Source organism: Kribbella sp. NPDC049174 (assembly GCF_043197365.1).
Lineage (GTDB): Bacteria > Actinomycetota > Actinomycetes > Propionibacteriales > Kribbellaceae > Kribbella.
Genome location: NZ_JBICSZ010000002.1, coordinates 444,654 through 671,750 on the forward strand (window position 1 = coordinate 444,654; position 227,097 = coordinate 671,750).

Annotated in this window: 213 protein-coding genes and 2 pseudogenes (2 of these 215 running past the window's edge); 129 read left to right on the forward strand and 86 right to left on the reverse strand. The window is 69.0% G+C overall.

The annotated features are described in order from the left end of the window. The 3 genes in view from ACGFIF_RS12635 to purH are tightly spaced (at most 10 nt apart) and all read left to right on the forward strand, a layout consistent with a single transcriptional unit that may run on beyond the window. A protein-coding gene (locus ACGFIF_RS12635; protein WP_393154374.1) for a DUF6350 family protein crosses the window boundary here: on the forward strand, nt 1-338 show its end. 928 nt of this gene lie to the left of the window's left edge; only the last 338 of its 1,266 coding nucleotides appear in the window; its start codon lies beyond the left edge, outside the window; the stop codon is at nt 336-338. A 10-nt stretch (nt 339-348) separates the two neighbouring features. Beyond that, nucleotides 349-981, forward strand: coding sequence for a phosphoribosylglycinamide formyltransferase (purN, locus tag ACGFIF_RS12640; protein WP_393154375.1), 633 nt, complete (start codon nt 349-351; stop codon nt 979-981). Then, nucleotides 978-2,537: a bifunctional phosphoribosylaminoimidazolecarboxamide formyltransferase/IMP cyclohydrolase gene (gene purH, locus ACGFIF_RS12645; RefSeq protein ID WP_393154376.1), complete on the forward strand. Its 1,560-nt coding sequence runs from the start codon at nt 978-980 to the stop codon at nt 2,535-2,537. The genes purN and purH overlap by 4 nt, the downstream gene beginning before the upstream one ends. 206 nt (nt 2,538-2,743) lie before the next feature. On the opposite strand, the gene ACGFIF_RS12650 is transcribed toward purH, so the two are convergent. The 5 genes from ACGFIF_RS12650 to ACGFIF_RS12670 form a co-directional block, all read right to left on the reverse strand. Further along, a complete protein-coding gene (locus ACGFIF_RS12650) occupies nt 2,744-3,172 on the reverse strand; it encodes an SRPBCC family protein (protein WP_393154377.1) in 429 nt (142 codons plus the stop codon). Between the two features lie 167 nt (nt 3,173-3,339). Next, nucleotides 3,340-3,606, reverse strand: coding sequence for a hypothetical protein (locus ACGFIF_RS12655; protein ID WP_393154378.1), 267 nt, complete (start codon nt 3,604-3,606; stop codon nt 3,340-3,342). Nucleotides 3,607-3,808: 202 nt separating this feature from the next. After that, the gene (locus tag ACGFIF_RS12660; RefSeq protein ID WP_393154379.1) at nt 3,809-4,078 is read right to left on the reverse strand and encodes a DUF3017 domain-containing protein; all 270 of its coding nucleotides are present in this window, start codon (nt 4,076-4,078) and stop codon (nt 3,809-3,811) included. A gap of 106 nt (nt 4,079-4,184) precedes the next feature. Continuing rightward, the gene (locus tag ACGFIF_RS12665) at nt 4,185-5,042 is read right to left on the reverse strand and encodes a bifunctional methylenetetrahydrofolate dehydrogenase/methenyltetrahydrofolate cyclohydrolase (protein ID WP_393154380.1); all 858 of its coding nucleotides are present in this window, start codon (nt 5,040-5,042) and stop codon (nt 4,185-4,187) included. Between the two features lie 66 nt (nt 5,043-5,108). Further along, nucleotides 5,109-5,453 carry a hypothetical protein gene (locus tag ACGFIF_RS12670; protein WP_393154381.1) on the reverse strand — a complete coding sequence of 115 codons (345 nt, stop codon included), beginning with the start codon at nt 5,451-5,453 and terminating at the stop codon, nt 5,109-5,111. 333 nt (nt 5,454-5,786) lie between these two features. Between ACGFIF_RS12670 and ACGFIF_RS12675 the strand changes: the two genes are divergently transcribed. Both ACGFIF_RS12675 and ACGFIF_RS12680 read left to right on the forward strand, forming a co-directional pair. Next, nucleotides 5,787-6,773 carry a pirin family protein gene (locus tag ACGFIF_RS12675; protein ID WP_393154382.1) on the forward strand — a complete coding sequence of 329 codons (987 nt, stop codon included), beginning with the start codon at nt 5,787-5,789 and terminating at the stop codon, nt 6,771-6,773. Nucleotides 6,774-6,884: 111 nt separating this feature from the next. After that, nucleotides 6,885-7,787 carry a hypothetical protein gene (locus ACGFIF_RS12680; RefSeq protein ID WP_393154383.1) on the forward strand — a complete coding sequence of 301 codons (903 nt, stop codon included), beginning with the start codon at nt 6,885-6,887 and terminating at the stop codon, nt 7,785-7,787. Between the two features lie 2 nt (nt 7,788-7,789). Here ACGFIF_RS12680 and ACGFIF_RS12685 read toward each other — a convergent pair whose 3' ends face one another. Continuing rightward, nucleotides 7,790-8,101: a cupin domain-containing protein gene (locus ACGFIF_RS12685; protein ID WP_393154384.1), complete on the reverse strand. Its 312-nt coding sequence runs from the start codon at nt 8,099-8,101 to the stop codon at nt 7,790-7,792. Between the two features lie 71 nt (nt 8,102-8,172). Between ACGFIF_RS12685 and ACGFIF_RS12690 the strand changes: the two genes are divergently transcribed. Further along, nucleotides 8,173-9,162 carry a helix-turn-helix domain-containing protein gene (locus ACGFIF_RS12690; protein WP_393154385.1) on the forward strand — a complete coding sequence of 330 codons (990 nt, stop codon included), beginning with the start codon at nt 8,173-8,175 and terminating at the stop codon, nt 9,160-9,162. Here the strand turns inward: ACGFIF_RS12690 and ACGFIF_RS12695 are convergent. Together ACGFIF_RS12695 and ACGFIF_RS12700 are read right to left on the reverse strand one after the other, a co-directional pair. Continuing rightward, nucleotides 9,129-9,764 carry a phosphotransferase gene (locus tag ACGFIF_RS12695; RefSeq protein WP_393154386.1) on the reverse strand — a complete coding sequence of 212 codons (636 nt, stop codon included), beginning with the start codon at nt 9,762-9,764 and terminating at the stop codon, nt 9,129-9,131. The genes ACGFIF_RS12690 and ACGFIF_RS12695 overlap by 34 nt on opposite strands. Continuing rightward, entirely contained in the window at nt 9,765-11,036 is a 1,272-nt protein-coding gene (locus ACGFIF_RS12700) for a glycoside hydrolase family 18 protein (RefSeq protein ID WP_393154387.1), read from the reverse strand. 132 nt (nt 11,037-11,168) lie between these two features. Here ACGFIF_RS12700 and ACGFIF_RS12705 point away from each other — a divergent pair, with 132 nt between their 5' ends. The 4 genes from ACGFIF_RS12705 to ACGFIF_RS12720 all read left to right on the forward strand — a co-directional run bounded on the left by ACGFIF_RS12705 (nt 11,169) and on the right by ACGFIF_RS12720 (nt 19,594). Then, entirely contained in the window at nt 11,169-11,879 is a 711-nt protein-coding gene (locus tag ACGFIF_RS12705; protein WP_393154388.1) for a transporter substrate-binding domain-containing protein, read from the forward strand. Between the two features lie 152 nt (nt 11,880-12,031). Next, nucleotides 12,032-15,355, forward strand: a complete 3,324-nt coding sequence (locus ACGFIF_RS12710; RefSeq protein WP_393154389.1) for a S8 family serine peptidase — start codon at nt 12,032-12,034, stop codon at nt 15,353-15,355. 272 nt (nt 15,356-15,627) lie between these two features. Then, the gene (locus ACGFIF_RS12715; protein ID WP_393154390.1) at nt 15,628-16,107 is read left to right on the forward strand and encodes a hypothetical protein; all 480 of its coding nucleotides are present in this window, start codon (nt 15,628-15,630) and stop codon (nt 16,105-16,107) included. 250 nt (nt 16,108-16,357) lie between these two features. Beyond that, a complete protein-coding gene (locus ACGFIF_RS12720) occupies nt 16,358-19,594 on the forward strand; it encodes a S8 family serine peptidase (RefSeq protein WP_393154391.1) in 3,237 nt (1,078 codons plus the stop codon). Between the two features lie 63 nt (nt 19,595-19,657). Here the strand turns inward: ACGFIF_RS12720 and ACGFIF_RS12725 are convergent, their stop codons facing one another. Continuing rightward, entirely contained in the window at nt 19,658-20,650 is a 993-nt protein-coding gene (locus tag ACGFIF_RS12725) for a malate dehydrogenase (RefSeq protein WP_393154392.1), read from the reverse strand. Nucleotides 20,651-20,934: 284 nt separating this feature from the next. Here ACGFIF_RS12725 and ACGFIF_RS12730 point away from each other — a divergent pair, with 284 nt between their 5' ends. Both ACGFIF_RS12730 and ACGFIF_RS12735 read left to right on the forward strand, forming a co-directional pair. Beyond that, on the forward strand, nt 20,935-22,077 hold the full coding sequence (locus tag ACGFIF_RS12730; RefSeq protein WP_393154393.1) for a glycerophosphodiester phosphodiesterase: 1,143 nt from the start codon (nt 20,935-20,937) through the stop codon (nt 22,075-22,077). Between the two features lie 12 nt (nt 22,078-22,089). Next, the gene (locus tag ACGFIF_RS12735) at nt 22,090-22,896 is read left to right on the forward strand and encodes a spermidine synthase (RefSeq protein WP_393154394.1); all 807 of its coding nucleotides are present in this window, start codon (nt 22,090-22,092) and stop codon (nt 22,894-22,896) included. Between the two features lie 3 nt (nt 22,897-22,899). Here the strand turns inward: ACGFIF_RS12735 and ACGFIF_RS12740 are convergent, their stop codons facing one another. Continuing rightward, complete coding sequence (locus ACGFIF_RS12740) at nt 22,900-23,412, reverse strand: helix-turn-helix transcriptional regulator (RefSeq protein WP_393154395.1); 513 nt, start codon at nt 23,410-23,412, stop codon at nt 22,900-22,902. Nucleotides 23,413-23,489: 77 nt separating this feature from the next. On the opposite strand from ACGFIF_RS12740, the gene ACGFIF_RS12745 reads away from it, so the two are divergent. Further along, complete coding sequence (locus tag ACGFIF_RS12745; protein ID WP_393154396.1) at nt 23,490-24,353, forward strand: MOSC domain-containing protein; 864 nt, start codon at nt 23,490-23,492, stop codon at nt 24,351-24,353. Nucleotides 24,354-24,385: 32 nt separating this feature from the next. Here the strand turns inward: ACGFIF_RS12745 and ACGFIF_RS12750 are convergent, their stop codons facing one another. Next, complete coding sequence (locus ACGFIF_RS12750; RefSeq protein WP_393154397.1) at nt 24,386-25,150, reverse strand: MBL fold metallo-hydrolase; 765 nt, start codon at nt 25,148-25,150, stop codon at nt 24,386-24,388. 82 nt (nt 25,151-25,232) lie between these two features. Here ACGFIF_RS12750 and ACGFIF_RS12755 point away from each other — a divergent pair, with 82 nt between their 5' ends. After that, on the forward strand, nt 25,233-26,216 hold the full coding sequence (locus ACGFIF_RS12755; protein ID WP_393154398.1) for a GlxA family transcriptional regulator: 984 nt from the start codon (nt 25,233-25,235) through the stop codon (nt 26,214-26,216). Here ACGFIF_RS12755 and ACGFIF_RS12760 read toward each other — a convergent pair. From ACGFIF_RS12760 to ACGFIF_RS12785, 6 genes are all read right to left on the reverse strand, one after another. After that, nucleotides 26,170-26,430, reverse strand: a complete 261-nt coding sequence (locus tag ACGFIF_RS12760; protein WP_393154399.1) for a hypothetical protein — start codon at nt 26,428-26,430, stop codon at nt 26,170-26,172. The two genes, ACGFIF_RS12755 and ACGFIF_RS12760, sit on opposite strands and share 47 nt — an antisense overlap. A gap of 79 nt (nt 26,431-26,509) precedes the next feature. Further along, nucleotides 26,510-28,258 (reverse strand): CAP domain-containing protein, encoded by a 1,749-nt coding sequence (locus ACGFIF_RS12765; protein WP_393154400.1) that lies wholly within the window; start codon nt 28,256-28,258, stop codon nt 26,510-26,512. Between the two features lie 191 nt (nt 28,259-28,449). Further along, the gene (locus ACGFIF_RS12770; RefSeq protein WP_393154401.1) at nt 28,450-29,409 is read right to left on the reverse strand and encodes a CAP domain-containing protein; all 960 of its coding nucleotides are present in this window, start codon (nt 29,407-29,409) and stop codon (nt 28,450-28,452) included. Nucleotides 29,410-29,607: 198 nt separating this feature from the next. Beyond that, a complete protein-coding gene (locus ACGFIF_RS12775) occupies nt 29,608-30,405 on the reverse strand; it encodes a CAP domain-containing protein (RefSeq protein WP_393154402.1) in 798 nt (265 codons plus the stop codon). A 94-nt stretch (nt 30,406-30,499) separates the two neighbouring features. Next, nucleotides 30,500-31,159, reverse strand: coding sequence for a GNAT family N-acetyltransferase (locus ACGFIF_RS12780; RefSeq protein ID WP_393154403.1), 660 nt, complete (start codon nt 31,157-31,159; stop codon nt 30,500-30,502). A gap of 157 nt (nt 31,160-31,316) precedes the next feature. Then, a complete protein-coding gene (locus ACGFIF_RS12785; RefSeq protein ID WP_393154404.1) occupies nt 31,317-32,441 on the reverse strand; it encodes a GNAT family N-acetyltransferase in 1,125 nt (374 codons plus the stop codon). 79 nt (nt 32,442-32,520) lie between these two features. Here ACGFIF_RS12785 and ACGFIF_RS12790 point away from each other — a divergent pair, with 79 nt between their 5' ends. Next, a complete protein-coding gene (locus tag ACGFIF_RS12790; RefSeq protein WP_393154405.1) occupies nt 32,521-33,333 on the forward strand; it encodes a DeoR/GlpR family DNA-binding transcription regulator in 813 nt (270 codons plus the stop codon). Next, nucleotides 33,330-34,553 (forward strand): MFS transporter, encoded by a 1,224-nt coding sequence (locus tag ACGFIF_RS12795; protein WP_393154406.1) that lies wholly within the window; start codon nt 33,330-33,332, stop codon nt 34,551-34,553. Before ACGFIF_RS12790 ends, ACGFIF_RS12795 begins: the two co-directional genes overlap by 4 nt. On the opposite strand, the gene galK is transcribed toward ACGFIF_RS12795, so the two are convergent. Both galK and galT read right to left on the reverse strand, forming a co-directional pair. After that, a complete protein-coding gene (gene galK, locus ACGFIF_RS12800; protein WP_393154407.1) occupies nt 34,527-35,657 on the reverse strand; it encodes a galactokinase in 1,131 nt (376 codons plus the stop codon). The two genes, ACGFIF_RS12795 and galK, sit on opposite strands and share 27 nt — an antisense overlap. Continuing rightward, entirely contained in the window at nt 35,654-36,700 is a 1,047-nt protein-coding gene (galT, locus tag ACGFIF_RS12805) for a galactose-1-phosphate uridylyltransferase (RefSeq protein ID WP_393154408.1), read from the reverse strand. The genes galK and galT overlap by 4 nt, the downstream gene beginning before the upstream one ends. 167 nt (nt 36,701-36,867) lie before the next feature. Here galT and ACGFIF_RS12810 point away from each other — a divergent pair, with 167 nt between their 5' ends. Continuing rightward, nucleotides 36,868-38,181 carry a hemolysin family protein gene (locus ACGFIF_RS12810; protein WP_393154409.1) on the forward strand — a complete coding sequence of 438 codons (1,314 nt, stop codon included), beginning with the start codon at nt 36,868-36,870 and terminating at the stop codon, nt 38,179-38,181. Here ACGFIF_RS12810 and ACGFIF_RS12815 read toward each other — a convergent pair. The 3 genes from ACGFIF_RS12815 to ACGFIF_RS12825 are packed head-to-tail and all read right to left on the reverse strand — an operon-like array spanning nt 38,138 to nt 40,825. After that, nucleotides 38,138-39,403, reverse strand: coding sequence for an MFS transporter (locus ACGFIF_RS12815; protein WP_393154410.1), 1,266 nt, complete (start codon nt 39,401-39,403; stop codon nt 38,138-38,140). The two genes, ACGFIF_RS12810 and ACGFIF_RS12815, sit on opposite strands and share 44 nt — an antisense overlap. A gap of 2 nt (nt 39,404-39,405) precedes the next feature. Next, entirely contained in the window at nt 39,406-40,011 is a 606-nt protein-coding gene (locus ACGFIF_RS12820; protein WP_393154411.1) for a helix-turn-helix domain-containing protein, read from the reverse strand. Nucleotides 40,012-40,066: 55 nt separating this feature from the next. Then, on the reverse strand, nt 40,067-40,825 hold the full coding sequence (locus ACGFIF_RS12825) for an alpha/beta fold hydrolase (RefSeq protein ID WP_393154412.1): 759 nt from the start codon (nt 40,823-40,825) through the stop codon (nt 40,067-40,069). 247 nt (nt 40,826-41,072) lie between these two features. On the opposite strand from ACGFIF_RS12825, the gene ACGFIF_RS12830 reads away from it, so the two are divergent. Beyond that, nucleotides 41,073-41,459 (forward strand): YciI family protein, encoded by a 387-nt coding sequence (locus ACGFIF_RS12830; RefSeq protein WP_393154413.1) that lies wholly within the window; start codon nt 41,073-41,075, stop codon nt 41,457-41,459. A 21-nt stretch (nt 41,460-41,480) separates the two neighbouring features. On the opposite strand, the gene ACGFIF_RS12835 is transcribed toward ACGFIF_RS12830, so the two are convergent. Then, on the reverse strand, nt 41,481-42,470 hold the full coding sequence (locus ACGFIF_RS12835; protein WP_393154414.1) for an N-acetylglucosamine kinase: 990 nt from the start codon (nt 42,468-42,470) through the stop codon (nt 41,481-41,483). 257 nt (nt 42,471-42,727) lie between these two features. Here ACGFIF_RS12835 and ACGFIF_RS12840 point away from each other — a divergent pair, with 257 nt between their 5' ends. From ACGFIF_RS12840 to ACGFIF_RS12880, 9 genes are all read left to right on the forward strand, one after another. After that, nucleotides 42,728-43,516, forward strand: a complete 789-nt coding sequence (locus ACGFIF_RS12840) for a sugar isomerase domain-containing protein (RefSeq protein ID WP_393154415.1) — start codon at nt 42,728-42,730, stop codon at nt 43,514-43,516. Between the two features lie 23 nt (nt 43,517-43,539). Continuing rightward, on the forward strand, nt 43,540-44,961 hold the full coding sequence (ngcE, locus tag ACGFIF_RS12845; RefSeq protein ID WP_393154416.1) for an N-acetylglucosamine/diacetylchitobiose ABC transporter substrate-binding protein: 1,422 nt from the start codon (nt 43,540-43,542) through the stop codon (nt 44,959-44,961). A gap of 80 nt (nt 44,962-45,041) precedes the next feature. After that, nucleotides 45,042-45,953: a carbohydrate ABC transporter permease gene (locus tag ACGFIF_RS12850; protein ID WP_393154417.1), complete on the forward strand. Its 912-nt coding sequence runs from the start codon at nt 45,042-45,044 to the stop codon at nt 45,951-45,953. 13 nt (nt 45,954-45,966) lie between these two features. After that, the gene (locus ACGFIF_RS12855; RefSeq protein WP_393154418.1) at nt 45,967-46,869 is read left to right on the forward strand and encodes a carbohydrate ABC transporter permease; all 903 of its coding nucleotides are present in this window, start codon (nt 45,967-45,969) and stop codon (nt 46,867-46,869) included. Between the two features lie 26 nt (nt 46,870-46,895). Continuing rightward, a complete protein-coding gene (ngcE, locus tag ACGFIF_RS12860) occupies nt 46,896-48,242 on the forward strand; it encodes an N-acetylglucosamine/diacetylchitobiose ABC transporter substrate-binding protein (protein WP_393154419.1) in 1,347 nt (448 codons plus the stop codon). Nucleotides 48,243-48,391: 149 nt separating this feature from the next. Further along, nucleotides 48,392-48,796: a hypothetical protein gene (locus tag ACGFIF_RS12865; RefSeq protein ID WP_393154420.1), complete on the forward strand. Its 405-nt coding sequence runs from the start codon at nt 48,392-48,394 to the stop codon at nt 48,794-48,796. 84 nt (nt 48,797-48,880) lie between these two features. Then, nucleotides 48,881-49,942 (forward strand): tryptophan--tRNA ligase, encoded by a 1,062-nt coding sequence (gene trpS, locus ACGFIF_RS12870; RefSeq protein WP_393154421.1) that lies wholly within the window; start codon nt 48,881-48,883, stop codon nt 49,940-49,942. 8 nt (nt 49,943-49,950) lie between these two features. Then, nucleotides 49,951-50,463 carry a 2'-5' RNA ligase family protein gene (locus ACGFIF_RS12875; protein WP_393154422.1) on the forward strand — a complete coding sequence of 171 codons (513 nt, stop codon included), beginning with the start codon at nt 49,951-49,953 and terminating at the stop codon, nt 50,461-50,463. A 28-nt stretch (nt 50,464-50,491) separates the two neighbouring features. Further along, complete coding sequence (locus tag ACGFIF_RS12880) at nt 50,492-51,550, forward strand: YihY/virulence factor BrkB family protein (protein ID WP_393154423.1); 1,059 nt, start codon at nt 50,492-50,494, stop codon at nt 51,548-51,550. On the opposite strand, the gene ACGFIF_RS12885 is transcribed toward ACGFIF_RS12880, so the two are convergent. From ACGFIF_RS12885 to eat, 3 genes are all read right to left on the reverse strand, one after another. Next, complete coding sequence (locus ACGFIF_RS12885; protein WP_393154424.1) at nt 51,547-52,674, reverse strand: D-alanyl-D-alanine carboxypeptidase family protein; 1,128 nt, start codon at nt 52,672-52,674, stop codon at nt 51,547-51,549. The two genes, ACGFIF_RS12880 and ACGFIF_RS12885, sit on opposite strands and share 4 nt — an antisense overlap. 33 nt (nt 52,675-52,707) lie before the next feature. Continuing rightward, nucleotides 52,708-53,649 (reverse strand): zinc metalloprotease, encoded by a 942-nt coding sequence (locus ACGFIF_RS12890; RefSeq protein WP_393154425.1) that lies wholly within the window; start codon nt 53,647-53,649, stop codon nt 52,708-52,710. Nucleotides 53,650-53,765: 116 nt separating this feature from the next. Beyond that, entirely contained in the window at nt 53,766-55,205 is a 1,440-nt protein-coding gene (gene eat / locus ACGFIF_RS12895; protein ID WP_393154426.1) for an ethanolamine permease, read from the reverse strand. Nucleotides 55,206-55,380: 175 nt separating this feature from the next. Between eat and ACGFIF_RS12900 the strand changes: the two genes are divergently transcribed. From ACGFIF_RS12900 to ACGFIF_RS12930, 7 genes are all read left to right on the forward strand, one after another. Next, on the forward strand, nt 55,381-56,745 hold the full coding sequence (locus ACGFIF_RS12900) for a glutamine synthetase family protein (RefSeq protein ID WP_393154427.1): 1,365 nt from the start codon (nt 55,381-55,383) through the stop codon (nt 56,743-56,745). Next, nucleotides 56,726-57,454, forward strand: coding sequence for a gamma-glutamyl-gamma-aminobutyrate hydrolase family protein (locus tag ACGFIF_RS12905; protein WP_393154428.1), 729 nt, complete (start codon nt 56,726-56,728; stop codon nt 57,452-57,454). Before ACGFIF_RS12900 ends, ACGFIF_RS12905 begins: the two co-directional genes overlap by 20 nt. Then, entirely contained in the window at nt 57,451-58,803 is a 1,353-nt protein-coding gene (locus tag ACGFIF_RS12910; protein ID WP_393154429.1) for an aldehyde dehydrogenase family protein, read from the forward strand. The genes ACGFIF_RS12905 and ACGFIF_RS12910 overlap by 4 nt, the downstream gene beginning before the upstream one ends. Next, nucleotides 58,804-59,583, forward strand: a complete 780-nt coding sequence (locus ACGFIF_RS12915) for a 3-oxoacyl-ACP reductase (RefSeq protein ID WP_393154430.1) — start codon at nt 58,804-58,806, stop codon at nt 59,581-59,583. A gap of 9 nt (nt 59,584-59,592) precedes the next feature. Beyond that, the gene (locus ACGFIF_RS12920; protein ID WP_393154431.1) at nt 59,593-60,312 is read left to right on the forward strand and encodes a FadR/GntR family transcriptional regulator; all 720 of its coding nucleotides are present in this window, start codon (nt 59,593-59,595) and stop codon (nt 60,310-60,312) included. 222 nt (nt 60,313-60,534) lie between these two features. Then, entirely contained in the window at nt 60,535-63,291 is a 2,757-nt protein-coding gene (locus ACGFIF_RS12925; RefSeq protein WP_393154432.1) for an AAA family ATPase, read from the forward strand. Between the two features lie 185 nt (nt 63,292-63,476). Beyond that, on the forward strand, nt 63,477-63,740 hold the full coding sequence (locus ACGFIF_RS12930; RefSeq protein WP_393154433.1) for an SCO4848 family membrane protein: 264 nt from the start codon (nt 63,477-63,479) through the stop codon (nt 63,738-63,740). Here the strand turns inward: ACGFIF_RS12930 and ACGFIF_RS12935 are convergent. Continuing rightward, the gene (locus ACGFIF_RS12935) at nt 63,730-64,521 is read right to left on the reverse strand and encodes an AraC family transcriptional regulator (RefSeq protein ID WP_393154434.1); all 792 of its coding nucleotides are present in this window, start codon (nt 64,519-64,521) and stop codon (nt 63,730-63,732) included. The genes ACGFIF_RS12930 and ACGFIF_RS12935 overlap by 11 nt on opposite strands. A gap of 24 nt (nt 64,522-64,545) precedes the next feature. Between ACGFIF_RS12935 and ACGFIF_RS12940 the strand changes: the two genes are divergently transcribed. The 3 genes from ACGFIF_RS12940 (at nt 64,546) to ACGFIF_RS12950 (ending at nt 68,368) form a co-directional block, all read left to right on the forward strand. Continuing rightward, entirely contained in the window at nt 64,546-65,385 is an 840-nt protein-coding gene (locus ACGFIF_RS12940; RefSeq protein ID WP_393154435.1) for a M55 family metallopeptidase, read from the forward strand. A gap of 218 nt (nt 65,386-65,603) precedes the next feature. Then, on the forward strand, nt 65,604-66,023 hold the full coding sequence (locus ACGFIF_RS12945) for a DUF2000 family protein (RefSeq protein ID WP_393154436.1): 420 nt from the start codon (nt 65,604-65,606) through the stop codon (nt 66,021-66,023). A 452-nt stretch (nt 66,024-66,475) separates the two neighbouring features. Continuing rightward, a complete protein-coding gene (locus tag ACGFIF_RS12950) occupies nt 66,476-68,368 on the forward strand; it encodes a hypothetical protein (RefSeq protein WP_393154437.1) in 1,893 nt (630 codons plus the stop codon). A 107-nt stretch (nt 68,369-68,475) separates the two neighbouring features. On the opposite strand, the gene ACGFIF_RS12955 is transcribed toward ACGFIF_RS12950, so the two are convergent. Genes ACGFIF_RS12955 through sdhC form a run of 4 tightly spaced genes read right to left on the reverse strand, consistent with a single transcriptional unit; the run spans nt 68,476 to nt 71,728 of the window. Further along, the gene (locus ACGFIF_RS12955) at nt 68,476-69,180 is read right to left on the reverse strand and encodes a succinate dehydrogenase iron-sulfur subunit (RefSeq protein WP_393154438.1); all 705 of its coding nucleotides are present in this window, start codon (nt 69,178-69,180) and stop codon (nt 68,476-68,478) included. Continuing rightward, nucleotides 69,180-70,922, reverse strand: coding sequence for a succinate dehydrogenase flavoprotein subunit (gene sdhA, locus ACGFIF_RS12960; RefSeq protein ID WP_393154439.1), 1,743 nt, complete (start codon nt 70,920-70,922; stop codon nt 69,180-69,182). The genes ACGFIF_RS12955 and sdhA overlap by 1 nt, the downstream gene beginning before the upstream one ends. A gap of 13 nt (nt 70,923-70,935) precedes the next feature. After that, the gene (locus ACGFIF_RS12965; protein WP_393154440.1) at nt 70,936-71,394 is read right to left on the reverse strand and encodes a succinate dehydrogenase hydrophobic membrane anchor subunit; all 459 of its coding nucleotides are present in this window, start codon (nt 71,392-71,394) and stop codon (nt 70,936-70,938) included. A 1-nt stretch (nt 71,395) separates the two neighbouring features. Continuing rightward, on the reverse strand, nt 71,396-71,728 hold the full coding sequence (sdhC, locus tag ACGFIF_RS12970; RefSeq protein ID WP_393155464.1) for a succinate dehydrogenase, cytochrome b556 subunit: 333 nt from the start codon (nt 71,726-71,728) through the stop codon (nt 71,396-71,398). Between the two features lie 263 nt (nt 71,729-71,991). Between sdhC and ACGFIF_RS12975 the strand changes: the two genes are divergently transcribed. Beyond that, nucleotides 71,992-72,807, forward strand: a complete 816-nt coding sequence (locus ACGFIF_RS12975; RefSeq protein WP_393154441.1) for an MBL fold metallo-hydrolase — start codon at nt 71,992-71,994, stop codon at nt 72,805-72,807. Nucleotides 72,808-72,851: 44 nt separating this feature from the next. Here ACGFIF_RS12975 and ACGFIF_RS12980 read toward each other — a convergent pair whose 3' ends face one another. From ACGFIF_RS12980 to ACGFIF_RS12990, 3 genes are all read right to left on the reverse strand, one after another. Beyond that, complete coding sequence (locus ACGFIF_RS12980; RefSeq protein ID WP_393154442.1) at nt 72,852-75,896, reverse strand: hypothetical protein; 3,045 nt, start codon at nt 75,894-75,896, stop codon at nt 72,852-72,854. 108 nt (nt 75,897-76,004) lie between these two features. Further along, complete coding sequence (locus tag ACGFIF_RS12985) at nt 76,005-77,111, reverse strand: glycosyltransferase (protein ID WP_393154443.1); 1,107 nt, start codon at nt 77,109-77,111, stop codon at nt 76,005-76,007. Next, nucleotides 77,108-78,250, reverse strand: coding sequence for a glycosyltransferase family 4 protein (locus tag ACGFIF_RS12990; RefSeq protein ID WP_393154444.1), 1,143 nt, complete (start codon nt 78,248-78,250; stop codon nt 77,108-77,110). The genes ACGFIF_RS12985 and ACGFIF_RS12990 overlap by 4 nt, the downstream gene beginning before the upstream one ends. Before the next feature lie 202 nt (nt 78,251-78,452). Between ACGFIF_RS12990 and ACGFIF_RS12995 the strand changes: the two genes are divergently transcribed. Continuing rightward, nucleotides 78,453-80,033, forward strand: a complete 1,581-nt coding sequence (locus tag ACGFIF_RS12995; RefSeq protein WP_393154445.1) for a methylmalonyl-CoA mutase — start codon at nt 78,453-78,455, stop codon at nt 80,031-80,033. Between the two features lie 44 nt (nt 80,034-80,077). Here the strand turns inward: ACGFIF_RS12995 and ACGFIF_RS13000 are convergent, their stop codons facing one another. Then, on the reverse strand, nt 80,078-81,265 hold the full coding sequence (locus ACGFIF_RS13000; protein ID WP_393154446.1) for an amidohydrolase: 1,188 nt from the start codon (nt 81,263-81,265) through the stop codon (nt 80,078-80,080). Nucleotides 81,266-81,498: 233 nt separating this feature from the next. Between ACGFIF_RS13000 and ACGFIF_RS13005 the strand changes: the two genes are divergently transcribed. The 6 genes from ACGFIF_RS13005 (at nt 81,499) to ACGFIF_RS13030 (ending at nt 88,237) form a co-directional block, all read left to right on the forward strand. Further along, on the forward strand, nt 81,499-82,554 hold the full coding sequence (locus tag ACGFIF_RS13005; protein WP_393154447.1) for a BMP family protein: 1,056 nt from the start codon (nt 81,499-81,501) through the stop codon (nt 82,552-82,554). A gap of 117 nt (nt 82,555-82,671) precedes the next feature. Continuing rightward, complete coding sequence (locus ACGFIF_RS13010; protein WP_393154448.1) at nt 82,672-84,183, forward strand: ABC transporter ATP-binding protein; 1,512 nt, start codon at nt 82,672-82,674, stop codon at nt 84,181-84,183. After that, on the forward strand, nt 84,183-85,292 hold the full coding sequence (locus ACGFIF_RS13015; RefSeq protein WP_393154449.1) for an ABC transporter permease: 1,110 nt from the start codon (nt 84,183-84,185) through the stop codon (nt 85,290-85,292). The genes ACGFIF_RS13010 and ACGFIF_RS13015 overlap by 1 nt, the downstream gene beginning before the upstream one ends. Then, complete coding sequence (locus ACGFIF_RS13020) at nt 85,289-86,551, forward strand: ABC transporter permease (RefSeq protein WP_393154450.1); 1,263 nt, start codon at nt 85,289-85,291, stop codon at nt 86,549-86,551. Before ACGFIF_RS13015 ends, ACGFIF_RS13020 begins: the two co-directional genes overlap by 4 nt. A 4-nt stretch (nt 86,552-86,555) precedes the next feature. Beyond that, the gene (locus ACGFIF_RS13025; protein WP_393154451.1) at nt 86,556-86,963 is read left to right on the forward strand and encodes a cytidine deaminase; all 408 of its coding nucleotides are present in this window, start codon (nt 86,556-86,558) and stop codon (nt 86,961-86,963) included. After that, a complete protein-coding gene (locus ACGFIF_RS13030; RefSeq protein WP_393154452.1) occupies nt 86,960-88,237 on the forward strand; it encodes a thymidine phosphorylase in 1,278 nt (425 codons plus the stop codon). The genes ACGFIF_RS13025 and ACGFIF_RS13030 overlap by 4 nt, the downstream gene beginning before the upstream one ends. 75 nt (nt 88,238-88,312) lie before the next feature. Here the strand turns inward: ACGFIF_RS13030 and ACGFIF_RS13035 are convergent, their stop codons facing one another. After that, nucleotides 88,313-88,972, reverse strand: coding sequence for a hypothetical protein (locus ACGFIF_RS13035; protein WP_393154453.1), 660 nt, complete (start codon nt 88,970-88,972; stop codon nt 88,313-88,315). Between the two features lie 97 nt (nt 88,973-89,069). After that, complete coding sequence (locus ACGFIF_RS13040) at nt 89,070-89,669, reverse strand: ATP-binding protein (protein WP_393154454.1); 600 nt, start codon at nt 89,667-89,669, stop codon at nt 89,070-89,072. 82 nt (nt 89,670-89,751) lie between these two features. On the opposite strand from ACGFIF_RS13040, the gene ACGFIF_RS13045 reads away from it, so the two are divergent. Beyond that, the gene (locus ACGFIF_RS13045) at nt 89,752-90,192 is read left to right on the forward strand and encodes a hypothetical protein (protein ID WP_393154455.1); all 441 of its coding nucleotides are present in this window, start codon (nt 89,752-89,754) and stop codon (nt 90,190-90,192) included. On the opposite strand, the gene ACGFIF_RS13050 is transcribed toward ACGFIF_RS13045, so the two are convergent. Continuing rightward, nucleotides 90,149-90,937 (reverse strand): phosphotransferase, encoded by a 789-nt coding sequence (locus ACGFIF_RS13050; RefSeq protein WP_393154456.1) that lies wholly within the window; start codon nt 90,935-90,937, stop codon nt 90,149-90,151. The two genes, ACGFIF_RS13045 and ACGFIF_RS13050, sit on opposite strands and share 44 nt — an antisense overlap. 6 nt (nt 90,938-90,943) lie before the next feature. Beyond that, a complete protein-coding gene (locus ACGFIF_RS13055) occupies nt 90,944-91,897 on the reverse strand; it encodes a sugar-binding transcriptional regulator (RefSeq protein ID WP_393154457.1) in 954 nt (317 codons plus the stop codon). Nucleotides 91,898-92,040: 143 nt separating this feature from the next. On the opposite strand from ACGFIF_RS13055, the gene ACGFIF_RS13060 reads away from it, so the two are divergent. The 7 genes from ACGFIF_RS13060 to ACGFIF_RS13090 all read left to right on the forward strand — a co-directional run bounded on the left by ACGFIF_RS13060 (nt 92,041) and on the right by ACGFIF_RS13090 (nt 99,797). Then, on the forward strand, nt 92,041-93,405 hold the full coding sequence (locus ACGFIF_RS13060) for an ABC transporter substrate-binding protein (protein WP_393154458.1): 1,365 nt from the start codon (nt 92,041-92,043) through the stop codon (nt 93,403-93,405). Between the two features lie 10 nt (nt 93,406-93,415). After that, nucleotides 93,416-94,369, forward strand: coding sequence for a carbohydrate ABC transporter permease (locus tag ACGFIF_RS13065; protein WP_393154459.1), 954 nt, complete (start codon nt 93,416-93,418; stop codon nt 94,367-94,369). Next, entirely contained in the window at nt 94,366-95,211 is an 846-nt protein-coding gene (locus ACGFIF_RS13070; protein WP_393154460.1) for a carbohydrate ABC transporter permease, read from the forward strand. Before ACGFIF_RS13065 ends, ACGFIF_RS13070 begins: the two co-directional genes overlap by 4 nt. Next, a complete protein-coding gene (locus ACGFIF_RS13075; RefSeq protein WP_393154461.1) occupies nt 95,208-96,680 on the forward strand; it encodes a mannitol dehydrogenase family protein in 1,473 nt (490 codons plus the stop codon). The genes ACGFIF_RS13070 and ACGFIF_RS13075 overlap by 4 nt, the downstream gene beginning before the upstream one ends. Beyond that, a complete protein-coding gene (locus tag ACGFIF_RS13080) occupies nt 96,680-97,711 on the forward strand; it encodes an NAD(P)-dependent alcohol dehydrogenase (RefSeq protein ID WP_393154462.1) in 1,032 nt (343 codons plus the stop codon). Before ACGFIF_RS13075 ends, ACGFIF_RS13080 begins: the two co-directional genes overlap by 1 nt. A 145-nt stretch (nt 97,712-97,856) precedes the next feature. Beyond that, entirely contained in the window at nt 97,857-99,287 is a 1,431-nt protein-coding gene (xylB, locus tag ACGFIF_RS13085; RefSeq protein WP_393154463.1) for a xylulokinase, read from the forward strand. 39 nt (nt 99,288-99,326) lie between these two features. Then, the gene (locus ACGFIF_RS13090; protein WP_393154464.1) at nt 99,327-99,797 is read left to right on the forward strand and encodes a DUF3592 domain-containing protein; all 471 of its coding nucleotides are present in this window, start codon (nt 99,327-99,329) and stop codon (nt 99,795-99,797) included. Here the strand turns inward: ACGFIF_RS13090 and ACGFIF_RS13095 are convergent. Together ACGFIF_RS13095 and ACGFIF_RS13100 are read right to left on the reverse strand one after the other, a co-directional pair. Then, entirely contained in the window at nt 99,794-101,071 is a 1,278-nt protein-coding gene (locus tag ACGFIF_RS13095; protein ID WP_393154465.1) for a sensor histidine kinase, read from the reverse strand. The genes ACGFIF_RS13090 and ACGFIF_RS13095 overlap by 4 nt on opposite strands. Next, nucleotides 101,068-101,760 carry a response regulator transcription factor gene (locus ACGFIF_RS13100; RefSeq protein WP_393154466.1) on the reverse strand — a complete coding sequence of 231 codons (693 nt, stop codon included), beginning with the start codon at nt 101,758-101,760 and terminating at the stop codon, nt 101,068-101,070. The genes ACGFIF_RS13095 and ACGFIF_RS13100 overlap by 4 nt, the downstream gene beginning before the upstream one ends. A gap of 124 nt (nt 101,761-101,884) precedes the next feature. Between ACGFIF_RS13100 and ACGFIF_RS13105 the strand changes: the two genes are divergently transcribed. The 5 genes from ACGFIF_RS13105 (at nt 101,885) to ACGFIF_RS13125 (ending at nt 106,271) form a co-directional block, all read left to right on the forward strand. After that, entirely contained in the window at nt 101,885-102,238 is a 354-nt protein-coding gene (locus ACGFIF_RS13105) for a hypothetical protein (protein WP_393154467.1), read from the forward strand. A 164-nt stretch (nt 102,239-102,402) separates the two neighbouring features. Further along, nucleotides 102,403-103,425: an AAA family ATPase gene (locus ACGFIF_RS13110; protein WP_393154468.1), complete on the forward strand. Its 1,023-nt coding sequence runs from the start codon at nt 102,403-102,405 to the stop codon at nt 103,423-103,425. Further along, nucleotides 103,422-104,366 carry a DUF58 domain-containing protein gene (locus ACGFIF_RS13115; RefSeq protein WP_393154469.1) on the forward strand — a complete coding sequence of 315 codons (945 nt, stop codon included), beginning with the start codon at nt 103,422-103,424 and terminating at the stop codon, nt 104,364-104,366. Before ACGFIF_RS13110 ends, ACGFIF_RS13115 begins: the two co-directional genes overlap by 4 nt. Beyond that, complete coding sequence (locus ACGFIF_RS13120; protein ID WP_393154470.1) at nt 104,363-105,301, forward strand: VWA domain-containing protein; 939 nt, start codon at nt 104,363-104,365, stop codon at nt 105,299-105,301. The genes ACGFIF_RS13115 and ACGFIF_RS13120 overlap by 4 nt, the downstream gene beginning before the upstream one ends. Before the next feature lie 37 nt (nt 105,302-105,338). Then, nucleotides 105,339-106,271: a S1C family serine protease gene (locus tag ACGFIF_RS13125; protein WP_393154471.1), complete on the forward strand. Its 933-nt coding sequence runs from the start codon at nt 105,339-105,341 to the stop codon at nt 106,269-106,271. Here ACGFIF_RS13125 and ACGFIF_RS13130 read toward each other — a convergent pair. Further along, nucleotides 106,264-107,301: a DUF5937 family protein gene (locus ACGFIF_RS13130; protein WP_393154472.1), complete on the reverse strand. Its 1,038-nt coding sequence runs from the start codon at nt 107,299-107,301 to the stop codon at nt 106,264-106,266. The two genes, ACGFIF_RS13125 and ACGFIF_RS13130, sit on opposite strands and share 8 nt — an antisense overlap. Nucleotides 107,302-107,356: 55 nt before the next feature. Here ACGFIF_RS13130 and ACGFIF_RS13135 point away from each other — a divergent pair, with 55 nt between their 5' ends. Further along, nucleotides 107,357-108,181, forward strand: a complete 825-nt coding sequence (locus ACGFIF_RS13135) for an aldo/keto reductase (RefSeq protein ID WP_393154473.1) — start codon at nt 107,357-107,359, stop codon at nt 108,179-108,181. A gap of 36 nt (nt 108,182-108,217) precedes the next feature. Beyond that, the gene (locus ACGFIF_RS13140; RefSeq protein ID WP_393154474.1) at nt 108,218-108,709 is read left to right on the forward strand and encodes a YkvA family protein; all 492 of its coding nucleotides are present in this window, start codon (nt 108,218-108,220) and stop codon (nt 108,707-108,709) included. Nucleotides 108,710-108,934: 225 nt separating this feature from the next. Here the strand turns inward: ACGFIF_RS13140 and ACGFIF_RS13145 are convergent, their stop codons facing one another. Then, nucleotides 108,935-109,672: a sulfite exporter TauE/SafE family protein gene (locus ACGFIF_RS13145; protein WP_393155466.1), complete on the reverse strand. Its 738-nt coding sequence runs from the start codon at nt 109,670-109,672 to the stop codon at nt 108,935-108,937. 89 nt (nt 109,673-109,761) lie between these two features. Here ACGFIF_RS13145 and ACGFIF_RS13150 point away from each other — a divergent pair, with 89 nt between their 5' ends. The 3 genes from ACGFIF_RS13150 to pepN are packed head-to-tail and all read left to right on the forward strand — an operon-like array spanning nt 109,762 to nt 113,590. Continuing rightward, nucleotides 109,762-110,643, forward strand: a complete 882-nt coding sequence (locus ACGFIF_RS13150) for a LysR family transcriptional regulator (RefSeq protein WP_393154475.1) — start codon at nt 109,762-109,764, stop codon at nt 110,641-110,643. Beyond that, nucleotides 110,640-111,125 (forward strand): hypothetical protein, encoded by a 486-nt coding sequence (locus ACGFIF_RS13155; protein ID WP_393154476.1) that lies wholly within the window; start codon nt 110,640-110,642, stop codon nt 111,123-111,125. Before ACGFIF_RS13150 ends, ACGFIF_RS13155 begins: the two co-directional genes overlap by 4 nt. Before the next feature lie 23 nt (nt 111,126-111,148). Further along, the gene (gene pepN, locus ACGFIF_RS13160; RefSeq protein WP_393154477.1) at nt 111,149-113,590 is read left to right on the forward strand and encodes an aminopeptidase N; all 2,442 of its coding nucleotides are present in this window, start codon (nt 111,149-111,151) and stop codon (nt 113,588-113,590) included. A gap of 49 nt (nt 113,591-113,639) precedes the next feature. On the opposite strand, the gene ACGFIF_RS13165 is transcribed toward pepN, so the two are convergent. Continuing rightward, a complete protein-coding gene (locus tag ACGFIF_RS13165; protein ID WP_393154478.1) occupies nt 113,640-114,179 on the reverse strand; it encodes an RNA polymerase sigma factor in 540 nt (179 codons plus the stop codon). Nucleotides 114,180-114,234: 55 nt separating this feature from the next. On the opposite strand from ACGFIF_RS13165, the gene ACGFIF_RS13170 reads away from it, so the two are divergent. After that, on the forward strand, nt 114,235-115,254 hold the full coding sequence (locus tag ACGFIF_RS13170) for a serine/threonine-protein kinase (protein WP_393154479.1): 1,020 nt from the start codon (nt 114,235-114,237) through the stop codon (nt 115,252-115,254). A 44-nt stretch (nt 115,255-115,298) separates the two neighbouring features. Beyond that, nucleotides 115,299-115,910 carry a hypothetical protein gene (locus ACGFIF_RS13175; protein ID WP_393154480.1) on the forward strand — a complete coding sequence of 204 codons (612 nt, stop codon included), beginning with the start codon at nt 115,299-115,301 and terminating at the stop codon, nt 115,908-115,910. A 22-nt stretch (nt 115,911-115,932) separates the two neighbouring features. Here the strand turns inward: ACGFIF_RS13175 and ACGFIF_RS13180 are convergent, their stop codons facing one another. Genes ACGFIF_RS13180 through deoC form a run of 4 tightly spaced genes read right to left on the reverse strand, consistent with a single transcriptional unit; the run spans nt 115,933 to nt 120,260 of the window. Further along, nucleotides 115,933-116,943: a S66 peptidase family protein gene (locus ACGFIF_RS13180; RefSeq protein WP_393154481.1), complete on the reverse strand. Its 1,011-nt coding sequence runs from the start codon at nt 116,941-116,943 to the stop codon at nt 115,933-115,935. Between the two features lie 40 nt (nt 116,944-116,983). Then, on the reverse strand, nt 116,984-117,829 hold the full coding sequence (locus ACGFIF_RS13185) for an aldehyde dehydrogenase family protein (protein WP_393154482.1): 846 nt from the start codon (nt 117,827-117,829) through the stop codon (nt 116,984-116,986). 34 nt (nt 117,830-117,863) lie between these two features. After that, entirely contained in the window at nt 117,864-119,300 is a 1,437-nt protein-coding gene (locus ACGFIF_RS13190) for an aldehyde dehydrogenase family protein (RefSeq protein WP_393154483.1), read from the reverse strand. A gap of 3 nt (nt 119,301-119,303) precedes the next feature. Next, a complete protein-coding gene (gene deoC / locus ACGFIF_RS13195; RefSeq protein WP_132209106.1) occupies nt 119,304-120,260 on the reverse strand; it encodes a deoxyribose-phosphate aldolase in 957 nt (318 codons plus the stop codon). Nucleotides 120,261-120,350: 90 nt separating this feature from the next. Between deoC and ACGFIF_RS13200 the strand changes: the two genes are divergently transcribed. The 4 genes from ACGFIF_RS13200 (at nt 120,351) to ACGFIF_RS13215 (ending at nt 123,494) form a co-directional block, all read left to right on the forward strand. Continuing rightward, nucleotides 120,351-120,911, forward strand: coding sequence for a PH domain-containing protein (locus ACGFIF_RS13200; RefSeq protein ID WP_393154484.1), 561 nt, complete (start codon nt 120,351-120,353; stop codon nt 120,909-120,911). Between the two features lie 16 nt (nt 120,912-120,927). Next, nucleotides 120,928-121,830 carry an alpha/beta hydrolase gene (locus ACGFIF_RS13205; protein WP_393154485.1) on the forward strand — a complete coding sequence of 301 codons (903 nt, stop codon included), beginning with the start codon at nt 120,928-120,930 and terminating at the stop codon, nt 121,828-121,830. Between the two features lie 108 nt (nt 121,831-121,938). After that, the gene (locus ACGFIF_RS13210) at nt 121,939-122,874 is read left to right on the forward strand and encodes a neutral zinc metallopeptidase (RefSeq protein WP_393154486.1); all 936 of its coding nucleotides are present in this window, start codon (nt 121,939-121,941) and stop codon (nt 122,872-122,874) included. Between the two features lie 167 nt (nt 122,875-123,041). After that, on the forward strand, nt 123,042-123,494 hold the full coding sequence (locus ACGFIF_RS13215) for a hypothetical protein (RefSeq protein ID WP_393154487.1): 453 nt from the start codon (nt 123,042-123,044) through the stop codon (nt 123,492-123,494). 102 nt (nt 123,495-123,596) lie between these two features. Here ACGFIF_RS13215 and ACGFIF_RS13220 read toward each other — a convergent pair whose 3' ends face one another. Both ACGFIF_RS13220 and ACGFIF_RS13225 read right to left on the reverse strand, forming a co-directional pair. Next, nucleotides 123,597-125,240: a phospho-sugar mutase gene (locus tag ACGFIF_RS13220; protein ID WP_393154488.1), complete on the reverse strand. Its 1,644-nt coding sequence runs from the start codon at nt 125,238-125,240 to the stop codon at nt 123,597-123,599. 27 nt (nt 125,241-125,267) lie between these two features. After that, on the reverse strand, nt 125,268-125,729 hold the full coding sequence (locus ACGFIF_RS13225) for a gamma-glutamylcyclotransferase (RefSeq protein ID WP_393154489.1): 462 nt from the start codon (nt 125,727-125,729) through the stop codon (nt 125,268-125,270). 31 nt (nt 125,730-125,760) lie between these two features. Between ACGFIF_RS13225 and ACGFIF_RS13230 the strand changes: the two genes are divergently transcribed. Genes ACGFIF_RS13230 through ACGFIF_RS13240 form a run of 3 tightly spaced genes read left to right on the forward strand, consistent with a single transcriptional unit; the run spans nt 125,761 to nt 127,877 of the window. Next, a complete protein-coding gene (locus ACGFIF_RS13230) occupies nt 125,761-127,152 on the forward strand; it encodes an NAD(P)H-quinone dehydrogenase (RefSeq protein WP_393154490.1) in 1,392 nt (463 codons plus the stop codon). Next, entirely contained in the window at nt 127,149-127,427 is a 279-nt protein-coding gene (locus ACGFIF_RS13235) for a muconolactone Delta-isomerase family protein (protein WP_393154491.1), read from the forward strand. The genes ACGFIF_RS13230 and ACGFIF_RS13235 overlap by 4 nt, the downstream gene beginning before the upstream one ends. Before the next feature lie 48 nt (nt 127,428-127,475). After that, nucleotides 127,476-127,877, forward strand: a complete 402-nt coding sequence (locus ACGFIF_RS13240) for a helix-turn-helix domain-containing protein (RefSeq protein ID WP_393154492.1) — start codon at nt 127,476-127,478, stop codon at nt 127,875-127,877. Here the strand turns inward: ACGFIF_RS13240 and ACGFIF_RS13245 are convergent. The 10 genes from ACGFIF_RS13245 to ACGFIF_RS13290 are packed head-to-tail and all read right to left on the reverse strand — an operon-like array spanning nt 127,829 to nt 135,676. Next, nucleotides 127,829-128,536: a DUF6390 family protein gene (locus ACGFIF_RS13245; RefSeq protein WP_393154493.1), complete on the reverse strand. Its 708-nt coding sequence runs from the start codon at nt 128,534-128,536 to the stop codon at nt 127,829-127,831. The two genes, ACGFIF_RS13240 and ACGFIF_RS13245, sit on opposite strands and share 49 nt — an antisense overlap. Then, nucleotides 128,533-128,751 (reverse strand): HypC/HybG/HupF family hydrogenase formation chaperone, encoded by a 219-nt coding sequence (locus ACGFIF_RS13250; RefSeq protein WP_132209116.1) that lies wholly within the window; start codon nt 128,749-128,751, stop codon nt 128,533-128,535. Before ACGFIF_RS13250 ends, ACGFIF_RS13245 begins: the two co-directional genes overlap by 4 nt. A gap of 4 nt (nt 128,752-128,755) precedes the next feature. Further along, complete coding sequence (locus ACGFIF_RS13255) at nt 128,756-128,857, reverse strand: DUF6893 family small protein (RefSeq protein ID WP_393154494.1); 102 nt, start codon at nt 128,855-128,857, stop codon at nt 128,756-128,758. A 16-nt stretch (nt 128,858-128,873) separates the two neighbouring features. After that, a complete protein-coding gene (locus ACGFIF_RS13260) occupies nt 128,874-129,380 on the reverse strand; it encodes a hydrogenase maturation protease (RefSeq protein WP_393154495.1) in 507 nt (168 codons plus the stop codon). Further along, nucleotides 129,377-130,669 carry a hypothetical protein gene (locus ACGFIF_RS13265; RefSeq protein WP_393154496.1) on the reverse strand — a complete coding sequence of 431 codons (1,293 nt, stop codon included), beginning with the start codon at nt 130,667-130,669 and terminating at the stop codon, nt 129,377-129,379. The genes ACGFIF_RS13260 and ACGFIF_RS13265 overlap by 4 nt, the downstream gene beginning before the upstream one ends. Beyond that, nucleotides 130,666-131,298, reverse strand: a complete 633-nt coding sequence (locus ACGFIF_RS13270; RefSeq protein ID WP_393154497.1) for a DUF6084 family protein — start codon at nt 131,296-131,298, stop codon at nt 130,666-130,668. Before ACGFIF_RS13270 ends, ACGFIF_RS13265 begins: the two co-directional genes overlap by 4 nt. Further along, the gene (locus tag ACGFIF_RS13275) at nt 131,291-131,959 is read right to left on the reverse strand and encodes a DUF5947 family protein (RefSeq protein ID WP_393154498.1); all 669 of its coding nucleotides are present in this window, start codon (nt 131,957-131,959) and stop codon (nt 131,291-131,293) included. The genes ACGFIF_RS13270 and ACGFIF_RS13275 overlap by 8 nt, the downstream gene beginning before the upstream one ends. Beyond that, a complete protein-coding gene (locus ACGFIF_RS13280; protein ID WP_393154499.1) occupies nt 131,956-132,795 on the reverse strand; it encodes a NifU family protein in 840 nt (279 codons plus the stop codon). Before ACGFIF_RS13280 ends, ACGFIF_RS13275 begins: the two co-directional genes overlap by 4 nt. 1 nt (nt 132,796) lies before the next feature. Then, complete coding sequence (locus tag ACGFIF_RS13285; RefSeq protein ID WP_393154500.1) at nt 132,797-134,602, reverse strand: nickel-dependent hydrogenase large subunit; 1,806 nt, start codon at nt 134,600-134,602, stop codon at nt 132,797-132,799. Nucleotides 134,603-134,605: 3 nt separating this feature from the next. Continuing rightward, nucleotides 134,606-135,676 carry a hypothetical protein gene (locus tag ACGFIF_RS13290; RefSeq protein WP_393154501.1) on the reverse strand — a complete coding sequence of 357 codons (1,071 nt, stop codon included), beginning with the start codon at nt 135,674-135,676 and terminating at the stop codon, nt 134,606-134,608. 177 nt (nt 135,677-135,853) lie between these two features. Between ACGFIF_RS13290 and ACGFIF_RS13295 the strand changes: the two genes are divergently transcribed. The 5 genes from ACGFIF_RS13295 to hypE all read left to right on the forward strand — a co-directional run bounded on the left by ACGFIF_RS13295 (nt 135,854) and on the right by hypE (nt 141,219). Beyond that, complete coding sequence (locus tag ACGFIF_RS13295) at nt 135,854-136,318, forward strand: helix-turn-helix domain-containing protein (RefSeq protein ID WP_393154502.1); 465 nt, start codon at nt 135,854-135,856, stop codon at nt 136,316-136,318. Between the two features lie 123 nt (nt 136,319-136,441). Further along, a complete protein-coding gene (gene hypF / locus ACGFIF_RS13300; RefSeq protein WP_393154503.1) occupies nt 136,442-138,688 on the forward strand; it encodes a carbamoyltransferase HypF in 2,247 nt (748 codons plus the stop codon). 5 nt (nt 138,689-138,693) lie between these two features. Beyond that, nucleotides 138,694-139,014 carry a HypC/HybG/HupF family hydrogenase formation chaperone gene (locus tag ACGFIF_RS13305; RefSeq protein WP_132209124.1) on the forward strand — a complete coding sequence of 107 codons (321 nt, stop codon included), beginning with the start codon at nt 138,694-138,696 and terminating at the stop codon, nt 139,012-139,014. After that, nucleotides 139,011-140,135 (forward strand): hydrogenase formation protein HypD, encoded by a 1,125-nt coding sequence (gene hypD / locus ACGFIF_RS13310; RefSeq protein WP_393154504.1) that lies wholly within the window; start codon nt 139,011-139,013, stop codon nt 140,133-140,135. Before ACGFIF_RS13305 ends, hypD begins: the two co-directional genes overlap by 4 nt. Beyond that, nucleotides 140,128-141,219 (forward strand): hydrogenase expression/formation protein HypE, encoded by a 1,092-nt coding sequence (hypE, locus tag ACGFIF_RS13315; RefSeq protein ID WP_393154505.1) that lies wholly within the window; start codon nt 140,128-140,130, stop codon nt 141,217-141,219. The genes hypD and hypE overlap by 8 nt, the downstream gene beginning before the upstream one ends. Here hypE and hypB read toward each other — a convergent pair. Continuing rightward, entirely contained in the window at nt 141,216-142,004 is a 789-nt protein-coding gene (hypB, locus tag ACGFIF_RS13320; protein ID WP_393154506.1) for a hydrogenase nickel incorporation protein HypB, read from the reverse strand. The genes hypE and hypB overlap by 4 nt on opposite strands. 1 nt (nt 142,005) lies before the next feature. Next, nucleotides 142,006-142,335, reverse strand: coding sequence for a hydrogenase maturation nickel metallochaperone HypA (locus ACGFIF_RS13325; RefSeq protein WP_393154507.1), 330 nt, complete (start codon nt 142,333-142,335; stop codon nt 142,006-142,008). 311 nt (nt 142,336-142,646) lie between these two features. Here ACGFIF_RS13325 and ACGFIF_RS13330 point away from each other — a divergent pair, with 311 nt between their 5' ends. The 4 genes from ACGFIF_RS13330 to ACGFIF_RS13345 all read left to right on the forward strand — a co-directional run bounded on the left by ACGFIF_RS13330 (nt 142,647) and on the right by ACGFIF_RS13345 (nt 148,312). After that, on the forward strand, nt 142,647-146,753 hold the full coding sequence (locus ACGFIF_RS13330; RefSeq protein WP_393154508.1) for a S8 family serine peptidase: 4,107 nt from the start codon (nt 142,647-142,649) through the stop codon (nt 146,751-146,753). A gap of 67 nt (nt 146,754-146,820) precedes the next feature. Then, nucleotides 146,821-147,000, forward strand: a complete 180-nt coding sequence (locus tag ACGFIF_RS13335; protein ID WP_393154509.1) for a hypothetical protein — start codon at nt 146,821-146,823, stop codon at nt 146,998-147,000. After that, nucleotides 146,997-147,359: a hypothetical protein gene (locus ACGFIF_RS13340; protein ID WP_393154510.1), complete on the forward strand. Its 363-nt coding sequence runs from the start codon at nt 146,997-146,999 to the stop codon at nt 147,357-147,359. Before ACGFIF_RS13335 ends, ACGFIF_RS13340 begins: the two co-directional genes overlap by 4 nt. Nucleotides 147,360-147,391: 32 nt before the next feature. After that, nucleotides 147,392-148,312 (forward strand): hypothetical protein, encoded by a 921-nt coding sequence (locus ACGFIF_RS13345; protein ID WP_393154511.1) that lies wholly within the window; start codon nt 147,392-147,394, stop codon nt 148,310-148,312. Nucleotides 148,313-148,368: 56 nt separating this feature from the next. Here ACGFIF_RS13345 and ACGFIF_RS13350 read toward each other — a convergent pair whose 3' ends face one another. Beyond that, entirely contained in the window at nt 148,369-149,208 is an 840-nt protein-coding gene (locus tag ACGFIF_RS13350) for a hypothetical protein (protein WP_393154512.1), read from the reverse strand. A gap of 177 nt (nt 149,209-149,385) precedes the next feature. On the opposite strand from ACGFIF_RS13350, the gene ACGFIF_RS13355 reads away from it, so the two are divergent. The 3 genes from ACGFIF_RS13355 (at nt 149,386) to ACGFIF_RS13365 (ending at nt 153,412) form a co-directional block, all read left to right on the forward strand. Next, on the forward strand, nt 149,386-150,966 hold the full coding sequence (locus ACGFIF_RS13355) for an N-acetylmuramoyl-L-alanine amidase (protein WP_393154513.1): 1,581 nt from the start codon (nt 149,386-149,388) through the stop codon (nt 150,964-150,966). Then, entirely contained in the window at nt 150,963-152,183 is a 1,221-nt protein-coding gene (locus ACGFIF_RS13360; protein ID WP_393154514.1) for a SpoIID/LytB domain-containing protein, read from the forward strand. The genes ACGFIF_RS13355 and ACGFIF_RS13360 overlap by 4 nt, the downstream gene beginning before the upstream one ends. A gap of 77 nt (nt 152,184-152,260) precedes the next feature. Continuing rightward, nucleotides 152,261-153,412, forward strand: coding sequence for a glycoside hydrolase family 76 protein (locus ACGFIF_RS13365; protein ID WP_393154515.1), 1,152 nt, complete (start codon nt 152,261-152,263; stop codon nt 153,410-153,412). A 114-nt stretch (nt 153,413-153,526) separates the two neighbouring features. On the opposite strand, the gene ACGFIF_RS13370 is transcribed toward ACGFIF_RS13365, so the two are convergent. The 5 genes from ACGFIF_RS13370 to ACGFIF_RS13390 all read right to left on the reverse strand — a co-directional run bounded on the left by ACGFIF_RS13370 (nt 153,527) and on the right by ACGFIF_RS13390 (nt 156,926). After that, nucleotides 153,527-154,372, reverse strand: a complete 846-nt coding sequence (locus tag ACGFIF_RS13370) for a peptidylprolyl isomerase (RefSeq protein ID WP_393154516.1) — start codon at nt 154,370-154,372, stop codon at nt 153,527-153,529. Between the two features lie 433 nt (nt 154,373-154,805). Next, nucleotides 154,806-155,237, reverse strand: coding sequence for a hypothetical protein (locus ACGFIF_RS13375; protein ID WP_393154517.1), 432 nt, complete (start codon nt 155,235-155,237; stop codon nt 154,806-154,808). 50 nt (nt 155,238-155,287) lie between these two features. Beyond that, on the reverse strand, nt 155,288-155,530 hold the full coding sequence (locus ACGFIF_RS13380; RefSeq protein WP_393154518.1) for a hypothetical protein: 243 nt from the start codon (nt 155,528-155,530) through the stop codon (nt 155,288-155,290). Between the two features lie 2 nt (nt 155,531-155,532). After that, nucleotides 155,533-156,240 carry a DUF2306 domain-containing protein gene (locus tag ACGFIF_RS13385; RefSeq protein WP_393154519.1) on the reverse strand — a complete coding sequence of 236 codons (708 nt, stop codon included), beginning with the start codon at nt 156,238-156,240 and terminating at the stop codon, nt 155,533-155,535. Then, on the reverse strand, nt 156,237-156,926 hold the full coding sequence (locus tag ACGFIF_RS13390; RefSeq protein ID WP_393154520.1) for a hypothetical protein: 690 nt from the start codon (nt 156,924-156,926) through the stop codon (nt 156,237-156,239). The genes ACGFIF_RS13385 and ACGFIF_RS13390 overlap by 4 nt, the downstream gene beginning before the upstream one ends. Nucleotides 156,927-157,078: 152 nt before the next feature. Here ACGFIF_RS13390 and ACGFIF_RS13395 point away from each other — a divergent pair, with 152 nt between their 5' ends. Then, on the forward strand, nt 157,079-157,759 hold the full coding sequence (locus tag ACGFIF_RS13395) for a TetR/AcrR family transcriptional regulator (RefSeq protein WP_393154521.1): 681 nt from the start codon (nt 157,079-157,081) through the stop codon (nt 157,757-157,759). A gap of 67 nt (nt 157,760-157,826) precedes the next feature. On the opposite strand, the gene ACGFIF_RS13400 is transcribed toward ACGFIF_RS13395, so the two are convergent. After that, nucleotides 157,827-159,608, reverse strand: a complete 1,782-nt coding sequence (locus ACGFIF_RS13400) for an acetyl/propionyl/methylcrotonyl-CoA carboxylase subunit alpha (protein ID WP_393154522.1) — start codon at nt 159,606-159,608, stop codon at nt 157,827-157,829. A 64-nt stretch (nt 159,609-159,672) separates the two neighbouring features. Beyond that, entirely contained in the window at nt 159,673-160,146 is a 474-nt protein-coding gene (locus tag ACGFIF_RS13405) for a MarR family winged helix-turn-helix transcriptional regulator (protein WP_393154523.1), read from the reverse strand. Nucleotides 160,147-160,264: 118 nt separating this feature from the next. On the opposite strand from ACGFIF_RS13405, the pseudogene ACGFIF_RS13410 reads away from it, so the two are divergent. Then, nucleotides 160,265-160,405: pseudogene (locus tag ACGFIF_RS13410) on the forward strand (DUF6069 family protein); the annotation flags it as partial. A 115-nt stretch (nt 160,406-160,520) separates the two neighbouring features. Then, a complete protein-coding gene (locus ACGFIF_RS13415; RefSeq protein WP_393154524.1) occupies nt 160,521-160,712 on the forward strand; it encodes a DUF6069 family protein in 192 nt (63 codons plus the stop codon). Here ACGFIF_RS13415 and ACGFIF_RS13420 read toward each other — a convergent pair. Further along, on the reverse strand, nt 160,655-161,110 hold the full coding sequence (locus ACGFIF_RS13420; protein WP_393154525.1) for an Lrp/AsnC family transcriptional regulator: 456 nt from the start codon (nt 161,108-161,110) through the stop codon (nt 160,655-160,657). The genes ACGFIF_RS13415 and ACGFIF_RS13420 overlap by 58 nt on opposite strands. A 67-nt stretch (nt 161,111-161,177) precedes the next feature. Between ACGFIF_RS13420 and ACGFIF_RS13425 the strand changes: the two genes are divergently transcribed. The 3 genes from ACGFIF_RS13425 (at nt 161,178) to ACGFIF_RS13435 (ending at nt 164,182) form a co-directional block, all read left to right on the forward strand. Further along, entirely contained in the window at nt 161,178-162,092 is a 915-nt protein-coding gene (locus ACGFIF_RS13425; RefSeq protein WP_393154526.1) for an SMP-30/gluconolactonase/LRE family protein, read from the forward strand. A gap of 50 nt (nt 162,093-162,142) precedes the next feature. After that, complete coding sequence (locus ACGFIF_RS13430) at nt 162,143-163,072, forward strand: SMP-30/gluconolactonase/LRE family protein (RefSeq protein ID WP_393154527.1); 930 nt, start codon at nt 162,143-162,145, stop codon at nt 163,070-163,072. A 117-nt stretch (nt 163,073-163,189) separates the two neighbouring features. Continuing rightward, nucleotides 163,190-164,182 carry a hypothetical protein gene (locus ACGFIF_RS13435; RefSeq protein ID WP_393154528.1) on the forward strand — a complete coding sequence of 331 codons (993 nt, stop codon included), beginning with the start codon at nt 163,190-163,192 and terminating at the stop codon, nt 164,180-164,182. 87 nt (nt 164,183-164,269) lie between these two features. On the opposite strand, the gene ACGFIF_RS13440 is transcribed toward ACGFIF_RS13435, so the two are convergent. Continuing rightward, nucleotides 164,270-165,709, reverse strand: coding sequence for an Nramp family divalent metal transporter (locus tag ACGFIF_RS13440; protein ID WP_393154529.1), 1,440 nt, complete (start codon nt 165,707-165,709; stop codon nt 164,270-164,272). Nucleotides 165,710-165,808: 99 nt separating this feature from the next. Between ACGFIF_RS13440 and ACGFIF_RS13445 the strand changes: the two genes are divergently transcribed. Next, complete coding sequence (locus tag ACGFIF_RS13445) at nt 165,809-168,865, forward strand: LuxR C-terminal-related transcriptional regulator (protein ID WP_393154530.1); 3,057 nt, start codon at nt 165,809-165,811, stop codon at nt 168,863-168,865. On the opposite strand, the gene ACGFIF_RS13450 is transcribed toward ACGFIF_RS13445, so the two are convergent. Beyond that, nucleotides 168,837-169,271 carry a YdeI/OmpD-associated family protein gene (locus ACGFIF_RS13450; RefSeq protein ID WP_393154531.1) on the reverse strand — a complete coding sequence of 145 codons (435 nt, stop codon included), beginning with the start codon at nt 169,269-169,271 and terminating at the stop codon, nt 168,837-168,839. The two genes, ACGFIF_RS13445 and ACGFIF_RS13450, sit on opposite strands and share 29 nt — an antisense overlap. 10 nt (nt 169,272-169,281) lie before the next feature. Beyond that, entirely contained in the window at nt 169,282-171,471 is a 2,190-nt protein-coding gene (locus ACGFIF_RS13455) for an MMPL family transporter (RefSeq protein ID WP_393154532.1), read from the reverse strand. A gap of 179 nt (nt 171,472-171,650) precedes the next feature. On the opposite strand from ACGFIF_RS13455, the gene ACGFIF_RS13460 reads away from it, so the two are divergent. Genes ACGFIF_RS13460 through ACGFIF_RS13485 form a run of 6 tightly spaced genes read left to right on the forward strand, consistent with a single transcriptional unit; the run spans nt 171,651 to nt 181,223 of the window. Continuing rightward, nucleotides 171,651-173,015: an MFS transporter gene (locus tag ACGFIF_RS13460; protein WP_393154533.1), complete on the forward strand. Its 1,365-nt coding sequence runs from the start codon at nt 171,651-171,653 to the stop codon at nt 173,013-173,015. Beyond that, a complete protein-coding gene (locus tag ACGFIF_RS13465) occupies nt 173,012-175,153 on the forward strand; it encodes a molybdopterin oxidoreductase family protein (protein ID WP_393154534.1) in 2,142 nt (713 codons plus the stop codon). Before ACGFIF_RS13460 ends, ACGFIF_RS13465 begins: the two co-directional genes overlap by 4 nt. Then, on the forward strand, nt 175,150-179,082 hold the full coding sequence (nirB, locus tag ACGFIF_RS13470; protein WP_393154535.1) for a nitrite reductase large subunit NirB: 3,933 nt from the start codon (nt 175,150-175,152) through the stop codon (nt 179,080-179,082). Before ACGFIF_RS13465 ends, nirB begins: the two co-directional genes overlap by 4 nt. A gap of 11 nt (nt 179,083-179,093) precedes the next feature. Further along, nucleotides 179,094-179,423: a nitrite reductase small subunit NirD gene (nirD, locus tag ACGFIF_RS13475; RefSeq protein WP_393154536.1), complete on the forward strand. Its 330-nt coding sequence runs from the start codon at nt 179,094-179,096 to the stop codon at nt 179,421-179,423. Further along, a complete protein-coding gene (locus tag ACGFIF_RS13480; protein WP_393154537.1) occupies nt 179,413-180,540 on the forward strand; it encodes a uroporphyrinogen-III synthase in 1,128 nt (375 codons plus the stop codon). Before nirD ends, ACGFIF_RS13480 begins: the two co-directional genes overlap by 11 nt. Beyond that, complete coding sequence (locus ACGFIF_RS13485; RefSeq protein ID WP_393154538.1) at nt 180,537-181,223, forward strand: sirohydrochlorin chelatase; 687 nt, start codon at nt 180,537-180,539, stop codon at nt 181,221-181,223. The genes ACGFIF_RS13480 and ACGFIF_RS13485 overlap by 4 nt, the downstream gene beginning before the upstream one ends. Nucleotides 181,224-181,267: 44 nt before the next feature. Here ACGFIF_RS13485 and ACGFIF_RS13490 read toward each other — a convergent pair whose 3' ends face one another. After that, nucleotides 181,268-182,044, reverse strand: a complete 777-nt coding sequence (locus tag ACGFIF_RS13490; RefSeq protein WP_393154539.1) for a nitroreductase/quinone reductase family protein — start codon at nt 182,042-182,044, stop codon at nt 181,268-181,270. A gap of 61 nt (nt 182,045-182,105) precedes the next feature. Here ACGFIF_RS13490 and ACGFIF_RS13495 point away from each other — a divergent pair, with 61 nt between their 5' ends. Continuing rightward, the gene (locus ACGFIF_RS13495; RefSeq protein ID WP_393154540.1) at nt 182,106-182,537 is read left to right on the forward strand and encodes a MarR family winged helix-turn-helix transcriptional regulator; all 432 of its coding nucleotides are present in this window, start codon (nt 182,106-182,108) and stop codon (nt 182,535-182,537) included. On the opposite strand, the gene ACGFIF_RS13500 is transcribed toward ACGFIF_RS13495, so the two are convergent. Further along, nucleotides 182,519-182,923, reverse strand: a complete 405-nt coding sequence (locus ACGFIF_RS13500) for a MerR family DNA-binding transcriptional regulator (protein WP_393154541.1) — start codon at nt 182,921-182,923, stop codon at nt 182,519-182,521. The genes ACGFIF_RS13495 and ACGFIF_RS13500 overlap by 19 nt on opposite strands. 69 nt (nt 182,924-182,992) lie before the next feature. On the opposite strand from ACGFIF_RS13500, the gene ACGFIF_RS13505 reads away from it, so the two are divergent. Beyond that, nucleotides 182,993-184,156 (forward strand): acyl-CoA dehydrogenase family protein, encoded by a 1,164-nt coding sequence (locus ACGFIF_RS13505; RefSeq protein ID WP_393154542.1) that lies wholly within the window; start codon nt 182,993-182,995, stop codon nt 184,154-184,156. A gap of 152 nt (nt 184,157-184,308) precedes the next feature. After that, a complete protein-coding gene (locus ACGFIF_RS13510) occupies nt 184,309-185,838 on the forward strand; it encodes an acyl-CoA carboxylase subunit beta (RefSeq protein ID WP_393154543.1) in 1,530 nt (509 codons plus the stop codon). Nucleotide 185,839: 1 nt separating this feature from the next. Here the strand turns inward: ACGFIF_RS13510 and ACGFIF_RS13515 are convergent, their stop codons facing one another. Continuing rightward, nucleotides 185,840-187,000 (reverse strand): SMI1/KNR4 family protein, encoded by a 1,161-nt coding sequence (locus ACGFIF_RS13515; RefSeq protein WP_393154544.1) that lies wholly within the window; start codon nt 186,998-187,000, stop codon nt 185,840-185,842. A gap of 63 nt (nt 187,001-187,063) precedes the next feature. On the opposite strand from ACGFIF_RS13515, the gene ACGFIF_RS13520 reads away from it, so the two are divergent. Together ACGFIF_RS13520 and ACGFIF_RS13525 are read left to right on the forward strand one after the other, a co-directional pair. Continuing rightward, entirely contained in the window at nt 187,064-187,837 is a 774-nt protein-coding gene (locus tag ACGFIF_RS13520; RefSeq protein ID WP_393154545.1) for an HpcH/HpaI aldolase/citrate lyase family protein, read from the forward strand. An 88-nt stretch (nt 187,838-187,925) separates the two neighbouring features. Continuing rightward, nucleotides 187,926-188,621 carry a maleylpyruvate isomerase N-terminal domain-containing protein gene (locus ACGFIF_RS13525; RefSeq protein WP_393154546.1) on the forward strand — a complete coding sequence of 232 codons (696 nt, stop codon included), beginning with the start codon at nt 187,926-187,928 and terminating at the stop codon, nt 188,619-188,621. Nucleotides 188,622-188,628: 7 nt separating this feature from the next. Here the strand turns inward: ACGFIF_RS13525 and ACGFIF_RS13530 are convergent, their stop codons facing one another. After that, entirely contained in the window at nt 188,629-189,702 is a 1,074-nt protein-coding gene (locus ACGFIF_RS13530) for a CobW family GTP-binding protein (protein WP_393154547.1), read from the reverse strand. Nucleotides 189,703-190,014: 312 nt separating this feature from the next. Between ACGFIF_RS13530 and ACGFIF_RS13535 the strand changes: the two genes are divergently transcribed. The 9 genes and pseudogenes from ACGFIF_RS13535 (at nt 190,015) to ACGFIF_RS13575 (ending at nt 196,996) form a co-directional block, all read left to right on the forward strand. Next, on the forward strand, nt 190,015-190,902 hold the full coding sequence (locus tag ACGFIF_RS13535; RefSeq protein ID WP_393154548.1) for a multiprotein-bridging factor 1 family protein: 888 nt from the start codon (nt 190,015-190,017) through the stop codon (nt 190,900-190,902). Nucleotides 190,903-190,976: 74 nt separating this feature from the next. Further along, nucleotides 190,977-191,135, forward strand: a pseudogene (locus tag ACGFIF_RS13540) (hypothetical protein); the annotation flags it as partial. A gap of 9 nt (nt 191,136-191,144) precedes the next feature. Continuing rightward, nucleotides 191,145-191,510: a proprotein convertase P-domain-containing protein gene (locus tag ACGFIF_RS13545; RefSeq protein WP_393155468.1), complete on the forward strand. Its 366-nt coding sequence runs from the start codon at nt 191,145-191,147 to the stop codon at nt 191,508-191,510. Nucleotides 191,511-191,603: 93 nt separating this feature from the next. Beyond that, complete coding sequence (locus tag ACGFIF_RS13550) at nt 191,604-192,815, forward strand: GNAT family N-acetyltransferase (RefSeq protein WP_393154549.1); 1,212 nt, start codon at nt 191,604-191,606, stop codon at nt 192,813-192,815. A gap of 17 nt (nt 192,816-192,832) precedes the next feature. Next, on the forward strand, nt 192,833-193,549 hold the full coding sequence (locus ACGFIF_RS13555; RefSeq protein ID WP_393154550.1) for a DUF4129 domain-containing protein: 717 nt from the start codon (nt 192,833-192,835) through the stop codon (nt 193,547-193,549). After that, a complete protein-coding gene (locus tag ACGFIF_RS13560) occupies nt 193,546-194,139 on the forward strand; it encodes a hypothetical protein (RefSeq protein WP_393154551.1) in 594 nt (197 codons plus the stop codon). The genes ACGFIF_RS13555 and ACGFIF_RS13560 overlap by 4 nt, the downstream gene beginning before the upstream one ends. Nucleotides 194,140-194,145: 6 nt before the next feature. After that, nucleotides 194,146-195,153: an AAA family ATPase gene (locus ACGFIF_RS13565; protein WP_393154552.1), complete on the forward strand. Its 1,008-nt coding sequence runs from the start codon at nt 194,146-194,148 to the stop codon at nt 195,151-195,153. Beyond that, nucleotides 195,150-196,451 carry a DUF58 domain-containing protein gene (locus ACGFIF_RS13570; protein ID WP_393154553.1) on the forward strand — a complete coding sequence of 434 codons (1,302 nt, stop codon included), beginning with the start codon at nt 195,150-195,152 and terminating at the stop codon, nt 196,449-196,451. Before ACGFIF_RS13565 ends, ACGFIF_RS13570 begins: the two co-directional genes overlap by 4 nt. Beyond that, nucleotides 196,448-196,996 carry a hypothetical protein gene (locus ACGFIF_RS13575; RefSeq protein ID WP_393154554.1) on the forward strand — a complete coding sequence of 183 codons (549 nt, stop codon included), beginning with the start codon at nt 196,448-196,450 and terminating at the stop codon, nt 196,994-196,996. Before ACGFIF_RS13570 ends, ACGFIF_RS13575 begins: the two co-directional genes overlap by 4 nt. Here the strand turns inward: ACGFIF_RS13575 and ACGFIF_RS13580 are convergent. After that, nucleotides 196,993-197,544 carry a TetR/AcrR family transcriptional regulator gene (locus tag ACGFIF_RS13580; protein WP_393154555.1) on the reverse strand — a complete coding sequence of 184 codons (552 nt, stop codon included), beginning with the start codon at nt 197,542-197,544 and terminating at the stop codon, nt 196,993-196,995. The two genes, ACGFIF_RS13575 and ACGFIF_RS13580, sit on opposite strands and share 4 nt — an antisense overlap. 114 nt (nt 197,545-197,658) lie before the next feature. On the opposite strand from ACGFIF_RS13580, the gene ACGFIF_RS13585 reads away from it, so the two are divergent. The 8 genes from ACGFIF_RS13585 to ACGFIF_RS13620 all read left to right on the forward strand — a co-directional run bounded on the left by ACGFIF_RS13585 (nt 197,659) and on the right by ACGFIF_RS13620 (nt 208,361). Continuing rightward, complete coding sequence (locus ACGFIF_RS13585) at nt 197,659-199,071, forward strand: DHA2 family efflux MFS transporter permease subunit (protein WP_393154556.1); 1,413 nt, start codon at nt 197,659-197,661, stop codon at nt 199,069-199,071. 47 nt (nt 199,072-199,118) lie between these two features. Continuing rightward, nucleotides 199,119-199,448, forward strand: coding sequence for an MmcQ/YjbR family DNA-binding protein (locus ACGFIF_RS13590; RefSeq protein WP_393154557.1), 330 nt, complete (start codon nt 199,119-199,121; stop codon nt 199,446-199,448). 34 nt (nt 199,449-199,482) lie between these two features. Then, entirely contained in the window at nt 199,483-200,064 is a 582-nt protein-coding gene (locus tag ACGFIF_RS13595) for a GNAT family N-acetyltransferase (RefSeq protein WP_393154558.1), read from the forward strand. Between the two features lie 166 nt (nt 200,065-200,230). Further along, entirely contained in the window at nt 200,231-200,533 is a 303-nt protein-coding gene (locus ACGFIF_RS13600) for a pyridoxal-phosphate dependent enzyme (RefSeq protein WP_393154559.1), read from the forward strand. Nucleotides 200,534-200,618: 85 nt separating this feature from the next. Next, complete coding sequence (locus tag ACGFIF_RS13605) at nt 200,619-201,299, forward strand: phytanoyl-CoA dioxygenase family protein (protein WP_393154560.1); 681 nt, start codon at nt 200,619-200,621, stop codon at nt 201,297-201,299. Nucleotides 201,300-201,559: 260 nt separating this feature from the next. Beyond that, nucleotides 201,560-202,636: a phosphotransferase enzyme family protein gene (locus ACGFIF_RS13610; protein ID WP_393154561.1), complete on the forward strand. Its 1,077-nt coding sequence runs from the start codon at nt 201,560-201,562 to the stop codon at nt 202,634-202,636. Nucleotides 202,637-202,650: 14 nt separating this feature from the next. Continuing rightward, a complete protein-coding gene (locus ACGFIF_RS13615) occupies nt 202,651-207,327 on the forward strand; it encodes an ATP-binding cassette domain-containing protein (RefSeq protein ID WP_393154562.1) in 4,677 nt (1,558 codons plus the stop codon). Further along, nucleotides 207,324-208,361, forward strand: a complete 1,038-nt coding sequence (locus ACGFIF_RS13620; RefSeq protein WP_393154563.1) for a prenyltransferase/squalene oxidase repeat-containing protein — start codon at nt 207,324-207,326, stop codon at nt 208,359-208,361. Before ACGFIF_RS13615 ends, ACGFIF_RS13620 begins: the two co-directional genes overlap by 4 nt. Before the next feature lie 37 nt (nt 208,362-208,398). Here ACGFIF_RS13620 and ACGFIF_RS13625 read toward each other — a convergent pair whose 3' ends face one another. Together ACGFIF_RS13625 and ACGFIF_RS13630 are read right to left on the reverse strand one after the other, a co-directional pair. After that, entirely contained in the window at nt 208,399-208,782 is a 384-nt protein-coding gene (locus tag ACGFIF_RS13625) for a VOC family protein (RefSeq protein WP_393154564.1), read from the reverse strand. A gap of 87 nt (nt 208,783-208,869) precedes the next feature. Continuing rightward, on the reverse strand, nt 208,870-210,129 hold the full coding sequence (locus ACGFIF_RS13630; RefSeq protein ID WP_393154565.1) for a neutral zinc metallopeptidase: 1,260 nt from the start codon (nt 210,127-210,129) through the stop codon (nt 208,870-208,872). Between the two features lie 87 nt (nt 210,130-210,216). Between ACGFIF_RS13630 and ACGFIF_RS13635 the strand changes: the two genes are divergently transcribed. The 3 genes from ACGFIF_RS13635 to ACGFIF_RS13645 are packed head-to-tail and all read left to right on the forward strand — an operon-like array spanning nt 210,217 to nt 214,580. Then, nucleotides 210,217-211,908, forward strand: coding sequence for a DUF885 domain-containing protein (locus ACGFIF_RS13635; RefSeq protein WP_393154566.1), 1,692 nt, complete (start codon nt 210,217-210,219; stop codon nt 211,906-211,908). Between the two features lie 11 nt (nt 211,909-211,919). After that, a complete protein-coding gene (locus tag ACGFIF_RS13640) occupies nt 211,920-213,095 on the forward strand; it encodes a Maf family nucleotide pyrophosphatase (protein ID WP_393154567.1) in 1,176 nt (391 codons plus the stop codon). 18 nt (nt 213,096-213,113) lie between these two features. Beyond that, entirely contained in the window at nt 213,114-214,580 is a 1,467-nt protein-coding gene (locus ACGFIF_RS13645) for a M16 family metallopeptidase (protein WP_393154568.1), read from the forward strand. Here ACGFIF_RS13645 and ACGFIF_RS13650 read toward each other — a convergent pair. Genes ACGFIF_RS13650 through ACGFIF_RS13660 form a run of 3 tightly spaced genes read right to left on the reverse strand, consistent with a single transcriptional unit; the run spans nt 214,577 to nt 216,726 of the window. Continuing rightward, nucleotides 214,577-214,936, reverse strand: coding sequence for a hypothetical protein (locus tag ACGFIF_RS13650; RefSeq protein ID WP_393154569.1), 360 nt, complete (start codon nt 214,934-214,936; stop codon nt 214,577-214,579). The genes ACGFIF_RS13645 and ACGFIF_RS13650 overlap by 4 nt on opposite strands. A gap of 9 nt (nt 214,937-214,945) precedes the next feature. After that, nucleotides 214,946-215,152, reverse strand: a complete 207-nt coding sequence (locus ACGFIF_RS13655; RefSeq protein ID WP_393154570.1) for an acyl-CoA carboxylase subunit epsilon — start codon at nt 215,150-215,152, stop codon at nt 214,946-214,948. Further along, complete coding sequence (locus ACGFIF_RS13660) at nt 215,149-216,726, reverse strand: acyl-CoA carboxylase subunit beta (RefSeq protein ID WP_393154571.1); 1,578 nt, start codon at nt 216,724-216,726, stop codon at nt 215,149-215,151. Before ACGFIF_RS13660 ends, ACGFIF_RS13655 begins: the two co-directional genes overlap by 4 nt. Before the next feature lie 92 nt (nt 216,727-216,818). Here ACGFIF_RS13660 and ACGFIF_RS13665 point away from each other — a divergent pair, with 92 nt between their 5' ends. Continuing rightward, entirely contained in the window at nt 216,819-218,693 is a 1,875-nt protein-coding gene (locus tag ACGFIF_RS13665) for a hypothetical protein (RefSeq protein ID WP_393154572.1), read from the forward strand. A 118-nt stretch (nt 218,694-218,811) separates the two neighbouring features. Here the strand turns inward: ACGFIF_RS13665 and ACGFIF_RS13670 are convergent, their stop codons facing one another. Then, complete coding sequence (locus ACGFIF_RS13670) at nt 218,812-219,315, reverse strand: SCP2 sterol-binding domain-containing protein (RefSeq protein WP_393154573.1); 504 nt, start codon at nt 219,313-219,315, stop codon at nt 218,812-218,814. A gap of 65 nt (nt 219,316-219,380) precedes the next feature. On the opposite strand from ACGFIF_RS13670, the gene ACGFIF_RS13675 reads away from it, so the two are divergent. From ACGFIF_RS13675 to ACGFIF_RS13685, 3 genes are all read left to right on the forward strand, one after another. After that, the gene (locus ACGFIF_RS13675) at nt 219,381-220,007 is read left to right on the forward strand and encodes a TetR/AcrR family transcriptional regulator (RefSeq protein ID WP_393154574.1); all 627 of its coding nucleotides are present in this window, start codon (nt 219,381-219,383) and stop codon (nt 220,005-220,007) included. A 99-nt stretch (nt 220,008-220,106) separates the two neighbouring features. After that, nucleotides 220,107-222,734 carry a phosphoenolpyruvate carboxylase gene (locus ACGFIF_RS13680; RefSeq protein WP_393154575.1) on the forward strand — a complete coding sequence of 876 codons (2,628 nt, stop codon included), beginning with the start codon at nt 220,107-220,109 and terminating at the stop codon, nt 222,732-222,734. Beyond that, on the forward strand, nt 222,734-223,540 hold the full coding sequence (locus ACGFIF_RS13685) for a biotin--[acetyl-CoA-carboxylase] ligase (protein WP_393154576.1): 807 nt from the start codon (nt 222,734-222,736) through the stop codon (nt 223,538-223,540). The genes ACGFIF_RS13680 and ACGFIF_RS13685 overlap by 1 nt, the downstream gene beginning before the upstream one ends. A gap of 100 nt (nt 223,541-223,640) precedes the next feature. Here the strand turns inward: ACGFIF_RS13685 and ACGFIF_RS13690 are convergent, their stop codons facing one another. Further along, nucleotides 223,641-225,035 (reverse strand): OFA family MFS transporter, encoded by a 1,395-nt coding sequence (locus ACGFIF_RS13690; RefSeq protein WP_393154577.1) that lies wholly within the window; start codon nt 225,033-225,035, stop codon nt 223,641-223,643. A 148-nt stretch (nt 225,036-225,183) separates the two neighbouring features. On the opposite strand from ACGFIF_RS13690, the gene ACGFIF_RS13695 reads away from it, so the two are divergent. From ACGFIF_RS13695 to ACGFIF_RS13705, 3 genes are all read left to right on the forward strand, one after another. After that, the gene (locus tag ACGFIF_RS13695; RefSeq protein WP_393154578.1) at nt 225,184-225,783 is read left to right on the forward strand and encodes a PH domain-containing protein; all 600 of its coding nucleotides are present in this window, start codon (nt 225,184-225,186) and stop codon (nt 225,781-225,783) included. A gap of 53 nt (nt 225,784-225,836) precedes the next feature. Next, nucleotides 225,837-226,739 carry a hypothetical protein gene (locus tag ACGFIF_RS13700; protein WP_393154579.1) on the forward strand — a complete coding sequence of 301 codons (903 nt, stop codon included), beginning with the start codon at nt 225,837-225,839 and terminating at the stop codon, nt 226,737-226,739. A gap of 94 nt (nt 226,740-226,833) precedes the next feature. Further along, a protein-coding gene (locus ACGFIF_RS13705; protein ID WP_393154580.1) for a protein phosphatase crosses the window boundary here: on the forward strand, nt 226,834-227,097 show its 5' portion. It continues 159 nt past the right edge of the window; 264 of the gene's 423 nt are visible here — the first part of the coding sequence; its start codon is at nt 226,834-226,836; its stop codon lies off the right edge, out of view.

Consider the following 227,097-nt stretch of genomic DNA (forward strand, 5'->3'; position numbering starts at 1 on the left):
TGGTGCTGACCGCTGCGGTGCCGTTGCTCGCCGGTGCGGTCGCTGGACTCGTGGTGGCCCGGCGTGGGCTGGCGGACGAGGACTCCGATGCGCTGGGGTGGGACGCGTTCGCGCTGCGGGGCGGTATGGCGGCTCTGGTCGCCGGAGTGATGCTCTACGTGCTCATGGCGTTGTCGGGTGGTTCTGCCGGGTCCGGGCGGATGTCGGCCGTGGGGATCCCGGCCGCGCTGCCGGCGGCCGGCGTACTGGCTGCCGGGATGGCCATCGGCGCCGCGATCACGGCGGCGGTCATCGCCTCCCGCCGACCGGCTGACGGCGAGGCGGACGCCGGGCGATAAGCTTCGGCGCGTGACAGACCCGGTTGCGCCGACCCCCGATCCTGCGCGCCTCGTCGTGCTCATCTCGGGGTCGGGGTCGAACCTGCAGGCCCTGCTGGACGCCTGCGCCGATCCGGCGTACGGCGCTCAGGTCGTCGCCGTCGGTGCCGATCGCGACGGTGTCGCGGGGCTGGACCGGGCCGCCGAGGCCGGGGTGCCGAGCTTCGTGCACAAGGTCAAGGACTACGCCGAGCGGACCGACTGGGATCGCGCGCTGACCGCGTCGGTGTCCGAGTACAAGCCGGACCTGGTCGTCTCCGCGGGCTTCCTGAAGCTGGTCGGCGAGGATTTCCTGGCCGCGTTCGGTGACCGGTACATCAACACCCACAACGCGCTGCTGCCGGCCTTCCCCGGCATCCACGGGCCGCGGGACGCGCTCGAGTACGGCGTCAAGGTGGCCGGCGCGACCCTGTTCTTCGTCGACGGCGGCGTCGACACCGGGCCGATCATCGCCCAGGTCGTCGTACCCGTGCAGGACGACGACACCGAAGAAGCCCTGACCGAACGGATCAAGGAGGTCGAACGCCGCCAGCTGGTGGAGTGGGTCGGCCGGCTGGTCCGCGAGGGCTGGACCATCACCGGACGAAAGGTTCGACTGAAGTGAGCACCGACCGCAGGCCGATTCGCCGGGCGCTGATCAGCGTCTACGACAAGACCGGTCTGGAGGAGCTCGCGAAGGCCCTCTCCGCGGCCGGCGTGCAGCTGGTGTCGACCGGCTCCACCGCGGCCCGGATCGCGGCGGCCGGTGTACCGGTGACCAAGGTCGAGGAACTGACCGGGTTCCCCGAGTGCCTGGACGGCCGGGTCAAGACGCTGCACCCGATGGTGCACGCCGGTCTGCTGGCCGACGTCCGCAAACCCGAGCATGTCGAGCAGCTCGCCGAGATGCGGGTGGAGCCGTTCGACCTGCTGGTGAGCAACCTCTACCCGTTCACCGAGACGGTCGCGTCCGGCGCGTCGGTGGACGAGTGCATCGAGCAGATCGACATCGGCGGGCCGTCGATGGTCCGCGGCGCCGCCAAGAACCACGCCAACGTCGCGGTCGTGGTCTCGCCGTCGCGGTATGGCGAGGTTTTGGCTGCGCTGGCGGAGGGCGGCTTCTCTGCGGAGCAGCGGCAGCGGCTGGCCGTCGACGCCTTCGTGCACACGGCGTCGTACGACGTCGCCGTCGCCTCCTGGATGGGCAGCGTGCTCACCGACACGTCGGAAGGCTCCGGCTTCCCGGCCTGGGTCGGAGCGACCTGGGACAAGTCCGCCGTGCTCCGGTACGGCGAGAACCCGCACCAGCCGGCCGCTCTGTATGTGAACGGCCGGGGTGGCCTGGCGGCCGCGGAGCAGTTGCACGGCAAGGAGATGTCGTACAACAACTACGTCGACGCCGATGCGGCCCGACGTACTGCGTACGACTTCACCGAGCCGGCGGTCGCCATCATCAAGCACGCTAACCCGTGCGGCATCGCGGTCGGCAAGGACATCGCCGAGGCCCACCGCCGCGCCCACGAGTGCGACCCGGTGTCGGCGTACGGCGGTGTGATCGCGACGAACGCCCCCGTGTCGGTGGACATGGCCAAGCAGGTCGCGGAGATCTTCACCGAGGTGCTGGTCGCACCGGCCTTCGACGACGGTGCCGTCGAGATTCTGCAAGGAAAGAAGAACATCCGGCTCCTCGTCGCGCCGGCCCTCTCCGCTGCGGAGAAGGTCGAGATGCGGGCCGTCAGCGGCGGTCTGCTGCTGCAGCACACCGACCGGTTCCAGGCTGAGGGCGACGACCCGTCCGCATGGAAGCTCGCGGCCGGCGCCCCGGCAACTCCCGAGGTCCTAGCCGACCTCGCCTTCGCCTGGAAGGCCTGCCGGGCGGTCAAGTCCAACGCCATCCTCCTCGCCTCCGGCGGCGCCTCGGTCGGCGTCGGCATGGGCCAGGTCAACCGCGTCGACTCCTGCCGCCTCGCCGTCTCCCGCGCCGGCGAACGTGCCGTCGGCTCGGTCGCCGCCTCGGACGCCTTCTTCCCGTTCCCAGACGGGCTGGAGGTCCTCATCGAAGGCGGCGTCAAGGCAGTCGTCCAGCCCGGCGGCTCCATCCGCGACGAGGCCGCCATCGAGGCCGCGGAGAAGGCCGGCATCACCATGTATTTCACGGGGACTCGGCACTTCTTCCACTGAGTTCTTTCCCACGCGTGCTACGCGGTCGCTCCTTCGTCGCGGCCGCTACGCGCGCTCCCGCCCTTGAGTTTGTTTGCGGGCTGCCGCCCTCCGCGACTCCCGCGTCGCGCGCCAGCAAACGACCCCTCGTCTGGTGACCAAGACAGCCGGACAGATCCTCGCGAACGCCAGCCGTCCAACAGCTTCGAGTTCGCGCCACTAGTTGTCTACGTGGTCGAGGCCTCGGCAGCCTTCTTGATCGAGGCGGCCTCCGTCTCGACGTACTGCTTGGTCAGTGACCGCGTCATCAGCCAGCCGATCCCGGACAGCGGGCCGGACACGGTCAGGGCGAGGGTGAGCCGGCTCCCGTCGGGATGCGGCTCGACGACGTGCGCGGCGGTGACGGTCACGCCGGGCGACTTCGACTGCCAGGTGTACGACGACCCCTCGGCCAGCTCGGTGACCGTCCACACCGCAGTGGGCAGCCGGGGCTGCTGCAACCGGGTTCGGGAGCCGACGGCCAACGGTCCGGCGTCGAGACGCTCCACGGAGTCGACCGTCGGGATCCGCTCGGGCCAACGCTCGACATCGACAACCACCGCCCAGACCCGCGCGGGCAAGGCCGCGATGGCGACGGTGTGCTGCAGGCCGGCCATGCGCTGAGTGTACGACGGCACCCCGCGAGACTGAGCCCACTCGGACGCCGACCACCGACGACGTAATGACTGAGCCGCTCGCCCGCGGAACCGAGGGCCGACGCTCCACGACTCCTCAGAGAGCTCCGCCACCCGCCGCGCGTCCCGGCGAGGCCGGATCGAGGTACTCAGTGCATCCAACCGAAGCGGGTCAGGACGGAGTCGATCTCCGCGTCGGTGGCATGCCAGGTCCAGCTTCGAAGCTCGACGAGCTTGATCAGGCCGAGCAGAGTCACGGGGTCGTCAGCCACGTAGCTGCTGCCATCGGGCGAGGTCGCCTCGAGAAGCTCGCCCAGCTTGCTCACCCGGTAGCCGGCGGCTTCCAGGGCAAGGAGGGCTGGTACGACGGTATTGCCGGCCGCGGCGATGTGTCCGCGTTCTGCCTGGTCTGCCATGGCCGCACAGTAAGGCAGCCCGGGGACACTCATGGGGTGACGATTGCCCGGTGGGGTACGCATCTCGTAACACGTGAGCACGTGGCACACGGGCGGCAGCCCGTGACACCACGGGCGGTAGCCCGTAACTAAGGGTGGGCGGGAGCGCGCGTAGCGGGTGCGACGAAGGAGCGACCGCGTAGCACGCGTGGGAAAGACCCTGTCAGTTCGGCACGATCAGGCCCAGGCCGCCGATGGCTAGGCCTACGCCGATCAAGAGGGCTGTGTCGAACATGCGGCCGCGGACGTGGAGGAGGCCGGCGGCGGTGTCGGTGAGGGTGGCGCGGAGGATGCCGGCGAGGAGGACGGCGCCGGCGAAGACCAGGACGCCGTTGCGCCAGTTGTAGAAGGTGAGGACGACCAGACCGGTCGCCGCGACCAGGAGTGACAGGATCAGAGGCCATTCACTCCGCCGCTGTGCCTCTCCCGCCATCAGCACGTCACGCTCACTTCGCCCCGAGTCGCCGCGTGCGTCACGCCCGCCCCGGCCAGAGCCGCCGTGTGCGTCAGGGCCACGTGGCCCGGGGCTGCCGCGACCGTCACTGGGCGGCGCTCGCTTCGGCTGCCTCTACGACGTTGGTGAGGAGCATGGCGCGCGTCATCGGGCCGATGCCGCCGGGCATGGGGGCGATCCAGGCTGCCTTCTCGCGGGCGGCGTCCTCGATGTCGCCGACGATCTTGCCTTCGGCGTTGCGGCTTGTGCCGACGTCCAGCAGGACGGCGCCTGGCTTGACCATGTCGGCGGTGATCAGCCCGGCGGACCCGGCCGCGGCGATCACGATGTCGCCGGTACGAACGACCCCGGCGAGCTCGGTCGTGCCGGTGTGGCACTGGGTCACGGTCGCGTTCTCGGTACGACGGGTGAACAGAAGCCCCATCGGCCGACCCGCGGTCACGCCGCGGCCGACGACGACCACGTGTGCTCCGGCGATCGGTACGTCGTACCGGCGGAGGAGCTCGACGCAGCCCTTCGGGGTGCACGGGAGTGGGCCGTCCTGGCCGAGGACGAGTTTGCCGAGGCTGACCGGGTGCAGGCCGTCGGCGTCCTTGACAGGGTCGATCAGGCCGAGGATCGCGTTCGTGTCGACGTGCTTGGGCAGCGGGAGCTGGACGATGAAGCCGGTGCAGTCCGGGTTCTCGTTGAGTTCGGTGACCTTCGCGGCGATCTCGTCCTGGGTCGCCTCGGCCGGCAGTTCCACCTGGAGGGACGCGATGCCGACCGCCGCGCAGTCGCGGTGCTTGCCGGCCACGTACGCCCGGCTGCCCGGGTCGTCCCCAACCAGAATGGTGCCGAGACCGGGGACTAAGCCCTGCTCGGCCAGCTTCGCGACCCGGACCTTCAACTCGTCCTTGATCGCCGCCGCCGTCGCCTTACCGTCCAGAATCTGCGCCGTCACGACGTATGAGTCTGCCACGTCGCGACAGACGTCCGGCGGGTACCCACCGGACGTCTGTGCACGGACTCAGGTGGTCAGGTCGTAAACCGTGCTACTGCCTGCTGTGGTGGCGGTGTGGTTGGCCTCGACCCAGGACTGGATCTCGCCGTAGGCGATCGTGCCTTCGGCCACCCACTCTTTGAACTGCTCCAGGGTTGGCGCATCGTCGGCGCCGCTGAAGCCGCCGATGGCGATGACCGACTTTCCGGTGGAGAGCTCGAGCGAGGCTGCAGTCTGTGATCCGCTGACGGCTGCTGCCCAGGTGGTTGTGGTCTTGGAGAGCAGATCGGTCAGGCCGCTGCTGCTCCGAGCTTCACCGCCACCGCCCTGTTGCTGTGTGTCGCGGCTGGGAGGAGCCCCACCGCCACGCATACCCCGCCGCCCATCGCGATCAGTGCCGCAGGCAACAACCAGGAGATCTCGGTACCGAAGGCATCGTCGCCGTACCGACCAGGAGCGCGGACATACCGTGGGTCGACGCGTGGAGCGCCGGAGTTGGCGCGCGGCGGGTCCAGCAGGGTTGGCATGGATCGTCTCCTGTCACAAGGCACGAGGGCTGTCTGGTCTCCTTGGAACGATGGCAAGCAGGACTTCGGCCTCCCTGGATGTCTGCTGGGAGGTTCCTGGGAACCGGGAATGACTCCGCCCTTGCCGCGGTTGAGGCAGATAGTTTATTCTTGAACTACCCCGAGCGAGGAGACCACCATGCCCGCCGTGACCGTCAGCGACATCACCGTGCTGCCCCGCGTCCACCAGCCCGATCCGGCCGTCGCCACCGAGCGCGCCGTCAGGTCGGTGACGTCGGCCCCGAGCGGCTACGAGGGCGAGGGTTTCCCGGTACGGCGCGCGTTCGCCGGCGTCGACCTGCGTGACCTCGACCCGTTCATCCATATGGACCAGATGGGCGAGGTCGAGTACGCGCCGGGCGAGCCGAAGGGCACCCCGTGGCACCCGCACCGCGGCTTCGAGACCGTCACGTACATGCTCGACGGGATCATGGAGCACCAGGACTCCAACGGCGGTGGCGGCATCATCTCCAACGGCGACACCCAGTGGATGACCGCGGGTAGCGGACTCCTTCACATCGAAACCCCGCCGGAGCACCTCGTGCTCAGCGGCGGCCTGTTCCACGGCATCCAGCTCTGGGTGAACCTGCCGAAGGCGCAGAAGTGGGCCCCGCCGCGCTACCAGGACATCCGCGGCGGCGACTCAGCGCTACTGTCCACCGCGGACGGCGGCGCGCTGATCCGGGTGATCGCGGGCACGGTCGACGGTCATGACGGCCCCGGCTCGACCCACACGCCGATCACGCTGGTGCACGCGACGGTCAGCCCGGGTGCTGAGCTGGTGCTGCCCTGGCAGCCGGACTACAACGCGCTCGTGTACGTCCTGGCCGGTCAGGGCACGGTCGGCGCCGAGCACCGCCCGATCCGCAAGGGCCAGCTCGCCGTCTTCGGGCCCGGCGACACGATCCGTACGGCGGCCGGTACGACGCAGCCGCAGGCCGAACCGAACCTCGACGTCCTCGTCCTCGGCGGGCGCCCGATCCGGGAGCCGGTCGCGATGGCCGGCCCGTTCGTGATGAACACCCGCGCCGAGGTGATCCAGGCCTTCGAGGACTTCCAGGCCGGCAAGCTCGGCAGCATCCCGGCCGTCCACGGCGCACCGACGGAACTGCGCAGTACCGAATAGCCAGTCCCTGGACAACCTGAAACCCCGGATCTACCTTCAAAACAAGGGGAAACGGGGTTCAGGGGGTTCATCATGTCGCGTTTCCGGAAACTAGCGCTCATCGTGTCCGCAGTGGCACTGACTGTTGCCGCGGGAGCACCATTCCCGGCCTCGATCCCGCTGCCGAACGACTTCCAGCCGGAAGGTATCGCCACCGGGCCGAAGGCAACGTTCTACGCCGGGTCGCTCACCACCGGTGACATCTATCGCGGCAGTCTGCGCACCGGCAAGGGCGCGATCTTCGTCGACGCGCCGCCGGGCCGCTCGGCCGCCGGGCTGAAGGTCGAACGGTCCGCCAAACGGCTCTGGGTGGCGGGCGGCCCCACCGGTCATGGCTACGTCTACAGCACCCGCACCGGCGCGACCATCAAGGACCTGGCGCTCAACGTCACGTCCGATGCCTTGATCAACGATGTCGCCGTGACCAAGCACGCGGCGTACTTCACCGACACGTTCAGTCCGGTGATCTACAAGGTCCCGATCGGGAAGCATGGCCGGATCGGTACGCCGCAGACGATCCCGCTCAGTGGGCCCGCGGCTGTGGTCGGGGAGTTCCCCAATCTGAACGGGATCGACGCGACCCGCGACGGCAAGGCACTCATTCTCGGGCACTCGTCGCGCGGTGAGCTGTACCTGGTGAACCCGCGGACCGGGTCCAGCCGGACCATCGCGATCACCGGCGGCACGATCACCCCCGGTACGCCGGACGGCATCCTGCTCGACGGCAGGACTCTGTGGGTGGTGGAGAACTTCTCCGAGCGGCTGGTCAAGATCAAGCTGAGCCATGACCTGACCAGCGGCCGCATCACCGAGACGTTCACCAGCGATCTGTTCCGCATCCCGACCACGGTCGCCAAGAGCGGGGACCGCCTGGCGCTGGTCAACGGCCGCTTCGACCTCGGCTTCCCACCGCCGTTCGGCCCGGGGGCGCCGCCCGGCACCGACTTCGACGTGGTCCAGATCAAGAAGCCCTGAGGTCAGCCCTCGGGGTAGAAGAGGAACAGGGTGCAGCCCTGGGTGGTCTGTGGGACGTGGGAGGACCCGGCCGGGCAGTGGATGAACGAGCCGGCCGGGTAGTCGCGGGTCCCGTCGTTGAAGACGCCGTCGACGACGTACACCTCCTCCGGGCCGGGCTCATGCACGTCGATGCCCTCCCAGCTGGTGCCGGGCTCCATCTCCAGCACGTGCGCGTGCGCGACCGGGCCGGACCACAGTGACCGCAATCTGATGCCGGGGAAGAGTTCACGGACGGGTGCGGTGTCGGCCGAGGCCGATTCGAACGTCTGCATACCCACCAGCATCAGTTGTCCACAGGCTTTCCCACAGTGTCTGGATAGTCGTGGTCAGGTACTTTTATGCCATGCAGCCGCATCGTGTCGTCGCGCTGGTGACCGGGCCGCAGGCGAGCTTCGAGCTGGGGTGCGCGGCGGCCGTCTTCCGCGCCGACCGGTACCGGTTCAGCGTGTGTACCGAGCGGCCGGGGTCGATCCGGACCACCGAGGGCTTCTCGATGCTGGTGAGGTCCGGACTGCGGGCCCTCGACCGCGCCGACACGATCGTCGTACCGGGCTGGCTGCCGATTGAGCGGGAGCCGTCGGCGGCCGTCGTACGGGTACTGCAACGGGCGCATCGGCGAGGAGCGCGGCTGGTGAGCATCTGCTCGGGCGCGACCGCGTTGGCCGCGACCGGGTTGCTCGACGGCCGCCGGGCGACGACGCATTGGCGGTACGCCGACGAGCTCCAGCGCCGGTTCCCCGCCGTACTGGTGGATCCGGACGTGCTCTACATCGACCACGGCGACGTCGCCACAAGCGCCGGCTCGGGCACCGGGATCGACCTGTGTCTGCAGCTGGTCCGCAACGACCACGGCGCCGCGTACGCCGCTCAGATCGCCCGGCGGATGGTGATGCCGCCGCACCGGGAGGGCGGTCAGGTCCAGTACCGGGTGGACGAATCCCCACCGACCGAGTCGCTCGGCACTTTGCTCGACTGGGCCACGCAGCACCTCGGCGAGCCGATCACGCTCGACGACCTGGCGGCCCGCATCAACGTCTCACCGCGGACCCTCGCGCGCCGCTTCGCCGACCAGCTCGGCGTCGCTCCCGGCCAGTGGTTGCTCGCCCAGCGGATCTCCCGAACCCGGGCCCTGCTGGAAGACACCGACCTCCCGATCGAGACGATCGCCACCCGCGTCGGGTTGTCCTCGGCAACCAACCTCCGCCGGCGCTTCCACACCGCCCTGCGAACGACACCGAGCGCCTACCGCCGCGCCTTCCGCGCTCAGAAGTCGCCGAGCGCTCAGAAGTCGCCGGAAGCTCAGAAGTCGCCGGAGTTGTCCAGGTCGATGTAGGAGGCGATGCGCGGGTCGTCCGGGTCGGCGCCGTACGCCTCGACGAAACGGCGGGCCGCGGGCGGTCCGCCGTACTGCGGGTTGAGGCTGCCGGAGAGGCTCTTGTACATCAGCGCGAGGTCGACGTAGCGGTCACCGGTGCCGAGTCTGCTCAGGTCGAGGATGCCGGTGAAGCGAAGGGTCGAAGGGTCGACGAAGACGTTGGGGCAGCAGTAGTCGCCGTGGGTCACGGCGCCGCCGTCGCCCGGGAACGGCGAGGTGAACGGACAATCGGTCAACTCGTCGAGAGCGCGCAGGCCGTCGGCGATCGCGGTGAGTACGGCGGGTCGCTCAGCGGCCGGCCAGGTTTGGGAGGTGTCGCGGCCGGACAGTTCCGTGGTCAGCAGCCAGTTGTTGCCTCGGTCAACGATGCGCGGGCACGGGAACCCGGTCGTGCCGAGCCAGGCGAGCCGGTCCGCCTCGTCGTCGACACCCGGGCCGGCCTTGTAGAACAGGTGCTCCGAGCGACGCCGGAGCCGTACGACGGTCGCCGCGGAGTTCCCGAGGTGGATCGGCTCGGCACTACCCGCGCCGAACCGATCCACCAGAGCATTCAAGTCCACTCAGCGAAGGTTACGGTGCAACGCCGAGATCAGCTCCCCATTTTGGGTGTCGCCGTCGAGTGACCAGATCATCGCGCCGCCGAGATTGCGCTGCGAGATGTACTGCGCCTTGCGCTTCATCTCGACCGGGTCGTCCCAGGTCCAAAACGTCGTACCGTCGAACAACCAGGCGAAACCAGCCTTGTTGTCGCGGTAGACGGTGAAGCCGGACAGTTTCGCCTTGAGCAGGCGGTAGTCCTCGTACCCGGCCTCGTACGTCGCCGGCGCCGGGCCCGTGGCCGGTTGGAACAGGCCGCTATTCTCGTTCGTCACGCCGGTCCAGCCGCGGGAGTAGAACGGCACCCCCATCACCAGCTTGTTCCGCGGCGCACCGCGGGACAGGTAGGCGTCGATCGTCACCTGTGAGCTGAACTCGGCCGGCGACGGGTCACCGGCAGGTCCGTCGATCGCCGACTGCTGGTTGGTGATCAGATCCCAGGTGCCGTGGTAGTCGTAGCCCTGCGTCGTACCGAACGTCAGGTCCTTGAAGACCTTCGAGACCTCGAACCCGTTGTCGACCTGGACCGGATCGGCCGGTACGAACGCGGTCAGGTTGTAGCGGCCCTTGAACGGCCAGGACAGCTTGTCGAGCTGCTTGCGGTACTCATGGACCAGCGCGGTGAAGTTTTGCTTGTCCTCCGGCCGGACGATGTTGCCCGGCGCGCCTTCGCTACCCGGCCATTCCCAGTCCAGGTCGATCCCGTCGAAGACACCCTTCGCGGCACCGGCCGGCAGCCCGGGGATGTTGCCCTTCAGCCACAGGTCCAGGCAGGACTTCACGTGCGCGGCCCGCGACGCCGGCGTGAGGGCCGCGTCGGAGAAGTACTTCGAGCCGGTCCACCCGCCCAGCGAGATGCTGATCCGCAGCTTGGGGAACTTCTTCTTGAGTTGCTTGAGCTGGTTCAGATTGCCGTTCAGTGCCTGACCCGGCGCATCGGCCGTGCCGCTGACACTCTGCTCGGCGGTGAACGGCCGCTGGTAGTCGGCCCACGGATCGCTGCTCACGCAGGTCCCGTGCTCGTCGAGGAACCCGAACGCGTAGTTGATGTGGGTCAGCCGCTCGGCCGACCCGTTCTTGACCAGATCACTGACCAGGAAGTTCCGGTCGTACCCACTCCAGTTGGTGTAGTACCCCACCACTCGCTTGCTGCTGTGCGCTTCGGCCGGTACGGCGGTGAGCCCCGCCATCACCGTCGCGGCCGCCACCAGCAACCCCATACTCCGACGCTTCATCTGACTCCCATTCGGGCGGTCGAGGGGACAACTGGCGCCGACTCTAGAGCTCTTCCGATGATTTAAGCAATGACTCTACTGAAAGATCGTCAGGAAAGTTTCCTACCTGTTCCGAACGAGTAAGGTCGCGGCATGACGAGTGTTCGTGCGGATCTGGCGCCGTCGGGCGTACTGCGGGCGTCCATCAACCTGGGTAATCCGGTGCTGGCGCAAGGTACGCCGGAGGAGCCGGCCGGTGTCACCGTCGACATCGCACGGGAGATCGCCCGGCGGCTCGAGGTGCCGCTGGAGCTGGTCTGTTTCGACGCGGCCCGTAAGTCCTTCGAGGCGCTGACGACCGGACAGGCCGACATCTGCTTCCTCGCGATCGAGCCCGCCCGTGCCGGCGAGGTCGCGTTCACCGCGCCGTACGTGATCATCGAAGGCGTCTTCGCCGTACGGCGGGAATCGGACCTGGCCGGGGTCGCGGACGTCGATCGGGCCGGGGTCCGGGTCGGGGTGAAGCGCGGTTCGGCGTACGACCTGTATCTGACCCGGACGCTGCAGCACGCGACCATCGTCCGGGGTGACGAAGGGGTCGACATCTTCCTGGCCGAGGGGCTCGAGGCCGCCGCCGGGATCCGTCAGCCGATCACCCAGTTCGTGGCCGAGAACCCCGAGTACCGGGTGATCGACGAGCGCTTCATGGAGATCCGTCAGGCCGTAGGCACCACCAAGACCCGCCACTCCGACACCGTCGCCTACCTCCACACCCTGGTCGAGGACCTCAAAGCGACCGGCTTCATCGCCGACTCCCTCCTCCGCTCGAACCAGCCCGACGCCGCCGTCGCCCCACCCGCCTAGTTCCCCGTCGGTGCAGCTTCCTGCCACGGCAGGGGCTTACGGCAACCATTCGGCCTAGTCCGGACATCTAACGGTGAGTGGCAGATCGGCTCCGCTGCGTGAGGCGTCCGGTCGGCCTGATGTGAGGACAACCGAACGGGAGGGAACTCATCGTGCGATCCACACCACGATCGCGTCGCTTCGGCCTGGCCGTCGCCGCGATCACTGTCCTGAGTGTGGGCCTATCCGGCCTGGCTCAGGCATCACCACCGCAGAACCAAGTCCAAGCCCAGGCCGGCAGGGCCCAGGCGTCCGACCAGGTCGTCACGCTGGTCACCGGCGACCGGATCACCCTGCACGGCGGCGACCCGGCGCGCGCCTCGGTGAAGCCGGGGCCCGGCCGTGACGGCATCACCTTCAGTACTCAGCGCACCAAAGACCACCTGTACGTCGTACCTTCCGACGTACGGGACCAGCTCACCAGCGGCCGCCTGGACCGCCGGCTGTTCGACGTGACCGGGCTGATCAAGGCCGGGTACGACGACAAGTCGTCCAAGGCCATCCCGGTCGTGGTGACGTATGCAGGGAAAGTCCAGCCGCGATCCGCGGCGCCGGGAGCGACGGTGACCCGCCAGCTCCCCGTCGTCAACGGCGCGGCGATGAAGGTGGACAAGGCGAAGGCCGCCACCTTCCTCAGCGGGGTCACCTCGGCCCGGTCCGCGGCCGGCGTGGAGAAGATCTGGCTCGACGGCAAGCGGGAGATCAGCCTCGACCAGTCGGTCCCGCAGATCGGTGCGCCGGCCGCTTGGCAGGCCGGATACACCGGCAAGGGCGTCTCGGTCGCCGTACTCGACACCGGAATCGACAAGTCCCATCCTGACCTGGCCAGCCAGGTCGCCGGTGCGAAGAACTTCACCGAGGAGTCCGACGAGGACCTGGTCGGTCACGGCACCCACGTCGCCTCGACGATCGCCGGTACGGCGGCCGCGTCGAGCGGCAAGTACAAAGGTGTCGCACCGGACGCCAAGCTGTACGACGGCAAGGTGTGCGAGATGGGCGGCTGCCCTGAGTCCGCCATTCTCGGCGGGATGGAGTGGGCCGCGAACGAGGTGAAGGCGAAGGTCGTCAACCTCAGCCTCGGCGGTACCGACACCCCGGAGGTGGACCCGCTCGAGGAGGCCGTCAACCGGCTGACCGCGCAGACCGGGACGCTCTTCGTGATCGCGGCCGGAAACGACGGCCCGGGGGAGAGCACGGTCGGATCGCCCGGTAGTGCGGACGCCGCGCTGACCGTCGGTGCGGTGGACAAGCAGGACAAGCTGGCCGAGTTCTCCAGCCGTGGCCCGCGGGTCGGCGACGGCGCGGTCAAGCCGGACGTCACCGCGCCCGGTGTCGACATCGTCGCCGCCAAGGCGAAGAAGTCGGTCATCGGCGACCCGGTCGGCGACCAGTACCTGAAGCTGTCCGGTACGTCGATGGCCACCCCGCACACCGCGGGAGCGGCGGCCCTGCTGGCGCAGGAGCACCCGAACTGGAAGGCCGGTGAGCTCAAGGGCGCGCTGATGGCGTCCGCGAAGCCGGCCGCCGACCAGACCGCGTTCGAGCAGGGCGCCGGCCGGATCGACGTTGCCAAGGGCATCAAACAGACCGTGATGACCGAGCCGGGCAGTGTGTCGTTCGGTACGGCGCTCTGGCCGCACAACGACGACACCCCGGTGACCAAGACCGTCACCTACCGCAACCTCGGCGACCAGTCGGTCACCCTGACCCTGACCACCGATCTCAAGGGTCCGGACGGAGCGCCCGCTCCGGCGGACGCGCTCAAGCTCAGCGCGACCACGGTCACCGTTCCGGCCGGCGGGACCGCATCGGTGCAGGCGACGTCGAACACGAACCACAGCGGACCGGACGGCGCCTACTCCGGCCGGATCACCGCGACCGGCGGTGACACCACGGTCGAGTCGGCGATCGGTGTGAACAAGGAGAGGGAGAGCTACGACCTCACCATCAGCAGCATCGGCGCCGACGGCGAGCCGGCCCTGCCGTTCGGACTGATCTTCGGCCTGGACACCGACCTGTTCACGTTCTTCGGTGGCGCGACGGCGAAGTTCCGGCTGCCGAAGGGTGAGTACGCCGTTCAGGGTGACCAGTTCGTCGAGCGGCCTGGTGGCGAGGCGATGGACGTCTACTCGCTCGTCCAGCCGAGCGTTCGGTTGACCGAGAACACCGCGGTGGTGCTCGACGCGCGGACCGCGAAACCGGTCAAGGTCACCGTGCCGAAGGCCGATGCCGCACTGGCGCTCGGCGACCTCGGCTACGACCGGACGTCTGCGGACGGAACTCGTGGGCTGGGCTCGTCGACACTGCTGTCCGACTTCACCGGCGTGTACACCGCGCAGGTGGGACCGTCGCTGCCGCCGGAGCAGATGACCGGCCATGTCGCGTCGCAGTGGGCGAAGCAGGACGAGAACGGATCGGTCGCGAAGTCGCCGTACCTGTACGGCCAGGTCGACTCGATGCCGGGCGTCTACCCGACCGGCTTCGTCCGGAACGTCAAGTCGAAGGATTTGGCCGTGGTCGCTCAGTCCATCAACGCGACGTCGGACCGGCAGGCCGAGCGGACCGTCTTCGGCCGAGCGCCGCACATGGGTGGAGCCTGGGCGATCGTGATTCCGTACGACACCCCGGCCACCACGCAACTGCTGGTCGACGACAAGCCGGCCACGTGGCAGTCGGCCGTCTCCGAGATCATGCCGAATCCGGACCCGGAGGACCCGTTCCCGATCACGATCTCCCGGCTGGCCTCGCCGGACCGCGAGTACAAGGCGGGGAAGACGTACCGGGAGCGGTACAACGCGGCGGCCTTCACCGCGACACCGGAGCTCGCCGTCCGGCTGGAGAACGACCTGCTGCTGTCCGCGTACTCGCTGTCGGATGCCGATGGCAACAAGGGGTTCGGTAGCGCGGACACCCAGTCCAGCAAGCTGATCCGGGACGGGAAGGTCGTGGCCGAGTCGCCGTACTTCGGGTACATCGAGGCGACCGGGCTGCCGGCGGAGAAGGCGACGTACACGCTGGAGACCTCGCAGACCCGGCCGACGTACTCGACGTTCAGCACCAGGACCGACCTGAGCTGGACGTTCTCCTCGGCCGCGACGGCCGAGGAGACGTCGCTGCCGATGCTCGGGCTGCGCTACCAGCCGAAGGTGGACAGCCACAACATCGCCGAGCGCAAGCCGGTGACCGTGCTGCCGGTGGTCGTCGACGCGGTGGCGGGTGAGGCTCTGCCGGGGATCAAGAAGCTGGAGATCCAGGTCTCCGGTGACGACGGCAAGACCTGGCAGAAAGCCGCGGTCGCGCCGACCGGCAAGGGAACGTACAAGGCGATCTTCGCCACCCCGAAGGACGCGAAGACCGTGTCGTTGAAGGCTCACCTGGTCGATGCCCAGGGCAACGTCACCGATCAGACCGTGATCGGTTCCTACCCGCTCCGATGACGAATCCCTGAAGGGCAGAAAGGAAACCGCAATCAACCCCGGCCGGAGCGCCGGCGTCAAACTCCTCGAGTAGACCCGATCGGGTCGACGGAATCTCGGGGAGGAACAGCGATGGGGTTGAGGAAGAAGGCACTGGCAGGCACCGCGGTCGTCACGGCCGCGGTGCTTGCCGTGTCGCTGACCGGCGGCGGAGGGGCACAAGCCGCCCAACAGACCACCGACACACAAAACCAGCAGTTACCGCTAAGAGCGCCGGGGACAAGGTCGTCACCTTGATCACCGGCGATCGCGTGGTCCTGAAGGACGGCGACATCAAGCGCGTCACCGTCACCCCGGGCAAAGGCCGGGAGGGGGTCACGTTCCGGATCAGCCGAACGAACGGCCGGCTCTCGGTGATCCCGCTGGATGTCAGCTCGGAGGTGACATCCGGTCGCCTGGACCGCCGTCTGTTCGACGTCTCCGGCCTGCTGGAGATGAAGTACGACCAAGGTGCCACCCGGCTCTACCGCGATGGCAAGCTGCTGGCCGCTGACGACTCGTGGGCGGGGCAGTTGTTCGTGGAGAACGCGCCGGCGGCCAAGGCGTTGTACCGGCTGGAGGTGTCGTTGCAGCGGTCGTTGATGCAGTTGGCGACGCGGGTCGATCACGTGTGGACGTTCAGCTTGCAGGACACCGGAGGCGCCAAGGAGGTGCTGCCGCTGCGGTCGGTGGAGTTCCGGCCGGTGGTGGACGCGCACCGGCGGCCAAGGTGATGGCGCTGCGGTCCGTGGTCTCGGATCGCGACGGGAACACCGCGATCCAGACAGTGGTCAACGCCTACCGGAACCGCTGACCATCTCCGGACACAGAGGCCTCGGAGGAGCCCGTTTCCTCCGAGGTCTCTGTCGCGGTGCAACCCGGACGTCGGTTCGGTCCGTCGTGAGACCTGCGTAATACAACCGAATCCTGGGAGGGCCCGGCGTGGCTTTCAGTTCGATATCGAGACACAGAGCATTGTCCGCGGTGGCCTTGCTGGCGACCGCGGGCTTGATAGCGGCCGGTGCGGGAGGACCGGCCCAGGCTGCGGAACCGCCCGCGGTGCCCGCGGCCGCAGTGGGGAAAGACATTCAGGTCACGTTGATCACCGGCGACAAGGTGACGGTGCGCGGTGGCGACCCGGCCAAGGCGACGGTCCAGCCGGGCAACGGCCGGCAGGACATCGGGTTCAACACCTACCGGTCGAAGGACCACTCCTATGTGATCCCGTCCGATGTCACCAAGGCCGTCGCGGACGGCCGGCTGGATCGCCGGCTGTTCGACGTGACCGGGTTGATCGAGGACGGGTACGACGACGCGTCGCGCCCGGTGATCCCGGTGCTGGCGACGTACCAGGGCACGGCGAAGCGCTCGGTGCCCGCGGGTGCGAAGGTCACCCGGCAGCTCCCGTCGATCGGCGGAGCCGCGATGGCGGTGGACAAGAAGAACGCGACCGCGTTCCTGGGTACGGCGACCGCACAGTCGGCCAACGGAATCGGCAAGGTCTGGCTGGACGGCAAGCGTGAGATCTCGCTGGATCAGTCGGTGCCGCAGATCGGCGGCCCGGTGGCCTGGCAGGCCGGCTACACCGGTCAGGGCGTGTCGGTCGCCGTCCTCGACACCGGGATCGACGCCACCCACCCGGACCTGGCGACTCAGCTGGCCGGTGCCCGGAACTTCACCGACGACAGCGCCGGCGACCTGGTCGGTCACGGCACGCATGTCGCGTCGACGATCGCGGGCACCGGGGCCGCATCGGACGGCAGGTACAAGGGTGTGGCGCCGGACGCGAAGCTGTACGACGGGAAGGTGTGTGTGGGCCGGACCTGCCAGGACTCCGCGATCCTGGCCGGGATGGAGTGGGCCGCGAACGAGGTGAAGGCGAAGATCGTCAACCTCAGCCTCGGCGGCACCGACACTCCCGAGATCGATCCGCTAGAGGAAGCCGTCAACCGGCTGACCGCCGACACCGGCACGCTGTTCGTCATCGCCGCGGGCAACGCGGGGTCCGGTGATCACACCATCAGTTCGCCGGGCAGCGCGGACGCGGCGCTGACGGTCGGCAACGTCGACAAGCAGGACCAACTGCACTTCCTGTCCAGCCGTGGCCCACGGGTCGGTGACGGCGCGGTCAAGCCCGACGTGACCGCGCCCGGCACGGACATCGTCGCCGCGAAGTCCAAGGACTCCTCGATCGGCGAGCCCGTCGGCGACCAGTACCTGCGCCTGTCCGGTACGTCGATGGCCGCACCGCACACCGCGGGCGCGGCGGCCCTGCTGCTGCAGGAACACCCGGTCTGGACACCGGGACAGCTCAAGGGCGCGCTGATGGGTTCGGCCAAGGTGGCCGCCGACCAGACGTCCTTCCAGCAAGGCGCCGGACGGATCGACCTGGCGGCCGCGATCAAGCAGACCGTCATCGCCGAGTCGGGCAGCGTGTCGTTCGGCACCGCGGCCTTCCCGCACAACGACGATGAACCGGTCACGCGCGACGTCACCTTCCGCAACCTGGGCGACCAACCGGTCACCCTGTCGCTGGCCGCCGTACTCAACGGCCCGGACGGTACGGCGGCGCCCACGGGAGCGCTGACCCTGAGCGCCGACTCCGTGACCGTGCCGGCCGGCGGCACCGCCTCGGTCCAGGCGACCTCGAACACTAACCACAGCGGCGCCGACGGCCTGTACTCCGGCCGGATCACCGCGACCGGCTCGGGCACCTCGGTCGTCGTACCCCTGGGAGTGGAGAAGGAAGGCGAGGTCTACACGCTGACCGTCTCGACGATCAGGCCGGACGGGACGCCGAGCGACTACCCGATCACGGTCTTCGGTCTCGACAACGACGTGTTCGACACCTACGGCAGCGAGGGCGGCACGGTAAAGATCAAGCTGCCGAAGGGCGAGTACCTGGTCGACAACTTCCAGGAGTTCGAGCTGGCCACCGAGGACTGGGCGTTCTACAAACTCCTCGCGCCGAGTATCAAGCTGACCTCCGACCAGCAGGTCGTCCTGGACGCGCGGAAGGCGAAGGTCCTCACCACCACGGTGCCGCGGGCGGATGCCGAGCAGGCGAACCTGGATGTCGGATTCGACCGGAACTCGGCTGACGGGACGCGCCCCTACGTGTCCTCGGCGGTCGGCTTCAAGTTCGGGCGGATGTTCACACTGAGCACCGGGCCGGCCCTGCCGGCTGCGGAGCTGACCGGGCATGTCACGTCGCAGTGGGGTGTTCGCGGTGACGGGTACTTCACGAACACGCCGTACGTGTACGGGCTCGCGAACCACCAGCCGGGCGAGTTCGCCACCGGCTTCCATCGGGACGTCCGTCAGGAAGAGCTCGCCACGGTCGACAGCACCGTGAACGCGACCAACAGCGAGCAGGTCGGGAAGCTGATCGCACCGAGCCTGCCCGGGGTCAGCGGAGTCTTTGTCCCGGTCGTGCGGCTCGACCTCCCGAGGACTCTGCGCTACTACCTCGATCAGACGCCGGGGGGATGGTTCGGTGACGTCGGACCTGATGTGCCGCGCGGCGCCTGGTCGTTGGCCGGCCCGGCAAAGTCTTATCAGGCCGGGCGGAGCTATCACGAGCGGTGGAACGCGGCTTCGTTCGTGCCGTCCGTCAATGAGGCGTACCGGGACGGCGGTGATCTGAGGGTGTCGGTCTGGACCTATGCGGATGCGGACGGGAACGTCGGCCGGGTGCGAAGTTCAGGGAGCAGCACGCTCTACCGAAACGGCGCGGAGGTGGCGACGTCGGGCTCGTTCGGTGGTGTCGCGGCGAGTGGATTGCCGGCGGACAAGGCGTCGTACAAGTTCGTCACGTCGGGGACGCAGACGGTGTCCGGGTTCTCCACGCGGACGGACCTGACGGCGACGTTCAGCTCGGCGGCGCCGGCTGCGAAGACGGCGTTGCCGGTACGGACGGTCAGATACAAGCCGGACGTGGATGCGCAGAACACCGTGAAGCGGACGGCGGTGACGGTGCTGCCGATCGTGCTGGACGGTACGCCGGGTGCGGTGCTGCCGGCGGTGAAGCAGTTGCAGGTCCAGGTGTCTGGTGATGGCGGAACGACCTGGAAGGCGGCGTCCGTCGTACCTTCCGGCGCCGGCTACAAGGCCGTGTTCGCGACGCCCGCCGGTCCGTCGGTCTCGCTCAAGGCCACCCTGGTCGATGCCGCAGGCAACACCACCGACCAGACGGTGATCGCCGCGTACCCACTGCGGTGAGACACAAGAACCCCCGGGGAGAGGTTCAGGTCTCCCCGGGGGTTCTGTGCGTGGTGGTGCGGGTCAGCCGAGCAGGTTCAGGGCCCGGACGGCGTCGCGCTCCTCGCCGAGTTCGGTGGTGCTGGCGTCGATCCGGGCGCGGGAGAAGTCGTTGATCTCCAGGCCCTGGACGATCTCCCAGTTGCCGTCCTTCGTGGTCACCGGGAACGACGAGATCAGGCCCTCCGGTACGCCGTACGAACCGTCGGAGACGACCGCCATCGACAGCCAGTCGCCGTCGGCCGAGCCGCGCAGCCAGTCGCGGGTGTGGTCGATCGTCGCCGCCGCCGCGGACGCCGCCGAGGACGCGCCGCGGGCCTCGATGATCGCCGCGCCGCGCTTCTGCACGGTCGGGATGAAGTCGTTCTCCAGCCAGGCCTGGTCGTTGACGACCTCGGCGGCGTTCTTACCGGCCACCTCGGCGTGGAAGATGTCCGGGTACTGGGTCGCGGAGTGGTTGCCCCAGATCGTCACCTTCTTCAGGTCGGTGACGTGCGTACCGGTCTTCTTCGCCAGCTGCGCCAGCGCCCGGTTGTGGTCCAGCCGGGTCAGCGCGGAGAACCGCTCGGCCGGGATGTCCGGGGCGTTGCTCCGGGCGATCAGCGCGTTCGTGTTGGCCGGGTTGCCGGTCACGGTGATCCGGATGTCGTCCGCGGCGTGGTCGTTCAGCGCCTTGCCCTGGACGGTGAAGATCGCGCCGTTCGCCTCCAGCAGGTCGCCGCGCTCCATTCCCTTGGTCCGCGGCCGGGCGCCGACCAGCAGGGCCACGTTCGCGCCGTCGAAGATGACGTTCGGGTCGTCGCCGATCTCCACGCCGGCCAGCGTCGGGAAGGCGCTGTCGTCGAGCTCCATCACGACCCCCTCGAGCGCCTTCAGCGCCGGGGTGATCTCCAGCAGCCGCAGCTCGACCGGCGTGTCCGGGCCGAGCAGCGCACCGCTCGCGATCCGGAACAACAGGCTGTAGCCGATCTGACCAGCGGCCCCGGTAACGGCCACCTTCACCGGTGTAGTGCTCACGACACGCTCCTCGAACTCATGTGATGTGTGTGCTTCGGACGCTAGCAAGCCCCGCCCGCAGCACCAACGCTGGGGCGCCCACGACTTCCTCACATCCGCCCGCCTGCGGCGGGCGGGACAAAGGAAAGAAAGGGAGAGAGGAGGGGAGGCCTTCCTCACATCGGTTTGTGCTGGTAGGCCGGGATCGTTCACTGCCCGGATACCGGCCGGACCCCGGCAGGCAGCGGCGATTTCGCCGCCCGCGCTGAGGGTGAGGCGAGTCCCTGACGTGTAAGGAGAACCCCATGAAGCGAACGGTGCTGCCCCGCCGATTCGTCCCCGTCGCCGCGTCGGCCCTCGCCGTCGCCGCCGCCTTCCTGGTCCCGCAGGCCGTCCCAGCGACGGCGCCGGTCACCGACACGGCCGCCCAGTCCGCCGACAAGCATCGCGACGACTACGTCATCGTCGGGCACCGGGGTGCGTCCGGTTACCGCCCGGAACACACGCTGGCGTCGTACGAGCTGGCGGCCCGGATGGGGGCCGACTACATCGAGCCCGACCTGGTGACCACCAAGGACCGGGTGCTGGTGGCCCGGCACGAGCCCGAGATCGGCGGTACGACGGACGTCGCGGCGCACCCGGAGTTCGCGGCCCGGAAGAAGACCAAGCAGCTCGACGGTGTCGCGGTGACCGGGTGGTTCGCCGAGGACTTCACCCTGGCCGAACTGCGGACGCTCCGGGCGAAGGAGCGGATCCCGGCGGTCCGGCAGCACAACACCGTGTTCGACGGCCACTACCAGGTGCCGACCCTGCAGGAGGTCATCGACCTGAGCCGCCGGCTGTCCCGCGAGCTCGACCGGCCGATCGGCATCTACCCGGAGACCAAGCACCCGACGTACTTCCAGCAGCAGGGCCTCGCGCTCGAGCCGCAGCTGGTGAAGACCCTCAACCGCAACGGCCTGAACCGCGCGGACGCCAAGGTGTTCGTCCAGTCCTTCGAGGTGTCGAACCTCAAGGCCCTGCGCACGCAGCTGCGGGTCCCGCTCGTCCAGCTCACCAGCTCGTCCGGAGCGCCGTACGACTTCGTCGTCGCCGGTGACCCGCGCACGTATGCCGACGTCGTCAGCCCGGCCGGTCTGCGCGAGGTCGCGACGTACGCAAAGGGCCTCGGACCGTCGAAGGACCAGGTCATCCCGCTCGACGCGACCGGCAGGCTCGGTCAGCCGACCGCGCTGGTCGCCAACGCGCACCGGGCCGGCCTCGTCGTCCACCCCTACACCTTCCGGGTGGAGAACAACTTCCTGCCGGCGAACTTCGACAGCTCCACCGTCGCGGCCGACTCGGGCAACCTGTTCGGCGAGATCGCGGCGTACCGGCAAGCTGGGATCGACGGGCTGTTCACCGACAACACCGACATCGCGGTGGCCGAGGAGACCGAAGCGCGATGACAAGATAGGCGGGTGGAACGCAAGGTCGGCTCCGGGACCGCGACCGTCGAGGCTGACGCCGACGGGACCTTCGTGCTCCGGGTCGACGGATCGCTGCAGTCGCAGGTCGACCTTGCCGACCCCACCCACCTGTCCTTCGAGTACATGCGACGGATCGGCGATGTCGTCGACGCCGTCGCACCTCGACGTCAGCCGGTCGCCGTCGCGCACGTGGGCGGCGCCGGGCTGAGTCTCCCGCGGTACGTCGCGGTGACCCGGCCGCGGTCGCGGCAGATCGTACTGGAGCCGGACGAGGATCTGACCGAGTTCGTCCGCGAGGCGCTGCCGCTGCCGAAACGCTCCGGTATCAAGGTGCGCGGCGTCAGCGGCCGGGCCGGGATCACCGAGCTGTACGACGACTCGATGGACCTGCTGATCCTGGACGCGTTCGAGCACGAGGCGGTCCCGGCGAACCTGGTCACCACCGAGTTCTTCGCCCACTGCGCCCGGGTCCTGCGGCCGACCGGCGTACTGGTCGCCAACCTGATCGACGGCTCGGCCGGCCTGCCGTTCATCCGTCGTACGGCGGCGACCGTCCGTGGAGTCCTCGGCGACGGCGTCGTACTGGCCGAGCGGAAAGTCCTTCGGGGCAAGGGGTTCGGGAACGTCATCCTGGTCGCGTCACCGCAGCCCGTCCCCGATCTGACCCCAGCCGGTCGACGGGCTCAACCGCCGTACGACGTGATGCCGTTGAGCGAGCTGGCCGGCAAGGCCGCGCCGCTCACCGACGCGGAAGGTTTCGTCACGCCGGCCGCGCCGCCCGGCACGTTCCGGAACTGACGGTCACGCGGCGGCCCGGCTCCTCGCGTAGCTGAGGCGGTCGAGGGTCTGGGCGAAGGCGGCGCGCTCGTCGGAGGTCGCGCCGAGCGCTCGGACCAGGCGGTCTAGGCGATCCCGGTTGGCCAGGCGCGTACCGCGGAACCAGCCTTGCAGAGTCGTCCGCGGGACGCCGGTGAGGTGCTCCAACGTCCGTTGCGACCGCGGCCGTGCGAGCGCGGACAGCGCTGCGCCCAGATCCTCGAGTGTCTGGGCGGCCTGCAGGAGCTCGACAACATCCTGCGGATCGCGGCTCACGATCTCCCATCTCCGCCGCCAGACCGGCATGAGCTCGGCCGCAACCCCGCAGCCCGCGAGGAAAGCGGACGTCACGTCCCACGACGGCAGCTGCTTGCCGCTCGTCGCCCGGACCAGGTGTGCGTGCGAGTAGTGCGCGTGATCGGCCAGCTCGCGATAGGTCAGCCCGGCGTGCCGCCGTACCCGCTGCAACGCCGCGGCGAACGCCTCCACATCCTGCATCTCGACCTCCTCGCGATCAAACATAATTCAACATGAATGAACAAAGCAAGTGTCAGGAGTCAAGGTACGATTGGGCAATGTCTGTCGCGAAGGTTGCTGCTCTGAGCTATTACCCGGTGAAGGGTCTGGCCGGGGTGTCCGTGGAGCAGGCCGAGGTGGGGCCGACCGGGCTCCGGCACGACCGGAACTTCATGCTCGTCGAGCCGGACGGGACCTTTCTGAGCCAGCGGAGCCTGCCGGCGATGGCGGCGCTGCGGGCCGAGGTTCTCGACGACGGTGCGGCGCTCCGGTTCACCGCGGCGGGCGCGCCGGACCTCGAGGTGCCGGTCCAGTACGACGGCAAGCGGCGCGACGTCAGCCTGTTCGGGAAGTGGTTCGGCCAGGGCGTCGTACAGGATCCGGCTGCGGACGAGTGGTTCTCCGCGCGACTCGGCAAGCCCGCGGCGCTGGTCCGGGTGACGCCGGAGCACGAGCGGCCGGGGTGGGGCGTGCATCGCGGGCAGACCGGGTTCGGTGACGCGCACGCATTGCTGATCACGTCACTGTCCTCGCTGGACGGTCTGAACGAGCGGATCGTGGAGCACGGCGGCGACGCGATCCCGATGAACCGCTTCCGGCCGAACATCGTCGTGGCCGGCTGGCCCGAACCGCACACCGAGGACAAGGTGCTGCGGATGTCGGCCGGTGCGGTCGAGATCGGGTACGCGGCCCGCTCGATCCGGTGCGCGGTCCCGACCGTCGACCAGGCGACCGGTGAGAAGCGAGGTCCCGAGCCGACCCGGACGCTGGCGACGTACCGCCGGCAGCCGGACTACGGCGGCGGCGTCAGCTTCGGCCTCAAGGCCGCAGTACTTGCCGAAGGCACCCTTCATGTAGGCGATGAGGTCTTGGTACACGACTGGCTCCCGGACGGCCCGGACCCGGCGCCGACCACTCGGTAGCCCGCCCCGTTCTGGACCTCACACGGCGTGCGTTAACCGAGGGTGGTCGGGACACCGTGTGGGAGGAGTTGGAGGCGGGTGGACAGGCCGGCCTGGTCGAAGGTCTTGGCGAGGTGGTCGGGGCCCTCGGAGAAGTGGGACCAGCCTTCGGTGTGAACGGGGACGATGGTGGCGGGGGTGAGGAGGTGGGCGGCCTCGGCGGCGGCTTCGGAGGTGAGGGTCAGTGGGGCGCCGTCCATCAAGGAGGTCCGGGCGGCGCCGGCGAAGAGAACGGCGACGTCGATCGGAGCGAAACGATCGGCGATCCGCTTGACCAGGTCGACCGACGCATTGTCGCCGGAGACGTAGACGGTCGGGAGGTCGTCCGCGGTGAGGACGAAGCCGGTGACTGCGCCGAGCACGGCCTCGGCGCCTTCAGGGCCGTGGAGGGCCGGCACGCCGGTGACGGTGAGTACGCCGCCGTCCGGACGCGGCAGCTCCACCGACTCCCAGATCTCCAGACCGCGTACGCCGGGAATCCGGGTGGCGGCTCCTGGAGTCGACAGGACCGCCGGGACCGCCGACAGCAGCGCGCGGCCGGCGTCGTCGAGGTTGTCCTTGTGCTCGTCGTGCGACAGCAGGACGACGTCGACCGGGCCGAGCTCCGAGACGGGCACGGCCGGGCCGATCAGTTTGGTCATCACCCGACCGGTCGCCAAGACGTACTCCTGCGGCTCGTCGAACGCGGGGTCGGTCAGGATGGTCAGTCCACCAAGGCTGATCAGTGCGGTCGGGCCGCCGATGTGGGTGATCTTCATGCCAACGATCGTCGCGCTCGGCTGCCGCGACTACCATTGGCCCGAGAGCCACAGTTCCTGAAGATCGGGCCATACTGGTTCCATGCGTACCGTCGCCGTCCTCGCCTTCGACCGGATGAGCCCGTTCCATCTCTCCGTCCCGTGCCTGGTGCTCGGCGACCGTCTCGGCGAGCCGAGCGAGTACGACGTCCGCGTGTGTGCCGAGCAGCCCGGTCCGCTGTCGACCAACGCCGGCTTCGGGATCACCGTCGACCACGGCCTCGAGGCGATGGACGCGGCGGACCTGGTGATCCTGCCGAGCTGGCATCCGAAACGCGAACCGTCCGCCGTACTGATCGACAGCATCCGGCAGGCGCACGACCGCGGTGCCACGGTGGTCGGGCTGTGCGTCGGCGCGTTCCTGGTCGCGGCGAGCGGGATCGCGGACGGCCGGGAGGTCGTCACGCACTGGCGGTGGGCGGACCAACTGCAAGAGATGCACCCGGACATCAAGGTCCGCGCGGACATGCTGTGGTCGGACCTCGGCGATCTCGTCACCTCGGCCGGGACAGCCGCGTCGATCGACTGCTGTCTGCACCTCGTCCGCACCCACCACGGCGTCGAGCTGGCCGAGCGGCTGGCCCGGAGCATCGTCGTCGCGCCGCATCGCAGCGGCTCCCAGGCGCAGTACATCCCGGTGCCCGTCCCGCCCGATCCCAGCGACGACGTGATCGAGAAGGCGATGGTCTGGGCCCGCGCCCGACTCGATCAGCCTGTGTCCCTGGACGAATGGGCGGCCGCGGTCGCGTTGTCCCGTCGTACCTTCACCAGGCAGTTCCGCGCCCGGACCGGCAGCTCCGGGCAGGCCTGGCTGCTACGCCAGCGGCTCGATCGGGCCAGGTTGTTGCTCGAGACCACCGATCACCCGGTCGAACGCGTCGCCACCGAGAGCGGCTTCGGCAGCAGCGCAGCCCTGCGCCACCACTTCCACACCGTCCTCGGTACGACGCCGCAGCGGCATCGTCAGGAGTTCGGCGTACTCACAGCAGGAGCAGGAGGGTATACAGAGCCGGCGCCGCGAAGGTGACCAGGAGGATCCAGGCGATCATCCGGTGACCCGGTTTGCCACCGTCGAGGGACGAGGCGAAGTAGAGCACGGCGCCTTCCTCGGTATGACGGCTCAGACCCATCCGCCTGGCCTCTTCCGGGCGCGGATCGGGGCGCTCGTCGGCGAGGGCGTCCGGCGGGATCCCGAAGTGAGCGGGCCGGGGCGGGTCCAGGTCGTCGCGTTCCCCGTACATCCGGCCTCCGCAGGGTTGGTGGACCAAGGGTCGTTCCCTCCCATGGTCGCACCAACTCCCGACGAAAGTGCGCTCCGCCTTACGTGAAATCCGCGACCCAGCTGACGCGGTCGGTCCTACCTGTCAGACAGAGGAGGGCCTTGCAGTACGGTGTCACGGCCTTGCCGACGGCGAGCGTCTTCAGGTTGCAGTTCAGCACGGTGCTCTTGCTCTGCGCCATCATCTGGTCGTAGGCCCTCTGCGGGGACCATTCGTCGCCACCCGCTGCCGTCATGGAGGAACCGCTGGCATTGAGGTTGCTGGCCGACTTCGAGCGGCTGCCGGCGTCCGCGCGGGCCCCCTGGGTCAACCCGGGATCCTGCTCGAGCGGTGCACACCCGTTGGCGACGCGGGCCGCGTCGATCATGTCGAACAACTGCAACTCGTCCTTCTCCATCCCACCGTCCCGCGCCGGCGGAGGTGGCGGGGTGTTGGTGGTGGGCGGGGCGGTCGGCCGGGTTGCGGTGGTGCGGTCCGGCGTCGGGGTGGGCTGGTTGGGTGCCGTGGTGGTGCGGCCCTCGGTCGACTTCGAGGTCGGGGCTTCGGTGGGTTCGCTCGTCGACGGGGTGGAGGTCGGCGTGGCCGAGTCCGTCGGGGTCGGCGTCGGGGTCGCGCTGGGCGTGACCGGCGGCGTACTCACCTTGGACGACGGGGGATTCACCACCGGCTTGGTCGTCGGGGTGACGTAGGTGTCGTCGGTGCGCGTGACGATCGGGACCGAGGCGTCGGCCTCGTCGTTCTGCGGCTGGTGCAGCAGGATCCAGGAGATCGGGGTGATCACGAGTAGGACGGATGCCACCGCGACCAGCGGTCGACGAGCGCGCGAGCCTCCGGCGGCGGACCGGGCTGCCGCGCGTGAACCGCCGCGGCCGCCTCCACCTGAGGCAGCCGCGGCGTGCGGGCTGGAGGTCGTTCGACCCGCGGTGGCCGCGGTCGTGATGGCTGTGCCGACGGTCCGGGAGCCTGACGTGACGGTGGGCGCGGTCTCGGAGTCCGCGTCGTCCGTCGAGGCGAAGCGCCTGCCTGCCCGGGACCCCGACTCGGTCGTCGAGCCCGCCGCGGACTGAGTCACCCAGGCCGGCGAACCGCCTGCTGCTGACCGCGAGTACGACCGCGACGAGGCGGTCTCGCCGGCCCCGGAGCCGAGCCCGGACTCGCTGGCGCGGGAGTACGACCGGGAGGAGGCGGTCTCGCCCAGGCCGGACTCGCTTGCGCGTGAGTACGACCGCGACGAGGCGGTCTCGCCGGCCCCGGAGCCGAGCCCGGACTCGCTGGCGCGGGAGTACGACCGGGACGAGGCCGTCTCGCCGAGGCCGGATTCGCTGGCGCGGGTGTAGGAGCGGGAGGAGGCGGTCTCGCCCAGGCCGGTGGCTGCGGCGGGCGGCGTACCGGCGGCTGCTGCGCGGGTGTAGGAGCGCGATGAGGCCGTTTCGCCGAGGCCGGACTCGCTCGCGCGGGTGTAGGACCGGGGCGAAGTGGTGTCGCTGGGGCCCGTTCCGACGCTGGAGGGGGAGGCGGGGCGGGCGATCGGCTGGGTCCCGGCGCCTGGGGACGACTGGGTGTTTGCCCAGAACGGGGACTCGTTGGCCGCGCCCGCGGACTGTGCGGTCGCCCAGAACGGCGACTCGTCACTGGTCCGTGGTGCGTACCGGGGTGGCTCCGGTGGGGGCGGCGGAGTGGTCTCCGCCGGAGTGGGGCGGTTGGCCGCGCTGGAGCGGGATCCGCGGGATGCTGCCCGGGTCGCTTTCCTGCGTGGCTTGTACCGGCCGTTGGCGCCGGACTCGGACATTATTTCGTTGTTCCCTTCACTGTCTCGCCCCCAAGACGTGCCTCATCATTCGTCTCACCGGAACCCCCAGGACGGTCCGGCGACATGGCAAGGACGGATCTACCCGCAGTGACCGGCCGTGAACCGGCCGGACATTGTGGCCGTGAGACAACATCTCCGCCACACTCGGTGCGTTCGACACAATGACGTCCTCAGCTCCGGCCGAAGTCCTGGACCCAGCTGCCTGGGCCCCAGTCGGATCGGACCTGTCCGGGGTCGTAGCCGATGCCGATGGAGGTGAACCGGCAGTTCAGGATGTTCTTGCGATGTCCCTCGCTCTTCATCCAGGCCGCGACGACCTTCTGCGCGCTGTCGTAGCCGGCGGCGATGTTCTCGCCCCAGCCCGAGCCGCGGTATCCGGCGGCCGACATCCGGTCACCCGGGTCCTGGCCGTCGGGGTTCGTGTGATCCATGTAGTGCCGGCGGACCATGTCGGACGCGTGCTTCCCGGCCGCCGAGACCAGCGCGCTGTCCAGCCGGAGCGGACCGCAGCCCTGCTGCTCCCGGATCGCGTTGGTGTAGTTGAGCACCTCGCGCTCCTGCGCGTTCGTGCCGCCACCGCTGACCGGCGGCTGCGTCGTCGGATCGCTCGGCCGCGGCTCGGTGGTCTCGGTCTTCGTCGGCGTCGTCCGCGTCGGCCGCGGCTTCTGGATGGTCCTGGAGTCCGTGGTGCGCGGAGCCGTCGGGCTGACCGTCACGGTCGTCACGCCGGCAGTCGATGCAGTGGTGACGATGCTCGTCGGTGAACCGGTCGGCGTCGTGGCCGGTGAGTCCGAGGTCGACGTCGACGCGGCCGAGCCGAGGGTCGGAGTACCGGCGACGGTCGTGGTCGTTCCGTTCGGAAGCGTCTTGGTGACCGTGCTGTACGGCGTACCGGAAGAGTTGGTGCCGTCGACAACCGATCGGCCGGCGTCGTCCCGGGTCTCCTCGGAGACGTTCAGGACCTTCGTCGCGCCGTCGACGGTCGAACCGTCGCGGGACATCAGCCAGACCACCGGGCCGATGGCAAGCAGGACGGACAGCGCACTGACCGTCGGGCCGATCAGGCCACGGCTCCGCCGGGGAGCTCGTCTACTGCCGCGGTGTCGCCGGGGGGTAGGCGAATCCGTCATGGGTGGGCGAATCCTCTTCGTTTTCGTCGTACCGAGTGCTCGTCGTTCCCCGCGTTGCAGTTGCTGCCAGGTCCCCCCTGGTTACAGGAGTGCGACCTTAACCGACCGGAGAGGTCACCGTTACAGGTTCGCGACGGCTCTTAACGTTTCCCGAAGGTTTTCCGGGAAACGTTTAACCACCGCGCTGGGGTCAGCGGGTCATCCGCCGAAGTCCTGCACCCAACTGCCGTTGCCCCATTCCGGTTTCACCTGGCCGGCGTCGTAGCCGATGCCGATCACCGTGTAGGTGCAGTTGAGGATGTTCTTGCGGTGCCCGGAGCTGTTCATCCAGCCCTCGACCACGGCCGCCGGGCTCTGGTAACCGACCGCGATGTTCTCGGCCATCGCGCCGCCGCGGTACCCGGCGGCCTTCATCCGGTCGAACGGGCTGCGGCCGTCCAGGCTGTCGTGCGCGAAGTAGTGCCGGTCGACCATGTCGGCCGCGTGGGCCTCGGCGGCATTGGTCAGCGCGCTGTTCGTCCGCAGCGGACCACAGCCGGCCTTGGCGCGCTCGTCGTTCGTCAGCTTCAGCACCTGCGCTTCCGCCGTACCCGATCCACCGGACGGCGCGCTGGTCGTCGTCTTGGTGGGCGTCGGCGTACTGGTGCGCGTCGGCCTCGGCGTCGGCTTCGTCGACCGGGTGCCCTCCCGGCTCGGTGCGGACGTCGTTCGGCGGGGGGTGGGGGTCGGGGTCGTGGTCTTCGTCCGGGTCGGTGTCGCTTTCGGAGCGGGCGTCGTACGGCGGGGAGGTGTGGAGGACGGGGTCGCTGAGATGCTCGGTGTGAGAGAGGTGTCGTCCGAGGTGGTCGTCAACGGCCGGTCCTGGCTGGTCAGGACATTCGCGGTCCGGTCCAGCACGAACCACCCGATGCCGGCGATCAGCACCAAGGCGGCGAGCGAGGCCAGGACCGGCCCGATCACTCCAAAGCGCTGCTGCGGGCGTTTGTGGCTCGTCATGGTGTGCAGCCTTGCCCACCCTGGGCAGGCATCACTCCCCGGCCCGGCCGCACTTCACGAACCTTTGACAATGTCATGCGTTTGAACGAAACGGTCAGCACCTGGCGATGATGATGTCCGCGACGACCTTCCAGCCCAGGCTGCGATAGAGCCGCAGGCCGTCGATCGAGGCGATCAGGATGCCGCGCTTGGCGCCCTGGGCCGCCGCCGTCTCGACCAGCGAGGCCATCACCGCACTGCCGAGCCCGCGCCGCCGGTGCGCCGGATCGGTCTCGATCCGGTCCGCGACCGCGTCCTCGCCGACCACCGCCATCCGCCCGCTCGACACAACTCCGCCGTGCAACGTGGCGCGGGTGATGATCAGGTCGGACTCGAGCTCGGTGTGCAGGGTATAGCGCTCGTGCAGCTTCAGCGCCGGCTGCTCCGACAACTGGATGGTCATCAGCCAGTCCTGATCCTGCTGCACCTCGAGGCCGAGGTCCTCGAGCTGCTCGATCCGGGCTTCCTTGTCGTCCGTGGCCAGGGTGATCCAGCCGGCCCCGCGGCCACCACCGGCGGCCAGGGCCAGCTCGGCGGCACGTTCGACCCGTTCAGGCTTGTCATCGGCATCCAGTACGACATACTCCATCGCGCGGTTCTCCTCACCCGCACGGACGGTCAGGATGCCGTCGTTGTCGTCCTCCACGGTGGTCCAGCCCCTCGAAACCGACCACCCGGCCTGCCAGCGGCGGACGAGCTCCTCACGATCTCTCACCCGTCGATTCAAGCAGCCAGATGGCGAGACGGCGAGGGGAAGTGGTGTCGTCTGTCACCAACTGGCCGTACATCACCGATTCCGGGCGGTCACCAATACCGCTCGGAGTCACCAACCGGCAACCCCTCGGCGCCAACCGATTTCCCGGGCTCGCCGGTCAATCCCGCTCGGACGCGAGCAGGTCGAAGCCGAGGTGGTCGACGTACGAACCGTCCCGTCGCGCCGATGCGGCCCGCTCGGTGCCGAACCGGGTGAAGCCGTTGACCTCGGCAACGTGCGCCGACGCACTGTTGCCATCGGCAGCGAACAGCACGAGTCGCCGCCGGCCCAGACCGCCCTCCGCGACTGGCGTGAAGGCGTGATCGATGATCAGCCCGACCGCGGTCGACATCACCTTGCGGCCACGCGCACCGGGGTGCATCCAGTACCCGATCTCACCCACGGTCTTGTCCAGCCGGTGGTTCATGCCAAAGACGCTCACGCATCCCAGCAGTTCGTCGGTCGCGAGGTCTGCGACCGCCCAGGAGACACCCTCACCGATCGCCCGTGGTTCCTGCCGGCCCTCCATGAAGGTCTTCGCGTCCTCCAAGGTGTACGGCGACGGCAGCCCGGCCAGCCAGTAGTGCGTCCGCTCGTCGTTGCACGCCTCGACGATCCGCTCCGCGTCCGCCGGGCGGAACGGACGCAATCGAAGCCCGTTCCCTTCGAGCACAGTCACCGGCCACCAGTTGCCCTGCGGCTCGAGTGCACCGTCCTTTCCGACCGTGGCGACCCACTCGTCGTACCGCACACCCCGAGCCTTCCCACCCCCTGGTACGACGACCAGGCCGCGGAACCCGGCCTTCCACGCGACCCGGCGCGAACCCCAGTTGCCGACGAACGCGCGCCAGATCACCCGGTCCCAGCCGAGCACGTCGAACGCGTACCGGACCACCAGCTTCAGCGCCCGAGTCATCACCCCGGCATCCCGGACCTCCGGTGCCAGCGCGAACCCGACCTCACCGACCCCGCCCTCGCCGTCGCGCAGATCGATGGTGCCGGCGTACTGACCGTCGTACTCGATCGCCCAGGCCCACATGCCGCCGTTGCGCCAGCCGGTCGGGATGATCTCGGTCAGGAAGCTGACCGCGTGTTCGCGCCGGTAGGGGACCGGGATGGTGGTCCAGCGCTGCATCTCCGGGTCCTGGCACATCAGGTAGGCGGGGTCGATATCGGCCTCGGTGTGCGCACGCAGGGTCACCACGTCATCGGTCAGCACCGGCACGTCGTCGGGGAATCGCATACTTCAGGGTGACGTGACGCAATCACCGGAGCAATGCATTTCCCTGACAGACAGGCCTATCCACACTAGGCTGTGGACCGTGAACGCAGCCGGAGCAGAGGCACCGCGGGGCCGGGGAGGGCAGCTGGCCGCTCAGCGCCAGGCCACGATCGTTGCCGAGGTCAACAGTCGGGGTGCGGTCACGGTCGCCGAACTGGTCGATCGGTTCGGTGTGTCCGACATGACGATCCGGCGCGACCTGGACGCGCTGGACTCCAGTGGCCTGCTGCACAAGGTGCACGGTGGCGCCACTTCGGTCGGGCTGCGCAGCGCGCACGAGCCGGGGTTCGACGCCAAGCTGACCCAGGAGTCCGCGGCCAAGCAGGCGATCGCGGCCGAGGCGGCCAGCCGGGTCCAGCCGGACAGCGCGATCGGCATCGGCGCCGGCACCACGACGTACGCACTGGCCCGCCAGTTGCTCCGGGTGGAGAACCTGACCGTCGTGACGAACTCGGCCCGGATCGCCGACGTGTTCCACGGCAACAGCCGCTCCGACCGCACCGTCGTCCTGATCGGTGGCATCCGGACGCCCTCCGACGCGCTGGTCGGCCCGATCGCGACGGCCGCGCTGGGCTCGCTGCACCTCGACCTGCTCTTCCTCGGTGCGCACGGCGTCGACGCCGAGCACGGGCTGAGCACCCCGAACCTGATGGAGGCCGAGACCAACCGGTCCTTCATCGCCGCGAGTCGCGAGGTGGTCGTCGTCGCCGACCACACCAAGTGGGGCACGGTCGGACTGAGTACGTTCGCCACCTGGGCGGACCTCGACGTCATCGTCACCGACGCCGGCCTGTCCACCCCCGCCCGCAAAGCCATGCGCGACACGGGCTGTGAGCTGATCATTGCTTCATGAGGGCCCGAGAGGCCCCTCTCGGTAGGCCGTACTGGGTTCTCTGGACCGCCGGCGCCATCTCCTTCCTCGGGGACGGCATCACCTTCGGGGCGTTGCCGCTGCTGGCCGCATCGATGAGTCGCGACCCGCGCGTCGTCTCGCTCACCGAAGCCGTCACCGGGATCGGCTGGCTGCTGCTCGGCCTGGTGTCGGGCGTGATGGTCGACCGCTGGCGCCGTACCACCACGATGTGGATCGTCGACGCGATCCGGGCCGTCATCGCCGGCGCGTTCGCGGTCGTCGTCCTGTTGGGCCAGGAGAGCATCCCGCTGCTGCTGATCACCGGGTTCCTGCTCGGCATGCTCGCGCCGTTCTTCGACAACGCGTCCGCGGTGGTGATCCCGGACCTCGTCGCCGCCACCGCGCTGGAGCGGGCCAACGGCTACAACCAGGCCGCGCTGGTCCTGCTGGCGAACCTGATCGGCCCGCCGCTCGGTGCGGTGTTGTTCGTCCTGCATCACGGCCTGCCGATCATGGTCGACGCCATCTCGTTCGCGGCCGCCGCCGTACTGGTCTTCCTGGTACGGCGTGCCGCCCCGGCCCGGGCGGTGTCGCCGGACCGGAACCTCGGCCGGGAGCTGAAAGAAGGACTGCTCTATCTCTGGCGGCACAAGCTGCTGCGAACGCTGTGCCTGCTGCTCCTGGTCGCGAACGCGGTCGGCGCGGGCATCGTCGCGATCCTTGTCCTCTATGTACTGGAGGCGCTGCACCTGCCGGAGGCCTGGTTCGGCTGGCTGGTCGCGACGTACGCGGTCGGCGGAGTCGTCGGCGCGGCGCTCGCACCCCGGCTGGCACGCCGCCTCTCGACCTTCAAGAACCTGATCATCTCGATGCTGGTGCTCGGCTTCGCGGTCGTCGTGTTCGGAGTGGCGAGCGAGCTCGCGCTGATCATCCCCGGCGCCGTGCTGATGGGTTTCGGCAGCACCTGGTGGAACGTCATCTCGATCTCGCTGCGGCAGCGGATCGTGCCGGCCGAGCTGCTCGGCCGGGTGACCGCGGTGTACCGGATGGTCGCATTCTGCGCCGCGCCGGCGGGTGCGGTCGGTGCGGGAGTCCTCGCCCATCGCACCGACTTACAGACGCCGTACCTGGTAATGGGCCTGTTACAGGTCGCCGCCACCCTCGCCTTCGCCCCGTTGATCAAACGGGAGCTGTCAGTCGACCCGGGACGCCCCGGCTGACGGATCCGCGGCCAGCGCGGTCGGCGTACGGAAGCCATGCTCCGCGAAGGCCTTCTCGATGGCCGACAGTACGGCGTCCGCCGACTCGGCCTCGGTCAGGGCGATGATGCAGCCGCCGAAACCACCGCCGGTCATGCGGGCGCCGAGCGCGCCGGCTTCGAGGGCGGTGTCGACCGCGACATCCAGCTCCGGCACGGTGATCTTGAAGTCGTCGCGCAGTGACGCGTGCGACGCGGTGAACAGCGGCCCGACGTCGCGCAGCCGGCCGGAGCGCATCAGCTCGACCGCCTCCTCGACCCGGCGGATCTCCGTCACCACGTGCCGCACCCGGCGGCGTACGACGTCGTCCGGCAGCCGATCGAGTGCTTCGGCGAGGTCGTCGTACGCGATGGAGCGCAGGGCCGGTACGCCGAGCACGGCCGCGGCCTCCTCGCAGCTCTTCCGGCGGGCGGCGTACTCGCCGTCGACGTGCCGGTGCGGGGCCTTCACGTCGACGACCAGCAGCGCGAGACCGTCGGCGGCCGGGTCGAACGGGATCTGGTCGGTGGACATCGCGCGGATGTCGAAGTACAGGGCGTGCCCGGCGGTGCAGCACATCGACGCCATCTGGTCCATCAGGCCGACCGGCGCACCGACGTACCGGTTCTCGGCCTTCTGTGCGAGCCGGGCGACCTCCGCCGGGTCGACCTCGATGTCGCGCAGTCCGAGCAGGGCAACCGAGGTCGCACACAGCAGGGCGGCGGACGAGGACAGACCGGCGCCGGACGGCAGGTCGGAGTCGACCAGCAGGTTGGCGCCGCCGATCGGGTAGCCGGACTCACGCAGGATCCAGGCCGCGCCGGCCGGGTACGCCGCCCAGTCGCCGACCGAACCCGGAGCCAGCTCGTCGATGGCGAACTCGATCACGCCCGAGTGACCGCTCGACGCGACCGCGATCCGGCCGTCGTCACGCTTCGACGCGGTCACCTGGATGCGGTTCGGCAGGGCGATCGGCAGCACCAGGCCGTCGTTGTAGTCGGTGTGCTCGCCGATCAGGTTGACCCGGCCGGGCGCTCGCCAGCTGCCCTCCGGCGCGACCCCGAAGACGTCCTCGAACGAGCTCACGAACCCACCTTCCGCAGAGTCTCGGCCACATCCTCCGGCCGGGTGTCACTGATGAACGCGCCCATGCCGGACTCCGAGCCGGCCAAGTACTTGATCTTGTCCGCGGCCCGGCGGATCGACAACACCTCGAGGTGCAGGTAGCCGAGCTCGCGATCGATCCGGACCGGGGCCTGGTGCCAGGCGGCGATGTACGGCAGCGGGTCGCCGTACAGGCCGTCGAGCCGTTGCAGGACGTCGAGGTAGAGCTCGGCGAAGTCGTCGCGCTCGCCGACCGACAGCTCGCTGATGTCGGCGACCTGGCGGTGCGGGTACAGGTGCACCTCGACCGGCCAGCGGGCCGCCTCCGGCACGAACGCGGTCCAGTTGGTGTTCTGCGTGACGACCCGGGCGCCGTCCTTCTTCTCCGCGGCCAGGATGTCGGCGAACAGGTTGCTGCCGGCAACCGCCTGGTGCTCGCGGGCGCGGGCCATCAGGGTCCGCATCCGCGGCGGCAGGAACGGGTAGGCGTAGATCTGGCCGTGCGGGTGGCTCAGCGTCACACCGATCTCACGGCCGCGGTTCTCGAACGGGAAGACGTGCTCGACGTCGTCACGGGCGCTCAGCTCGGCGGTCCGGTCCGCCCAGGTGTCGACCACCAGCCGGGCCTGGCCCTGGGACAGGTCGGTGAACGACTGGTTGTGGTCGCTGGTGAAGCAGACCACCTCGGTCCGGCCCGGGCCGGCGAAGGACGGGAACCGGTTCTCGAACACGGCGACGTTGTAGTCGTGGTCCGGGATCTCGGTCGGGTTGCCCGGCTTGCTCGCGCACAGCGGACACTGGTCGGCCGGCGGCAGGTAAGTCCGGGTGTTGCGGTGGGTCGCGTACGTGATGACGTCACCGGTGAGCGGATCGGTCCGCAGGTCCACCTGCGGCTGCGGGGCCGGCAGACCGCGGGTGTCCTCGAGCGGCACCCGGGCCGGCGCGTCGGCCGGGTCGTAGTAGATCAGCTCGCGGCCGTCGGACAGCTTGGTGTCCGTACGGCGCGCGCCGCGCGGTGTGTTCATCGTGTGACCCTCCCGGCCGCCGGACACCGACGGCCAGGAATCATCGTAAACCAACAAACTCGAACATGCATCGTGATACTTGACACCGGTAGGCTAAATAGATGGACGACTACGCCCAACGCACGCCCTCTCGACATCTGACGAGAGGGCGCTAGGAACTCCCACCCATGAACGAGACCCTGCTCAATATCGTCCTGATCTTCGTCTTCGTCCTGATCGGTGGCGTCTTCGCCGCCGCCGAGATGGCCCTGGTCTCGCTCCGGGAGAGCCAGCTCAAGTCGATCGCCCACCGGGGCAAGCGCGGCGAGACGGTGGCCCGGGTGGCCGCCAACCCGAATCGTTTCCTGTCCGCCGTCCAGATCGGCGTGACCCTGATGGGCTTCCTGTCCGCCGCCTTCGGTGGCGCGACGCTCGCGGACGGCCTGGCCCCGCACCTGCAGGACCTCGGTCTGCCCGAATCGGTGGCCGGCACGGTCGCGCTGGTGCTGATCACCATCCTCATCTCCTACGTCTCGATCGTGATCGGCGAGCTGGCGGCCAAGCGGCTCGCGCTGCAGCGGGCCGAGACGTTCGCGCTCGGCCTGGCTCCGCTGGTGGACCGGATCGCGTCCATCGCCCGGCCGGTGATCTGGCTGCTGTCCAGGTCGACCGACCTGGTCGTGCGCGCTCTCGGTGGCGATCCGAACGCGAACCGTGAGGTGATGTCGGACGAGGAGTTGCGCGACCTGGTCTCGGCGCATGAATCACTCGGCGAGGAGGAGCGCCGGATCGTCGACGACGTGTTCGAGGCCGGCAGCCGGCAGTTGCGCGAGCTGATGCTGCCGCGCACCGAGGTCGACTTCATCGACTCGGAGATGCCGGCCTACAAGGCGGTCAAGTTCGCCGCCGAGCGGCCGCACTCGCGCTACCCGGTGATGAACGGCTCGGCCGACGACATCGTCGGGTTCGTCCACGTCCGCGACCTGTTCGACCCCGCCGTCGCGTCCCGCTCGGTCCGGGTCGGCGACCTGGCCCGCGACGTGCTGCAGCTGCCGGACACCGCGAAGTTGCTGCCCACGCTGACCGAGATGCGCCGGCGATCGACCCACCTGGCCATCGTCCTGGACGAGTACGGCGGTACGGCGGGCATCGTCACGCTGGAGGACCTGGTCGAGGAGCTGATCGGCGACATCAAGGACGAGTACGACGAGGAGTCGCTCGAGACCACCCGCCTGCGTAGCGGCGACATCGAGGTCGACGGTCTGCTCAACCTCGACGACTTCGCCGACGAGACCGGCGTCGAACTCCCCGACGGTCCTTACGAGACGGTCGGCGGTTTCCTCGCCGCCCAACTCGGCCGCGTCCCCGCCACCGGCGACGAGGCCCGGGTCGACGGCCACACCCTCACCGTCACGGTGATGGACGGCCGCCGGGTCGCCCGGGTCCGTATCCACCGGGTCAAGCCGACGGATGACCAACCAGTTCCTGCTGAGGAGCCGTGACCGAAAGCATCCGCCGGCGGGTGAGGACGACCGCGCCGCCGACGACGTAGCCGAGGCCCTGGAAGACCAGGACCGGGATGATGCCGACCAGGTCGCCGAGGACACCGGCCGAGGCGATCCCGACCAGGACGGCCACGCCCTCGGCCGCGGAGATGGCGCCGAAGATCCGGCCGCGGGACGTGTCCTCGGTGAGCCGCTGGAGCACCGTCATCATGCCGGCAACGATGAACGCGCCCGGCAGGCCGACGATGAGCATGCAGACGAACGCGGGGATCAGACTGTCGGTGACCAGCGGATAGCAGAACAACGCCAGGTCGATCAGCCCGAACAGGAACGCCCCGACACCCCACATCGTTGCTGCTGGCAACCGTGAGCCGATCGCGGCCGCGGCCAGTCCGCCGACGATCCCGCCCACCGCCTGCGACGACAGAATCAAGCCGTACGCCGTCCCGTCGCCGCCGAGCTCGGCCGACACGAACGGCGCGAACAGCGTGCTCATCACCCCTTCACCGACACCGGTCACCAGGCAGAACACGAACAGCAACCGCATCGCCGGGCTCGCGACACACAGCCGGAGACCCTCGGTCCATTCCGCCTTCAGCCGCTCGATCGCACCGCTGGCCGACCGGGCAAGCGTGCGGACGACGCGATACCGGACTCGGACGATGAGCCCCGCGGCGAGGAGGAAGGTCGCGGCGTCCACGACCGCCAGCAGCGGCAATCCGCCAAGCCCCGCGAGTAGTCCACCGATCCCCGCACCGATCAGCCGGGCGATGTCGCTGGTCTGACTGTTCAGTGCGTTGGCTGTCACCAGTTGCCGTGGCTCGACCAGGGCCGGGATCAGCGACTGCTCGGCCGGGCGGAAGAACTGCTGCAAACAGCTCTGCGCGAGGACGACGGCGTACACGATCCAGATCGCGCTCTCGTCGCGGACGGCGAGCAGCGGAAGCAGGAGAACCGCGTGGAGCAGATTGGTGGCGATCATCGTCCGTCGCCGGTCCCAGCGGTCGACGAAGACGCCGGCCAGCGAACCGAGCACGACCATCGGCACGAACGACGAGAGCAGCAGGCCGCCGGAGGCCAGTGTCGATCCGGTCAGGAGGTACACCTGGAAGGCCAGGCCGGTCTTGAGGATCCAGTCGCCGGTGAGCGACACGAGCCCCGCGCTCAGCACCAGTCGGTAGTCGCGCTGCCGCGCGAGCACGCCCCACAGTTCTTTCACGGCTACTGCTCGGGATCCGCGGTCTCGGGTGAGATCGTGACGATCTGCGTCATGGAGACGTGCCGGCTGCCGGGCGGGCGGGTGGACTTGTCGTCGATCGGCCGCTCGTCGACGTACCGCTTGAGCAGTGCGTCGATCTGCGCGGTCAGCTCCTGCAGCTCTTCTCCGGTCAGGTAGAAGCCGGTGTTCCCGATGCCCGAGTTGTCTCGCCAGATCGGGTCCTCGTTCACCCGCTGCTGCTGCCACTTGGCGAGCGAGTCCAGCGCCCGCTCGGCCAGCAGTTGCTCGAGTACGTCGGCAGCCGCGGCGCCTTCAGGTGTGCGCGAGGCCTCTCGCCACGACTGTGACGTCGAGACCACTCGCCAGGGCCGCTCCCGGTTGTCCTTGCCCGGTGCCGGCTCGACGAACTCGTACTTCGCCAACTGCCGAAGGTGATGGGAGGCCAGCGCCTGGCTGATCCCGAGGGTGCGGGCCGCGTCCGCCGCGGTCAGCGGCCCCTCCCGGCCCAGCAACGTCATGAGATCCAGCCGGACCGGGTGAGCCATCGCCCGGATCGCGAGTGGATCGTCCAGCAACCGCATCCGCCGCGGGTCACTCTCCAAAGACATGCTTGGAATATGCGCCGCGACGGATCAGATGTCAAGCTGTTGCTTGGAATGTTTGTCAGCCGGTCTGTTCGCGGATCCACTCGAGCGCGGGCTCGGCGTGGGCGAGGACGGAGATGTGGCTGTCGCCCGGGGAGAGGCGCAGCGCCGCCGACGGGATGTGCTCGACCAGCCAGCTGCCGTGCGAGCTGGGGATGATGCCGTCGTCCTCGCCGTGGCAGAGCAGGGTGGGGGCGGTGATGGTGGTCGGGTCGCAGCCCCACGGGACGACATAAGAACAGTCGTCGTCGACCAGGCCGTCCGGTCCGTTCGGCATCGACTTGTCACCGGCGACCGACCCGAGCCAGCCCCACGGCCCGTCGAACATGGCGAGGTCGGCCGGGGTGAACTCCGGGTCGTACTCGACGCCGGACGTCTCGTGCGCGACCTTCGCCTCCCGGCCCGCGGCCGCGGCCCGGAGCGAGGCGAGTCCGGCCGGGATCATGCCGTCGTACCAGTCGAGGCCCTGGGCGTCGTACGGCGCGATGGCGGCGAACGTGGCCACCGCCTCGACCCGCTCGCGGAGGACCGCTGCGGCGCCGAGCGCGTAGGAGCCACCGCCCGAGTAGCCCATCAGCGCGAAGGTGCCGACCCCGAGCGCGTCGGCGACCGCGGTCAGGTCGGCCGCGACCGAGGCCATCGTCCGCCCCGGCGCCGCGGTCGAGCCGCCGTACCCGGGCCGGTCGAACGAGATCCACCGGATCCCGAGCCACTCGCCGGCCTCGAACAGCGGCTCGGGCGGGGCGCCCAGGTTCGGGGTGCCGTGGTGCCAGAACACCGGCAGCCGGCCGTCGTCGCCGGGCGCGGTGTCGTAGACGTGCAGGGTGCGGCCGTCCGCCAGCCGGAGGGTCCGTCATGTCACTCACCTTAGGTCGGAGATCTGTTCGCGAGCGGTACGTCGGACGTCGGGCCGCGGACTCGACATTTCGGGGCAGCCGGCAATGTCCAGAGGGGAAATGTCGAGTTGTCCCGGGCGGCGCCGACCTCTGCTGCGAAGATCCACTCAGACTCCGAAAGGAACGGTCATGAAGTACGTGCTGTTGATTCACAGCAACCCGATCACCTGGGGCCACCCCTCCTTCCTGTACACCGAGGAAGGGCAGAGGTTGCCGGCCAAGGCGCGCGATGCGCTGGCCGCCCAGCTGGAGAAGCTGCTCACCGAGCTGTCCGATTCGGGCGAACTGGTGGTGGCCCAACCGCTCGAGCCGCCGGCGCGGACGAAGGTGGTCCGCGTCCGCAAGGGCGTCCGCGCCACCACCGACGGCCCCTACTCCGAGGCCAAGGAACAGCTGGCCGGCGTCTTCGTCATCGACGTCGCCACCCCCGAACGCGCCGAAGAGATAGCAGCCACCATCCCCGAAGCCGAGTTCGGCAGCGGCGTGGAGCTCCGCCCGGTCTCGACGTTCGAGTAGGCAGGACCGAACCCCGCCTGGTCAGCTGACCAGGCGGGTGTGGTTCTCGCGGGTGGCCAGGGTCGGGTCGAGGGTGCCCAGGGCCAGCCAGGTGGCGCCGCCGACACCGTCCCGGGCGGTGCGGACCTCACCGGAGAAGTGCTGGTGGATTGTTTCCCGGATCAGCCGGCCGACCGGAGATGATTCCCCCGCGACACTGCCCGCGAGGACCATCGGGCCCTTGTCCGACGTTGTCCTGAGCCGCCCGACCGTTTCTGTGAGCAAGTCGGCTGCGCGTTTCACCAGCGCATGTGCGGTCTCGTCGTTCTGCTCGAACGCCGACACCACAGTTCGGGCCAGTTCGGCCAGCATCACCGGTGGCCGGCTGTTCACCTGGCGGATCAGGTCGTCGCGCAGTACGTCGTACCCCTCGCGCTGGGAGATCGCGTGTTCGTCCCGGTCCGGGAGTACTGCGCGAACGACGGCCTGACCGAGCACACCGATCGGTTCACCCAGATCCAGTTTGCGCAGCACACTGCGCACTGCCTCCCGGCCGAGCCAGAATCCGGAGCCGTCGTCGCCGAGCAGCCAGCCGTGGCCGTCGGCCGTCCGGACCAGCTGGTGGTCGCGGACCAGGCCGGCCGCGCTGCCGGTGCCCGCGATCAGCACCACGCCGTCCGGCTCCGGCGTACCGGAGGCGAAGGCGACCTCCAGGTCGCCGATGAACTCGGGCTCGCCGGTCAGCCCGGCGCCGTCCCAGGCGGCGTCGAACTGGGCCCGGACGTCGGGCCTGGCCAGGGCAGACCCGCCCGCCGCGCCGATCACGGCGGCTTTGACCGCGGTCGGGTCCAGCCCGGCCAGCGCGGCGTGAAGCGCCTGGCCGAAGTTGGCCGCGGCACTTGCGGGGTGGCTGGTCGGATTTCCGCCTGCTGCCGCCCCTCGACCGACTACGTTGCCCTCATGGTCCGCGATCACGATCCGGGTGGAGGTGCCGCCGAGGTCGCCGCCCAGGACCAGTGCCGATGCTGGCATCAAGACCACTGAGTCCGCAGGTTCCGGCAGTTGGCGTTCTACCGACATTGGCGATGCTCCAAACTGCTCGAAAGAGATCTCTAATGGACAACTGCAAACAAGGTCACGCAACGGTCCCGATCTGGAGAGAAGAGTGAGATGAGCCTTGACTTTAGCTGCCAGTTGAGAAAAGTTCTGTCCAGCAAACCGCAAACTTGCGCACTTGTCGGCAGCAGGTGTGTCGCGGCGAACACATTAGTCGAGGGGTGGGGCCGCTGATGGCCAGCAGTAACCAGGGCGGACCGGGGGAGACCGGAGGGGTGAGCGCGCAGGCTTTTGTTCATGCGCTGACCCCGATCATGGCCGCCGTCACCGAGCAGATCGACGGCCCGATCCAGCAGGCCGCCGAACTGTTCACCGAGGCGCTGCGGGCGAACGGCGTCATCCAGGCCTTCGGGTCCGGGCACTCCGAGGCGCTGGCGATGGAGATCGCCGGCCGGGCCGGCGGGCTGATCGCGACCAACCGGATCGCCTTGCGCGACCTGGTCCTGCTCGGCGGCGCGCCGATCGAGCTGCTCCGCGGCGGCGAACTGGAACGCGACCCGTCGATCGCGCGCCGGCTCTACGACCTGGCCGAGCCGCATCCGGCCGACCTGTTCGTGATCGCGTCCAACTCCGGTGTGAACGGCTCGATCGTCGAGCTCGCCACCGTGGTGAAGGAGAAGGGCCACCCGCTGATCGCGATCACCTCACTGCAGCACACCGGCGGGATGGACTCGCGCCACCCGTCCGGCAAGAAACTGATCGACTTCGCGGACGTGGTGCTGGACAACCATGCGCCGTACGGCGACTCCGTGCTCGACCTGCCCGATGGTGGCAAGGTCTGCGCGGTGTCGTCCATCACCGCCGCGCTGCTCGCGCAGATGCTGGTCGCCGAGGTCCTGCGCCGGCTGACCGAGGCGGGTGAGACCGCACCGGTCTACCTGTCCGCGAACATCCCCGGTGGCGACGACCACAACCACGCCCTTGAAGCACAGTACGCCGGCCGGATCCGGCGTACTGCATGAAACACTCTCGGAAGGCGGGACCCATGACCACTCCCAACAACTTGTCGCGGCGGCTGTTCCTGCAGCGCGCGGCGGTCGGCACGATGCTGACCGCAGGTGGCAGCACGCTGTTGGCGGCGTGCGCCAGTGGCGGCAGCGAAGACAGCTCCGGCGGCGGTGGCGGCGCCGAACAAACGGCCGAGAACCCGTTCGGGGTGAAGGCGGCCGACCCGCTGGACGTGGTGATCTTCAAGGGCGGGTACGGCGACGACTACGCCAAGGCCCACGAGGAGATGTACAAGAAGAAGTTCCCCGAGACCACGATCAAGCACGCCGGTATCACCGACATCACGCCGCAGCTGCAGCCGCGGTTCAACGGTGGCAACCCGCCGGACGTGATCGACAACTCCGGCGCCTCGGCGCTGCCGGCATCGACGCTGGCGACCTCCGGTCAGCTCGCTGACCTGACCCAGCTGTTCGACGCCGCCTCGATCGACGACGCGAGCAAGAAGGTGCGCGACTCGATCGAGCCGATCACCCTGGAGGCGGCCCAGCTGAGCGGCAAGCCGCTGCTGCTCAACTACGTGCTGACCGTCTACGCGATCTGGTACAACAAGCCCCTGTTCGCCAAGAACGGCTGGGAGCCGGCCAAGACCTGGCAGGAGTTCCTCGACCTGTGCGAGGAGATCAAGAAGGCCGGCATCGCGCCGATGGCGCACCAGGGCAAGCACCCGTACTACATCGGCCAGGTGATGATGGACATGGCCGTCAAGCACGGTGGCCACGACGTCATCAAGGCGATCGACGAGCTCGAGCCGAACGCGTGGAAGCACGAGTCGGTCAAGGCCGCCGCCGAGGCGATCCTGGAGATCAAGGGCAAGGGCTACTTCATGCAGGGCACCGAGGGTCTGGACCACATCCAGTCCCAGACGGCCTGGAACCAGGGCAAGGCGGCGTTCATCCCGTCCGGCTCCTGGCTGGAGAACGAGCAGAAGCCGGTCGCGCCCAAGGACTTCGAGACCACCGCGGCCTACACTCCGCTGCTGGACGGCTCGAAGCTGCCGGTCGACTGCACCGAGATCGCCGCCGGTGAGCCCTTCATCGTGCCGGAGAAGGCGAAGAACAAGGCCGGTGGCCTGGAGTACATGCGGATCATGCTGTCGAAGGAAGCGGCCGGCAAGTTCACCGAGCTGACCGGTTCCCCGACGGTGGTCAAGGGCGCCGGCGAAGGTCTGAAGCTGAGCCCGGGTGCGTCCTCGTCGGGCGCGCTGCTGAAGTCCGGTGGCGACAACAACTGGACGACGTACTTCGCCGCGTGGTACTCGACGATGGACAAGCCGATCCGCAGCGTGTGGGGAGAGCTTGCCGCCGCCCGCATCACGGCCGACGAGTTCTGCACCCGTGCCCAGAAGATCGCGGACGACACGGCCAAGGACCCGAAGACCGTGAAGCAGACCCGTACCTGAGTAGTTGGGTGCATGCTGGGCTGTGGGGGAAGTTTGACCCGCAGCCCAGCTGAACCTGCCCCTGCGCTGTTAGGAGAAAGATGCGGCACGGCAGTTATCGGTTCGTCGCGAGTTTCCTCGCGATTCCACTGGCGTTGTATGCGATCTTCGTGATCTCGCCGTTCGTCCAGGCGTTCTACTACTCCCTGACCGACTGGACCGGGATCTCGCCGGAGTTCAAGTTCGTGGGCCTGGAGAACTTCCGGACCCTCGCCAACGACTCGGTGTTCCGCCAGGCGCTCGGGCACAACCTGATCCTGCTGATCGGCCTCCCGCTGATCACCATCTTCCTCGCCCTCACGTTCGCCTACCTGCTCAACGTGGGCGGGCGGGCGAACACCGCGGGGGTGCAGGGGGTCAAGGGGAACGGCTTCTACAAGCTGGCGTTCTTCCTCCCGCAGGTCCTCGCGGTCCCGGTCATCGCCGTCATCTGGTCGACGGTGATGACCTCGACCGACACCGGTCTGGCCAACTCCGTCACCAAGCGGCTCGGGCTGGGAACGTCGGAGTTCCTGGCCGACCCCGACATCGCGCTGTACTGCGTGATGTGGGTGCTGATCTGGGGCAGTGTCGGGTTCTACCTGGTGCTGTTCAATGCGGCGATGTCCGGGATACCGAAGGACATCTTCGAGGCCGCCATCATCGACGGCGCGGGCCGGCTGTCGACGTTCTTCCGGATCACCCTGCCGCTGCTCTGGGACACCATCCAGACGTCGTGGGTGTACCTGGCCATCATCGCGCTCGACGCGTACGCACTGGTCGCGGTCATGACAGCGGGACCGGGTGGGCCCGACAACTCCACTCAGGTGATGGGTCTGCAGATCGCGGACAACGGGTTCCAGTACGGCCGCGCCGGTTACGCCTCGGCGATGGGCGTGGTGCTGTTCTTCCTGACCCTGATCATCGCCGCCGTCTTGCTCCGGGCCACCCGCCGCGAGCGGATCGAATACTGAGGGGTCGCCGGAAATGACCGTACCTGTACAGATCGACGTCGAGGACACCCGGCCGAAGACCGAGTCGGCGGCCCATCCGGCCGGTGGCAAGGAGCGTTCCTTCAGCCCGGTCAACGTGTTCTCCCACACGGTGCTGATCGCCTGGAGCATCCTGGTCGTGGTGCCGTTCGTGTGGGCGGTGATCGCCTCGCTGAAGAGCACCGGCGAGATCTTCGGCGACAACCCGTGGGCGCTGCCCAAGGACCTGCTGTGGTCCAACTACACCAAGGCCTGGGACAAGGGCATCGGCCAGTACCTGTTCAACAGCCTGGTCGTGGTGACCGGCGGTGTCTTCGGCACCATGCTGTTCGGCTCGATGGTGGCCTATGTGCTGGCCCGCTACGAGTTCCCCGGCAACCGGTTCGTCTATTACCTGTTCGCGGCCGGAATGATGTTCCCGGTCTTCCTGGCGATCGTGCCGCTGTTCTTCGTGGTCAAGGGCTTCGGGATGGTGTCGACGTACCAGGGCCTGATCCTGGTCTACATCGCCTACTCGCTGCCGTTCACCGTGTTCTTCATGCACGCGTTCTTCCGAACGTTGCCGACCTCGATCGCCGAGGCCGCCCTGGTCGACGGGGCCTCCCACACGACCACGTTCTTCCGGGTGATGCTCCCGATGGCCAAGCCGGGCCTGATCAGCGTCGGCATCTTCAACGTGCTGGGTCAGTTCAACCAGTTCGTGCTGCCGTCGTTCCTGTCCCCGGAGAAACCGGTTCTCTCCCAAGGCATCGCGACCCTGCTGGGCAGCCAGCGCTACGAGAACGACTGGGGTACGCTGTTCGCCGCCCTGACCATCGCCATGGTCCCGGTCATCGCGGTCTACCTGGTCTTCTACCGCCAGGTCCAGGCCGGCCTCACCGGCGCCACCCTCAAGTAGCCCGCCGGGGACGCTAACCTGCCGGGGTGCTGAAACGTCGGACTGTGCTGCAGGGGGCGCTCGCGGGCGCCCTCGTGAGCGGGTGTTCTTCGGGTCCGTCGGGCCAACCGACCGTGGACCCGGAGAATCCGTTCGCGGTGGCCCCGGACGCGCCGGTCGAGGTGCTGGCCGGTGAGGAGTACGGCGGGTTCGGGGCGGCGGCGTACCGGAAGAAGTACCCGGCGGTGAACGTGACCGCGACCGTCTCGGCGAAGCTGCGGGACTTGGTGCTGCCGCGGTTCGCGGCGGGGAATCCGCCGGATGTGGTGCTGAACTCCGGCGACGGGCGGCTCGAGCTCGGGCGGTTGGTCGGGCAGGGCCAGTTGGCGGACCTGCAGTCGCTGCTGGAGGCTCCGGCCTGGGACAACGCCGACGCGACGGTGCAGGACGCCGTACTGCCGGGGATGCTCGACGCCGGGCGGTACGAAGGGTCGCAGCGGAGCGTGAACTACGTCGCGACCGTGTACGGCCTGTGGTACTCGGCCGGCCTGTTCCAGCGGTTCGGCTGGGACGTGCCGCGGACCTGGCCGGAACTGCTTGCCCTCGGCACCGAAATGAAGGCGGCCGGGCTCGGCCCGTTCGTGTACGCCGGCGCACACCCGTACTACCTGCTGGAGATGGTGCTCACGCTGGCCGCGAAGACCGGCGGCCACGACGTGATGAAGCGGATCGACAACCTCGAGGACGGCGCTTGGAAGGACGAGAGCGTCACCCGTGCGATCACGGCGGTCGGCGAACTCGCCAAGCGCGGACTGATCGCGCCCGGCAGCACCGACTTCGACCACATCGCTGCGCAGAAGCGCTTCCTCGCCTCGAAGGCCGGCCTGCTGCCGTGCGGCAACTGGCTCGAGAACGAGATGAAGCCGCTGATCCCGGCGAACTTCGCGCTGACCATGTCCGGTGTCCCACCGCTCGACGGGTCGTCCGCTCTCGCGCGGGGCCTGCACGTCGCGGCCACTGCGCCGTACCTGGTGCCGGAGAAGGCGAAGAACAAGGCGGGCGGGCTCGAGTACCTCCGGGTGATGCTGTCCAAGGACATCGCCACCCAGGTCACCCAGGAGTCCAACCAGCTCACCATCGTCCGCGGCGCGGCCGACGGCCTGGAGATCGGTACGGCGCTCCGCTCGGCCCGTGACCTGCTGACTGCCGCCGGTGACCACGTCATCACCTGGTACTTCGCCGACTGGTATCCGGACTTCGCCACCGCCGCGGCCCAGACCACCGGTCAGTTCCTGGCCGGCGGCCTCCAGTTCTCCGAGTGGACCGCCAGAATCCAGTCCGCCGCCGACAAGCTCAAACAGGACAAAGCGGTCACCAAGTACCACCGGGACTGACCCTTTCCTGCGTCCGAAGAAAAGTGGGCTATAACCCAAACTTCTTCGGACGTAACGCCATGGGGATCGCGCCGGCTCAGGCTGATCGCGAAAAAGATCTCGCCGTCGGCCGCGAGCCGTCGTAACCTCGAAAGAGGGTGGTGAGATCGATGGAGTGGATAGCTCTGCTGCTCCTTTTCTTCTTCTTGTGCACGTTGCTCAACCTCGTGTTGCCGCAGCCTCCGCCGTCGCGCTGGCGCCGGGGCCTGCGGTCGTCGGCGAACCGGGTCAGCGGACGGCTGCGCCGGCGGACCGAGCCCGAGCCGGATCCGTTCGACACGCTGCGCCTGCAGACCAGGCTCGGCCATCTCGCCGGGAAGATCCGGCGAGTCGAATCCACGCCGCGGATCTACGCGAAAGCACATCGGTTGATGGCGCTCGAGGCGGCGTACGACGACCTGCTCGACGAGGCCTGCCGGATGGCCGGCGTAGCCACCGAGGCCGAACTGCAGCGGGGCGAGGAGAAGCGCTGGCGCGAGGAGCAGGAACTGGCCTCCCGCGGCTGGTCCTGGTGACCTGGGCCACGGCCGTCGGAGGTTCTGGGCGGCCGGGACCGCCCCGGTGTGGATCGGACCTGGGGCGCTGGCAGAATCGGGGTCATGTCTGTAGCTGCGTCTGACCCCTCCGCAGCCGGATCCCAGCGGCGCCCTCGGGTGCTGTCCGGGATCCAGCCGACGGCGGACTCCTTCCACTTCGGCAACTACCTCGGTGCGTTGCGGCAGTGGGTGGCCCTGCAAGACGACCACGACGCGTTCTACTGCGTGGTCGACCTGCACGCGATCACGGTGGAGTACGACCCGAAGGCGCTGCGGGACCGGACCCGTCGCTCGGTGGCGCAACTGCTCGCGGCCGGGATCGACCCGGAGCGGTCCACCCTGTTCGTCCAGTCGCACGTGCCCGAGCACGCCCAGCTGGGCTGGGTGCTCGGCTGCCTGACCGGGTTCGGCGAGGCCAGCCGGATGACGCAGTTCAAGGACAAGTCCGCCAAGGGCGGCGCCGACCGGGCCACCGTCGGCCTGTTCACCTACCCGATCCTGCAGGCCGCGGACATCCTGATCTACCAGGCCGACCGGGTCCCGGTGGGTGAGGACCAGCGCCAGCACCTGGAGCTGACCCGCGACCTGGCCGGCCGGTTCAACCACCGGTTCGGCAAGACCTTCCGGCTGCCCGAGGCCTACATCGTCAAGGAGACCGCGAAGATCGCGGACCTGCAGGACCCGACCGCGAAGATGAGCAAGTCGGGCTCCTCGCCGGCCGGCATCATCGACCTGCTCGACGACCCCAAGGTGAGCGCGAAGAAGATCCGCTCCGCGGTCACCGACTCCGGTCGCGACGTCGTCTTCGACCCGGAGAACAAGGCCGGCGTGGCCAACCTGCTGACCATCTACTCGGCCCTGACCGGCCGCAAGATCAGCGAGCTCGAGGACGAGTACGCCGGTCGCGGGTACGGCGACTTCAAGAAGGACCTGGCCGAGGTCGTGGTCGAGTTCGTCACGCCGTTCCGGGAGAAGACCCTGGGCTACCTGGACGACACGGCCCAGCTGGACGCGATCCTGGCCGCCGGGGCGGAGCGCGCCCGGGCGGTGACCGAGCCGACCCTGCAGCGGGTCTACGACCGGCTGGGATTCGTGCCCGGGCCGGCCCTCGGATCGGGCCGGTAGGGCCCCGGATGGCGACGATCGGTGTCGCGATCCCGATCGCGGAGCCCTATGGTTCGGAGTTGCAGAAGTACCGGGCGGACTTCGGTGATCCGATGGCCTCGTCGATCCCCACCCACGTGACCCTGCTGCCGCCGACCGAGGTGGCCGACGCCGACCTGGGGCTGGTCGACAACCACCTGCTCGAGGTGGCCGCGCGGTTCCCGAGCTTCCGGATCCGGCTCCGCGGGACGGCGACGTTCCGGCCGATCTCCCCGGTGGTGTTCGTCCCGCTGGCCGAGGGCATCTCGTCCTGCGAGGTGCTGCAGTCGCAGGTCCGGTCCGGCCCGTTGCAGGTGGAGCTCCGGTTCCCGTACCACCCGCACGTCACGGTGGCGCACGACCTGGACAAGAAGGCGCTGGACCGCGCGTACGACGCCCTGTCGGAGTACGACTGCGCGTTCGACGTCGACGCCTTCAGCCGATACGAACACGGCGCCGACGGCGTGTGGCGCCCGCAGCGGTCCTTCCCGCTGGCAGGCTGAGTCTCCGCACAAGGGGGTACAGCGACACATGGGCATCATCCAGCGGGGTCAGGCGATCTGGGCCCGGTTCAGCCGGACGCAGGTGTGGCGGGTCCAGCAGCGGTACGGCGACCGGCGGGGCAACCGGTTGGCGGGGGCAACGAGCTTCTACGGGTTCCTGTCGGTGTTCCCGCTGATCGTGCTGGCCGCGGCGATCGTGGGTTCGCTGCTGGGCGAGGACGCGATCGACAAGCTGAAGGAGGCCCTGGAGCAGAATCTGCCCGTGATCGGTCAGCGGGTCGACCTCGACGCGCTGATCGACAATGCCGGCACCATCGGGCTGATCGCGGGAGTCTCGCTGCTGCTCACCGGGCTCGGCTGGGTCGACTCGATGCGGGCGTCGATCCGGTCCATGCACGAACTGGACGACATGCCCGGCAACATGGTGCAGCGCAAGCTCGTGGACTTCGGGGCGCTCATCGGTCTCGGGGTGCTCGCCCTGATCGCCACCGCCGCCTCGTCCGTGCTGACCGCGCTGTCGGCGCGCATCGTCGAGTGGGCCGATCTGGAGGGCACCTGGCTGGCGAGCTGGGGACTCGACGTGATCAGCGTCGCATTCGGCGTCGGAGCAGGCGCCATCCTGCTGCTCTACATGCAGACGGCCTTGCCGCGGATCGTCCTGCCGTTCAAGGTCGCGCTGATCGCGACACTCGCCGGCGGCGTCCTGTTCTTCCTGATGCAGAAGCTCGGCAACGTCTACGTCACCTACGTCATCGGCAACAACGCCGCGTACGGCGCTCTGGCGTTGCCGCTGGCGCTGCTGGTGTGGATCTACCTGATCACCCGGGCGATCATGTACATCGCCGCCTGGACCAAAGAGGCGACCCTCGACGCCCGGGCAACCGAGGAAGTGGCAGCGGTACCGCCACCACCCGAACCTGTTGAGGAGCCGCTCCTGCCTGGGCCGCCCGGCAAGCGCTTCAAGGTCGTGCCGGTGCCGCAGAAGAAGGCAGACAGCGTTGCTGTGGCCGCGGGCGCCTTGCTCGGTGTCACAGCCAGCGCCCTGGCCATCCAGCTGGCCAAGGCCGCTCGCGCCGTCCGGCGCTAGTGCCTTCGTCTCCTGAGTGCACGAGGCCTGCGGAGAAACAGTCCGAGGAGTAGCACCGGCGGTCCGGCGTACGCCCAGGCCGGGATCCGCAATGCCAGTGACTGGACGGCTTGCCCCGGGTTGAGGACTGTGCGGCTGCGCGGCGGTTGCGCCGTACCGGAGTCTGTCTTCTTCTCGGCGGGACCGGCGGCTGTTTTCGGTGGTGGAGCGGCGGGCTTGACCAGGGTGCCGACCGGGTTGAGCTGGTCGTAGTTCTTGAACGTCCAGCTGAGCAGGTTGGTGGCGTCCTCGGTGATGCCGTGGGGTGCGTTCATCAGCGTCACCACCAGCGTGTGGCCGTTGCGGCGGGCCGCGCCGACGAACGTGTTGCGGGCGAGCGTCGTGTAGCCGGTCTTCACGCCCAGCGCGCCGTCGTAGTTGAACAGCAGCTTGTTCTGGTTCGCGACCTGGTAGGTGCCCTTGTTGCCGACGTTCGGGAAGGCCGTGTACTTCGTCGACGCGTACTCGGCGAAGTCGGGCCGGGCCAGGCCCGCCTTGGCGAACAGGGCCAGGTCGTAGGCGCTGGAGTACTGCCCGTCGGCGTCGAGCCCGGTCGGGTCGGTCACGGTGGTGTCGAGCGCACCGATCTCCTTGGCCTTCTGGTTCATCCGCTGGATCGTGCCTTTGACGCCGCCCTGGTCGTGGGCACACAGTGCGTGCACCGCGTCGTTGCCGGACGCCAGGAACATGCCCTCGAACAGCAGGTCGACGGAGTAGCGCAGGCCGGGGTACACACCGACCTTGCTGCCCTCGATCCCCGCGTCCGCGTCGGTGCCGGTCACCACGTCCGACTTCTTGAGCCGCGGCAGCAGGACCAGGGCGGTGAGGGTCTTGAGCGTGCTCGCGGGCCGCAACTTGGCATGTGGGGCCTTGGCCGCCAGTACTTCGCCGGTGTCGATGTCGGCCACGACGTAGGCCGATGCCTGGACGGCCGGCGGTGTCGCCCCGTCGGCGACCACCGTCGGCTTCGTGGTCAGCAGGTCGCCGCCGACCGGGCCTTGTGGGCCCTGGCCGGCGGCGGTTGCTGTCAGCGGACCGCTGACCACCAGTGCGGCGGTAGCGGCTGCCGTCAGAAGCACACGCATCGGCGGCACTCTAGACGGCCCGGGGTGTCGACGTCACGCCCGGTACGCAGTCCACATGTTGCTGATGCGGGTGCTCTGACCGGGAGTGAACTGGTTGTAGCAGGAGTCGTACGAGTAGTCCATGTAGTTGTGGATCGGGTCCAGACCGGGCAGCGAGCAGGAGTCGCGGCCGGTCGGGCAGCCGCTGCTGGCACTACCTTGGGCCGGGGTGTCCGACACGGAGTCGTTCGTGCTCGTGCAGCCACCCTGGAACGTGTGGTAGAGCCCGAACCAGTGGCCGGCCTCGTGGGTGGCCGTCTTGCCGAGGTTGAAGTTGGTCGCCGAACCGCCCGGCAGTGAGCTGTACTGCACCCGGATGCCGTCGATCGACGGGTTGCTGGCGTAGTCCCACGGGAACGTGGCGATCCCGAGGTAGGAGAAGTTGACCAGCCAGATGTTGAGCGCGTTCTTGCCGCCCTTGCGGGTCTGCGCGCGGTACGTCGTGCTCTGACCGTCGCGGTGCCAGGTGCTGTTGTTGTAGCGGTAGGTGCCGGCCAGGTAGAAGCTGAAGCCGGTGTTCGCCGCCTGGGACGACTCACCGCCGGCGAAGTTCTGGTTCAGCTCGGCGATCTGCTGCGTGATCTGGGAGTTGGTCACGTCGCCGGCGCCGGAGCTGCTGCGCATCACGTGGATGTAGACCGGCACACTCGCGGCCGCCAACTGGCCGGCCTGCGGGGTCAGGCCGCGGGCGGCCTTCGCCTTCAGGATCTGCGCCGTCTTCGCGTCGATCGCCTTCTGCTCGGCCGCCGACAGTTCGCGGTGGTCGGCGCCGTGGCCACCGCGCGCGGCGGGTCCCTCGGCAGGTGTCAGACACGGTCCTCCCACCTGGTCGACGGGCAGTTGCGCTGTCGCCTGTCCACCGAGTGGGCTGAAGGCGAGCGCCGTACCGGCCAGCAGAACGGCCAGGGCGCGGGGACGGGTGATGAAAGATCGCATGATGCGTCCTCCGGGTCGGGCCGCTTGGGCGGTGCGGCCGAATCACCCGATTTTCCGCGCGATTGCGCAGAGTGCAAACCCATCCACTGACAGTTGAGTGCCAAGGCACTCGGTGGTCAGGACAGCTCCTCCTCGGCCTGCTGGATGGCGGCGAACTCCTCCTCGGGCGCGGCGGCGACCAGGTGGTGGCGGCTGTAGAACCAGAAGTAGGCGATCGCGACCACGAAGATCGCGGCGGTGATCGCGGCGGCCAGTTTGTCGACGAAGAAGGTCGCCACCACTGCCATCACCGCCAGGACCAGGGCGACGCCGGTGGTCACGCTGCCGCCGGGGGTCCGGTACGGCCGGTCCAGGCCCGGTTCGCGGACCCGGAGAACGATGTGCGAGAGCATCATCAGCACGTACGAGACGGTCGCGCCGAAGACGGCGATGTTGATCAGCAGGGCGCCGTCCTGGGTGATCGCCGCGAGCAGGAAGCCGATCACGCCGGGGACCGTCAGCGCCAGGTACGGCGTCTTGCGCTTGCCGGTCACGGACAAGAAGCGGGGCAGGTAGCCCGCCCGGGACAGCGCGAACAACTGCCGCGAGTACGCGTAGACGATCGAGAAGAAGCTCGCGACCAGTCCGGCGAGGCCGACGTAGTTGACGAAGTCGGCGACCCACGTGTCGCCGCCGAACGCGGTCCGGAGCGCCAGCGGGAGCGGGTTGTCGGACTCGGCGATCACCGAGGACCCGGCGCCACCGGCGGTGAACACCAGCATCAGGCCGGCGAAGACCAGCAGCACGACCATGCCGGTGATGATGCCGCGGGGCATGTCCTTGCGCGGGTCCCGGGCCTCCTCGGCGGCCAGCGGCACACCCTCGATCGCCAGGAAGAACCAGATCCCGTAGACGAGGGCCGCCAGCACCCCGGCGTACCCGAACGGGATGAAGTCGCTGGCGCCGGCCGCGGTGTTCGGCACGATGTCGAACAGTTTGTCGGCGTCGAACTTCGGCACCATCGCGATCACGAACACGACCAGCGCGACCACGGCCAGCGCGGTGATCCCGAGGGTCAGCCGGAGCGCCTCGCCCACGCCGTACAGGTGGATGCCGACGAAGATCACGTAGCAGGCCAGGTAGACCGGCCAGCTGGAGGTCAGCCCGAACAACCCGAGGGCCTCGATGTAGCCGCCGATGAAGGTGGCGATCGCGGCGGGTGCGATGGCGTACTCGATCAGGATCGCCGTCCCGGTGGCAAAACCGCCGAGCGGGCCGAGGGCCCGGCGGGCGAACCCGTACCCGGCGCCGGCGACCGGGATCGCGGAGGCGAGCTCGGCCAGGCCGAACACCATGCAGGTGTACATCGTCGCCATCAGGATGGTCGCGATCAGCAGGCCGCCCCAGCCGCCCTCGGCCAAGCCGAAGTTCCAGCCGGCGAAGTCACCGGAGATGACGTAGGCGACACCCAGTCCGGCGAGCAGGATCCAGCCGGCCGCGCCCCGCTTGAGTTGCCGGTTCTCCAGGTACTCCTTGCCGACCTGCTGGTAGTCGACGTGGGTCTTCTTCCGGCTCATCGAGGCCCTCCAATGGTCTGCCGCCATACCACTAGGAATGGCCATGAGGTTCCTCGTGCCGGGACCCGCTGTCAAGGCCTCTGGCCAATTGTCAGGAGTGGCCGCGGATTGACATCCGGCCCGGGGCTTGGGTCAATGGACTGACGACAGACCAATAGACCTCCCGGGAGCGACCGTGGACTCGAACACCGGCAAGCTGACCGAGCAGGCACTCCGAGATCTGGTCGAGGCCGGGCGGATCGACACCGTGCTGGTCGCGATCACCGACATGCAGGGCCGGCTGCAGGGCAAGCGCTGCGGCGCCCGGTACTTCCTGGAGGAGGTGCTTGCGCACGGCACCGAGGGCTGCAACTACCTGCTCGCGGTCGACGTCGACATGAACACCGTCGACGGCTACGACATGTCGTCCTGGGCGCGTGGGTACGGCGACCTGCTGATGGCGCCGGATCTCGACACCCTGCGGCTGGTTCCCTGGCTCGAGGGGACCGCGATGGTGCTCTGCGACGTGCAGTGGCTCGACGGCAGCCCGATGCCCGCGTCACCGCGGCAGATCCTGAAGGCGCAACTCGAGCGGCTGGCCGAGCGCGGCCTGAAGGCGTACGTCGGCACCGAGCTGGAGTTCATCGTCTTCGACGACACCTTCGAGTCCGCCTGGGACAAGCGGTACCGCGACCTGACCCCGGGCAATCAGTACAACGTCGACTACTCCCTCCTCGGCACCTCGCGTCTCGAGCCGCTGCTGCGCGACATCCGCAACTCGATGACCGGCGCCGGCCTGTACGTCGAGTCGGCCAAAGGCGAGTGCAACCTCGGCCAGCACGAGATCGCGTTCCGGTACGACGAGGCTCTCGCCACCTGCGACAACCACTCGATCTACAAGACGGGTGCGAAGGAGATCGCCTCGAAGCACGGCAAGAGCCTGACCTTCATGGCCAAGTACGACGAGCGCGAGGGCAACTCGTGTCACATCCACCTGAGCTTCCGGTCCACCGACGGAGACGCCGTCCTGGCGGGTGATCGCGCCAACGGGTTCTCCGAGCTGATGGAGCAGTTCATCGCCGGCCAGCTCGCCTGCTTGCCCGAGTTCACCTACCTGCTCGCCCCGAACATCAACTCCTACAAGCGTTTCGTCCGCGGCAGCTTCGCGCCGACCGCGGTCGCCTGGGGGTTGGACAACCGCACCTGCTCGCTCCGTGTCGTCGGCCACGGCGAGTCGCTGCGGGTCGAGAACCGCCTGCCCGGCGGCGACGTGAACCCCTACCTCGCCGTCGCCGCGATCATCGCCTCCGGCCTCTACGGCATCGAGAACGAACTGGAGCTCGAGCCGATGCTCGAGGGCAACGCGTACGAGTCCGACAAACAGCACGTGCCGACCACGTTGCGCGAGGCAGCCGCGCTGTTCACCGGCTCGAAGGTCGCCCGCCAGGCGTTCGGCGACGAGATGGTCGACCACTACGCCAACGCCGCGCGGGTCGAGCTCGACGCGTACGACGCCGTCGTCACCGACTGGGAGCGGGTCCGTGGTTTCGAGCGCCTCTGACGATCGACGGCCCCGCATCGGCATCACGACGTACCTCGAACCGACGATCTGGGGTGTCTGGGAGCGGGACGCCTCCCTGCTGCCGCGGGTCTATCTCGACTCGGTGGTCGCGGCCGGAGGGGTGCCGCTGCTGCTGCCTCCGGTCGGCACCGACCCGACGGTCCTCGACCTTCTCGATGGCCTGATCATCGCCGGCGGGTGCGATGTGGATCCGGCCACGTACGACGCCGCGCCGCATCCCGAAACGGTCGACACCAGGTCCGGGCGGGACGAGCACGAGAAGATCCTGATCCGGGCGGCGCTGGACCGGGATCTCCCGCTGCTCGCGATCTGCCGCGGCCTGCAGATGCTCAACGTCACGCTCGGCGGGACGTTGCAACAACATCTGCCCGACGTGGTCGCGCACGACGGGCACCGGCCGTCGCCCGCGATCTTCGGCACCACCGAGGTCAAGGTCGAGCCGGGCACACTCACCGCGCGGCTGTTCGGCGACCGGACCAGCGTGCGCTGCTACCACCACCAGGCCCTCGACGTGGTCGCGCCGACCCTCGCCGTCACGGCCCGCGCCGGGGACGGGACCGTGGAGGCGGCCGAGGTGGACGGCCACGACTTCGCCATCGGAGTGCAGTGGCACCCGGAAGAGAACCCCGACGACCTGCGGCTGTTCACCGCATTGACCGAAGCCGCTCTCAGGAGAAGGACACGATGACCCACGACGTGATCAACCCGGCCACCGAGAAGGTCGTCCGGACGATCTCGCTGGCCACCGAGCAGGACGCGGACGCCGCGATCGCCCGGGCCGTACGGGCTTTCGAGGACTGGCGGACCGTGACGCCGGCGGATCGGGGTCGGCTGTTGCGCCGGTTCGCGGACGCGGTCGACGCCGATCTGGAGAACCTCGCGGCGCTGGAGGTCGAGAACGCCGGTCACACGATCGGCAACGCCCGCTGGGAGGCCGGCAACGTCCGCGATGTGCTGACCTACTACTCGGCCGCGCCGGAACGCCTGTTCGGCAAGCAGATTCCCGTTGCCGGCGGCATCGATGTGACCGTCCAGGAACCGCTCGGCGTGGTCGGTGTGATCGTGCCGTGGAACTTCCCGATGCCGATCGCCGGCTGGGGTTTCGCTCCCGCGCTGGCCGCGGGCAACACCGTCGTACTGAAGCCGGCCGAGCTGACGCCGCTGACCGCGCTGAGGCTCGGCGAGCTGGCGCTGGAGGCCGGGCTGCCGCCGGGAGTGTTCGAGGTCGTTGCCGGCAAGGGGTCCGTTGTCGGGCAGCGGTTCGTCACGCACCCCGCCGTCCGCAAGGTGGTCTTCACCGGGTCCACCGCGGTCGGCAAGCAGATCATGGCCGGGTGCGCCGAGCAGGTGAAGCGGGTGACGCTCGAGCTGGGCGGGAAGTCGGCCAACATCGTGTTCGCCGACGCGGATCTGGAGAAGGCCGCGGCCCAGGCGCCGTACGGCGTGTTCGACAACGCCGGGCAGGACTGCTGCGCGCGGTCGCGGATCCTGGTCGAGCGGTCGGCGTACGACCGGTTCATGGAGTTGCTCGAGCCTGCGGTGAAGTCTTTCCGCGTCGGAGACCCGAGTGATCCTTCCTCGGACATGGGGCCGCTGATCTCGGCGGGTCAGCTGGAGCGCGTGGCGTCGTACGTCGAGACCCCGGCGTTCCAGGGGACGGCGCCTGAAGGGCCGGGTTTCTGGTTCCCGCCGACCGTGCTGGCGCCGGTCGCGGCCGACGCGCGGGCGGTGCGTGAGGAGATCTTCGGGCCGGTCGTCGCGGTCGTCCCGTTCGAGGACGAGGCGGATGCGCTGCGGCTCGCCAACGACAGCGAGTACGGGCTGTCCGGGTCGATCTGGACCCGGGACGTCGGCCGCGCGCTGCGGGTCGGTCGCGGTGTCGAGGCGGGCAACCTGTCGGTCAACTCGAACTCGTCCGTGCGGTACTCGACACCGTTCGGCGGTTACAAGCAGTCCGGGCTCGGCCGCGAGCTCGGCCCGGACGCGCTGGACGCGTTCACCGAGACCAAGAACATCTTCATCAGCACGGAGGACTGAATGACTGACGTCAAGGCGACCCGCCTCGAGGGCCGGGTCGCGGTGGTGACCGGCGGAGCGAGCGGGATCGGTCTGGCCGCGGTACGGCGACTCGCGGCCGAAGGAGCCAAGGTCGTCATCGGCGATCTCGACCCGGCCGCCGGGAAGGCCGCCGCGGACGAGGTCGGCGGGCTGTTCGTCGCGGTCGACGTGACCGACGAGGCCGGTGTGGAGAACCTGTTCCGGCAGGCGTTCGACACGTTCGGCAGCGTGGACATCGCGTTCAACAACGCCGGCATCTCACCGCCTGACGACAACTCGATCCTGGACACCGGGCTGGAGGCGTGGCGCAAGGTGCAGGAGGTCAACCTGACCTCGGTGTACCTGTGCTGCAAGGCCGTCATCCCGTACATGCAGCGGCAGGGCAAGGGCTCCATCATCAACACCGCGTCGTTCGTCGCGGTGATGGGCGCGGCCACCTCACAGATCTCGTACTCCGCGTCGAAGGGCGGCGTGCTGGCGATGAGCCGCGAGCTCGGCGTCGAGTTCGCCCGGCAGGGGATCCGGGTCAACGCGCTCTGCCCGGGTCCGGTGAACACGCCGCTGCTGACCGAGCTGTTCGCGAAGGACCCGGAGCGGGCCCAGCGGCGGCTGGTGCACGTCCCGATGGGCCGGTTCGGCGAGCCGGAGGAGATCGCGGCCGCGGTCGCCTTCCTGGCCAGCGACGACTCCTCCTTCATCACCGCCAACACCTTCCTGGTGGACGGCGGCATCTCGGGCGCCTATGTGACTCCGCTCTAGTCTGTGCTCATGGTGGCCCAGGCAGACGACGCGTTGTTCCGGCCGGTCCGGACCGGCAACCCGTTCGAGGAGACGGTCGAGCGGTTGCTGCAGGCAATCAAGCTGGGCGTCGTCGTACCGGGGGACCGGCTGCCGTCCGAACGCGACCTGGCGGCCCGGCTGAACGTCAGCCGGGTCACCCTGCGTGAGGCGATCCACGCCCTGACCGAGGCCGGATACGTCGAGTCCCGCCGCGGGCGGTACGGCGGCACGTTCGTCAACGAGCAGCTGCCGAAGCCACGCCGTACCCCGGCCAAGCGGTTGGCCCGTGAGCTGGGCAACGGGCTGGACGATGCATTGGTACTGCGTGCCGCTCTGGAGACCGGGGCTGCGGAGGCGGCCGCCTCGCGATCGCTGAGTGAGGCCGAGCAGGCACATCTGCGGCGCTGTCTGGCGGAGACCGCGGCGGCGAAGCTGTCCGACTACCGTCGCTTCGACTCGCGCCTGCACCTGGCCATCGCCGAGGTCACCGGCGCCCCGTCGCTGACGTCGGCGACGGCCGACGTCCGGATGCGGCTGAACGAGCTGCTGGATGCGATTCCGCTGCTGGAACGCAACATCCGGCACTCGAACGAACAGCACGAGGCGATCGTCGAGGCCATCCTGGCCGGCGACCCCGAGGCGGCCCGCCGGGCCATGCAGGAACACCTCTCCGGGACCGCGGCCCTGCTCCGCGCTTTCCTCAGCTGATCTTTCAACTACAAGGTTTTTTCACCGACAGCCAGGGTGGGCAATCCGTGCCGGGGCACAACAGTGCCGTTCGGACTGCTCATAACTGGGCAGCAACCGGTGACAGGATGGTGACGAGACGGTTTCCTCATGTGACACTCGCCGTGTCGGATGGTCGTTGACTGTGATAATCGGCGAGGGCCAACAAACAGGGCGAGCGGCCTTCGAGGAGTTTGTGGATCGATGACTGACGACGAGCTGGTCGGGCGCACCGGGCTGGTCGAGCGTGCGCGGAAGCAGCTCGAGACCAGCGGCAGTGTGCTGCTCTACGGCCCGACCGGGATCGGCAAGTCCGCGCTCGGCCGCGCGCTCGTCGCGGATCGCACCAGAGCCGGCTGCCGGGTCCTCAGCGCCGCCCCGTCACAGTCCGAAGCCAGTCTCCCGTACGTCACCCTCCTCGATCTCCTCTCCCACCAGCTCGAGCTCGCTTGGCAGGTCCTGCCCGATCACCTCCGCCAGCCGCTCGAGGTCGCGCTGCTCAAGGCCAGCGCGCCCGACACTGTCCGTGACGAGCTGGCCGTACGTCTCGCCGTACTGCACGTGCTGCGCCGCCTGGCCGCTACTGGCCCGGTCTTGCTCGTGGTGGACGACATCCAGTGGGTGGACCCGTCCAGCCTCGAAGTACTCACGTTCTGCGCGCGCAGGCTGTCCGACGGCGTACACATGCTCGCAACTGAGCAGGTGGCCGATGGTGACCTCCCGGTGATGGCGGAGGCGTGCCCGGAGCCGGTGCTGCAGTTGGAGGTCCCGCCGCTCACGGAGCCCGACGTACTCGGTCTGCTGCGTCAGCGCCTCTCCAGCCCGCTCCCGGTGCGCACAGCTCGCCGCATCTTCACCGCAAGCGCCGGCAACCCGTTCATGGCGCTGGAGCTCGGCCGAGCCGTACTGCGGCACCCGCAAGGCGTCTCGCCCAACGACCCGCTCCCGGTGTCCAATCGGCTCAAGACCCTGCTCGGTGACCGCCTCTCCGACCTCTCGGCCGGGACGCACGAGCTCCTGCTGCACGCGGCCTCGTCACCGCGCCCGACCACGACTCAGCTCGCCCAGTCCCTCGAGCGGCCGATCGACACCGGGCTGGCCGAGGCGGAGGCGCTCGGGCTGATCGACGTGTCGTCCGAGCGGCTGCGGTTCACGCACCCGTTGCTGCGGGAGTTCGTGTACGCCGAGGCGACGTCAGCCGCCCGTCGACGGGCTCACGCCCAGCTGGCCGCCGTGGTGGACGAACCGGTCGAGAACGCGACTCACCGGGCGCTCGCCACCCAGGAGGCCAACCCGGAGCTGGCCGTCACGATCGAGGAGGCCGCCGCGGTCGCGGCCGGCCGTGGCGCACCCGGAGCCGCCGCGACGCTCTGGCGATTGGCGGCCGAGCGTACGCCGATCAGCCTGCCGGACGAGCGCGCCCGGCGCCTCACCCGGGCCGCTGACGATGCCGCAGCCGCCGGCCACCTCGCGGAATCGGCCGAGATGGCGCATCTCGCCATCCAGGCGGCAACGAAGTCGGAGACCAAGGTTCCCGCGCTGTTGCTGCTGGTCGACGCCGCCTGGCCGGACCGCGACCGTCGGGTCGAGTTGCTGGCCGAGGCGTTCGAGGCAGCGGTCGGGGACAAGCGGCTCGAGGCGCGGGTGCGGATCATGCGCAGCCACAGCGAGTACTTCGACCGTCGGCTGGACGAGGCGCAGGAGGACGCCCGGGTCGCCGAGGCGCTGGCGCGGGAGTCCGGTGACACCGAGGCGATCGTGGATGCGCTGAGTGCGGCGAGCTCGGTGCAGATCGCCCGGGACGCCGAGCAGACCGCGGACGCGCTGCTGCAGGAGGCGGCTGACCTGTCGCACGACCTCCCGCTCACCAAGACCGTGGTCAACGCGCGGCAGATGGCGGCGATGCGGGAGCTGTTCCGCGGCCGGACCGGAGAGGCGATCAAGGCGATCAGCGCCCTGGTCGACGAGGTCCGCGACGGCGGTGCGATGCGCTGGCTGGCGTCCGTACTCATCTCCGCGACCGCGATCTACGAGCGCAGCGGTCGTGGCGCGGACGCGCTCGCCGCGGGCCACGAGTGCTACCAGCTGATGCAGGACATCGGCGAAGAGGCCGAGGTCGGCATGATCATCGCCAGCCGCGCGGAGTGGGTCGGCGGCTCGGCAGTGATGGGACGGCAACTGGCCGAGGCGGCGCTGGAGGGTGTCCGGCTGGTCGGCAACGACGAGTGGACCGGGCCGGCGTTGGCGAGTCTGGGCCTGATCGGCGTACTGACCGGAGATCCGCAGCGTGCGGTCGAGGCGTTCGACGCGATCGCGGACTCGGGCGAGGCGGCGATGCCGTTCGACCCGGCCGTCATCCCGTGGCACGCGGACTACGCGGAGGCGCTGGTCGCGGCCGGGCGGCTGGAGGACGCGGCGACGCTGATCGCCGACATCCGGACCCGCGCCGAGACCCTGGACCGTGCGGTCGTGCGGGTCGGTCTGGCGCGTTCTGAGGCCCTGCTGATCGCCAAGCAAGGTGATCCGGCTGCCGCGCTCGAGTTGCTGGAGAAGACGATCAGTACGGCGGGGGACCGCGTCTACCCGCTGGACCTGGCCCGGTGCGAGCTCACCCGCGGCCGGGTAGCCCGCCAGGCCCGCCGCCGGTCGGTCGCACGGACGGCCTTCCTGGACGCGATCGAGCAGTTCGAGGCGTACGGCGCCCCGGCCTGGCGCGAGGTGGCCGAGACCGAGCTCGCCCGGCTCGACGTCCCGAGCCGCAGCCGCCAGCCGTCCGAGCTGACCGACAACGAGCAGCAGATCGTCGCCATGGTTCGCGACGGCTCCACCAACCGCGAGATCGCGGCCGCCCTCTATCTCAGCGTCAAGGCGGTCGAATCCCAGCTGACCCGCCTCTACCGTCGCTTCGGTGTGGCCAATCGCACCCAACTGCTCCGGATGGTCGACCGTCCGCACAGCTGACCGAGTTTCAGTTGAAGGTCGTATGGGTCTGCAGGGAAACCCTTGAGGTGACCCGTCAGTAGCTTGGATGTCTTGCTGTCCGGTGCGTGATCGACAAGTGTCGTTCGAGTGAGCTCGCCCCTCGCATCCGGGGCGGCCGAGTGAGGCGCGGCCGCCCCGTTTCTTCCTCTTGGGACAATGACCAGGTGAAACTCGAACGCAAGCACGCACTGGTCCTGCTCGGGATCGCGATCTGGAACGTCGTCACCTACGTGACGTTCATCAAAAACCTGGCCGCCACCGAAGGACGGCCGACCGGGTACTACGTCGCTCACACCGTCCTGATCGTGGTCAATCTGCTGATCGCCGGTTTGCTCGGCACGTGGGGTGTCCGCGCCTTGAAGGCCGCGCGGGCCTCGGCTTCGGCTTCGGATTCGGATTCAGGTTCGGCCGGGAAGGTCAACGCCTGACGAAGCTCGCCGGAGTCACCCCGAGCATCTTCCGGAAGTGCCGGTTCAGGTGTGACTGGTCGTAGAAGCCGGCCAGCGTCGCCACCTCGGCGGGTGGGTGCCCGTCGAGCAGGAACCGGCGTGCCAGGTCGACCCGCCGTCCGGTCAGGTACCGGTGTGGCGGCATCCCGAACTCCCGGCTGAACGCCCGGACCAGATGCGCCGGATGCGCATGGACGAGTTTCGCCGCCTCGTCCAGCGTGATCCCTTGTGGCACTACCTCATCCAGGACCTCGCGCAATCGCGAAGCCACCCCGGGATCGCGGCGATCGGGTGGATCGGTGACGTTCCGGCGCAGGTGTTGCCGCAGCCGCTCCTCGATCAGCGTGAGCCGGCTCTGCGCCTCGAGGTCTTCCTTGCCGTCGAGCAGTACGCCGTGCAGCTGGTGAATGCGGTGCCGCAGGACCGGATCGACGTACTCGGGCTGGTCGACAGCCGCCCCGATCACGTTGTCGCCGAGCCGATCGGGTTCCAGGTACAGCACCCGCTTGCGGAACCCCTCCGGCCGGACCGATCGCCCGTCATGCGGCACGTTCGGCGGTAGCAGCGAGACCTGCGCCTGCGCCAGCCCGTGCTCGCGGTGGTCCAGGTCGTACCGCACCGCGCCCTCGTCGACGATCAGCACGGTCCAGGCGTCGTGCGTGTGGCTCGGGTACGCGTGGGACGGGAAGTGGGCGTGCAGGACCTCGACGACGCCGCTCAGCGCGGGCCGCCACGCCCTGACCTCGGCGCCACCGCTCACGGTAAAGAACATACGCTGCCTGCCGTGAAGGTATACGTGAGCGTGGACATGGAGGGCATCACCGGACTGGTCGACGCGGAGGACGTCCAGCCGCCGGGCCGGGACTACGAGCGTGGCCGGGTGCTGATGACGGAGGACACCAACGCGGCCGTCCGGGGTGCGTACGACGCGGGCGCCACCGCCGTGCTCGTCAACGACGCCCACGGCCCCATGCGCAACCTGCTGCCCGACCTGCTCGACCCCCGCGCCACGCTGATCAAGGGCCGCCCGAAGCCGATGGGCATGATGGAAGGCCTGACGAGCGAGTACGACGCCGCCCTCTGCCTCGGCTTCCACGCCCGCGCCGGCGTGCTCGGCGTCCTCAGCCACAGCTTCATGGGCCACGAGATCGAAGACATCTGGCTCGACGACCAGGTCACCGGCGAGATCGGCCTCCTCCACGCCGCCGCTGCGGCGTACGGCGTACCCGTCGCCATGCTGACCGGCGACGACACCGCCTGCGCCGAAATGACCGCCTGGGACCCCACGGTCGCCACCGTCCCGGTCAAATACGCCAAAGACCGCTTCGCCGCCCAGTTGGTCCCGGTAGCCGAAGCCCAGGCAGCCATAGAAACCACAACCCGCAAAGCCCTCCAGAACCTCCCCGCCACCACCGCGGACCCCGCCGACCCTGCCACCATCCGTCGCCTCACCGTCCGCTGGCAATCCGCCTCAGTAACCTCCCACCTCACCGCCATCCCCGGCGTCACCCGCCGCGACGACCGTACCGTCACCGTCGAGGCCGACATGCTCCACCTCTACCGCCTCTTCAACCTCTTCCTCCGAGTAGCCACAGCCGTAACCACCAACCCCCCGTACTGCTGAAGAACCGCCGACGGGACACCGCCAAAGGACATCGCCAACGGACACCGCCTTCGGTGCCGGCTGTTCTTCTGGCCGCCTTCGGCGGGTTGCTAGGTGGGGTCACGGCCGGAGGTGGTGGGCGAGCAACTCAACGCGAGAGATCCACGTGCGCCTAGAGGTCAAGAACGTACAAGACGGTGCGGCGGAGCCGGCGGGACGCTTGGGGTGTGGATAGTGAGATGGAGCCGGTCAGGTTCGAGACGAAGATTGCTGTGCTGTTGCGCGATGATCTGGCGGTTTGGCAGCGGTTGAATGTGACAGCGTTCTTGGTGAGTGGGATTGCTGGGACCCATCCGGAGGTGGTGGGGGAGGCGTATGAGGACGCGGACGGGCAGACGTATCTGCCGATGTTCCGGCAGCCGGTGTTGGTGTTTGAGGGGTCCAAGGAGCTGATGGCCGCGGCGCATGAGCGGGCGTTGAGGCGGGAGATCGAGCATTCGGTGTTCACGCAGGAGTTGTTTGCTACCGGCAATGACCGGGACAATCGGGCGGCGGTGAAGGCGGTTCGGACCGAGGAGCTCGACCTGGTCGGGATCGCTGTGTACGGGCCGAAGAATGCTGTGGACAAGGTGCTCAAGGGTGCTCGGATGCACCACTAGCGATGGCGGACGCTCGCGCACTGTCGACACGTGGAAGGCGATCGGTTGCAGCACCCTTTGAATGGGGCAAGACGGGCGGCCTCGAGCGAAGCATGTGCGTTCGAGGCTCGCGGTGTCTACGGCACAGCGACCGAGCTGCCCAGCTCGGCAAGCTGGCTTGCCGTGAGCCTGATCGGTGTCCGTTGTTGCGAGGTTGGTGCGACAAGCTGTTCGACCCCGTGGGACGCAGCCGATCGGCACGGCGGTTCAAGATTCTCCCGGAGCCACTCATGACTACCAGCACTGGGCACATGACGCCTTCACGCACTACCCCAAGACGGAGCGGTGTGGCGGCTTTACTGCTGATACAGCACGAGAGGTGCTGGGGAAGTGTGACGTTTCCCCTTGTGGATAAGGGATTCTGAGCATTCACGAGTTTGCCCAGCTATCAGCCATCGCGTAAGATCGAACACATGTTCGAGAATGATCTGACCGTGCTGTCGATGGCCGACCTGCTGGAGTCGGCCGCCGCGCACCGTGCCGAGGTCAACCGCCTCGACGCGCGTCTGCTCGAACACGCCCAGATCTTTGCCGACCACCACCACCCCGACACCAGTCCCACCCGCCCCGGCCGCCGCTCCAGCGACGGCCGTGAACGCGCCGTGGTTCTGGGCGGCGACGGCTGCCCCGCGATCGCCGAATTCGCCCCGGCCGAGTTCGGGGTGATGGTCGGCATGTCGCCCGGAGTGGCCGCGGACTACATCGGCCAAGCCCTCGCCCTGCGCCACCGCCTCCCGCTCACCTGGGCCCGCGTGCAGGCCGGCGAGGCGACCCCGTGGAAGGCCCGCAAGATCGCCACCGCCTGCCTCGACCTGCCCGAAGACGCCACCCGGGCCGTCGACCAGCGGGTCGCGCGCGTCGTCGACTTGCTCACCCCGATCCGGCTGGACAAGATCGTCGAAGCCGCCAAGAAACACGCCGACCCCGAGAATGCCCGGGCCAAGGCCGAGGCGAAGAACCGCGAACGCGGCGTCTACCTCGGCCGCTGCGACGAGCACGGCACCAAGAAGATCTTCATCCGCACCGGATCGGGTCGCGCGATCCGGTTCAACGCCCGCATCGGCAGCATCGCCGAAGCGCTGAAGATCCTCGGCGACACCGCCTCCCTGCAGAGCCGTCGCGCGGACGCGGTTGGCATCATCGCCGACCCCCGCTACACCGAAGAACTCCTCCACCAGGCCCACGAATACCTCCGCAACGCCCCACCCGGACCGCCCGCGCCCACCGACAACGACAGCCCAACGGCCGAGGCGGCCACCGATGCCGGCGCCGCGCGAGCACCCGCCGTAGCCACCGGCCAGGACATGACCCCAGGCGCCGGCGTGACCAATGACCACAGCACCGCCAAGGCTGCCGACCGCGGCGGCCCGCCAGTCCCTGGTCGGGGAGGGACGTCAACAGGCAACCCGGTGCGCGGTGCAGCGAGCGGCCGACGCACAACAGCAGACGAGGGCCACGGTCCCTACCCGAGTGACCAGAGTCTCCTGGATGACTGGCCTGAGCCCGGCCTAGACGACGAAGCCGACCGCGACGCGCCCCACCCCAGCCACGGCGACGTCCCCGGCCCACTCGACACCCCGTACGAAGAGGTGATCGAGCCGTTCGACCCCAGCCTGCGACTCGACCGCGACGACAGCGACACCCTCCACACCGCGACTGTGAATGCCGCGGCTGCGGACGCAAAGGCTACGGCTGCGGACGCCGCGACGGTGGATGCCGCGGCGCGACATGTTCTGGACGCCCGGCTCGCCCAGATCAGGCACGACGCGCACACCAAACCGCGGACAGGGCGACAGCTGCGGCCCGGGCAGACCGAGATCTACGTCCACCTCACCGACCACACCCTCGCCACCGGCACCGGCGTGCTCCGTGTCGAGGACGTCGGTCCACTGTTGGCGTCGCAGTTGAGTGAACTCGTCGGCCATGGCCCGTACACCGTGAAGCCGGTCATCGATCTGCACGATGCGGTCAGCGTCGACGCCTACGAGATTCCCGACCGGATCCGCGAGCGCGTCAAGCTACTCCATCCGGTTGAGCTGTTCCCGTACGGCACCCGCGAAACGCATCGCGCCATGGATCTGGACCACATCCAACCCTACGACCCCCTCGGCCCACCAGGTCAGACAAGTACCGACAACCTTGCACCGCTGGGGCGTTTCCCCCACCGGGTAAAGACGCACGGCCGCGGCTGGAACGTGCGCCGCCTCGACCACAAGACCCTCCGGTGGACGACTCCCAACGGCTTCATGTTCCACGTCGACCCCACCGGCACTCACCGAGCGCCGAATCCGCTTCCGGACATATGAACGACGTGGGTCGCGCGGGAGTCGTGGCCAGGATGCCGATCAGGATGACGCCGTTCACCGTGCGCCTACCCGTCGTGACCGATCGGCTTCGCCGGGGTCAGGCCGCCTCACACGCGGCGGAAGATCAGGGCTCGTTTCACTTCCTGGATCGCCTTGGTGACCTCGATGCCGCGGGGGCAGGCGTCGGTGCAGTTGAAGGTGGTCCGGCAGCGCCAGACGCCTTCCTTGTCGTTCAGGATCTCCAGGCGCTGCTCGGTGCCCTCGTCGCGGCTGTCGAAGATGAACCGGTGGGCGCCGACGATCGCCTGCGGGCCGAAGTACTGGCCGTCGGACCAGAAGACCGGGCAGGACGTCGTGCAGGCGGCGCACAGGATGCACTTGGTGGTGTCGTCGAACCGGTCCCGGTCGGACTGGGACTGGATCCGCTCCCGGGTCGGCTCGTGGCCGCTGGTGACCAGGAACGGCATCACCGAGCGGTACGCGTCGAAGAACGGCTCCATGTCGACGACCAGGTCCTTGAGCACCGGCAGGCCCTTGATCGGCTCGACGGTGATCTCCTTCTCCGGGTTCAGGTCCTTGATCAGCGTCTTGCAGGCCAGCCGGTTGCGGCCGTTGATCCGCATCGCGTCGGAGCCGCAGACGCCGTGCGCACAGGACCGGCGGAAGGTCAGCGTGCCGTCCTGGTCCCACTTGATCTTGTGCAGCGCGTCCAGCACCCGGTCGGTCGGCTGCAGGGTGACCGAGTAGGTCTTCCACTCGGCCTCGTCGACGACCTCCGGGTTGTACCGCAGGATCTTGACCTTGACGTCCATCAGTACTTGCGCTCCATCGGCTTGTAGCGGGTCTGCACGACCGGCTTGTAGTCCAGCCGGATGTTCACGTTGCCTTCGGCATCGATCTCGCGGTACGCCATCGTGTGCCGCATGAAGTTGACGTCGTCGCGCTTGTCGTAGTCCTCCCGGAAGTGCCCGCCGCGGGACTCCTTGCGGGCCAGCGCGGACACCACCAGCACCTCGGCCAGGTCGATCAGGAAGCCGAGCTCGACCGCCTCGAGCAGGTCGGTGTTGAACCGCTTCCCCTTGTCCTGCACGGCAACCCGAGCGAAACGCTCCTTGAGCGCCTCGATGTCGACCAGCGCCTGCTTCAGCGAGCCCTCGGTCCGGTACACCTGCGCGTTCAGGTCCATCGTGGCCTGCAGGTCGGCCCGGATCGCGGCGATCCGCTCCTGACCGGTGGAGTTGCGCAGCCCCTCGACGAGTTCGACGACGTACGTCTCCGGGGCGTCCGGCAGGTCCTCGAAGGCCGCGGTCGCCGCGTACTCGGCGGCGGCGATCCCGGCCCGCCGGCCGAACACGTTGATGTCGAGCAGCGAGTTCGTACCCAGCCGGTTCGCACCGTGCACCGACACGCAGGCGACCTCGCCCGCGGCGTACAGGCCGGGGATCACGTCGTCGTTGTTGGCCAGCGCCTCGCCCCTGATGTTGGTCGGGATGCCGCCCATCGCGTAGTGCGCGGTCGGGAACACCGGGATCTGCTCGGTGTACGGCTCCACGCCCAGGTACGTCCGGGCGAACTCGGTGATGTCCGGCAGTTTGGCGTCGATGTGGGCCGGCTCGAGGTGGGTCAGGTCGAGCATCACGTAGGCGCCGTCCGGGCCGCAGCCGCGGCCCTCGCGGACCTCGTTCGCCATCGCCCGGGCGACCATGTCGCGCGGCGCCAGGTCCTTCACGGTCGGCGCGTACCGTTCCATGAAGCGCTCGTTGTCCTTGTTCCGCAGGATGCCGCCCTCGCCGCGGGCCGCCTCGGACAGCAGTACGCCGAGGCCTGCCAGGCCGGTCGGGTGGAACTGGAAGAACTCCATGTCCTCCAGCGGCAGGCCCTTGCGCCAGACGATGCCCATCCCGTCACCGGTCAGCGTGTGCGCGTTGGACGTGGTCCGGAACACCTTGCCGAACCCGCCGGAGGCGAACACGACCGACTTGGCGGAGAAGATGTGCAGCTCGCCGGTGGCCAGTTCGTAGGCGACGACACCGGTGGAGCGGCCGTTCACCATCAGCAGGTCGAGCACGTAGAACTCGTTGAAGAACTCGACGTTCTGCTTGATGCACTGCTGGTAGAGCGTCTGCAGGATCATGTGGCCGGTCCGGTCGGCCGCGAAGCAGGACCGCCGGACGACGGCCTCACCGTGGTTGCGGGTGTGGCCGCCGAAGAACCGCTGGTCGATCTTGCCCTCGGCGGTCCGGTTGAACGGCAGGCCCATCTTCTCCAGGTCGAGGACCGCGTCGACGGCCTCGCGGCACATCACCTCGGCCGCGTCCTGGTCGACCAGGAAGTCACCGCCCTTGACCGTGTCGAAGGTGTGCCACTCCCAGTTGTCCTCCTCGACGTTGGCCAGTGCGGCGCACATGCCGCCCTGGGCCGCGCCGGTGTGCGACCGGGTCGGGTAGAGCTTGGTGAGGACGGCGGTCCGGGTCCGCTTGCTGGACTCCAGCGCGGCCCGCATCCCGGCCCCACCGGCGCCGACGATCACCACGTCGTACTGATGCCGTTGCATCTGAGCACAGTCCTTACTTGTTGCAGACCGACAGCGTGCTGCTGGGGTCCAGGCAGGGGTCGAAGGTGAAGATCACCAGGGTGCCGAGTACGACGATCACGATCGACGCGGTGATCAGCAGGGACTTGAGCCAGAACCGGGTCTGGTCCTTCTCGGCGTAGTCGTTGATGATCGTGCGCAGGCCGTTGGTGCCGTGCAGCATCGCCAGCCACAGCATCAGCAGGTCCCAGACCTGCCACAGCGGGTTGGCCCACTTGCCGGCCACGAATCCGAAGTCCAGCGCGTTGATGCCGTCGCCGAGCATCAGGTTCACGAACAGGTGGCCGAGCACGAGGACGACGAGGGCGAGCCCGGACAGCCGCATGAACAGCCAGCTGTACAGCTCGAAGTTGGTCTGACCGGACCGGTTCCGGCCGCCGCCCTTCAGCGAGCGGGAGCGGGAGCTGGACCGGGGTGCCGCGATCTCGGACATCTCAGCCTCCGAAGACGTGGGTGAGGTGCCGGATCACGAACGGCACGAACAGAACCACCCAGACCACGCCGACGCCGATCATCAGCTGGCGCTGGTAGCGCGGGCCGCGGGCCCAGAAGTCCACCAGGATCAGCCGGATGCCGTTGAACGCGTGGAACAGGATCGCCCCGACCAGGCCGACCTCGAGCAGGCCGACGATCGGGTTCTTGTAGGTGCCGATCACCTCGTTGTAGGCCTCCGGGGAGACCCGGACCAGCGCGGTGTCCAGCACGTGCACCAGGAGGAAGAAGAAGATCCCCACCCCGGTGATCCGGTGCGCGACCCATGACCACATGCCCTCCCGGCCGCGGTACAGCGTGCCGGCTGGTTTGCTGGGCAAACCGATCCTCCGATCGGACGTCTGACCGAGAGCCGTGCGGCTGCCGCGACCGGCTCGACCGGGCGAAAACCAGGCCGGTTCGATGCTAGTCCTGTGTTCAGACTCAAAATGTCCTGACAGATGTGAGATCGGTCGCGTCTTGACTTCAACCGGGCTTCAGCGTCAAGACTGCCGACAGGCCTGGGATGTCGCCCGGGTCACATCGAGGGGAGAACACGGTGAGTTTCTGGATCTGTGCGACCTGTGCGGTCGAGCACTCCGAGCAGGTCGAGGTGTGCGCGATCTGCGCCGACGAACGCCAGTGGGTGCCCGCCGACGGTCAGCACTGGACGACGCTCGACGAGCTGGCCGCCGCCGGTACGACGGTGGCGATCGAGGAGGTGGAGCCGGGGCTGTACGGCATCACGTCGAAGCCGCCGGCCGGGATCGGGCAGCAGTCGATGCTCGTGCGGACCGCGGAGGGGAACCTGCTCTGGGACCCGATCGGGTTCGTCGACGACGACGCCGTACGGCGGGTGCGCGAGCTCGGCGGAGTGGTCGGGGTCATTGCCAGCCACCCGCACATGTACGGCGTCCAGGTCGAGTGGAGTCACCGGCTCGGGAACGTACCGGTCTACGTTTCCGAGGCGGACGCCGAATGGGTGGCCCGGCAGGACCCGGTGATCAAGACCTGGTCGGGCAAACTCACCCCGCTCCCGGGCATCACCGTGATCCAGCCCGGCGGCCACTTCCCGGGCAGCGCGGTCATTCACTGGGCGGAAGGTGCCGACGGCAAGGGCGTGATCCTGTCCGGCGACACCGTCTTCGCCAACCCGGACCGCACGTCGGTCAGCTTCATGCGCAGCTACCCGAACCGCATCCCGCTGTCCGGCGCGGTCGTCGACCGGGTCGCTCGCTCCCTCGACGTCTTCGACTACGACCGCCTCTACAACAACTTCGGCTCCGTCATCCCCGTCGACGCCAAAGCCATCGTCCGCCGCTCCGCCGACCGCCACGCCGCCTGGACCCGAGGCGACTACGACCACCTGACCTGAGCTGTGCCCGGACGCCCCTGCAACCGGGGCGTCCGGGCAGCCGGTCAGGTCCGGCCGACCGCGAGCCCGTCGATCTGGACGAGCTTGCCACTGGAGGCAGAGACGAACTTCAGCGTGCCGCTGAAGAGCGTGCTCTGGACCGGAAGGCCGAGCACGACCTGACGATGGGTGGTCGGGTAGGCGAGGTTGACCGTGGTCAGGTACCTGTTGCCGGCGTACACCGCGACGGAACCGCAGGTCGGGCACCGGGTGGCGATCAGGAAGAACCGCTTGCCCTGCACGGTCCGCGTCAACGACTTGCCGTACGCCGTCGTCTGCGTCGTCGTGCCGAAGTAGAACGTCGACCCGGTCGCCCGGACCCAGCCGGTCGAGGCCAACGTCAACGACCGGTCGTCGAGCGGCCGGGAGAAACAACGTTCCGGACTCCACTGGCCGACGTTCCCGAGCTTGTCCTTCGCCCGCACCGAAACGCAGTACTCGTACCCGGCCGCGACCGCGAGATTCATCGACGTCGCGGTCGTATTCGTCCACGGCTGCACATAAGCGCCGTACGGCCCGGCAGACGTGGCCCGGCGGTAGCGCACGTCGTACGACGCGACCCCGCTGGCATCCGTGGCCGACACCGTCAGCGTCGCCGTCGCGGCGACCGACGACTGATACCCCGGCCCCGTCATTTGAGCCACCGGCCCGGTCGCGTCGACAGTGACGGTCCGGTACGCCTTCGTCACCCGCCCGTCGGGCTCGGTGGCCGTGACCACCACGGTGTTCTCACCCGTCGACAGGTTCGTCGCAACGTACGGCGAGGTGCACGCGGTCGCCGCGGACCATCCCGCAGAGCAAATGAACTTCGTGCCCGGCTGCAGCGCGGAGCCGTCGAACGCGATGGAGGCCTGTGGACCGACGACAGCGGGTGTCGGCGCGATCGTCGGCCCGAGGCGCTGCCACGCGATGTCGAACCGTTGACCCTCGTGGTAGTCGTTTGCGAGCTGGTTAGGCTCCAGACCCAGGTTGTCGCTGTCGAGCCGGAACATCTGGTCGTTCCCGCTCAGCGCCAGCAGCGTGCGGCCGTCCGGATTCCAGCTGATGGAGCGGACCGTGGTGTCGAGCGGCAGGCTCGACAGCACCTTGTTCGAGGTGAAGTCGACGAACTTGATGTATCGGTCGGAGCCGAACGCGACCAGCCGGCCGTCCGGCGAGACGCGGACCGGCATACCGTCCGCCGCGGCCATAGCTGCCGGCAGGATCGCCAGTCGCGCACCGCCCGCAGCTGCCTGGATCCGGGTGAACCGGTCGTCACCGTCGAACCGGCGGTCGACCACTACCAACGTCCGCGCGTCCGGCATCCAGCTCGGGCTGGTCACGTCACAGGCAATCTTCTCTGCCGCGCCTCCGGCCGCAGGGATCACGTAGACGCATGGCATCCCGTTCTCCGGCGTCTGGAAGGCGATCCGGGTGCCGTCCGGAGACCAGGACAGGTGGGTGATCGCCGCCCGGGTCGGTGAGGTCCATAGCTCGACCGGGTCACCGATTCCACTCGGCTCGAGGCGCTGAGTCCAGAGGCTCTTCTCGTAGTTCGTCGTCACGTACGCAACCGCCCGCCCGTCCGGCGCGGCGGCCAGCGCTTCCTTCGGCGTGACGGAGTCGCGGAGCCCCAGCGGAACGACGTACCCCCCGAGGCCGGCTGCCATCAGCTCACTCGGCCGGCCGTCGGTCAGAGCGACCTGTTGCGTCGGACGGGACGATACGGCGCGCGGGCTCACCGGTCCCTCCCCGATCTCGTTGACCACCGACAGTGCGTACTCCGTGCCCGCCTCCGGCGAGATTTCGTTGTACCAGACCATCGATCGCCCGTACGGGTCCGGCTCGATCCACTGGGTGGTCTCCTGACCGTTCCGGTAGCGATGGATGAAGTACCCGCGCACCGACGTGCCGCCCGCGGTCTTCCACGCCGGCCACGCGATCGTGACGCCGCGGTAGGTGGGCAGGACGGCCGGCGCCTGCGGTGCTTTGGGCAGGGAGACCGAGGTGGCCACGAGGTCGACGGTGCGCACCCGAGGCGAGTTGGACTCGAAGATCCACAGCTGGTCCGAGAAGTCTCCGTAGCCGTAGCTGTTGGTCGACTCGAATGTCAGGGTCGGGGTGCAGGACGCGCCCGGCGCAAGGAACTGCCCGCAGTCGTTGCTCAGCTTCCACTCGGTACCGACGCGCAGGTACATGTTGGAGAAGCGGAACTGCTCGGTGCCGGTGTTCGTCAACGTGAGCGGCAGGCTCTTGGCGCTGCCAACCAGGACGCGACCGAATTCCAGCTTCTCCGGCGTGACGGACAGCAGGCTGTAACCGAAGGTGCTCTTGTACCGGATCTCGAGTACCGCGGTGCTCGCGGTTCCCGGGCAGGAGGCGCCGAGAGACGTCGTGAACGTCTCGAGTTGCAGGTCGGGCGTGTAGGTCAGCGCCCGAACGCGGAAGACGCCGGTGGTCACGCAGGTACGGTCGCCTTGGGTGAGTTCGATCGGCACTTCGTAGTAGCCGGGACCAGCCAGGAACGCAGGCATCTTCAGTGTGAGCGAACCAGCTGTCAACGTGCGGGTCCCATCGGCCGGCGCAGACGCGGTGACCGGACCCTCGGTCTGGTTCTGCAGCCAGGTGAATCCGGCGCTGCGGTTGGCGTCGAGGGCCAGTACGTCGATGTCGCCGACCGCCGGAGCCTCGGCGGCGCGGGTGGCTTTGACCTCGGGGCTGGTGGCCGGGTCGGTGTCGGAGGTGGCGACGACGCGGTAGTCGGCGGTGGCGCCGGCGGCGATCGACTCGTCGATCCAGGTGGTCGTCGAGTCGGTCAGGGGACCGCTGAGGTCCTGCCACTCGGCGGTGCCCTGCTTGCGTTCGACTCGGTAGCCGGAGGCGTCCACGTCGTTCCAGGTGACACCTATGCCTTGGCGGGTCGGGAAGACCTGGGCGGCGGGGGCAGCGACCGACTCGTCGCCGAAGGCGGCGTGGGCGAGGAAGGGGATGGTGATGGCCGCGAGAGCGGCGGCCAGGGCAGAGCGGAAGAGGGCAGGACGGGACAGGGCAGGCGTGCGGGCGCGGCGCATCAAATCTCCAGGCAGGGGATTCCGGCGCGCCCCGAGACACACCGGCGAGAAAGGCAAGAAGTATCGCGATTGCGGTCTTCACCGCAACCCCGTTGCAGCTTTGTGCAATCAGGCGGCCAGGCGGGACTGGGCCAGGCGGCTGTGCAGGGCCAGCATGCGGTGGACGCAGGTTTCCCAGTCGTAGAGCTCGGCTCGTTGGCGGGCCGCGGCTCTGCGGTTGGGGAGCTGGGCGAGTTGCAGTACGGCGTCTGCGAGGGCGGCTGGGGTGGCGGGGGCCCAGCGGCCGCAGGATTCGTCGACCAGCTCGCGGGCGCCGCCGGTGTTGGCGGTGACTACCGGCGTACCGGAGGCTAGGGCTTCGAGCACCGCGAGGCCGAAGGTTTCGCCGGGGCAGACGGACAAGGCGATGTCGGCCTCGGCGAGGTGGCGGGCGAGGGTACGGCGGCCGTCGACGTAGCCGTGGAACGTCACCGGGGCCGAGCCCGCGATCGCGATCAGCTCGTCGAGATGCGGGCCGGATCCGTACACGTCCATCCGCATCCGCACGCCGCGGCGGTGGAGCTCGGCGGCGGTGGCGACGGCCAGGTGCGGGCTCTTCTCGCGGGACAGGCGGCCGGCGTGGACGAGCTTGAGTACGCCGTCGTCCACCGGCTCCGCCAGGGACGGGTGGAACGTGTGCAGGTCGACGCCGAGCGGGATCCGGACCAGTGGTGTGGTCACTTCGTCGAACTCGGCGGCCGCATAACGGGACGTCACCACGACAGCGTCGTACGTCCGGCTGAGGAGCTTGTAGAGCGCACCGACGCCGGCCGCGACACCCAACTGCCGGCCCGTGCGGAGCGACAGCATCGCGTCGAGTCGCTCGTGGCTGAAGAGCACCGAGCCGATGTCATTGCGACGCGCCCAGCGCGCCACCGGCAGCAACGTCGACTTGTCCGAGATCTCCACCGTGGTGGGCCGGAACCGCTCGAGGGTGTCGATGACCTTCCACGGATCGGTGATCAGGCGGTAGCCGCCGCCGACCTTCGGTGCCTTCATCCGGATCACGGTGCCGGCCTCGGTCTCGATCACGGTGTCGCGGTCGCCGGGCGTGATCACGATCCGTTCCGCGCCCGCGTCGGCGTACCCCTGGCCGAGGTGCTCGATCGCGGTCCGCATCCCGCCGGACGTCGGCCCGACGAAGTTGGCGAGCTGGGCGATCCTCAGTGTGCTCATGCGACGCGCCGGATGGCCGCGGCCTCGCGGAGGACCTCGGCGTAGTGGCGGTCGACCAGGTCGTCGACCACCGCCGGCCAGGTCCGGCTCTGCACCCGCTGCAGTCCGTTGGCCGCCATCCGGCTCCGGGCGGCGGGGTGGTCGAGCAGGGTCTTGACCGCGTTGCGTAACGAGCCCGGCTGCCCTGGTTCGAACAGCAGTCCGTTGTCGCCCGGACGGATCAGGTCGAGCGGACCACCCGCGGCCGGACCGACGGTGGCGACCCCGGAGGCCTGCGCTTCCTGGATGGTCTGGCAGAACGTCTCGTGCTCGCCGGTGTGCACGAACACGTCCAGCCCGGCGAAGATCGCGGCCAGGTCAGCGCCCCGGCGCATCCCGAGAAAGGTTGCCTTAGGCAACGCCGACTCCAGTGACGCGCGATCCGGACCGTCTCCGACGATGACCACTCTGCAGTCGAGGTCGGTCAGTTCGGCCAGCCGGCGGACCTTCTTCTCCGCGGCCAGCCGGCCGACGTACCCGACGATCGGCTGGCCGTCCGGAGCGATCTCCCGGCGCCAGTCCTCGTCGCGATGCTGGGGATCGAAGAGGTCCAGGTTCACGCCGCGACCCCACAGATGGACCCGCGGTACGCCGCCCTGTACGAGTTGCTGGACCGATGCGGTCGACGGTGCGAGCGTGCGGTCGGCTCGTGAGTGCACCCGTCGTACCCAACGCCAGACACCGCGATCGGCGGCCGCGAACCAGGGGTACTGGCGGGCGAACCCGGCGATGTCGGTCTGGAAGATGGCGACCGTCGGCAGGCCGAGCTTGCGCGCGCTGCGCAGTCCGTAGGCGCCGATGATGAACGGCGAGGCGAGATGGACCAGGTCGGGCCTGAACTCGGCCATCGCCCGCTCGATCGACGGATCGGGCAGACCGACCGGGAACTCCTTGTATCCCGGGATCCCGAAGCTGCGGGCCCGCAGTACGGGCACGTCGCGGTAGGTGTCGGGACCGGGGCCGGCGGCAATGATCAGCAGCTCGTGCCCACGGGCGAGCAGCCGGTCGGCGACATGGCGAACCGTGTTCGCCACGCCATTGATCTGCGGCAGGAAGGACTCAGCGACCATCACGATGCGCACGGTCCGAACGTTCCCCACCGCGCATGAACCCTCGGCGACACTCTCGTGACACCGCGTCGATTCCCTGTCGACGCGTGCACGGACGTGAAGTGTCCTTCAGGTAGCCACCCGGCGGTGTTTGGTTAGTGCCACGCGAACTGTGGGAGTCGTCACACAGGGTGCTGGATGTCACCACCCTGGTGCATACCAGTGGTGGGGTGGTTCGGCCTACCTTTGGAGGATGAGCCATCGGAGTGAGTCGGGGTTCGAATTCGCGCCGGTGTACGGGCCGGAGGCGCTGGACGGGTTCGAGCCGGACGCGAAGCTGGGCGAGCCGGGGCGGTTCCCGTTCACCCGCGGCGTCTACCCGTCGATGTACACCGAGCGGCCGTGGACGATGCGCCAGTACGCCGGTTTCGGGACCGCGGCCGAGTCGAACCAGCGGTACCACCAGCTGATCGACCACGGCACCATGGGCCTGTCCGTCGCCTTCGACCTGCCCACCCAGATGGGCTACGACTCCGACGCCCCGATCGCGCACGGCGAGGTCGGCAAGGTCGGGGTGGCGATCGACTCGATCGACGACATGCGGGTGCTGTTCGACAAGATCCCGCTGGACCAGGTGTCCACCTCGATGACGATCAACGCGCCCGGATCGGTGCTCCTGCTGCTCTACCAACTGGTCGCCGAGGAGCAGGGGGTCGCCGGTGACAAGCTCACCGGCACGATCCAGAACGACGTACTCAAGGAGTACATCGCCCGCGGCACCTACATCTATCCGCCGAAGGAGTCGCTGCGGCTGATCAGCGACATCTTCGCCTACTGCAAAGCGGAACTGCCGCGCTGGAACACGATCTCGATCTCCGGCTACCACATGGCCGAGGCCGGCGCGACGCCCGCGCAGGAGATCGCGTTCACGCTCGCGGACGGGATCGAGTACGTCCGGGCCGCGGTCGCGTCCGGGCTGGACGTGGACGAGTTCGCGCCGCGGCTGTCGTTCTTCTTCGTCGCCCGGACCACGCTGCTCGAGGAGGTGGCGAAGTTCCGCGCCGCCCGGCGGATCTGGGCCCGGGTGATGCGGGACGAGTTCGGCGCCAAGAACCCGAAGTCCCTGATGCTCCGGTTCCACACCCAGACCGCCGGTGTGCAGCTCACCGCGCAGCAGCCCGAGGTGAACCTCGTCCGCGTCGCGATCCAGGGCCTGGCCGCCGTACTGGGTGGAACCCAGTCCCTGCACACCAACTCGTACGACGAAGCGATCGCGCTGCCCACCGAGAAGGCGGCCCGGCTCGCGCTGCGCACCCAGCAGGTGCTCGCCTACGAGACCGACGTGACCGCGACCGTCGACCCGTTCGCCGGTTCGTACGTCGTCGAGTCGCTCACCGACGAGGTGGAAGCGGCCGCGCTCGAGCTGATGGACCAGGTCGAGGAGTACGGCGGTGCCGTCGCCGCGATCGAGAAGGGCTTCCAGAAGCAGGAGATCGAGCGATCGGCGTACCTGATCGCCCAGGAGATCGACTCGGCCGAGCGGGTCGTGGTCGGGATGAACAAGTTCAAGATCGCCGAGGAAGAGCCGTACGAACCGCTCCGGGTGGATCCGACCATCGAGGCCCAGCAGACCGAGCGTCTGGCCAAGCTGCGGGCCGAGCGCGACCAGGCCGCAGTGGACGAGGCGCTGGCCGAACTGCAGGCGGCGGCCCGGGGGTCGGAGAACTGCCTCTACCCGATGAAGAAGGCACTGCTGGCCCGGGCCACGGTGGGAGAGGTGTGCGACGCCCTGCGCGATGTGTGGGGCGTGTACGTGCCGGCCGACACCTTCTGATTCTCGGCTGGTCTGGACCGCCCGACCGCTAGCGCAGGATCCGTTCAGTCCAGCAGGGCGCAGGACGCCAGCACCATCATTCCGAGGCCGATGGCGTCCTCGTCCACCGTGAAGCCCGGCGTATGCAGATCGGCGGCATTCTCCACGCCGGGCGCACGGACGCCCAGCCGGGCCATCGCGCCCGGGACGTGCTCGAGATACCAGGCGAAGTCCTCGCCGCCCAGGCTCTGATCCGTCGACGCCACCGCGTCGGGCCCGGCGGACAGCTCGACGGCGCGCTTCAGCACACCGATGGCGTCCGCGTCGTTCATCACCGGCGGTACGCCGTGGGTCACCTCGGTGCTCACCTCGACGCCGTACGGGGCGATCAACTGCCCGGCCAGCGTCGGGATCAGGTCGCCCGCCAGCTTCCAGGCGTTCACGTCCAGGCAGCGCAGGGTGCCCTCGGCCTCGCCGCGGGCCGGGATCGCGTTCGCGGCCGAGCCCGCGGTGATGCGGCCCCAGACCAGCGACATGCCGGCCCTCGGGTCGACCCGGCGGGACAGCGCGGCCGGCATCTCGGTGACCAGGGTGGCGAGGGCGTAGACGAGATCGCCGGTGAGGTGCGGCCGGGAGGTGTGGCCGCCGGCGCCGGCCAGCCGGACCAGGATACGGTCGGCACCGGCGGTCAGTGCGCCGACCCGGAGGCCGACCTGGCCGACCGGCAACCGGGGATCACAGTGCAGGCCGTAAATCCGCCGTACGCCGTCCATCCCGCCGGCCGCGATCACTCCGAGTGCACCGCCGGGCATCACTTCCTCGGCCGGCTGGAAGATCAGCCGGACCCGGTGCTTCAGCAGGCCGTCGGCCGCCATCCGCGCGAGCACCATCGCCGCGCCGAGCAGAACGGCGGTGTGGACGTCGTGGCCGCAGGCGTGCGCGACACCCTCCTGGGTGGAACGAAAGGGCGAGTCGACACCGTCCGGCACGGGCAGGGCGTCGATGTCGGCACGGAGAGCGACGCAGGTGTCGCCGGAGCCGATGTCGCAGATCAGACCGGTGCCCGTCGGCAGCACCTCCGGGGACAGACCGGCCGCCACCAACCGCTTCCGGATCAGTTCGGTCGTCCGCACCTCGTGCCAGCCGAGCTCCGGGTGGGCGTGCAGGTCGCGCCGGACCGCCACGATCTCTTCCTGAGCCGCGGCGACCCGAGTCTGCAGGTCACTGAGCAGCACCTGCTGCGAAATCGTCATTGCGCGATTCTCGCATTCGGTCGGCGAGACGCCTGTCCCAGGCTCCGAGACCGGACGGATCCGGTCAGGTGCAGCTCACCCGACGCGTTGGGATTCTGGCTGAGCGTCACGGTGGAAACTACGATTGAGTAACGAGCATTTCAGTCACGCATTGTCAGTGGCTGGGTGGTCTGCCCGGGTCTATGGTGTCGCTGCGAACGCCTGCACGGGGCGATCTGGATCGAGGAGGCATCTTGCGGCACACGACGAAGCTGGCGGCTCTTGCCGTCACCGTGGCGCTGGTGGTGGCCGGCTGCGCGAAGAAGGAAGAGCCCGGTGCCGCCGCCAGCGACGAGCTGTGCGCTGACAAGTCGGGGGCGGGACCCAAGATCGGCCTGGCCTACGACATCGGCGGTCGCGGCGACAAGTCCTTCAACGACCTCGCCGCAGCGGGTGTGAAAAAGGCAGTGGACGAGTTGGACGCCACCTGTGAGGAGGCCGAGGCCGGCCAGGAGGAGCCCGACTCCGCGAAGGAGGAGCGGCTGCGCACCCTCGCCGAGGCAGGCTTCAACCCGATCATCGGCGTGGGCTTCGTCTACACCGAAGAGGTCGTCAAGGTCGCCAAGGAGTACCCGGACATCAAGTTCGCCATCGTCGACGGTTTCGGCGAAGCCCCGAATGTCACCAACCTGGTGTTCTCGGTCGAGCAAGGCTCGTTCCTGGTCGGTGTCGCCGCGGGCCTGAAGTCCAAGGCCAAGAAGGTCGGCTTCATTGGCGGTGTCCGGGGGCCGATCATCGACCCGTTCGCGGCCGGGTACAAGGCCGGGGTCGCCGCCGTCGACCCGAGCATCACGGTCGACATGAAGTGGCTGTCCGACAAGGGTGACGCCAAGGCGTTCGCGAACCCGGCCGGCGGCAAGACCGCTGCGACGGCGCTGTACGACGCCGGTGCAGATGTCGTCTTCCACGCCGCGGGCCTGTCCGGCAACGGCCTGTTCGACGTTGCTGCCACGAAGCCGGACGGCACCTGGGCGATCGGCGTCGACGCCGACCAGTACCAGACCGCGACCCCGGAACAGCAGAAGCGCATCCTGACGTCGTCGCTGAAGAAGGTCGACGTCGCCGTCTTCGACTACGTGAAGATGTTCAAGGACGGCACCACCAAGGCCGGCTTCGACCTGTACGACATCAAGCGTGACGGTGTCGGGTACGCCACCAGCGGTGGCTTCGTCGACGACATCGCGCCCAAGATCGAGGAGTACAAGGCGAAGCTGGTCTCCGGCGAGCTGACGGCGCCGTCGAAACTCTGACGACTGAAATCTCGGGCTCGGGCCGGTGACGCGGTAGCGTTCTGGCCCGGGCCCGAGGCTCGTCCCGGCGACAACGGGGTCGCCGCAGGAGATCTGGGAGCGTGTGACATCGACACCATGACTCAGACGATGGCCGTCCGGCTGAGGGGAATCGGCAAGAGTTTTCCCGGCGTGGTGGCCAATCACGACGTCGACATCGAGGTCCGGAGCGGGACCGTGCACGCCCTGGTGGGTGAGAACGGCGCCGGCAAGTCGACTTTGATGAAGATCCTGTACGGCGTGCAGAAGCCGGACGAGGGGTCGATCGAGATCAATGGCGACGAGGTCGTGCTGCACTCGCCGGCCGATGCGATCAAGCAGGGTGTCGGCATGGTGTTCCAGCACTTCATGCTCGCCGACAACCTCACCGTGGTCGAGAACGTCGTCCTGGGCGCCGAGAAGCTCCACGGTATCGGCGACAGGGCCCGGGCCAAGATCAAGGAACTCTCCGACACCTACGGCTTCGGCCTGTCGCCGGATGATCTGGTCGAGGACCTCGGTGTGGGCCATCGGCAACGGATCGAGATCCTGAAGGTTCTCTACCGTGGCGCGAAGATCATCATCCTGGACGAGCCGACTGCCGTCCTGGTGCCGCAGGAGGTCGACGCGCTCTTCGGCAACCTGCGCGAGCTGAAAGCCCAGGGTTACACGCTGCTGTTCATCTCGCACAAGCTCGACGAGGTGCTTGCCGTCGCCGACGACGTCACCGTGATGCGGCGCGGCACCACTGTCGCGTCGGTGCATCCGAAGGATGTCAGCGCGCGCCAGTTGGCCGAGCTGATGGTGGGTTCGGAGCTGCCGTCGCCGAGCACCGAGGAGTCGACCGTCACCGAGGACGTCCAGCTCACCCTCGAGAACGTGACCCTGGCCGGTGCGGGAGAGCGGAACCTGCTGGACGACGTGTCGCTGCGCATCCACCGCGGCGAGGTGCTCGGTATCGCCGGTGTCGAAGGCAACGGTCAGACCGAGCTCGTCGAGCTGGTGATGGGAATGCGGCCCGCCACCTCCGGGCAGGTTCGGCTCGGCGACAAGGACATCACCGACTGGAGCACGGCGGACCGGCGCAACGCCGGCATCGGGTACATCCCCGAGGACCGTCAGCGGCATGGCCTGCTGCTGGACTTCCCGCTCTGGGAGAACCGGATCCTCGGTCACCAGGACCGGTCGCCGAGTTCGCGCGGACCGTGGATCAACAAGTCCGGTGCTCGCAAGGACAGCGAGCGCATCGTCGAGCAGTACGACGTCCGAACGCCGTCGATCGAGACCACCGCCCGGGCTCTGTCCGGCGGTAACCAGCAGAAGTTCATCGTCGGCCGCGAGATGAGCGGCGACCCGGTGCTGCTGATCGCATCCCACCCGACCCGGGGTGTGGACGTCGGCGCCCAGGCCGCGATCTGGGACCAGATCCGGGAGGCCCGGCGGCAGGGGCTGGCGGTGTTGCTGATCTCCGCCGACCTGGACGAGCTGATCGGCCTGTCGGACCAGATCCAGGTGATCCTGCGGGGCAAGCTGGTCGGTGAGTTCGACCCTGACACAGTCACCCCGGAGCAGCTCGGCTCCGCCATGACCGGTGCCGGAGAAGAGGAGTGATGGGCAAGCTCGACCTGCGCCGGATCGGACTGGCGCTCGCCGCGCCGGTGCTCGCCATCGTCGTCTCCCTGGTGATCACCTGCCTGATCCTGCTGGCCGCCGGCAGTTCCGTCTCCGGCTTCCTCAGCACGATCTTCTCCGTGCCGGCCGAGCGCAACGTCATCAACATCCTGAACAACGCGTCGATCCTGTACCTGTCCGGCCTGGCCGCCGCGATCGGGTTCCGGATGAACCTGTTCAACATAGGCGTCGAGGGGCAATACCAGGTGGCGGTCTTCACCGCCGCGGTGTTCGCCGCCCAGGGCTGGCTGCCGGGACCGCTCAACGTGCTGGTCTCCATCGTGCTGGCGATGACGGCCGGCGCGCTCTGGGCGTCCATCGCCGGCCTGCTGAAGGTCACCCGTGGCGTCAGCGAGGTGATCTCGACGATCATGCTGAACGCGATCGCGGTCTCGCTCACGGCGTACCTGCTCCGCCAGGTCGGTGTGGAGACGGGCAGCAACCTGGCCACCCAGGAGATCCCGCAGGACAGCTGGGTGGCCGGTATTCCGTTGTTGCCAGGGGCTCCGAACGAGTTGCTCGGCCTCGCCCTGCTGGCCGTCCTCGGCGGGATCGCGTACGCCGTCCTGCTGAACCGGTCGAAGTTCGGCTTCAGCCTGCGGGCCACCGGTACCTCGGCCAGCGCGGCCGTTGCCAGCGGCATCGACGTACGGCGGATGGTGGTCGTCTCGCTGATGATCTCGGGCGCGGTGGCCGGCCTGATCGGGTTGCCGCTGCTGTTCGGCAGCTCGCACAGCTACGGTACGACGTTCCAGGCCGGGATCGGCTTCGCCGGGATCGCGGTCGCACTGCTCGGCCGGAACAACCCGATCGGCATCGCGTTCGGCGCGCTGCTGTTCTCCTACCTGACCGAGCAGAGCAATCTGCTCGAGATCAACGCGCGGGTGTCGCCGGACATCGTGGCGATCAGCCAGGGCGTCATCGTGCTCGCCGTCGTCATCGCCTACGAGGTGGTACGCCGGTACCGCAACGCACTCGAACAACGGCAGGTGGCAGCGGAACTCAGTAGCTCGGCCCCGGCCGACGCGACCCCGGAGGCGACCCGATGACGATTGCTCCCGAAGAGCTCCGGCCCGCCGGAGCCCCGTCCGCGCCACTCGATCAGCGGCGGCGGCTCAGGATCTGGATCTGGCTGCTCGTCGGCCTCGCGCTGCTCTCCGGTGTCCGGGTGCTGACCGGAGCGCACGAGGTCGACTCGGCCGGCACCATGCGCGAGGCGGTCAACGCCTCGGTCCCGATCGCCCTGGCTGCGCTGGCCGGTCTGTGGTCGGAGCGGGCCGGCGTGGTCAACATCGGCCTCGAGGGCATGATGATCCTCGGCACCATCGGCGCCGGGTACTTCGGCTACTGGTACGGCCCGTGGACCGGCATCGTCGGCGCGATGATCTTCGGCATGATCGGCGCCGCGCTGCACGCGCTGGCGACGGTGGTCTTCGGCGTCGACCACATCGTGTCCGGTGTCGCGATCAACATCATCGCGCTCGGTACGGCCGCCTTCCTGGCCGACACCTGGTTCTCCGGTCTGCAGGGTGGTGGCCCGACCCAGTCGCCACCGCTCGACGCTCCACTGTCGATCACGATTCCCGGCATCTCGGAAGCGATGATGGACCTGCAGGCCAAGCACTGGTTCATCGTGTCCGACCTCGCCTCGCTGGTCGCCGCGGTGACCACCGAGCTGTCCACCATGACGATCCTGGCGATCGTCATGATCGTCGGAAGTGCCCTGCTGCTGTGGCGTACGTCGTTCGGCCTGCGGCTGCGGTCCTGCGGCGAGAGCCCGGTCGCGGCCGAGACCCTGGGTGTCAACGTCTACCGCTACAAGTTCATCGCCGTCCTGACGTCGGGCGCCATCGCCGGCGCCGGTGGTGCCTTCATAGCGCTGGTCTCGTCCGGCATCTACCAGAACGGGCAGACCGGCGGCCGCGGCTACATCGGCCTGGCCGCGATGATCTTCGGCAACTGGCGCCCGGGCGGCCTGGTGCTGGGCTCGGTGCTGTTCGGCTACACCGACGCGCTCCAGCTCCGGGCCGGCGGTGAGGCGGTGCACGCGCTGCTGATCATCGTCGCGATCATCCTGCTGGGCGTCGCCGTCCTGCAGTTCCGCCGGGGCCAGAAGATCGCCGCCGCCACCTCGCTGGCGATCGCGATCGTGTTCGCGATCTGGTTCTTCACCACCGATGCCGTCCCGGCCGACTTCACCCGGATGACGCCGTACGTGACGACCCTGCTGGTGCTCGGGCTGGCCTCACAGCGGCTCCGGATGCCTGCTGCCGACGGGCTCCGATATCGACGCGGTCAGGCGGGTTAGCGCCGTGCCGGACGATGCTTCGACCGTCGACTGGCCGGCGCTCCGGTCGGCGGCGGTCGAAGCGATGGGACGGGCCTACGCGCCGTACTCCCATTTCCCGGTCGGTGCCGCGGCGCTCGTCGACGACGGGCGGGTCGTGACCGGCTGCAACGTCGAGAACGCGTCGTACGGGCTGGGACTGTGCGCCGAGTGCGGGCTGGTGTCGGAGCTGATGAACACCGGCGGCGGGCGGCTGGTCGCGTTCACCTGCGTGAACGGCCACGGGGACTTGCTGGCGCCGTGCGGCCGGTGCCGCCAGTTGCTGCACGAACACGGTGGTGCCGAACTGTTGCTTGAGACAACGACCGGGATCCGGCCGTTGCGCGAGCTGTTGCCCGACGCGTTCGGGCCGGAGTCTCTGGAGGAGAAGTGAGCTTCGACGCCGTCGACGTGATCCGCACCAAGCGGGACTCCGGCGAGCTGAGCGACGGTCAGATCGACTGGGTGATCGACGCCTACACCCGGGGCGACGTCGCCGACGAGCAGATGTCCGCACTCGCGATGGCGATTCTGCTGAACGGGATGAACCGGCGGGAGATCGCCCGCTGGACCGCGGCGATGATCGCCTCCGGCGAGCGGATGGACTTCGCCCGGTTGTCCCGGCCGACCGCGGACAAGCATTCCACCGGCGGCGTCGGGGACAAGATCACGTTGCCGTTGGCCCCGGTGGTGGCGGCCTGCGGCGTCGCCGTACCGCAGCTGTCCGGGCGCGGCCTCGGCCACACCGGCGGCACGCTGGACAAGCTCGAGTCGATCCCGGGCTGGCGGGCCGCGCTGTCCAACGACGAGTTGATGCGTCAGCTGGAGGACGTCGGCGCGGTGATCTGCGCCGCCGGTGACGGGCTGGCGCCGGCCGACAAGAAGCTCTACGCGCTGCGGGACGTGACCGGCACGGTCGAGGCGATCCCGCTGATCGCCAGCTCGATCATGAGCAAGAAGATCGCCGAGGGGACCGGCGCGCTGGTGCTGGACGTGAAGGTCGGCTCCGGCGCGTTCATGAAGGAGCTCGCCGACGCCCGTGAGCTGGCCGAGACGATGGTTGCGCTCGGCACCGATGCCGGGGTGAAGACAGTTGCCTTGCTCACCGATATGTCCGTCCCGCTCGGGCTGACGGCCGGGAACGCGCTGGAGGTGCGCGAGTCGGTCGAGGTCCTGGCCGGCGGCGGCCCGGCGGATGTCGTCGAGCTCACCGTCGCTCTGGCCGTGGAGATGCTGGCGGCCGCGGGAGTGACGGATGTCGACCCGGCCGAGAAGCTCCGCGACGGTACGGCGATGGACGCCTGGCGACGCATGATCGCGGCCCAGGGCGGTGACCCGTCCGCCGAACTCCCGGTTGCGCCCGAGCAACACGTCGTACCAGCGCCTTCCTCCGGAGTCCTGTCGAAGCTGGACGCCCTGGCCGTCGGCGTCGCCGCCTGGCGCCTAGGCGCCGGCCGCGCCCGCAAGGAGGACCCGGTCTCCCCGGTCGCCGGCGTCGAGCTGCACGCCAAGCCCGGCGACCAGGTGGTCGAAGGCCAGCCACTCCTGACCCTCCACACCGACGACCCAACCCGCTTCCCCCGAGCCCTGGAGTCGTTGACCGACGCGGTAGAGGTCTCCACGTCGTACACCCCGACCCCTCTGATCATCGACCGAATCACCGCCTGACAGTGCGCGCGGTCCTGGTGCCAGATGTCGTGGTCGACGCCTCGCACCCCCTCCGCCGCGCGGGGCGGGCTGAGTTCAGCTTGAGCGGGTGGTTAGGCGGGCCTTTTGTTGGGTGGCGAGGGTTTTGAGGAGGGCGGTGTCGGGGCGGGGGTCGGTGCCCAGGGCACCGGTCTGGCGGATGGTGAGTTCGGCGACGAGGGAGCCGACGACGAAGCTGACCTCGGCGACCGCCTCGGACTGGCCGGTGCCGCCGTCGTACTGGACCCGCGCGTCACTCAAGGCGTTCGGTACGCCGAAGCTCTTCTCGTGCGTGTCCTGGCTCCAGAAGCCTTGCTGCAAGGTCTTCGCCTTGGCCGGGCTCGCGGCCTTGAAGAGCTGCACCGTGAACCGCTTCTTCTTGTCCGGGCTCAACCGGCTGGCGCGATACCCCTCGACGAAGCCGGCGTTGAGCAACAGCGCCCGATCGAGAGCAGGGTCGGCAGACCAATTGCCCAGGAACGTGGTGGCGGTGAATGCACCGCTGGTACTCCGCGGATCGGCGATGTAGCCGCGCGGCAGCACGACCAGGCCGGCCAGCGTGTTCTTCGCCGCCTTGTCCCGCGCGGCCGCCGGCCCCTTGGTTGCCGAGGGCGTCTGCAGGGTGCCGGTCGAGGCTCCGGCGTCGTTCCCGCACCCGGTCACGCCGAGCAACAGCGCGGTCATCACGGCGGCGACGCCTGGCGCAGTCCGCTTCACGGTTCTTCTCCGTCCGGCTTCTCACCCCGAGAGCATCAGAACGTTTCGGGCCCGATGTCATCAGACAAAGGTGAACACCGGGCGAACGGCCCGCGAATCAGCGGGAGCGCGCCTCGGTGAGAAGCGTCTCGATCCGGCGGCGGGCCGCCTTGGGGTGCAGGGGTTCACAGCCCGCGTCGAGACAGCGGCGGACCACCAGTGGATCGTCGCGGAGCAGCAGCAGACCGCGGCGCAGCAGGGTGAACGGTGGCTTGCGGTGCTCCCGGAGGTCGCGCTGGAACCGCCGGACGAAGGTGACGAGCCGGTGGTGCCGGACGCAGATGGCGGCCGCGAGCAGCCCGCGATCGCGCAGCGCCCCGACGATCTGGTCGGCGAAGATGCCCTCGGCAATGATCAGTGGCGACCCGGCGGTGGACACCGGCCGGTGCCCGACCGTCCTGTCCGCGGCGATGTCGTAGATCGGCAGGTCCGCCGTCCCCGTCGTACCCAAGGTCTCCAGCGCCGCGACGGCCCGGTCGCCGTCCCAGGACCGCGGGTCGTCCCAGTCCACGATTCCGAGCGGGGAGCGCGGCATCGCGTCGTCGTCGCCGTCACGGTAGAAGTCGTCCAGCCGAACGACGGGCAGCCCCACCAGCTCGGCCAGATGCGACTTCCCCGTCCCCGAAGGCCCCGCCAGCAACACCACACGCGAACTCACCGGCCCATTCTCTGCCACTTGCTGCAGTAACAACCAACCCACTCCCCGCGATAGGCGGACTAGACCCGCGAAGGAGCCGAAGTTGCCGAAGCTGAAACTGGGCGCAGTGGCGTATGCCCTTGTCGCCATCGGTCTGCTTGCGTCGGCCGTCATGGTCCTTCGACAGGTCGGCCCGTACGCCGGTGTGCACGGTTGGCCACTGGTCGCAACGGCGGTTGTAGATGCGCTGTCGGGTTTGTTGTTCGCCGTCGGTGCGGTGACCCGCCGAGGGCTCATCGCCGATGACGGACCGTGGATCTGCCGGTCCGGCTGGGTGCTGCTGGTCGGGCTGACCGCAGCTGGGGCGCTCGTCGCGTTCCTGTCTGACCAGGAGCTCAGCCCGTGGCCGACCGGCCCGGCGGTCTTCCTGCCGCATTTCATCCGGCGTTTGCAGGAGTCGTACTACGACGGCCGCTCCGAGGGAGAGCGGGAGCTGGAGATCAGAGCCGCAGTGCGCGGCGAAGAGCCGCCGCTTGCTCGGTGAACCACTGGTTGGTGCGGTCGGTCAGGTCGGCCTCGCCGGTGGTCCAGCGCTGGTGGAACCACGGGTGGCCGGTCTCGGCGCCGCGGCGTACGTAGTCCATGCACCAGACGTGGTTGCGGGCGGTCGCGTCGACCAGGCGGTCGCGGTCGGTCTCGTCCAGGCCGTAGGTGTCGGCGAAGCGCCGGAGTCGGCTCAGCGTGTGGCCGCGGCGTACGTCGGCGATGTCGGCGTCCGGGCGGAGCGGGGCCCAGAGCCGGACCGCGGTGGCGACGTCCCACAGCGCGGAGCCCGGGCCGGCCAGATCGAAGTCGATCAGGGCGACCGCGAGACCGTCCCGGAACACCACGTTGTCCAGGTTCGGATCGTTGTGACTGACCAGGTCCTCGACGTACGCCGGAGGCACCGGCTCGGCCCAGTCCAGGCCGGTGGGATCGAAGCCCGCGACTGCCTGGTGGTACTCGCGTAGCAGCCGGGCAACGCTGTCGAGCGCCTCGTCCGTCATCGACCAGGCCGGGTACGGCGGTGTCACCGTCTCGCCGGCCAGATAGGACAGCACCTCGCGCTGCTGGGAATCCACCCCCAGGAAGATCGGTGCACCGGTGAAGCCGACGCTCGCCAGGTGCTCGAGCAGCGCATGGGTGGCAGCGCTGCTCGCGCGCAACGGTCTGCGCACCGTGTCGCCGACACGCACCACCAGGCCTCGGTTGGCGGTGCCGCCGAGCAACTGCGTCTCGACTTCAGGCATCGCGCGTCAGTGTGTCTCGTCCAGTAGCGCTTTCGCCAGGGGTCCGTGCGTAACGATCCCGTTGACCAGGCCGCTGCGGACCGCGGCGCGGACGGCGTCGACCTTCGCCAGCCCGTACGGGATCGCGATCACCTCGTCGATCGCGTCCATCTGCTTGGCGCTGATCGCGATCACCCGGTCGGTGACCCGGGTCTGCACCGGCTCGCCGTCGGCACTGACGAACACCCCGGAAATGTCGGCGGCGACGCCGCGGCGGCGGAGTTGTTCACGGGCCTTCTCGTCCATCGCGTCGTACAGCGTCGACTGGCCGGCGGTCCAGGAACCCAGCCCGACCACCGCCTTGGTCACGGACTCGAAGTGACTGATCGCCTCGGCCACCTCCGGCTGCTGCCGCAACGCCCGCGCGGTCGCGGCGTCCGGCACCACCAGCGGCGCATAGAAGAGGTACGCCGGTCCACCCGACAACCGGGCCGTGTGCCGCACCAGCTCGACCGAGTTCGCCTCGACGTCCGGGCGGGACAGGGCGCCGGTGAGCTGCACAACGGGGACGGGGGCCAACGAGGTCAACTGCTCCGTCATCGCGGTGACCGCGCGCGCCCACGCGAGGCCGAGAACGTCGTCTGCGGTGACGATCTCGGACAGCAGGTCCGCGGCGGCCTTGCCGAGCTGGAGCCGCAGCGCCGCCGGGTCCTCCTCCGGCGTGTCGACGACGATCGCCCGGCGGAGACCGAGTGTCTCCTGCAGCCGGGCGGACAGGTCGATGTCGATGGCGCCCGGGTGGCTGATCTCGATCCGCACCAGCCCGCTGCTGCGCGCCTGATCCAGCAACCGCGCGACCTTGAACCGGCTGAGCCGGAACTCGTCGGCGATCTCCACCTTGGAGCGCCCGTCGACATAGTACCGGCGCGCGATCGACGCCGTCAGCACCAGCTGTGCCGGGCCGAAGGTGCTCGACTCCATGAAGCCTCCCCGCTCATATGAGCATGCCTGCGCCCTAGTGTTGCACAGACTCTTGACAGGTCAAGGGGCTTGCCGGTTCACTCGTCTACGTGAGCAGACCTCTGCTCAAATGAGCGAACCCCTCGACAGCGAAGGAGCGGCTCGTGCTGGGACAGCGGAAACGCCTCGGGGCCGTCGCGATCGCCTTCCTGGTGACCGCGGTCAGCGGCTGCGCCGGGTGGGGCGGCGGTGCGGGCGGCGGCGGCGCCGACAGCATCAACGTGCTGATGGTGAACAACCCGCAGATGGTCGACCTGCAGAAACTGACCGCCGACCACTTCACCAAACAGACCGGGATCAAGGTCAACTTCACCGTGCTGCCGGAGAACGACGTCCGGGACAAGATCAGCCAGGAGTTCTCCAGCCAGGCCGGTCAGTACGACGTCGCGACACTGAGCAACTTCGAGATCCCGATCTACGCGACCAGCAAGTGGATCGCCCCGCTCTCGGACTACATCGACCAGGATCCGTCGTTCGACCAGGACGACGTCCTCGCCCCCATGACCCAGTCGCTGTCCGGTGAGGACGGCAAGATCTACGGCGAACCGTTCTACGGCGAGTCGTCGTTCCTGATGTACCGCAAGGACGTGCTGGCCGCGAAGGGCGTCACGATGCCGGCCAAGCCGACCTGGCAGGAGGTCGCCGACATCGCGGCCAAGGTGGACAACGCACAGCCCGGGATGCGCGGCATCTGCCTGCGCGGTCAGCCCGGCTGGGGCCAGGTGTTCGCGCCGCTGACCACGGTGGTGAACACGTTCGGCGGCACCTGGTTCACCGAGGACTGGCAGGCGCAGGTCGACTCGCCCGAGTTCACCGAGGCGGTCAAGTTCTACGTCGATCTGGTCCGCGCCCACGGCGAGCTCGGTGCACCCCAGGCGGGCTTCACCGAATGCCTCAACAACACGGTCCAGAGCAACGTGGCGATGTGGTACGACGCCACGTCCGCGGCCGGCTCGCTGGAAGCGCCGAACTCACCGGTGAAGGGCAAGATGGGCTACGCCCCGGCACCCGTGGTGAAGACCGACAGCTCGGGCTGGCTGTACGCGTGGGCCTGGAGCATCCAGGAAGCCAGTGAGAAGAAGGACAACGCCTGGAAGTTCATCTCCTGGGCGTCCGGCAAGGACTACGAACAGCTCGTCGGTGAGCGGCTCGGCTGGTCGCGGGTCCCGGCCGGCAAACGCGCCTCGACGTACGAGAACCCGGCCTACCTGAAGGAGGCCGCGGCGTTCGCGGAGCCGACCAGGCAGGCGATCGAGACCGCCGACCCGCGCAACCCCGGCGTTCAGCCGCGGCCGGCGATCGGGATCCAGTTCGTCGACATCCCGGAGTTCCCGGACCTCGGGACGCAGGTCAGCCAGGACGTCAGCTCGGCGATCGCCGGGCGGATGATCGTCGAGGAAGCGCTGGAACGCGGGCAGGAGCTCGCCGACGATGTCGCCGAGCGGTATCGCTCACGAGAAGCGAAGTAGGGGAGCTGTCATGACCGTCACCACCGAGACGCCGAAGAGCCGGCACTCCGCTCCGCCGCCCGGTTCCCAGGATTCGTTGATGCGCAAGACCGGCGACTGGGCCCGGCGCGCGCCGCTGATGCCGGCGCTGGTGTTCATGATCATCGTGACCCAGCTGCCGTTCCTGGTCACCATCGTGGTGTCCTTCATGGACTGGAACGCCTACTACCCGGACGAGCGCGGGTTCGCCGGAGTCGACAACTTCCGTCGTGTGCTGACGGATGCGAACACCCGGCACGCGATCTGGGTGACGGTCGTGCTGACGGCGGGCGTCGTCCTGATCAGCCTGGTTCTCGGGTTGCTGATCGCGTTGCTGCTGGACCGGAAGTTCCGCGGCCGGGGTGCGGTCCGGACGATGATGATCACACCGTTCCTCGTCGTACCCGTGGCCGCCGCACTGTTGTGGAAGCACGCGCTCTACAACCCGACGTACGGTCTGTTCAACGGCGTGCTGAAGTGGATCTTCGGTGACAACGCGCCACAGCCGGACTGGATCAGCAACCAGCCGTTGTGGGCGATCATCTTCGCGCTGGTCTGGCAGTGGACGCCGTTCATGATGCTGATCCTGCTGGCCGGTCTGCAGAGCCGCCCGCTCGACGTGATCGAGGCGGCCGGAATCGACGGCGCGAACCAGTGGGAGATCTTCCGGTACATGACGCTGCCGCACCTGCGGCAGTACCTGGAGCTGTCGGCGCTGCTCGGCTCGATCTACATCGTGCAGAACTTCGACGCCGTCTTCGTCATCACGTCCGGTGGCCTCGGTACGGCGAACCTGCCGTACACGATCTACCAGACCTTCTACACCGCCCACGACTACGGCCGGGCCTCCGCGGCCGGCGTGATCGTGGTGATCGGCACCATCGTGATCGCGACGCTCGCGCTGCGGTCGGTGTCCACGCTGTTCCGAGAGGAGATCGGACGATGAGTGGCCAGGTGACGATCGTGAGCGGGCGGAAGAACCGTGGTGGCGGGTTCGCGCTGACCGGGCTGGCCTGGATCGTCGGGCTCCTGTTCGTGCTGCCGGTGCTGTGGATGTTGCTGACGTCGTTCCACTCCGAGGAGGACGCGGCGAAGAACCCGCCGGATCTGGCCGCACCGCTGACGCTGGACGGCTACCGGGCCTTCTTCGAGACCGGCCCATGGCCCTCGATCCTGAACTCGCTGACCGCGAGCATCCTGTCGACGGCGCTGGTGATCCTGCTCGCCTTCCCGGCGGCGTACGCGCTGTCGATCCGGCCGGTGCGGAAGTGGACGGATGTGCTGTTCTTCTTCCTGTCCACCAAGATGCTGCCGGTCGTGGCCGGCCTGCTGCCGATCTATCTGTTCGCGCAGTCGGTCTCGTTCCTGGACAACATCTGGCTGCTGATCATCCTCTACACGTCGATGAACCTGCCGATCGCGGTCTGGATGCTGCGCAGCTTCCTGGTTGAGGTGCCGGTGGAGATCCTCGAGGCGGCCTCGGTCGACGGTGCGAACCTGACCCGCACGCTCCGCTCGGTGGTGGCGCCGATCGTCACACCGGGGATCGCGTCGGCGGCGCTGATCTGCTTCATCTTCAGCTGGAACGAGCTGCTGTTCGCCCGGGTGCTGACCGGTACGGTGGCGCAGACGGCGCCGGTGTTCTTGACTGGGTTCGTGACCAGCCAAGGATTGTTCCTCGCCAAAGTCTGTGCCGCGTCCATCGTGGTGTCGTTGCCGGTGCTGATCGCCGGGTTCGCCGCCCAGGACAAGCTCGTCCAGGGTCTGTCGCTGGGGGCGGTCAAGTGACTGTGCTCTCCACCGCCGCTTTGGATGCTCTGGGCAACGAGGTCGGTGTGCCGTCGTACGACCGTACGGCGGTGCGCCCCGGCATCGTGCACTTCGGGGTCGGTGGTTTCCACCGGGCCCACCAGGCGATGTACCTCGACCAGTTGATGAACGACGGCAAGGCGCTGGACTGGGGCATCGTCGGGGTCGGCGTGCTGCCCCAGGACCGGCGGATGTACGACGTACTGAAGGCGCAGAACTTCCTCTACACGCTGGTGGTGAAGTACCCGGACGGGACGCTCGAGCCGCGGGTGATCGGGTCGATCGTGGACTACCTGTTCGCGTCGGACGATCCGTCAGCGGTGCTGGACCGGCTCGTCGACCCGGCGACGCGGATCGTCTCGCTGACGATCACCGAAGGCGGGTATCACGTCAACCAGGTGACGGGTGAGCTCGACGCCTCCGATCCTGGGCTGGCGGCTGACCTCCAGCCGGGTGCTGTGCCGGTCAGCGTCTTCGGGTTCGTGGTCGAGGCGCTGGCCCGGCGGCGGGCGGCCGGGGTCGCGCCGTTCACGGTGATGTCGTGCGACAACATCCCGGGGAACGGGCACGTCGCGCGCAAGATGCTGACGTCCTTCGCCCGCTTGAAGGATGGCGAGCTGGCCGACTGGATCGCGGCCGAGGTGCGTTTCCCGAACTGCATGGTGGACCGGATCACGCCGGTGACCGCGGACTCCGACCGCTCAGCGCTGTCCGAGCGGTTCGGCGTGGAGGACGGCTGGCCGGTGGTGTGCGAGCCGTTCACGCAGTGGGTGCTGGAGGACGACTTCGGCGGCGATCGGCCGCCGTACGAGGATGTCGGCGCACAACTCGTGGAGGACGTCGAGCCGTATGAGCTGATGAAGCTGCGGCTGCTCAACGCCAGTCACCAGGCGTTGTGCTACCTCGGTTACCTGGCCGGCTATCGATATGCGCACGAGGTGTGCCAGGACAAGCTGTTCGTCGACTTCCTGCTGGGCTACATGGATGTCGAAGGTACGCCGACCCTGCCGCCGGTGCCCGGGGTCGACCTCGATCGCTACAAGCATCAGCTGATCGAGCGGTTCGCGAACCCGGAGGTCCGGGACACGCTGGCACGGCTGTGCGCGGAGAGCTCCGACCGGATCCCGAAGTGGCTGCTGCCTGTCGTCCGCGAGCAGTTGGCGGCCGGGCGGGAGATCGGGCGGTCGGCGCTGGTGGTCGCGTCCTGGGCCCGGTACGCCGAGGGCGTCGACGAGCAGGGTGAACCGATCGAGGTCGTGGACCGGCTCCGGGACAAGCTGGTCGAACGCGCGCAGCACAACCGGAACGATCCGCTCGTCTTCGTCTCGGACCCGGATCTGTTCGGTGACCTGGCGTCCGATGACCGGTTCGTCGCGGAGTACACGTCGGCGTTGAAGTCTCTGCACGAGCGCGGTGCCCGGGCGACTCTCGAAGGCCTTGGTGGTTGATGGACACGGACACGACCATGCGGGTCGCCGTGCTGCGAGGGGCCGGGGACGTGGTCACGGAGCAGCGGGCGAGGCCGCGTCCGGGGCCTGGCGAGGTGCTGGTGAAGGTGTCGGCGGTCGGGGTGTGCGGGTCCGACACGCACTACTTCGACCACGGCCGGATCGGGCGGTTCGTCGTCGAGCAGCCGCTCGTGCTGGGACACGAGGCGTCAGGTGTCATCGTGGAGCTCGGCGCGGATGTGACTGGTCGAGAGGTCGGGCAGCGGGTGTCGGTCGAGCCCGGCCGTCCGGACTTCACCTGTGCGCAGTGCCTGGCCGGCCGGTACAACCTCTGCCCCAACATGCGGTTCTTCGCCACCCCTCCAATCGACGGGGCTTTCGCCGAGTTGGTCGTCGTACATGAGGCGATGGCGCACGTCGTACCGAACACTGTGAGCGACGACGCGGCGGCCCTGTTGGAGCCGTTGTCGGTGGCTGTCTGGGCTTGTGGTAAGGGTGCGGTCGGTGCCGGTTCGCGGGTGCTGGTCACCGGTGCCGGGGCGATCGGACTGCTCTGCGTCCAGGTGGCGCGGGCGCTGGGTGCGACCCAGATCGCGGTCTCGGACGTGAATCCCGCCCGTCTCGAGGCAGCGTTGGAGCTCGGTGCCACCGACGTGATCGATGCCCGTACGGCGAAATTGGCCGAGCTGGGCTGGTCACCGACGGTGCTGCTGGAGTGCTCGGGACATCCGCCCGTGGTCGCCGAGGGCATCCGGGCGCTCGCGCCGGCAGGCCGTGCGGTCCTGGTCGGCATGGGCGGTGACGAGCTGCCGTTACCGCTGTCGTACGTGCAGGAGCATGAGATCCAGGTGACCGGCACCTTCCGGTACGCGAACACCTGGCCGACGGCGATCGAGCTGGTCGCGAGCGGCCGGATCGACCTGGACAGGCTGGTGACGAGTCGCCACGGGCTGGAGCAGGCACCCGAAGCGTTGGCTGCCTCCCGCCGGGATCCAGCTGCGATCAAGGCGATCGTCCATCCCGGGAGCTGAGCGGCCCCCGACCCCGGCACCCGTAGCGACGCCCGGTCCAGCTGCGGGTGCCGGGCCGCTTGTGGACAACGCCGTACGCGTTCTTTCGCGGGCGGCTAGGGTTGGTTTCCGCCCGCAGGACCGGCGCTGACATGGAGGGCCGAACATGAGTCAACCCAGGCTGGTCGCCGGTGTGGACTGCTCCACCCAGGCGACCAAGGTCGTCGTGTGCGATGCCGAGACCGGAGCGGTACTGCGGGAAGGCCGCGCACCGCACCCGGACGGGACCCAGGTGGCCCCGGCCGAGTGGTGGAAGGCGTGGGAGATCGCGTCCGACGGACTGCTCGACGGGGTCGAGGCGATCTCGATCGGCGGGCAACAGCACGGCATGGTTCTGCTGGACGAGGCCGGTGAGGTCGTCCACCCGGCTGTGCTCTGGAACGACACTGCATCCGCCGACGCGACGGTGGAGCTGGTCTCCGAGCTCGGTGGGCCCGGAGCGTGGGCCGACGCGGTGGGTTCGGTGCCGGTGCCGAGTTTCACGGTGACGAAGCTTCGATGGGTGCGCGGTGCGGCGCCGGATGCGGCCGCTCGGGCTGCGGCCGTCGTACTGCCGCATGACTGGATGACGCACCGGCTGGCTGCGGACCGGAGCGGGATCTCGGGGATCACGACCGACCGGGGCGACGCGTCCGGCACTGGCTGGTGGTCACCTGCCTCGAACAGCTACCGGCCTGACCTGGTGGAACTGGCGTTCGGCCGATCGCTGGAGCTGCCGCGGGTCGCCGGGCCGGCCGAGATCGTTGGGCGGACCGCCGGCGGTGCTGCTCTCGCGGCCGGGACCGGTGACAACATGGCGGCCGCGCTCGGTCTGGACCTGCAGCCAGGGGATGTCGCCGTCTCGCTGGGCACGAGTGGGACTGCCTTCGCGCGGTCAGACAACCCGACTGCCGACCCGACGGGTCTGGTCGCCGGATTCGCCGACGCGACCGGGGGATACCTGCCGCTGGTCTGCACCTTGAACGCCGCCCGGGTTCTCTCGTCAACCGCCGGGTTGCTCGGTCTGGATCTCGAGGCCTTCAACGAGGCCGCCCTCACCTCATCGGGTAGCGATGGCTTGGTTCTGCTGCCCTACCTGGATGGCGAGCGCACTCCGGACCTCCCACACTCGACCGGCCTGATCTACGGCCTCACCCGCGCCACTGCGCAACCGGCCACGATGGCCCGCGCCGCTGTCGAGGGATTGCTGTGCGGCCTGGCCGACGCGGTGGACGCCCTCCGCGCAGAGGGGCTCCCGGTCCAGCGCATCCTCCTGCTCGGCGGGGCTGCCCGCTCGCGCGCCGTACAGGCTCTGGCCCCTGCCCTCCTCGGTGCCGAGGTCGTCCTACCCGAGCCTGCCGAGTACGTCGCACTGGGTGCCGCCCGCCAAGCTGCCTGGGCGTTGTCCGGCGCCGACGCCCCACCCACGTGGCAGGTCCCGGTCGGCAAACCCGAGCCGTCCGCCATGACAGACGGTGAAGCCGCTCGAGTTCGCTCGCTCTACGCTCACGTCCTCAGCAACACCCAACCCGTCCTCTCCACCCCGTACAACCGGTAGAGCGAGGAGCGTGGCGGCCGGTCGGCGCGTCTGACCAGCGTGGAAGAGCATGAGGGGACCGCAGCCCGCTCCGAGGAGCCGTCGCGTGCTCGGGCCAAGCGGCAGTGGCGGGTTGCGCCTGAGGGCGTGATGTTCGTGTTCGTTGCGGTGATGCTGGCGGGGGTCGGGTACGCCGAGGTCGACGACAACCGCGTGCTGGAGCGGCGGGGTGAGGTCGCGGCCGCCACCGTGGTCCGCGAGGAGGAAGGCCGTGCGCCGTTGATCGAGGTCAGGTTCGTGACCCGGGACGGGCGGACGGTCGAGACCACCACCGAGAACTACTACGAGGCCGAGGTGGGCCGGACCATCCAGGTGATCTACGACCCGATGGATCCCACTCGGCTGCAGTCCACCGACTGGGGCTACGACTACCAGACCCCAGCCATCGTCTTCGGTGGTGGCGCGGTGGCTGCCCTGATCGTCGCCTTGGTCAGGTGCTGGAGTCGGCCGGACGAACCATCGACCGACTAGAGCCGGGGGCCGAGGGGGTCGTCGTCCGGGGGGATCGGGGTCCGGCGGGTGGTGTTGGTGAGGGAGCGTTCGGGCAGCCAGAGGACGAAGGTGCTGCCGATGCCCAGTTCGGAGTGGAGTGCGACGGTGCCGCCGTGCGACTCGGCGATCTGGCGGACGATGGCCAGACCCAGGCCCGCGCGGCGTTGCCCGGTGGACGGGACGGTGGACGGGGACTGCCGTTGGCCGGAGCGGAAGAACCGGTCGAAGACGCGATCGGCGTCCTCGGCGGCGATGCCGGGACCTTCGTCGCGGACGGCGATCCACGCCCAGCCGTTGCGGCTTCCCACGGCCAGGACCAGTTCGCTGCCACCTCGAGCGAGCCGGACCGCGTTGGAGAGCAGGTTGTCGACCGCCCGCCGCAGCGCCGACGCGTCCCCGGCCGCGGTCGGTCCCGGCGACAGGCGTCGTACGACGTGAAGCTCGCGGTCGGCCGCGAGCAGTTGGTACTCCTCGGCCGCCTCGCCGGCGATCGCGGCCAGGTCCACATCCGCGTCGACGAAGGCCGGTGAGGAACGGCGGGCCGACGCGAGCAGATCCTCGACCAGCCGGGTCATCCGCTGGATCGCGCGGCTCACGATCGCGGTCGCCTGGGCCCGGTCGTCAGGGGTCGTGTCGTCATGCGCGAGGACCGCGTCGACGTTCGCCTGGATCACCGCGAGCGGATTGCGCAACTCGTGCGATGCGTCGTCCACCAACTGCCGCTGGGACACGAACGCCGACTCGAGCCGGCCGAGCATGTCGTCGACGGTGTCGGCCAGGTTCCGCAGTTCGTCCTGCGGGCCGTCCAGGGCGATCCGCCGGGACAGGTCCGTGGCCGAGATCTCCTGCGCCGTTGCGGTGATCCGCCGTACCGGCCGCAACGCGCGACCCGACAACCACCAGCCGGTGCCGAGACTGACCAGGAAGAGCGCGCCCATGCCCGCGGCCGAGTAGTTCCGCAGGGTCTGCAGGGTTTGGTAGTTGACCGCGGACTCGATACTGGACAGCTCGGCAGCCTCGATCACCTGACCTGGTTTCACCTTCAGATTGCCGTTGTGATCCTTGTAGACCTTGTTGACCTCGATCGGACTCAAAGGCTTGGGGTCAAGGAGCGACGACAACGCGACATACACCCCGCCGAGCAGCAACGCCGACAACGCGATCAGCACAGCGGAATACGTCAACGTCAGCCGGAATCGGATCGTCTGCGCCCAAGGCGGAACCTTGGCGCGCAGCGACTTCAGGAATCTCATGTGCCACCTCGGAGCCGGTAGCCGCGGCCGATGACTGTTTCCAGGACGGGGTCTTCGCCTTCTTGGGTGAGCTTGCGGCGCAGCGTGCCGACCGTCACCCGGACGCTCTGGGTGAACGGGTCGGCGTTCTCGTCCCAGACGTGTTCGAGGAGTTCCTCGGCCGAGACGACGTGCCCAGGCCGGGACATCAGATACCGCAGTACGCCGAACTCCTTCAACGTCAGCGGAAGTTCGCGGCCGGATCGGGTCGCGAGGTGGCGGGACGAGTCGAGGACGAGGTCGCCGACGTGCAGTTGGGTGCTTCCGTTGGTGACGTCGCGGCGGAGCAGGGCGCGGATCCGGGCGAGCAGCTCGACCAGCGCGAAGGGCTTGGTCAGGTAGTCGTCGGCACCTTCGTCGAGGCCGCGGACCCGGTCGGCCAGCGAGGCGCGCGCGGTGAGCATCAGCACCCTCAGTTCCCGGCCGGACGCCACCTCGATCTCGCCCCGGCGTACGGCGCGGCACAGGTCGAGGCCGCTGGTGTCCGGCAGGGTGATGTCCAGGATCGCCAGGTCGTACGCCGTGGTCGCGAGCTTCTCCATCGCCTCGGCACCGGTCGTCGCCGTGTCCACGGCATATCCGGCCCGGCCGAGTCCGGAGCGCAGCGCGCTGACCAGGCCTTCCTCGTCCTCCACCACCAGTAGTCGCACGAGACCAAGGTAGCCGGACCGGCCGGGTCGTCCAGCCTGCGCTTTCGCTGGACTTTCGCTCCGCTTTCCGGTCGTTTTCGCACTCCTTTGATGGTCTTGGGGCCAATCGATCGAAGGAGATTTGATGAACGTCCCAGGTAAACGGCTCATTCTCGGTGCGGCGGTGGCGGTGGCGGCACTCGGTGTCGGCGGGGTCGCGTACGCGGCGAGCGACGACCCGGCTCCGCAGCAGGGTTACGTGACCATCGAAGACGGCGCCACGACCCCGTCGCCAGGCACCGGCTCGGAGAACGGTCCGCAGGGCAACGGGACCGAGGGGCAGGCCCCGGGCAGCGGCAGCGCCGGGCGCAACGGCGCCGACTGCCCGGAGAAGAACGGTCAGGGCCAGGGTGAGGCGCAGCCGTCGCAGCCCGAAACGCAGCCGTCGCAGCCGTCGCAGCCCGAGCAGACCCAGCCGGACGCGGCCGAGAACGCATGACAACCCCAGACCCATCCGCCCCGGCCCGGGGAGTCGGAAGGCCGCCGGCGCCGCCCAGCCCCCAGCCCAACGCGGCGCTGGGGGCGGGGAATGGGGCGAGGCACTCCGGCCCCGGTGCGCCCGGGTGGCCGGCGTCTGGTTCGAGCAATCACGTGGAGGTAGGTGTGGAGAGGCAATCGGAGGCGCGGCGGGAGCTGGGGGTTTCGTCGGCTCTGCTGGAGCATGCGCTGTTCGAGGTGAAGCGGGTCGTGGTCGGCCAGGACCACCTGGTGGAGCGGATGCTGGTCGGGCTGCTGGCTCGCGGGCACTGCCTGCTGGAGGGCGTGCCCGGCGTTGCGAAGACCTTGGCGGTCCGGACGCTGGCCGAGGTGATCAGCGGCCGGTTCTCCCGGCTGCAGTTCACGCCGGACCTGGTGCCGGGCGACATCATGGGGACGCGGATCTGGCGGCCGTCGGCGGAGGGGTTCGACACCGAGCTCGGCCCGGTGTTCGCCAACCTCGTGCTGGCGGACGAGATCAACCGCGCCCCGGCCAAGGTGCAGTCGGCGTTGCTCGAGGCAATGGCCGAGCACCAGGTCAGCATCGGCGGCACGAGCTACCGGCTGCCCGAACCGTTCCTGGTCCTGGCGACCCAGAACCCGATCGAGTCCGACGGTGTGTACGCACTGCCCGAGGCGCAGCGGGACCGCTTCCTGCTGAAGATCACGGTGGACTACCCGAGCCCGCTCGAGGAGCTCACCATCCTGCAGCGGATGAGCGCACACCGACCGCACGCGAACGCCGTGCTCACGCCGGAGCAGGTCGCTCAGTTGCAGGAGGCAACGGACGAGGTCTTCGTGCACAACGCGGTCGCCGAGTACGTCGTCCGCCTCGTGCATGCGACTCGAGTGCCGCAGCAGTACGGCATCAACGACCTGCAAGGCGTGCTGGAGTTCGGCGCGAGCCCACGGGCCACGCTCGGCCTGGTCGCCGCCGGACGGGCGCTGGCCTTGCTGCGTGGCCGGGACTACGTCCTGCCGGCCGATGTGTACGACGTCGCCCTCGACGTGATGTCGCATCGTCTGGTCCTCACCTTCGACGCTCTCGCCGACGGTGTCGACCCGCGGGCCGTGATCTCGCGCATCCTGCACACCATCGAGCAACCGCATGTCGTCCCCGCCGACGACGCCCAGGGGTCGGCAGCATGAACGAACACAGCCCGGACCTGCTCAAAGGGCGGGAGCGGGCGCTGCGGACGCTGGAGCTTTCGGTCAAGCGGAAGCTGGAAGGCTTCCTGCACGGCGACATCACCGGTCTGCGGAGCGGTCCGGGCAGCGAGCCGAACGAGGCACGGCCGTACCAGGCCGGCCAGGACGATGTCCGCCGGATGGACTGGAACGTCACGGCTCGTTCGCTCGAACCGCACGTGCGGGCGCCGCTGGCGGAGCGGGAACTGGAGACCTGGGCGTTGCTCGACGCATCGGCCAGCATGGACTTCGGTACGGCGCTCAGCGAGAAGCGGGATCTCGCCATCGCCGTCGTCGGGGCGGTCGGTCTGCTCGCGGACGGTCCTGGCAACCGGCTCGGTGTCCGCATCGCCGTCGGTGACCAACTGTCCCGGATCCCCGACGTCGGTGGGGCCGCAGCACTTCGCCGTACCCTGCGAACGCTGTTGTCGTTGCCTAGGGCAACACCCGGCGAACACCCGGCCGTGCCGCTCGGCGCGGCGATCACCCGGCTCAACCGGGAGCATCCACGCCCCGGCCTGCGGGTGGTCGTCTCGGACTTCCACGACGAGACCTGGGCGGACCCGCTGCGGCGGCTGTCCGCGCGGCACGAAGTGATCGCCGTCGAGGTGCTGGACCCGCGCGAGCTCGACCTCCCCGAGGTCGGCCTGCTCACGCTGGTCGACCCGGAGACGGGCCGGCGCCGCGAGGTGCAGACCAGCAGCCGGAAACTGCGCCGGAGGTACGCCGACGCGATGAGAACCAAACGTGAACAGACCACTCGCGACATCCGGGCCGCCGGCGCGGCGCATCTCGTGCTGCGGACCGACACCGACTGGGTCCGCGACGTGGCCGCCTTCGCCGCAGCCCGCCGCCGCGCGAGCACCCGCCGGAACCCGATCGGAAGGACCGGTATCCGATGAGATTCGAGCAACCCCTGTGGCTCTGGCTGCTGGTGCTGGTCGTGGCGCTGATCGCCGCGTACCTGGTCGCCCAGCGCCGCCGCAGCAAGTACGCCGTCCGGTTCGCGACCCTGCCGATGCTGGAGAAGGTCGCACCGACTCGGCCCGGCTGGCGCCGGCACGCGCCGGCCGTGGCCTTCCTCGCCGCCTTGACTGTGCTGACGATCGCGATCGCCCGCCCGGTCGCCGACATCCGGGTCCCGCGCGAACGCGCCACCATCGTGGTCGCGATGGACGTGTCGAACTCGATGGCCGCGACCGACGTCGCGCCGAACCGGTTCGAGGTGGCCCAGCAGGCCGCGGTCGAGTTCGTCCAGGAACTGCCGGAGAAGTTCAACGTCGGCCTGGTCTCGTTCGCCCGGACCGCGACCGTGGTCGCGCCGCCGAGCACCAACCACCAGGCCACCGTGGACGCGATCAACGGTCTCGAACTGACCGACAGCACCGCGATCGGCGACGCCGTCCTGACCAGCCTGCAGGCGGTTCGCACGATCGACCCGGAGGATCCGCCGCCGAGCCGGATCGTGCTGCTGTCCGACGGCGGGAACACCTCCGGCAGTCCGATCGACGAAGCCGCCGACGCCGCGGTCCAGGCCGGCGTACCGGTCTCGACGATCGCGTACGGCACCGCCGAGGGCACCGTGAACATCGAAGGCCGGGACATCCCGGTCCCCGCCGACACCGAGGCGTTGCAGAGCCTCGCCGACGCGACCAGCGGTGAGTCCTATGCCGCCGAGAGCGACGAGCAGTTGCGCGACGTCTACTCCGACCTCCAGTCGTCGATCGGCTGGACCACCGAACCACGCGAGATCACCAACCTGGTGGCGGGAATCGCCCTGGTCGCCGCGCTGCTGGCCGCCCTGGCCTCGCTGCTCTGGTTCTCGCGCCTCCCCTGACTGGCAAGCGCAGTCCTGAGCCGTGAAGGAGCCTTCGATGAGCCCTCATCTCGGTCACCCGTTCCGTGGGCCGCACTACGCGCCCGGTCCACCCCCTGCGGCGCCGTTGCCGGTACTGGAACCGCCGTACCCCTTCTCCGTCACCCCGGCCTCCGCTGGGTCGGCTCCCCCCTCTCCGGCTGCGGCACCTCAGGCCGGGGTGACGGTCTCACCAGCAGGTACGACGGCACGCCGCGGCCGGATCCTGGTCGCCAGCATCGCGCTGTCGATCGTGGCCGGCGGGCTGGCCGGCGCGGTGACGGGATCGCGTGATCCCGAGGCCGCGTCGGTCGAACTGCCCCAGGCGGCCGCACCACCCGCGGCCGCCCAGGGCTCGATCACCGCGGCGGCGGCGAGTGTGCTGCCCGGCGTGGTGTCCGTCCGGGCCGGCCGCTCGACCGGTTCCGGGTTTGCGATCGACCAGGAAGGTCACGTGGTCACCAACGCACACGTGGTGGAAGGAGCGAGCGATGTCTCGCTGGTCCTGTCGAACGGCCGCCGGGTCGACGCCGAGATCATCGGCGCGGACGAGGACAACGACCTCGCCGTACTCCAGGTCTCGGCCGCTGACGCCGAGGGACTGCGTGCGCTCACGCTCGGCCGGTCCGCACAGTTGCAGGTCGGCGACCCGGTGCTGGCCGTCGGCTCACCGCTCGGGCTGGAGGGAACGGTGACCGCCGGTATCGTCAGCGCGGTCGACCGGCAGGCGCGGTTCGGTGACAACGGCAACCGCCAGTCGGCGATCCAGACCGATGCCGCGATCAACCCGGGCAACTCCGGCGGCCCGCTGGTCAACTCGGCCGGTCAGGTGGTCGGCGTCAACACCGCCATCGCCACCCTCGGCAGCACCTCCCGCTCCGGCAACATCGGCATCGGCTTCGCCATCCCGGTCGACCGGATGAAGACCATCGTCGAAGGACTCATCAACTGACGTGGAGAAAAGCCTCGGCCAGAGCGGTACGGGCGTAGAGGACCAAGCGGCCCGACCGATGTGACGTGACCAGCCCGGCGGCGCGTAAGGCACTCAGGTGCTGGGACACACCGCCGGGCGTCAGGCCGGTGCGGGCAGCCAGTTCGGTGGTCGATCGTGGACTGCCGAGCTGGTTGAGCAACTCGGCCCGAGACCGGCCCAGTACGGCGGCCACACCGGCCGGAGCCGGATGCGCGGAGTCGTCCCAGAGAGTGGCGATTCCGCGAGCGGGGTAGGTGAGTGTCGGCTGCCACGGCGGGATCGTGCTCGAGTAGACCGTCGGCCAGACGAAGGCGGACGGCACCAGCAACAGCCCTTCACCAGCCAGCTGCCGGACGCCGTGAAAGCGCCGGTGCCTGATGTGCAGGGAGTCGCCACGCCATTTCACTGTCGCGGCCAGGTCGTCGAACAGTCCGGCCGGACCGGCCAGGCCGAGTTGCCGGCCGCGGTAGCGCAGATCGCCCTCCAGCAAGGCGCGGATCCGGCCCCAGTGCGGTGCGATCGCCAGGTCCCAGTAGGTCTGCACCTGCTCGGCCAGTAACGCGATCCCGGCCACTGGATCGGCGTACAGGGCGGCGACAGCATCGGACGGAAGGTCGCGCGCCGCCGGAAGCCGGCGCGGGACCGATGCCTCGGCCAACGAGCCGAGTGGATGACTTCGGGCGTACGCGAGTACGTCGAGATCCGCACGGACCTGGTCGGCCGGGACACGCCGCAGTACGCCGAGATCCGCGGCCAGGTCGGGGAACGGGCTGTGCGGCGGCGGGGTGAGGAAGTCCGGGGTGTACCAGACACCGGGATCGACGAGATCGAACAGCAGCCCCAGGTCGACGCCCGCGATCCGCTCCTTCGCCGTCCGCGCCCAGCGGTCGTGGAACTGGTGCGGCCGCCGCGTCATGAGCAGCCGGATGCTCGCGACCACCTCCCACAACGGCGACACCGCGATCCGGGTGCGGGCCAGATCGGGCACGGTGAAGGTGATCGTCAGCATTCAGCCCAGCCTAAATCAATTCACTCGGCGCTCCGGCGATCCGAGGGTTGAGGCCATGACGATGCGACTCAAGATCGGCGAGCTGGACATTCATCGACTTGGCTTCGGCGCGATGCGGCTGACCGGCTACCGGCCGGTGGCGGACCGGGGGGACGCGATCCGGGTGGCCCGGCGGGCAGTCGAGCTCGGCGTCGACTTCATCGACACCGCCGACGCGTACGGCATCGGGGCCAACGAGGAACTGCTCGCCGAGGCCCTGCATCCGTACGGCGACGTGGTGATCGCGACCAAGATCGGCCACACCCGTCCGTCGCCGCGGGAGTGGATCCCGTTGGGGCGGCCGGAGTACCTCAGACAGGCGGCCGAGCTGAGTCTCCGGCGCCTGCGGGTCGAGCGAATCGACCTGCTGCAACTGCATCGGGTCGACCCGGCGGTTCCGTTCGCCGACCAGCTGGGCGCCCTGGCGCAACTCGTGGACGAGGGCAAGGCGCGGTACGTCGGACTGTCCGAGGTGACCGTCGATCAGCTGACGGAAGCGCGCCGTTCCGTCGACGTCGTCAGCGTGCAGAACCGCTACAACCTGACCGACCGCGAGCACCAGCCCGTGCTGGACTACTGCACAGCCGAGGGCATCGCCTTCATCCCCTGGGTCCCGATCGCGCTCGGCGCGCACGCAGGGTCGCGGGTGTTGGCGGAGATCGCGGCCGAGTCCGGCGCGACGGCGGCGCAGCTCTCGCTGGCGTGGTTACTGCACCGGTCGCCGGTCGTCGTACCCATCCCGGGCACGAGCTCCGAAGTCCACCTGGCCGAGAACGTCGCCGCGGCCGATCTCCACCTGACCGCCGATCAATTGTCCCGACTGGACGCCTTCAGCGGCTGAACAGCGCGTAACGGATGCGGGCCCTAGAGTTGGTGGATGGTGTTCTTCGGTGGACTGCTGGGCCTGATCGGGCTGGCGACCCTGGTCTTTCGCGACGGCGAGGTCGCCGGGTTGCCGGCGGTCGGGGTCGGCGTGGGCCTGCTGGTGGTCGGGGCCGCGGTGAGCGGCGTTGGCGTCGTCCGGCGGCGGTCGCTCAAACGCCGGCGGGCGGCGCGCGGCGAACCGGAGCCGATCGGGGACGTGTTCGAGCGGGCTCGGGCGCTGCCCAGACTGTTGCGGGCCGCACGGCGCGGCGACTACCCCGGGCTGCCTACCAGCCGGATGGCTCTGTGGGGGCTGGCGCTGGTCTACCTGGTGTCGCCGATCGATGTGCTGCCGGAGCTGCTGCCGATCATCGGGGTGGCCGACGACGCGGGCGTGGCGGTCTGGCTGCTCACGAGCGTGTCGACGGCGACGGGTCTCTACCTTCGTCATGAGCGTGACCGTCTTCCGGGAAAGCTGCCGGGCAGTGGCGGAGCCAGTCGGTGATGTCGGCGGCGGCTTCCTCGGGGTGCTCGTAGGCGAACAGCTGTAAGCCGTCGGTGGGAGGCGCCGGGTCGTTGAGGCGGGTGGCCGCGGCGAGGAGCTGGTGGGCGGATGCCAGTACGAGCTCTGCCTGCGCAACGGCCTCGGCCGGGTCGTGCAAGCTGACTGCCGACCGGGCCAGGTCGGCGACCTCGCAAGCCTGGTAGGCCATCGCGAGCTGCGCGCGGTTCACCGGAACGCTCGCAGGAAGAACAGGGCGGTCATAGCGACCGCGGTGGTGAGGACCAGAGCACGCAGTACGGCGGCCGGCAGCCGGCGAACCAGATGGGCACCGGCATAACCGCCGACGACAGCACCGACCAGCAGCGCGACCAGTTCGAACGGTTGCCCAGTGACGTCGGCGGCGAACAGGAAGATGACGCCGGCGGTGAGGTAGACGGCGGCGACCTGGTTCACCCGCAACGGATTGCCCTTGGCCGGGTCGAGCGACGTGGTCGCGGTCCAGAACGCCAGCATCATCAACCCGACCGCGCCACCGAAGTACCCGCCGTAGATCGACAGCACGAACTGCCCGGCCAGGATCACCGCGGGTCCGGGCGTGCCCAGCCGGATCGCCTGGGTGAGCCGCCGGCCGAACGCGAGCACGATCGTCGCGAACGCCAGCAACCACGGCACCGCCGCGTCGAAAGATGCTGACGGCAACCACAGCAGCAACCCGGCGCCGAGCGCGCCGCCGACCACGCTGGCCAGCGTCAGCCCGAGTGTCGACGGTTGCTGGAAGGCGTGGATCTCGCGCCGGTACACCCACGCGCTGGTCGCGTTGCCGGGCAGCAGGGCGACGGTCGTGGTCGCGTTCGCGGTGACCGGAGGCATGCCGGTGGCGACCAGCGCGGACAGTGCCACGAAGCTCCCGCCACCGCCGACGGCGTTGAGGGCGCCGGCGGCGACACCGGCCAGGAGGATCATCAGCACCCTTCGAGCATCACGGCTCGACCGGGGCTCCACAATGCGCGATCCTCGTAGTCAGCCTAAGGCTGGGACGTAGGCTAGACCTCATGCGGTACGACCTGGACGACCTCAGACTCTTCACACATGTTGCGGCAGAAGGCTCGATCACCGGCGGCGCGCGGGTGATGCACCTGAGTCTGCCTTCGGCCAGCGCGCGGGTCAGGGCCCTCGAAGCGCAGGCCGGCGTACCGCTCCTGATCCGCGAGCGCCGCGGTGTCCGGCTCACCCCCGCTGGCGCCACCCTGGCCCGACACGCCCGCGAGGTCCTCGCCGAGACCACCCGCCTGGACAGCGCCGTCGCGTCGTACGCCGTCTCCCGCACCGAGCCGATCCGGCTGGTCGCCGGCGGCTCCGCGATGCACCAGCTCGTCCCCGCCGCGCTCGCCACCTTCCTGCGCGACCATCCCGAGTACGACGTGAACGTCCGGGAACGCCGGACAGTCCGCAGCGTGCGGATCCTGGCCTCCGGTGAGGCCGATCTCGGCGTGATCCTCGACGACGAACCCACCGATCTCCGGACCGAACCCCTCGCCGACGACTCGCTCGTCGTCATCGGCCAGGCCGGCGGTGTCCTGTCCGGCCGCACCTCGATCGCGTACGCCGAAGTCGCCGAACATCCCCTGGTCGGCCTCGACCGCGGCTCACCCCTCACCCAGTGGATGGACGACCGCCTTGGACCCCACGCCCCTGCTCCTCGCTACCGCACGCTCGTGCCGACCCTGCACACCCTGATCACCCTCGCCACCGCGGGCGCCGGCCTGGCGATCGTTCCCCGCCGGGCCGTCGACGCGAACACCGCGGTCGAGATCTGCCCGCTGCAGGATTCCTGGTCCACCCGCGCCCACCTGCTCTGCTACGCCGCGAACGCCCCCGAGTCCGCGCACCTCCTGGCCGCCCACCTGCACGCGGCAGCTAGCGTGCGGGTATGACTGCGGACGAGGCGATTCCCCTGCAGGCGTTCAGTGCGCTGCTCCACAGCGACAACGTGGCCACTGTCTGCCGGGCGCTGAACATGTACCAGGTGGCTGCGTCGTACACGCGGTTGTCCGGAGGGAATCCGTTGGAGCCGCTCGGTGGTGAGGTGCGGCAGGTGGCGCGGGAGGTGCTGTCGCGGCCGCCGATCGCCGGTGATGCGGAGCTGCGGGCGGCGTTCGATCATCTGAGTGCGCTGAACGTGCTGACGAGTCTTGCCGAGGCCGAGGACGCGGCGTTGATCGCGGCGGTGCTCGAGGGCACCAGCGACGCGGACGTGCGTGCGACGGCTCTGCTCGCGGCGGCCGCCGTACCTGCCGATGGTTTGCCGGACGCGCGGTTGCTCGGGGCCCTTGACACGATGGCTCTGGACGAGACGCTGGCGGAGCGGGATCGGGCCCGGGCGCATGCTGTGCGCGAAAAGCTGACGGGGTCCTAGGACCTCTCGGATAGCGTGCAGCCATGCGCGCGTTGACAGTGGAAGAGGCCCGGATCCGGGCGGCAGACCTTGCAGTCCGGTCGTACCGGGTCGACTTCGATCTGACCGGATCGGGAGACACCTTCGTCACCACCAGCCGGATCCGGTTCGGGGCGACGAGTGACTCGACCTGGGTGGACGTCAAGCCCGAGCGGTTGCTCGCGGTCGAGCTGAACGGCGCCGCGCTGGACGTCGGCCTGCTGGCGGAGGGCAGGTTTCCACTGACCGGTTTGCAGGCCGAGAACGAGGTCGTGGTGACCGCGGAGCTGAAGTACTCCGTGGACGGCGAGGGCCTCGTGCGATCGGTCGACGCGGCCGATGGACGCGTCTACACCTACGGGATGTCGTCGCTCGAGTCGGCGCCCCGCTACTACCCGTGTTTCGACCAGCCGGACCTCAAAGCGCCGTACACGGTGACGGTGAAGTGCCCCGAGGACTGGGTGGTGCTGGGCAACGGTGCCGCCACCCAGGTCGGCCCGGGGCAGTGGGAGCTGGCCGAGACGAAGCCACTGGCGTCGTACTTCGTCACGATCGTCGCCGGCCCGTATCACCTGATCAGGAGCGAGTACGACGGGATCCCGCTCGGACTGGCCTGCCGGCAATCGCTGAAGGAGCACCTGGAGCGGGACGCCGAGGATCTGTTCCGCACGACCGGGCAGGCCTTTGACGAGTACCACCGGATGTTCCGGCAGCGGTACCCGTTCGGTGAGTACTGGCAGGCGTTCGTGCCGGACTTCAACCTCGGCGCGATGGAGAACCCGGGCTGCGTGACGTTCGCGGATCACCTGGTCTTCCGCAGCAAGGTGACCGAGGCCGAGCGCAGTACCCGGGCCCGGATCGTCGTGCACGAGATGGCGCACATGTGGTTCGGCGACCTGGTCACCATGAAGTGGTGGAACGACATGTGGCTGAACGAGTCGTTCGCCGAGTACATGGCCCATCGGGTGTCCGAGGACGCGACCGACTACCAGGGCAACTGGACCGACTTCGGCTTCGTCCGCCGGTGGTGGGGGATGCAGACGGACCAGAGCAGCTCGACCCACCCGGTCGCGCCGGACAGCCTGAAGGACGCGCGCCAGTCGCTCGACGACTTCGACGGGATCTCGTACGCCAAGGGTGCCGCGGTGCTCAAGCAGCTCGCGAAGTACCTCGGTGACGACGTGTTCCTGAAGGGCGTCAACGCGCACCTGGAGTCGCACGAGTACGGCAACGCCGATCTGCACGAGTTCATCGCCAAACTGACCGAGGCCGGCGCGCAGGACCTGGACAACTGGTCCGCGCAGTGGCTGCGGACGTCCGGCCTGGACACAATCACGGCCGAACGCACCCCGGCCGGTGTCATCCTGCGTCGCGCCAGCCCGGACGCGTCCCGCCGGCCGCACAAACTCAGTGTTCGTGGGTACGACGCCGACGGCAGCGGACAAACCGTCGACGTCGTCCTCGACGGCGACTCCGTGGAAGTTGCCCTCAGCAATGACCTCGCCGTGATCGTGCCGGATGCGGACGACGACACCTGGGCGAAGATCCGGCTCGACGCGACCAGCCTCGCGAACCTCCCGGCGGTACTGCCGAAGATCGCCGACGGCACCACTCGAGCAGTGATCTGGAACTCGATCCGCGATGCCACCGCACACGCCGAGCTCGATCCGCGCCAGGCACTCGACCTCTTCGCCACCGCGATCCAGCACGAGGACAGCGATATCGCGGTCGGCTCGCTGGTCCGCTGGCTGGAGGAGCGGGTGCTCGGCGGCTACCTTCCGTACGACGAGTCGCGCGGCGCCGTCGCGGATGCCTTGGGCAACAAGCTGGCGACCACGGAGCCCGGCAGCAGCCTGCAACTCGCGACCGTGCGCGGTTTCATCGCGACCACGTCGGAGGCTGAGCTGCTGACGGCATGGCTCAGCGGTGAGCGGACGCCGGACGGTCTGGAGATCGACGCGGATCTGCGCTGGTCCCTGGTCCTGCGGCTGGTCCGGCTGAATGCGTTCGGGGCGGCCGAGATCGACGCCGAGTTGGTCCGGGACACTTCGACAGAGGGCGTCAACCACGCCGCCCGCTGCCGGTCGGCGTTGGCCGACGGCAAGGAAGCGGCCTGGACCCGGATCATGACGGATCCGACCATCGGGGTGAAGGAGTTGCTGGCCGCGGCCGAGGGCTTCTGGCATCCCGGTCAGGCCGCGGTCACCGCGCCGTACGTGCAGCGCTTCTTCACCGACATCCACCGGACGGCCGAGATCAGGGCCGGCATGGTGGTGGCGCTCACCGTGCACCGGATCGTGCCGGAGTTCGTCATCGAGCCGGACCTGCTGGCCCGGGCCGAGGCGCTGGTCGCGGACGAGACCGTTGCCCCGAGCATCCGCCGGCAGACCGCCAACTTCGCCGACAACCTGCGCAAGGCGGTCGCGGTACGCCGTACCTACGGGTGACAGAGCGCCTAGGCTGGCTACGCACAGTGTCGCCCCGACGGTCCGGGCTCTAGTGGAGCGTCAGCCGCTCGGCCACGGCCTTTCGGGCCTGGTGGATGCGGGCCTTGACGGTCCCTAGCGGGACGTCCAGTTCGTCCGCGATCTCGGCGTACGTCATCGCGCCGAGGTCCCGGAGAACAAGCGGTTGAACCAGTTGGGGATGGCTGGATTCCAGGTTCTCCAAGGCTTCCAGCAGGTCGAGCCGGGAACCGGCGATCACCGATGTGGTGCGCGGATCGATCGCCTCCGGCAGCACCTCGGCGGACTGTTCGACCGAGCGCCGCTTGAGTGAACGGTAGGTCTGCCGGGCCTGGTTGGTGGCGACGATCGTCACCCAGCCGGCGAAGCTGCCGGTGCCTTTGAAAGTGTGGATTTTGTTCGCCACCTGGAGCAAAGTGTCCTGGACCGCCTCCTCGGCGTCCTCGCGGTACGGCAGGAACCTGGCCACCCGTCGCTGCACCTGCGGACGGATCGCCTGCAGGAGTTCGGGCACCACCGATTGATCCCCCGCCGCGGCCCGGGCCGCGAGATGCTCCAGCTCCTCGTTCATGCTCCCCCAGGGTGGCGTTCGCCTGACAACTCGGCTGTGGTCGACAATAGCCCGGATGGATGTCATCGGCAGGTACCGGCTTCAGGACAAGATCGGCGCGGGCGCGTTCGCGACGGTCTGGCGGGGCTACGACGACGACCTCGACGTCGACGTGGCCGTCAAGGTGCTCGCCGACAACTGGGCGTCGCGCGCCGACGTCCGGGAGCGATTCCTGTCCGAGGCACGGCTGATGCGGCGGATCGCCAGCGACCGGGTGGTCCGGGTGTTCGACCTCGGCAAGCTGCCGGACGGGCGCCCGTACTTCGTGATGGACTACGTCGGCGGCGGCACGCTGGCCGAGGTGCTCCGGCACGGGCCGCTGGATCCGGCCGACGCGTTGTGGTGGGGTGCGGACCTGGCCCGCGCGGTCGCCGCGCTGCATGCCGAGGGTGTCGTCCACCGCGATGTGACGCCGGCGAACCTGCTGCTCCGGCCCAACCAGGGCGACGAGTCCGGCGGTGGGACGCACCGGATCGTCCTGGCCGACCTCGGGCTGGCCAAGCGAGCCGCCGAGGCGTCCGGACTGACCCAGGCCGTCGGCACGCCGTCGTACATGGCACCCGAGCAGGGCCGTGGCGACGGCGGATTCGACGAGCGGGCGGACATCTACGCGGTCGGTGCGGTGACGTACGCACTGCTCACCGGGCATCCGCCGTACTCCGCGGGCTCGATCACCGACGTGCTCAACCGCGACCCCGACCTACCGCCGCCGAGCCTGCGGCCGACGCTGCACGACTCGGTCGGGCAGCTCGACGATCTCTTCGCCCGCGCGCTGGCGTACCACGTGGGCGACCGCTGGGAGCGTGCGGACACCCTCGCCGAGCGACTGGAAGCGGAGGCGTACCGCTTGGAGCAGGAAGCGCCGCTGCGCGCGTTGGAGCGGACGCACATCAGCGACCCCGACGAAGACATACCGACAACCGTCGCCACGGAGTCAGCGGTACGCCGCCGCCGCGGACGAGCCCTGTTCCTCCTGGCCCTACCACTCGTCTTCGTACTCGCCGGCCTGGGCGGCTGGTTCTTGTTCGGCCAGTGAGACGAGGGGATCTGCTGGAGTGGGCGGCTGCTTAGAGTAGTCATATGACTACTCAGTGCAGTGTCATGGTCCTTGCCGTGCTGCCGCTGCTCGTCGCGAGCGGGGCCGAGGCGGCGCCGGTCGCGAGCTACTCGTGCCGGGCGGACACCAAGTTCGGCCGGCATCTGCTGTCGTTGCGGCAGGGGGTCGACGCGAAGGCGCCGGCCACTGTGCCGCCGAACACCCGGTTCACCGTCGCCGTCGACCTCAAGCCGGGGTCACTGCCCGCTGAGGTCAAAGGGTTCAAGCTGAAGGAGGTCCGGGACCTGTCGTTGCGGGTTCCGATCCCGGCCAACTCGTCGTACGTGAGTGCCAAGCTGAGCGGCGGCTCGGGGCTCAACTCCACGCCCACTGTCCACCTCGATCGCGGTGTCGCCGTCATCAAGGTGGCCGGCCCGATCCCCGGCGGCGCGAACTACCAGCTTCCGTCGCTGTCCGTCCGGCTGAAGTCCGGCCGGCGCGGCGCCGTCATCGAGACCAGACTCAAGGGCACCAGCTACGACGATCCAGGCCTCACCCTCCAGGCCAAGATCAAGTGGAAGTTCGTCACCATCACGGCCCCGGTCTCCTGCTTCCCCGACCCCAATCCCGCGTTGACCCGCACCGTCGTCCGCTGACCTCGCCCGCCGCCGAGGGCTACTAGTAGGTGACGGTGATCCGCTCGGCAGCCGGGTCGATCGAGACCTGGCCGCCGTACGGAAGGATCAGCTGAGGGTCGGTGTGGCCGATGTCCAGGCCCTTCACCACGACGGCGGACGGGTTGTACTCGGCGAGGGCCCGGTCGACCGCGAGGTACTGCCCGGTGACGTAGGCGACGGCTTCCGCCGGGGTGGTGTGCTGCTCGAGCGACCAGGACTTCGGCCGGGCCCAGAGAACCGCGTCGAAGCGCTCCAGCAGACCGCGCTCGCCAAAGGTGCGGAGGATCCGGTAGACCTGCTCCGACGTCGGCATCTCCTCGCTGGTCTCCAGGAACAGCACGCCGTCATAGGACTCCACGGGCAGCATCCAGCGATTGACGGACAACTGCCAGTCGAGGATCTCCACGCAGCCGCCCCACAACCGCCCGCTGACCGGCTGTGAGCCGCTCCAGGTCCAGCCCGTTCCGGGGAACAGCGGCGGCTCGGTCTCGAGCAGCGACGCATCGGCCCAGTCGCGGTCGTGATCCGTCCAGCCCTCAGCCGGAGTCAGCTCGAACTCGCCCGGGGTGAACAGCGCCGCCCGCAACGAGCGCTCGGAGTCGGGGTGCATCGCGCCGCCGCGGCCGAACTGCACCATCACGCTGCCGCCGTGGTACGCCGGCAATCCCAAGGAATACAGGAAGTTGAGCAGGTTCGTGTTGTCGCTGTAGCCGAAGAACGGCTTCGGATCGGCCCGGAACACCTCAGGGTCGAGGTGCTTCAGCACGGTGAGCTGGTCGTCGCCGCCGATACTCGCGATCACCGCGCGGATCGACGGATCCGACCAGGCCGCGTGCAGGTCGGCGGCCCGCTCGGCCGGAGTCGTGCCGAGTTTGCGGGTGGTCGGATACTCCACCGGCTCCAGGCCGAAGTCACGCAATCGCCGCAGCCCGAGCTCGTACGGCGCCGGGAAGATCTCCGGCAACCCACCCGACGGTGAGACGATCGCGACCTTGTCACCAGGTTGAACCATGCGGCGACTGTACGACGCCTCGCCCGTCAGGGTGAGTGATTTATACGCCGATCGGGTGCCAGACGGTCTTCAGTTCCAGGTACTGCGTCAGGCGGGACAGGCCCGGCGACTCCGACCAGTCCTCCTCGGCGGGACGTCGTACCCGCTTCAGGTTCTCGGCGGCCGCGGCCTCCAGGTCGCGGGCCTCGTCGGCGGACGCGATCCCGCACAGGTCGATCGCGTTGACATCCATGTGCGACGCCAGCCACGGGCCGATCTCCGACGCGGACCCGGTCAGGATGTTGACCACTCCACCCGGCAGGTCGGAGGTCGCCATCACCTCGCCCAGTGTCACGGCCGGCAGCGGACGCTCGAACGACGAGACGGCGACGACCGTGTTCCCGGAGACGATCGCGGGCGCGATCACGCTGGTCAGCCCGAGCAGGCTGGAGTCCTGCGGTGCCAGCACCGCGATCACACCGGTTGCCTCGGGCAACGAAAAGTCGAAGTACGGGCCGGCCACCGGGTTGCTCGAACCGACCACCTGGGCCAGCTTGTCGGCCCAGCCGGCGTACCAGACCCAGCGGTCGATCGCGGCGTCCACGACGTCCCGCGCCTTGCTGATCGACAGGCCCTCGGAGGCGGCCACCTCGGCACTGAACTGCTCGTGCCGACCCTCCATCACCTCGGCGATCCGGTAGAGGATCTGGCCGCGGTTGTACGCGGTCTTGCCGGACCAGCCGCCGAACGCCTTCCGGGCCGCGACGACCGCGTCCCGGGCGTCCTTGCGGGAGGCCTGGGACGCGTTCGCGAGAAACTTGCCCTTGGCATTGGTCACCACGTACGACCGGCCGGATTCGCTGCGGGGGAAGGCGCCGCCGATGTACAGCTTGTAGGTCTTCCGCACTTCCAGCCTCGGTCCAGGAGAATTGGATGCAGCCTTAGTGGGCAAGGTAGGCCTCCAGACCATGGCGACCGCCCTCGCGGCCGTAGCCCGACTCCTTGTACCCGCCGAACGGCGAGGTCGGGTCGAAGCGGTTGAACGTGTTCGCCCAGACCACGCCGGCGCGCAGCTGGTTGGCCATCCACAGGATCCGGGAGCCCTTTTCGGTCCAGATCCCGGCGGACAGCCCGAACGGGGTGTTGTTCGCCTTCTCCACCGCCTCGGCCGGGGTCCGGAAGGTGAGCACCGACAGCACCGGCCCGAAGATCTCCTCGCGGGCGATCCGGTGCGCCTGCGACACCCCGGTGAAGACGGTCGGCGGGAACCAGTACCCCTCGGCCGGCAGCTCGCACTCCGGCGACCAGCGCTCGGCGCCCTCGTCCTCGCCGATCTGGGACAGCTCGCGGATCTTGGCCAGCTGGGCCGACGAGTTGATCGCGCCGATATCGGTGTTCTTGTCCAGCGGGTCGCCGACCCGCAGGGTGCTCATCCGGCGCTTCAGCCGCGCCAGCACCTCGTCGTACACACTCTCCTGGACCAGCAGCCGCGAACCGGCGCAGCAGACGTGACCCTGGTTGAAGAAGATGCCGTTGACGATGCCCTCGATGGTCTGGTCGATCGGCGCGTCCTCGAAGACGATGTTCGCCGCCTTGCCGCCGAGTTCCAGCGTCACCTTCTTGTCCGACCCGGCGACCGCCTTGGCGATCGAGCGGCCGACCTCGGTCGAACCGGTGAACGCGACCTTGTCCACGTCCGGGTGCTCGACCAGCGCCTGGCCGGTCCGGCCGGCGCCGGTGACGATGTTCACCACACCGGGCGGCAGGTCCGCCTGCCGGCAGATCTCCGCGAACGCGAGCGCGGTCAGCGGGGTCGTCTCGGCCGGCTTCAGTACGACGGTGTTACCGGCGGCCAGCGCGGGCGCGATCTTCCAGGCCAGCATCAGCATAGGGAAGTTCCACGGGATCACCTGGCCCGCGACCCCCAGCGGCTGCGGGTCCTGGCCGGCACCGGCGTACTCGAGCTTGTCCGCCCAGCCCGCGTAGTAGAAGAAGTGCGCGGCCACCAGCGGGATGTCGACGTCACGCGACTCGCGGATCGGCTTGCCGTTGTCGAGCGACTCCAGCACGGCCAGCTCGCGGGCGCGCTCCTGGACCAGCCGCGCGATCCGGTACAGGTACTTCGCCCGGTCCCGGCCGGCCATTGGGCCCCAGACCTTGTCGAAGGACTTCCGGGCCGCCTTCACTGCTTTGTCGATGTCGGCCGGACCGGCCTCGCTGACCTCCGCGAGCACCTCCTCCGACGACGGACTGACGGTCTTGAACGGCTTCCCGTCCGTCGCCTCGACGAACGCCCCGTTGATGAAGAGCCCGTACGACGACTTGATGTCGACGATGGCCCGGGATTCCGGGGCCGGTGCGTACTCGAATCTGCTCATGCCTCAGTCCAGCGTGAAGTAGTCGGGTCCGGGGTAGTGCCCGGTGGCCAGCTTGGTGCGTTGCATCAGCAGGTCGTTCAGCAGACTGGAGGCGCCGAAGCGGAACAGCTCCGGGTCCAGCCAGTCGGGTCCGGCGGTCTCGTTGACCGTGACCAGGTACTTGATCGCGTCCTTCGCGGTCCGGATGCCACCGGCCGGTTTGACGCCGATGTGCAGGCCGGTGGCCTCGTGGTAGTCGCGGACCGCCTCGAGCATCACCAGCGTGACCGGCAGGGTGGCCGCCGGGGACACCTTGCCGGTTGAAGTCTTGATGAAGTCCGCACCGGCCAGCATCGCCAGCCAGGAAGCCCGCCGGACGTTGTCGTAGGTGACCAGCTCGCCGGTCTCCAGGATCACCTTCAGGTGCGCGTCGCCGGCCGCCTCGCGGATCGCGGTGATCTCGTCGAAGACCAGTCCGTAGCGGCCGGACAGGAAGGCGCCGCGGTCGATCACCATGTCGACCTCGTCGGCACCCGAGGCGACCGCGTCCTTGGTGTCCTGGATCTTGATCGCCAGGCTGGAACGCCCGCTGGGGAAGGCGGTTGCGACGCTCGCCACGTTGATCCCCGAGCCGCGCAGCTCGTGCTTGGCCGTCGCCACCAGGTCCGGGTAGACACAGACCGCGGCCACCTGCGGCGCGGTCGGGTCGGCCGGATCGGGCCGCTTCGCCTTCGCGCACAGGGCCCGCACCTTGCCTGGGGTGTCCTGGCCCTCCAGCGTGGTCAGGTCGATCATCTGGATCGCCAGATCGAGTGCGTACGCCTTGGCGGTGGTCTTGATCGACCGGGTGCCGAGAGTGGCAGCCCTCGCCTCGGCGCCGACCTGGTCGACGCCCGGCAGGCCGAGCAGGAACCGGCGCAGCCGGTCCTCGGACGAGGTCACGTCGGCCAGTGTGTCGACGCCGCTGTCGAGTGTGGTCACGTCCGGCAGTCTAGTGCGGTTTCTCGCGGCCAGGTCACGATCCGTCCCTCGCTGTGGGGCCGGTGACCGGTCGGCGGTTAGTTTGTGCTGGTGAAGCCGAAGTCGCTGGAGAGCGAGCAGTACCTGTCCACCTCGAACCGGATCACCGGTGTGATCGTGCTCGTGATCGGCCTGGCCGGATTGCTCGACATCGCGCTGGAGTGGCGGACCGTGAGCGGTCTGCTGGTCGCCGCCATCATCGGCATCCTGATGGTGCTCACGTACGTCGGCCTGATCCGGCCGTCGGTCACGCTCAGCCCCGAGCATCTCCTGCTGCGTAACCACCTGCGCGACCACACCATCCCGTGGAGCAAGGTCACGGGCGTCGACGTCACCGACATCCTCCGCGTGCACGTGGGTGACGACCGGTTCCGCGCTCCCGGCGTCCAACTCGTCATGCGTGACCTCAGGAAGCAGCGGGTCGGCGGCCGCAAACTGTCGGCCGAGAGCTCCGTCTCCCGGGCCGAGTTCGTCGTCAACCGGGTCGAGAGCCACATGGAGCAGTACGCCGCCAAGTCCCACGGCGAGGTGGTCACCACCTGGGCCCGCCCGGAGCTGGCCGTCATCGGTGCGCTGGCGGTGGTCGCCGTCGTGGCGGCCCTGCTCCGCTGATCGACGCGGGCCGTCGATGCGCTCGCTGTCCCGCCGCACTCTGATCCGCACCGGCGCGGCCGCCGCGGTCACCGGGGTCGCTGGCGTGGTCGCGCTGGAGACCGGTGTCATCCCCGGTCGCGCGCGGGTGCACGACGCACTCGGGCTGACCGGTCCGGACGGCGTCGTACCCGATGTGCCTGCCGGTCCGGTCGAGTCAGGGACGTTCGAGTCGTTCGGCCGCCGGACGACGGTCGGCTACAACGTCATCTATCCCCACGGCTACGGGCCGACCGCCGAGCTGCCCGTCGTACTGGTGCTGCATGGCCGAGGCGGCGATCACACGTCCGCGATCAACGACCTCGGCATCGACCGCTACCTGACAGCTGCCGTTCAATCGGGTACGCCGCCCTTCGCCTTGGCGACCGTGGACGGCGGGACGGACACCTACTGGCATCGCCGGGCCGCCGGTGAGGATCCCGGGTTCATGCTCGACCAGGAATTCCTGCCCCTGCTGGCGAATCGCGGCCTGAACACCGAACGGTACGGCCTGCTCGGCTGGTCGATGGGCGGGTACGGCGCCCTGCTCTGGGTCGCACTGCACTACTGGCAGCGGCGCGTCCGGCCGGCCACCCGGGCGGTCGCGGTGGGTGCGCTCAGTCCGGCGCTGTGGCGTCGCTTCGAGGACACGACGCCCGGTGCGTTCGACGACGCGGGCGACTTCGAGAACAGTCAGGTGTTCGGCCGCCGGAGCGGATTCCGGGATGTTGCCGTCCGCATCGACTGTGGCCGGGACGATCCGTTCGCCGAGGCGGCCGACGAACTGCGGGCCGAGCTCGGCGCCGCGGGCGGTCTGCAGCTCGGCGCGCACACGGCCGGCTACTGGCGGCGCATGCTCCCTGACCAGCTGCGATTCCTCGGTGCGAAAGTCGCGGGTTGACGGGAACTCCGCTGTGATTCGCGGCGTCAGAGCCCGTGTTCAGCCTGGGGTGGACCCCTGTCACTCCAGGATGGGCACGACAGGTCCCTAACCTCGAGAGTGGAGAACATGCTCAACCTCTCCCGTAACACCCTGCGTGGTCTGGCCGGCGTCGCTGCCGTCGCCGCTCTCGCAGCCTCGGCACTTCCGAACGCGCAGGCAACCCCGGCCGCGAACCCGGCCGCCCCGGTGCTGCCGCGGCCCGCCGAGACCCCGAACCAGGCAGTCAGCACGCCGCCGCCGGGCGAGGGCGTGACGGCCATGGCCTCCTCGCCGACGAACGTGGTCCGCTACAACCGGCTCTACAGCACCCCGGCGATCACGCCGTCGAAGTGCGCGGAGGTCAACGTCTCGCTGCGCACCCAGGCAGGCGTGGCGTCCTACGCCAGCAAGCTCTGGACGTGCATGTACGCGGCCTGGGCCGTCCCGCTGAAGGCCGCCGGTGCGGCGTACAAGGTGAAGCCGAAGCTGTCCGTGCACAGCGGCACCTTGATCGCCACCGACTGCGGGACCGTCAGCAACACGACTGGCTACTACTGCAGCGGGCGTGGTGGTGTCATCTACGTCCCGGCCGCCCAGATCATGAAGACCTGGGGCCAGAACCCGACCTACGCGCGGGCCTGGCTGACCCAGATGATGTCGCACGAGTACGGTCACCACGTCCAGTTCCTGACCGGCATCCTGAACGCGTCGTGGCAGCGTCAGCGGGCCTTCAGCACCAACGCCGCGCGGCTCGAGGAGAGCCGTCGCCGTGAGCTGCAGGCGTCCTGCCTGGGCGCGGCCTACGTCGGCGCGAACAAGCGGTACTACCCGATGAGCGGTGGCCTGCTGACGCAGTACAACTACCTGATCAGCCACATGGGCGACCAGCCGGGTGGCGTCCGTGACCACGGCTCGCCGAAGAACCACGGCTTCTGGTCCACCGCCGGCTTCTACGCGGCCAGCACGAAGACGTACGCGGGCCGCTGCAACACCTTCAACGCGACGTCGACGTACGTCGCCTGACCTGTTCAGCGGTCTAACGTAACTCAGCCGCCTGGTACGCGTTGGCGTACCGGGCGGCTGTTGCGTTTTGCCGACACGTACACGATCTGCGATCGTGTGGTTACTTGTTTCGCCAGGCGCACGCCGTACAGTTCTCCAGCGAGCAGTCTCACGGCAGGAGTAGGACAGTGAACTACGACGAGTTCAACACCGAGTACGCCAAGGTGCTGGACAAGATCAAGAGCGGCAGGTGCAGCTGGTCCGAGCTGTCCGGTCACGTGACCCGGCTGCGCCAGGCGACCGCCGGGATCACCGTGCCGGTGGAGCGGACCCAGGTCGACCACGATCTGGCCGCGCTGAGCCAGATGGTCGACATGTCGCGGCGGACCAACGACAAGGAGGACGTCTGGACGGTCACGTCCGACGCGATCCGCAAGGCCAGCAGCCAGGAAGGTACCGTCGCGGACCGGATCGCCCGGATCGAGGCGAGTATCAACGACATCGTCAGCCTCGCGAACCGGAACCCGGACGAGCGGGACGCGCTGATGCAGTCGACCAGCACGCTGCGCATCCTGCACTCCTCGCTGCAGAGCTCGCTCCGCACCGAAGAGGCCGAAGCCGCGGCGGCCGCGGCCCGCTGACACTGGACCGGGGAGCTACCCGCCAGGTGCTCCCGGTCGTCGAACGTCAGCCGCTGACCCTGAGGTCGAGCGGCTGACGTTTCGAGCTTTCAGATGCCGCCGTCAGATACCCAGTGCGGCCGACAACGACTCCTTGACGGCGGCCAGCTCCAACGCCGCCGTACTGCGAGCCGCTGAGACGTCCGAGTCCGCCACCGGGATGACCACCTCGAGGTAGCACTTCAGCTTGGGCTCGGTGCCGGACGGGCGCACCACCACCCGAGCGCCCTCGGACAGGGTGTACCGCAGGCCGTCGGTCGGCGGCAGGGTCGCACTGCCCTCGCTGAGGTCGTCCACCCGCTCGACCGTGTGACGGCCCAGCGACGTCGGGGGAGTGGCCCGCAAGCGCTCCATGGCGATCGTGATCAGGGACAGATCCTCCACCCGGACGGACAGTTGGTCGGTCGCGTGCAGGCCGTGCTTCACCGCTAGGTCGTCGAGGAGATCCAGCAGCGTGCGCCCCTCGGCCTTGGCCCGGGCCGCCAGCTGCAGCACCCGCACCAGCGTCGAGACCCCGTCCTTGTCCTTCACCGACTCCGGGTCGACGCAGTACCCGAGTGCCTCCTCGTAGCCGAAGACCAGCCCCGGCACGCGGCCGATCCACTTGAAGCCGGTCAGCGTCTCGACGTACTCGACGCCGTACGACGCCGCGATCTTGCCGAGCAGCGACGACGACACGATCGAGCACGCGGCCACCCCGGACGGCCGCGCGGCCAGCAGGAACTCGCCGAGCAACCCGCCCAGCTCGTCCCCACGCAGCATCCGCCAGCCACCGTCGGCCGCCGGATCCGGTACGGCGACCGCACACCGATCCGCATCGGGATCGTTCGCCACCGCGATGTCCGCGTCCACCGACCGGGCCAGCTCGAGCGCCGCGTCGATCGCGCCCGGCTCCTCCGGGTTCGGGAACGACACGGTCGGGAAGTCCGGATCGGGTTCCGCCTGCGAGGCCACGACCGACGCTTCGGCGAAGCCCGCGCGGGCGATCGCGTCCTCGACCAGCGTCCGCCCGACGCCGTGCAGCGGCGTGTAGGCCACGTTCAGCGCCCGCGGCGCGTCCGCGGGCACCAGCTCCGCGATCCGGTCCAGATAGGCGCCCAGCAGCTCGTCACCGGTCGTCTGCCAGTCGTCCCCGCGCGGCACCGAGTCCAGCGGTCCGACGGCGGCGATGGCCGCGGCGATCTCCGCGTCCGCGGGCGGCACGATCTGCGACCCGTCACCCAGGTAGACCTTGTAGCCGTTGTCCTGCGGCGGATTGTGCGACGCCGTCACGACCACGCCGGCCACGGCCTTCAGATGCCTGATCCCGAAGGCAACCACCGGCGTCGGAGCGGGCCTGTCCAGCAGGACGGCGTCCAGGCCGGCGCCGCGGACCACGGCCGCGGTGTCCTGGGCGAACACGTCGGACTTGTGCCGGGCGTCGTACCCGATCAGGACCGGGCCGCCGGTGAGTCCCTTCGCCTTCAGGTAGGCGCACAGGCCGGCGGCAGCGCGGATGACCACGACCCGGTTCATCCGGTTCGGTCCGGCGCCGACGGCTCCGCGCAGGCCCGCCGTACCGAACTCGAGGGTGCCGGCGAAGCGGTCGGCCAGCTCGTCGGCGGCGCCGATGTCCAGCAACCGGGCCAGCTCGGCGCGCGTGTCGGGGTCGGGATCTTCGCTCAGCCAGGCTTCGGCGGCTGTCCTGAGGTCATCGTTGACGGTCACCCCGGCACGATAACCGCCGTACGAGGGCTAATGCCCCGACGACTGGCAGGGGCGGGCGCGGAGGTCGGCGACGTAGTCGTCCGGCGCGCCGGCGGCCTCGGCCGCCTCGGCCAGGATGCCCAGGTAGCGGGCCGAGGGGAGACCGCCCTCGTAGGCGTTCAGGACGTACATCCAGGCCAGCTGCTCGCCGTCCAGGGTCTGCACCCGGACCTGGATCTTGCTGTAGACGTCCTGCTCGATCCACTCCCACTCGTCCATCCGCTCGACGTCCTTGGGGTGGACGTCGTACAGCGCGACGAAGACCTGGTTGGCCGGGTGCGACGGGTCCTCGACGACGGTCGCCATCGCGCCCTCCCAGCCGAGCTCCTCCCCGCCGAAGGTGAGGCGCCAGCCGGTGATCCACCCGGTCCCGCGCAGGGGCGAGTACGGGCACCGCTCAGCCATCAGGTTCGGGTCCAGATTCGACGCAAACGCGGCGTACAGGGTCACGACGAAACAGGATACGGAAGAATGACCTCCCGTGGCGCGAGTTGTGATCATCGGTGGCGGTCCGGGCGGGTACGAAGCGGCCAGTGCGGCCGCCCAATTGGGCGCGGAGGTGACGGTCGTCGATTCCGACGGGATCGGCGGTTCTGCCGTGCTCACCGACTGCGTGCCGAGTAAGACGCTGATAGCGACGGCCGAGGTGATGACGGAGGTCGAGGAGGCCGGTCAGCTCGGCGTCAGAGTCACTGGGGACGGTGCCAGTAACGATACAGATCCGGCGAACTCCGTGCGTGTCGATCTCTCCGTCGTCAACCAACGGGTCAAGCGGCTGGCGGCCGCGCAGTCCGACGGGATCAGCCGGCGGCTGGAGCGGGACAAGATCCGGATCGTCCAGGGCCGCGGCCGGCTGGACGGGCCGGAGACCGTTGTCGTCGGCGACGAGCGGCTCGAGGCCGATGTCGTCCTGATCGCCACCGGAGCAAGGCCTCGCATCCTGGCCGGCTCCGAACCGGACGGGGAGCGGATCCTGACCTGGGAGCAGGTCTACGAGCTGGCCGAGCTGCCGGAGCGGCTGATCGTGGTCGGGTCCGGTGTCACCGGTGCGGAGTTCGCCAGCGCGTACGACGCCCTGGGCGCCGACGTGGTCCTGGTGTCGTCGCGGGACCGGGTGCTGCCCGGTGAGGACGCCGACGCGGCCGCCGTCTTGGAGGACGTCTTCAAGCGGCGTGGACTGACGGTGCTGGGCAAGTCCCGGGCCGAGTCGGTCAAGCGGCAGGGCGACGGGGTCGTGGTGACCCTGACCGACGGCCGGACGGTGGAGGGTTCGCACGCGCTGCTCGCGGTCGGATCGCTGCCGAACACCGATGACATGGGCCTGGTCGAGTCGGGCGTGTCGCTGGGTGACGGCGGCTTCGTCACGGTCGATCGGGTCAGCCGGACCACGGCACGCGGGGTCTACGCGGCCGGTGACTGCACCGGCGTGCTCATGCTCGCCTCGGTCGCCGCCATGCAGGGCCGGATCGCGATGGCGCACGCGCTCGGCGACGCGGTCACGCCGCTGGACCAGTCGACGGTCTCCGCGAACGTCTTCACTGCCCCGGAGATCGCCACCGTCGGCGTGTCCCAGGCGGTCGTCGACGCCGGCGGCACCACGGCGATCGTGGTCAAGGTCCCGCTGTCGGACAACGCACGGGCCAAGATGCAGGGTGTCCGGGACGGCTTCGTCAAACTGTTCTGCCTGCCGAACACCGGCATCATCGTCGGCGGCGTGGTCGTCGCTCCCCGGGCCAGCGAACTCATCCACCCGATCTCCCTGGCCGTCGGCGCCCGCCTCACCGTCGACCAGATGGCCCAGTCCTTCACCGTCTATCCCTCGGTCTCCGGCTCCATCGCCGAGGCGGCCAGAAGGCTGCACCTCCGATCGTGAAGTTCCTGGTGCTGTGGCAGATGGAGCTGAGCCTGCTGTCCCCCGAGATGGCCCGGGCGGTCGGTGCCATGCCCGAGTACGGCGAGCGCCTCCAGCGCGAAGGGAAGGTGCTGGCCCGCTACCACGTGGTCGGATCGCACGGCGGGGCCTGGATCTACGAGGTCGACTCCCACGAGGAGTTCGAGCGGCTCCTCGGCCGGGCGCCGGTCTTCAACTTCGCCCGCTACACGGTGCACGCCCTGGCCGACATGGATTCCGGCCGCCCGGGCGATTGACGGGCCGCCGCGGCGGGGGGATCGTGACAGCACGGGAGGGGGGGTCCCATGTTCGAGGATCGGAGTGATCTGGCCGTCGACCGTCATCTGGTCGTCAGCCATCGGCTGCGTGCCCGCCGGCTGCAGCTCGGCCTGACGCAGAAGCAACTGGTCAGCCGGCTGGCGCGGCGGGGGATCAGAACGACCAACAAGACGTTGTCCAGCTTCGAGCACGGCGCCGGGGTCGACGTGGTCCGGTTGCCCGAACTGGCCGCCGCCCTCGACTGCACCGTCACCTACCTGCTCGGCCTGACCGAGGACCCGGCCCGGTGGGAGCCCGACCACGCGAGTGCCCCGGACGACCGGCCGGTGCCGCGTCCCGCCGTGCTGACCTCACCAGGAGTCGTGAGCCTGCCGGACGGTCACGGGATTCTCGGCCCGGACATCCCGGCCAGGCCGCCGCGCCGCTGAGTCAGTCGCTCGTTCACCAGGCCCAGGTGGTGGGCCGAATAGTGGCGTAAGGCAACCAGTTGGTCCGGGGTCAGCCGGTCGCAGACCCACTCCCAGTGCAGCGACACCCAGTCGCCCGGGTCCAACCGCTCGATCAGGCGCACCCCGTCGAAACCGCGGATCGCGGTCTCCTGCTGGGGCGGGCCGAGGGCGAGTTGCGTCCCGTCCCACACCAGCGGCCGCGACTCGACCACTACCTGGTCGGCGGTGTCCGCGATCACCCGGCCCCACCGGATCCGGCATTGGTCGAGCACCCGGAGTGCTTGCGCCCTACGGCGTTCGTCGCCCAGCAGATCCGCCCACGGATACAGGCAGAACACCTGGAAGCTGTGATGGGGCAGACCGCCCCGGGCGTCGCCGGCCCGGTCCAGCAGCCGGTTGCCGATCCAGTACGCCTCGACCACCTCGCGGTCGAGTGGATCCGCCGTACCGGTGGCCGCAGCGATCAGCCGCAGCTGGGGCCAGGCGCCCTCGAACTGCTTCGCCAGCGCGCGGAATCCGCCGTCGGCCCGGCCCAGAGCGCCGTACTCCAGCAGGGCACCGGCGTCGGCGGGACCGCAGTACCCGAGCCGGTTGGGCGCGAACGCGTACCGGACGAACAAGGCCGGCCCGGTCGTCACAGATCGGCCCCGAAGAACGCCATCGCGTCGGCCGCCCGTTCCGGTGACATCCGCTCGAGTGCGAAACCGCTGTGGATCAGCACGTACTCACCCGGAACGAACGGGCCGTCGAGCAGGGACAGGTTGATCTCCCGGACGACACCGGCGACCTCGATCCGGCCGAGGTCCGCGCCGTCCGGGCAGTCGACCACCCGGCCCGGGATGCCGAGGCACATCGGGCTACATGTCCCTGATCCGCCGGTAGCGGCGGATGTCGTCCAGCCCGTAGTAGCCGATCGCGAGCAGGATCAGCAGCAGGATTCCCAGCACCACGATGCGCATCACGCCATCCCCTCCGTCACAACTTTCTCTCCGTCACACCCACCGGCCGATCAGCCGGTACGGCGCTCTGTCCGGTAACCAGCTCGGTCACCACCTGAACCGCGGTCGCGACCGCGTCCTGGACGGCCGGCGACAACCCGATCCCGGCGTCGATGCCGGCCGGCTCGCAACCGACCACCACCACTCGTCCCACCGTGCCACCGAGCCGCGGAACAAGCGAGAGGACAGCGTCCGGAGCGAGGTCGTGGGCGTCCATGCTGACCTCCGGACCGGGCTCGGCACCCGGCTCGGCCTCGATCACGTACACGGTCCCCGGCGGACCGCCCCGCTGGACGGCGTCGACCAGCACGACCAGTTCGTAGGGCTCCAGCAATTGGTAGGCGAGGTGGATCCCGCGGATCCCGAAGTCGCGGACCTCGACGTGGTCGGGCAGGCTCCGCGTGGCGAGCTCCTCGACGACCGCGACGCCGAACGCGTCGTCACCGCAGAACATGTTGCCCAGGCCGGCCACGAGAATCGTCATTCCGCACCCACCAGTGGCTCGACTTCGTCCGGGCTGAAGTAGAGGTACCGGCCGTGCGACCGCTGGACCTCGCCTTCCTCGCCGTCCAGGGCGACCGCGACATGGGTCTGGCCGTCGACATCGGACAGTACGGCGACCACGGTGCCGAGCCGGCCGGTGAGGAACATGTCCTGTGCGTCGGCCCGCCGGACGCCGGGCCGCAGCCGGACCCGGGTACCGCTGCGGACGGCGACGGCACCGATCATCACGGTGTCGGTCTCCGGTGACACCGTGGCGTCGTTGCCGGGGTCCCACCATGGGGTATCGGCCGGCGCAGGCTCGGGCTCGGTGACCTTGCGCAGGTACCGGACCGTGCCGTGCAGCCGGTCGAGGAACTCCTGCGGCATCGTGTCGACCCGCGCCAGCAGCTCCGCCGCCCGCGGGTCGGTACCGCGGACCTCGCGCTTCTCGTCATCGGTCAGGGTCATCGTGCGCAGGCTGAGGATCTCGTCGATCTCGGTGGCGTCGAACAGGTCGCCCTGGCTCTCCGGCGCGATCCGCGGATGGTCGTACAGGATGATCGGCGAGGACAGCAGCACGTCGTCGGCCAGCACCGGATAGACGCCGACGTTCTCGCAGCCGGCGGCGTACGCGGTGGCCCACTCGGGCGGCTCCAGCAGCGAGAGGAAGCGGCAGCCGTCGGCCGCGACCAGGACGTGGTGGGCGATCAGGGCCTGCCGCAACGCTCCGACGCGTTCCGAGCTGCTGTCCGGCGTGGTGTTCTCGACCCGGATCCGCAGTCGCGTCACGCCGTACGGGCCATGCAGCGGTTTGATGCTCAAGGCAACGACTCCGGCGACCGGCAGCCGGGTCCGGCGGAGGAACCCAGCCGTTCCGATCGGCTCGGTCTCGGTGCCGCCGGCGATCCTGAACGGCGCCTCACGCGGCAGCTTGCGCAGGTCGACGGTGAGATCGACAGTCCGCACCACGGCCTCGTCCCAGGGCAGGTACGTCGCATCGTCGGTCTGCAGCGATGCCACCTCGACCTCATCGGCGTTCAGGACCGTACGACGCTGTGCCTGCAGGAACCGGACCCGCACGATCAACCCGGCCTGCTCGCCGTCGAGCAGACACTCGGTCTGCGACCAGCCTCGCTCGGACGTATCCACTGCGCAGTAGTCGGGCGGCATCAGGACGCCGAACTGCCACCGCACGCGGTTCTTGCCGTCCGACGCGCGATAGGGATAGAGCACATAGCCCTCGAACAGCAGCGCGTCCGCGACCTGCTGGACCGCGTCGAACCTGTTCATTCCAACTGCTCCTTCAGCAGCCGCTCGATCGCGTCGTCCCATCCGGGCAACGCTTCCTTGGTCCGGTAGCGATAGAGCCGCTCGAACGTGTCCTGCCGCAGCCGCAACCACGCGGCACCCGGGAAGTGCTGGTCCATCGCCTCCCGCCACACCGGCACCGGCAGCACGTACGTCGTCTCCTTCTGCCAGGCGACCGGGGTCACCGACAGCGTGCCGGGGCTACCGGTGAAGATCGTCCCGTTGAACAGCAGGAGCAGGGGTACGCCGCCCTCGCGCAGCGCGTAAAGGTACTTGTGCGCTGCGATGTCGAAGTCGTAGCTGCAGGGCAGGTGCAGCTCCACCTCGGTCGTGCCGGTGAAGCCCGGCACCATCTGGGTCACGAACGCGAGTTGCAGCGGCTTCAACGTCTCGCCCCAGCGAGCCCGGTCGCCGAACAGATCCGCGAGACCCTCGGCCTCCTCGTCGTCGTAGCGCCGCCGGATCGGTTCGATCCTGATCTGGCACCGCAACGCCAGTGCGTGCACCGACGTTGCGGTGGTTTCCTCGATCCGAAGGTGCAGGCGGATCGAGGGGATTGCGGCGTACCGGTCGGCCTCCGCACCCGTACAGGTGAATTCCAGGTCAACCACGGCAACGCTCCCGGACACCGGTGAAGAAGTCGTCGATACGTCGCCAGACTTCCTCACCACCCGCGAAACCCTCCCAGTACTGGCGCACGAGGCCGACCAGCTCGTAGCAGGCGTCGATCGGGACCAAGTAGCACTCGAACCCGTCGTCGACCCGGCGCAGCAGCACCGCCTCGACATCCGGGGTCAGCTCCTGCAGCAGGTGATCACCCGCGACCACGCTGTTCCAGCCGGCCAGGTCGAGCAGCGACTCGGTGGCACCACCGGGGCTCGGGTAGAAGGCGACGTACCGGGCCTGGTCGGACTGGTAGAAGAGGAAGGCCAGGCTGACCGGGATGCCCATCGCGTCCCACTCCGCCGCGGACAAGGTGAAGCCCGGGTTGAACCGGTAGTTCTCCGGTACGGCGCGGTAGTGCCCGTGCGACGCGCCGCCGTCGGTGAACAACAGATAGCAGGACCGGCAGCTGCAGAGCAGCCGGTGCGCCTGGACATCGGCCAGGTGCGAGTGCTTCGGACCGATCGGTACGGCGCACATCTCGCATTGCTCACCTGGTGCGGCCTGCTCGCGGACACCGCCGGTGAACTCACGGAGCACCGCGACCGGATCGACGGCCGGCCGCGGCTTGTCTCGCGCCAGCGCTCGCAGGGTCGGCGAAGGTCTCACGCCGGCTGCACCCCCGGGATTGCGACCTTCCACCCGGACCCCTCCGGCAACAGCGGGAGTGCTTCGAGTGGCGGTGCCCCTTCCGGCGCCAGTGCGCGCCCGGCCAGGCGGACGTCGTACGCCGCTGTGCAGCGTGGGCAGGTGAGCCGGTCGTCGTCCAGCATGCCGTGGTGCAGGGCCGACGAGCAGACCGGACAGTTGTTGCGGTAGGCAAAGAACGTACCGGCCAGGTTCGCGACCAGCACGTCGAGGGCGGCAACGGTGAGGTGCTGGACCTGGCCTGGAGGGGTGGCCAGGTCCAGCTGGTGCCAGCCGTCCCGGTGGGGGCGGAAGGGCTGGATGGTCAACAGGGTCTGTTGTGTCTCGACCATGCCGGCGACATCGACCGCGACGGCCTCGGGGGCGGCGTCCAGCACGGCATTCTCGACCGTGAGGCGGACGGTCGCGGTCGAGCCGGGACAACCGTCGCAACTGCCCTGCAGACGCAGGTGTACGACGCCGTCGTCGTCGAGGCCGAGGTAGTCGATGCCACCGGCATGGGAGCCCAGGTACGGCCGGACCGAGTCGAGGGCGTGCTGGATCCGGGTCGCGACGTCGTCGGGGTGCAGGTCGTGCAGCAGGAGCATGCCGGCGACCAGATCGTCCTCGACCAACTGCTGGACCTGCTCATGGCTCAGCAGATCCAGCAGTTGATCGAGGGCGGCGCCGTGCAGTGACAGCACCGCGCGGACGAGCTCCTCGACCTTGAGGGTGATCTCGGGCTCGGCCCGCCGCTGGACCTCGTCCAGCAGGACATCGATCCGTTCGCTCAGCGCCTGGACGTCGTGCCGGTCCATGTCAGTACGGCTTGACCGCGATGGAGGGTGAGTGCAGGTGGGTCTTCTCCCGTCCGTTGCCGACGAACATGTGCACGCCGCACGGCAGGCACGGGTCGAAGCTGCGCACCGCCCGCATGATGTCGATGCCCTTGAACCGGTCCGGTGGGTTCTCCTCGAAGATCGGCGTGTTCTGGACCGCGTCCTCGTACGGCCCCGGCGTGCCATAGGTGTCCCGGACGCTGCCGTTCCACGGGGTCGGCGGATACGGGTGGTAGTTCGCGATCTTGCCGTCGCGGATCACCATGTGGTGCGAGAGCACGCCCCGCACTGCCTCGGTGAAGCCGCAGGAGATCGCCTCGTCCGGCACCGTGAACGGGGTCCAGGTCTCGGTCTGGCCGGCCCGGACCTCGGCCATCGCCTTTTCGCAGAAGTGCAGGGCGAGCGCCGCCGCGTAGGCCTGGAAGTAGGTCCGGGCCCGGTTCCGCTCGATCGCGTTGCTCCAGCGCGGGATCTTCCACTCGTACTCGGTGGCCGGCTTGAGCGCGGTCCGGGGCAGCTGGATCTTCACACTGTGCCCGGTCGCCTGTACGTTGCCCGTGTTCACCAGACCGGACAGCGCCGTCGACCAGAGCCGGGCGATCGGGCCACCGCCGGTATCCAAGGCGAGGTGGTCCTTGCCGTCGAACCAGCGCGGTGACATGGTCCAGCTGTACGCGTTGGCGAAGTCGCGCTTCTGGGGTTTCGGCAGTGTGTGCTGGTTCCACGGGTGCCGGACGTCGATCGGGTTGCCGAGCGGGTCGATGTCGACGAACTTCTCGTGACCGCCGCCGACCCAGTCGTCGTAGTACGAGCTGCCGAGCAGGATCCGCAGGCCGAGGTTGATGTCGACCAGGCTGTTGGTGACCAGCTCGCCGTCCACCACCACACCCGGGGTGACGAACATCCGCCGGCCCCAGTCGGCCATCGTCTGGTACCGGAAGTCGCAGATCGCCGGGTCGTTCAGGCTGCCCCAGCAACCGAGCAGGATCCGCCGCTCGCCGACGTGCTCGTACCCGGGCAGCGCCTCGTAGAAGAAGTCGAACAGGTCGTCGTGCAGCGGGACGACCTTCTTCATGAACTCGATGTAGCGCATCAGCCGGGTCAGGTAGTCGGTGAAGAGCTGGATGGTGGCGACCGTGCCGACACCGCCGGGGTAGAGCGTCGACGGGTGGACGTGCCGGCCCTCCATCAGGCAGAACATCTCCCGGGTGTAGCGGCTGACGTGCAGCGCCTCGCGATAGAAGTCGCCTTCCAGCGGGTTCAGCGACCGCATGATGTCGCCGATGGTGCGGTAGCCGTGGTCACCGGCGTGCGGTGCCTCGGTCCGGTTCGCCAGCTCGAGCACGCCCGGGTTGGTCTCCTTGACCATCCGCTCGCAGTAGTCCACCCCGACCAGGTTCTCCTGGAAGATGTTGTGGTCGAACATGTACTCCGCGGCCTCGCCCAGGTTGATGATCCACTCGCCCAGGTGCGGCGGCGCGACGCCGTACGCCATGTTCTGGGCGTAGACCGAACAGGTCGCGTGGTTGTCACCGCAGATCCCGCAGATCCGGCTGGTGATGAAGTGCGCGTCGCGCGGGTCCTTGCCCTTCATGAAGATGCTGTAGCCGCGGAAGATCGACGAGGTGCTGTGGCACTCCTGGACGGTCTTCTGCTTGAAGTCGACGTTCGCGTAGATGCCCAGGCTGCCGACGATCCTGGTGATCGGGTCCCACGCCATCTCGACGACGTCGGAGCTCCTCGACTCGTGCGCGGCCGGGCTCGCCTTGGATTCGGTGGTGGTCATGGCCTACCAGACCTTCTCGTAGCCGGTGGCGAGGTCGGAGCCCTTGCGCCGCCACTTGGGTTCCTTGTTGCTCGTGTTCTGGGTGATCTTGCGCAGGCGGCGGATCACGGTGCCGTAGACCATGCTCGCGGTGGTCGAGATCTTGCTGCCCGGCGGTTCGTCCATGAACGGCATGAACTTGTCCGGGAACCCGGGCATCGTGCAGGCGATACAGATCCCGCCCACGTTCGGGCAGCCGCCGACGCCGTTGATCCAGCCGCGTTTGGGCACGCTGCAGTTGACCACCGGGCCCCAGCAGCCCAGTTTCACCAGGCACTTGGGCGAGCCGTACTCCTTGGCGAAGTCGCCCTGCTCGTAGTACCCGGCCCGGTCGCAGCCCTCGTGCACCGTCCGGCCGAACAGCCATTGCGGTCGCAGTTCGGCGTCGAGCGGGATCATCGGGGCCTGGCCGGCCACCTGGTACAGCAGGTAGACCAGGGTCTCGGACAGGTTGTCGGGGTGGATCGGGCAGCCCGGTACGCAGACGATCGGCAGCCCGGCCTTGGACTTCCAGCTCCAGCCGAGGTAGTCCGGTACGCCCATCGCGCCGGTCGGGTTGCCGGCCATCGCGTGGATCCCGCCGTACGTCGCACAGGTGCCGACGGCAACGACCGCGGTCGCCTTCGGGGCCAGCCGGTCCAGCCACTCCGAGGTCTTCATCGGCTGGCCGGTGGCCGGGTTGTTGCCGAACGCGGCCCAGTAGCCGTCGGTCTTGATCGCCTCGTTCGGGATCGAGCCCTCGACCACCAGGACGAACGGCTCGAGCTCACCGCGGTCGGCCTTGTGCCACCACTCGATGAAGTTGTCGGCGCCGGTCTCCGGGCCGCACTCGAAGTCGATCAGCGGCCAGTGCACCGCGATCCGCGGCAGTCCCGGCAACGCGCCCAGGACGATCTCCTCGATACTGGGCTGGGTGGCCGCGGTGAGGGCGACCGAATCACCGTCGCAGCTCAGTCCGCCGTTCATCCAGAGGATGTGCACCACACCCTCGTCGGTCTCCTGCTGCGCCTGGTCCGGCTCCAGTGTCGTGGACACGACCCGCCTCCCTCGGACAGAGCGATCCCCGGGTTCTTTCGACCGTACGTCCGCCCCCTTGTCTCCGACAGACACATGTGTCAGGTATTTATGGCGGTGTCCGTAATTCCCGGAATGGCGGATTCCAGGACGATTCGGGCGACGTTTTCGGCGGCTCTGCACCGGTAATCTTGGCCAATGGATGATCCCGGCCACGAGGTGTTCGTCTCACCCGTGGTGGTCGTCTCGCAGGCCTTCCCGGCCCGGCCCGGGTCGTTGCCGGACGCCGAGCAGTTCGTCCGTGAGGCGCTCGAACCGGTCACCCTCGAACCGGAGGAGCACCAGGCCCTCTACCACGCGATCACCACCGCGCTGCTGGCCGCCGCGGGACCGAAGGACGGCGTGTTCGACGTGACCGTGCGGATCTTCCCGGACGGCGTGGAGGTCGAGGTGCTGCACGGTGCCGGCACCCGCCGGGTGCAGCCCGCGGCGGAGCCGTTCGCCGACTGGCTCAACGGTGTGCTGCGCGGCCAGGGGCTGTCCCAGGAGGCCGCCGCGCAGCGGATCGGAGTGTCGGTCCGCACCATCAGCCGGTGGCTGCGCGGCGACACGGAGCCACGGCTGCGGGACCTGCGCCGGGTGCACGAGATCTTCGGTCCCTGATCTCTGGTCTGGGCCACCGGCCCGGGTTTAGTGTCGAATTTGTCCGCTGATCGCGGAATACGTCAATGGTCATCGCCCGGCGGGGGGCGCATCACGAACGATCCGGAACGCGTACGCAGCCGGGTGCTGGTCACCGGCGTCGTTCAGGGCGTCGGTTTCCGCCCGTTCGTCTACGCACTGGCTCGCGAGCTCGGGCTGTCCGGCCAGGTCGCCAACACCGCCGCCGGAGTGGTCGCCGAGGTCGAGGGATCGGCCGCGGCGGTGACCGCGTTCGAGGACCGCGTGTCCACCGACGCGCCACCGCTGGCCGTGGTCCGGACGGTGACGCCGCGGCCGGTGCCGGCGCTCGGTGGGACCGAGTTCGTCATCCTGGACTCAGCCCCCGGACCGGGCCGGACCCTGGTCTCGCCGGATGTCGCGACCTGCGCCGACTGCCTGGCCGAGTTCGCCGACCCGTCCGACCCCCGCTACCGGCATCCGTTCATCAGTTGCACCAACTGCGGCCCGCGGTTCACCATCATCGCCGGCCTGCCGTACGACCGGCCGGCCACCACGATGGCCCACTTCCCGCTCTGTCCGGACTGCGCCCGCGAGTACACCGATCCGGCCGACCGCAGGTTCCACGCCCAGCCGATCGCCTGTCCCGCCTGCGGGCCACGGCTGAACCTGGTCCAGCCCGGGCACGAGATGGCGTACGACGAGGACGCGCTGGCGGCCGCGCACCGGCTGCTCGTCGACGGCGCGATCCTCGCGGTCAAAGGGCTCGGTGGTTTCCATCTCGTCTGCGACGCGGCGGACGACGCGGTCGTGGCCACGATGCGGAAACGCAAGGACCGCGGCGACAAACCGTTCGCCGTGATGGCCGCCGACCTCGACGTGGCCCGGCGGATCGCCGAGGTCGACGCGGCCGAGGTGGAGTTGCTGACCGGGATCCGGCGCCCGATCGTGCTGCTCCGCCGCCGGGCCGGTGCGGCCGTCGCCGAATCCGTTGCCCCCGGCAACCCTGATCTCGGAGTGATGCTGCCGTACACGCCGCTGCACCAGTTGCTGTTCGACCAGCCCGGACCGTGCGTGCTGGTGATGACGAGTGGCAACCTGTCCGGGGAGCCGATCGTGACGTCGGACCATGCGGCCCAGTCCCGGCTGGCTGGTCTCGCGGATGCATGGCTCGGCCACGACCGGCCGATCCACGTGCCCTGCGACGACTCCGTCGTACGGGTCGTGGACGGGATCGAGCTGCCGGTGCGCCGGTCCCGTGGGTACGCGCCGTTCCCGATCGATCTGCCGAGGCCGGTCCGGCCCACGTTGGCGGTCGGTGGGGACCTGAAGAACACGTTCTGCCTCGGCGACGGCCAGTACGCGTGGCTGTCGGCGCACGTCGGGGACATGGACGATCTCGCCACCCAGCACGCCTTCGAACGGGCCGAGCAGCATCTCGAGCAGCTCACCGGAGTCCGGCCCGAGGTGCTGGTGACGGACAAGCATCCGTCGTACCGCTCGCGGCTGTGGGCGGTGCTGAACGCGGCCGGCCGGCCGGTGGTCGGTGTGCAGCACCATCACGCGCATCTCGCCTCCGTCATGGCCGAGCACCGGTACGACGGGGACCGCGTGATCGGCTTCGCCTTCGACGGGACCGGGTACGGCGAGGACGGCGCGGTGTGGGGCGGCGAGGTGCTGCTGGCCGGGTACGACGGGTTCGAACGCTATGCGCACCTGAAGTACGTGCAACTGCCCGGTGGCGATGCGGGTGTGCGGAATCCCTGCCGGATGGCGTTGTCGCATTTGAAGGCCGCCGGGATCGGCTGGGATCCGCGGCTTCCGTCGCACCAGGCCTGCGCGGGTCTGGAGCTCGAGCTGCTCGCGACGCAGCTCGATCGGGACATCGTGTGCGCGCCGACGTCCAGCATGGGCCGGCTGTTCGACGCGGTCTCGTCGCTCGCCGGCGTCTGTCACCGGGTCGGGTACGAGGCGCAGGCCGCGATCGAGCTGGAAGGGTTGACCTCGCTCGCGGCGGGGCTCGGTGCGTACGAGTTCGCGGTCGAGGGTGCGGAGATCGACCCGGCACCGGTGCTGGCCGGCGTCGTCCGGGATGTCTTGAGCGGAGTGTCGCCGGACGTGGTGAGCGCCCGCTTCCATCAGGGGCTGGCCGAGCTGATGGTGTTGATGGCCGAGCGGGTCCGCGCTGCCGAAGGTCTGTCCACCGTCGCCCTGTCCGGCGGGGTCTTCGTCAACCGAGTGTTGCTTTCGGCCACTACCAGGGCATTGTCCGCGGCCGGCTTCACCGTGTTGCGGCATCGGCGGGTGCCGCCGACGGACGCCGGGCTCGCACTGGGACAGCTGGCCGTCGCGGCAAGTGTCGGGGAGGAGTGATCAGCATGTGTCTGGCCGTACCGGGAAAGGTCGTGGAGATCCGGGAGGAGGACGGTACCCGGATGGGCCGGGTGGACTTCGGCGGCGTACTGAAGGACGTCTGCCTGGAGTACCTGCCCGACCTGGAGGTTGGTGAGTACACCATCGTGCACGTCGGCTTCGCGCTGCAGCGGCTGGACGAGGAGTCCGCGATGCAGTCGCTCGCGCTGTACCGCAAGCTCGGCGCACTGGAGGAGGAGTTCGGGGACCAGTGGGGCCTGGCCGCGCGGCAGGCCGGCGAGCGCCGCCCACCCGGCACCGAGTGGAACCAGGAGACGGTGGGATGAAGTACCTCGACGAGTTCAGCGATCCGGTCCTGGCCAGGAAGCTGGTCGACCAGATCCACGCGACCGTGACGCAACCGTGGGCGATGATGGAGGTCTGCGGCGGGCAGACGCACACGATCGTGCGGCACGGGATCGACCAGCTGCTGCCCGACGGTGTCGAGATGATCCACGGCCCGGGCTGCCCGGTCTGTGTCACACCGCTGGAAGTGATCGACAAGGCGCTCGAGATCGCCTCCCAGCCGGGCGTGATCTTCTGCTCCTTCGGCGACATGCTGCGAGTTCCCGGCAGCGGCCGGGACCTGTTCCGGGTCAAGAGCGAGGGCGGTGACGTGCGGGTCGTCTACTCGCCGCTGGACGCGCTCCGGGTGGCCCAGCAGAACCCGGACAAGCAGGTGGTCTTCTTCGGGATCGGCTTCGAGACGACCGCACCGCCGAACGCGATGACCGTCTACCAAGCGAAGAAACTCGGTATCCCGAACTTCAGCCTGCTGGTCTCGCACGTCCGGGTGCCACCGGCGATCGAGGCGATCATGCAGTCGCCGTCCTGCCGGGTACAGGGCTTCCTCGCCGCCGGCCACGTCTGCAGCGTGATGGGTACGGCGGAGTACCCGGAGCTGGCCGACAAGTACGGCGTACCGATCGTGGTCACCGGGTTCGAACCGCTGGACATCCTGGCCGGGATCCTCCGCACGGTCAGCCAGCTGGAGCAGGGCGAGCACGTGGTCGAGAACGCCTACCGCCGTGCGGTCCGCGACGAGGGCAACCCGGCCGCCAAGGCGATGCTCGCCGACGTGTTCGAGACGACCGACCGGGCCTGGCGGGGGATCGGCATGATCCCGCAGAGCGGCTGGCGACTGTCCGAGCGGTATCGCGAGTACGACGCGGAGTACCGCTTCCAGGTGCGCGACATCGACACCCAGGAGTCGACGGTCTGCCGCAGCGGCGAGGTGCTGCAGGGGCTGATCAAGCCGCACGAGTGCTCCGCGTTCGGGACGCTCTGCACGCCGCGGAACCCACTCGGCGCGACGATGGTGTCGAGCGAAGGCGCCTGTGCGGCGTACTACCTGTACCGCAGGCTGCAGACTCCGGCGCCCGCTGAGGCGGTGGCGACCAGTGGTTGAGCGGGTGATGTTGCCGGATCCCGCGCTGCCGGATCCGCCGGACTTCGAGGGGTGGACCTGCCCGCTGCCATTACGCGACCACCCGACGGTCGTGATGGGTCACGGGGGCGGCGGTCAGATGTCGGGCGAGCTGATCGAGCACCTCTTCGTGCCGGCGTTCGCCAACCCCGTGCTCGGCAGCCTGACGGACTCGGCGGTGTTCACCCTCGGGGATGCCCGGCTGGCGTTCTCGACCGACTCGTTCGTGGTCCAGCCGCTGTTCTTCCCCGGCGGGAGTATCGGGCACCTGGCCGTCAACGGGACGGTCAACGATCTCGCGATGAGTGGGGCCCAGGCGGCGTACCTGTCCTGCGGGTTCATCCTCGAGGAAGGTGTCGAACTGTCCGTCGTCGGCCGGATCGCGGCGGACCTCGGCGCGGCCGCGGAGCGGGCCGGCGTGACGATCGCGACCGGCGACACCAAGGTTGTCGACGCGGGGCACGGCGACGGCGTGTACATCAACACCGCGGGCGTCGGGCTGGTCCCGGCCGGTGTCGACATCCGGCCGCAGCGGGCCGCGCCGGGTGACGTCGTGCTGGTCAGCGGGCTGATCGGCGTGCACGGCATCGCGATCATGAGCGTGCGGGAAGGGATCTCGTTCGGCACCGAGGTGGTCAGCGACTGCGCGCCGCTGAACGGTCTGGTCGCGGCGATGCTTGCCGTCACCACCGACCTGCACGTCCTGCGCGACCCGACCCGTGGCGGCGTGGCGACCTCGCTGAACGAGATCGCCAAGGCGGCCGGGGTCGGTATCGAACTGACCGAGAGCGCCCTGCCGGTGCCGGAGCCGGTTGCCAACGCCTGCTCGTTCCTCGGCCTCGATCCGCTGTACGTCGCGAACGAGGGCAAGCTGCTCGCGATCGTGGCCCCGGACGACGCGGACGCCGTACTGGCGGGGATGCGGGCCCATCCGCTGGGCGCGGACGCGGCCATCATCGGTGAGTGTGTGGAGGCGCATCCCGGCATGGTGGTGACGAAGACCGCGTTCGGTGCGACCCGGGTGGTGGACACCCCGATCGGAGAGCAGCTGCCGAGAATCTGCTAGCGGGACGCGAGCCAGTCGTGCCAGCTGTCCAGTCCGTCGCCGCGGGTCGCGGAGACGGACAGCATCTCCACGTCCGGCTTGACCTGGTGGATCAGGCCGAGGCACAGGTCGACGTCGAAGTCGACGTACGGCAGCAGGTCGATCTTGTTCAGCAGGACGAGGTCGGCGGTGCGGAACATGTACGGGTATTTGGCCGGTTTGTCGGCGCCCTCGGTGACCGAGATGATCACCACCCGAGCCGACTCGCCGAGGTCGAACAGGGCCGGGCAGACCAGGTTGCCGACGTTCTCGACGAAGACCAGTGAGCCATCCGGCGGGGCGAGCTCGGTCAGGCCGCGGTCCAGCATCTCGGCGTCCAGGTGACAGCCGGCACCGGTGTTGATCTGGACCACCGTGCTGCCGGTGGCCCGGATCCGCTGGGCGTCGAGCCAGGTCTCCTGGTCGCCTTCGATCACCAGCGTCTCGCGGTGGCCGGCCAGGTCGCGGACGGTGCGCTCAAGCAGTGTCGTCTTGCCCGAGCCGGGTGAGCTCATCAGGTTGATCGCGGTCACGCCGTGCTCGGCCAGCCGGTGCCGGTTGGCGGCGGCGAGCAGGTCGTTCTTGGCCAGGATGTCCTGCTCCAGCAGCACCGTCCGCGTGCCGGCCTCATGGCCATGCCCGTGGCCGTGCTCGTGTCCATGACCGTGACCGTGGGGGTGCTCGTGGTCGTGGGCGGTTTCCGGGCCGTCGACCAGCGTCACCCGGGTGGTGCTGTCCTCGCCCGAACAACCACAGGTGCTGCACATGTCATCGCACCTCCACCGAGACGATCCTCAGCTCGCGGCCGGACAGGATGTCGAGATCCGCGCTGCCGCACGCGCACAACAGGATCGGATCGTCGAGCGTGAACTCCCGCCGGCACTCCCGACAGTACGCTCGGCCGGACGGCTGGTCGATGTCCAGCCGGGCACCCTCCAGCCCGGTGCCACCGGCCACGATCTCGAAACAGAACCGGATCGAGTCGACGACCACCCCGGACAGTTTGCCGATCTCCAGCCGCACGGCCGCGACCGGTCCGTCGCCGACCTTGTCGGTGATGGCGTCGACCACGCTCTCGGTGATGGCGAGCTCGTGCACACCTGTGACGGTAGGCCGGGCCGCCGCGGCGCGACAAGTCCGGAAGACACGGGAAAACCTGCACGTGGGCAAGCCCTTGAGTGGATACGCGGTGTGATCGGGTCCGTTCGGCGTCGTCCCGGGCAGAAATCGAGATTCGCGCCGTTCGCCGATTTATATTGGTCACCAATAGTTACCGTTGCTTGCGGCAACCACATGACGCGGCGGCAAAACTGCCGGTGCAGTCGCTATCGCCCGGCCGGTAAGGGGTCTTACTCTCCGGATGATCAGTCTGCGGTCCGCGGGGAGACCGCCCACTCCGGAGGGGAAGTATGAGACGACGCCTGTCGCACGGTGCTGCGTTCGTTGCCCTGACCACCTTGATCGTCGCGTCGCTGCGGCCGGCTCCGGTCCAGGCCGCGACCGGCGAGGATCCGCCCCCGCCGACGCAGGACGCGACCCAGGTCAAGACCGCCGTCGACGCCGTGCTGGCCAAGCTCGACCCCAAGCTGGAGACGAAGGTCAAGAAGGGCGAGACCGCCCCAGTGGCCGTGTTCGCGACCGTCCAGGGCGACACCGCGCAGGCGCGCGCGGTGCTCGGCAATGCCCGCGTCGCGAAGTCTGGTGACACCGGCATCGTGCTGGGGTCGATCCCGGTCCAGGCGCTGCCGAAGCTGGCCGCCGTACCGGGGGTCGTGTCCATCCAGCCGGTCGAGCTGGGCAAGACCGGCCAGCCGCTGAACGACCCCGACCCCGAGCTGCACCAGCCGCCGACCAAGGCCGAGCAGCAGGCCGCGATCGCCAGGATCAAGACCGACGAGGTCCCGTACGGCGAGGCGCCGCCGCTGCGCAAGTCGAACTTCGACAAGCTCCGGCACCAGAACCTGCTGGACGCCAAGTCGCACAACTTCACCGGCGCCTGGAACGCCGGCTTCACCGGTCAGGGAGTGACCGTCGGCGTCCTCGACGGTGGCACCGACTTCGGCCACCCGGACCTGCTGAACACCTGGCAGACGTGGACCGGCCAGACCGGTGCGAAGGCAGGCTGGAACGGCTGGCCGAAGGCCTTCGACCCGTACGGAACCCTGCAGTGGTTGTCCGCACCGGCGCAGATCGACCAGGGCCTGTCCTGGTACACCAAGACCACCGCGGCGACCTGCAGTAGCCCGGGTGCTTCGTGTGACGTCGACTTCGCCACGAGGACAGGTCCGTCGCGCAACTTCGGCGCACCGGACGGCACGAACCAGCACACGTACGACTTCCCGGCGGCGTGGAGCAAGTCCGGCAAGGTCATGCTCGGCAGCCACCCCGACGACCACCTGCTCCAGCTGTACGGCGAGCGGCCCGCGTTCCTGGTCACCGACCCGCACACGGCCGGCGTCTACGACACCGTGTACGTCGATCTGGACGACGACCACTCGTTCGCCGACGAGAAGCCGGTCACCAAGTCCTCTCCGGCGTCGTACCGGGACATGAACGGCGACGGCTACACCGACCTGTCCGGCGGCCTGCTGTACTACATCTCCGACGGCAAGACCCCGATCCCCGGCGGTCTGGACGCGTTCGGCGTGAACGACACGTCGTACGGCTCCGGCCAGCTGCTGGCCTGGACCGGTGACTACGACCCGGCGATCGAGGGTCACGGCACGCTGACCGCGTCGAACATCGTCGGCCAGGCGGTCATCAACGGGAAGGCGCCGACGTTCAAGGACATCCCGGGTGGCACGTACGCGGGCGCCGTACTCGGTGGTGCTCCGCACGCCAAGCTGGCGCCGTTCGGCGACATCTACCTCGGCTTCGACTTCTCCACCCAGTTCGGGTATCTGCTGTCCACCCGGCAGGGCGTCGACGTGACCTCCAACTCCTACGGGCAGTCCGCCGTCGACAACGACGGCTGGGACGCGGCCAGCCAGGAAGCCGACGTGATCCACGACGGCTACAAGACGACCCCGCTGTTCTCCACCGGCAACGGCGCCCCCGGCTTCGGTACGACGGGCTCCGCGGCACCGACGGCCGGGATCGAGGTCGGCGCGTCGACGCAGTTCGGCGGCACCGGCTGGGACTCGATCGTGCGCACCAGCCAGATCACCGACAACGACGTGATGGTCTGGTCCAACCGCGGCTTCGGGGCGAACGCCACCAACGGCGTCGATGTCGTTGCCGACGGCGCCTATGCGCCCGGTGACGCGACTCTCAACACCGTGCTCGACGGCCGGAACGCCTGGGTCAGCTGGGGCGGCACCAGCCGGTCCACCCCGGTCGCGGCCGGCGCCACCGCGCTGGTCTACCAGGCCTACGAGAAGGCCCACGGCGGGCAACTGCCGGCCGGCTTCTACAAGACCGCGAAGGACATCCTGAAGTCGTCCGCGAAGGATCTCGGGTACGACGCCAACGTCCAGGGCTCCGGCTCGATCGACGCCGGCAAGGCAGTGGCGAGCGCGGCCGGCAACCGGGCCGTCGTGACGCCGTCGCAGTGGCGGGTCGGCGACTACCGCGGCACGGAGTACCCGGTGTTCGCCAACGTGATCTCGCCCGGTGCGACGGACTCCCAGAAGTTCACCCTCCAGGGTCCGGGCGCCTGGCAGGTCAGCGACCGGCAGTTGGTCCGCACCGACAACACCACGTTCTCCTACAACAGTCAGGATCTGAGCAAGGAGAGCACGTCGAACTTCAACGCACCCGACTACCTGATCGACCTCACCAAACAGGTGAAACAGCATCGCGACGCCGATCTGATGGTGGTCAAACTCGAGTACCCGCGGTCGCAGTTCGACGGTGACAACAACCTGACCGAGGACCAGGGCTGGCGGCTGCTCACCTACGACTGGACCGACGTCAACCACGACGGCAAGTTGTGGACGGACAAGAACCACAACGGTGTCGTCAACCACACCGACAAGACGACCAGCTCGAACATCGACGGCTTCCTCGACCTCGACTTCGCCAGGTCGGAGATGCAGCAGGGCGAGTACAGCCGGTTCATGTACCACCGGGCCGGGGCGAACGCATTGCAGTCGTTCGTCGCCGACCCGGCGACGCGGATGGCGGACGGCCTGTTCCTCGGCCTGCAGCACTCGGCCAAGAACACGTCGATCCCGGTCACCAACTTCAAGATCTCGATCGACTGGTACAAGAACAGCGACTGGAAGTGGGTCAGTACGCCGAAGGTCGCGACGGGCTCGTTCACCGCGTCGATCAAGGTGCCGTCCAGCACGCCGTACGGGATGTACTCCGGTGCCGTCGTGCTGACCCGGGGCTCGGACTCGATGGTGGTCCCGGTGTCGGTGGCGGTCGCGGCCCAGGCGGCGCAGGACGCGAGCGGCAAGATCACCGGCGCGATCACCTTCGGCGGTGACGATGTCGCGAAGGCGCAGCAGAACTACACCTACAACAACGGGTCGGTGTTCGGTGCGAACGACTGGACCTGGCGGGCCGAGTCCGGTGACTGGCGGTTCTTCTACCTCGACGTACCGAAGACACCGGCGGAGGGGACGAAGTTCCTGGCCAACACGAGTTGGGAGGACTCGGGTCCGTACACCGATGTCGACACGTTGATCATGGGCCGGTCGGTGAACCACTTCCAGCTCGAACCCGACTCCGTGTTCGGAGCGCCGTACACGCTGGACACGGTCGGGAAGAGCCCGAACACCAACGTACGCGCGGGTGTCTGGCGGTTCGACACGGCGACCGGCGGACCGGCCGACGTGGTGACCGCGCCGGCACAGGAAGGGTTGCAGGCGGTCGCGTTGCACCAGGTCAGCTGGCAGGGCGACAAGTTCAACACCCCGTTCAAGGTGCAGCTGGGTAGTGCGTCCGTCTCGCCGTCGTCCGTCGTCCAGACCGCGACCGGCAACACCGGTGGGTTCGACGTGAAGTTCGAGTCGAGCGTGCCGCTGGACGGGCTGACGGCGGCCGCGTTCGGTCTCAGCCAGCCGAGTACGACGACCGAGGTGGCGCACCAGGACAACCCGGACGACCCGTCGACGGCGAGTGTGAAGCGCAACATCACGCTGTCACACGCGTCCCGGCTCAGTGTGAGTACGGCGCTCGACAGCAACGACCTGGACCTGTACGTGGTCCGGGACGCCAACAACGACGGCGTCTTCTCGTCGTCCGAGATCGTCGCCTCGTCGGCCGGCGGTACGGCGAACGAGTCCGTCGACCTGATCAACCCGCCGGACGGCAACTACCAGATCTGGGTGCACGGATTCTCCGTCGCCGGTACGCCGTCCTTCGCGCTGAACGTGAACGCTGTCCAAGGCAACGATCTGACCGTGAGCGGCCTGCCCACCGGACCGGTTCCGGCCGGCACCCAGGTCAGCCTGCACGTCGACTACAACAAGGCGATGACGCCGGGCCAGACCTACAACGGCGAGCTGCTCCTCGGCCCGACCACGGCCCCGGCGGCCCTTTCCGTCCCGATCAAGATCACCAGATAGGAGGTAACTTTCCCGGCCCTACCCGTATCAAGCTCTTCGAGAAGACCCTCCGAAAGGATTTCCCGATATGAGCTTGAAACGAGCCGCCGCGGTCGCGGCGTCCGCCGTACTGCTGGGAACGCTGGCAACTGTTCCCGCGAGTACGGCGTTCGCCGCGCCGGCCGCGGCCTGTACCGGTGGGCGTACATCCCCGGGGATCCGCACAACGGCTCCTACGTCACCCGCTTCAACGGTTTCGCGGCCGTGAAGACGATGGCGCTGATCAGCGAGACCAAGACCTACGACACGTTCCTGGCGAACACCCATGGCGGTGCGCTCTACACGATCCGCATCCCGCGGGCTGCCGGGCAGTTGCCAATCGTCAAGAAGGTCCGCACGTCCACCTGGCAGAGCTTCGAGTACCTGGTCGCGGAGAAGTGCGGCGCGCAGAGCACGCTGCTCACCGCGATCGACAAGAACACCGGCTCCGCCTACCTGTACGCCGTCAGCCACGCGAACGGCGCCTCGACCGTGATCAAGGGTCTGGGCAAGGTCCCCGGCACCTACAACGACCCGGTGTACTACCTCCGCACCACCGAAGGCGTCCCGCCGCTGTTCGGCGAATAGTGATCGATCTCTCTGGGGAAGGGAACGAACAGATGAAACTGAAGCGAACCGCGTTGGCGGTGGCCGGGCTGGGGCTTGCGGCCGGACTGATCACCGGCTCGGCGAATGCGGCAACACCGAAACCGGGGCCGGCACTGAAGGAAGGGCCGCGGAAAGCGGCGACGGCCGCCACCCCGTGTGGCATGTACGTCGGGGCGATCGACGCGGCCGGTAACAGTGGCGGGGCGGATGTCGTCGCCACCCGGCCGCCGACAGCGGACCCGTTCACCCCGATCAAGCTCGTCCAGGCCAAGGAGAGCACGACCTGGTACTACAGCGCCCTGACCGCGGAGTCGTGGTGGTACGGCAAGGTGATCAGTGGCACCGGCCTGTACGCCGCCGAGATGCGCTGGGACGGGGCCGAGCCCGAGCCGGTCGTCACCACGCGCCGGATCGGCGGCGGCTGGGACAGGTTCACGCAGATCGAGGAGTCCGACGCGGCCTTTGTCAGCAAGCCGCATAGCTACCTGTACGGCCTGCGCGACGACGGTGTGCTGTTCCGCTGGGACACCAACGGATTCCGGTCGCTCGGCTCGTACCCGGGCTTCGCCGCGGTCAAGACGATGGCGATCATCAGCGAGACCGGGACGTACGACACGCTGCTGGCCACCACCCGCGGCGGTGCCCTCTACACCATCCGGATCCCGCTGACGTCGCCGATGAAGCCGATCGTCAAGCCGGTCCGGACATCGACCTGGCAGGGCTTCGAGTCGATCGTCGCGTACAAGTGCGGCAAGCAGGGCACCCTGCTGACCGGTGTCGACCACGACACCGACTCCGCCTACCTGTACGCGATCGGCCACGCCACCGGCACGTCGACCGTCATCGAGGGCCTCGGCAAGATCCCGGCGGCCTTCCCCGGCGTGACCCACCACGCCATGACCGGCGAAGCCGAAGACCTCTTCGGCGAGTGACTAAAGGAACGAGCCCCGGCGACCGTCGTGGTCGCCGGGGCTCGGTGCAGGTCGGGTCAGAAGTCTCCGCCGAAGTCTCCGCCGCCGAAGTCCCAGCCGCCGGAGTCGCCGCCGCCGAAGTCGCCCCCGAAGTCGCCGCCGCCGTCACCGCCGGCGTCGCCGCCACCACCGTCGCCGCCCTCGCCACCACCGTCGTAGCCTCCGGCGTAGTCCCCGTACGCGCCGCCGGCGAACATGCCGCCGAGCATGGTGCCGAGGAACATACCGGTCATCACACCGCCGAGGGCGCCGAACATGCCCTGCGCGTACGGCGAGTAGGCCGGGCCGGCCTCCCAGTACGGAACCCGCTGCGGGCCGACCATGACCTTGCGGACGTCCGGCTCGGCGCCGGCGCGGACCCGCTCGGCGTCGGCCGCACAGGCCGGCACGTCACGCGGCGCGCCACCCGGCGGGGCCCAGGTCACGTCCTCGACGGACGGGCCGTGCTGCGGGTTGAAGAAGCAGGACGGGCGGCGCTGCGGCAGCGGCTCGCCGTTCACCCGGGCGCGCACACACGCCGCCGCGTAGCGACCGTCCTCGAGGATCTCGATCACGTGTTTGATCTCCTCGGCCTGGGTGACCCGGCCGACCGCTTCCTTGGCCGACTCGTAGGAGTCCAGGGCGCGCTGGTAGTCCTGCCGGGCCCCGTCACCGAGGTCCTTCCCGACCATGTCCAGATCCAGGTCCTGCAGTTCCTCACCGAACCTGGTGATGTCCTCGTCGGCGGTGCGCTTCACCGACTCGAGCTCGGCGGCGGTGATCTCGTGCTGCTTGCGGTTCTGCAGCTGGGTCCGCCGGTACGACCGGTATGCCAGAACGGCGATCACCACGAGCGCGATGATCAGGATGAGTTCCATGACGGGCCTCTTCTGCCTCTAGGGCTGGTCTCGCAGGGCTTTGTGCCGAGCCTATCCAATCGCTCAACCGGATGGCGCCACGCAGGGTGACCGTAATCCCCCGAAAGCGGTCACTCAGCGCGCATAATCGATTACCGCCGCCCAGCGACCGTCGTACCTCCGCCGGAAGGCAGTGCCATGAGCAAGACCTCCCGACTCGTGACGCTCGCGGTGACAGGGCTCGCCCTCGCCGCCCCGCAGGTCCTGCCGGATCGCCAGTCGGTCCCTCCCACTACACCACCACCGCCGGCCCCGGTCGAGGCGTCGTACCAGGAGCTGGCGCTCGACGGTCCGTCGGTGGCGGCGGAGACGCAACCGTTCACGATGGTCGGGATCACCTGGCCGAGCGGTGTGGAGCGGGTCCAGGCGAAGGTCCGGGTCGAGCGTGCCGGGCAGTGGAGCGACTGGGAGCCGCTGCGGATCGAGGACGAGCACGGGCCCGATCCGGCGGTACCCGAGGGGACGGAGCGGTCCGGTACGGAGCCGCTGTGGGTGGGCGACGCGACCGGTGTGCAGGCCAGTGCGGTGACTCTCGACGGTACGACGGTCGGCGACGCGAAGGTGGTCCTGATCCAGCCTGGTGTGCTGGCCACGGATGTTGATGAACCGAACGTGAGGAGTATTGAGCCTGCGGCGACCAGAGCGCCGTACCCGATGCCGGCGATGGTGAGCCGCAAGGCCTGGGGTGCCGACGAACGGCTGCGCAGCCACAACGGCAAGGCTTGTGCACGACCGAAGTACACGACGACCGTTCAGGCCGCGTTCGTCCACCACACCGCCGATCGCAACGACTACACCCGCACACAGGTCCCGGCGATGGTGCGCGCGATGTACACGTACCACGTGAAGAGCCGCGGCTGGTGCGACCTCGGGTACAACTTCCTGGTCGACCGTTTCGGCCGCGCCTTCGAGGGGCGGTACGGCGGTGCGCAACTGCCCGTCCTCGGCGCACACACCGGTGCGTTCAACGCGAACTCGTTCGGTGTCGCGCTGATCGGCAACTTCGAGAAGGTCGCGCCGACGCAGGCGATGCTCGAGAAGACGGCCCGGGTGATCGCCTGGAAGATGGACGCGAACTACCGGTCGCCGCTGGCCACAATCGTGCTCGACGGCAGCCGGCTGCACACCGTCTCCGGGCACCGCGACACCAAGGCGACGGCGTGCCCGGGCAACCAGCTGTACAAGAAACTCGGCTGGCTGAAACAACGGATCAACGTGCTGATCGGCGGCAGCGTCTCCACGCCGATCTACCGGTTCGCGCATCGCATCGGCTTCCGGAGCGTGGGTCAGCCGTTCTGGGGTGAGCACCGGACGAAGACCGGCTGGGCGACCTACTTCGGCACGCGCGACGTGTTCTACTCCGTTGCCACCGGCACCCATTCGACTGTCGGTGTGTTTCGGGCGCGGTATCGCCAGCTCGGGCCCGACGCAATCCTCGGGTTACCCACCGGCGAATACCGGAACAGTGCAGCCGATGTGAAGATGCAGCCGTTCCGCAACGGTGCGCTCTACTGGTCGAAGGCGATCGGCACCCGTCCGGTGGCCGGCCTGATCTACCGGAAGTACGCCGCTCTCGGCGCGGACCGATCGCGGCTCGGCCTGCCGATCACCGACATGTACAAGGTGAAGGGCGGCCTGCGGCAGAAGTACCAGCGCGGCTGGCTCACCTACAACGAACACCGCAACAAGGTCTACGTCCAGTACCGGAGTGCGTCATGAAGAAACGCGCCGTTGCGGTCGTCGTGATTGCGTGCACCTTGATCAGCGCGACCGCGGAGGCGCGTGAGATCGAGCCGGCCGCCGCGCCGGACACCACCATCAGCGGTCGCGGCTTCGGCCACGGTCGGGGGATGTCGCAGTACGGCGCTCAGGGCGCGGCGATCGCGGGTCAGTCGGTGCAGCAGATTCTCGACTTCTACTACCCCGGTACGGGGACCGGGAAGGCGACCGGGAGCATCCGGGTCCGGATCACCGCGGACACCACCGACGGCATCCGGGTCGGCACGGTCAACCGGCTCAAGGTCCGCGACCTGAAGGCCGGCAGGGTCTACACGTTGCCCAAGGCATCGACTCGGAACCAGTGGTCGATCGACCCGTACGGCGACCACGGCACCAAGGTGAGCTCGCACGACGCGAAGACGCGGAAGTGGACGTTGTGGAAGACGTTCACCGGTATGACGCAGTTCGAGGGCGCGGCCGTGACGGGTCTGATCCTGCCCAGCGGAGCGGTACGGCGTTATCGCGGAGCGCTCCGCGCCGTCGACGTGTCGGGTGCTCACCTGGACACGGTGAATGTTGTGTCGTTGGAGTACTACCTGCGCGGCGTCGTACCGCGGGAGGCCTTGTCCAGTTGGCGTCCGGCGGCTCTGCAGGCCCAGGCTGTTGCCGCACGCACCTATTCCGTCTTCCACCGCAATCGGGCGACGCGGCGCGCGTACGACCTGTGCGACACCATCTCGTGTCAGGTGTACGGCGGCTACGACTCGGAGAAGGCGTCCACCAATACTGCCATCGCGGTCACGGCGGGGCACATCCGGTTGTACAAGGGCAAGCCGATCATCGCCGAGTTCTCCTCGTCGAACGGCGGCGCGACGGCGACCGGTGCGGTGCCGTACCAGGTGATGAAACTCGACAGCTGGGACGCGTACCCGGGGAACGGGAATCCGAACGTGACCTGGACCGTGACCCGGACGGCGGCCGAGCTGCAGGCCGCGTTCGACGTCGGGTCGATCCGCAGCCTGCGGGTGCTCAAGCGGACCGGCGTCGGTCCGAACGGCGGCCGGACGCTCACGGTGGAGGCGGTCGGCTCCAAGGGCCGGCGCGTGCTGACCGGTGACCAGCTCCGCGGCCGGCTGCATCTGCGCTCGTCCTGGTTCGCGTTCGTACCCAGTCCGCTTGATATACCAACTACACCTGATCAAATCGTCGGACGCTGAGCCATTGACGCGATTCCCCTGTGCCGGTTAGAACTTGACATCGATGTCAACCGCCACCGCCCAGGAGGAGCAGGTCGATGCGCAGGAAATTTGGTATATCAACCAGGATCGCGGCCGGTGTGCTGGCGGTCGCCGTACTCGGGTCTCTGCACCTGACCGCGGCTGATGCCGTGACCAGCCCCGCGGCCCGTGCCAATGCGTCGTACGAGGCGCTGAACAAGTACTTCGACGCGGGGAAGGACCTCCTGCTCGAGGAGTACCCGAACACGCACCCGAACCCGTACGCCTACGTCTGGCCGTACTCGCAGGCGGCGATCGCGGCCGAGAACCTGGCCGGCATCCCGGGCGCCGGGCTGAAGGCGTCGAAGGAGGCCGACCGCCGGATCGCGGCGTACGAGCCGTACTGGAACGCGGAGACGACGCCGAAGGGCTACGACTCGTATGTGCGCCCGCCGCTGGGTCAGGGTGGCGACAAGTTCTACGACGACAACGAGTGGATCGGGCTGCACCTGATCCAGCACTACAAGCGGACCGGTGACCGTGCGGCGTTGGCCCGGGCACGCGAGATCTTCGACCTGGTGGTGCACGGCTGGGACACCGACCCGACGCACCCGTGCGCGGGCGGCGTCTACTGGACCCAGGCCCCGTGGAGCCAGGACCGCAACACGGTGTCGAACGGACCGGGTGCGGAGCTCGGCGCGCATCTGTACCTGCTCACCAAGAACCGGTCGTACCTGACCTGGGCGAAGCGGATGTACGAGTGGACCCAGGACTGCATGCTCGCGCCGAACGGTCTGTACTGGGACCACATCGACCTGGCCGGCACCATCGAGAAGACGCAGTGGAGCTACAACCAGGGTGTGATGCTGGGCGCCGGCGTACTGTTGTACAAGGCAACGGGTGACCGGCAGTACCTCGACGACGCCAAGTCGGTGGCGAACGCGTCACTCGCCTTCTACGGTGAGGACGACCGGCTGTGGAAGCAGCCGACCCGGTTCAACTCGATCTGGTTCAAGAACCTGCTGATCCTCGACTCGGTCGCCCCCGACCACCGCTACAAGCAGACCATGCAGGCGTACGCCGACCGAGCCTGGACCGAGGCCCGCGACCCGGCCACCGGCCTCTACCACTTCGTCGACGGCCCGGTCCAACTCCTGGAGCAAGCAGGCATAGCCCAAATCCAAGCCCTCCTAGCCTGGCCCCGCTCCAAGTACGGCCTACTCGCCTGACCCAGCCCGCCGCACCAACACGGGCTGGTCCCTCCACCATCAACACCACGCTCGGCCCGACAACAACACGCCCGGTCGCTCCGCAGGGAGCGACCGGGCGTGCTTTTCTGTTTGTCAGGCTGCAGCGCTCGCGGTCTTGATCTCGACCGGAGTGACCGGAGCCCCATCAGTAGGCCCACCCTCAGGCACCACCCCGGCCTCGGCCACCTTGTCGATCAGCTTCAGACTCGGCTCGTCGACCGTCCCGAACGCGGTGAAGTTCGGGCTGAGTCCCGACGCATCGCCGTACACGATGAAGAACTGGCTCCCGTTCGTGTTCGGCCCCGAGTTCGCCATCGCCAGGATGCCGCGGCCGTACGTCAGCGTCGGGTACACCTCATCCGCGAAGCTGTACCCCGGCCCGCCACTCCCACTCGCGGTCGGATCGCCGCACTGCAACACCTGCAGACCCTCGCCGACCGTCAGCCGGTGGCACTTGGTGTTGTCGTAGTACTTCTGCCCGACCAGGCTGAGGAAGTTCTTCACCGCACACGGTGCCAGCGAACTGTCCAGGGTGACCTGCAGATCGCCGATCGAGGTGTTCAGGCTGACCTTCGACGTACCGGACGCCTTGGTCTTGCCGTCGGCCGGCGGGTTCACCTTCTTGCTCGCCGCCTCGGTGCCCTTCTTGTACGTGCACGTCACCTCCGCCGGCAACGCCTCCGGCCGCTTCGGCGCCGCCGCGAGCGCGGTCGGGATGCTCTTCGGCTTGTTCTCCGCACCGGCCTGCGCGGCCGCCGGCGAGTCGTCACCGTTGTTCCCGACCACCACGAAGACCCCGACCACAACCACAACCACCGCGGCGATCGCGGTAATCGTGATCCCCACGTTCCGCCGCTGCCGCCGCCGCTCAGCCTCCCGCTCGGCCTGCCGTTTAGCCTTCCGCGCCGCCAGCTGCTGCTGATGGGTCTTCTTGGACATGCAGAACCCTCCTCACCGAAAATGCCTGCAGGGAACCTACAACCAAAACCTGAGAACTGTCTGTTAATCGCGTTCCAACAGAACACCACCGCGAAGGAACACCACCTCCGGCGACCACCGCCGAAAGGACACCGCCTCCGGCGGCGGCTGTTCCATTGGCCGCCTTCGGCGGCGTGCGCGGACCGGGACACGCGCTATCGCGATACGCGAGCGGACTGGGACTCGGCGGAGAACGCCGTTCAACTCGGCCTGGTCAGCAGGCAACCGGCGCGGAGAGGACGCCGCCTTCGGCGGCGGCCGTCTTCGCCGCCACGAACTCTTCCAGCATCTGCCGCACCCTCTCGATCGACTTGAACTAAGTGCAGGGCGTACGTCACCACTTGAACAATGTGCAAGAGTTTCCTGAACATTGTTCATCTGGGTGGGGAGCTGGTTAGCGCCAGCGGGTTGGGGTGGCGCGGAAGTAGGTGTGCCATACGTACCGCCAGGGGGTGACCGCGAGGATGACGACGACCAGGGAGGAGTTGACCGCGGTCTCGGTGGTGGCTGCGTCGAGGTCGCCGGCGACGGCTTTGGGGAGGGCGACCAGCGAGAGCCAGAGGAGCTTCCAGGCCGACTCGAACAGCAGGAGGGGGAGCAGCTTGACCGGGTGGACGAGACCCAGGAAGGCCAGGAGTGACATCGCGGTGAGGAGGCACAGCGTCACGCCTTCGTAGAGCGGCAGGGTTTGAGCCTGCGGAAGCAGCGGCCACTTCACGAGTGCGAGTCCGACACCCATGAGGAGGTAGCCGACGCGCATCAGGTGCAGGCGGGGCAGGGACAGATCGGTCGCGGCGGTGGGCGTCGCAGGTGTGGTGACGGACATGGGTCTTCTCCTGTTCGGGTCGGACGGGAGGGGCGCCGGGCACCGCAGGTCTACAGATGGTGCTCGTGCTGGGAATCAGCGTTGATGGGGGCGACTGAGATGAGAGGTGCGCCGAGGTCGCGGATCTTGGCGAGGAGGCCGTGGAGTTCTGATTGGTCCGTGACGGGGCCGCGGAGGGTGGTGCTGCCGTCGGTTTCGCGGGTGAGGGTGAGGCCGCCGAACCAGGTCGACCAGTGCTGGTCGAGGTGGCCCTGGATGCGGAGCTCGTAACCCGTGGGGGCATCGGTCGACATGGTCAGGTGCCTGCTGCCGCGGCTCGGGCTCGCCGTGCCCGGCGGGCTGCGGGTCGGCGGATGGCCCACTCGGCGATGGCCGCGTTGATCACCCAGCCGGCGCTGACCGACAGAGCGGTGCTGAGTTCGGTGATCCCGAAGAGGCCCTCGCCGATGCCTTGGGTGAACACCTGGGTGCCGGCCGCCACGGCAAGTGCGTAGGCGCGGATCATCCAGGCGCGGTGTGCGGCGATGTTGCGGCGTCGGATCGCGGTGAACCCGAGGACGATGCTGACTGCGATCGCGGAGCCGGCGACCAATCGCGCAGTCCACAGCAGATCACCGCCGGGTGCACCGGGGTAGAACAGCGTCATCCAGAGCCCGGAGCCGGCTACGACCAAACCAGCTCCGACGAGGACGCGGCCGACTCGGCGGTGCCAGGTGCGATGCGTACGGCGTACCCGAGCAGAGAACTGGAATGCGCCGACGACGGCGTACACCGCGGCGGCGACGACGTGCAGGATCAGCGGGACCGGTGAAGCGTCGATGCGCGGGTTGGTGGGCAACACTTGCGGCCCACCGGCGATCTCGAGGAGCCTGAGCGACCCGGCGATGAGCGGGAAGACGGTGAGTGCCACCAGTGCGGTGGGGACCTGCCAGCTCGATCCGTCCCGGGACCCCGGCCGGCGCTGTGACGCCGGTCGGGTGCGAGGGGCGGCGTACTGGGTCATTCCGCACCAGCCGTGGTGACGTTCGCGGTGCGAACCGCGGCCGGCTGCGTGGTGCTGTCCCGGCGGGCAACGCGCCAGAGGGAGTAACCGAGGCCGATCATCGCGATGCCGTTCGGGTAGGCCAGCAGCCGATAGAAGGCATCCGGCAGCACGGTGAGCAGGATGGAGACGACGCCGCCGACGGCGAGGAGCGCGGCCGCCCAGCGAGCGAGGACGCGTGCCCGGTAGAGCGCGATGCCGAAGATGAGGCCGCCGGCCAGGTAGCCGAACCCCTGGAACTGTGCGACGGTCTGCAGCGCTCCGATGTCTCCGGCTGCGCTGCCTCCGGTGGCTACGGTGACGACGTCGTTCACGTAACCGGGGTTGGTCTCGGCGATGGAGGGCAGGACGTACGCGGCGACGAAGGTGGAGCTCAGGATGGCGAGGTAGCCCAGGCTGAAGATCAGGTAGCCGACGAGGCCGAGTAATCCGTTCCGGCGGACCTGGTTCAGGTACATGCCGGTGATGCCGGCCAGCGCCAGCGCGACCATCAGCAGCTTCAGGGAGTTCCGCAGTACCACTTCGGTCGAGGTGATGTTGGTGGCGTCCAAGTGGGGGTGGCCGATCTGGACTCCGATGAAGATCAGGCCCGCGGCGACGGCGGCGGCCCCGGCGGCCCGGGTGAGAGTGGCTGGCGTGACGGTCATGTCCGGCTCCTTGTTCCTGTGATCCGAGGCGGGTGCCGCGGGATGTCTGGAACGTAGGGCGCGATGTGGTGACCGGACATCACCACATGTGGTGACTGGCGATGTGACTTTGCGGGGCATTGGCTGAACTAAGTTCAACTAAGCTGTCGGCTATGCCTAGGGACACGTTGACCGCGGAGCAGATCGTCAGTGCCGCCATCGCGCTGCTGGACGAGGAGGGGCTGGACGGGCTGAACATGCGGGCCCTGGGCAACAGACTCGACTCGGCGGCGACGGCGATCTACTGGCACATCAAGACCAAGGACGAGTTGGTACGGCTGGCTGGTGACGCGATCTGGGCGGAGATCGAGTTGCCCGAACTCGATGGCACCGACTGGCGGGACGCCGCGACTGCGATGGCCACCGGGTTGCACGAGATGCTCACGCGGCATCCGTGGTTCGGCCAGGCGCTGGGGAGTCATCTGATGTACGGGCCCGGGAAGTCGCGGTACGACGACCGCAGCCTGGAGCTCCTCGAACGGGCCGGCTTCGCACCCGCCGACGCGGACCGGGCAGCCGCCACGGTCTTCATCTACGTCGCCGGAAGCGCACTCGGGTCAGCCGTCCAGGTCTCGTTGACCCGCCGCCTCAGCCGCTCAGGCCGCGACGCCGACCAGACCCTGGCGGACACCATGACGAAGGCGAAGGAGATCGCGATGGACTTCCCGAACCTCCGCAAACGCATGCACACCACCGCCGCCGAAACCTACTCCGCAGCCCCCGACAACACCTTCACCTTCGGCCTCCAAACCATCCTCACCGGCTTCGAGTCCCGCCTCGCGGCATCCCGCTGACCGGAATACGAGAGAGGGTGCGCATGAGAATGGCCGCCGCGGAGCGGTGTCCTTTCGGCAGTCTTTCTTAATCTTTGATTTCGCAGAGGATGGCGCCGGCGGTGACGGTGGTGCCTACTTCGGCGGTGAGGGCGGTGATGGTGCCGGACTTGTGGGCGTTGAGGGGTTGTTCCATCTTCATCGCCTCGAGGACGACGATCAGGTCGCCCTCGGCGACGGTGGCGCCTTCTTCGACGGCGATCTTGACGATGGTGCCCTGCATCGGGGACGTCAGCGAGTCGCCGGATGCGGCAGAGCCCTTGCCGGATGCGCCCGCTCGGCGGGTCGGCTTCTTCTTGCCGGTTGCCGCACCGCCGGCCGCGACCGCGGATGCGCCGAGTCCGGCGGGCAGGACGACCTCGAGTCGCTTGCCGCCGACCTCGACCGTCACCTTCTCGCGTTCGGCCTCCTCCACGGGCTCCGCGGTGGGTCCGTCGTACGGCGGGACCTGGTTGTCGTACTCGGTCTCGATCCAGCGGGTGTGCACCTTGAAGCCGTCGTCGCCGACGAAGGCCGGGTCCGACACCACGGCCGCGTGGAACGGGATGACCGTCGGCATCCCCTCGACGACGAACTCGCGCAGCGCTCGACGGGACCGCTCGAGTGCCTGGGTCCGGTCGCGACCGCTGACGATCAGCTTCGCCACCAGCGAGTCGAACGCACCCGGCACCGTCTCGCCCTGGTCGTAGCCGCCGTCGAGTCGCACGCCCGGACCGGACGGTGCATGCCAGCGGGTCAGCGTGCCCGGTGCGGGCAGGAATCCACGGCCGGCGTCCTCGGCGTTGATCCGGAACTCGATCGAGTGCCCCGACACGACGGGGTCGTCGTACCCGAGCTCCTCGCCGTTGGCGATCCGGAACATCTCCCGAACCAGATCCAGACCGGTGACCTCTTCCGAGACCGGGTGCTCGACCTGCAGCCGGGTGTTCACCTCGAGGAACGAGATCAGCCCGTCCTGCCCGACCAGGAACTCGCATGTGCCGGCGCCGACGTACCCGGCCTCACGCAGGATCGCCTTCGACGCCGAGTACAGAGTCTCCAGCTGCTCATCGGACAGGAACGGCGCGGGAGCCTCCTCGACCAGCTTCTGGTAGCGGCGCTGCAGCGAGCAGTCCCGGGTGGAGACGACCACGACGTTGCCGTGGGCATCGGCCAGGCACTGGGTCTCGACGTGCCGCGGCTTGTCCAGGTATCGCTCGACGAAGCATTCACCACGGCCGAAGGCGCTGGTTGCCTCGCGCACAGCGGAGTCGAACAACTCCGGCACCTCGTCCAGCGTGCGGGCCACCTTCATGCCGCGCCCGCCACCGCCGTACGCCGCCTTGATCGCGATCGGCAGGCCGTACTGCTCGGCGAACGCGACCACCTCGGACGCGTCCGCGACCGGGTCCGGCGTGCCGGGGACCTGTGGCGCGCCGACCTTGTCGGCGATGTGCCGCGCCTTGACCTTGTCACCGAGCGAGTCGATCGCCGACGGCGGCGGCCCGATCCAGATCAGCCCGGCGTCGATCACGGCCTGCGCGAACGACGCGTTCTCGGCCAGGAACCCGTACCCCGGGTGGACGGCGTCCGCACCCGAGCGGGCCGCGACGTCGAGGATCTTGGCGATGTTCAGGTAGGAGTCGGCCGGTGTCGCGCCGTCCAGCGAGTACGCCTCGTCGGCGAGCCGGACGAACAGGGCGTCGCGGTCCTGCTCGGCGTACACGGCGACACTGCCCAGCCCCGCGTCGGCGGCGGCGCGGACGACCCGGACGGCGATCTCGCCCCGGTTGGCCACCAGCACCTTGGTGATCTGCTTGCTGTCGGACACAGCTGACTCCCTTCGGCCAGCCCGAGTCTAGGGTCAAGAGACCGTCAGCGAGACAGGGCGTTCCTCACATCGTGGCGCGGACCCGGGCGCACTGCTCGGCCTCGTACGCCTTGGCCGCGGTCCTGGCCTTGTCGAGCAGTTTCTCCAGCGTGTCGCGCTCGGACGGGGAGAGCGCCTGCAGGGGCGGGGAGTCGGTGCCGCGGATGTCGTTCATCCGCTCGAGCATGGCCCGGCCCTCCGTCGTCACCACCAGCGTCTTGACCCTGCGGTCGTGCGGGTCGACCTGCCGCTCGACCAGGCCGGCCTTCTCCAGCCGGTCGACGAACGGCGTCACGTTGGACGGGTCGCAGCCGAGCATCGAGGCGAGCGCGCGGGTCGGCACCGGATGGTCGGGATCCAGTTGCAGCAGCGACCGGGCCAGGGTGTCGGTCAGGCCGAGGTCGGCGGCGAAGCGCTGGTTGTAGTGCCGCGCCATCCACAGCGAGACGTCCATCACCTGCTGGGCGAGCCCGGCCAGTTGATCCCGTTCCGAAGCCATGCCTCGAGTTTAGCCATGGATCTCGATAGTTGACTTCCTCCAGCATCTGGGCGCAGGATTAATGGAGATTCTCCATTATTGATGATCTCCAGAAAATAGTCAGAAAGTGAGACCGCCGATGTCCGCAACAGCAGTCGCGCCCGTCCGCACCCGTCGTACCTCCAGAGCAGCCGCCGTCGGACTGGCCGCGGTCGGCGCGTTCCTCGTCTGGCTGGTCGCTGATCCACTGCTCGGCGTCGACTTCGACGTGACCAGATCCGGCACGACGACAGTCGTCGGCCCGGGCATGGTGATCCTCATGGCGCTCGGCGCCGGCCTGGTCGGGTGGGCCTTCCCTGGCGTTGCTCGAGCGATTCACCGCGCAGGCTCGCCGGGTGTGGGTGATCACGGCATCCGTCGTCCTGCTGCTCTCATTGGCGATGCCGTTCAACTCAGGCGAGATCGCCACCGACGCCAAGGTGTCCCTACTGCTGATGCACGTGGTCGTTGGCGCCGTGCTGATCCCGCTTTACGCCCGGACGGCGAGCGGCCGCTCGAAGAACGACTCGAGTACGACGATCGTCTGAGTGCTGGTCACGCCGTCCACTTGATGCAACGCGCGCAGCGTTGCCTGGAGGTCCTCGGTCGTTGTCGTCCTCACCTTGACCAGCACCGACGCGGGTCCGGCGATGATGTGGGCCTCCTGGACCGCGGAGATGTCCTCCAGTGCGCGCAGGGTCGGCTCGTCGCCCATCCAGGTGTCCGTGTCGAGCAGGACATACGCGAGTACGCCGTTCCCCAGCGCGGCTGGGTCGACCTCAACCGTGGTCCGCCGGATCACTCCGGACGCCTTCAGTTTCTTGACTCGCTCGTGCGCCGCCCCCGCGGACAACCCGACGGCCTGGCCGAGGGCGGCGTACGACTGGGTGGCGTCCTCCTGCAGCCGGGCCAGCAGTTGCCGATCCACATCATCTATGGTCATCATCACCCTTTGCCAAACCTCATCCTGTGAAGTACAACAATAGCAGGATTAGGTTCGACCAGGGAGCACTATGACCATCACACTGTCACCCCCGCCGCCACGGATCCGGGCCGAGCTCGTCGTCCTCGACGACCGGTTCCGGAAGATCGCGGGGGACGAGTACGTCGAGTGCCTGTACGACGGCGGTCGCTGGCTGGAAGGGCCGGCGTACTCACCCGCGTGGTGCTGTCTGATCTTCAGCGACATCCCGAACGACCGGCTGCTCCGCTGGGACGAGGTCTCCGGTCAGGTGTCCGTCTTCCGGCAGCCGTCCGGCTACATCAACGGCAACACGATCGACCGCGAGGGCCGCCTGATCAGCTGCTCGCAGGGTGATCGCCAGGTCGTCCGGACCGAGTACGACGGTTCGCGCACAGTGCTCGCGTCCCACCTGGACGGCCGCCGGCTCAACAGCCCGAACGATGTCGTCGTGAAGAGCGACGGCTCAGTCTGGTTCACCGACCCGCCGTACGGGATCACCTCGAACTACGAAGGGCACGCAGCCGAGCAGGAGATGGACGGCTGTCACGTCTACCGGGTCGGGCCCGACGGCGTACTGACCGTCGTCGCGGACGACTTCACCCGCCCGAACGGTCTCGCCTTCTCACTCGATGAGTCTCAGTTGTACGTCGTGGACACGCCGGGCAAGCACATCCGCCGCTTCGACTTGGACGGCGACAAGCTGCTCGCCGGTGAGGTGTTCGCACCCTGCGAGGCCGGTATGTTCGACGGCATCAGGCTGGACAGAGCCGGGCGGGTCTGGGCGGCGACGCACGAAGGCGTCCACTGCTTCGACCCGGACGGCACGCTGATCGGCAAGCTACTGCTCCCCGACATCGTCTCCAACCTCTGCTTCGGCGGCCCCAAGGGCAACCGTCTGTTCATCACCGCGACCACGTCGGTGTGGTCTTGGCTGCTGACCACGACCGGCGCGACACGGTGGTGAAGGAATAGGCTTTCCGGCGGACGGGGCATTCGACTTCGTGAGGAGTGGTGATGACGGGCATTCTCGAGCCGCTGGCCGGTACGGCGCCGGCCGTCTGGGAGAAACAGGACGACCGGTTCGAAGGCATCCGCGGGGACAAGCTACTCGAGCGGCTGTGGACCGGTGGGCGGTGGGTCGAGGGGCCGGTGTATTCGCCGGCCGGCCGTTATCTGCTCTGGAGCGACATCCCGAACGACCGCATCCTGCGCTGGGACGAGACGTCGTACGAGGTCTCGATCTTCCGGCACCCGGCCGGGAACACGAACGGGCACACCCTCGACACCGAGGGGCGCCTGGTCAGCTGTGAACACGGGAACCGCCGCGTCACCCGGACCGAGCACCACGGTGCCGTCACCGTCCTCGCCTCCGAGTACGACGGGAAGCGGCTGAACAGCCCGAACGACGTCGTGGTCAAGCGCGACGGCTCGGTCTGGTTCACCGACCCGGCGTACGGGATCGACTCCGACTACGAGGGCTACAAGGGTGAGATCGAGACGGGTGGTTGCCATGTCTACCGGGTTTCGCCGGACGGGGTGCTGACCCGGGTCGCCGACGACTTCAACCGGCCGAACGGGCTGGCCTTCTCCCTGGACGAATCGTTGCTCTACATCGCCGATTCCGAGGAAGGCACGCTCCGGGTCTTCACCGTGGACGGCGACAAGCTGTCCGGCGGCGACCTGTTCGCCGAATGCGGTAACGGGATCTTCGACGGCATCCGGCTCGACACCGAGGGCCGGATCTGGGCGTCGGCCGCCGACGGCGTACACGTCTACCACCCGGACGGCACTCTGCTCGGCAAGCTCCTCGTCCCCGAGACCGTCTCGAACCTCACCTGGGGCGGTCCCAAGCGCAACCGCCTCTTCCTCACCGCGACCACGTCGGTCTACTCCCTCTTCACCACCGTCAACGGCGCCCCCGGTCCCTACGGCCCGCGCCGCTGATCGTCTCCCTCGGACGGGGGAGACCGTTGGTCCTGGAGATGGATCACACCGGGGTGGTGTGGATGACACGTTCTTCGGGTGGCCCGCGCGAGGCGGGCCCGACCCGAAGGAGTTTGCGTGCGAAGCCCGAAGTTCATCTGCCGATCGGTGGTCGCCGGAGTGCTGGCCTTGCTGGTCACGGCCGGCGCCGCCGCCCCGTCGTCGGCCGACCCCGATTCCGCGAGCACGAGCCCGGTGATGCGGGTGTCCGGGGCCGGTGGCGGTTACCTGGGGCCCGATTGGCCGGGGATGGAAGGCGACCCGGTGCGGTTCGAGATCGACGGCCGTGCGACGGACCCGCTGCACCCGTCCGGCTCGTTCCACGTCGTCCACCGCAAGCCTGACGGCCGGCTGCTCGCCGAGTTCAGCGGCCACCTCACCAGCCTGGTGTCGGTCGACGAGGTTGCCGTGGTGACCGGCGTGATCGACGCCGCCGAACACCCGGACGTGCCGTTGCAGTTCGTCGGCAAACCGGTCGCGTTCACGGTGTACGACGGCGGCGCTCAGGACCGGATCGGCTGGGCGTGGGGCTTCTTCGGCGCTCCGGTGAGCAAGCTCCAGGGCACCGCGCCGACGTTCGCCCTGACCGACGGCGGCTTCCGGGTCGAGGGTGGACCGCGTCCTCGCGTTGCGCAGGGCAACGGTCCGAAGGTTGCGGTGCAGGCGGAGGGTGACGGTACGACGGTCGCCGCGGTGCTCGGTGGTCCGAGCCGATCGTCGCGTGGATCGATGCGATTCGAGCTCGCCGCGCACGTACCGGCCGGCGGCGACCCGACACAGGTCCAAGGCCGCTTCCAGTTCCGCGATCATGGCGCGTCCGCGGCCGACTTCGAGGGTCGGCTCAGCTGTCTCGTCGCCGGCGGACCGGTCGCGATCACCACGGGCGTGGTGACGAAATCCAACGATCCGGCCCAGATCGGCAAGCAGGTCTCGTTCTCGCTCAAGGACGGCAAGGTCGACCGGCTCGGCTGGCTCTGGAGCTGGTCCGCCGCGCAACCTCCGATCGCCGACTGCATGTCGACCGTGCCTTTCTACGCCCCGCGGTGGGGCGGCCTCGTCGTCCAGTCGTAGGAAATCCCTTGGCCCTCGGGACCGGAATCGCGGGCCTGAGCGAGGAACCCGGGTACGACGCCGCGTGGCGTCGTACCCGGGGTTCGGTCAGAAGTTCTTCTGAATCTGGTCGATGATGGTGAAGACGGCGAGGAAGCCGAACGCCAGGAACGAGAACAGCATCACCGCGGCGCGGAGTGGGCTGATGCGGATCGCCTTGGGCAGGGCGCGGGAGTTCATCCACCAGAGCAGGATCGAGTAGAAGAACATCATCGTGCCGGCCGTACAGGCGGAGATCACCAGCAGTACCAGCGGCTGGTCCAGGCCGGCCAGCAGTACGATGATGCCGAAGGCAACCAGTCCCCAGACCAGCCCGAAGTACAGCTTGGACTCGCTCACCGTCGAGGTGCGCAGGTAGCGGGCCTTGATCATGTCCGCGGTCAACCGGGACGTGTAGTCGACGATGCCGGTCGCGGCCGCGAACAGAGAGAACGCGCCGATCGCCCAGAACAGATAGCCGAACCAGTCGCCGACCAAGGCCTGCAGGGTGGTGCCCTCGACCTTCAGGAAGCTGATGTTGTTCTTGACCTCCGGGTTCCCGAACAATGTCGCGTGCGCGAGCATCGAGGTGAACACGATGGTCAGGATGGTGATCGCCACGAAGGTCGAGGCCTGCTCGATGTTGGCGAACTTCCACCAGCGCTTCCAGCGGGCCATGTTCGCTTCGTCGGTGTCGAAGACGTAGCCGTTGGCGGTCGGGTCCGCCTCTTTCTCGCCGGTGATCGGGGAGGTCAGTCGCGGCACGTGCACACCCATGCCGAAGCCCTTGTCCCGGATCCAGTTGCTCTGCACCAGGTTCTGCCCACCGCCGGCACCGGCGTACGCGATCGCACCCATGATGAGGGCGAACCCGAGCTGGTCGGCCGGGAACTGCGGGTTGGTGACCGCGTCGCCGAGCGCGTTGTAGGTCTTGCTCCGGATGGCGAAGACCAGCGCAAGGATGACGAGCAGCGTGACGGCGAGGATCTTGACGAAGATCAGCCGCTCGAGCATCAGGTACACGACCGGCGCGAAGGTCAGGATCAGGCCGATCACGAGCAGGATGCCGATCGCGATCCAGCGCGGGTCGCCGGCCCCGAACAGGTAGGTCAGCATCGAGGCAGAACTGGTCGCCCAGCCGGGCCACATGTTCGCGAAGTACGTCATGATCGCGAAGAACAGACCCCAGTGTTTCCAGTACCGGTTGAAGCCGGTCAACGCTGTCTCACCAGTGGCCAGCGTGTACCGCTCGATCTCCATGTTCAGGAACCACTGGATGATCACGCCGACCACGGCGCCCCAGAGGAACACCAGGCCGACCTGGCTGGCGATGTACGGCCAGAGGATGAACTCGCCCGACGCCAGGCCGACACCGGCGCCGACCATCCCGGGACCGATGATCTTCCAGGCCTTGGTAGGTGGCTCGGGGAGGTTGCGAACCTGCGGTGCCGGCAGGTTCTTGGTGGGCAGTGCGAACCTGCCGTGTTCACGGGTAGTGATGTCTGCCATGGGCTCCTCACTTCCTAGGCCCCCGCACTATGTCCGGACCATAGCGAATACTGTCGACACGGGCGACCCGACACAGCCGGGCTGGCAGACTGCGGTTTCATGAGTGGGGTGACCGTGCTGGTGGCGTCGTACGCCGGCGCCGCGAGCGCACCTGCGCACGTCCGGCTGGCGGGCCTGGTGGGCACGTTGCCAGGGGAGACGCTGGTACGGCGTGACGCGGCGGGGCCGGTCGTGGTGTTCGACGATGCGGCCGAGGCAATCACGGCGGCCAAGGCGTTGCGGGCTGCGTCGCTCGACGTACCGGCGGGGGAGCTGGTGCGAATCGCCGTACATACGGGCATTGCGACGGGTCCTGCGGTGAGGCATGCCGAGCAATTGCTGGAGATCGCGAACCCCGGGCAAACGTTGCTGACGGCATCGGTGCCGGTACCACCGGACGAGGTGGCCGATCTCGGGGTGCACCGGCTACGCGACCTCGGGTCGCCCGAACGCATCTTCGAGCTCACTTCAACCTCGGAGAGCCCTGCCGCCACCCTCACCCCCGCCCCGGGCGAAGCGAGGGCCGCGCCCTTGCGTTCTTTGGACCTGGTGCCGAACAACCTCCCGGTGATGTTCACCAGCTTCGTCGGCAGGCAGACACAACTCGCCGCGCTCAGAACACAATTGTCCGGAAATCGGTTGGTGACGCTGACCGGCCCGGGCGGGAGCGGGAAGACACGCCTGGCCGCACAGGTCGCGGCCCAGTCGGCGGAGCGCTGGCCCGACGGTGTCTGGTGGGTCGATCTCGCGACTGTCACCGAGAGTGTGCAGATTCCCGAGGCGGTGGCGGCGGCGGTCGGCGTACTGGTCGAGACGGGTGACAGCACCCGGCTGCTGATCGGCCAACTGAGGGCCAGGCGGACATTGCTCTGCCTGGACAATTGCGAGCAGGTGATCGACGCCGTCGCGGAGTTCGTACTCGCGCTGCAGACGTCGTGTCCGGAGGTCTCGGTGCTGGCAACGAGCCGCGAGCCGTTGGACATTCAGGGCGAGGCGGTCTGGCGGGTGCCCGCGCTGGCTCCGGACGAGGCGATGACGCTCTTCACCGAGCGGGCCGGAGTGGAGTTTCCGGACTCGGACAAGGCGATCAGGTCGATCTGCGTCCGCCTCGACGGGTTGCCGCTGGCTCTCGAACTGGCCGCTGCCTGGGTGCGCACGCTGACGCCGGAGCAGATCGAGGCCGGTCTGGACGACCGCTTCGGCCTGCTCACCCGGAACGCGAGGGGAGTATCAGCGCGACAACAGACCCTGGCCGCGTCGATCGACTGGAGCCACGACCTGCTCGATCCGGACGAACGACAGGTCTTCCGCCGGCTCGCTGTCTTCGCCGGCGGCTTCACCCTCGATGCGGCGCAGTCGGTCTGCGGCACGTCCGCCGTACTGGAGCTTCTTGCGCGGCTTGTCGACAAATCGCTCGTGGTCGCGGAGGGCGGGCGGTATCGGCTGCTCGAGACGATTCGCGAGTACGCCGGGCTGCGGCTACGCGACTCAGGTGAGCAGGTGAGGGATCTGCATCTCGACTACTTCCTGGCCGCGGCGGAAGCGGCGGAGCCCTTGCTGGACGGGGACCGGGACGCTTGGCGCGCGGTGATCGAGCCGGATCGGGAGAACTATCGAGCAGCGCTGGACTACGGGCTGTCCACGGATCCCGACCGCGGTCGGCGGTTGGCGGCCGCGCTCCCCTGGATGTGGAATCTGCGCGCGACCGGTCCGGAGGGGATCGGCTATCTGCGGCGGGCGATCGACTCCGCGCCGGACGAGCGGTCGTTGCTGCAGGCCCGTTTGCTGTACGGGTACGCGACGATCGCCGACACCGTCGATCCGTTCGGTTACGACGCGGCCGGCCGGGGACTGGAGCTCGCGACCGAGCTCGGCGACGAGCGGCTGCGCTCGCTCTTCCTCGCACTGGTTGCTGTCGGCAAATTCTTCACCGGTTTCCAGAGGGCCTGGGAGCTGACCGAGGAAGGCCGGCGGCTGGCCGAAGGCACCGGTGACGAGGTCGCCCGCGACGCCAACCTCGCGTTGCAATGCGTGCTGCTGGCCTTGTGGGACCGGCATGACGAGCTGACTCCGCTGTTCGAGACCGTGATCCCTGGCCTGCTGGCGCGCGGTGAGCGGGGCGTTGCCACGACCGTGCTCCTGGTGCGCTCCGAAAGCCTCGCGGCGACCGGAGATCTGTGGCAGGCCATCGACGTTGCCAGGCACGCCCTCGCGACCGCCGAACCGCTGGCCGACTTCCACCGGGTCGGGACGGCCCGCGGGCAGTTGGCGACGCTGCTGGCCCGATCCGGTCGCCTCGACGAGGCCTATGAGTTGATGCGCCCGCTGCTCGATCTCGTGGATGCCGCGGTCGTACCGAATCTCGGCCAGGTGATGGGCCTGCTCTCGTATCGAAGTGGGGACCACGACGCTGCCGCCGAGTGGATACGACGCGACGTGGACCCGGACGGTCCGCTCGCCGAGACCTACATTCCCGCAATGCTGCTGCCGCTGTACGCCGCCGCATTGCACAACCCTGCTGACGTTCTCGAACGCGCGGTGACGCTCGCCCGTCGCTACAACCTGCCCAGAATTCTCGCCGACGCGCTCGACCAGCAGGGCCGGTCGCTGATCGACGAGCAGCCGGACCAGGCGGCGGAGCTCCTGCACGAGGCGCTCACCATCAGGGTCGACCACGGACTACGGGCCTTCATCGTCGACAGCCTGGAATCCCTTGCCCTGCTGGCGAATCACACCAATCGCCCCGCCGACGCGGCCCGCCTGGCCACCGCGGCAACAGTCGCACGCGCGGAGATGGGGTACGCCGCCACGCCCGACCAGCCGACGTTGCCGGGCACCGATGAGCCACCGCTGACGCTGGACGAGGCCGTCGCGTACGTACGCCGTACCCGAGGGGCACGAGGACGGCCGTCGTCGGGGTGGGCCAGCTTGACACCGACCGAGCGTGAGGTCGTCGCGCTGGCCGTGGAAGGGCTGAGCAATCCGGAGATCGGTGCCCGGCTGTACATGAGCCGCGGCACCGTGAAGACGCATCTCGCCCACGTCTACGCCAAGCTCGGTGTCGCCAACCGCACCGAGCTGGCGTCCCTCAAGAAAGCATCTCCAGGGCCTTCGTGATCCGGCGGGCCCGGGTCTCCGGCTTCTTGGCGTCGTTGATCGCGTTCACGTGCTCACGCCGGTGGCTGTAGCTCAGCGCATCGAAGGTCTTCCGCAGCCCGGCCTCCTCGAGCGCCGCGGCGAGATCCGCCGGCACCTCCACCGTCCGCGCGGCCGTGTCCCGCTCAACCGTCACGGTCACCGGATCGCCGTCACCCTTGCCCAGCTCGGTCCGAATACTCTTCAGCAACCCCAGCGCCATACACCCGCCCATGGACGCGATCGAACCGCGATACGCGATCCCGTCGAACGAAGCCTGCACCGGGATCCGCCCACCACCACCGAGCGCCGCGATCACCTCACCCGGCACCTCCACCCAAGCCCCACCACCGTCGTTCACCACGACAGTCCCCTCGAACGTCTCCATACGCGGCACCTTAGGACGACAGCTTGCTCGGCCACCAGACCTTCTTGCCGATGTCGTAGGCGAGGGCGGGGACGAGGAGGGAGCGGACCACGGTGGTGTCGAGGAGGACGCCGAAGGCGACCATGAAGGCGATCTGGACCAGGAACAGGATCGGCAGTACGGCGAGCGCCGAGAAGGTGGCCGCGAGTACCACGCCGGCCGAGGTGATGACGCCGCCGGTGACCGCCAGGCCGATCAGGATGCCCGGTCTGGTGCCCTGCTCCTGCGACTCCTCCCGAACCCGGGTCATCAGGAAGATCGAGTAATCGATGCCTAGGGCAACGAGGAAGACGAACGCGTAGAGCGGGATGCTCGGGTCGGCGCCGGGGAAGTCGAACACGTGGTTGAACATCAGCGCGCTCACCCCGACGGTCGCGGCGAACGAGACGACGTTCGCGACCACCAGCAGCACGGCCGCCACGACCGAGCGCAGCAACAGCATCAGGACGACGAAGATCACCGCCAGGATGGCCGGGATGATCACCCGCAGGTCCCGCTCGCTGGCGTTCAGCACATCCAGGTTGATCGCGGTGGTGCCGCCGACCAGGATGTCCGGGCTGACCTTGTCCAGGTCCGTCCGCAGGTGCTCGACCACCTTGGTCGCCTCTGGCGAGTCGGCCGCCACCTCCAGCGTGGCCTGGACCAGGACCTTGCCGTCGACAACCTTCGGCGGTACGCCGGGTGCCACCGAGGCGGACGCCGTGCCGACACCGTCGACCTGCGCGGCGGTCTGGACCACCTGGTCGGCCTGGGCGACCGGGGTGAGGATCTGGACCGGCGTACCGGCGCCGGCGTCGAAGTGCTTGGCGAGCTCCTCCTGTCCGGTGACGGACTCGACCTTGTCGAGGAACAGGTCCTCCTGCGAGATGCCGTCGGCCTTGAAGGTCGGAAGGAACGCGGCACAGCCCAGCAGCGCGAGCGCGGTGATCGCCCAGACCTTGCGCGGACTGCGACCGACCAGCCCGGACACGCGTCCCCACAGGCGCCGGCCACCCACCTGGTCGCGCGCGTGCACGTGGTCGACCCGCGGGATGGACGGCCAGAAGATCCGCCGGCCGAAGGCGAGCAGGATCGCCGGCAGGAAGCTCATCGAGGCGACCAGCGCGCCGGCGATACCGATCGCGCCGACCGGACCGAGTCCCTTCGTGCTGCCGAGCTGGGAGAGCAGCAGGCAGAGCAGACCGAGGATGACGGTCGCCGCGCTGGCCGCGATCGGCTCGATCGAGGCCCGCCACGCGATCCGCATCGCGTCGTACTTGCTGGTGTAGTCGTGCAACTCCTCTTTGTAACGGGAGACGAGCAGCAGCGAGTAGTCGGTCGCGGCCCCGACGACCAGGATGAACAGAATGCCCTGACTCTGCCCGTTCAGCTCGAGTACGCCGTTCTTCGCCAGCGGATAGACCACCAGCGCGGCCAGGGCGAGACCGAAGACAGCGGTCAGCAGCACCGCGATCGGCAGGATCGGGCTGCGGTAGACGATCAGCAGGATGACGAACACCACCGTGAGCGCGACGCCGAGCAGGATTCCGTCGATCCCGCCGAACGCGACGACGAAGTCCGCGAACACCCCGCCCGGACCGGTCACGTACACCTTGAGACCAGTGGGTGTGAGGTCTTGCTTGATCTCGGTCCGCATCGCGTCGGCGACGGCGAACAGTACTGTCTCGCCTTCGGTGACCACCTCGTCGGCGCGGTCGCCGTCCAGTTCGACGGTGAGTAACAGCGCCTGCTTGTCCTCCGACGGGATCACCGTCTTGGCGGGCGCGGCCAGGTAGTCACCGATCGTCTTGCCGTTGCCGAGCTCGAGCGTCGGCACCTTGGCGAGGAACTCGTTGGCCTTGGCCAGGTCGGCCGGCGTGATGCCTTCGTCGCGCTGGATCAGGACGAAGTACGGCAGCGCGGTGGAGTCGACGAACTTGGCGGACTCGTTACTGACCAGCGTGGATTCGGCTTGTTTCGGAAGGAAATTGGCGTTGTCGTTCTCCTGAACCTCGCTCAATCTCCCGACTGTCGGGCCGCCCAGCGACCCCAGCACCAGCCAGGCGATCAGTACGGCGGCGATCCCTGCCCGCCAGGCCCAGCGCCCACCGGACCGCCCGCCCCGGCCGGTCTCCCCAGTCTCCAGACCTGCCTGTTCGGTGGTCTGCTCAGTCTGTTTCAACGTTGTCCCCTCGCCCTCGGTACCCGCACAGTACCCAGCGGCCGGGCTTCTTCTCTCACTGCCCGGCGGCGGGTGTGCGGGAGCCGTTTCGGCGGCGTAACAACAAGATGACTACTCGGAAACACCCCGGTCATAGCGTCCTGGCCTAATCAGTGAGGTCGGATGATCGGAGACTAACGATGACGCTCGAGGCACGACCGGACGTCACCACCCGCGACGGAAGCGGCGCGGTGGGGACTGTCGAGGCGCCGCGGCGCGGGCGCTGGATCGATGTCTGGGATCCGGAGGACGCGACATTCTGGGCCGAGAAGGGCCGTGCGGTCGCGCGGCGCAACCTGTGGCCGTCGATCTTCGCCGAGTTCCTCGGCTTCTCCGTCTGGCAACTGTGGAGCATCGTGGTCGTCTCGATGCCGAAGGCCGGCTTCACCTACAGCACGAACCAGCTGTTCTGGCTGGTCGCGCTGCCGAGCCTGGTCGGTGCGACGCTGCGACTGCCCTACACGTTCGCGGTACCGCGGTTCGGCGGCCGGAACTGGACCATCGTGTCCGCGCTGCTGCTGCTGATCCCGACCATCGGGCTGTCCTACTTCATGACCCAGCCGGACACACCGTTCGCGCTGATGGCCCTGGTCGCGGCGACCGCGGGTGTCGGCGGTGGCAACTTCGCCAGCAGTATGACGAACATCTCGTTCTTCTACCCGGAGAAGGAGAAGGGCTTCGCGCTCGGTGTCAACGCGGCCGGCGGCAACCTCGGCGTCGCCGTGGTCCAGTTGGTGGTGCCGGTGGTGATCGTGCTCGGTGCCGGGCTGTCGCTGGACCGGGCCGGCCTGCTGTGGATCCCGCTGATCCTGCTGGCCGCTTTCCTGGCCTGGAAGGTGATGGCCAACCTCTCCGTCGCGAACTCCTCGTTCCGCACCTCGATCGCGGCGGCGAAGCGGCCGCACACCTGGATCATCTCGTTCCTCTACATCGGCACCTTCGGCTCGTTCATCGGCTTCGGGGCGGCCTTCCCGCTGCTGATCAAGACCAGCTTCCCCGAGATCACGGTGTCCCACGTCGCCTTCCTCGGTGCCCTGGTCGGCTCGGTCGCCCGCCCGTTCGGCGGGAAGCTGTCCGACAAGCTCGGCGGCGCCTGGGTGACGGTCTGCGCCTTCGTGGTGATGGGCGTCGGCATCCTGTCGGCGATCGTGTCGCTGAACGCGGGCAGCTTCACCGCGTTCCTGCTCAGCTTCCTGGTCCTGTTCGTCGCCAGCGGCGCCGGCAACGGGTCGACGTACCGGATGATCCCCGCGGTGTTCCGGCTGACCACGGCGGACGACCCGGGCCGGGCCAAGCGCGAGGCGGCGGCCTGTATCGGGATCGCCTCCGCGATCGGTGCGTATGGCGGCTTCCTGGTCCCGCGTGGATTCGCGATGTCGACCAGCAACTTCGGCTCGCTGATCCCGGCGTTGTACGTCTTCTGCGGCTTCTACGTGGTCTGCCTGGCCGTGACCTACTTCTGCTACCTCCGCAAGGGTGGCCCGCTCAGCCGGGAGCGCGTGTGAGGGGAGTCCCCACCCACTGCCCGTATTGCGCCCTGCAGTGCGCCACCTCCCTGCACCCGGTCGACCGGCCGGGTGCAGTGGAGGTGCGGCCCCGGGCCATTCAGAGCTATCAGGGTGGCCCGACCAACAAGGGTGGGCTGTGCCGCAAGGGCTGGACCGCTGCCGAGGTGCTGACGGTGCCGGACCGGCTCACCATGCCGCTGGTCCGGGACGCGGCCGGCAACCTGGTGGAGACGAGCTGGGACGAGGCGCTCGACTTCGTGGCCGATCGCATCCGGTCGCTGCAGGCCGCGCACGGCAACGACGCGATCGCCGTCTTCGGTGGCGGCGGGCTGACCAACGAGAAGGCGTACGCGCTGGGCAAGTTCGCCCGGGTGGCGCTGAAGACCGCGAACGTGGACTACAACGGCCGGTTCTGCATGTCGTCCGCGGCGGCCGCGACGAACCGCGCCTTCGGGATCGACCGAGGGCTGCCGTTCCCGCTGGCCGACGTGGCCGGCGCCGGCGCCGTCCTGCTGGTCGGCAGCAACATCGCCGAGACGATGCCGCCGGCGGTCTCGCATCTGGAAGGCGTACGGAACTCGGGTGGGCTTCTGGTCGTCGACCCGCGCCGTACGGCGACCGCCACGCTGACCGAGGACGGCGCCGGTATCCACCTCCAGGCGACGCCGGGGACCGACCTGGCCCTGGTGCTCGCGTTGACTCACGTCGTACTGCAGGAAGGTCTTGCCGACACGGCGTACCTGACCGAGCGCACCGACGACCCGGACACGCTGTTCCGCACGACCGCCTCCTGGTGGCCCGAGCGAGCGGAGCGCGTGACCGGCGTACCGGCCGCGACAATCCGGCGGGCAGCGCGGGCGCTGGCTGCCGCGGCACCCGTGCACGGAGGCGCCGGAGCGTTCATCCTGACCGGTCGCGGCGCTGAGCAGCACAGCAAGGGCACTGACACCGTGACGGCCTGCATCAACTTGGCTCTGGCGCTGGGACTGCCCGGTCGGCTCGGTAGCGGCTACGGGTGCATCACTGGTCAGGGCAACGGGCAGGGCGGCCGGGAGCACGGTCAGAAGGCCGACCAGCTTCCCGGCTACCGCAGCATCGCCGACCCGGCTGCACGGGCCTATGTCGCGGGTGTCTGGGGTGTGGAGGCAGACAGCCTGCCCGGGCCGGGTAAGAGCGCTGTCGAGCTCATCAACGCGCTCGGTACGGAGGACGGCCCGAAGGCCCTGCTCGTTCACGGGAGCAACCTGCTGGTGTCTGCACCGCGCCTCGCGTCCGTGCGGGAGCGGCTCGCGTCGCTGGACCTGCTGGTGGTGGCAGATGTCGTACCGTCCGAGACTGCTCTGCTGGCGGATGTCGTCTTCCCGGTCACGCAGTGGGCCGAGGAGGAGGGCACGATGACCTCGCTCGAGGGCCGCGTCATCCGCCGTCGGGCCGCGATCGAGCCGCCGGGTGAGGTCCGCAGCGACCTGGCGGTCTTTGCCGGACTGGCCGGCCGGCTCGGCAGTGCTGACGGTTTCCCAACCGATCCGGCCGAGGTGTTCGAGGAGTTGCGGCTCGCCAGCAAGGGCGGCAAGGCCGACTACTCGGGCATCACCTGGGACCGGATCGACGCCGGCGAGGCGCTGTTCTGGCCGGTGCCGGCCGAGGGCCACCCGGGTACGCCGCGACTGTTCGCGGACTCCTTCAGTACGCCGGACGGCCGCGCGCATGTGGTCCCGGTCGACCACCGGCCGGTCGCGGACGACCTGAACGCGGCGGCGCCGATCTACCTGATCACCGGCCGGCTGCTGCAGCACTACCAAAGCGGCGCCCAGACGCGCCGGGTGGCGGAGCTGGACGAGGCCGAGCCCGAGGTGTTCGCCGAGATCCACCCGCGGGTGGCCGCGCAGCTGGGGATCGCCGACGGACGCCCGATCCGGCTGCGCACCGCGCGCGGTTCGATGGTCCTGCCGGCCCGGGTGACCGCCGACGTCCGTCCGGACACGGTCTTCGTGCCGTTCCACTACGGCGGCGCCGGCGCGGTCAACGAGCTCACCAACGACGCTCTCGACCCGGTGTCCCGGATGCCGGAGTTCAAGGCCTGTGCCGTCGAAGTCACAGCCGCCAGCCTTCCGGCGACTGGAGTTCCGGCATGAACGAGAAGGTAGTGATCATCGGAGGTGGCATGGCCGGCCGACGGCTGGCCGGGCTGCTTCCGTCGTACGACGTGACCGTCCTCGGCGACGAGGGGTCGTACAACCGCGGCAGGTTGACCGAGTACGTCGCCGGTCGCGCGGCCGAGCCGGTCATCGGTGCCGAGCCGGTGGCGACCGCGGCCCGGGTCGATCGGGCCCGGCGGGTGGTCACGGACGTCGAGGGTCGCGAGTTCGGGTACGACCGGCTGGTGTTCGCGACCGGCGCGACGCCGATCCTTCCCAAGGGTGTGCCGGACGCGCCGGGGATCCACACCCTGCGGTCTGCGGCCGACGCCCGCGCGGTCGTCGAGGAGGCCGGTCGGGTACGACGTGCCGTCGTTCTGGGCGGCGGTGTGCTCGGTGTCGAGACGGCGTGTGCACTGCGCGAGCGCGGCGTCGCGGTGACACTGGTGCACGACGGCGAAACCCTGCTGGACAAGACGATCCGGCTCACCGCCGGCCGCCGGATCACCCGCGCGGTGCGTGAGCTCGGTGTCGAGGTGCTCCTCAACACGACCCTCGAGGGCACCGATCTACGCAACGAGCGCTTCCGGGCGCTGCGGTTGCGCGGCGGCCGGCAGGTCTTCGGCGAGGTGCTCGTCGTCGCCTGCGGCGTGAAGCCCTCCACGCAGCTCGCCGCCGGTCTGCCGATCGGACCGGCCGGCGGCATCGTTGTCGACCGGACGCTGACGAGTCCCGGCGACGCGCGGGTGCACGCGATCGGCGACTGCGCCGAGATCGACGGCCTCGTCACCGGCACGGTGGCATCGGCCTGGTCACAGGCGGAATCGCTCGCGGCCAGGCTGGCCGGCCGGGGCGACGGTCCGGTCGAGCCGTCCCCGCCTCCGCCGGACTACGACGTCATCCGGCTGACCGCGGGCGGGCTCGATGTGCTTGTTCTTGGCAACAAAGAGGACGAGGGCGAGGTGGTGCGACTCGAGGACGGCGAACGGTACGTCCGCGCCGTACTGCGGGACGGCATCGTGCGATCGGCCGTCGCGGTCGGTGCGCCCGATGTGGCCGCGGAGCTCGTGCTGCTGGCGGACCGGGGTACGCCGGTCACCGCCGTCGGGTTGCTGGCGGCTCCCGACGTACCGACGAAGAAGGTGGCCACCGTCTGCCGGTGCAACGGGGTCACCAGGGCCGCGATCGAGACGGCCTGGCGCGGAGGTGCCGACAGCGTCGCCGGCATCGCCGCGAAGACGCGGGCGACGACCGGGTGCGGCAGTTGCACCGGCGCCGTCGGCGATCTGCTCGACCGCTTCCGCCGCGGCGAGACCGAACCAGTTCCGACCAGGAGGGCGACGATGACAGAGCTGAACAAGGCCCGGCACGTAGTGGTGGTGGGCGGAGGGATGGTCGCTCACCGGTTGGTCGAGGCGCTGCGTTCGCGCGATACCGAGATCCAGTGGCGGATCACCGTGCTGGCCGAGGAGCCGCGGCTGCCGTACGACCGGGTGGCGTTGACCAGCTACTTCTCCGGCCGCGACCCGCACGACCTCGCACTGGGCGACCCGGAGCTCTGGGACGACCCCGCCGTGACGCTGCGCAAGGGCGTGCAGGTCACGTCGTTCGACAGCTCGGCCAAGGTCGTGACGACCACGCGTGGAGAGCGGATCGAGTACGACGAACTGGTCCTGGCGACAGGCTCGTCGGCCTTCGTGCCGCCGGTGAAGAACAGCGACGCGCAGGGCTGTTTCGTCTACCGCACTGTCGACGACGTGGCCGCGCTGCGGGTGTACGTCGAGCGGCTGAAGAGCGAGGGCAAGGACGTCCACGGTGTCGTGGTCGGTGGTGGTCTGCTCGGTCTCGAGGCCGCTGGTGCGCTCCGAGCCCTCGGCGCGGCGACCAAGGTGGTCGAGTTCGCGCCGCGACTGATGCCGCTCCAGGTCGACGAGGGCGGCGGCGCGGCGCTGGCCCGGCTGATCGAGAGCCTCGACGTCGACGTGATGGTGTCGACGCAGTGCACCCGGGTCAAGCTCACTTCGCAGGGTTCCGCGAAGGCGATGGCGCTGGCTGATGGTCCCGATCTGCCGGCCGACGTGGTCGTGTTCGCAACCGGTGTCCGGCCGCGCGACGAGCTGGCCCGGGCGGCCGGTCTGGACGTCGGCGAGCGCGGCGGTGTCGTGGTCGACGAGGCCTGCCGGACGTCGGTGCCGGGTGTCTGGGCGATCGGTGAAGTCGCTTGTATCGAAGGCCGGGTCTGGGGGTTGGTTGCCCCCGGCTACACGATGGCCGAGATCGTCGCCGACCGGCTGCTCGGCGGCGAGGCGACGTTCCCGGGTGCGGACACCTCGACGAAGCTGAAGCTGCTCGGGGTCGACGTGGCCAGCTTCGGCGATGCCTTCGGTACGTCGGAGGGCGCGCTCGACATCGTCTACGCCGACCCGATCGCCGGCGTCTACAAGAAGCTCGTCCTGTCCGACGACGCGCGGACGCTGCTCGGCGGCATCCTGGTCGGCGACGCGTCGGCGTACTCGGGCCTCCGCCCGATGGTCGGCCGCGAGCTCGGTGCGGACCCGGCGGCGTTCCTGCTGCCCGAGGGCGCCGGTCCGGTCAAGCTGGAGCTCCCCGACGACGCGCCGGTCTGCTCCTGCAACAACGTGTCGGCCGGGACGATCCGGTGCGCCGTCCGGGACGAAGGCTGCACGGACATCAAGTCGGTGTGTGGCAAGACCAAGGCAGGCACGAGCTGCGGGTCCTGCCTGCCGATCGTGAAGAACCTCATGAACACCGAGCTGGCCAAGGCCGGTGTCGAGGTCAGCAAGGCGTTGTGCGAGCACTTCGCGTTGTCCCGGGCCGAGCTGTTCGACGTGGTCCGGGTGACCGAGCTGCGCACGTTCAGCGAGATCGTCGAGCGGCACGGCACCGGCCGCGGCTGTGACATCTGCAAGCCGGTGGTCGCCTCCATCCTGGCCAGCCTCGACCCGGCCGGTCACGTGCTCGAAGGCGAGCGGGCGACCCTGCAGGACACCAACGACCACGTGATGGCCAACATGCAGAAGGACGGCACGTACTCCGTCGTCCCGCGGATCCCCGGTGGCGAGATCACCCCGGAAGGCCTGATCACGATCGGCGAGGTGGCCCGCGACTTCGGCCTCTACACCAAGATCACGGGCGGCCAGCGGGTCGATTTGTTCGGTGCCCGGATCGAGCAGCTGCCGGCGATCTGGAAGCGGCTGGTCGACGCCGGCTTCGAGTCCGGGCACGCGTACGGCAAGGCGCTGCGGACGGTGAAGTCGTGTGTCGGCTCCACCTGGTGCCGGTACGGCGTACAGGACTCGGTCGGGATGGCGATCGCGCTGGAGCTGCGGTACCGCGGGCTGCGGTCGCCGCACAAGCTCAAGCTCGGTGTCTCCGGTTGCGCCCGCGAGTGCGCCGAGGCACGTGGCAAGGACGTCGGCGTGATCGCGACCGAGAAGGGCTGGAACCTGTACGTCGGCGGCAACGGCGGCATGACGCCGCGGCACGCCGAACTGCTCGCCTCGGACCTCAGCGACGCGGAACTGTTCCAGGCGATCGACCGGTTCCTCATGTATTACGTGCGCACCGGCGATCGGCTGCAGCGGACCTCGGTCTGGATCAACGACATCGAAGGCGGTCTCGACCACGTCCGCGACGTCGTACTGAACGACAGCCTCGGCATCGCCGCCGACCTGGACGCCGCGATGGCCAAGCACGTCGACGCCTACGTCGACGAGTGGCGCGCGACCCTGAACGACCCCGACAAGCTGGCTCGGTTCGTCTCCTTCGTGAACGCCCCGGACCAGCCCGACGCCGACCTGCGGTACGTGGTCGAGCGCAACCAGCCGCGGCCGGCTACCCCGGCGGAGCGCGGACAGCTGGAGCCGGTGCTACTGGCCGGCCCTCGATTGGAGGTACGCCGATGAGCGTCACTGCGATGAGCCAGACAGTTGTCTGCCAGTACGACGTACTGCTGCCGGAGCGCGGGGTCGCCGCGTTGATCGGAGACGTGCAGATCGCGCTGTTCCGCACCCACGACGGATCGGTGTTCGCCATCGGCAACCAGGACCCGTTCAGCGGTGCGAACGTGATGTCACGCGGCATCGTCGGCAGCCGGGGCGACGCGCAGACGGTGGCGTCGCCGATGTTCAAGCAGGTCTTCGATCTGCGCACCGGGGTGTGCCTCGACGACCCTTCCGTGTCGCTGCCGGTGTATCCGGTGGAGGTTGTCGACGGACAGGTGATGGTGAACCTCGGTGAACAGTAAGCCCGGGCCGCTCAGTGGCTGCGCGATCGCGATCACCGCGCACCGTCGCGCGGAGGACCTGATCGCCTCGTTCGAGCGTCGCGGCGCGAAGGTGCTGCACGCGCCGACGCTGCAGATCGTGCCCGTCGCCGACGACCACGCGCTGATCGAGGCGACCCGGCGGGTGATCGCGAACCCGCCGGACGACGTCGTCGTCACCACCGCGGTCGGTTTCCGCGGCTGGATCGAGGCGGCCGACACGGCCGGGCTGGCCGCGGACCTGCTGGTCACGCTGGAGTCGGCGCGCATCCTGGCCCGCGGTCCGAAGGCCCGGGGCGCGATCCGGGCCGCCGGTCTGGTCGAGCACTGGTCTGCCCGGTCGGAGACGACCGCCGAGGTGGTGGAGTGGCTCCGCGACCAAGGGGTCGACGGGCGGAAGATCGTCGTACAACTCCATGGACTGTCGGATCCCGGACTTCAGGACTCGCTGCGGGCAGCTGGGGCGTCCGTACGTGGGCTGGAGGTGTATCGCTGGGGTCCGGCACCTGACCCTGTCGTGGTCGAGCGCATGATCGGGCAGATCTCCTCTGGTGCGGTGGATGCAGTGGTGCACACGTCGGCGCCTGGTGCGCAGGCCATGCTCGACGCTGCCGCGCTGTCCGGGCAGTACGACGGTCTGCTCACGTCATTGCGGACGGGCCGGGTGCTGAACGCGTGTGTGGGGCCGGTGACGGCTGTGCCCTTTCACAACCTGGGTTTGGAGCCGCTGGTGCCGGATCGGTTCAGGCTCGGCGCATTGATCCGGATCGTGACCGACCGGCTCACCGATGACAACGCGCGCTCGATCGAGACGGAGTTCGGGCAACTGGTGATTCGTGGTGGCGCGGCGGTCCTGGACGGAGTGGTGCTGCCACTCGGTCCGGGGCCGCGCGCCGTCCTGGCCGCTCTGGTCGCGGCCGGTGGAGATGTGGTGTCGCGACCGGAGTTGCTCGCGGTGCTTCCTGGAGCTGAGGACGTACACGCGGTGGAGGTCACGGTGAACAGACTCCGTACGGCGGTCGGCCGGCCGGAACTGGTCCGAACAGTGGTGCGGCGCGGCTACCGCCTGGCCGTGGAGACGGCCGGGGTGGCGTTGTGACGGTCGACCTCATCGCGGCCGCGCACGGGACCGCGGACCCTCGGGGCATCCGCGAGATCCACTCGTTGGTCCGGTTGATGGCCCGGCGGCGGCCCGACGTACCGGTATCGCTCGGCTTCGTCGACGTCGACGTACCCGCGCTTCCCGGACTGGTCGGCCGCGTGGTGGCCGACAGCAACCAAGCGGTGGTGGTGCCGCTCCTGCTGTCGAGCGGCTATCACGTGTACGTCGACATCGCGGCGGAAGTCCACCGCTGGCCCGGCCGAGTCGACGCCGCGCCTGCCCTGGGCCCCGACCCAGTCCTGGCGGACGTCATGGCCGACCACCTGGGCGACCTCAGCCAGATCGACCGCGTCGTCATGGCCGCCGCAGGCTCCTCCGACCCCAGAGCCCTCCAGGACTGCACCGAAACGGCCAGGTTGCTGTCGGCCCGGATCGACCGCCCGGTCGAGGTTGGCTACGTCTCCGGCGCCGGCGAACACCTCACCTCGGTGTTGGCGCGCACACCTGGCCGAGTAGCAGTAGCGACGTACTTGCTGGCCCCCGGCTTCTTCGCCGACCGCGTCCGCCGCATCGCCGCAACCCGCCCGGTCAGTGCCCCCTTGGGCGCCGACCCCCGGATCGCCGACCTCGCCCTACACCGCTACGAATCGGCTTTGCGCACCTCAGCTGTCGCGGTCTGAGCCGGAGCGTTGGCTACGCGAACGCTTCGACGGTGGATCGACAGTCAGGCGGCGTCGAGGGCTGGGCCTAGGTGGGCTTCCTCGTAGGTGTAGTGGGTCTCCAGTTCGCCGGCCAGGTGGTGGAGGTTGTCGCGCAGGTGTACGGCGGCCTCGCGGGAAGGTGCTGTGGTCAGTTGGGTCAGCGTTTCGGTGAGTTGGGTGTTGAGGGCGGCCACGGTCTCGTGTTCGCGGGCGAGGCGGTCGAGGGTGGGCTTCAGTTCGGGGAAGGTTGCGGCGAGGGTGGGGAAGACCCCGTCTTCGCGGGTGTGGTGGGCGTGCAGGGCGCTGCAGAAGGACAGGCAGTGGCGTTGGAGGTCGTTGGTTGCTTCGGGGAGTTGGCCGTTGCCGGCGAGGTAGGCGTCGACGGCTGCGAGGGTGTCGTTGAGCTGTTCACGGAGGCCCGCGTGGATCTCCTTCAGGTGTGCGGCGGCGGCGCTGACCCGGGCCGGGGTGAGGGCGACGACCTGGATCTTGCGTGTCGTGTTCTGTTGATAGACGGCGAAGGCGGGGTCACGGGCGGCCTGTTCGGCGTACAGACGGTCGCGTTCGGCGCCGGTGATTTCGGTGGCGGCGGCGGCGTACTTGAGCTCTCCGACCTCGACGGTGACGGCTGGGTTGGCGCGGAGGTTGTGCAGCCAGGCGGGTGACTGCGGCCGGCCCGCGTTCGAGGCGAAGACGATCAGCCGGCCGCCGTCCTCGGCGTACGCGACCGTCGTGGTGTGCGGCCGGCCCGAGCGGGCGCCGGTGGTGGTCAGGTTCAGCAACTGTGCGTTCACAGGCATACCCTCTGCAGATGGCGGAGTAATTTAGCTTTGCAAGCAAAATAGTTTTGGAGACAAAGGTATGTCAAGTGTGGACGACAGCATCCGCACGCTGTTGCTGCTGATGCCGCGGATGGTGGGGCGGACGAAGCGGATGAAGGTCCCGGACGAGCTGGCCGGCCTCAATCTCGCGCCGCGGCACCTGAGCCTGTTCGCCTACCTGCTGTTCGACGGCCCGCTCGGCGTGAACGAGCTGGCCGAACGCCTCGAGGTCACCCCCGCCACCGTCAGCCTGATGGTCGGTGAACTCACCCGCAAAGGCATCCTCGACCGCCGCGAGGATCCGGCGGACCGCCGCCGCGCCATCGTCACCCTCTCCGACGCCCACCGCGAAGCCATCGACAACTGGTTGGCTCGAAGCGCCCGTGCCTGGCGTCAGGCCCTGGAACCTCTCACCGACAAAGAACGAGCCCTCTTCGTCAACACCCTGAAGAACTACGAGGACGCCCTGTGAGTACGGAGGGTCTCGAGGTCGGCGTGGCAGCGGGCTTCTACCTCGGCTAGTTCGAGGAGGGTTTCCTCGATGTCCTTGCGGCGTTGTTCCAGGTCGGCGCGGCGGGTGGTGATCTGGTCGAGGAGGTAGACGAGCTGGCCCTCCTCGCCCGGCTCGGCGTCGTACATGTCGACGATGGTGGCGATCTCGTCGAGGGAGAAGCCGAGGCGTTTGCCGCGCAGGATGAGCCCTAGGCGGACCCGGTCGCGGGGGTGGTAGACGCGGACGGTGCCGCGGCGCTCGGGGGTGAGCAGGCCGCGGTCCTCGTAGAACCGGATGGTGCGCAACGTGACGTCGTACTCGGTGGCCAGTTCGGCGATCGACCAGGTCTGCGTCTGAGCGGGCACCCGGATATTGTGCACATACCCCAGCGTGCTTTACGTTTACGTAAGCGTCAAGCACGAGGGAGTGCCGTCATGTTCGAACTGTCCGAAGAGCACCGCGAGTTCCGCCAGAGTGTGCGCGACTTCGCCGAGGCGGAGATCGCCCCGCACGCCGCGGAGTGGGACCGCAAGCACTACTTCCCGGTGGAGGTCGTGCAGAAGATGGGCCGCCTGGGGCTGTTCGGGCTGACCGCCCCGGAGGAGTACGGCGGTTCCGGCGGCGACTTCACCAGTCTGTGCGTCGCGATCGAGGAGATCTCCCGCGTCGACCAGTCGATGGGGATCACCCTGGAGGCCGCGGTCGGGCTCGGGATCAACCCGATCCTCACCTTCGGCACCGACGAGCAGAAGCAGCAGTGGCTGCCGGATCTGGTGGCCGGGCGGACGCTGGCCGGATTCGGGCTGACCGAGCCTGAGTCGGGCTCGGACGCCGGCGCGACGAAGACCCGGGCCGTCCTGGACGGCGACGAATGGGTGATCGACGGCTCGAAGCAGTTCATCACCAACTCCGGGTCCAGCATCACCTCCTGTGTGACTGTCACCGCGCGGACCGGCGAGAAGCCGGACGGCAAGGCGGAGATCTCCACGATCATCGTCCCGAGTGGTACGGCGGGCTTCGTGGCCGAGGCGGCGTACGACAAGCTCGGCTGGCACGCCTCCGACACCCATCCGCTGTCCTTCGCCGGCTGCCGGGTGCCCGCGTCGAACCTGCTCGGTGAGCGCGGGAAGGGTTTCGCGCAGTTCCTCGCCACGCTGGACGACGGGCGGGTCGCGATCGCGGCGGTCGCGCTCGGCTGCATCCGGGCGTGCCTGGAGCTGTCGGTCCAGTACGCCGGTGAGCGCAAGACCTTCGGGGTGCCGATCGGCCGCAAGCAGGGCGTGGCGTTCCAGATCGCCGATCTGAAGGTGATGGCGGACGCGGCCGAGATGCTCGTCTACCGGGCGGCGGCGTTGAAGGACGCGGGCGCTTCGATGGCCGACTTCAAGCAGGCCGCGTCGGTGGCGAAGCTGTACGCGACCGAGTCCGCGGTGACCGCGACCCGGATCGCGACCCAGGTGTTCGGCGGCTACGGCTTCATGGAGGAGTACCCGGTCACCCGGTTCTACCGGGACGCCAAGATCCTGGAGATCGGCGAGGGTACGTCGGAGGTCCAGCGGATGCTGATCGCCCGGAGCCTCGGGCTCCCGGTGGAATGACGGCTTTCGATCGGCGAGTGTCAGGATGACTGCATGACTGTGTTGATGCCACGCCTCCGGCGCGGCGGGTCATGGGGCCCTGGCTCCCGGCCTTCCCTCGTCACTCCAGTCGCTGCGCTCCCTCCGCTCCTCAGTCCAGGCCGGGAGGCCCCATGACCCACGATCACTGGACCGAGGTCAAGGTCGCTCGCGAGGCGACACTGGCGCCGCCGGAGAAGGCGGCGGCCAAGCTGGCCTCGCAGAACAAGTTGTACGTGCGCGACCGGATCGCGCTACTGGTCGACGAGGGCAGTTTCGTCGAGGACGCGCAGCTGGCGAACGCGCTGAACGCCGGCCTGCCCGCCGACGGTGTGGTCACCGGCCGCGCGCTGGTCGACGGCCGGCCGGCGCTGATCGTCGCCAACGACCCGACCGTGAAGGCCGGGTCGTGGGGTGCCCGCACGGTGGAGAAGATCGTCCGGATCACCGAGGTGGCGCTCCGCGACGAGCTGCCGGTGTTCTGGCTGATCGACTCGGCCGGCGCGCGGATCACCGACCAGGTGCAGTTGTTCCCCGGCCGTCGCGGAGCCGGGCGGATCTTCCACAACCAGGTCGCGCTGTCCGGCAAGGTGCCGCAGATCTGCTGCCTGTTCGGCCCGTCCGCCGCCGGTGGCGCGTACATCCCGGCGTTCTGCGACCTGGTGATCATGGTCGACGGCAACGCCTCGATGTACCTGGGTTCGCCGCGGATGGCCGAGATGGTGGTCGGCGAGAAGGTGACGCTGGAGGAGATGGGCGGCGCCCGGATGCACACCAGCGTGTCCGGCTGCGGTGACCTGCTCGCGGCCGACGACGCCGAGGCGATCGAGCTGGCCAGGCACTACTTCTCCTACTTGCCCGGTTCGTGGCAGTCCAGGCCGCCGTCGTACGACGCTGCGCCGCCGGCCCGCGATTTCACCCGCGACCTGGTGCCGGCCGAGGAGAGTGTCGGGTTCGACATCCACGACGTGATCGACGCCGTGGTCGACGCGGACACGTTCTTCGAGCTCAAGCCGTCGTACGCGCCGGAGCTCGTCACCGGGTTCGGGCTGCTGGCCGGTCAGGTGGTCGGGATCGTGGCGAACCAGCCGGCCGTCAAGGGTGGTGTGCTGTTCGTCGACTCGGCCGACAAGGCGGCGCGGTTCATCTGGCTGTGCGACGCGTTCAACGTGCCGCTGGTGTACTTGTGCGACGTACCGGGGTTCATGATCGGCAGCGAGGTCGAGCGGGCCGGGATCATCCGGCACGGCGCGAAGATGATCACCGCGGTGTCGGAGGCGACCGTGCCGACGGTGTCGGTGATCGTGCGCAAGGCGTACGGCGCCGGGCTCTATGCGATGTGTGGACCAGGCTTCGCCCCCGATGCGTGTGTCGCCCTGCCGACCGCGAAGATCGCGGTGATGGGTCCGGAGGCGGCGATCAACGCCGTGTACTACAACAAGATCCAGGAGATCGCCGACGAGACCGAACGGGTCGAGTACGTGTCCCGCCTGCGCGAGGAGTACGAGACCGATATCGACATCCTCCGGCTGGCCGCCGACCTGGTCATCGACGCGATCGTCGAACCGGAGGACCTCCGCACCGACCTGATCGCCCGCCTGGCCGCGGCCCAGTCCAAGGACCGCCACTTCAGCACCCGGCGCCATGGAGTCCCGCCGGTCTGAGTCACAGGGACGACTCGGCGTGCCACGGTTCGAAGGTCGCGAACTCGACCGGATCGTCGGCTTCGTCGAGTCGCTCGAACACGGTGGACACCGGCCGGCCGCGAAGCCAGGCCAGCAGTGTGTCGACCAGACCGTCGGGCAGTGGTGGTCCTTGGTCCTCGTGCCGGGGATAGATGATGACCGGCCAGTCGTCGGGTTCGCCGAGCGTCAGCCAGCCGAACACGTCGCCGTCGATCGAGTCGGCGAACGGCAGGAAGCCGCCCGGCTCGGGCCAGACCGCCAGCGGCTGGTACTCCGGGTACTCGGCGCGGAGCCCGCGATAGATGTCGAGCATCTGTTCGACATAGTCGGCCAGACCGCGGTAGCCCTTCGACCGTGCGGCACCGGGGTCGCGCAACGGAGTGACGAAGTTCAGCCAGGACCGCCAACTGCCGGACCCGTAGGTCTCCAGCAGGCTGACGTACTCCGCGGGGAGTCGCGTGCCCAGACGGTCGAAGAGCCCTTCCCAGTCGGTGCCGCCGAGGTACGGCGTCGACGGTGGCGGCACGAGTCGCCGCAACGCGTCGAGGCCCCCGCCTTCGGTGAGAGCAGCCCGTCGCGAGGGGGCGACCGGTTCGAGTGGAGGTGGAGGCGTCCAGGGTCCGGCGTCTGGTAGGAAGGCCGTGCGTCGCGCGGTCGGTGGCAACGCGCTGGTCCGGATGGTCGCGTCGAGCATCTCGAGCAGTGGCAGCCCGAGGTTCTGCCAGGGACCCTGTCCGGCGTTCGAGGCGTCGCTGTCGTAGGCCACAACCGGCCATTGGTCGGGATCCGGCGACGCCGACGTGTCCCAGAACAGGTAGCCCGCCTGGCGGGTGGTGCCCCAGGCGAGCAGTCCGCCGGGCTCGGGATGAAACGGCGGCGGCGTGTACGGCGGCACCGAACGGGACCAGCTCCGGCAGAGCCGATGTGTCTCCTTCAGCCAGTCGCCGTAGTCGAACCGGCCTTCCTGCACACAGGGAACGTGCAGCCAGATGAAGTCGCCGATGTCCAGCGGACCGTGGGCGCCCGCGAGGGTCTTGTAGTCGCGGGGGAGACCGAGGCCTAGCCAGGACTCCACCGCCTGCCAATTGATCGCAACTGGCTCGTCACCCGGGTCGGACAGGACGGTGAACGGCAGCTCCATGGACGGCGATCCTCGCACAGCGCCGGTCCCGATACGGTGGGGGTAACCGTCGGAGGAGAACACGTGAGTTCGAAGGACTTCGCTGAGCGTCTTCGGGATCGGCAGAAGCTGGTCGGCTATTGGGTGGTGCTGGATGCGCCGGTTGCGACCGAGCGGATCGCGCGCGTCGGATACGACTACGTCGTACTCGATGGGCAGCACGGGCTGATCGGGTATCAGGGGCTGCTGACCGGGTTGCTGGCTGTGGACGCGGGCGCCGCGCTCGGGAGCGGGTCGGTCGGCCTGGTGCGGGTCGAGGCGAACCACCCGACGCCGATCGGCCGGGCGCTGGACGCCGGGGCAGCCGGAGTGATCGTGCCGCTGGTGGACAGCTCCGACGACGTCACGCGCGCGGTGCAGGCGGCGAAGTACCCGCCGGCCGGTGTGCGGTCGTACGGCCCGATGCGGTCGGCGCTGCGGGTCGGTCCGGTCCCGGGCGACGCCGACGCGGCGACCGTCGTACTGGCGATGATCGAGACACCGCTCGGGTTGAAGAATGTGGCGGAGATCTGTGCGACGCCCGGCCTGGACGGGGTGTACGTCGGCCCGTCGGATCTCGCCCTGTCGGTCGGGGCGCGGTTCCCTGGTGATCCGGACGTCGCCGAGCCGTTCGAGGAAGCGGTCGCGTTGATCGCCCGTACGGCGCAGGACGCCGGCATCGCAGCCGGGATCCACACGCCCGACGGCCAGACGGCGCAGCGGCGGCTCAGCCAGGGCTACACGTTCGCGACCGTCGCCTCCGACCTCACCCACCTGGAGGCCGTCGCCGCATCCCATCTCGACGCCGCCCGCTCGTAGTCGCGGGCAACGGCCGTCGCGGCGGAGGAACACACCGGAGCCTTCTCGGGTTAGGTTCAAAGAGGACCGCACACCGAGGAGGCCTGGCATGAGGGCGCCCGAGCGAGGAGCACTGCCGCTGCGACTGGCCGCGACACTGGGCCGGACGTACGGGCGCGTGACCGAGACCGTGCAGGGCCTGAGCGACGCCGACTTCGATCGCCCGACCCGCTGCGAGGGGATGCCGGTCGGCCCGCTCCTGGTCCATCTCCTGTACGACGCCGAGCGCGCGCTGATGGCGTTCGCGAGTCCGGCCACCGCCGTACCGGACCGGGACTTCGTCACCTACTGGCTGGACTCCCCGCCGGGGACGGAGGGCGACGATCAGTTCGTCCGGACCGTCGCGTCGGCGTACCGGAAGCCGGCCGGCCTGGTGCAGCACTGGCGTGAGCTGTCCGAGGCCGCCGTCCGCGCGGCCACCCTCGGGCTGGTGGACAAGGGCCGGCGGGTCGAGACGCAGGGTCACGTGCTGCGAGCGACCGACTTCGTCGCGACGTTGGTGCTGGAGGCAACCGTCCATCACCTCGACCTGATCGTCGACCTGCCGGACGCGCCGGAGCCTGATCCCGAGGGGATGCAGGTGACGGCCCGGACGCTGGACGGGCTGTTCGGTCCGGACGCGTGGGACGTGATCGGCTGGGACACGACGACGTACATCCTGAAGGCGACCGGCCGGCTGCCGCTCGACGAGGACGACCTGGACATGCTCGGCCCGCACGCCCGCCGCCTCCCGTTGCTCGGCTGAGCACGCCCTAAAGCACGCCGGCGAACGGATCGTCCAGGTCCTGCCAGTTGAGGCTGGCGAGCTCGGACTCGGTCAGAAGACAGGCGTCCAGGATCGACTGCAGCCGGGCCGGATCCAGGCCCATCCCGGTGGCGACCACCGTGCACTCGGCGAGGTGCTCGGTGTCGGACCACTCGCCGAGCATCCCAAGCGACGCGCTGTACCCAGCGGACTCCCACCGCACCCGCTGTGTCGGCCGGTTGGCCAGCCAGACCACCCCACGACTCCGTACGACGCCGTCCACGATGTCCTCGAGTGCGTCGTTCAGCCGGGCCGGGTGCAGTGGCCGGGTGGACCGCCAGAGCACCGTGGTCACACCGTCACCACTCGGCTGCACCCGGTCCGAGGCGGCGAGCTCACCGGCCCACGCCTCGGCCGCCTGGAAGTCGAACAACCCGGTCCGCGCGACCGGACCGGTCGGTGTGCCGGCCGGATCGGCCGCGACAACCGTCGTCCGTGGGTTCAGATGCGCCAGCAGGTTGTGCAGTCGCTCAGGCGCGGCGCTGCGGTGAGCGTTGGCGAGTACGCACACGTCGGCGTACTCGATCTGCCGCGCGGTCAGCTCGGCGACGTTACGGCGGTCGGGCGGCCCGAGAGCCAGTCCGCGCTCGTCCAGGAGTTCGTCGCCCGAGAGTTGCTCGACCAGCAGTACGGCGTCGACCACGCAAGTGACCGTGTCGACCGCGATCTCGGGCATCGTCGCCACCAGCGTGCTCGCCAGCGGGCGCGCCTCCATCGCCGGCGGCGCAGCCAGTACGACGTGGTCCCAGTGCTGCCGCGCGACCAGAGTCTCGAGCAGGGGCAGCAGCGACTCGATCAGCTGACACGCACCGCAGTCGTCATTCACGGAGAACTCACCGGAGTCGATCGGACCGGATGCGTCGAGCACCCGCCAGGACAGCACGCCCCGCCCGGGCAGCTCGTCCTGGTCCACCACGACGGCCACGGTGGTGGCGTCCACCATCGCGTGCAGCACGGGTTCGCGCAGTGTCGTCGACAGGCCGACCAGCAGGGACAACGAGGTTTTCGATTGGGCGGTCATGGGGCCTCCCGGCCTGGACTGAGGAGCGGAGGGAGCGAAGCGACTGGAGCGACGAGGGAAGGCTGGGAGTTACAGCCCCATGACCCGCCGCGCCGGAGGCGTGGCATGAGCACTGCCATGGGAGGAGTATATGAAAACGGTTTTCATCAGTCCAGAGTCGGGATGGGCCGACTTTCCCGTCAGACCGGGAAATTTCCCGACCTCGCGCGGAATCGGCTCGCGTTGCCTGTTAACAGTCAAGGCGCCGAGGTCTGGCCGGGAACCGGTGACCTGCTTATGGTCCGGAGTGGGGGATCGGCCGGAGGTGGTGGGATGGGTGAGCGGGAGTTCGCCGACGTGTTGCGCGAGGCCATTCGGGCGCGGGGACTGGGGCTCGAGCGGATCCGCGAGCGGCTGCTGGCTCAAGGCGTGTCCGTCAGTCTGGCGACGTTGAGCTACTGGCAGTCCGGACGGTCGCGGCCGGAGCGGCGCGACTCGCTGGCTGCCGTCGAACTGCTCGAGTCGGTGCTCGAGGTTCCGGCCGGGAGCTTGTCGGCTTCCCTGGGTCCGCCGCGTCGGCGTGGCCGCTGGCTGAGCACCGTGCCGGACCGGCCCGACGTGGCGGCGTACTGGCCACGGCCCGACGCGGTCGAGGACGCGGTCAGTGGAGTCGACCTCCGGTGGGACGAGCGGTTGACCCGGATCAGTCAGCACGACCGGGTCTACATCGGTCCGGACGGCGGCGAACGCTCGTACCACTCCCGTCAGGTCTTGCGTGCCGAGGCGGACGGCCCGGACCGCTGGGTGGTGATCATGCACCTCGACGAGCACGACCGCCCGCTGCCCGCGATCTGGCCGCTCCGGCACTGTCACCTCGGCCGGACGGTACGACGTCCCGCCGACGGCCTGCTCGTCGCCGAACTGCTCTTCGACCGCCCGCTCCGCAAGGGCGAGACGGTGATCACCGAACACGAGCTGGTCAACGTCGCGCCGTACCCACCGGCGACGAACTACGAGCGCAAGTTCCGCCTGCCGGTGCGCGAGTTCGTGCTGGAGATCTGCTTCGACCCGACCCGGCTGCCCGCGGTGTGCAGCGGGTTCTCGCAACTCGACGATGCCGACGAGATCGTCCGGCCGGTGGACGTCACGTCCGAGGTGCATGGCGTCGTACTGAACTTCGGGCCCGGCCGCTACGGCTTCCGGTGGGGCTGGGACGAGTGAACTGTTAAGCCCCGGACACTTAACTGTGAAAGGGCTTCCGGCGATTCCACGCCGTCGTACGACCTCCTACGTTCGGGTCCACCGTCACCGGGTACGACGTACTCGACGGATCGAGGGTGGTTGCGAGTGTCGCCGGTACGGCGGCCACCGTCACCGGGCTGACGGCCGACACGCCGTACACCTTCACCGTGGTCGTGAAAGATGCCGCAGGCAACAAGTCTGCTGCCAGTACGCCGGTGACCGTGCGGACTCAGCCGGGTAGTGCTGGTCGCACGTTCGCGAATGGAACCGACTATCCGATCCGGGACTTCCAGGTCGCGGTCAGTCCGGTCCGGTCGACCGCGAGCGGCCGAACGGCGAGCCCGGTCAAGGGGACGGTCGAGGGCAACCACACCTGCCTCGAGGACCTCAACATCAGCCTCGTCTCACCGAGCGGCCGCTGGTACTACCTGCAGCGGTACGGCGGTACGACGTGTCACCCGATGCCGGCCACCAAGACGTACGACGTACCCGCCGACGAGACCGCGGCCGGCACCTGGACGCTACGCATCGGCGACAACGGCTACGCCGACACCGGAACCCTCGCCAACTGGTCGATCACGCTCTGATCCTGCCCGGGCACCGGCCGGCCCGGGCAACGCCGGCCGGTGCCGCGGGAAATCCGTGCGTGGTTTGTCCCGATCGTCTGGTAGGCAAGGGGTATGGCGATCGAGATCGGGCAGTTCGAGGGTGATTGGGACGAGCTGGTCGAGCTTGTCGACCTGGCGTTCGCTGCGCCGTGGACCGAGGCTCAGCTGGAGTCCGAGCGGCGGGTGTGGGAGCCGGAGCGGAGCACGGTCGCGATCGACGAGAAACAGTTGGTCGGGCATACCGGCGCGTTCTCGCTGCGGATGACGGTGCCGGGTGCCCAGATCGCGGTGGCCGGCGTGACCCTGGTCGCGGTCCGGCCGACGCACCGGCGCCGCGGCATCCTGCGCGACCTGATGCGCGCCCAGCTGACCGAGATCCACGAGACCGGCACCGAGCCGATCGCCGCACTGACCGCGAGCGAGCCGGCCATCTACGGCCGGTTCGGGTACGGCCTGGCCTCGGACCACCAGGAGATCGTCGTCAGGAAGGGGTCCCGCGGTTTGCGGCCGGTGGCCGGCCTGGACGACGTACGGCTCAGGACTGTCGCCGTCCGCGAGGCCCTCGCAACGTGTGCGGCGCTGCGCAACCGGCTGGCGGCCGACCGGCCGGGGATGTTCCACCACGACGAGCGGTGGCATGAGTACGTCGTCGGCGACAACGTGACGAGCGATCCGGCCAGCGGCTCGCCGCGGCGCTGCGTCGTGGCCGAGCGGGCCGGTGAGGTGACCGGGTTCGCGTACTACCGGAGCAAACGAACGGACAAGGGGTTCATCGACGTCAGCCGGGTCCATGCGGCGGACCTCGCGTCCCATATCGCGCTCTGGCGGTTCCTGCTGGAGCCGGACCTGCTGAGCGAGACGCACTACGGCAAGCTCCCGTCGGACGACCCGCTGCTGGACCTGCTGCTCGATCCGCGGGCCCCGGAGCCGATCACCCGGGACGGGCTCTGGGTCCGTCCGGTCGACGTCGGCCGTGCGCTCGCCGCCCGGACGTACGCGCGGGAGATCGACGTGGTGCTCGCGGTGACCGACGGCTTCCTGCCGTGGAACGAGGGCAGTTGGCACCTCGCCGGAGGGCCGGCCGGGGCGACCTGTACGGCGACATCGCGGCCGGCTGACCTGACCATCGACGTACGGGAACTGGGTGCCGTTTACCTCGGCAAGCCGTCGCTGGTCCGGCTCGGAGCGGCGGGGCTGGTGCAGGAACATACGCCCGGGGCGCTCGCGGCCGCGGCGGAAGCGTTTTCCGCCAGTCGGCTGCCGTGGCTCGATACCGGCTTCTGATCGGTTAGCCTTCCGGAATGCAGCGGAAGCGTCGGGGCGCGCTGATGCTGGCTGTCGTGCTGATGCTGGGGGTCGCGGCAGCCGGTTTCGTGGTGCTCGCGTCGGCCGGTGGTCCGGTCCGGCCGGTCAGCGAGAGCACGCTGACGGCCACGCCGCGGCCGGAGCCGACCTCGACACGGTTTCCCGGCGTGCTGGAGCCGACACCGTTGCCGCCACCGCCTGGGTCGCAAATCAAGTCCCGGCCGATCCCGGAGTGGCTGGATGCGCTCCGGCAGGCGCTGCTCTGGCTGGCGATCGGGGCCGTCGCGGTCCTCCTCGGGTGGTTGATCTACCGGATCCTCCGCAACGTCGAGCTGCCGCAGGCCGAGACCGAGGACACCGACTGGGAGCGGATAAAGGCCGACCGGCTCGCCGAGGCGGTCGACACCGGTCTGTCCAGGATCGACTCCGGTACGGCGACCGACGCGGTGATCGCGTGCTGGGTCGCGCTCGAGGAGGCGGCCGCATCGGCGGGCGTGGCCCGCGATCCGTCGGAGACCCCGACCGAGTTCACCGTCCGCGTCCTCGGCGTCGGCGGTATCTCCGAGCCCGAGCTCGTCCGCCTCGGCGAGCTGTACCGCGAGGCCCGCTACTCCACCCACGGCTCCACCGAGCAGGCTCGCACCGAGGCGCGATCCGCGCTGCTCCGCCTCCGCGATGATCTGGCCGCGGCCCAAGCCGGGGTGAGCTCATGACGTCGTCGTACCAGTGGACGCCGTTGGAGGAGTCGGAGCGGCGGGGTGAGAGCAAGCCGTCGGCCCGGTCGATGCGGTTGAACAAGGTGCTCGTCCAGCACGTCGGGATCGCCGTGCTGGGGAGCCTCCTGCTGGTGGCGGCGTTCGGGGCGGCCGGGATGTCGCCGCGGCCGTTGTGGTTCGTCGCGGCGGCGCTGGCGATCGGGCTCGGGTCGCTGGCGATGCGGCTGATCGTGCCGCAGGTGCTCGAGACGAGCTGGCCGGCGCGGCGCGACGAGAAACTGGCCGCGCTGCGGAGCCGCAACAACGACAATCGGACCCAGTTCATCGCCACCTGGTTGCATGAGGCCGGCCGTGAGCGCCGTGCGGGTGAGGGATCGCAGACGTTCATCCGCCGGATCCGGCCGCTGCTGCTGGAGTTGACCACCGACCGGCTGGTGCGCCGCCACGGCGTCGACCCGGTCCGCGAGCCGGAGCGGGCGCGCGAGATCACCGGTGAGCAGTTGTGGAGCCTGATCACCGGGGACGAGAAGCGCACCGCGTCCTTCGAAGAGATCGAGTACGCCGTCCAGACCATCGAGAAGCTGTGAGGAACTGTGACTGATCCACAACTGCACACCGAGGACGCCGGGCGGGAGCCGGGGGTCGCGGAGGTGTCGGCGCTCTCCCGCGAGGTGCTGGATCGGGTCAGTGAGGCGGTGGTCGGGAAGACCGGGGCGCTGGAGCTGGTGCTGGCCGGGATCCTGGCCGGCGGGCATGTGCTGCTGGAGGACTATCCGGGGCTGGCGAAGACGCTGGCGGCGCGGTCGTTCGCGCAGGCGCTGGGGCTGGAGTTCCGGCGGGTGCAGTTCACCCCGGACCTGTTGCCGTCGGATGTGACCGGCGCCTTCGTGTACGACCAGAAGGATTCCGAGTTCGTCTTCCGGCCGGGCCCGATCTTCACCGGTCTGCTGCTGGCCGACGAGATCAACCGGACCCCGCCGAAGACCCAGGCCGCGCTGCTGGAGTCGATGCAGGAGCACCAGGTCACCGTCGAAGGCCAGACCTTCCCGCTGCCCACCCCGTTCCACGTGCTCGCGACCGCGAACCCGGTCGAGTACGAAGGCACCTACCCGCTCCCCGAGGCCCAGCTCGACCGCTTCATGCTGCGGATCGGCTTCGGCTACCCGAGCGCCGACGAGGAGTGGGAGGTACTGCGCCGCCGGATGAGCCGCCGCCAGGAGGACCAGACCGTCGCGGCCGTCACCGACGCCTCCGGACTGCTCGCCGCCCAACGCGCGGTCGAGACCGTCACCGTCGACAACACCGTCGGCCAGTACTGCGTCGAGCTCGCCGCCGCCACCCGTCGCGACTCGCAGGTCCTGGTCGGTGCGTCGCCCCGTGGCTCGCTCGCGTTGTTGCTGACGGCACGTGCGTACGCCGTGATCCAGGGCCGCGACTACGTCGTACCGGAGGATGTGAAGGCGGTCGCCGTACCGGCATTGGCACACCGGATCACCGTCCGCCCCGAGCTCTGGCTGCACGAGGTGACCGGCGCGACCGTCGTTCGCGCGGTCCTCGGCTCGGTCCCGACCCCACCCACCGTCGTAGGCGCATCCCGGTGAACTGGCGGCCGACGCACGCCCAGATCCGGGCGGTCTGTGCGGCCGGGCTGTTGCTGCTCATCGCGGTGCTGGCCCGGCGGCCGGATGCCGCCGTACTCGGGCTGCCGTTGGCGTTCGTCGCGGTGTGGGGACGGTACTTCCGGCCGCGGGACAAGCCTGAGGTGCACACCGAACTGGATTCGGATGCGCTGTTCGAGGGGCAGGCGACGACCTATCGGTTGCGGGTGACCGGGACGGTCGATCCCGATATCGACCTGATCGCGGCGGCGCTGCCGCGGGCCCAGTGGTTCCAGTACGACCCGCCGCAGGCCGCGATCGCCGAGCCGGTGACCGACGGCGCGGTGACGCTCGAGGTCGGGCTGCGGTCGAAGCGGTGGGGGATTCGCGCGCTGGAGCGGCCGACCGTCGTCGCGACCTCGATGCTCGGTGCGTATCGGATCCCGGTGACGTCGGCGGAGCTGCTCACGGTGAGCACGCTGCCGTTGCGCGAGGGCTTCGAGGCGGTCGACTCCGTACCGCGTCCGGCCGGGCTGGTCGGGTTGCACCGGTCCCGGCGACCTGGTGAGGGGACCGAGTTGGCCGGCGTACGGCCGTTCCGGACCGGTGACCGGCTGCGGCGGATCAACTGGTCGGTGTCGGCGCGCACCCGCGAACTGCACGTCACGTCGACGTGGTCGGACCGCGACACCGAGGTGGTGATCCTGCTCGACACCGGTGGTGAGATCGGCGTGAGCGAAGGGATCGACGGGCGGTCGAGCAGTCTGGACACCGGCGTCCGGGCGGCCGCGTCGATCGCCGAGCACTACCTCCGCCACGGCGACCGCGTCCGCCTGATCGACACCGGGAACCTCGTGCGCGGCGTACGTTCCGGCAGCGGTCGCGGGCACCTGCGCCGGATCCTCGACGCGTTGGTCCACGCGGATCGCCGCGGCCGGCAGCAGGACGAGCACCAACTCGTCCGCCGCAACCGGATCAAGTCCGACAGCCTGGTCGTGGTGCTCAGTCCATTGCTGAGACAGGGGATTCTCGGGTACGTCGTGACGCTCGTGCACTCCGGATGCACGGTCATCGCCGTGGACACGCTGCCCCCGGACGTCGCTTCCGTGATCGATCTCGACGAGCACGACGTCCGCGCCTGGCCGCTCGCCTGGCGACTGCGGATGCTCGAACGCCGTCGTGAACTCGACCGCCTCAGCGACCTGGGCGTCCCCACGGTTCCCTGGCGCGGCGCCGGCACGCTTGACGAGGTACTGCGGGATGCATCGAGATTGGCCGCCGCACCGAGGATTCGCTCATGACTCCGGCCGAGAGGATCAGCTTGTGGCTCGCTGAGATGCGGGCCTCGGGACGGGCCGCGGTGCTGGCGCGGCTGACCATCGCGGTTGCGGGCGGAGTGGCCTTGCTGGTGTCGGCGCTGCAGCCGTGGGATCAGCTGGATCTGATCCCGCTGATCGCGATTCCGATGCTGGTGGCAACGGTTGTGCTGCCGGACTCGCTGGCCGGGCTGATCTTCATCGTCGTGGTCGCCCTCGGGTGGTTCAGCCGGGCTCCGGGTGAGGTGAGCTGGAGCCTGGTGCTGACCGGGATCGCCTTGCTGGTGGTGCATCTGGCGACCGCGTTCACCGCACAACTCCCGTCGTACGCACTGGTGCACCGGCAGGCGCTGCGCCGCTGGTTGGTGCCTGGGGCAATCGCCTTGCTGATCGGTCCGGTCGTCGCGATCGCGGCCGCGCTGATCCAGGGGGCCGACGTCGCGGGTTCGCTGCTCGTCACCGTCGCCGCGCTGGTCCTCGCCACCGCGACGATCTGGTTCGCCGCCGGCCAGAAGGTCGGCCGGGACTAGTCCTCCGTCGAGTGCAGGGTTGCGTCCAGTTCCGCGGCCCAGGGGACCGAGATGGCCGCGGGGCCGAGGACCTGCATCGCGGACATGACCGTCAGCAGCATGCCGGTGCCGAGGAACTCGCGGGTCTCCGTCGGGGTCGCGCCGGTGAGGTCGCGGACCAGGGTGTAGATCCCGCCGAAGCGTTCGCGGACCACGTCCCCGATGGCGGGTTCGCGGCTGGCTGAGAAGCCGTGCAGGAGGACGAGCAGGAGTTCGCGCTCGGCCATCAGTTCCTCGTAGCTGTGTCCGAGGCTGGCCAGGGTCGGCTCCCGCTCGGCGGCGGAGCGGAAGGTCTCCTCGATCCGGTCGCAGACCGTCTGGACCGCGGCCAGGAACAGTTGCTGCTTGGTGCCGAACAGGCGGATCACGTACGGCTGGGAGACGCCGGCCAGGCGGGCGATCTCGTCCGTCTTGGTCCCCGCGTACCCGGAGGCGCCGAACGCCTGCACCGCCGCCTGCAGCACTTCCTCACCACGCTCCGCCGCGGTCAACCGAACCCTCGTCGTCATGTTTCTCCTCTCGAAACTCCTTGACATGTTATCAGTCGATGCATACTTTGGTCATCAAGCTTGTTATCAGTGAATTACAACTTGCCTGCGGGCAGAGATGTTAGGAGCTTTGCGATGACCTCGACCGCTCTCGACGAGAGGCTCGAACCCCCTGCGTCACCGACTCGCAGGTTCGGTCTGGGCGCCGTACTGACCGCGGTGGGGATTCCCACCTTCATGGTCACGCTGGACAACCTGGTCGTGACGAACGCATTGCCGGTGATCAAGGCCGAGCTCGGCGCGTCGCTGTCCGACCTGCAGTGGTTCGTGAACGCGTACACGCTGGCCTTCGCGGCGCTGCTGCTGACCGCGGCCGCGATCGGCGACCGGCTCGGCCGCCGGCGGATCTTCCTGGCCGGGATCGCGCTGTTCACGCTGGCCTCGGCCGCCTGTGCGCTGGCGACCGAGCCGTGGATGCTGATCGGCGCGCGGGCGATCCAGGGTGTCGGCGCGGCTGCTGTCATGCCGTTGTCGCTGACGCTGCTGGCCGGCGCCGTACCCGAGAAGATGCGCAGTGCCGCGATCGGTGCTTGGGGTGGCATCTCCGGCCTGGGTGTGGCAGTCGGGCCGGTCGTCGGTGGAGCAGTGGTCGACGGGCTGAACTGGCAGTGGATCTTCTGGCTGAACGTGCCGATCGGTGTGGTCGCCGTACTGCTGGCCGCTCGGGTGCTGACCGAGTCCCGGGGTCCGGTGAAGCGTCTGGACCTGGCTGGGTTGGTATTGGCGACGGCCGGCGTACTGTCCATCGTCTGGGGTGTCGTGCACGGTGCCGACGACGGCTGGACGTCGGGCGGCGTGCTCAGGTCGCTGATCGCCGGTGTGGTGCTGCTGGCCGCGTTCGTGGCGTGGGAGCGTCGTACGACGGCGCCGATGCTGCCACTGCGGCTGTTCTCGGTACGGGCGTTCAGCGTCGTGAACTTCACCTCGTTCACGTTCTCCGTCGGAGTATTCGGCGCGGTGTTCCTGCTGGCCCAGTTCTTCCAGGTGGTGCAGGGCTACAGCCCGTTCGAGTCCGGCGTCCGGACGCTCCCGTGGACGATGGCGCCGATGGTCGTCGCTCCGATCGCCGGGATGATCGTCGACCGGGTCGGGCCGCGCGTGCTGATCGCGTCCGGGCAGGTGTTGCTCGCGGCAGCGCTCGGCTGGCTGGCCCTGATCACGACGGCCTCGACGCAGTACGGCGAAATGGTCGTGCCGTTCGTCCTCGCCGGTGTCGGGATGGGCCTGACCTTCGCCCCGGCGGCGAGTGTCGTGATGGCGAGCGCGTCCGACGCCGACCGCGGGGTGGCGTCCGGGACGAACAACACCATCCGCGAGGTCGGTGTCGCGATGGGCGTCGCCGTACTCGCGTCGGTCTTTGCGTCAGCCGGCTCCTACGAGTCCCCGGTCAGCTACGTCGACGGCCTCGTTCCCGCAGTCTGGACCGGCGCCGCCATCGTCGCCGCGGGTGCGGTCGTCGCCCTTCTCCTCCCGGGACGCAAGGGCTGACCAGCTCGCGCCGATGCCGCGGCACCACGGCGCCTTAAGGTGTCAGGGTGCTGGGTGCTGACGACGTACGACGGATCGCGCTGTCCTTCCCCGAGACGGTGGAGAAGGAGCGCTGGGGTCACCCGACCTTCGATGTGGCCGGCCGGATGTTCATCACCATCCCGGACGACCAGACGTCGTTCGCGGTGCGGTGCCCCCGGCTGGAGCGGGACGAGCTGATCGCGGCGGAACCCCAGAAGTTCTGGGTTCCGCCGCACGAGGCGGGGTCGAACTGGGTCCGGGCCCGCCTCGCCGCACTCGAGGACGCCGGCGAACTCCACGACATCCTCTCCGACTCCTGGCGCCAGGTCGCCCCGGCCGAACTCCTCGACCGCTGAACCAAGAGCGCACCACCCGCACTAGCATCACGGCATGCCTCTGCTCGTCGATCCGGCCTTGCCCCTGGGGACACTGCGGGACGCCGCACAGCCGCGTCTGGCGACCAACGACGGACTGGTACTGCGGCCGTGGCGGGGGAGCGACGCCGCCACGGTGCGGACTGCGTTCGCCTGTCCCGACATCCAGCGCTGGCACGTCCGGAGACTCGACACTCTCGAGGAGGCGGGTGAATGGGCCGGGCAGTGGGCCGACCGCTGGGACACCGAGACAGCGGCGAGCTGGGCGGCCGTCGATGCGGACGACCAGCCGCTCGGCCAGGTCGGACTGCGCAACATCTCTCTGGCCGAGGGGTCAGCCGCCTTGTCCTACTGGGTGACCCCGGCGGCCCGGGGCCGGGCCATCGCGGCGAGATCAGTGGAAGCCTTGTCCGCCTGGGCTTTCGGGCAGATCGGGTTCAACCGGCTGGACATCCACCACTCGACCGCCAACACCGCGTCCTGCCGGGTCGCTGAGCGCACCGGATACAGACTCGAGGGAACGCTGCGGCAGGCGATCAAGCACGCCGACGGCTGGCACGACTGGCACCTTCACGGCCGCCTACGCACCGACACCTGAGGTGCCCAGTCGTCGCCGAACTGTTCGAGCCGGTGGCAGTACAGTGCTGTGTCGTGCAGCAGACCCGCCTCGACACTGCTCGGATCCGGGCGGCTCGCCGGGTCATCGACCCGGCCTTTCTCGACACTCCGCTGTACCGCTGCGAGGCGCTGGAGCCCGACCTCGGATGCGCGGTGAGCATCAAGCTCGAAACGGCGAACCCGGTCCGCAGCTTCAAGGGCGCGGCACCGAGCTGGTCGCGAACGTACTCGCCGGCAATGCCTCGCGAGCCGTGGTGTGCGCCAGCGCGGGCAACCTCGGCCAAGCCCTCGCCTGGTCCGGTCGGGGTCGGGGGCTCGACGTCACCGTCGTGGCATCCCGCTTTGCGACCACGGCCAAGCTTGATCGCATCCGCGCTCAACGCCTGAGGTTGGCCAGTGGCCGGGAATATGAGTGGCGGGCTCAGGCCGAACAGCACAGCATGGGCTGATGCTCAGCAACGTTCAGTTGGAGGAGTTCAGGCGGGACGGGGTCGTGCGGATCCCGGGGGCGTTCGCGGTTGAGGACGGGGCCGGATGCGGGACGTGCTCTGGAACGAGTTGGCCGAGCGGTACGGGATGCGGCGAGACGATCGCAGTACCTGGACGCCGGCACGGCCGAACAAACTGACGGCCACGAAGAAGGATCCGGCGGCGGATGCGATTCTCGGCCCACCGCTCCGGGCAGCGCTCGACCAGTTGCTAGGTCCAGCAGGTTGGACCGAGCCGTCGCATCAAGGACAGGTTTTGGTCACCCTGCCGACCGGCGAGCCGTGGTCGGTACCGCATCGGCAGTGGCACACGGATGTCGGTTTCGAGCTTCCGCAGGACGAGCTGGTGGGCGTCAAGGTCTGGGCGCTTCTGGGCGATCTCGAACCCGGTGGTGGGGGTACGCCGCAGGTTGCCGGGTCCCATCGGGTGATTGCCCGGTACCTCAACACCACTCGCGAGCGGGACTTCAGCACGGTTCGCGATCAGGTCCTGGCGTCCCACTCGTGGTTTCTTCACCTGACTCGCGAGGACAGAACCAGCGCCGCCGAGTTGATGACCGAGGCGGACCTGGACGGACTTCCGGTCCGGGTGGTCGAGCTCACCGGCCAGGCCGGTGACGTCTACCTCACCCATCCCTGGATCCTCCACTCGATCGCACCGAACGCGCGCGACACCCCGCGGATGATGCGCAGCCGGATGATCTGGCAAACCACCTGGCCGCGCTGAGCCGGCGTGAGGCCGCGAACCCGCAACGGGTTCGGCGCCGGGCTTTCGAGTGGCGCCTCGACTCGCAGTCGAACGCTTGACAACCGCGACGCCGGTCGGGGAGATTGGCGGCCACGGCGCCGACCGGTCGCCGAGCTGTGGAACATCCGCCCAGCCGGGGTTCCATCGGCGAAGGGGAGTTGCCCTCTCGGTCATCGATGTCAGCAGGCCATCTCTCAACACCGCGTCGCTGGGGGCGAGGGTGTAAGAGGAGGCTTGTCATGACCAGGGACGGCAACTTCAAGAAGGTTGTCCGGCGTCACGCCAAGGAGACGGGGCAGCGCTACACCGAGGCGCTGACCGATCTCGAGGGTCTCGGTACCCGCATGCACCACGAGCCCGTCGCTGAGCGACTGCTCGCCCACCTTCGGGATCTCTACGGCATCGACCCGGTCGCGGCGACGAAGGTCAGTGTGCACAAGACCTACGTCTTCCGCATCGACAGGAACGACGGCGACCCGTGGATCGCGCGTGCGTTCCCTCCCGCCCGGCCGAGGGCCGGCGTCGAGGGCGACGCCGCGATCTTGCGATTCCTGGAGCGGCACGACTTCCCGGCGGAGCGACTTGCGGTCGACGACGCGGTGTCCGACTTCGACGGAAGCGCGGTCCTGGTGACCCGGCTCATCGAAGGCGTCCCGCTTCCCGAAGGTGCCGAGAAGTTCGCCATCATGGGTGACCTGCTCGGACGGCTGCACTCGCTGCCGCTCGACGAGTCCGTCAGCCGCCCTGGTGGGGCGAGTGGCGAGGACCCGAGCCGTCAGGGTGCGCCGCGTCAGGACCTGCTGGCCGCCCTGTCGTTTCTCGACGCGGTGGACACGAAGGTCGGCGCGGCCGATCGCGAGCGATTCGAGCAGCTCCGCGACCAGGTGCGCTCGGCCGACGACGGTCACGGCCTTCCCGAGGGCCTGCTCCACGGCAACCTCCTCCACGCCCCCGATCACGCGATCGTGAGCGAGCAAGGGCCAGTGGCGATCAACTGGAAGGCGTCTGGGCGCGGACCGCGCCTCGCCGACTTCGCTTACCTGATCTGGGGCACCGGGCACTGGTCTCCGTCGAGACTCACCAACGAAGAGTGCATCGACGCGGTCGTCAACGCCTACCGGCGACACGTCGAGCTGACCGACGACGAGCTCGACCGAATCGAGGCGGTGATGTACATACGGCCGCTCTACCTCGTTTGCTTCGGGTACCGTCGTGCCCTCGCCAACGGCCTGATGTTCGACGAGTGGGGCTTCATCGAACCACCGGAGTACTTCAGCTCCACCGCAGCCGCGACCAGAGCCGCGTTCCGCGGCTAGGCAGCGGCCGCGCGATGGTGGGAAAGCTGAAGGTTCTCGGCGCGTCCGAGCACAACCTGCTTGATGTCGACGTCACGTTCGGGCCCGGCGTGACCGCCGTCGTCGGTGTGTCCGGCTCGGGGAAGTCGTCGCTCGCGTTCGACGTCGTCTACGCCGAGGCCCGGCGCCGGTTCACCGAGTCGTTCACCCCCGGACGTCGAGGGGCACGCGTTCCGGCCGCACAGGTACGCCGCATCGAGGGCTTGGGGCCCGCGGTCGCGATTGCCCAGAACGTGCTCAACACCAACCCAGCTTCGACAGTGGCGACGTCGGTTGGCCTGCACCCGTTCCTGCGCATTCTCTACGCGCGATTCGCGGACGTCACCTGCCCGCGGTGCGAGGTGCCGGTTCGGTCGGTGTCGCGCGAAGAGCGGCTCGCGATCGCCTCGGACCTCCTCGCGACCGCGGGCAGCCTCGACGTAGAGGTCGCGGTGGTGCGCGGGCTTCGCCGCAGCCACGCGCGTCTCCTCGCCGGCCTGCGTGGCCGCTTCGACGCGGTCACGATCGACGGCCGTCCGTGGGCTGCAACCAAGTCGAGCCGCGTGCCGCGGCTTGACCCGGCGGTGCCGCACGATGTGGTCGTCCGCGTCGCCACGCTCCAGGCGGGAGCGTCGGCGGCGCACGTTCGCGCCATCCTCGAGCGCGCTGACGCGTTGGGCTCGCCCGAGGTCCGTCTCGACGGCACGCCGGTACTGCGGACGCCCATCTGCCCGAGCTGCTCGGAGTGGGTCCGGCCGCTGGAGCCGATGGCGTTTCGCGACCCGGCGGTGGACACGTCGTCGCATCGCATCGCCGGCGTGACGTTGCCCGAGTTGCTGGCTTGCCCGGTGAGCGAGGTCCTCGCGTTCGTCGAGCAACTTCCGGTCGGCCCGCGTGCGGCACGAATCGAGGATGAGCTGTTGCGGCGATTGCGGCCGCTGGTCACGTTGGGGCTCGGTCATCTCGCGCTCGACCGCCCGATGCCGACGCTGTCGCGTGGAGAGGCGCAACGGACCCGGCTCGCGGTCGTGCTCGGAGGCAGGCTCGAGGATCTTCTGCATGTCCTCGATGAGCCGACCATCGGGCTGCACCACACCGATCTCCAACGACTGCTGGATGCCATCGCATCGCTGTCCGGCCCCGTACTCATGGTCGAACACGACCGGGCCGCGATTGCGATGGCGGACGAGGTCGTCGAGATCGGCCCGGCCGGAGGCCGCGGCGGCGGCGAACTCGTCTTTCAAGGAACCCCAGCCGCGCTGTGGCGCGCCGACACCGCGTCGGGCCGCGGCTTCTCGGCGCCAAGCCGGGTCCGGCGCGCCCCGCGTCCGATCGGTGATCAGCGGATCGGCATCAGGGGTGCCAGCCTGCGCAATCTTCGCGGAGTCGACTGCGAGATCCCGCTCGGAGCCCTCACCGTCATCACCGGTCCGTCGGGAGCCGGCAAGACCACCCTCGCTCGCGACGTGGTGCTGGAGTCGATCCGAGCCCACGCGCCGATCGGCTGCGCGACGTTCGAGGCGCCGGCTGTACGCGCGATCGCTGTCGACCAGAAGCCGCTGGGCAACAACCCGCGGTCGAATCCCGCGACCTACACGAAGGTCTTCGATCGCATCCGCGAGGTGTTCGCGAACGAGACCGGGCGGTCCGCGTCGGAGTTCACGTTCAACCGAGCCGAAGGGGCCTGTCCCGAGTGCGAGGGGATGGGCGCGGTCGAGATCAGCCTGAGCTACCTCGCACCCATCTGGGTCCCGTGCGAGGCCTGCGAGGGCAGCCGTTACCGGCCCGAGGTCCTCGAAGCCACCTGGCAAGGTCGGTCGATCGCTGATGTATTGGAGTTGAGCGTCGACGAGGCGCACGCCTTGTTCGCAGAGCAACGGTCGGTGACACGCATCCTCGAGACCTTGCAGGAGGTCGGGCTCGGCTATGTCACGCTCGGGCAACCGTCGCCGAGCCTGTCAGGCGGTGAAGCGCAACGGGTTCGCCTCGCCCGCGAGGTCACCAAGGCCAAGACGGGCGACCTCGTGCTGCTCGACGAGCCCACCACGGGGCTTCACCGCGCTGACCTTGGCCGGCTCCTCACTGTGCTCGACAAACTGACGGCCAACGGCTGCACTGTGGTTGTCGTCGAACACCACGCCGACGTGATCGCCTCCGCCGACTGGCGCATCGATCTCGGCCCGGGCGGTGGTCCTGATGGCGGACGTCTGCAGCACTGCGGCCCACCCGTCGCCGAGAAACAACCAAGGGTGACGCCCCGCGCGAAGCCACGCACCGGCCGGCGCTCGAGCGACTCGATCAGCGTGCGCGGGGCCCGCGCGCACAATCTGCAGGGCGTGGATGTCGACTTCGCGAAGGGCCGATTCACCGTCGTGACGGGGGTGTCGGGTTCCGGCAAGTCGTCGTTGGTCCGCGATGTCGTCGCGGCCGAAGCAACGCGGCGCTTGCTCGAGTGCCTGTCGGTGTACGAGCGCCAGTCGGTGCGAGAGGGACCTGAAGCCCCGCTGGACTCGCTGACCGGACTGGGGCCGACGATGAGCATCGATGCCGCCGGCACGATTTTCGATTCGAGAGGGCCCGGCCTCTACGTCTGGGATGCCGCCCGAGCGACCGTCGGCCGGTCGAGCGACCTCGACCGTCTCATCGCGCTGGTCATGGCGCGCGCCGGTGTGCGCACGTGCCTCGCGTGCGGCAGCGACGACGTTCGCCGAACCTCATTGACGTCCGAAGCCGTGTGGACCTGCAGCCGTTGCGACACAGCGACGGTGCCGATCGAACCACGTCACCTCACCGGATCGCCGGCGTCCAGCTGTCCCCAATGCCTGGGACTCGGCGTTGAGCGGCAGTACGACTGGGACAAGCTGATCGTGCGGCCCGACGCACCACTCGCCCGCTGCTTCGGCGGAGGTCTGGCGTGGTTCTGTCCTGAAGTAACCGGCAGCAACGACGTGTTGCGTGCCCTCGGCGCGCGCTACCGGTTCGACCCGAGCACCAAGCCGTGGTCCGAGCTGACAGACGAAGCGCGCCACGCGGTCTTGTACGGCGACTCGTCCTGGGTCGGGCTGAACGACTGGGCTCAGCACGACTTGGGCGGCAAGGAAACGAAGGCGTTCCCGTGTCGGGAGTGCGACGGCAAACGGCTGCGCGCTCCCTACTTGGCGATTCATCTCGAGGGTCGGGACCGCAACGACCTCTACTCGGCATCGCTCGCCGAAGTCGAGGAGGTACTGGCGTCCATGGACCAACCCGACGACAGACACTCCGCCGACGCCCGCACCGTCGCCCTGCACCGCCTCGGCTTCCTGCGCTCGGTCGGGCTCGGCTACCTCCACTTGGACCGGACGACCTGGACGTTGTCCGCGGGCGAGGCCCAGCGGATCCAGCTCGCGTCGGTGGTCGGCGGCGGCCTCGTCGGCATGACCGTTCTGCTCGACGAACCGTCCCGCGGTCTGCATCCCTCAGAAGCGAGCGCGCTCGCTCGAACCCTGGCCGAGTTGCGCGACGCCGGTAACACCGTCATCGCCGTCGAACACGATCCGACGCTCATCCGCGCCGCGGACGATGTCATCGAGATCGGACCTAGGCCCGGGCGAGCGGGCGGCCGCATCATCGATCTCGACAGTGCCGAGTCGGTCACCCGGGCAGTGCGCGACGGCCGCACCTCGATGCCTCGCCGCGACCGCCGCGAACCGACAGAGTGGATGCACGTCACCGGCGCGCGGGAGAACAACCTGCGCGGCCTCGACGTGCGCATCCCGCTCGGCGTGCACGTCGGCGTGTGCGGTGTGTCGGGTTCTGGTAAGTCCTCGCTCGTCGTCGACACGATCGCCCTGGGCCTGGCGCGACCGAAGACCGACATCCCCCACCGCGGTGTGGTCCGCGTCGAACCCGGCGTTCACGACACCATGTCCGGCGCGCCCGCCCGCACCGTCGTGGTCGACCAATCGCGCGCCGAGATCACCTCACCCGGCATGTTCCTCGGGTTGATCGACGGCGTCCGACAGGCGTTCGCAAGGAGCGAAACGGCGAGCGAGCAGGGCATCACGATCAAGGATCTCGCCTATCGCTGCGATGCCTGCCGCGGCAAAGGGACCTGGCAAGAGGCCATGTCGTTCCTCCCGTCGGTGACCCAGACCTGCGAGGCGTGCGGCGGCTCCGGCTACCGCCGCGAGGTCGCCGCCCTCGTCGAGCGGGGCCGAAGCCTCGCCGAGATCGAAGCCCTCACCATCGGTGAACTCGTCGAGGAGTGGGGCGACATCGACCGGGTGCGCCGCGTCGGCGACGCCGCGATCGCGCTCGGCCTCGGCTACCTGATCGTCCGCCAGCCCGGCTGGAGTCTCTCAGGAGGCGAAGCCCAGCGGCTCAAGCTCGCCAAGGAACTCGCTCGGCCCACGAAGGTCGGCGCCCTGTACGTACTCGATGAGCCCACCGTCGGTCTGCAGGCCACCGACGTCGGCGTGCTCGTCCGCGCCCTCGACACGATCGTTGACGCCGGCAACACCGTGCTCGTCGTCGAGCACGACCCGATGTTGCTCGCCACCTGTGACTGGCTGATCGAACTCGGTCCCGGTGCAGGACCCGATGGCGGCGAGACTGTCTTCGAAGGCCCACCCGAAGAACTCGCCAAGGCCGGCACCGCAACCGCGCCCTTCCTGCTCGAGGCCCTCACATGAACACGCTGTTACTCGGAGACCCGTCCCCGTCGCTGCAATGGCGCGCGGCCGTCGAGCTGGTGGGAATCACCGAGGACGATGACGACGTACAGGCGTCGCGCACCGAGATCCGCGAGAGCGCCGCGGTCCGGTCGCTTCTCGCGCGGCTTGATGCCGCGCGCAACCGGCCCACAGCTGCCGGCTACCTGCTCTGCCAGCTCGCGTACCTCGGCTACCGGGGCCCCGAGCTGCCCGCTGCGGTCGACGCCATCTTCGCCCACCAGCAGCCGGACGGCTCGTGGCCGCTGGGGCTCGAGGACAACAGCGACCAGCCCGCACGTAAGCCCAGCCGGACAGCGCAGCCGCCATCGGCCCCAGCTGACGGCCCGCGGTTCATCACCATGCAGACGGTCGTACCTTTGCGGGGCATCGCCGCTGCGGGCTTTGCCACCGACCCTCGCGCGGAACGCGCCTACGAGTGGCTCCTCCGCGAACGCCTCCCCGACGGCTCCTGGCCGGCCGGACCCAAGGCCGACCTCGGCGGTCCCGGCCGCCCGTCGCCGCCGGAGAAGGACTACCGGCGACTCATACGAGGCGCTGGATGCCGCTCGGCGACGACCGGCGCCGCCGCCTGCTTCGCGCTGCACCCCGAACGGAGACGATCGGACGCCGCTCGCATCGGCGTCGACCATCTCCTCGCACGCGAGACGCGAGACCGATCGACCCTCGGCTGGGAAGTCTCCCGCCTGGTCGGGCTCGAGCGGGCCATGGGACAGGTCACCTTCTACGTCACCTGCGATCTCGCCTTCGTCCTCGACCTCGCCTCCCGATGCGGCGTCTCCGCTGATGACCGCCGCGTACGCGACCTCGTCAGCTGGCTCGAATCACTTCGAGGCCCGTACGGCCTCTGGGAACACCAGGCCCACCCACAGCTGTCCCGATGGCTCACCTTCGACCTCGAATGCAGCCTCCGCCGGCTGGCCGACGGCGACTGGATCGGCAACGAGGAGCCGGCCACCTTCACCCCTGACAAACGTGGCCGCCGCCGCTACTGACCAGGAGCCCAGCGGGTACTACGCGGTGACACGGGGATCAGGTGCCGCTGCCGTATGGGCGGGTGATGATCTCCAGCCAGTGCCCGTCCGGGCCCTCCCAGTAGAGGCCGCGGCCGCCGTCCCCGTTGTTGATCTCTTGTGGTTTGCGCTTGAAGGGGTCGGCCCACCACGAGCGGCCGTCGTCCCGCAAGCGTCCGAGGACGAGGTCGAACTCCTCTTCACTGACCAGGAAGGCATAGTGCTGGCCGTGGATCTCGCCCTCGGTGTCCATGAAGTCGAGGCTCGCCGCGTTGTCCAACTTCAACTCGGCGAACGGGCCGTACTCTCTCGCCTCCGGCAGACCGAGTACCTCGCTGACATCGCGAGCCGCAGCCCAACGGTCCTTCACATGCACGATCGTGTGGTTCAGCTCGACACTCATCGACTCTCCTCGCGGGCGCCGGTCTCAGGTGCCACCACTGTGCACCCCGAAACCGGTCCGCGTGAAGAGTTGCGGGGGGCAGTGCGGTCAGCTGACGTTGTTGGGGGAGGCGGTGAAGGTGTTGCAGGTGGCTGGGTTGCCGGTTTTGAAGGACTGGCCCATGAAGCGTGCCTGGCTCGCCTTGCTGCCGTGGGTGCCCTCGTTCGGTTTGTCGCCGGCGGTGACGACCCACTTGTTCCACACCTGCAGCATCAGACCGTTGATCGGGTAGCTGCGCTTGTTCACGGCGAGGAAGACACCGGCGAAGCAGTTCGCCTGCAGTTCGGTACGACGGTTCATCCGTAACCGATCGGCGTACGAGTTGGCGTCGTACTCCAGGTCGTGGGCGGCCTCCAGGATGCCGGTGAGCTCCTGGACGTGGTGGCCGTACTCGTGGGCGATCGAGCGGGAGTACCACATCCGCGAGTACGCCTTGGACTCCGCGTCCGGGTACTCCATGTAGGTCTTCACGAAGACGTCGACCTTCATGTACATCATCTGGTTCGACGGGCAGTAGAACGGCACCGAGACCGGCCCGTTGCCGCAGGGCGTGCTGGTGCTGGTGCCCGCCCAGTACGTCATCCGGGGCGCCACGAACTTGTAGCCGGCCTTCGCGACCAGCGGAGCCCAGCCGCGGTCCAGGCACGGCTTGATCGCGGCCCAGTACGCGGCCGCGTTCCGGTTGTTGGTCGGGCGGACCCGCGGCTCCCGGCAGTTCGTCGCCGCCATCTGGCCGGCCGTGTAGAGCTTGTTCTTGGCAACGACATCGATGGCCTGCGGCTCCGGCCCCTCCGTGGCCGTGCTGGTCGGCTGCTCGGTCGGCTCCGACGTGGGTTCCTCCGTCGGCTCCGAGGTCGTGGTCGGGGACGGCGTGTAGCGGCCCGAGCTGACCGGCGGGGTGTAGTCGTCGTCGGCGTTCTTCGTGACCGTGTTCCAGACGAACACACCGGAGATCGCCACCGCGAGGAGACCGAGCACCAGGACGGCGGGAGCCTTGGACTTCTTCTTCGGCCGCTGCGGTTGCCAGCCGGGCTGGAAGCCCGGTCCGCCAGGTCCACCGGGTCCGGGCGGCCCGAAGCTGGGCCCCCAGCCGAACCCCTGTCCCTGCTGCGGCGCCACCGATGCCGGCGCGTACTGCGGCTGCCCACCGTACTGCGGCTGCCCGCCGTACTGACCGGGTGGCGGACCGTAAGGACCACCCTGCGGCGGAGGACTCTGCTGGGGAGGCCCCTGCGGAGGGACCGGCTGCTGGTACGGCGGGTACGGCGGATTCTGGCCCTGCTGGCCGCCGAACGGTGTCTGGCTCAACGCCGTTCCTTTCAGTTGACAGCGGGGGCCACAGTATCGGCAGAAACAGGTCAGCCGGGCTCGGCCCCGGGAGGTAGGGTCGGCCAGGTGACAGATGCCATCACACCGAACAGCCCGATCGACCAGCTCTCCGAGCGATACCTCGAGGAGTACGTCGCGCTGTCGCCGACCGCGGCGACGTTCCTGGGGATCGAAGGTCACGACCACGAGCTGCCGGACTACACCCCGTCCGGGTTCGAGGCGCTGATCGACCTGACCCGGCGGTCCGTCGCCGAGGCCCGGGCCACCGCGACCGGCAGCCCCCGCGAGGAGGTCGCCAAGGACGCGTTCCTGGAGCGGCTCGGGCTGGAGCTGGAGTCGTACGAGGCCGGCGTTCCGCAGCACCAGCTGAACGCGATCGCCTCCGTCCCGACCGAGATCCGGCAGGTGTTCGACCTGATGCCGACCGCGACCGAGCAGGACTGGGAGACCATCGCGATCCGGCTCAACCAGGTCGGTACGACGCTGGACGGCTATCGCGAGACGCTGCTCGAGCAGGCCGGGCAGGGCCGGGTGTCGGCGGTGCGGCAGGTGAAGGACCTGGCCGACCGGATCGCCAGCTGGACCGGTGCCGACGGCGCCGACTTCTTCGCGGGGCTCGCGGCGCAGGCGCCGGACAGCCCGGTGAAGGCGACCGTGGAGGCCGCGTCCGCGTCGGCTCGGAAGGCGTACGAGCAGTTCGGCGGCTGGCTGACCGCCGAGATCGCGCCGCGCGCGCCGGAGAAGGACGCCTGCGGTCGCCAGGTGTACGAGCTTGCCTCCCGCAACTTCCTCGGTGCGACCATCGACCTGGAGGAGACCTACGCCTGGGGCTGGGACGAGCTGGCCCGGATCGAGGCGGACATGCAGGCGATCGCGGCCGACCTGAACGGCGGCGACCGCGGTATCGAGGCGACGGCCGCGATCCTGGACAACGACCCGGCCCGCAAGATCCACGGCAAGGACGCGTTCCGGGACTGGATGCAGCAGCTGGCCGACTCGGCCGTGACCGAGCTGGGCGGCACCCACTTCGACATCCCGGACGAGATCCGCACCATCCAGTGCATGATCGCGCCGACCTCGGACGGCTCGATCTACTACACACCGCCGACCGAGGACCTGACCACCCGGCCCGGCCGGATGTGGTGGGCGGTGCCGAACGGCGTCGAGGACTTCGCCACCTGGCGCGAGGTCACCACCGTCTACCACGAGGGTGTGCCCGGCCATCACCTCCAGTGCGCGCAGACGATGCTGCGCACCGACCTGCTGAACCGGTGGCAGCGGATCGCCTGCTGGGTCTCCGGCCACGGCGAGGGCTGGGCCCTGTACGCCGAGCGGCTGATGGAGGACCTGGGTTACCTCGAGGATCCCGGAGCGCGGTTCGGCATGCTGGACGCGCAGGGCTTCCGGGCGGCGCGGGTGATCATCGACATCGGCATGCACCTGGAGCTGGAGATCCCGCGGGACAACCCGTTCGGCTGGCGCCCGGGTGAGCGCTGGAACGCCGAGCTCGGGTTCGAGTTCCTCCGGGCGCACTGCCGGATGGAGACCGAGTTCCTGCGCGCCGAGCTCAACCGCTATCTCGGCTGGCCCGGGCAGGCGCCGTCGTACAAGGTCGGCGAGCGGATCTGGCTGCAGGCGCGGGATGAAGCCAAGCACCGGAAGGGATCCGCGTTCGACCTGCGCGCGTTCCACTCCGACGCGCTGAACCTGGGCTCGATCGGGCTCGACCCGCTCCGTCGCGCCCTCGCGAAGCTGTGAGCGTCCGGTTCGTGCTCGCGTCGGCATCGCCGGCGCGGCTGAAGACGTTGCGCGGCGCCGGGGTCGAGCCGGAGGTGATCGTCTCCGGTGTCGACGAGGACGACATCACCGCGGAGAGCCCGGGTGAACTCGCCCGCCTGCTGGCGACGCTGAAGGCCCGGGCCGTGGTCGCCAGTCTGACCGAGCACGCGACCGTGCTCGGCTGCGACTCGGTGCTCGAGATCGACGGTGTCGCCTACGGCAAACCCGGTACGCCGGAAGCCGCGCGGGACCGGCTCCGGTCGATGCGCGGCCGGACCGGCGTACTGCACACCGGTCATTGCCTGATCGACACCAACGCGAAGCAGGAACTGCGCGAGCTCGAGTCGACCACGGTGTACTTCGCCGACCTCACCGACGAGGAGATCGACGCGTACGTCGCCACCGGAGAACCGCTCGTGGTGGCCGGCTCGTTCACCGTCGACGGGTTCGGCGGCCCGTTCGTCACCGGGATCGAGGGCGACTACCACAACGTGGTCGGACTCTCACTGCCGTTGCTGCGCCGGATGCTGGCCGAGGTCGGCATCAGCTGGCCGGCGCTCTGGCAGTCGTCCCCACGGATCGAGTACGACGAAACCGAAGCCGCGAGGTACGACGACACCCGCGGCGGACCCGAGCGCGCCCAGGCCGCCGCGGCGGCGGTCGACTCGCTGCTGACGAAGAGCGGTCGCGTTCTCGAGCTCGCCGTCGGCACCGGTATCGTCGGCGCCGAGCTCGTTGCCCGCGGCAACCTCGTGCACGGGGTCGACCTGTCCACCGCGATGCTCCGGCACGCCCGGGTCCGGCTGCCCGGACACGTCGCGGCCGCCGACGCGGCCCGGCTGCCGATCGCCGACCGCCGCTGTGACGCGGTCGTCGCCGTCTGGCTGCTGCACCTGCTCGACGACAGCGAACCGATCATCGCCGAGGTCGCCCGCGTCCTCCGCCCCGGCGGCGTCTTCATCACCACCACCGAGAAATCCGACGCCGGCCGCTACGCGGACGGTCGCTCTCCGAACGACACCCGCTCCCAGGACGCCCTGTCGCTGCTCGTCGCCACGGCCGCCCGTCACGGCCTCACCCTGGACGCCGCCACCACCTTCGCCGGCCCACCCCGCAACACCGACCAGTCCCCGCTCTACCCACTGGTCCGCTTCCGCCGGACCTGACCGGCTACCGTTCGCCTCGTGAGTGAGTACATCGACGGCGTCCGGGTGTTGCGGCACAGCGGTACGCAGAGCCACACCGACGTCACTTTGACCTTCGCTGTCGGCTCTCGGGACGAGACGTTGCGCACCGTCGGGGTCGCGCACGTGCTCGAGCACCTGGTGATGCACGCCGTCCGTGGGTTGCCGATCGAGATGAACGCCGAGGTTGACCTGCTGACGACCACATTCGTCGCGTCCGGGTCCGCTGCGCGGGTCGGTGAGTTCCTGAGCGGGTTGTGTCGTGCTCTCGCCGAGCCGCCGGTCGATCGGCTGGCGGTGGAGGTCGGTGTGCTCGCGGCCGAGGATGGTCAGGTCGCGCATCCGGTCGTCGCACAGTTGCTGAACGTGCGATACGGCGCCAAGGGAGCCGGACTGGCCTGGCTGGAAGGGCCTGGGTACGACGGCCTGACGCCGGAGCACGTCATCGCTTTCGCCCGGACGTGGTTCGTCCCGTCGAACGCCGTACTGCAGGTGACCGGTCCGTTGCCGGACGACCTTCGGCTCGAGCTGCCCAGCGGTTCCGCGCCGACCCGGGTTCATCCGGCCGGCCGGTCCTTCGACGGTCCGACCGTGGTCGGGTACGGCATGCCCGCGGCCGGTGTCCTGCTCACGCTGCCGCCGGACGACGCCGTCCGGCTGTCCACTCTGACGATCGACGTACTGCGGAAGCGGGTCGAGGAGGAGTGCCGTCACGTCGGCGGGCACAGCTACGACATCGGCGCCGATCTGCACCCCGGTCCGGGTGGGAGCAGCGACTGGGTGGTGTACGCCGAGGCCAGGGAGGGCAGCGAGGAGGCGGTCGCGCGTGCGTTCGTCGAGGCGCTGACCGACCTCGCCGAGAATGGTCCGACCGAGGCGGAGCTCGCCTACCAGATCGCTCGCTGTCAGGAACGACTCGACGCCGACGAGCCCGAGCTCCGCCGTGCCTTCAGCAACACGATGGGCCGGATGTTCGGTGAACCCGAACTCGAACCGGTCGACCGGGAGCGGCTGGCCGGACTGCAGCCGTCCGACGTGGCCGCCGTACTGAAGGCCGCGCTGCCGACCGCGATCGGCTACGCCTACGAGGACAACCTGGAGAGCTGGGAGCCGGCCGGCTTCCGCCAGGGAACGCTCTGCCCGGTGATCTCCGAGCTGCCACCCGGACGGACGTTCAAGCCGCCCTTCACGGCGCGGGCCTTCGTCAAGGAAGCCCGCTCGATGCTCTGGGTGCGAACCGACACAGCGCTGGTACTGCGTGACGACGACGGAGTGCACGAGATCCGCTGGGACGAGATCGCCGGCGTGATGCGAACCGGCGACGGCACGACGATCGTCCTGGGTCTGAACGGCTGTGCGATCCCGGTCGACGCCGACATGTTCCGCGGCGCCGGGGCCCTGCTCAGCGAACTCACCGACCGAGTCCCGCAGGAGCTCTGGTTCGACGAGACGAAGCTCGACGCCTAGGCGGTCAGGCCCGACTTCTTGTCGAGCAGTTGCAGCAGGTCGTGCGCGGCCAGTTCGACGGCCTTATGGCGCCACTCGGAGGCGCGGTACACGGAGGCGATCAGGGCGGTGCGGTGGATCCGGCGGAAGTCGCCGATGACGAAGCCGTACCGGGCCTTGGTCTCGTCCGACGGGCCGACGGTGAGGCCGAGGTGCCAGGCGGCGTACTCCTCCCAGCTGTGGTTCTCCAGGTACGCGTTCTGGTCGTCCGCCCGGGGCTGCACCTCACCCCAGTCGCTGTCCAGCACGTACTGCCGCCCATCGATCAGCCGCTTCGCCTGCTCGACGGCCGTCTTGTTGACCTCGTATTTGGCCATACCTCAGTGTCACGGATGAGCGGACGCGCGCCAACGACCCGGGCCGGGGTGGAAGGGTTGCCGGGCGTTGCGCCAGTACGTGGCCCAGTTGCTGGCCCGGTCGGGCTCGGTCGGTACGGCGGCTGCCGCCGAGCGGGCCGCGACGACGGCGACCAGGGCGGCGAGTTCCTCCGGTGTCGGGTCGCCTTTGACGACCTGCAGGATCGGTTCGCTCACAGTGGGATGTTCCCATGCTTCTTGGGCGGCAGGGTGTCGCGCTTGGTGCGGAGCAGGCGGAGCGCGCGGACGATCTCGGCGCGGGTCTCACTCGGCTTGATGACCGCGTCGATGTAGCCGCGCTCGGCCGCGACGTACGGGTTGGCCAGGTGGTCCTCGTACTCGGTGATCAGCTGCTGGCGGCGTGTCTCGCCGTCGTCCGCGGCGGCCAGCTCCCGGCGGTACAGGATGTTGACCGCGCCCTGCGCGCCCATCACCGCGATCTGTGCGGTCGGCCAGGCGATGTTCATGTCCGCGCCGAGGTGCTTCGAGCCCATCACGTCGTACGCGCCGCCGTAGGCCTTGCGGGTGATCACGGTGATCATCGGCACGGTCGCCTCGGCGTAGGCGTAGATCAGCTTGGCGCCTCGGCGGATGATGCCGTTCCACTCCTGGTCGGTGCCGGGCAGGAACCCGGGCACGTCGACGAAGGTCAGGATCGGCAGGTTGAACGCGTCGCAGGTACGGACGAACCGGGCCGCCTTCTCGGACGCGTCGATGTCCAGGGTGCCGGCGAACTGCATCGGCTGGTTCGCCACCACCCCGACCGGGCGGCCCTCGACCCGGCCGAACCCGACGATCATGTTCGGCGCGAACAGCGTCTGCACCTCGAGGAAGTCGCCCTCGTCCAGCACCGCCTCGATCGCGGTGTGCATGTCGTACGGCTGGTTCGGCGAGTCCGGGATCAGCGTGTCCAGGGCCAGATCGGTCTCACTGACCTCCAGATCGGCGTCGAAGTCGTAGACCGGCGGGTCCTCCAGGTTGTTCTGCGGCAGATGACCGACCAGCGCCTTCACCCACTCGATCGCGTCCTCCTCGTCACTGCCGAGGTAGTGCGCGTTGCCGGACTTGGTGTTGTGCGTCCGGGCGCCGCCGAGCTCCTCCTGGGTGACGTCCTCGCCGGTGACGGTCTTGATCACGTCCGGACCGGTGATGAACATGTACGACGACTCGTCCACCATCACGGTGAAGTCGGTGACCGCGGGGGAGTAGACCGCGCCGCCGGCACACGGGCCCATGATCAGCGAGATCTGCGGGATCACCCCGGACGCACGGACGTTGCGGCGGAAGATCTCGCCGTACAGGCCGAGACTGACCACGCCCTCCTGGATCCGGGCGCCGCCGGAGTCGTTGATGCCGATCAGCGGGCAGCCGATCTTCATCGCCAGGTCCATCACCTTGACGATCTTCTCGCCGAACACCTCACCGAGGCTGCCGCCGAAGACGGTGAAGTCCTGGGCGAACACGCACACCTGGCGGCCGTCGATGGTGCCGAACCCGGTCACCACGCCGTCGCCGTACGGGCGGTTGGCGTCCAGGCCGAAGGCGGTCGACCGGTGCCGGGCGAACTCGTCCAGCTCGGAGAAGGAGCCCTCGTCCAGCAGCAGCGCGATCCGCTCGCGGGCGGTCTTCTTCCCGCGGGCGTGCTGCTTCTCCACCGCACGCTCCGATCCGGCGTGCACAGCCTCGTCGAGCCGCTGCTCGAGGTCCGCGATCTTCCCGGCGGTGGTGTGGATGTTCACGGTCTCTCCCATAATCGGGCAGCCTAACTGTGTGTGCGTCGTACCGTGCTGTGACGTCCGCCGCAACGCCGGGACTGGACCTCGTCGCCGGTAGGTTGCGCTCCGTGGCTGACCCGGCTGTCAACGACCTCATCCGCACGCTCAACCAGCTCGTCGTCAACGACACCGGCGGCCGGTCCCTGGCGACCGGCGACCAGGTGCCCGGCGTGACGCTCACCACCGAGGCGCAGCTCAGGCTGCTCGCGGACAACCTCGACATCCCGGCGAGGCTCGCGCCGAGCCCCGCGGCGGTGCTCAATCGAGGCTCAGGTGAGGCGTACGACCAGCGGGTGGCCATCCGGGCGGCTTTGACGGAGGCGGTGGCGAGTTGCGCCAACACTCTGGAGCCCAGGCGCCCGCTGCCGGAACCGGCTGACCGCGACCATCGCGACCGTCTCGGGACGGCGCTGAGCAGGGCTTATGCCGCGGCGGCGACACCGCGGCTGGCTCCGCGGCTCATCCCGAACGGGCGGCCGGACGACCTCGGGGTCTTCGCGCCGCCGGTGCTGGAGGGGGATGTGGCGGCTGCGCGGGCGCTCGCGCTCGCGATCGGCGCCCGGCTCGACCGGCGCGACGAGGACGTGCTGGCCGCGCTCGTGGGCGCCGGCCGCGGTGCGGCGGCCCCAACCGCCGCTCGCCTGGTGCTGGACACGAAGCCCGGCTTCGCGACGCTGCCGGGGCCCGAGCAGGACGCGGCTGTGCGGCTGTTCGCGCAGCGGCTGGAATCGGGCTTCGCGTCACGCGAGCCGCGGGCGGCCGCGGCGCGCGAACTGACCGAGGAGGTGGAGAACCGGCGCCAGGACATCGCCGGGGGAGCGACCGCGGTCGACACCCCGAGCAAGCTGGCCGCTGACGAGATTCAGAAGCTCCACGCCTTCCTGGACCGCCTGCCGGACTGGCATCCGGCCAACCAGGCCCGAGCGGCCGCGCGTGCGACGCAGGAGCGGCCTGAGTCCGTCGACCAGCTGGTACGGCGGATCGAGCGGACCGTCGGTGAGCTGACCGGCGCGCGTCAGACCCTGTGGAACGACGAGATCAAGCCGCAAACGGGTCAGTCCCCGGACCGGACGCTCCGCCTGACCGAGCAACAGGCGTTGGCCCTGCGGCAGCTGACCGAGAACGGCACGGCCGGTCCGCTCGCGCCTGAGCAGCTCACTGCCGCGCGGGAGGGGATCCTGGCAGCCACCACGTCGTACGCGCGGTGGGCCGTGCCGGACGACTACACCTGGCGGCACGAGCAAGCGGCCGCCGCCGTGGCGCCGCGGTTCGCCACGCTCGAGCAGGCAGTCAGTACGGCGTTCGCCGAGGACAACTTCAACGAGATCGTCGATCGGACCTTGCCGGCCGACCTCGCGAAGCAGGTCAGGCTGCCTTCGGCGCCGCGTCTGGACGAGACGTTTGCGCCGGCCGCGCGCGGGCTCGCGAACGCCATCGATACGGCCACGGGGCGAGCGGAGGGCGAGACGTTGCGCCGGTTGGCGGGTGAAGGGCGGGCCGGGATCGCTGTGGCGGCGGCGGAAGCGGTTGTCGCCGACTCCGACATTCCGAACGTGGAGCGGTCGTTCGCCGTCCGGATGATCGCCGAGGAGATCGACACGAAGTTCGACGAGTTGCCGGCCCAGCTGGAGTCCTGGAGCGCGGGCGAGCCGACGGGGATGTGGGACCGGGACGTGGATGATCCGCACGTCTACGGGCAGCAGGTCGGGCGGTCGGCCGAGCGGATGGCCGAGATCTACGGGGAGGACCCGGGGCTGGCCCAGCGGGAGTCGGTCGCGGCCGACCGGACGGCCGCGCAGCACGACTCCGTGGTCAGGTTCGCTCCCGGCCATGACCCGGCGTCCGCCGGCTTCGGCGGGGTCAAGGCGCCGGCCAACTCGCCCGCGGCGAGCCAGTCGGCCACCCCCGAGCAGCCCAGGCCGCGCGGTCTCGAAGGGCGCTGAGCAGACCCGCGCCGGCGCCGCGAGTCGGGCCGGGCCGATCGCCGCCTCAGGTCGGGCCGACCGTCCAGGCAGGGCCGACGCTTCAGGCCGGGCCGACGGTCCAGGGCGGGCCGACGGTTCAGGCAGGGCCGACGGCGAAGATCTTGGTGAGGCGGGCGGCCAGCGCGAGGTCGCCGCGAACCGAGAGGCGTTGTTTGAGGACGGCCAGGACCGGGTCCTCGTTGCCGGTGACGACCCGCAGCAGCGTGGCCGGGTCGGTGCGGATGGAGATGTCGGCGTCCTCGGGCTGATCGTCGAGCAGCGTGCAGCGTCCGTCGCTGATCCGGATCCAGAACTCGTCCACGTCACCGGACGGATCTCCACCATTGGCCCGACCTCCACCCGGCCCCGCCCCCGTGATCTGCCAGGCGACGACTGCGTCGAACCCGGCAGCCCGGGCCGGTCGGAGGTACTCCGGCATCCGGCGAAAGATCTCGCGCAACGCGATCTCCCGCACGCCCCCGATGAGCCGATGCCGAAGCTCCCGCTCCGACGTCCGGTCGACCAGCCGGGCCAGCTCGCTCGCGTCCAGGGACGTCAAGCCCACCGACTCCAGCCACCCGGCAGTGCCTCGTTCGGTCACTCGACCACCCCCGGGCAGTTCCTACCAGACCGTAGGAATTTCCTACGATGAGGTAGGTTTGTCAAGTGGTGGAGGACGGAGAACCGCGCCGCCGGGCGGCCCATCTGGGACCGGAGCGCCGGCGCCCGATGATCCTCGACGCTGCCCTGGAGGTCTTCTCCGAGAACGGCTACGCCGGTACGACGATGCAGTCGGTCGCCGATGCCGCCGGAGTGACCAAGCCGGTCGTCTACGACTGCTTCGCCAACCGCGACGAGCTGCTGCTGGCCCTGCTCGCCCGCGAGGAGCAGCACCTGGTCATCACGATCGTCGCCGCGCTGCCGGCCGATCCGAGCGTCGGCACCCCCGAGGAGCATGTTCTCGACGGCCTGACCGCCTTTCTCACCACCGCCGCGAAGCATCCGCAGTCCTGGCGGATCGTCTTCGGTGCCCAGTACGGTGCCGCGCCGGCCGTGGCCGAGCGGGTCCGGGCCGCCCGCGCGTTCCTGGTCGAGGGCCTGCGGCTGACCTTGCTGAAATCGTTGCCCGGCGTCACCGATCCGGACGCGAACCTGCCGGTCCTGGCCGAGTTGCTCGCGTCGATGACCGAGGCCTGCGCCCGGATGCTCGTGGTCGACGGCACCGACCGCACTCCCGCAGAGTTGGCCAAGGTCGTGTCCCAGGTCGTCGGCGGCGGGTTCGGCAACGTCTGAGCGTCGTACTGAGAAGTAGCTGGAGATGCGGTCACGATCGGGCTTCCAGCAGGCGGACTATGCGGCGCGGGCGTGCGGCCGCCGATAGGGTGGGCGAACGTGACCGAGACCGGTAGTGAGACCCGTACCCGCGCGCGGTTCGAGGTGCCCGAAGAACTTCGGGCCGACGTGCGCCTGCTCGGCGAGATCCTCGGCAAGGTGCTGGTCGAGTACGCCGGTCAGCCGCTGCTCGACGATGTCGAGAAACTCCGCGAGCTCACCATCGCCGGCGACGGCGCCGCGGCCGAGCACCTGGTCGCCTCCTGGCCGCACGAGCGGGCCGAGGACGTCGCCCGCGCGTTCACCTGCTACTTCCACCTGACCAACCTCAGCGAGGAACTGCACCGCGCCCGGGTGCTGCGCGAGCGTGACCGGGTCGGCAACGCTCCCGTGGTGTCCGAGCTGGCCCAGGCCGTCGAGCAGATCTCGCAGGAGAGCGGTGAGCAGCAGGCCCGTGCGCTGCTGAACGGGCTGGAGTTCCGCCCGGTGCTGACCGCGCACCCGACCGAGGCCCGGCGGCGCGCCGTCCTCGCGACCATCCGCCGCATCTCGTCGTTGCTGGAGGAGCGAACCGACCCGCGGGCCGGCGACAGTGAGCTGGCCGAGAACCGGCGCCGCCTGATCGAGCAGGTCGACATCCTCTGGCGTACGTCGCAACTGCGCACCAGCCGGCCGTCTCCGCTGGACGAGGTGCGGTCCGCGATGGCCGTGTTCGAGGAGACCCTGTTCGATGTCGTCGGCAACGTTTACCGGCGGCTCGACGACGCGCTGGCCGGTGACGCGGCCGGCACCAAGCTGCCGGTGGTGGCGCCGTTCGTCCGGCTCGGTTCGTGGATCGGTGGCGACCGCGACGGCAACCCGAACGTGACCGCCGCGATCACCCGCGAGGCCATGCAGATCCAGGCCGACCACGTACTGCGTGCGCTCGAGCAGGCCACCGACGCGCTCGGCCGGGCGATGACCCTGGACGCCGCGACCACTCCGCCGTCCGCGCCGGTCCGCCGCATCCTGGAGGACGCCCGCGCGGTCAACCCGGACCTGATCGCCGACATCGAGACCCGCTCACCGTCCGAGCCACACCGCCAGCTCCTGCTCCTCGCAGCCCGCCGGCTGGCCGCGACCCGCTCCCGCGACGCCGACTTCGGCTACCCGAGGGCCTCTGACTTCCTGCACGAGCTGAAGGTGCTGCAGGACTCGCTGGTGACCGCAGGAGCGCCGCGGCAGGCGTACGGCGAGCTGCAACAGCTCATCTGGCAGGTGAACTCGTTCGGCTTCCACCTGGCCGAGCTGGAGGTCCGTCAGCACTCGTCGGTCCACACCAAGGCGCTGGAAGAGGTGCTGGGCGGCGGTGAGCTCTCCGACCAGACCGAAGAGGTGCTCGCAACCCTTCGGGTAATCGGTCAGATCCAGCAGCGCTTCGGCCCCGAGGCATGTCGGCGGTACGTCGTTTCGTTCACCCGCAACGCCGGTGACCTCGCAGCGGTCTACGAGCTGGCGGACGCCGCGATGGACGGTCGTCCGATCGAGCTGGACGTCGTACCGCTGTTCGAGACCGGCGAGGACCTGCAGAACTCGGTAGAGGTGCTGGACAACGCGATTCAGCTCACCCGGGTCCGGCACCGGCTCACCGCCAACGACAGGCGCTTCGAGGTCATGCTCGGGTACTCCGACTCCGCCAAGGACGTCGGACCGGTGTCGGCGACTCTCGCCCTGTACGACGCGCAGGCGCGGATCACAGCCTGGGCGCAGCGCAATGCGATCCGGCTGACGCTGTTCCACGGCCGTGGTGGCGCTCTGGGGCGTGGCGGTGGTCCTGCGAACCGCGCCGTACTGGCACAGGCTCCTGGGTCGGTGGCAGGGCGCTTCAAGCTCACTGAGCAGGGTGAGGCGATCCCGGCCCGCTATGGCAATGCGGCGATCGCGCAGCGGCACATCGAGCAGGTGACCGCGGCGACGTTGCTGGCGTCCACTCCGGCTGTGGAGGAGCGGGCGGCTGCGGCGGCCGAGCGGTTCGCGGTGGTGGAGAAGACCCTCGATGAGGCCGCGCGTACGGCGTACCACCGGCTGGTGAAGGCGGACGGCTTCGCGGAGTGGTTCGGCCGGGTGACGCCGCTGGAGGAGCTCGGGCAGCTGCCGCTGGGGTCGCGTCCCGCGCGCCGTGGCGTGGCGGTGTCGTCGCTGGAGGACCTCCGGGCGATCCCGTGGGTGTTCGCGTGGTCGCAGGCTCGCGTGAACGCACCTGGCTGGTACGGCCTGGGCTCGGCGCTGTCCGCGGTCGGGGACGTCGCCGTACTGCGTGACGCGAACCAGAACTGGCCGCTGTTCCAGGTGATGCTGGAGAACGCGGAGATGTCGCTGGCGAAGACCGACCGGCGCATCCTCGGCCGCTACCTGGAGCTGGGCGACCGGCCGGACCTGACCCAGCTGATGCTGGACGAGCACGCGCTGACGACCGCGTGGGTGCTCAAGGTGCTCGATCAGGACCGGCTGCTGGCCGGACGGCGGGTGCTGGGCCGTGCGGTCGAGCTGCGCAACCCGTACGTCGACGCACTCAGCTACCTGCAGTTGCGGGCGTTGCGGACCCTGCGGACGGATGACTCGCTGGACGAGGAGCAGATCGTCCGGACCCGGCGGCTGCTGTTGCTGACCGTGTCGGGTGTTGCCGCCGGCCTGCAGAACACCGGCTGATGTTCAGCGACCTGGAGCGGCCTCCACTCGACGCACGCTTCCTGCAGGGGCGACTGGTTCGTCCTGGCTCGTTGTGGACGCAGGTCGACGTACTGACCGAGACGGAGTCGACCAACGCGGTCGTAGCGGCTGCAGCGCTCGCAGGCGCCGCCGAGGGTCTGGTGGTCACCGCGGAGCACCAGTCGTCGGGTCGTGGGCGGCTGGGGCGTACGTGGACCACTCCGGCCCGGTCTGCCTTGCTGACGTCTGTTCTGCTGCGTCCGACCGCTGTGCCTGCGGCTAGGTGGCCGTGGCTGGGTCTACTGGTGCCGTTGGCGGTCGCGGCCGGCGTACGGCGAGTGGGCGAGATCCCGGCTCAGGTGAAGTGGCCGAACGACGTACTGGTCGAGGACCGCAAGCTGGCCGGCATCCTGCTCGAGCGAGTGGAGGGACCGGCTGCTGTGGTGGGGATCGGGCTCAACGTGACGCTGCGGGAGTCAGAGAAGCCACACCCTGCCGCGACCTCACTGGCGCTCGAGGACGCGGCGACGACAGACCGGGCCACCGTGCTGACCGCCGTACTGCGTGAGCTTGCCAGTCGCTACCAGACGTGGGTCGAGGCCGACGGCGATCCGTCGACGATCCTGCCGGAGTACCGCGAGCACTCTGCGACACTCGGCCGCCTGGTCCGGGTCGAACTGCCCAACGGTACCTTCCTGGAGGGCAGGGCGCGCGACCTGGACGACGACGGGCGGTTGATCGTGGACACCCCCGACGGCGTGCGACCGCTGGCCGCCGGGGATGTCACACATCTGCGGACCAGTTAGCTGGTGAAGATCTTCGCGGCCGTGATGAGCGTCTGGATGATGCCGTAGCCGAGCAGTACGGCGACCAGCAGCCACGAGATCACCAGGCGTGAGTTCTGGTTCATTTCGCCGCCTCCATCGTCGACTCGGACCGCTCGTGGAACCGGCCGGCGACCGGGCGGATCAGCAGGTTGGCGACGAAACCGACGGCCAGGACGCCGACCATCGTGAACAGCGCCGGCCGGTACGCCTCCGCCGTCAGCGTGCCCGGTTTGCCTTCCCGGTCGAGGAATCCGTTGATGATCAGCGGCCCGGCGATCCCGGCCGCCGACCACGCGGTCAGCAGCCGGCCATGGATCGCGCCCACCTGGTAGGTCCCGAAGAGATCCCGCAGGTACGCCGGTACGGTCGCGAACCCGCCGCCGTAGAAGGACAGGATCACCGCGGCCAGCAGGACGAAGATCACCGTGCTGTTGTGGCCGACGGTGGCGAGCAGGAAGTAGGCGACGATGCCGACGCCGAGGTACATCGCGTAGATGGGTTTGCGGCCGATCACGTCCGACGTACTGGACCAGCCGAACCGGCCGGCCATGTTGAAGATCGACAGCAGGCCGACGAACCCGGCAGCCGCGGCGACCGCGACCGAGGACTTGCCGTCACCGCCGCGGAAGAAGTCCTGGATCATCGGGCTGGCCTGCTCGAGGATGCCGATCCCGGCGGTGACGTTGCAGAACAGGACCACCCACAGGCACCAGAACTGCGGGGTCTTGATCGCGTTCGCGGCCGACACGCTGTTCGTGGTGACGAGGGCCTTCTGCTTGACCGTGGCCGGGTCGAAACCGGGCGGCCGCCAGTCGTCGGCGGGCACCCGGATGTTGAACACCCCGAACATCATGATCACGAAGTAGCCGATGCCCAGGGTGAGGAACAACGCCACCAGCGCCCCGCCGCCGGCCACCGACGCGCTGTTGCCCGGGTCGTAGTTGTCGTCGTACAGGCTGAGCAGCTGACGCGAGAGCGGACTGGCGACGAGTGCGCCGCCGCCGAAGCCCATGATCGCCAGGCCGGTGGCGAGACCGGGCCGGTCCGGGAACCACTTGATCAGGGTGGAGACCGGGGAGATGTAGCCGATGCCGAGGCCGATCCCGCCGATGAAGCCGTAGCCCAGGTAGACGATCCACAGCTGGCCGGCACCGATGCCGAGGGCACCGATCAGGAACCCGGTGGCCCAGAAACAGGCCGACACGAACATCGCCTTGCGCGGGCCGTTGCGTTCCACCCAGGTGCCGCCGATCGCGGCGGACAGGCCCAGCATCACGATCGCGATGCTGAAGATCAGCCCGATCGCGGTCTGACTGGTGTCGAAATGCTTCACCAGCGACGTCTTGTAGACGCTCGTCGCGTACGCCTGGCCGATGCACAGGTGGACGGCGAGCGCGGCCGGCGGGATCAGCCAGCGGCTGTACCCCGGCGGAGCGACGGTGTGCTCCCGATCGAGTACCGACAAGATGGCCATCACGGCTCCTTCGTCAAAGCCCCCCCAGTTGTGACCCCTCGCGCATACTGGCGCACTGTATGCATTTTGTGAAGAGTTAAACCACTCTGTGGAAGCGCGCTCGTGTCGGGACGGGACAAGCGAACCCGGGAACTGTGACACTGGGGACATGGCGATCTCGGCGAAGTTGTTGGGTGAGGACGAGTACGTCGTCGTCAGCACCCGGACGCACTGGAAGGCGTTGATCTTCCCGGTGTTCGTGCTGCTCGTAGTGGCGGGGGCCGGTGGTTTCCTGGCCGCGATCGTGCCGGCCGGCAGCCTGCAGACGCCGGCCCGGATCGCGATCCTCGCGGTCGGTGTGGTGGTACTGGCGACGTTCGCGGCCAAGCCGTTCCTGAACTGGTTCTTCTCCACCTACACGCTGACCAACCGCCGCCTGATCACCCGGCACGGCATCCTCACCCGGACCGGCCGGGACATCCCGCTGATGCGGATCAACGACGTCTCCTACGAGCACGGCCTGATGGATCGGATCCTGCGCTGCGGCACCCTGCACATCGAGTCCGCCGGCGAACGCGGCCAGGTGATCCTGCCCGACGTCCCGCACGTGGAACACGTCCACCTGCAGATGTCCGACCTGCTCTTCGGCGGCCCCGAGGGCAAACCCGGCGACGGCATCCTCGACGACGAGGAACCTCCGACCCACATGCGCCGCCGTCCCCAGCCCGAGCCGGACTCCGAGACCCTCTTCAGCTCAGACGACAAATAACCAACGCCCGCCTTCGGTCATCTATCCAGATAGAGACCAAGGGATGGTGCGGGATGAACAAGGCGATCGGTACGACGGCAGCGGCTCTGCTCGTGGCAGGCAGCCTGCTGGTACCTGGTACGGCGACAGCCGCGGAGTCGGCGAACTGCGTGCTGGGCGTGGGGGCGGTGACGGCCGGCGGCGACCACCGGGCACAGACGGTGATCGCGACTGCGCCGCCGACAGCGACCAGCTACCTCCTCGCGCGGAACGTGTACGCCGACGGGTTGGCGAAGGTGAGCAGCTCGGCGGGTGTCCTGGACGACGGGTACGGCGGTGTCAGCGTCCACGGGTACGTCATCCTTGGCGATGCGCTGTACATGACCGGCTACCACGCGGCGAACGGCCAGATCGACTCCACCGGCTCGACGACCCAGCGGATCGGCGGCGGCTGGGGGAGCTTCGTCGCACTCGAGGAAGCCGAGTTCCAGGGCCCGACCGAGGCCGGCATCTCGCGGTGGAACACGTACGGACTCCGCAACGACGGCACGCTGTTCCGCTGGACCGTCGACACCAAGGGCGTCTGGCGGAACCGGGTGTCCGCGCCGGGGTTCGCCGCGGTGAAGTCGATGGCGCTGATCAGCAAGAGCAAGACCTACGACACCTTCCTGGCCAACACCCGGGGCGGTGCGCTCTACACCATCCACATCCCGACGACCGCCCCGATGAAGCCGGTGGTGAAGCTCGTCCGCCGCTCGACCTGGCAGGGCTTCGAGGCGATGCTCGCCCAGAACTGCGGCAACGGCACCGTGCTGGTCGGCATCGACAAGGACACCCAGTCCGGCTACCTCTACGCCGTCGGCCGGGCCAACGGCCTGTCCACCGTCATCCAGGGCCTCGGCAAGATCCCGATGACCTTCACCGACCCCACCTACTTCCGCTGGAAGGACCCCGGCTCCCCGCTCACCGGTGAGTGAGCTGGGGCTTTCCGCAGCTGAAGTCTGCGGAAAACCGCATACTCGTCCACTCTCCAGCACTGTTTACTGCTGGAGAGTGGAACGGAGAAACGCTGTGGAGCAATGGGATTCGAAGACACCTGGTGTGTTGCGGCTGCCGTCAGGCCGGTTGGTTCGCGGTCGTGGTCTGCGCAACGGACTCCCACCAGGCCAGACGCCGACCTTCGGCGTCTACCTGCTGGGCAAGAAGCCGGATCCGGTCAGCTGGGACGCCCGCTGGATCCACTGGCCGGACTTCCGGCTTCCCTCCGACCGGGCCGGCACCCGGACGATCTTGGCGGAGGCGCTGGACCGACTGGACCGCGACCGGGTCGAGTTC

Coding starts and splice junctions, on each gene's coding strand:
- ACGFIF_RS12650 (WP_393154377.1), bottom strand. CDS start 3,172: ATGGCCGGCCTGCAGCACACCGTCGCCATCGCGGCCTTGCCCGCGCGG.
- ACGFIF_RS12655 (WP_393154378.1), bottom strand. CDS start 3,606: ATGGCAGACCAGGCAGAACGCGGACACATCGCCGCGGCCGGCAATACC.
- ACGFIF_RS12660 (WP_393154379.1), bottom strand. CDS start 4,078: ATGGCGGGAGAGGCACAGCGGCGGAGTGAATGGCCTCTGATCCTGTCA.
- ACGFIF_RS12670 (WP_393154381.1), bottom strand. CDS start 5,453: ATGCGTGGCGGTGGGGCTCCTCCCAGCCGCGACACACAGCAACAGGGC.
- ACGFIF_RS12675 (WP_393154382.1), top strand. CDS start 5,787: ATGCCCGCCGTGACCGTCAGCGACATCACCGTGCTGCCCCGCGTCCAC.
- ACGFIF_RS12685 (WP_393154384.1), bottom strand. CDS start 8,101: ATGCAGACGTTCGAATCGGCCTCGGCCGACACCGCACCCGTCCGTGAA.
- ACGFIF_RS12690 (WP_393154385.1), top strand. CDS start 8,173: ATGCAGCCGCATCGTGTCGTCGCGCTGGTGACCGGGCCGCAGGCGAGC.
- ACGFIF_RS12700 (WP_393154387.1), bottom strand. CDS start 11,036: ATGAAGCGTCGGAGTATGGGGTTGCTGGTGGCGGCCGCGACGGTGATG.
- ACGFIF_RS12705 (WP_393154388.1), top strand. CDS start 11,169: ATGACGAGTGTTCGTGCGGATCTGGCGCCGTCGGGCGTACTGCGGGCG.
- ACGFIF_RS12730 (WP_393154393.1), top strand. CDS start 20,935: ATGAAGCGAACGGTGCTGCCCCGCCGATTCGTCCCCGTCGCCGCGTCG.
- ACGFIF_RS12740 (WP_393154395.1), bottom strand. CDS start 23,412: ATGCAGGATGTGGAGGCGTTCGCCGCGGCGTTGCAGCGGGTACGGCGG.
- ACGFIF_RS12745 (WP_393154396.1), top strand. CDS start 23,490: ATGTCTGTCGCGAAGGTTGCTGCTCTGAGCTATTACCCGGTGAAGGGT.
- ACGFIF_RS12750 (WP_393154397.1), bottom strand. CDS start 25,150: ATGAAGATCACCCACATCGGCGGCCCGACCGCACTGATCAGCCTTGGT.
- ACGFIF_RS12755 (WP_393154398.1), top strand. CDS start 25,233: ATGCGTACCGTCGCCGTCCTCGCCTTCGACCGGATGAGCCCGTTCCAT.
- ACGFIF_RS12760 (WP_393154399.1), bottom strand. CDS start 26,430: ATGTACGGGGAACGCGACGACCTGGACCCGCCCCGGCCCGCTCACTTC.
- ACGFIF_RS12765 (WP_393154400.1), bottom strand. CDS start 28,258: ATGTCCGAGTCCGGCGCCAACGGCCGGTACAAGCCACGCAGGAAAGCG.
- ACGFIF_RS12770 (WP_393154401.1), bottom strand. CDS start 29,409: ATGACGGATTCGCCTACCCCCCGGCGACACCGCGGCAGTAGACGAGCT.
- ACGFIF_RS12775 (WP_393154402.1), bottom strand. CDS start 30,405: ATGACGAGCCACAAACGCCCGCAGCAGCGCTTTGGAGTGATCGGGCCG.
- ACGFIF_RS12785 (WP_393154404.1), bottom strand. CDS start 32,441: ATGCGATTCCCCGACGACGTGCCGGTGCTGACCGATGACGTGGTGACC.
- ACGFIF_RS12795 (WP_393154406.1), top strand. CDS start 33,330: ATGAGGGCCCGAGAGGCCCCTCTCGGTAGGCCGTACTGGGTTCTCTGG.
- galT (WP_393154408.1), bottom strand. CDS start 36,700: ATGAACACACCGCGCGGCGCGCGCCGTACGGACACCAAGCTGTCCGAC.
- ACGFIF_RS12810 (WP_393154409.1), top strand. CDS start 36,868: ATGAACGAGACCCTGCTCAATATCGTCCTGATCTTCGTCTTCGTCCTG.
- ACGFIF_RS12820 (WP_393154411.1), bottom strand. CDS start 40,011: ATGTCTTTGGAGAGTGACCCGCGGCGGATGCGGTTGCTGGACGATCCA.
- ACGFIF_RS12830 (WP_393154413.1), top strand. CDS start 41,073: ATGAAGTACGTGCTGTTGATTCACAGCAACCCGATCACCTGGGGCCAC.
- ACGFIF_RS12835 (WP_393154414.1), bottom strand. CDS start 42,470: ATGCCAGCATCGGCACTGGTCCTGGGCGGCGACCTCGGCGGCACCTCC.
- ACGFIF_RS12840 (WP_393154415.1), top strand. CDS start 42,728: ATGGCCAGCAGTAACCAGGGCGGACCGGGGGAGACCGGAGGGGTGAGC.
- ngcE (WP_393154416.1), top strand. CDS start 43,540: ATGACCACTCCCAACAACTTGTCGCGGCGGCTGTTCCTGCAGCGCGCG.
- ACGFIF_RS12850 (WP_393154417.1), top strand. CDS start 45,042: ATGCGGCACGGCAGTTATCGGTTCGTCGCGAGTTTCCTCGCGATTCCA.
- ACGFIF_RS12855 (WP_393154418.1), top strand. CDS start 45,967: ATGACCGTACCTGTACAGATCGACGTCGAGGACACCCGGCCGAAGACC.
- ACGFIF_RS12865 (WP_393154420.1), top strand. CDS start 48,392: ATGGAGTGGATAGCTCTGCTGCTCCTTTTCTTCTTCTTGTGCACGTTG.
- trpS (WP_393154421.1), top strand. CDS start 48,881: ATGTCTGTAGCTGCGTCTGACCCCTCCGCAGCCGGATCCCAGCGGCGC.
- ACGFIF_RS12875 (WP_393154422.1), top strand. CDS start 49,951: ATGGCGACGATCGGTGTCGCGATCCCGATCGCGGAGCCCTATGGTTCG.
- ACGFIF_RS12880 (WP_393154423.1), top strand. CDS start 50,492: ATGGGCATCATCCAGCGGGGTCAGGCGATCTGGGCCCGGTTCAGCCGG.
- ACGFIF_RS12885 (WP_393154424.1), bottom strand. CDS start 52,674: ATGCGTGTGCTTCTGACGGCAGCCGCTACCGCCGCACTGGTGGTCAGC.
- ACGFIF_RS12890 (WP_393154425.1), bottom strand. CDS start 53,649: ATGCGATCTTTCATCACCCGTCCCCGCGCCCTGGCCGTTCTGCTGGCC.
- eat (WP_393154426.1), bottom strand. CDS start 55,205: ATGAGCCGGAAGAAGACCCACGTCGACTACCAGCAGGTCGGCAAGGAG.
- ACGFIF_RS12910 (WP_393154429.1), top strand. CDS start 57,451: ATGACCCACGACGTGATCAACCCGGCCACCGAGAAGGTCGTCCGGACG.
- ACGFIF_RS12915 (WP_393154430.1), top strand. CDS start 58,804: ATGACTGACGTCAAGGCGACCCGCCTCGAGGGCCGGGTCGCGGTGGTG.
- ACGFIF_RS12920 (WP_393154431.1), top strand. CDS start 59,593: ATGGTGGCCCAGGCAGACGACGCGTTGTTCCGGCCGGTCCGGACCGGC.
- ACGFIF_RS12925 (WP_393154432.1), top strand. CDS start 60,535: ATGACTGACGACGAGCTGGTCGGGCGCACCGGGCTGGTCGAGCGTGCG.
- ACGFIF_RS12945 (WP_393154436.1), top strand. CDS start 65,604: ATGGAGCCGGTCAGGTTCGAGACGAAGATTGCTGTGCTGTTGCGCGAT.
- ACGFIF_RS12950 (WP_393154437.1), top strand. CDS start 66,476: ATGTTCGAGAATGATCTGACCGTGCTGTCGATGGCCGACCTGCTGGAG.
- ACGFIF_RS12955 (WP_393154438.1), bottom strand. CDS start 69,180: ATGGACGTCAAGGTCAAGATCCTGCGGTACAACCCGGAGGTCGTCGAC.
- sdhA (WP_393154439.1), bottom strand. CDS start 70,922: ATGCAACGGCATCAGTACGACGTGGTGATCGTCGGCGCCGGTGGGGCC.
- ACGFIF_RS12965 (WP_393154440.1), bottom strand. CDS start 71,394: ATGTCCGAGATCGCGGCACCCCGGTCCAGCTCCCGCTCCCGCTCGCTG.
- sdhC (WP_393155464.1), bottom strand. CDS start 71,728: ATGTGGTCATGGGTCGCGCACCGGATCACCGGGGTGGGGATCTTCTTC.
- ACGFIF_RS12980 (WP_393154442.1), bottom strand. CDS start 75,896: ATGCGCCGCGCCCGCACGCCTGCCCTGTCCCGTCCTGCCCTCTTCCGC.
- ACGFIF_RS12985 (WP_393154443.1), bottom strand. CDS start 77,111: ATGAGCACACTGAGGATCGCCCAGCTCGCCAACTTCGTCGGGCCGACG.
- ACGFIF_RS12995 (WP_393154445.1), top strand. CDS start 78,453: ATGAGCCATCGGAGTGAGTCGGGGTTCGAATTCGCGCCGGTGTACGGG.
- ACGFIF_RS13000 (WP_393154446.1), bottom strand. CDS start 81,265: ATGACGATTTCGCAGCAGGTGCTGCTCAGTGACCTGCAGACTCGGGTC.
- ACGFIF_RS13010 (WP_393154448.1), top strand. CDS start 82,672: ATGACTCAGACGATGGCCGTCCGGCTGAGGGGAATCGGCAAGAGTTTT.
- ACGFIF_RS13015 (WP_393154449.1), top strand. CDS start 84,183: ATGGGCAAGCTCGACCTGCGCCGGATCGGACTGGCGCTCGCCGCGCCG.
- ACGFIF_RS13020 (WP_393154450.1), top strand. CDS start 85,289: ATGACGATTGCTCCCGAAGAGCTCCGGCCCGCCGGAGCCCCGTCCGCG.
- ACGFIF_RS13050 (WP_393154456.1), bottom strand. CDS start 90,937: ATGCCTGAAGTCGAGACGCAGTTGCTCGGCGGCACCGCCAACCGAGGC.
- ACGFIF_RS13055 (WP_393154457.1), bottom strand. CDS start 91,897: ATGGAGTCGAGCACCTTCGGCCCGGCACAGCTGGTGCTGACGGCGTCG.
- ACGFIF_RS13065 (WP_393154459.1), top strand. CDS start 93,416: ATGACCGTCACCACCGAGACGCCGAAGAGCCGGCACTCCGCTCCGCCG.
- ACGFIF_RS13070 (WP_393154460.1), top strand. CDS start 94,366: ATGAGTGGCCAGGTGACGATCGTGAGCGGGCGGAAGAACCGTGGTGGC.
- ACGFIF_RS13080 (WP_393154462.1), top strand. CDS start 96,680: ATGGACACGGACACGACCATGCGGGTCGCCGTGCTGCGAGGGGCCGGG.
- xylB (WP_393154463.1), top strand. CDS start 97,857: ATGAGTCAACCCAGGCTGGTCGCCGGTGTGGACTGCTCCACCCAGGCG.
- ACGFIF_RS13095 (WP_393154465.1), bottom strand. CDS start 101,071: ATGAGATTCCTGAAGTCGCTGCGCGCCAAGGTTCCGCCTTGGGCGCAG.
- ACGFIF_RS13105 (WP_393154467.1), top strand. CDS start 101,885: ATGAACGTCCCAGGTAAACGGCTCATTCTCGGTGCGGCGGTGGCGGTG.
- ACGFIF_RS13115 (WP_393154469.1), top strand. CDS start 103,422: ATGAACGAACACAGCCCGGACCTGCTCAAAGGGCGGGAGCGGGCGCTG.
- ACGFIF_RS13120 (WP_393154470.1), top strand. CDS start 104,363: ATGAGATTCGAGCAACCCCTGTGGCTCTGGCTGCTGGTGCTGGTCGTG.
- ACGFIF_RS13125 (WP_393154471.1), top strand. CDS start 105,339: ATGAGCCCTCATCTCGGTCACCCGTTCCGTGGGCCGCACTACGCGCCC.
- ACGFIF_RS13130 (WP_393154472.1), bottom strand. CDS start 107,301: ATGCTGACGATCACCTTCACCGTGCCCGATCTGGCCCGCACCCGGATC.
- ACGFIF_RS13135 (WP_393154473.1), top strand. CDS start 107,357: ATGACGATGCGACTCAAGATCGGCGAGCTGGACATTCATCGACTTGGC.
- ACGFIF_RS13140 (WP_393154474.1), top strand. CDS start 108,218: ATGGTGTTCTTCGGTGGACTGCTGGGCCTGATCGGGCTGGCGACCCTG.
- ACGFIF_RS13145 (WP_393155466.1), bottom strand. CDS start 109,672: ATGATCCTCCTGGCCGGTGTCGCCGCCGGCGCCCTCAACGCCGTCGGC.
- ACGFIF_RS13150 (WP_393154475.1), top strand. CDS start 109,762: ATGCGGTACGACCTGGACGACCTCAGACTCTTCACACATGTTGCGGCA.
- ACGFIF_RS13155 (WP_393154476.1), top strand. CDS start 110,640: ATGACTGCGGACGAGGCGATTCCCCTGCAGGCGTTCAGTGCGCTGCTC.
- pepN (WP_393154477.1), top strand. CDS start 111,149: ATGCGCGCGTTGACAGTGGAAGAGGCCCGGATCCGGGCGGCAGACCTT.
- ACGFIF_RS13165 (WP_393154478.1), bottom strand. CDS start 114,179: ATGAACGAGGAGCTGGAGCATCTCGCGGCCCGGGCCGCGGCGGGGGAT.
- ACGFIF_RS13170 (WP_393154479.1), top strand. CDS start 114,235: ATGGATGTCATCGGCAGGTACCGGCTTCAGGACAAGATCGGCGCGGGC.
- ACGFIF_RS13175 (WP_393154480.1), top strand. CDS start 115,299: ATGACTACTCAGTGCAGTGTCATGGTCCTTGCCGTGCTGCCGCTGCTC.
- ACGFIF_RS13180 (WP_393154481.1), bottom strand. CDS start 116,943: ATGGTTCAACCTGGTGACAAGGTCGCGATCGTCTCACCGTCGGGTGGG.
- ACGFIF_RS13190 (WP_393154483.1), bottom strand. CDS start 119,300: ATGAGCAGATTCGAGTACGCACCGGCCCCGGAATCCCGGGCCATCGTC.
- ACGFIF_RS13205 (WP_393154485.1), top strand. CDS start 120,928: ATGCGCTCGCTGTCCCGCCGCACTCTGATCCGCACCGGCGCGGCCGCC.
- ACGFIF_RS13210 (WP_393154486.1), top strand. CDS start 121,939: ATGCTCAACCTCTCCCGTAACACCCTGCGTGGTCTGGCCGGCGTCGCT.
- ACGFIF_RS13240 (WP_393154492.1), top strand. CDS start 127,476: ATGTTCGAGGATCGGAGTGATCTGGCCGTCGACCGTCATCTGGTCGTC.
- ACGFIF_RS13250 (WP_132209116.1), bottom strand. CDS start 128,751: ATGTGCCTCGGCATCCCGGGCCGGGTGGTCGACTGCCCGGACGGCGCG.
- ACGFIF_RS13255 (WP_393154494.1), bottom strand. CDS start 128,857: ATGCGCATCGTGGTGCTGGGAATCCTGCTGCTGATCCTGCTCGCGATC.
- ACGFIF_RS13260 (WP_393154495.1), bottom strand. CDS start 129,380: ATGACGATTCTCGTGGCCGGCCTGGGCAACATGTTCTGCGGTGACGAC.
- ACGFIF_RS13265 (WP_393154496.1), bottom strand. CDS start 130,669: ATGAACAGGTTCGACGCGGTCCAGCAGGTCGCGGACGCGCTGCTGTTC.
- ACGFIF_RS13280 (WP_393154499.1), bottom strand. CDS start 132,795: ATGGACCGGCACGACGTCCAGGCGCTGAGCGAACGGATCGATGTCCTG.
- ACGFIF_RS13285 (WP_393154500.1), bottom strand. CDS start 134,602: ATGACCACCACCGAATCCAAGGCGAGCCCGGCCGCGCACGAGTCGAGG.
- ACGFIF_RS13295 (WP_393154502.1), top strand. CDS start 135,854: ATGGATGATCCCGGCCACGAGGTGTTCGTCTCACCCGTGGTGGTCGTC.
- ACGFIF_RS13305 (WP_132209124.1), top strand. CDS start 138,694: ATGTGTCTGGCCGTACCGGGAAAGGTCGTGGAGATCCGGGAGGAGGAC.
- hypD (WP_393154504.1), top strand. CDS start 139,011: ATGAAGTACCTCGACGAGTTCAGCGATCCGGTCCTGGCCAGGAAGCTG.
- hypB (WP_393154506.1), bottom strand. CDS start 142,004: ATGTGCAGCACCTGTGGTTGTTCGGGCGAGGACAGCACCACCCGGGTG.
- ACGFIF_RS13330 (WP_393154508.1), top strand. CDS start 142,647: ATGAGACGACGCCTGTCGCACGGTGCTGCGTTCGTTGCCCTGACCACC.
- ACGFIF_RS13335 (WP_393154509.1), top strand. CDS start 146,821: ATGAGCTTGAAACGAGCCGCCGCGGTCGCGGCGTCCGCCGTACTGCTG.
- ACGFIF_RS13345 (WP_393154511.1), top strand. CDS start 147,392: ATGAAACTGAAGCGAACCGCGTTGGCGGTGGCCGGGCTGGGGCTTGCG.
- ACGFIF_RS13350 (WP_393154512.1), bottom strand. CDS start 149,208: ATGGAACTCATCCTGATCATCGCGCTCGTGGTGATCGCCGTTCTGGCA.
- ACGFIF_RS13355 (WP_393154513.1), top strand. CDS start 149,386: ATGAGCAAGACCTCCCGACTCGTGACGCTCGCGGTGACAGGGCTCGCC.
- ACGFIF_RS13360 (WP_393154514.1), top strand. CDS start 150,963: ATGAAGAAACGCGCCGTTGCGGTCGTCGTGATTGCGTGCACCTTGATC.
- ACGFIF_RS13365 (WP_393154515.1), top strand. CDS start 152,261: ATGCGCAGGAAATTTGGTATATCAACCAGGATCGCGGCCGGTGTGCTG.
- ACGFIF_RS13370 (WP_393154516.1), bottom strand. CDS start 154,372: ATGTCCAAGAAGACCCATCAGCAGCAGCTGGCGGCGCGGAAGGCTAAA.
- ACGFIF_RS13375 (WP_393154517.1), bottom strand. CDS start 155,237: ATGTCCGTCACCACACCTGCGACGCCCACCGCCGCGACCGATCTGTCC.
- ACGFIF_RS13380 (WP_393154518.1), bottom strand. CDS start 155,530: ATGTCGACCGATGCCCCCACGGGTTACGAGCTCCGCATCCAGGGCCAC.
- ACGFIF_RS13385 (WP_393154519.1), bottom strand. CDS start 156,240: ATGACCCAGTACGCCGCCCCTCGCACCCGACCGGCGTCACAGCGCCGG.
- ACGFIF_RS13390 (WP_393154520.1), bottom strand. CDS start 156,926: ATGACCGTCACGCCAGCCACTCTCACCCGGGCCGCCGGGGCCGCCGCC.
- ACGFIF_RS13395 (WP_393154521.1), top strand. CDS start 157,079: ATGCCTAGGGACACGTTGACCGCGGAGCAGATCGTCAGTGCCGCCATC.
- ACGFIF_RS13405 (WP_393154523.1), bottom strand. CDS start 160,146: ATGGCTTCGGAACGGGATCAACTGGCCGGGCTCGCCCAGCAGGTGATG.
- ACGFIF_RS13420 (WP_393154525.1), bottom strand. CDS start 161,110: ATGATGACCATAGATGATGTGGATCGGCAACTGCTGGCCCGGCTGCAG.
- ACGFIF_RS13425 (WP_393154526.1), top strand. CDS start 161,178: ATGACCATCACACTGTCACCCCCGCCGCCACGGATCCGGGCCGAGCTC.
- ACGFIF_RS13430 (WP_393154527.1), top strand. CDS start 162,143: ATGACGGGCATTCTCGAGCCGCTGGCCGGTACGGCGCCGGCCGTCTGG.
- ACGFIF_RS13440 (WP_393154529.1), bottom strand. CDS start 165,709: ATGGCAGACATCACTACCCGTGAACACGGCAGGTTCGCACTGCCCACC.
- ACGFIF_RS13445 (WP_393154530.1), top strand. CDS start 165,809: ATGAGTGGGGTGACCGTGCTGGTGGCGTCGTACGCCGGCGCCGCGAGC.
- ACGFIF_RS13450 (WP_393154531.1), bottom strand. CDS start 169,271: ATGGAGACGTTCGAGGGGACTGTCGTGGTGAACGACGGTGGTGGGGCT.
- ACGFIF_RS13460 (WP_393154533.1), top strand. CDS start 171,651: ATGACGCTCGAGGCACGACCGGACGTCACCACCCGCGACGGAAGCGGC.
- nirB (WP_393154535.1), top strand. CDS start 175,150: ATGAACGAGAAGGTAGTGATCATCGGAGGTGGCATGGCCGGCCGACGG.
- nirD (WP_393154536.1), top strand. CDS start 179,094: ATGAGCCAGACAGTTGTCTGCCAGTACGACGTACTGCTGCCGGAGCGC.
- ACGFIF_RS13490 (WP_393154539.1), bottom strand. CDS start 182,044: ATGCCTGTGAACGCACAGTTGCTGAACCTGACCACCACCGGCGCCCGC.
- ACGFIF_RS13495 (WP_393154540.1), top strand. CDS start 182,106: ATGTCAAGTGTGGACGACAGCATCCGCACGCTGTTGCTGCTGATGCCG.
- ACGFIF_RS13505 (WP_393154542.1), top strand. CDS start 182,993: ATGTTCGAACTGTCCGAAGAGCACCGCGAGTTCCGCCAGAGTGTGCGC.
- ACGFIF_RS13510 (WP_393154543.1), top strand. CDS start 184,309: ATGACCCACGATCACTGGACCGAGGTCAAGGTCGCTCGCGAGGCGACA.
- ACGFIF_RS13515 (WP_393154544.1), bottom strand. CDS start 187,000: ATGGAGCTGCCGTTCACCGTCCTGTCCGACCCGGGTGACGAGCCAGTT.
- ACGFIF_RS13525 (WP_393154546.1), top strand. CDS start 187,926: ATGAGGGCGCCCGAGCGAGGAGCACTGCCGCTGCGACTGGCCGCGACA.
- ACGFIF_RS13530 (WP_393154547.1), bottom strand. CDS start 189,702: ATGACCGCCCAATCGAAAACCTCGTTGTCCCTGCTGGTCGGCCTGTCG.
- ACGFIF_RS13535 (WP_393154548.1), top strand. CDS start 190,015: ATGGGTGAGCGGGAGTTCGCCGACGTGTTGCGCGAGGCCATTCGGGCG.
- ACGFIF_RS13550 (WP_393154549.1), top strand. CDS start 191,604: ATGGCGATCGAGATCGGGCAGTTCGAGGGTGATTGGGACGAGCTGGTC.
- ACGFIF_RS13555 (WP_393154550.1), top strand. CDS start 192,833: ATGCAGCGGAAGCGTCGGGGCGCGCTGATGCTGGCTGTCGTGCTGATG.
- ACGFIF_RS13560 (WP_393154551.1), top strand. CDS start 193,546: ATGACGTCGTCGTACCAGTGGACGCCGTTGGAGGAGTCGGAGCGGCGG.
- ACGFIF_RS13575 (WP_393154554.1), top strand. CDS start 196,448: ATGACTCCGGCCGAGAGGATCAGCTTGTGGCTCGCTGAGATGCGGGCC.
- ACGFIF_RS13580 (WP_393154555.1), bottom strand. CDS start 197,544: ATGACGACGAGGGTTCGGTTGACCGCGGCGGAGCGTGGTGAGGAAGTG.
- ACGFIF_RS13585 (WP_393154556.1), top strand. CDS start 197,659: ATGACCTCGACCGCTCTCGACGAGAGGCTCGAACCCCCTGCGTCACCG.
- ACGFIF_RS13595 (WP_393154558.1), top strand. CDS start 199,483: ATGCCTCTGCTCGTCGATCCGGCCTTGCCCCTGGGGACACTGCGGGAC.
- ACGFIF_RS13600 (WP_393154559.1), top strand. CDS start 200,231: ATGCGCGGTGAGCATCAAGCTCGAAACGGCGAACCCGGTCCGCAGCTT.
- ACGFIF_RS13605 (WP_393154560.1), top strand. CDS start 200,619: ATGCGGGACGTGCTCTGGAACGAGTTGGCCGAGCGGTACGGGATGCGG.
- ACGFIF_RS13610 (WP_393154561.1), top strand. CDS start 201,560: ATGACCAGGGACGGCAACTTCAAGAAGGTTGTCCGGCGTCACGCCAAG.
- ACGFIF_RS13615 (WP_393154562.1), top strand. CDS start 202,651: ATGGTGGGAAAGCTGAAGGTTCTCGGCGCGTCCGAGCACAACCTGCTT.
- ACGFIF_RS13620 (WP_393154563.1), top strand. CDS start 207,324: ATGAACACGCTGTTACTCGGAGACCCGTCCCCGTCGCTGCAATGGCGC.
- ACGFIF_RS13625 (WP_393154564.1), bottom strand. CDS start 208,782: ATGAGTGTCGAGCTGAACCACACGATCGTGCATGTGAAGGACCGTTGG.
- ACGFIF_RS13650 (WP_393154569.1), bottom strand. CDS start 214,936: ATGGCCAAATACGAGGTCAACAAGACGGCCGTCGAGCAGGCGAAGCGG.
- ACGFIF_RS13660 (WP_393154571.1), bottom strand. CDS start 216,726: ATGGGAGAGACCGTGAACATCCACACCACCGCCGGGAAGATCGCGGAC.
- ACGFIF_RS13685 (WP_393154576.1), top strand. CDS start 222,734: ATGTTCAGCGACCTGGAGCGGCCTCCACTCGACGCACGCTTCCTGCAG.
- ACGFIF_RS13690 (WP_393154577.1), bottom strand. CDS start 225,035: ATGGCCATCTTGTCGGTACTCGATCGGGAGCACACCGTCGCTCCGCCG.
- ACGFIF_RS13695 (WP_393154578.1), top strand. CDS start 225,184: ATGGCGATCTCGGCGAAGTTGTTGGGTGAGGACGAGTACGTCGTCGTC.
- ACGFIF_RS13700 (WP_393154579.1), top strand. CDS start 225,837: ATGAACAAGGCGATCGGTACGACGGCAGCGGCTCTGCTCGTGGCAGGC.